General features: G+C 66.2%; 198 protein-coding genes, 2 tRNA genes and 2 pseudogenes (1 of these 202 cut by a window edge). 97 read left to right on the forward strand and 105 right to left on the reverse strand.

What is annotated here, in order from left to right; all coding sequences use genetic code 11:
* Positions 1-32: 32 nt before the first annotated feature.
* Together SSKA14_RS02400 and xth are read left to right on the forward strand one after the other, a co-directional pair.
* A pseudogene (locus tag SSKA14_RS02400) lies at positions 33-185 on the forward strand (phosphate starvation-inducible protein PhoH); the annotation flags it as partial.
* Between the two features lie 121 nt (positions 186-306).
* Positions 307-1,089: an exodeoxyribonuclease III gene (xth, locus tag SSKA14_RS02405; RefSeq protein WP_008266625.1), complete on the forward strand. Its 783-nt coding sequence runs from the start codon at positions 307-309 to the stop codon at positions 1,087-1,089.
* 103 nt (positions 1,090-1,192) lie between these two features.
* On the opposite strand, the gene SSKA14_RS02410 is transcribed toward xth, so the two are convergent.
* The gene (locus SSKA14_RS02410; RefSeq protein ID WP_005411656.1) at positions 1,193-1,444 is read right to left on the reverse strand and encodes a GlsB/YeaQ/YmgE family stress response membrane protein; all 252 of its coding nucleotides are present in this window, start codon (positions 1,442-1,444) and stop codon (positions 1,193-1,195) included.
* Positions 1,445-1,528: 84 nt separating this feature from the next.
* Here SSKA14_RS02410 and SSKA14_RS02415 point away from each other — a divergent pair, with 84 nt between their 5' ends.
* From SSKA14_RS02415 to SSKA14_RS02455, 9 genes are all read left to right on the forward strand, one after another.
* Positions 1,529-2,128: a 4'-phosphopantetheinyl transferase superfamily protein gene (locus SSKA14_RS02415; protein WP_008267188.1), complete on the forward strand. Its 600-nt coding sequence runs from the start codon at positions 1,529-1,531 to the stop codon at positions 2,126-2,128.
* Between the two features lie 39 nt (positions 2,129-2,167).
* The gene (gene rsmG, locus SSKA14_RS02420; RefSeq protein ID WP_008267674.1) at positions 2,168-2,806 is read left to right on the forward strand and encodes a 16S rRNA (guanine(527)-N(7))-methyltransferase RsmG; all 639 of its coding nucleotides are present in this window, start codon (positions 2,168-2,170) and stop codon (positions 2,804-2,806) included.
* Positions 2,807-2,918: 112 nt separating this feature from the next.
* Positions 2,919-3,716, forward strand: a complete 798-nt coding sequence (locus tag SSKA14_RS02425; RefSeq protein ID WP_006476989.1) for a ParA family protein — start codon at positions 2,919-2,921, stop codon at positions 3,714-3,716.
* Complete coding sequence (locus SSKA14_RS02430) at positions 3,716-4,639, forward strand: ParB/RepB/Spo0J family partition protein (protein WP_008267278.1); 924 nt, start codon at positions 3,716-3,718, stop codon at positions 4,637-4,639. The genes SSKA14_RS02425 and SSKA14_RS02430 overlap by 1 nt, the downstream gene beginning before the upstream one ends.
* 126 nt (positions 4,640-4,765) lie before the next feature.
* On the forward strand, positions 4,766-5,497 hold the full coding sequence (locus tag SSKA14_RS02435; RefSeq protein ID WP_008264807.1) for a suppressor of fused domain protein: 732 nt from the start codon (positions 4,766-4,768) through the stop codon (positions 5,495-5,497).
* A gap of 51 nt (positions 5,498-5,548) precedes the next feature.
* Positions 5,549-6,514 (forward strand): NAD-dependent epimerase/dehydratase family protein, encoded by a 966-nt coding sequence (locus SSKA14_RS02440; RefSeq protein ID WP_008266439.1) that lies wholly within the window; start codon positions 5,549-5,551, stop codon positions 6,512-6,514.
* A gap of 89 nt (positions 6,515-6,603) precedes the next feature.
* Complete coding sequence (locus tag SSKA14_RS02445; protein ID WP_040006847.1) at positions 6,604-7,326, forward strand: glycosyltransferase family 2 protein; 723 nt, start codon at positions 6,604-6,606, stop codon at positions 7,324-7,326.
* Positions 7,326-7,673, forward strand: a complete 348-nt coding sequence (locus SSKA14_RS02450) for a lipid-A-disaccharide synthase N-terminal domain-containing protein (protein ID WP_008267433.1) — start codon at positions 7,326-7,328, stop codon at positions 7,671-7,673. The genes SSKA14_RS02445 and SSKA14_RS02450 overlap by 1 nt, the downstream gene beginning before the upstream one ends.
* A 340-nt stretch (positions 7,674-8,013) precedes the next feature.
* On the forward strand, positions 8,014-9,786 hold the full coding sequence (locus SSKA14_RS02455; RefSeq protein ID WP_008265317.1) for a DUF885 family protein: 1,773 nt from the start codon (positions 8,014-8,016) through the stop codon (positions 9,784-9,786).
* Between the two features lie 133 nt (positions 9,787-9,919).
* Here the strand turns inward: SSKA14_RS02455 and SSKA14_RS02460 are convergent, their stop codons facing one another.
* The 5 genes from SSKA14_RS02460 to SSKA14_RS02480 all read right to left on the reverse strand — a co-directional run bounded on the left by SSKA14_RS02460 (position 9,920) and on the right by SSKA14_RS02480 (position 16,615).
* Positions 9,920-13,129: a CusA/CzcA family heavy metal efflux RND transporter gene (locus SSKA14_RS02460; protein ID WP_008265778.1), complete on the reverse strand. Its 3,210-nt coding sequence runs from the start codon at positions 13,127-13,129 to the stop codon at positions 9,920-9,922.
* 10 nt (positions 13,130-13,139) lie between these two features.
* A complete protein-coding gene (locus SSKA14_RS02465; protein WP_008268665.1) occupies positions 13,140-14,345 on the reverse strand; it encodes an efflux RND transporter periplasmic adaptor subunit in 1,206 nt (401 codons plus the stop codon).
* Entirely contained in the window at positions 14,342-15,595 is a 1,254-nt protein-coding gene (locus SSKA14_RS02470) for a TolC family protein (protein ID WP_008265231.1), read from the reverse strand. Before SSKA14_RS02470 ends, SSKA14_RS02465 begins: the two co-directional genes overlap by 4 nt.
* A 56-nt stretch (positions 15,596-15,651) precedes the next feature.
* The gene (locus SSKA14_RS02475; protein ID WP_008268261.1) at positions 15,652-15,984 is read right to left on the reverse strand and encodes a hypothetical protein; all 333 of its coding nucleotides are present in this window, start codon (positions 15,982-15,984) and stop codon (positions 15,652-15,654) included.
* Between the two features lie 232 nt (positions 15,985-16,216).
* A complete protein-coding gene (locus SSKA14_RS02480) occupies positions 16,217-16,615 on the reverse strand; it encodes a RidA family protein (RefSeq protein WP_008267880.1) in 399 nt (132 codons plus the stop codon).
* A 108-nt stretch (positions 16,616-16,723) separates the two neighbouring features.
* Between SSKA14_RS02480 and SSKA14_RS02485 the strand changes: the two genes are divergently transcribed.
* The 7 genes from SSKA14_RS02485 to uvrD all read left to right on the forward strand — a co-directional run bounded on the left by SSKA14_RS02485 (position 16,724) and on the right by uvrD (position 24,180).
* Positions 16,724-17,617 (forward strand): LysR family transcriptional regulator, encoded by an 894-nt coding sequence (locus SSKA14_RS02485; RefSeq protein WP_008265416.1) that lies wholly within the window; start codon positions 16,724-16,726, stop codon positions 17,615-17,617.
* Positions 17,618-17,699: 82 nt separating this feature from the next.
* A complete protein-coding gene (gene dnaQ / locus SSKA14_RS02490) occupies positions 17,700-18,209 on the forward strand; it encodes a DNA polymerase III subunit epsilon (protein ID WP_008265864.1) in 510 nt (169 codons plus the stop codon).
* A 237-nt stretch (positions 18,210-18,446) separates the two neighbouring features.
* Positions 18,447-18,683 (forward strand): 50S ribosomal protein L28, encoded by a 237-nt coding sequence (gene rpmB, locus SSKA14_RS02495; protein WP_005411638.1) that lies wholly within the window; start codon positions 18,447-18,449, stop codon positions 18,681-18,683.
* A 10-nt stretch (positions 18,684-18,693) separates the two neighbouring features.
* Entirely contained in the window at positions 18,694-18,861 is a 168-nt protein-coding gene (gene rpmG / locus SSKA14_RS02500) for a 50S ribosomal protein L33 (protein ID WP_170272460.1), read from the forward strand.
* A 231-nt stretch (positions 18,862-19,092) separates the two neighbouring features.
* On the forward strand, positions 19,093-20,511 hold the full coding sequence (gene cls / locus SSKA14_RS02505; RefSeq protein WP_008266830.1) for a cardiolipin synthase: 1,419 nt from the start codon (positions 19,093-19,095) through the stop codon (positions 20,509-20,511).
* A gap of 45 nt (positions 20,512-20,556) precedes the next feature.
* A complete protein-coding gene (locus SSKA14_RS02510) occupies positions 20,557-21,978 on the forward strand; it encodes an FAD/NAD(P)-binding protein (protein WP_008264465.1) in 1,422 nt (473 codons plus the stop codon).
* 9 nt (positions 21,979-21,987) lie between these two features.
* Positions 21,988-24,180, forward strand: a complete 2,193-nt coding sequence (gene uvrD, locus SSKA14_RS02515) for a DNA helicase II (RefSeq protein WP_008265069.1) — start codon at positions 21,988-21,990, stop codon at positions 24,178-24,180.
* A gap of 101 nt (positions 24,181-24,281) precedes the next feature.
* Here the strand turns inward: uvrD and SSKA14_RS02520 are convergent, their stop codons facing one another.
* A complete protein-coding gene (locus tag SSKA14_RS02520) occupies positions 24,282-25,040 on the reverse strand; it encodes a hypothetical protein (protein ID WP_008265240.1) in 759 nt (252 codons plus the stop codon).
* An 86-nt stretch (positions 25,041-25,126) separates the two neighbouring features.
* On the opposite strand from SSKA14_RS02520, the gene SSKA14_RS02525 reads away from it, so the two are divergent.
* The 3 genes from SSKA14_RS02525 to SSKA14_RS02535 all read left to right on the forward strand — a co-directional run bounded on the left by SSKA14_RS02525 (position 25,127) and on the right by SSKA14_RS02535 (position 26,816).
* Positions 25,127-25,453, forward strand: a complete 327-nt coding sequence (locus SSKA14_RS02525) for a low molecular weight protein tyrosine phosphatase family protein (RefSeq protein WP_008264587.1) — start codon at positions 25,127-25,129, stop codon at positions 25,451-25,453.
* A 140-nt stretch (positions 25,454-25,593) separates the two neighbouring features.
* The gene (locus tag SSKA14_RS02530; protein ID WP_008267784.1) at positions 25,594-26,148 is read left to right on the forward strand and encodes a hypothetical protein; all 555 of its coding nucleotides are present in this window, start codon (positions 25,594-25,596) and stop codon (positions 26,146-26,148) included.
* A 221-nt stretch (positions 26,149-26,369) separates the two neighbouring features.
* The gene (locus tag SSKA14_RS02535) at positions 26,370-26,816 is read left to right on the forward strand and encodes a universal stress protein (protein WP_005411629.1); all 447 of its coding nucleotides are present in this window, start codon (positions 26,370-26,372) and stop codon (positions 26,814-26,816) included.
* A 143-nt stretch (positions 26,817-26,959) separates the two neighbouring features.
* On the opposite strand, the gene SSKA14_RS02540 is transcribed toward SSKA14_RS02535, so the two are convergent.
* Complete coding sequence (locus tag SSKA14_RS02540; protein WP_040006855.1) at positions 26,960-27,244, reverse strand: DUF2782 domain-containing protein; 285 nt, start codon at positions 27,242-27,244, stop codon at positions 26,960-26,962.
* Between the two features lie 98 nt (positions 27,245-27,342).
* Between SSKA14_RS02540 and polA the strand changes: the two genes are divergently transcribed.
* Both polA and SSKA14_RS02550 read left to right on the forward strand, forming a co-directional pair.
* Positions 27,343-30,117, forward strand: coding sequence for a DNA polymerase I (gene polA, locus SSKA14_RS02545; RefSeq protein ID WP_008268156.1), 2,775 nt, complete (start codon positions 27,343-27,345; stop codon positions 30,115-30,117).
* 328 nt (positions 30,118-30,445) lie between these two features.
* On the forward strand, positions 30,446-30,925 hold the full coding sequence (locus SSKA14_RS02550) for a YetF domain-containing protein (protein ID WP_008266839.1): 480 nt from the start codon (positions 30,446-30,448) through the stop codon (positions 30,923-30,925).
* Positions 30,926-30,999: 74 nt separating this feature from the next.
* Here SSKA14_RS02550 and SSKA14_RS02555 read toward each other — a convergent pair whose 3' ends face one another.
* From SSKA14_RS02555 to SSKA14_RS02580, 6 genes are all read right to left on the reverse strand, one after another.
* Positions 31,000-32,163, reverse strand: coding sequence for a hypothetical protein (locus tag SSKA14_RS02555; protein WP_040006857.1), 1,164 nt, complete (start codon positions 32,161-32,163; stop codon positions 31,000-31,002).
* 94 nt (positions 32,164-32,257) lie between these two features.
* Entirely contained in the window at positions 32,258-33,154 is an 897-nt protein-coding gene (hemF, locus tag SSKA14_RS02560; RefSeq protein WP_008266631.1) for an oxygen-dependent coproporphyrinogen oxidase, read from the reverse strand.
* Between the two features lie 49 nt (positions 33,155-33,203).
* Positions 33,204-34,310: a hypothetical protein gene (locus SSKA14_RS02565; RefSeq protein WP_008268832.1), complete on the reverse strand. Its 1,107-nt coding sequence runs from the start codon at positions 34,308-34,310 to the stop codon at positions 33,204-33,206.
* Between the two features lie 35 nt (positions 34,311-34,345).
* Positions 34,346-34,903, reverse strand: coding sequence for a hypothetical protein (locus tag SSKA14_RS02570; RefSeq protein WP_040006859.1), 558 nt, complete (start codon positions 34,901-34,903; stop codon positions 34,346-34,348).
* A gap of 30 nt (positions 34,904-34,933) precedes the next feature.
* Positions 34,934-35,353 (reverse strand): NUDIX domain-containing protein, encoded by a 420-nt coding sequence (locus SSKA14_RS02575; RefSeq protein WP_040006861.1) that lies wholly within the window; start codon positions 35,351-35,353, stop codon positions 34,934-34,936.
* Entirely contained in the window at positions 35,350-37,719 is a 2,370-nt protein-coding gene (locus SSKA14_RS02580) for a S9 family peptidase (protein WP_040006863.1), read from the reverse strand. Before SSKA14_RS02580 ends, SSKA14_RS02575 begins: the two co-directional genes overlap by 4 nt.
* A 167-nt stretch (positions 37,720-37,886) precedes the next feature.
* Between SSKA14_RS02580 and SSKA14_RS02585 the strand changes: the two genes are divergently transcribed.
* The 7 genes from SSKA14_RS02585 to SSKA14_RS02615 all read left to right on the forward strand — a co-directional run bounded on the left by SSKA14_RS02585 (position 37,887) and on the right by SSKA14_RS02615 (position 45,507).
* A complete protein-coding gene (locus SSKA14_RS02585) occupies positions 37,887-38,216 on the forward strand; it encodes a hypothetical protein (protein WP_008266288.1) in 330 nt (109 codons plus the stop codon).
* 37 nt (positions 38,217-38,253) lie between these two features.
* Positions 38,254-38,907, forward strand: a complete 654-nt coding sequence (locus tag SSKA14_RS02590) for a sigma-70 family RNA polymerase sigma factor (RefSeq protein WP_008264542.1) — start codon at positions 38,254-38,256, stop codon at positions 38,905-38,907.
* Entirely contained in the window at positions 38,904-39,119 is a 216-nt protein-coding gene (locus SSKA14_RS02595; RefSeq protein WP_008264569.1) for a hypothetical protein, read from the forward strand. Before SSKA14_RS02590 ends, SSKA14_RS02595 begins: the two co-directional genes overlap by 4 nt.
* 233 nt (positions 39,120-39,352) lie before the next feature.
* A complete protein-coding gene (locus SSKA14_RS02600) occupies positions 39,353-40,750 on the forward strand; it encodes a cytochrome ubiquinol oxidase subunit I (RefSeq protein WP_008266442.1) in 1,398 nt (465 codons plus the stop codon).
* Position 40,751: 1 nt separating this feature from the next.
* Positions 40,752-41,765: a cytochrome d ubiquinol oxidase subunit II gene (cydB, locus tag SSKA14_RS02605; protein WP_006476247.1), complete on the forward strand. Its 1,014-nt coding sequence runs from the start codon at positions 40,752-40,754 to the stop codon at positions 41,763-41,765.
* Positions 41,766-41,915: 150 nt separating this feature from the next.
* The gene (locus SSKA14_RS02610; protein WP_006476245.1) at positions 41,916-42,176 is read left to right on the forward strand and encodes a YcgL domain-containing protein; all 261 of its coding nucleotides are present in this window, start codon (positions 41,916-41,918) and stop codon (positions 42,174-42,176) included.
* Positions 42,169-45,507 (forward strand): ankyrin repeat domain-containing protein, encoded by a 3,339-nt coding sequence (locus SSKA14_RS02615; RefSeq protein ID WP_008268572.1) that lies wholly within the window; start codon positions 42,169-42,171, stop codon positions 45,505-45,507. The genes SSKA14_RS02610 and SSKA14_RS02615 overlap by 8 nt, the downstream gene beginning before the upstream one ends.
* A gap of 64 nt (positions 45,508-45,571) precedes the next feature.
* Here SSKA14_RS02615 and SSKA14_RS02620 read toward each other — a convergent pair whose 3' ends face one another.
* Positions 45,572-47,350, reverse strand: a complete 1,779-nt coding sequence (locus SSKA14_RS02620) for a monovalent cation:proton antiporter-2 (CPA2) family protein (RefSeq protein ID WP_008265729.1) — start codon at positions 47,348-47,350, stop codon at positions 45,572-45,574.
* A gap of 343 nt (positions 47,351-47,693) precedes the next feature.
* Between SSKA14_RS02620 and mgtE the strand changes: the two genes are divergently transcribed.
* Together mgtE and SSKA14_RS02630 are read left to right on the forward strand one after the other, a co-directional pair.
* Positions 47,694-49,064, forward strand: a complete 1,371-nt coding sequence (gene mgtE / locus SSKA14_RS02625; RefSeq protein ID WP_040006868.1) for a magnesium transporter — start codon at positions 47,694-47,696, stop codon at positions 49,062-49,064.
* A 77-nt stretch (positions 49,065-49,141) separates the two neighbouring features.
* The gene (locus tag SSKA14_RS02630) at positions 49,142-51,868 is read left to right on the forward strand and encodes a bifunctional acetate--CoA ligase family protein/GNAT family N-acetyltransferase (protein ID WP_008265026.1); all 2,727 of its coding nucleotides are present in this window, start codon (positions 49,142-49,144) and stop codon (positions 51,866-51,868) included.
* Positions 51,869-51,892: 24 nt separating this feature from the next.
* On the opposite strand, the gene SSKA14_RS02635 is transcribed toward SSKA14_RS02630, so the two are convergent.
* Positions 51,893-52,273: a YbjQ family protein gene (locus tag SSKA14_RS02635; protein ID WP_006475882.1), complete on the reverse strand. Its 381-nt coding sequence runs from the start codon at positions 52,271-52,273 to the stop codon at positions 51,893-51,895.
* A gap of 159 nt (positions 52,274-52,432) precedes the next feature.
* On the opposite strand from SSKA14_RS02635, the gene SSKA14_RS02640 reads away from it, so the two are divergent.
* A complete protein-coding gene (locus tag SSKA14_RS02640) occupies positions 52,433-53,140 on the forward strand; it encodes an alpha/beta hydrolase (protein WP_008265637.1) in 708 nt (235 codons plus the stop codon).
* A gap of 114 nt (positions 53,141-53,254) precedes the next feature.
* On the opposite strand, the gene dkgB is transcribed toward SSKA14_RS02640, so the two are convergent.
* Positions 53,255-54,064 carry a 2,5-didehydrogluconate reductase DkgB gene (dkgB, locus tag SSKA14_RS02645; RefSeq protein WP_008267445.1) on the reverse strand — a complete coding sequence of 270 codons (810 nt, stop codon included), beginning with the start codon at positions 54,062-54,064 and terminating at the stop codon, positions 53,255-53,257.
* An 87-nt stretch (positions 54,065-54,151) separates the two neighbouring features.
* Positions 54,152-55,366: an MFS transporter gene (locus tag SSKA14_RS02650; RefSeq protein ID WP_008267945.1), complete on the reverse strand. Its 1,215-nt coding sequence runs from the start codon at positions 55,364-55,366 to the stop codon at positions 54,152-54,154.
* Between the two features lie 106 nt (positions 55,367-55,472).
* Between SSKA14_RS02650 and SSKA14_RS02655 the strand changes: the two genes are divergently transcribed.
* Positions 55,473-56,375 (forward strand): LysR family transcriptional regulator, encoded by a 903-nt coding sequence (locus SSKA14_RS02655; protein WP_008267224.1) that lies wholly within the window; start codon positions 55,473-55,475, stop codon positions 56,373-56,375.
* Between the two features lie 162 nt (positions 56,376-56,537).
* Here the strand turns inward: SSKA14_RS02655 and SSKA14_RS02660 are convergent, their stop codons facing one another.
* Positions 56,538-58,658 carry a methyl-accepting chemotaxis protein gene (locus SSKA14_RS02660; protein ID WP_008265128.1) on the reverse strand — a complete coding sequence of 707 codons (2,121 nt, stop codon included), beginning with the start codon at positions 58,656-58,658 and terminating at the stop codon, positions 56,538-56,540.
* A 184-nt stretch (positions 58,659-58,842) separates the two neighbouring features.
* On the opposite strand from SSKA14_RS02660, the gene SSKA14_RS02665 reads away from it, so the two are divergent.
* From SSKA14_RS02665 to SSKA14_RS02680, 4 genes are all read left to right on the forward strand, one after another.
* A complete protein-coding gene (locus SSKA14_RS02665; RefSeq protein ID WP_008267727.1) occupies positions 58,843-59,298 on the forward strand; it encodes an Rrf2 family transcriptional regulator in 456 nt (151 codons plus the stop codon).
* Positions 59,288-60,193, forward strand: coding sequence for an NAD(P)/FAD-dependent oxidoreductase (locus SSKA14_RS02670; protein ID WP_008266118.1), 906 nt, complete (start codon positions 59,288-59,290; stop codon positions 60,191-60,193). Before SSKA14_RS02665 ends, SSKA14_RS02670 begins: the two co-directional genes overlap by 11 nt.
* A gap of 176 nt (positions 60,194-60,369) precedes the next feature.
* Complete coding sequence (locus SSKA14_RS02675; RefSeq protein ID WP_008265853.1) at positions 60,370-62,040, forward strand: SulP family inorganic anion transporter; 1,671 nt, start codon at positions 60,370-60,372, stop codon at positions 62,038-62,040.
* A complete protein-coding gene (locus tag SSKA14_RS02680; protein WP_008267192.1) occupies positions 62,037-62,657 on the forward strand; it encodes a ParB-like protein in 621 nt (206 codons plus the stop codon). Before SSKA14_RS02675 ends, SSKA14_RS02680 begins: the two co-directional genes overlap by 4 nt.
* Positions 62,658-62,725: 68 nt before the next feature.
* On the opposite strand, the gene SSKA14_RS02685 is transcribed toward SSKA14_RS02680, so the two are convergent.
* The 4 genes from SSKA14_RS02685 to SSKA14_RS02700 form a co-directional block, all read right to left on the reverse strand.
* Positions 62,726-63,946 carry an RtcB family protein gene (locus SSKA14_RS02685; protein WP_008268246.1) on the reverse strand — a complete coding sequence of 407 codons (1,221 nt, stop codon included), beginning with the start codon at positions 63,944-63,946 and terminating at the stop codon, positions 62,726-62,728.
* A 56-nt stretch (positions 63,947-64,002) separates the two neighbouring features.
* A complete protein-coding gene (locus SSKA14_RS02690; protein WP_008265993.1) occupies positions 64,003-65,127 on the reverse strand; it encodes a slipin family protein in 1,125 nt (374 codons plus the stop codon).
* A 354-nt stretch (positions 65,128-65,481) separates the two neighbouring features.
* Positions 65,482-65,553: transfer RNA gene (locus SSKA14_RS02695), tRNA-Gln, on the reverse strand.
* Between the two features lie 649 nt (positions 65,554-66,202).
* The gene (locus tag SSKA14_RS02700; protein WP_008266961.1) at positions 66,203-67,159 is read right to left on the reverse strand and encodes an aldo/keto reductase; all 957 of its coding nucleotides are present in this window, start codon (positions 67,157-67,159) and stop codon (positions 66,203-66,205) included.
* Positions 67,160-67,328: 169 nt separating this feature from the next.
* Here SSKA14_RS02700 and SSKA14_RS02705 point away from each other — a divergent pair, with 169 nt between their 5' ends.
* The 3 genes from SSKA14_RS02705 (at position 67,329) to SSKA14_RS02715 (ending at position 69,159) form a co-directional block, all read left to right on the forward strand.
* A complete protein-coding gene (locus tag SSKA14_RS02705; protein ID WP_008265824.1) occupies positions 67,329-68,186 on the forward strand; it encodes a class I SAM-dependent methyltransferase in 858 nt (285 codons plus the stop codon).
* 104 nt (positions 68,187-68,290) lie between these two features.
* Entirely contained in the window at positions 68,291-68,551 is a 261-nt protein-coding gene (locus tag SSKA14_RS02710) for a hypothetical protein (RefSeq protein WP_040006872.1), read from the forward strand.
* A 68-nt stretch (positions 68,552-68,619) separates the two neighbouring features.
* On the forward strand, positions 68,620-69,159 hold the full coding sequence (locus tag SSKA14_RS02715; RefSeq protein ID WP_008264992.1) for a pseudouridine synthase: 540 nt from the start codon (positions 68,620-68,622) through the stop codon (positions 69,157-69,159).
* Between the two features lie 73 nt (positions 69,160-69,232).
* Here SSKA14_RS02715 and SSKA14_RS02720 read toward each other — a convergent pair whose 3' ends face one another.
* Complete coding sequence (locus SSKA14_RS02720) at positions 69,233-69,607, reverse strand: hypothetical protein (protein ID WP_008266133.1); 375 nt, start codon at positions 69,605-69,607, stop codon at positions 69,233-69,235.
* Positions 69,608-69,742: 135 nt separating this feature from the next.
* A complete protein-coding gene (gene hrpB, locus SSKA14_RS02725) occupies positions 69,743-72,247 on the reverse strand; it encodes an ATP-dependent helicase HrpB (RefSeq protein WP_008266803.1) in 2,505 nt (834 codons plus the stop codon).
* A 67-nt stretch (positions 72,248-72,314) separates the two neighbouring features.
* Between hrpB and SSKA14_RS02730 the strand changes: the two genes are divergently transcribed.
* Complete coding sequence (locus SSKA14_RS02730; protein WP_008265112.1) at positions 72,315-73,112, forward strand: TatD family hydrolase; 798 nt, start codon at positions 72,315-72,317, stop codon at positions 73,110-73,112.
* Between the two features lie 66 nt (positions 73,113-73,178).
* Here the strand turns inward: SSKA14_RS02730 and SSKA14_RS02735 are convergent, their stop codons facing one another.
* The 4 genes from SSKA14_RS02735 to SSKA14_RS02750 form a co-directional block, all read right to left on the reverse strand.
* Entirely contained in the window at positions 73,179-74,078 is a 900-nt protein-coding gene (locus SSKA14_RS02735; protein ID WP_040006874.1) for an NAD-dependent epimerase/dehydratase family protein, read from the reverse strand.
* Positions 74,075-75,013 (reverse strand): 2-dehydropantoate 2-reductase, encoded by a 939-nt coding sequence (panE, locus tag SSKA14_RS02740; protein WP_008267389.1) that lies wholly within the window; start codon positions 75,011-75,013, stop codon positions 74,075-74,077. The genes SSKA14_RS02735 and panE overlap by 4 nt, the downstream gene beginning before the upstream one ends.
* Positions 75,014-75,253: 240 nt before the next feature.
* Complete coding sequence (locus SSKA14_RS02745) at positions 75,254-76,045, reverse strand: ABC transporter permease (protein WP_008267475.1); 792 nt, start codon at positions 76,043-76,045, stop codon at positions 75,254-75,256.
* Complete coding sequence (locus SSKA14_RS02750; protein WP_019336751.1) at positions 76,042-77,010, reverse strand: ABC transporter ATP-binding protein; 969 nt, start codon at positions 77,008-77,010, stop codon at positions 76,042-76,044. Before SSKA14_RS02750 ends, SSKA14_RS02745 begins: the two co-directional genes overlap by 4 nt.
* Positions 77,011-77,095: 85 nt before the next feature.
* Here SSKA14_RS02750 and SSKA14_RS02755 point away from each other — a divergent pair, with 85 nt between their 5' ends.
* From SSKA14_RS02755 to SSKA14_RS02775, 5 genes are all read left to right on the forward strand, one after another.
* Positions 77,096-77,857 carry a ferredoxin--NADP reductase gene (locus SSKA14_RS02755; protein ID WP_008265023.1) on the forward strand — a complete coding sequence of 254 codons (762 nt, stop codon included), beginning with the start codon at positions 77,096-77,098 and terminating at the stop codon, positions 77,855-77,857.
* Between the two features lie 66 nt (positions 77,858-77,923).
* Entirely contained in the window at positions 77,924-79,258 is a 1,335-nt protein-coding gene (locus SSKA14_RS23710; RefSeq protein ID WP_125899101.1) for a site-specific integrase, read from the forward strand.
* Entirely contained in the window at positions 79,255-81,252 is a 1,998-nt protein-coding gene (locus tag SSKA14_RS23715) for a hypothetical protein (protein WP_125899102.1), read from the forward strand. The genes SSKA14_RS23710 and SSKA14_RS23715 overlap by 4 nt, the downstream gene beginning before the upstream one ends.
* Positions 81,252-83,255, forward strand: a complete 2,004-nt coding sequence (locus SSKA14_RS23720) for a hypothetical protein (protein ID WP_125899103.1) — start codon at positions 81,252-81,254, stop codon at positions 83,253-83,255. Before SSKA14_RS23715 ends, SSKA14_RS23720 begins: the two co-directional genes overlap by 1 nt.
* The gene (locus SSKA14_RS02775; protein ID WP_049459868.1) at positions 83,252-83,758 is read left to right on the forward strand and encodes a hypothetical protein; all 507 of its coding nucleotides are present in this window, start codon (positions 83,252-83,254) and stop codon (positions 83,756-83,758) included. The genes SSKA14_RS23720 and SSKA14_RS02775 overlap by 4 nt, the downstream gene beginning before the upstream one ends.
* A 42-nt stretch (positions 83,759-83,800) precedes the next feature.
* On the opposite strand, the gene SSKA14_RS23930 is transcribed toward SSKA14_RS02775, so the two are convergent.
* The 3 genes from SSKA14_RS23930 to SSKA14_RS02785 form a co-directional block, all read right to left on the reverse strand.
* The gene (locus tag SSKA14_RS23930) at positions 83,801-84,949 is read right to left on the reverse strand and encodes a hypothetical protein (protein WP_148565003.1); all 1,149 of its coding nucleotides are present in this window, start codon (positions 84,947-84,949) and stop codon (positions 83,801-83,803) included.
* 507 nt (positions 84,950-85,456) lie between these two features.
* Complete coding sequence (locus SSKA14_RS23935; RefSeq protein WP_197573146.1) at positions 85,457-87,625, reverse strand: SIR2 family protein; 2,169 nt, start codon at positions 87,623-87,625, stop codon at positions 85,457-85,459.
* Positions 87,626-88,210: 585 nt separating this feature from the next.
* Positions 88,211-89,125 carry a LysR family transcriptional regulator gene (locus tag SSKA14_RS02785; protein WP_032962204.1) on the reverse strand — a complete coding sequence of 305 codons (915 nt, stop codon included), beginning with the start codon at positions 89,123-89,125 and terminating at the stop codon, positions 88,211-88,213.
* 276 nt (positions 89,126-89,401) lie between these two features.
* Between SSKA14_RS02785 and SSKA14_RS02790 the strand changes: the two genes are divergently transcribed.
* The 3 genes from SSKA14_RS02790 (at position 89,402) to SSKA14_RS02800 (ending at position 93,474) form a co-directional block, all read left to right on the forward strand.
* On the forward strand, positions 89,402-90,466 hold the full coding sequence (locus SSKA14_RS02790) for an SDR family oxidoreductase (protein ID WP_008266446.1): 1,065 nt from the start codon (positions 89,402-89,404) through the stop codon (positions 90,464-90,466).
* Positions 90,467-90,541: 75 nt separating this feature from the next.
* Positions 90,542-91,276 (forward strand): SDR family NAD(P)-dependent oxidoreductase, encoded by a 735-nt coding sequence (locus SSKA14_RS23230; RefSeq protein WP_083797294.1) that lies wholly within the window; start codon positions 90,542-90,544, stop codon positions 91,274-91,276.
* A 275-nt stretch (positions 91,277-91,551) separates the two neighbouring features.
* A complete protein-coding gene (locus tag SSKA14_RS02800) occupies positions 91,552-93,474 on the forward strand; it encodes a TonB-dependent receptor (RefSeq protein WP_226053493.1) in 1,923 nt (640 codons plus the stop codon).
* A 282-nt stretch (positions 93,475-93,756) separates the two neighbouring features.
* Here the strand turns inward: SSKA14_RS02800 and SSKA14_RS02805 are convergent, their stop codons facing one another.
* From SSKA14_RS02805 to SSKA14_RS02845, 9 genes are all read right to left on the reverse strand, one after another.
* Positions 93,757-94,002, reverse strand: coding sequence for a hypothetical protein (locus tag SSKA14_RS02805; protein WP_008267212.1), 246 nt, complete (start codon positions 94,000-94,002; stop codon positions 93,757-93,759).
* A 39-nt stretch (positions 94,003-94,041) separates the two neighbouring features.
* Positions 94,042-94,683: a hypothetical protein gene (locus SSKA14_RS02810; RefSeq protein ID WP_032961297.1), complete on the reverse strand. Its 642-nt coding sequence runs from the start codon at positions 94,681-94,683 to the stop codon at positions 94,042-94,044.
* Between the two features lie 16 nt (positions 94,684-94,699).
* Positions 94,700-95,398 carry a HupE/UreJ family protein gene (locus SSKA14_RS02815; protein ID WP_008264906.1) on the reverse strand — a complete coding sequence of 233 codons (699 nt, stop codon included), beginning with the start codon at positions 95,396-95,398 and terminating at the stop codon, positions 94,700-94,702.
* Between the two features lie 29 nt (positions 95,399-95,427).
* Positions 95,428-98,565: a CusA/CzcA family heavy metal efflux RND transporter gene (locus SSKA14_RS02820; protein ID WP_032961302.1), complete on the reverse strand. Its 3,138-nt coding sequence runs from the start codon at positions 98,563-98,565 to the stop codon at positions 95,428-95,430.
* Positions 98,566-98,574: 9 nt separating this feature from the next.
* Positions 98,575-99,807: an efflux RND transporter periplasmic adaptor subunit gene (locus SSKA14_RS02825; RefSeq protein WP_040006894.1), complete on the reverse strand. Its 1,233-nt coding sequence runs from the start codon at positions 99,805-99,807 to the stop codon at positions 98,575-98,577.
* Entirely contained in the window at positions 99,804-101,054 is a 1,251-nt protein-coding gene (locus tag SSKA14_RS02830; RefSeq protein ID WP_075075812.1) for a TolC family protein, read from the reverse strand. The genes SSKA14_RS02825 and SSKA14_RS02830 overlap by 4 nt, the downstream gene beginning before the upstream one ends.
* An 88-nt stretch (positions 101,055-101,142) precedes the next feature.
* Positions 101,143-101,508, reverse strand: a complete 366-nt coding sequence (locus SSKA14_RS23235) for a hypothetical protein (RefSeq protein ID WP_075075811.1) — start codon at positions 101,506-101,508, stop codon at positions 101,143-101,145.
* A gap of 129 nt (positions 101,509-101,637) precedes the next feature.
* Positions 101,638-102,288: a hypothetical protein gene (locus SSKA14_RS02840; protein WP_008264806.1), complete on the reverse strand. Its 651-nt coding sequence runs from the start codon at positions 102,286-102,288 to the stop codon at positions 101,638-101,640.
* A gap of 19 nt (positions 102,289-102,307) precedes the next feature.
* Positions 102,308-102,958, reverse strand: a complete 651-nt coding sequence (locus SSKA14_RS02845; RefSeq protein ID WP_223224807.1) for a HupE/UreJ family protein — start codon at positions 102,956-102,958, stop codon at positions 102,308-102,310.
* 379 nt (positions 102,959-103,337) lie between these two features.
* Between SSKA14_RS02845 and SSKA14_RS02850 the strand changes: the two genes are divergently transcribed.
* Positions 103,338-103,661, forward strand: coding sequence for a hypothetical protein (locus tag SSKA14_RS02850; protein ID WP_008264507.1), 324 nt, complete (start codon positions 103,338-103,340; stop codon positions 103,659-103,661).
* Between the two features lie 111 nt (positions 103,662-103,772).
* Here SSKA14_RS02850 and SSKA14_RS02855 read toward each other — a convergent pair whose 3' ends face one another.
* The 9 genes from SSKA14_RS02855 to SSKA14_RS23730 all read right to left on the reverse strand — a co-directional run bounded on the left by SSKA14_RS02855 (position 103,773) and on the right by SSKA14_RS23730 (position 114,380).
* On the reverse strand, positions 103,773-105,107 hold the full coding sequence (locus SSKA14_RS02855; protein WP_008267238.1) for an MFS transporter: 1,335 nt from the start codon (positions 105,105-105,107) through the stop codon (positions 103,773-103,775).
* Positions 105,108-105,204: 97 nt separating this feature from the next.
* Complete coding sequence (locus SSKA14_RS02860; RefSeq protein WP_008266162.1) at positions 105,205-108,450, reverse strand: CusA/CzcA family heavy metal efflux RND transporter; 3,246 nt, start codon at positions 108,448-108,450, stop codon at positions 105,205-105,207.
* Positions 108,450-109,619: an efflux RND transporter periplasmic adaptor subunit gene (locus SSKA14_RS02865; protein ID WP_032961315.1), complete on the reverse strand. Its 1,170-nt coding sequence runs from the start codon at positions 109,617-109,619 to the stop codon at positions 108,450-108,452. The genes SSKA14_RS02860 and SSKA14_RS02865 overlap by 1 nt, the downstream gene beginning before the upstream one ends.
* Positions 109,620-110,843 (reverse strand): TolC family protein, encoded by a 1,224-nt coding sequence (locus tag SSKA14_RS02870; RefSeq protein ID WP_008266451.1) that lies wholly within the window; start codon positions 110,841-110,843, stop codon positions 109,620-109,622.
* An 87-nt stretch (positions 110,844-110,930) separates the two neighbouring features.
* The gene (locus SSKA14_RS02875; protein WP_049400889.1) at positions 110,931-111,494 is read right to left on the reverse strand and encodes a sigma-70 family RNA polymerase sigma factor; all 564 of its coding nucleotides are present in this window, start codon (positions 111,492-111,494) and stop codon (positions 110,931-110,933) included.
* Between the two features lie 14 nt (positions 111,495-111,508).
* Positions 111,509-111,937 carry a periplasmic heavy metal sensor gene (locus SSKA14_RS02880; protein WP_087786541.1) on the reverse strand — a complete coding sequence of 143 codons (429 nt, stop codon included), beginning with the start codon at positions 111,935-111,937 and terminating at the stop codon, positions 111,509-111,511.
* 508 nt (positions 111,938-112,445) lie between these two features.
* Positions 112,446-113,060: a cyclin-dependent kinase inhibitor 3 family protein gene (locus SSKA14_RS23240; RefSeq protein ID WP_162838411.1), complete on the reverse strand. Its 615-nt coding sequence runs from the start codon at positions 113,058-113,060 to the stop codon at positions 112,446-112,448.
* Between the two features lie 19 nt (positions 113,061-113,079).
* A complete protein-coding gene (locus tag SSKA14_RS02885) occupies positions 113,080-113,535 on the reverse strand; it encodes an NIF family HAD-type phosphatase (RefSeq protein WP_032961321.1) in 456 nt (151 codons plus the stop codon).
* Positions 113,536-113,603: 68 nt separating this feature from the next.
* Positions 113,604-114,380: a hypothetical protein gene (locus tag SSKA14_RS23730; protein ID WP_125899104.1), complete on the reverse strand. Its 777-nt coding sequence runs from the start codon at positions 114,378-114,380 to the stop codon at positions 113,604-113,606.
* 120 nt (positions 114,381-114,500) lie between these two features.
* On the opposite strand from SSKA14_RS23730, the gene SSKA14_RS23245 reads away from it, so the two are divergent.
* A complete protein-coding gene (locus SSKA14_RS23245; RefSeq protein ID WP_075075810.1) occupies positions 114,501-114,770 on the forward strand; it encodes a helix-turn-helix transcriptional regulator in 270 nt (89 codons plus the stop codon).
* A 191-nt stretch (positions 114,771-114,961) separates the two neighbouring features.
* Here the strand turns inward: SSKA14_RS23245 and SSKA14_RS02890 are convergent, their stop codons facing one another.
* The 3 genes from SSKA14_RS02890 to SSKA14_RS02900 all read right to left on the reverse strand — a co-directional run bounded on the left by SSKA14_RS02890 (position 114,962) and on the right by SSKA14_RS02900 (position 118,198).
* Positions 114,962-116,125: a lytic polysaccharide monooxygenase gene (locus SSKA14_RS02890; RefSeq protein ID WP_040006898.1), complete on the reverse strand. Its 1,164-nt coding sequence runs from the start codon at positions 116,123-116,125 to the stop codon at positions 114,962-114,964.
* A 181-nt stretch (positions 116,126-116,306) separates the two neighbouring features.
* Positions 116,307-117,479: a lytic polysaccharide monooxygenase gene (locus SSKA14_RS02895; RefSeq protein ID WP_008267196.1), complete on the reverse strand. Its 1,173-nt coding sequence runs from the start codon at positions 117,477-117,479 to the stop codon at positions 116,307-116,309.
* Positions 117,480-117,712: 233 nt separating this feature from the next.
* Positions 117,713-118,198, reverse strand: a complete 486-nt coding sequence (locus SSKA14_RS02900) for a DUF1203 domain-containing protein (protein ID WP_008264789.1) — start codon at positions 118,196-118,198, stop codon at positions 117,713-117,715.
* 154 nt (positions 118,199-118,352) lie between these two features.
* Between SSKA14_RS02900 and SSKA14_RS02905 the strand changes: the two genes are divergently transcribed.
* The 4 genes from SSKA14_RS02905 (at position 118,353) to SSKA14_RS02920 (ending at position 123,074) form a co-directional block, all read left to right on the forward strand.
* Entirely contained in the window at positions 118,353-119,555 is a 1,203-nt protein-coding gene (locus SSKA14_RS02905) for a GGDEF domain-containing protein (RefSeq protein ID WP_008264520.1), read from the forward strand.
* Positions 119,556-119,623: 68 nt separating this feature from the next.
* Entirely contained in the window at positions 119,624-121,150 is a 1,527-nt protein-coding gene (locus tag SSKA14_RS02910) for an alpha/beta hydrolase (protein ID WP_040006900.1), read from the forward strand.
* Positions 121,147-121,893: an ATP-binding cassette domain-containing protein gene (locus SSKA14_RS02915; RefSeq protein WP_040006902.1), complete on the forward strand. Its 747-nt coding sequence runs from the start codon at positions 121,147-121,149 to the stop codon at positions 121,891-121,893. The genes SSKA14_RS02910 and SSKA14_RS02915 overlap by 4 nt, the downstream gene beginning before the upstream one ends.
* Positions 121,890-123,074 carry an ABC transporter permease gene (locus tag SSKA14_RS02920; protein WP_040006904.1) on the forward strand — a complete coding sequence of 395 codons (1,185 nt, stop codon included), beginning with the start codon at positions 121,890-121,892 and terminating at the stop codon, positions 123,072-123,074. Before SSKA14_RS02915 ends, SSKA14_RS02920 begins: the two co-directional genes overlap by 4 nt.
* 25 nt (positions 123,075-123,099) lie before the next feature.
* Here SSKA14_RS02920 and SSKA14_RS02925 read toward each other — a convergent pair whose 3' ends face one another.
* The gene (locus SSKA14_RS02925) at positions 123,100-123,810 is read right to left on the reverse strand and encodes a transposase (RefSeq protein WP_040006906.1); all 711 of its coding nucleotides are present in this window, start codon (positions 123,808-123,810) and stop codon (positions 123,100-123,102) included.
* Between the two features lie 100 nt (positions 123,811-123,910).
* Entirely contained in the window at positions 123,911-124,708 is a 798-nt protein-coding gene (locus tag SSKA14_RS02930; RefSeq protein ID WP_008265398.1) for a helix-turn-helix transcriptional regulator, read from the reverse strand.
* Positions 124,709-124,785: 77 nt separating this feature from the next.
* Between SSKA14_RS02930 and SSKA14_RS02935 the strand changes: the two genes are divergently transcribed.
* Positions 124,786-125,040, forward strand: a complete 255-nt coding sequence (locus SSKA14_RS02935; RefSeq protein WP_040006908.1) for a hypothetical protein — start codon at positions 124,786-124,788, stop codon at positions 125,038-125,040.
* Between the two features lie 82 nt (positions 125,041-125,122).
* Here SSKA14_RS02935 and SSKA14_RS02940 read toward each other — a convergent pair whose 3' ends face one another.
* The gene (locus tag SSKA14_RS02940; RefSeq protein WP_006475839.1) at positions 125,123-126,124 is read right to left on the reverse strand and encodes an energy transducer TonB; all 1,002 of its coding nucleotides are present in this window, start codon (positions 126,122-126,124) and stop codon (positions 125,123-125,125) included.
* 201 nt (positions 126,125-126,325) lie between these two features.
* Complete coding sequence (locus tag SSKA14_RS02945; RefSeq protein ID WP_040006910.1) at positions 126,326-126,967, reverse strand: TIGR00645 family protein; 642 nt, start codon at positions 126,965-126,967, stop codon at positions 126,326-126,328.
* Positions 126,968-127,077: 110 nt separating this feature from the next.
* On the opposite strand from SSKA14_RS02945, the gene SSKA14_RS02950 reads away from it, so the two are divergent.
* The 4 genes from SSKA14_RS02950 (at position 127,078) to SSKA14_RS02965 (ending at position 132,559) form a co-directional block, all read left to right on the forward strand.
* Complete coding sequence (locus SSKA14_RS02950) at positions 127,078-127,767, forward strand: glutathione binding-like protein (protein WP_008266376.1); 690 nt, start codon at positions 127,078-127,080, stop codon at positions 127,765-127,767.
* A gap of 158 nt (positions 127,768-127,925) precedes the next feature.
* On the forward strand, positions 127,926-130,151 hold the full coding sequence (locus tag SSKA14_RS02955; RefSeq protein WP_008268528.1) for a DPP IV N-terminal domain-containing protein: 2,226 nt from the start codon (positions 127,926-127,928) through the stop codon (positions 130,149-130,151).
* Positions 130,152-130,176: 25 nt separating this feature from the next.
* On the forward strand, positions 130,177-130,692 hold the full coding sequence (locus SSKA14_RS02960; protein WP_008268497.1) for a cytochrome c oxidase assembly factor Coa1 family protein: 516 nt from the start codon (positions 130,177-130,179) through the stop codon (positions 130,690-130,692).
* Positions 130,693-130,759: 67 nt separating this feature from the next.
* Positions 130,760-132,559, forward strand: coding sequence for a DUF885 domain-containing protein (locus SSKA14_RS02965; protein WP_008265609.1), 1,800 nt, complete (start codon positions 130,760-130,762; stop codon positions 132,557-132,559).
* A 95-nt stretch (positions 132,560-132,654) separates the two neighbouring features.
* Here the strand turns inward: SSKA14_RS02965 and SSKA14_RS02970 are convergent, their stop codons facing one another.
* Positions 132,655-133,122, reverse strand: a complete 468-nt coding sequence (locus SSKA14_RS02970) for a hypothetical protein (RefSeq protein ID WP_008267941.1) — start codon at positions 133,120-133,122, stop codon at positions 132,655-132,657.
* Positions 133,123-133,306: 184 nt separating this feature from the next.
* Here SSKA14_RS02970 and SSKA14_RS02975 point away from each other — a divergent pair, with 184 nt between their 5' ends.
* The 4 genes from SSKA14_RS02975 to SSKA14_RS02990 all read left to right on the forward strand — a co-directional run bounded on the left by SSKA14_RS02975 (position 133,307) and on the right by SSKA14_RS02990 (position 135,906).
* A complete protein-coding gene (locus SSKA14_RS02975) occupies positions 133,307-133,555 on the forward strand; it encodes a hypothetical protein (protein WP_006475755.1) in 249 nt (82 codons plus the stop codon).
* 122 nt (positions 133,556-133,677) lie between these two features.
* Positions 133,678-134,595, forward strand: a complete 918-nt coding sequence (locus SSKA14_RS02980; protein WP_008265913.1) for a bestrophin family ion channel — start codon at positions 133,678-133,680, stop codon at positions 134,593-134,595.
* Positions 134,596-134,614: 19 nt separating this feature from the next.
* Positions 134,615-135,604: a porphobilinogen synthase gene (gene hemB / locus SSKA14_RS02985; protein ID WP_040006912.1), complete on the forward strand. Its 990-nt coding sequence runs from the start codon at positions 134,615-134,617 to the stop codon at positions 135,602-135,604.
* Between the two features lie 32 nt (positions 135,605-135,636).
* The gene (locus SSKA14_RS02990) at positions 135,637-135,906 is read left to right on the forward strand and encodes a hypothetical protein (RefSeq protein ID WP_040006915.1); all 270 of its coding nucleotides are present in this window, start codon (positions 135,637-135,639) and stop codon (positions 135,904-135,906) included.
* Positions 135,907-136,003: 97 nt separating this feature from the next.
* Here SSKA14_RS02990 and SSKA14_RS02995 read toward each other — a convergent pair whose 3' ends face one another.
* Positions 136,004-136,867, reverse strand: coding sequence for a PD40 domain-containing protein (locus SSKA14_RS02995; RefSeq protein WP_008268069.1), 864 nt, complete (start codon positions 136,865-136,867; stop codon positions 136,004-136,006).
* A gap of 48 nt (positions 136,868-136,915) precedes the next feature.
* Between SSKA14_RS02995 and aroE the strand changes: the two genes are divergently transcribed.
* The 3 genes from aroE (at position 136,916) to dinG (ending at position 140,376) form a co-directional block, all read left to right on the forward strand.
* Positions 136,916-137,761 carry a shikimate dehydrogenase gene (gene aroE, locus SSKA14_RS03000; protein ID WP_008268064.1) on the forward strand — a complete coding sequence of 282 codons (846 nt, stop codon included), beginning with the start codon at positions 136,916-136,918 and terminating at the stop codon, positions 137,759-137,761.
* Between the two features lie 3 nt (positions 137,762-137,764).
* Entirely contained in the window at positions 137,765-138,118 is a 354-nt protein-coding gene (locus SSKA14_RS03005) for a hypothetical protein (RefSeq protein ID WP_008268207.1), read from the forward strand.
* A 155-nt stretch (positions 138,119-138,273) separates the two neighbouring features.
* Positions 138,274-140,376: an ATP-dependent DNA helicase DinG gene (dinG, locus tag SSKA14_RS03010; RefSeq protein WP_040006917.1), complete on the forward strand. Its 2,103-nt coding sequence runs from the start codon at positions 138,274-138,276 to the stop codon at positions 140,374-140,376.
* 92 nt (positions 140,377-140,468) lie between these two features.
* Here dinG and SSKA14_RS03015 read toward each other — a convergent pair whose 3' ends face one another.
* Both SSKA14_RS03015 and ilvD read right to left on the reverse strand, forming a co-directional pair.
* On the reverse strand, positions 140,469-141,641 hold the full coding sequence (locus tag SSKA14_RS03015; RefSeq protein WP_040009269.1) for a DUF418 domain-containing protein: 1,173 nt from the start codon (positions 141,639-141,641) through the stop codon (positions 140,469-140,471).
* Positions 141,642-141,741: 100 nt separating this feature from the next.
* Positions 141,742-143,580, reverse strand: coding sequence for a dihydroxy-acid dehydratase (ilvD, locus tag SSKA14_RS03020; protein ID WP_008266953.1), 1,839 nt, complete (start codon positions 143,578-143,580; stop codon positions 141,742-141,744).
* Between the two features lie 490 nt (positions 143,581-144,070).
* Between ilvD and SSKA14_RS03025 the strand changes: the two genes are divergently transcribed.
* Complete coding sequence (locus tag SSKA14_RS03025) at positions 144,071-144,643, forward strand: DUF1190 domain-containing protein (protein WP_008268008.1); 573 nt, start codon at positions 144,071-144,073, stop codon at positions 144,641-144,643.
* Positions 144,644-144,650: 7 nt separating this feature from the next.
* Entirely contained in the window at positions 144,651-145,829 is a 1,179-nt protein-coding gene (locus SSKA14_RS03030; protein WP_008267484.1) for a glutathionylspermidine synthase family protein, read from the forward strand.
* Positions 145,830-146,035: 206 nt separating this feature from the next.
* Here SSKA14_RS03030 and SSKA14_RS03035 read toward each other — a convergent pair whose 3' ends face one another.
* The 10 genes from SSKA14_RS03035 to baeS form a co-directional block, all read right to left on the reverse strand.
* Positions 146,036-147,334 (reverse strand): DUF58 domain-containing protein, encoded by a 1,299-nt coding sequence (locus SSKA14_RS03035; protein ID WP_008265710.1) that lies wholly within the window; start codon positions 147,332-147,334, stop codon positions 146,036-146,038.
* Complete coding sequence (locus tag SSKA14_RS03040) at positions 147,331-148,317, reverse strand: MoxR family ATPase (protein ID WP_008266232.1); 987 nt, start codon at positions 148,315-148,317, stop codon at positions 147,331-147,333. Before SSKA14_RS03040 ends, SSKA14_RS03035 begins: the two co-directional genes overlap by 4 nt.
* Positions 148,314-149,498: a DUF4350 domain-containing protein gene (locus SSKA14_RS03045; protein WP_040006920.1), complete on the reverse strand. Its 1,185-nt coding sequence runs from the start codon at positions 149,496-149,498 to the stop codon at positions 148,314-148,316. The genes SSKA14_RS03040 and SSKA14_RS03045 overlap by 4 nt, the downstream gene beginning before the upstream one ends.
* Positions 149,495-151,117 (reverse strand): DUF4129 domain-containing protein, encoded by a 1,623-nt coding sequence (locus SSKA14_RS03050; RefSeq protein ID WP_040009272.1) that lies wholly within the window; start codon positions 151,115-151,117, stop codon positions 149,495-149,497. Before SSKA14_RS03050 ends, SSKA14_RS03045 begins: the two co-directional genes overlap by 4 nt.
* Positions 151,107-152,099, reverse strand: coding sequence for a stage II sporulation protein M (locus SSKA14_RS03055; RefSeq protein ID WP_008268291.1), 993 nt, complete (start codon positions 152,097-152,099; stop codon positions 151,107-151,109). Before SSKA14_RS03055 ends, SSKA14_RS03050 begins: the two co-directional genes overlap by 11 nt.
* Positions 152,096-152,785 carry an RDD family protein gene (locus tag SSKA14_RS03060; protein WP_008264972.1) on the reverse strand — a complete coding sequence of 230 codons (690 nt, stop codon included), beginning with the start codon at positions 152,783-152,785 and terminating at the stop codon, positions 152,096-152,098. Before SSKA14_RS03060 ends, SSKA14_RS03055 begins: the two co-directional genes overlap by 4 nt.
* Before the next feature lie 123 nt (positions 152,786-152,908).
* Positions 152,909-153,439 carry a gamma carbonic anhydrase family protein gene (locus SSKA14_RS03065; protein ID WP_006475442.1) on the reverse strand — a complete coding sequence of 177 codons (531 nt, stop codon included), beginning with the start codon at positions 153,437-153,439 and terminating at the stop codon, positions 152,909-152,911.
* Between the two features lie 151 nt (positions 153,440-153,590).
* Positions 153,591-154,412, reverse strand: coding sequence for a nucleotidyltransferase domain-containing protein (locus SSKA14_RS03070; RefSeq protein ID WP_040006924.1), 822 nt, complete (start codon positions 154,410-154,412; stop codon positions 153,591-153,593).
* A 131-nt stretch (positions 154,413-154,543) separates the two neighbouring features.
* Entirely contained in the window at positions 154,544-155,248 is a 705-nt protein-coding gene (locus SSKA14_RS03075) for a response regulator (protein WP_008266010.1), read from the reverse strand.
* Positions 155,245-156,648 (reverse strand): sensor histidine kinase efflux regulator BaeS, encoded by a 1,404-nt coding sequence (gene baeS / locus SSKA14_RS03080; protein WP_040006926.1) that lies wholly within the window; start codon positions 156,646-156,648, stop codon positions 155,245-155,247. The genes SSKA14_RS03075 and baeS overlap by 4 nt, the downstream gene beginning before the upstream one ends.
* A gap of 116 nt (positions 156,649-156,764) precedes the next feature.
* On the opposite strand from baeS, the gene smeA reads away from it, so the two are divergent.
* From smeA to smeC, 3 genes are read left to right on the forward strand one after another with little or no spacing between them, the layout of a single operon-like run.
* The gene (gene smeA, locus SSKA14_RS03085) at positions 156,765-157,964 is read left to right on the forward strand and encodes a multidrug efflux RND transporter periplasmic adaptor subunit SmeA (protein ID WP_008268442.1); all 1,200 of its coding nucleotides are present in this window, start codon (positions 156,765-156,767) and stop codon (positions 157,962-157,964) included.
* A gap of 12 nt (positions 157,965-157,976) precedes the next feature.
* Positions 157,977-161,126, forward strand: coding sequence for a multidrug efflux RND transporter permease subunit SmeB (gene smeB / locus SSKA14_RS03090; RefSeq protein ID WP_008265808.1), 3,150 nt, complete (start codon positions 157,977-157,979; stop codon positions 161,124-161,126).
* A complete protein-coding gene (gene smeC / locus SSKA14_RS03095; protein WP_008268263.1) occupies positions 161,123-162,538 on the forward strand; it encodes a multidrug efflux transporter outer membrane subunit SmeC in 1,416 nt (471 codons plus the stop codon). The genes smeB and smeC overlap by 4 nt, the downstream gene beginning before the upstream one ends.
* Positions 162,539-162,745: 207 nt before the next feature.
* On the opposite strand, the gene mnmG is transcribed toward smeC, so the two are convergent.
* A complete protein-coding gene (gene mnmG / locus SSKA14_RS03100) occupies positions 162,746-164,635 on the reverse strand; it encodes a tRNA uridine-5-carboxymethylaminomethyl(34) synthesis enzyme MnmG (protein ID WP_008265915.1) in 1,890 nt (629 codons plus the stop codon).
* A gap of 532 nt (positions 164,636-165,167) precedes the next feature.
* Complete coding sequence (locus SSKA14_RS03105; RefSeq protein WP_040006928.1) at positions 165,168-165,659, reverse strand: hypothetical protein; 492 nt, start codon at positions 165,657-165,659, stop codon at positions 165,168-165,170.
* A gap of 159 nt (positions 165,660-165,818) precedes the next feature.
* Between SSKA14_RS03105 and SSKA14_RS03110 the strand changes: the two genes are divergently transcribed.
* On the forward strand, positions 165,819-166,781 hold the full coding sequence (locus tag SSKA14_RS03110; RefSeq protein ID WP_008265645.1) for a pyridoxal-phosphate dependent enzyme: 963 nt from the start codon (positions 165,819-165,821) through the stop codon (positions 166,779-166,781).
* On the forward strand, positions 166,778-167,410 hold the full coding sequence (locus SSKA14_RS03115; protein ID WP_008266775.1) for a YdcF family protein: 633 nt from the start codon (positions 166,778-166,780) through the stop codon (positions 167,408-167,410). The genes SSKA14_RS03110 and SSKA14_RS03115 overlap by 4 nt, the downstream gene beginning before the upstream one ends.
* A 637-nt stretch (positions 167,411-168,047) precedes the next feature.
* Here the strand turns inward: SSKA14_RS03115 and bioC are convergent.
* From bioC to bioB, 5 genes are all read right to left on the reverse strand, one after another.
* Positions 168,048-168,932: a malonyl-ACP O-methyltransferase BioC gene (bioC, locus tag SSKA14_RS03120; RefSeq protein WP_008265762.1), complete on the reverse strand. Its 885-nt coding sequence runs from the start codon at positions 168,930-168,932 to the stop codon at positions 168,048-168,050.
* A 12-nt stretch (positions 168,933-168,944) separates the two neighbouring features.
* On the reverse strand, positions 168,945-169,724 hold the full coding sequence (locus SSKA14_RS03125) for an SDR family oxidoreductase (protein ID WP_008266316.1): 780 nt from the start codon (positions 169,722-169,724) through the stop codon (positions 168,945-168,947).
* 29 nt (positions 169,725-169,753) lie between these two features.
* The gene (gene bioH, locus SSKA14_RS03130) at positions 169,754-170,533 is read right to left on the reverse strand and encodes a pimeloyl-ACP methyl ester esterase BioH (RefSeq protein WP_008265498.1); all 780 of its coding nucleotides are present in this window, start codon (positions 170,531-170,533) and stop codon (positions 169,754-169,756) included.
* Between the two features lie 18 nt (positions 170,534-170,551).
* Positions 170,552-171,775, reverse strand: a complete 1,224-nt coding sequence (gene bioF / locus SSKA14_RS03135) for an 8-amino-7-oxononanoate synthase (RefSeq protein WP_008265718.1) — start codon at positions 171,773-171,775, stop codon at positions 170,552-170,554.
* A gap of 67 nt (positions 171,776-171,842) precedes the next feature.
* Positions 171,843-172,886 (reverse strand): biotin synthase BioB, encoded by a 1,044-nt coding sequence (bioB, locus tag SSKA14_RS03140; protein WP_008267789.1) that lies wholly within the window; start codon positions 172,884-172,886, stop codon positions 171,843-171,845.
* A gap of 203 nt (positions 172,887-173,089) precedes the next feature.
* Here bioB and SSKA14_RS03145 point away from each other — a divergent pair, with 203 nt between their 5' ends.
* The 4 genes from SSKA14_RS03145 to SSKA14_RS03160 all read left to right on the forward strand — a co-directional run bounded on the left by SSKA14_RS03145 (position 173,090) and on the right by SSKA14_RS03160 (position 176,351).
* Positions 173,090-174,430, forward strand: a complete 1,341-nt coding sequence (locus tag SSKA14_RS03145; RefSeq protein WP_008267580.1) for a chloride channel protein — start codon at positions 173,090-173,092, stop codon at positions 174,428-174,430.
* Between the two features lie 136 nt (positions 174,431-174,566).
* The gene (locus SSKA14_RS03150) at positions 174,567-175,262 is read left to right on the forward strand and encodes a ComF family protein (RefSeq protein ID WP_040009279.1); all 696 of its coding nucleotides are present in this window, start codon (positions 174,567-174,569) and stop codon (positions 175,260-175,262) included.
* Positions 175,263-175,320: 58 nt separating this feature from the next.
* The gene (locus SSKA14_RS03155) at positions 175,321-175,872 is read left to right on the forward strand and encodes an HdeD family acid-resistance protein (RefSeq protein ID WP_040006931.1); all 552 of its coding nucleotides are present in this window, start codon (positions 175,321-175,323) and stop codon (positions 175,870-175,872) included.
* Positions 175,873-175,922: 50 nt separating this feature from the next.
* The gene (locus tag SSKA14_RS03160; protein ID WP_050413328.1) at positions 175,923-176,351 is read left to right on the forward strand and encodes a hypothetical protein; all 429 of its coding nucleotides are present in this window, start codon (positions 175,923-175,925) and stop codon (positions 176,349-176,351) included.
* A gap of 94 nt (positions 176,352-176,445) precedes the next feature.
* Here SSKA14_RS03160 and SSKA14_RS03165 read toward each other — a convergent pair whose 3' ends face one another.
* From SSKA14_RS03165 to SSKA14_RS03235, 15 genes and pseudogenes are all read right to left on the reverse strand, one after another.
* Entirely contained in the window at positions 176,446-177,540 is a 1,095-nt protein-coding gene (locus SSKA14_RS03165) for a hypothetical protein (RefSeq protein ID WP_008267509.1), read from the reverse strand.
* A gap of 57 nt (positions 177,541-177,597) precedes the next feature.
* Positions 177,598-178,707: a hypothetical protein gene (locus SSKA14_RS03170; protein ID WP_008266423.1), complete on the reverse strand. Its 1,110-nt coding sequence runs from the start codon at positions 178,705-178,707 to the stop codon at positions 177,598-177,600.
* A gap of 2 nt (positions 178,708-178,709) precedes the next feature.
* Complete coding sequence (locus SSKA14_RS22960) at positions 178,710-178,916, reverse strand: hypothetical protein (protein ID WP_008265751.1); 207 nt, start codon at positions 178,914-178,916, stop codon at positions 178,710-178,712.
* A gap of 33 nt (positions 178,917-178,949) precedes the next feature.
* Entirely contained in the window at positions 178,950-179,966 is a 1,017-nt protein-coding gene (locus SSKA14_RS03175; RefSeq protein WP_050413329.1) for a hypothetical protein, read from the reverse strand.
* 50 nt (positions 179,967-180,016) lie between these two features.
* A pseudogene (locus tag SSKA14_RS03180) lies at positions 180,017-180,823 on the reverse strand (type VI secretion system Vgr family protein); the annotation flags it as partial.
* Between the two features lie 5 nt (positions 180,824-180,828).
* The gene (locus SSKA14_RS03185) at positions 180,829-181,413 is read right to left on the reverse strand and encodes a hypothetical protein (RefSeq protein WP_157635905.1); all 585 of its coding nucleotides are present in this window, start codon (positions 181,411-181,413) and stop codon (positions 180,829-180,831) included.
* 14 nt (positions 181,414-181,427) lie between these two features.
* Entirely contained in the window at positions 181,428-181,901 is a 474-nt protein-coding gene (locus SSKA14_RS03190) for a hypothetical protein (RefSeq protein WP_050413330.1), read from the reverse strand.
* Between the two features lie 128 nt (positions 181,902-182,029).
* Entirely contained in the window at positions 182,030-182,653 is a 624-nt protein-coding gene (locus SSKA14_RS03195; protein ID WP_008267154.1) for a hypothetical protein, read from the reverse strand.
* The gene (gene tssI / locus SSKA14_RS23260) at positions 182,650-187,245 is read right to left on the reverse strand and encodes a type VI secretion system tip protein TssI/VgrG (RefSeq protein ID WP_083797296.1); all 4,596 of its coding nucleotides are present in this window, start codon (positions 187,243-187,245) and stop codon (positions 182,650-182,652) included. The genes SSKA14_RS03195 and tssI overlap by 4 nt, the downstream gene beginning before the upstream one ends.
* 159 nt (positions 187,246-187,404) lie before the next feature.
* On the reverse strand, positions 187,405-189,192 hold the full coding sequence (locus SSKA14_RS03210; protein ID WP_008266402.1) for an MFS transporter: 1,788 nt from the start codon (positions 189,190-189,192) through the stop codon (positions 187,405-187,407).
* 153 nt (positions 189,193-189,345) lie between these two features.
* The gene (gene nagA / locus SSKA14_RS03215) at positions 189,346-190,473 is read right to left on the reverse strand and encodes an N-acetylglucosamine-6-phosphate deacetylase (RefSeq protein ID WP_008267642.1); all 1,128 of its coding nucleotides are present in this window, start codon (positions 190,471-190,473) and stop codon (positions 189,346-189,348) included.
* Positions 190,470-191,246, reverse strand: a complete 777-nt coding sequence (locus tag SSKA14_RS03220) for a DeoR family transcriptional regulator (protein WP_008265436.1) — start codon at positions 191,244-191,246, stop codon at positions 190,470-190,472. Before SSKA14_RS03220 ends, nagA begins: the two co-directional genes overlap by 4 nt.
* Positions 191,247-191,279: 33 nt before the next feature.
* Entirely contained in the window at positions 191,280-192,614 is a 1,335-nt protein-coding gene (locus tag SSKA14_RS03225) for a D-tagatose-bisphosphate aldolase, class II, non-catalytic subunit (protein ID WP_008268376.1), read from the reverse strand.
* 16 nt (positions 192,615-192,630) lie between these two features.
* Positions 192,631-193,569: an ROK family protein gene (locus SSKA14_RS03230; protein ID WP_008265444.1), complete on the reverse strand. Its 939-nt coding sequence runs from the start codon at positions 193,567-193,569 to the stop codon at positions 192,631-192,633.
* A complete protein-coding gene (locus tag SSKA14_RS03235) occupies positions 193,562-194,716 on the reverse strand; it encodes an SIS domain-containing protein (RefSeq protein WP_008267043.1) in 1,155 nt (384 codons plus the stop codon). The genes SSKA14_RS03230 and SSKA14_RS03235 overlap by 8 nt, the downstream gene beginning before the upstream one ends.
* 322 nt (positions 194,717-195,038) lie before the next feature.
* Here SSKA14_RS03235 and SSKA14_RS03240 point away from each other — a divergent pair, with 322 nt between their 5' ends.
* From SSKA14_RS03240 to SSKA14_RS03255, 4 genes are all read left to right on the forward strand, one after another.
* A complete protein-coding gene (locus SSKA14_RS03240) occupies positions 195,039-198,398 on the forward strand; it encodes a TIM-barrel domain-containing protein (protein ID WP_008265435.1) in 3,360 nt (1,119 codons plus the stop codon).
* A gap of 122 nt (positions 198,399-198,520) precedes the next feature.
* A complete protein-coding gene (locus tag SSKA14_RS03245; RefSeq protein ID WP_008265187.1) occupies positions 198,521-201,496 on the forward strand; it encodes a TonB-dependent receptor in 2,976 nt (991 codons plus the stop codon).
* Between the two features lie 65 nt (positions 201,497-201,561).
* A complete protein-coding gene (locus SSKA14_RS03250) occupies positions 201,562-202,917 on the forward strand; it encodes a Gfo/Idh/MocA family oxidoreductase (RefSeq protein ID WP_040009289.1) in 1,356 nt (451 codons plus the stop codon).
* 120 nt (positions 202,918-203,037) lie between these two features.
* Complete coding sequence (locus tag SSKA14_RS03255; RefSeq protein ID WP_040006937.1) at positions 203,038-203,445, forward strand: hypothetical protein; 408 nt, start codon at positions 203,038-203,040, stop codon at positions 203,443-203,445.
* A gap of 43 nt (positions 203,446-203,488) precedes the next feature.
* Here the strand turns inward: SSKA14_RS03255 and SSKA14_RS03260 are convergent, their stop codons facing one another.
* The 3 genes from SSKA14_RS03260 to SSKA14_RS03270 all read right to left on the reverse strand — a co-directional run bounded on the left by SSKA14_RS03260 (position 203,489) and on the right by SSKA14_RS03270 (position 206,724).
* Complete coding sequence (locus SSKA14_RS03260; RefSeq protein ID WP_040006939.1) at positions 203,489-205,366, reverse strand: aspartyl protease family protein; 1,878 nt, start codon at positions 205,364-205,366, stop codon at positions 203,489-203,491.
* Positions 205,367-205,448: 82 nt separating this feature from the next.
* A complete protein-coding gene (locus tag SSKA14_RS03265) occupies positions 205,449-206,576 on the reverse strand; it encodes a helix-turn-helix domain-containing protein (protein ID WP_040006941.1) in 1,128 nt (375 codons plus the stop codon).
* A 71-nt stretch (positions 206,577-206,647) separates the two neighbouring features.
* Positions 206,648-206,724: transfer RNA gene (locus tag SSKA14_RS03270), tRNA-Arg, on the reverse strand.
* A gap of 149 nt (positions 206,725-206,873) precedes the next feature.
* Here SSKA14_RS03270 and ubiA point away from each other — a divergent pair.
* The 3 genes from ubiA to SSKA14_RS23940 all read left to right on the forward strand — a co-directional run bounded on the left by ubiA (position 206,874) and on the right by SSKA14_RS23940 (position 209,895).
* The gene (ubiA, locus tag SSKA14_RS03275) at positions 206,874-207,767 is read left to right on the forward strand and encodes a 4-hydroxybenzoate octaprenyltransferase (protein ID WP_008266249.1); all 894 of its coding nucleotides are present in this window, start codon (positions 206,874-206,876) and stop codon (positions 207,765-207,767) included.
* A 269-nt stretch (positions 207,768-208,036) separates the two neighbouring features.
* Positions 208,037-209,461, forward strand: a complete 1,425-nt coding sequence (locus SSKA14_RS03280) for a TIGR00366 family protein (protein WP_008264786.1) — start codon at positions 208,037-208,039, stop codon at positions 209,459-209,461.
* Between the two features lie 272 nt (positions 209,462-209,733).
* On the forward strand, positions 209,734-209,895 hold the full coding sequence (locus SSKA14_RS23940) for a hypothetical protein (protein WP_198283595.1): 162 nt from the start codon (positions 209,734-209,736) through the stop codon (positions 209,893-209,895).
* A 54-nt stretch (positions 209,896-209,949) separates the two neighbouring features.
* Here the strand turns inward: SSKA14_RS23940 and SSKA14_RS03285 are convergent, their stop codons facing one another.
* On the reverse strand, positions 209,950-210,576 hold the full coding sequence (locus tag SSKA14_RS03285) for a YiiX/YebB-like N1pC/P60 family cysteine hydrolase (RefSeq protein WP_008264621.1): 627 nt from the start codon (positions 210,574-210,576) through the stop codon (positions 209,950-209,952).
* Between the two features lie 81 nt (positions 210,577-210,657).
* Here SSKA14_RS03285 and SSKA14_RS03290 point away from each other — a divergent pair, with 81 nt between their 5' ends.
* The 3 genes from SSKA14_RS03290 (at position 210,658) to SSKA14_RS03300 (ending at position 214,480) form a co-directional block, all read left to right on the forward strand.
* Positions 210,658-211,164, forward strand: coding sequence for a hypothetical protein (locus SSKA14_RS03290; protein ID WP_008266362.1), 507 nt, complete (start codon positions 210,658-210,660; stop codon positions 211,162-211,164).
* A gap of 74 nt (positions 211,165-211,238) precedes the next feature.
* Complete coding sequence (locus SSKA14_RS03295; protein WP_040006945.1) at positions 211,239-213,074, forward strand: M3 family metallopeptidase; 1,836 nt, start codon at positions 211,239-211,241, stop codon at positions 213,072-213,074.
* Entirely contained in the window at positions 213,071-214,480 is a 1,410-nt protein-coding gene (locus SSKA14_RS03300; protein ID WP_040006947.1) for a TPM domain-containing protein, read from the forward strand. Before SSKA14_RS03295 ends, SSKA14_RS03300 begins: the two co-directional genes overlap by 4 nt.
* 1 nt (position 214,481) lies before the next feature.
* Here SSKA14_RS03300 and SSKA14_RS03305 read toward each other — a convergent pair whose 3' ends face one another.
* The 3 genes from SSKA14_RS03305 to SSKA14_RS03315 are packed head-to-tail and all read right to left on the reverse strand — an operon-like array spanning position 214,482 to position 217,165.
* Positions 214,482-215,153 (reverse strand): VOC family protein, encoded by a 672-nt coding sequence (locus SSKA14_RS03305; RefSeq protein WP_008266465.1) that lies wholly within the window; start codon positions 215,151-215,153, stop codon positions 214,482-214,484.
* 58 nt (positions 215,154-215,211) lie between these two features.
* Positions 215,212-216,324, reverse strand: a complete 1,113-nt coding sequence (locus tag SSKA14_RS03310; protein WP_040009292.1) for an alpha/beta fold hydrolase — start codon at positions 216,322-216,324, stop codon at positions 215,212-215,214.
* Between the two features lie 13 nt (positions 216,325-216,337).
* Positions 216,338-217,165 carry an AraC family transcriptional regulator gene (locus SSKA14_RS03315; protein ID WP_040006950.1) on the reverse strand — a complete coding sequence of 276 codons (828 nt, stop codon included), beginning with the start codon at positions 217,163-217,165 and terminating at the stop codon, positions 216,338-216,340.
* 186 nt (positions 217,166-217,351) lie between these two features.
* On the opposite strand from SSKA14_RS03315, the gene SSKA14_RS03320 reads away from it, so the two are divergent.
* The 3 genes from SSKA14_RS03320 (at position 217,352) to SSKA14_RS03330 (ending at position 221,655) form a co-directional block, all read left to right on the forward strand.
* Positions 217,352-217,765 (forward strand): hypothetical protein, encoded by a 414-nt coding sequence (locus SSKA14_RS03320; RefSeq protein ID WP_008268388.1) that lies wholly within the window; start codon positions 217,352-217,354, stop codon positions 217,763-217,765.
* Between the two features lie 186 nt (positions 217,766-217,951).
* Entirely contained in the window at positions 217,952-220,354 is a 2,403-nt protein-coding gene (locus SSKA14_RS03325) for a TonB-dependent receptor (RefSeq protein ID WP_040006952.1), read from the forward strand.
* On the forward strand, positions 220,354-221,655 hold the full coding sequence (locus SSKA14_RS03330; protein ID WP_008268468.1) for an aminotransferase class V-fold PLP-dependent enzyme: 1,302 nt from the start codon (positions 220,354-220,356) through the stop codon (positions 221,653-221,655). Before SSKA14_RS03325 ends, SSKA14_RS03330 begins: the two co-directional genes overlap by 1 nt.
* A gap of 172 nt (positions 221,656-221,827) precedes the next feature.
* Here SSKA14_RS03330 and SSKA14_RS03335 read toward each other — a convergent pair whose 3' ends face one another.
* The 4 genes from SSKA14_RS03335 to SSKA14_RS03350 are packed head-to-tail and all read right to left on the reverse strand — an operon-like array spanning position 221,828 to position 225,703.
* Entirely contained in the window at positions 221,828-223,342 is a 1,515-nt protein-coding gene (locus SSKA14_RS03335; protein WP_040006954.1) for a PLP-dependent aminotransferase family protein, read from the reverse strand.
* 9 nt (positions 223,343-223,351) lie between these two features.
* Positions 223,352-223,954 (reverse strand): DUF6436 domain-containing protein, encoded by a 603-nt coding sequence (locus SSKA14_RS03340; protein ID WP_008268636.1) that lies wholly within the window; start codon positions 223,952-223,954, stop codon positions 223,352-223,354.
* A complete protein-coding gene (locus SSKA14_RS03345) occupies positions 223,954-224,232 on the reverse strand; it encodes a hypothetical protein (protein WP_232281358.1) in 279 nt (92 codons plus the stop codon). Before SSKA14_RS03345 ends, SSKA14_RS03340 begins: the two co-directional genes overlap by 1 nt.
* Positions 224,233-224,287: 55 nt before the next feature.
* Positions 224,288-225,703, reverse strand: a complete 1,416-nt coding sequence (locus SSKA14_RS03350; RefSeq protein ID WP_008268256.1) for a PLP-dependent aminotransferase family protein — start codon at positions 225,701-225,703, stop codon at positions 224,288-224,290.
* Positions 225,704-225,886: 183 nt separating this feature from the next.
* Between SSKA14_RS03350 and cyoA the strand changes: the two genes are divergently transcribed.
* Genes cyoA through SSKA14_RS03375 form a run of 5 tightly spaced genes read left to right on the forward strand, consistent with a single transcriptional unit; the run spans position 225,887 to position 230,432 of the window.
* The gene (cyoA, locus tag SSKA14_RS03355) at positions 225,887-226,792 is read left to right on the forward strand and encodes a ubiquinol oxidase subunit II (RefSeq protein WP_008268464.1); all 906 of its coding nucleotides are present in this window, start codon (positions 225,887-225,889) and stop codon (positions 226,790-226,792) included.
* Positions 226,793-226,797: 5 nt separating this feature from the next.
* Positions 226,798-228,774: a cytochrome o ubiquinol oxidase subunit I gene (gene cyoB / locus SSKA14_RS03360; protein ID WP_012481499.1), complete on the forward strand. Its 1,977-nt coding sequence runs from the start codon at positions 226,798-226,800 to the stop codon at positions 228,772-228,774.
* Positions 228,771-229,406, forward strand: a complete 636-nt coding sequence (gene cyoC, locus SSKA14_RS03365) for a cytochrome o ubiquinol oxidase subunit III (RefSeq protein ID WP_008267806.1) — start codon at positions 228,771-228,773, stop codon at positions 229,404-229,406. The genes cyoB and cyoC overlap by 4 nt, the downstream gene beginning before the upstream one ends.
* Position 229,407: 1 nt before the next feature.
* A complete protein-coding gene (gene cyoD, locus SSKA14_RS03370; protein ID WP_008268101.1) occupies positions 229,408-229,740 on the forward strand; it encodes a cytochrome o ubiquinol oxidase subunit IV in 333 nt (110 codons plus the stop codon).
* Positions 229,741-229,751: 11 nt separating this feature from the next.
* The gene (locus SSKA14_RS03375) at positions 229,752-230,432 is read left to right on the forward strand and encodes an SCO family protein (RefSeq protein ID WP_008268302.1); all 681 of its coding nucleotides are present in this window, start codon (positions 229,752-229,754) and stop codon (positions 230,430-230,432) included.
* Positions 230,433-230,520: 88 nt separating this feature from the next.
* Here SSKA14_RS03375 and SSKA14_RS03380 read toward each other — a convergent pair whose 3' ends face one another.
* A protein-coding gene (locus SSKA14_RS03380) for a hypothetical protein (protein ID WP_008267380.1) crosses the window boundary here: on the reverse strand, positions 230,521-230,686 show its final stretch. Its footprint extends 431 nt past the window's final position; 166 of the gene's 597 nt are visible here — the last part of the coding sequence; the start codon falls outside the window, past its right edge; its stop codon occupies positions 230,521-230,523.

Raw genomic sequence — 230,686 nt, forward strand, 5'->3', positions numbered from 1 at the left:
CTGTGGTGCAAGGCTTCCGCCCTACCCGATCAATGAAAAGCATCGAGCATCGAGACTTCACCCTGTCGCCGGAAGACAACGAGCGGCTGGCCAACCTATGCGGTCCGTTTGACGGGCATTTGCGACAGATCGAGCTGAAGCTCGGCGTGGAGATCGCCAACCGCGGCTTCGTGTTCCGCAGCACTACCGGTAGGTGCCAACCCGCGCGGCCCCTTCCGGTGGGTGCCAACCTTGGTTGGCACGCGTGAACCCCAAGCGCCAACCAGGGTTGGCGTCTACCAGACCCCACCCGGGTAGAATGCCCGCATGAAGATCGCCTCGTGGAACGTCAATTCGCTCAATGTCCGCCTGCCGCACCTGGAGCAGTGGCTCAAGGCGTTCGGCCCGGACATCGTCGGTATCCAGGAAACCAAGCTGGAGGACCACAAGTTCCCCGATTCGGCGCTGATCGCCGCCGGCTACCGCAGCGTGTTCGCCGGCCAGAAGACCTACAACGGCGTAGCGCTGCTGTCGCGTGAGCCGGCGCAGGACGTGCAGATCGGCATTCCCGGTTTCGAGGACGAACAGAAGCGTGTCATCGCCGGTACCTTCGGCGACCTGCGGGTGATCAACCTGTACGTGGTCAACGGCCAGGACATCGGCACCGACAAGTACGACTACAAGCTGCGCTGGCTGGAGGCCGTCCATGCCTGGATCGCCGAAGAACTGCAGCGCCACCCGAAGCTGATCGTGATGGGCGATTTCAACATCGCCCCGGACGCGCGCGATGTGCACGACCCGGAGGTGTGGAACGAAAACCACATCCTGACCTCCACCGCCGAGCGTGGCGCGCTGAACAAGCTGCTGCAGCTGGGCCTGCACGATGGCTTCCGCCTGCACAACGACGAGGCGGGCACCTTCAGCTGGTGGGATTACCGTGCGGCCGGCTTCCGCCGCAACCTCGGCCTGCGCATCGATCTGACCCTGGTCTCCGACGCGCTGAAGGGCAGCGCGGTGGCCTCGGGTATCGACCGCGAGCCGCGCACCTGGGAACGCCCGAGCGACCACGCGCCGGCATGGGTGGAAGTAGAGTCGAGCTTGCTCGACTGATCTCCCATGCAGTCGAGCAAGCTCGACTCCACAGAACGGGGCCCGACGATTGCCGGGCCCCTTGTGATGCGTCTGCCGGCCAGCGGCCGGCACGACCGCCGCGTCAGCGTATGCTCTTGCGGGTGAACAGGTTGACGATCGCCAGCAGGATCACCGCACCGATCAGCGAGAACAGGAAGGTGCGGATGGTGATCGCTTCGTTGATGCCGCCGCCGAACAGCCAGCCGGAAATCAGCGCGCCGACGATGCCGACCACGATGTTGAGGATGATGCCCTGCTGGGCGTCGCGCTTCATGATGATGCTGGCCAGCCAGCCTACGATGCCGCCGACGATCAGCCAGATGATGATGCCCATGATCGAACCTCCGGTGGGGAACTGTGACCAGTTGACGCGCATGGCTGTGAACCCGTCGTGCAATTGCGTGATGGGCGCGTGCGGATGAGCCTGCCAGCCACCCTCGACGGCCCGTGGCGCTTCGGCCCGGTGACGGTCTGGCGGCGCACCCACGTGCCCGGCCAGCGGGGCGAACCGCAGGCGCGGCAGGTGCTGGCGCAGGCGCTGGGGGCCGAACCAGAGGCGCTGCCGTTGGTGCGCGACGGCAAGGGACGGCCTGAACTGACCGGCGCACTGGCCCATTACGGCACCGGCTGGAGCCACAGCGGTGAGGTGCTGCTGGTGGCGCTGGGCGAGGGCGTGCGGCTGGGCGTGGACCTTGAGCTGCTGCGGCCGCGACCGCGCCTGTTGGAAATCGTGCGGCGCTTCTTCCACCCCGAGGAAGTGGCCTGGCTGGAACGCCTGGACGAGGCCGGGCGCGAGCACTGGTTCTTCCGCGTGTGGTGCGCCAAGGAAGCGATGCTGAAAGCCCACGGCCAAGGCATCTCGTTCGGCCTGCACCGGCTGCAGCTGGCCCCCGGCAATGACGGCGCACTGCACCTGCGCTGGTGCGACCCGGAACTGGGCGAGGCCGCGCGCTGGCACCTGCACGAATGGCAGGCCAGCGGGCAGTTCCGCGCGGCATTGGCCTGGTATCCGCACTGAAGCGGCGAATCAGCGCGCAAAACCGGCGATAATGCCGGCATGAGCGAACACCCACTTCCCGCCAGCGTGACTGCCACGCTGGAACAGGGCCTGGCCAGCATGGGCCTGGATGCCGCGCTGGCACCGCCGCTGCTGCGCTACCTGGCCCTGCTGCACCGCTGGAACGGCACCTACAACCTCACCGCCATCCGCGACCCGCAGGAGATGGTCACCCGCCACCTGCTCGACTCGCTGGCGATGCAGCCGTTCGTGGCCGATGGCAGCCTGGCCGACCTCGGCACCGGTCCCGGGCTGCCCGGCATCCCGCTGGCCATCGCCTGCCCGGGCCTGCAGGTCACCCTGGTCGAGAGCAATGGCAAGAAGGCGCGCTTCATGCGCGAGGCCGTGCGCCAGCTCGGCCTGGGCAACGCCCGCGTGGCCGAATCACGCGCCGAGGCGCTGGACGAGGCCGGCCGTTACGACCAGCTGACCGCGCGCGCGATGGATACCCTGGCCGGCATCGTCCGCGTCGGTGGCCACCTGTTGCGCCCCGGTGGCGTGTTGCTGGCCATGAAGGGCGTCTATCCCCATGAAGAGATCGCGGACCTGCCGGAAGGCTGGCAGGTGCGTGAGGTGACCCCGCTGAGCGTGCCCGGCCTGGCCGGTGAACGCCACCTGGTCACTGTTACAGGCCCCTGATTACCGCCGCCTGCCCCTTGTGGAACAACGGGTTGGCGATTCACGATTTCCGCAAGGGGCCGGTTGTACGCATAATGACCGGTCCCAGCACACGTCGACGAGGCACACCCGCATGGCCCGCATCATCGCCATCGCCAACCAGAAGGGTGGCGTCGGCAAGACCACGACCGCCGTCAACCTGGCCGCTTCCCTGGCCAACGCACCCAAGCGCGTGCTGTTGGTCGACCTGGATTCGCAGGGCAACGCGACTATGGGCAGTGGCGTGGACAAGCGCGAGCTGGCCGCCTCCACCTGCGATCTGCTGCTTGGCGAGAACAGTGCTGCCGACGTGCGCGTGCAGGCCGCCGAGGGCTACGACCTGCTGCCCGGCAACATCGACCTGACCGCCGCCGAGATCCAGCTGATGGGTGAGAGCGAGCGCGAGCAGCGCCTGAAGCGCGCGCTGGCGCCGATCCGCGACGAGTACGACTACATCCTGATCGACTGCCCGCCGGCGCTGTCCCTGCTGACGCTCAACGCGCTGGCCGCCGCCGATTCGGTGATCGTGCCGATGCAGTGCGAGTACTACGCACTGGAAGGCCTGAGCGCGCTGGTGGAAACCATCGAAGCGCTGCGCACCAGCCTGAACCCGGCGCTGGAGATCGAAGGCGTGTTGCGCACCATGTTCGATGTGCGCAACAACCTGGCCAACGCGGTCTCGGCCGAGCTCACCGAGCACTTCGGCGACCGCGTGTTCCGCACCATCGTGCCGCGCAACGTGCGCCTGGCCGAGGCGCCCAGCCATGGCCAGAGCATCGTCGGCTACGACCGCGCCTCGCGCGGTGGCGTGGCCTACCTGGGCCTGGCCGGCGAGATCATCCGCCGCAACAACGAACGCAACAAGGCCGCCAAGGCCGTGGAGACCGTCTGATGACCAGCAGCAAGCCGGCAGCCAAGAAGCGAGGCCTCGGCCGTGGCCTGGATGCGCTGCTGGGTCCCAAGGGGGCGGTCAGCCAGGTGCAGGCCACCACCGCGGTGATCGAGCCGCTGCCGGGCGAAGTGCTGCGCAAGCTGGCCGTGGGCCAGCTGCAGCCGGGCAAGTACCAGCCGCGCCGCGAGATGGACGAGGGCAAGCTGTCCGAGCTGGCCGACTCGATCAAGTCGCAGGGCGTGATCCAGCCGATCCTGGTGCGCCAGCTGCCGGCGGGCAACTACGAAATCGTTGCCGGTGAACGCCGCTGGCGCGCCTCGCAGCTGGCCGGGCTGGACGAAGTGCCGGTGGTGGTGCGCGAGCTGGAAGACCGCACCGTCATCGCGATGGCGCTGATCGAGAACATCCAGCGCGAAGACCTCAACCCGCTGGAAGAAGCCGAAGCGCTGCAACGTCTCATCAGCGAATTCACCCTGACCCATGCCGAGGCTGCCGAGGCCGTCGGCCGCTCGCGCGCGGCGGTGTCCAACCTGCTGCGCCTGCTGGAGCTGCCGGTGGCGATCCGCCTGCTGCTGGAAACCCGTCGCCTGGAAATGGGCCACGCCCGCGCGCTGCTGACCCTGGCCCCGGAGTTGGCCGGCAAGCTGGCGCAGGAAGCGGCCGACGAAGGCTGGTCGGTGCGCGAGGTCGAGCGCCGTGCGCAGGCGTTTGCCGCCGGCAAGGTGCCGAGCAACCGCCCGGTGGCCACGCCCAAGGTGCAGCAGGCCGACATCGCCTCGCTGGAAACCGAGCTGTCCGAAGCGCTGGGTGCAAAGGTGGCGATCAACCACGGCCGCGGCGGCAAGGGCAAGCTGATCATCCATTACACCGATCTGGACACGCTCGACGGGGTGCTGGAAAAGCTGCGCACGCGCCAGGGCTGAGCCCGGCGCAGCGACAGGGGACGCGGCCCGTTCCTGCCGTGTCCTGTCAATGACAGGGAACGCACCGCCGCGCGCGCTGGGGCTCGCACTGTCCTCTGGCCCGTGGCCTCATCCAGGGAGCAGGACATGAGCAACGCATTCGACGACGTCAGCCCGGGCGGCAGCCCGATCATGGTGCACAGCCGCCAGAAGGACTTCACGCCGCCGCAGGGCGAAGAACACATCGAGGCCATCGGCGCGCACATCGAGCGCCATCTCGGCCCGGTGTCCGGCGTCTTCCACGAGATCATCTCCGACCTGGTGCACATCGACGTGCACGTGGTGCCGGCCAATGAGCAGTTCCCGTACCTGCGGCTGGTGACCTCCGGCATGAGCGACCTGCCGATGACCGTGCCCGCCGAGGTGGACGCGGACGTGCCGCGCTACATGGAGCTGATGGTGACCCTGCCGGCCGACTGGCCGATCACCCAGGATGCCTTCGAGGACGAGCGCAATTACTGGCCGGTGCGCCTGCTGAAGGGCATGGCGCGGCTGCCGCACGAGTACGACACCTGGCTGGGTTTCGGCCACACCATTCCCAACGGCCACCCCAGCGAGCCCTATGCGCCGGGCGTGGGTTTCGACGGTGCCATCGTGCTGCCGCCGGTCACCACCCCGGAAGACTTCGCCGAGCTGGTGCTGGAGGATGGCAGGACCATCGCCTTCATGGCCCTCATGCCGCTGTACCCGGAAGAGATGGACCTGAAGCTGAAAAAGGGCGCCGAAGCACTGCTCGACCGCTTCGATGCCAGGAACATCCAGGACGTGATCGAACCCGGCCGCAGCAATGTGGCCAAGAAGCGTTTCGGGCTGTTCTGAGCCCGCAGCGTATCCTCTGTACCTGTACTCATTGATTTCCAGGCAACTGCAATGACCCTCCTGCTCACCGGCGCTGCCGGCTTCATCGGTGCCTACACCGCCCGCGCGCTGCTGGAGGCTGGCCAGCCGGTGGTCGGCCTGGACAACTTCAACGACTACTACGACCCGCAGATCAAGCGCGACCGCGTGGCCGCGCTGTGCCCGACGCTGGACCTGCGCACGCTGGACCTGACCGACCGTGATGGCCTGGCCGCGCTGTTCGACGAGGTGCAGCCGACCGCGGTGATCCACCTGGCCGCACAGGCCGGCGTGCGCTATTCGCTGGAAAACCCGCATGCCTACGTCGACAGCAACCTGGTCGGCTTCGTCAACATGCTTGAACTGTGCCGCCACCGTGGCGTGCAGCACCTGGTGTATGCGTCGAGCAGCTCGGTCTATGGCGACTCGGCCACGCCGCCGTTCTCCGAAGACCAGCGCGTGGACCAGCCGCGCTCGCTGTACGCGGCAACCAAGGCCGCCAACGAGCTGATGGCCTACACCTACGCGCAGCTGTATGGCCTGCATGCCACCGGCCTGCGCTTCTTCACCGTGTATGGGCCGTGGGGCCGGCCGGACATGGCACCGCTGCTGTTCTCGCGCGCGGTGCTGGCCGGTCGGCCGATCGACGTGTTCAACGAAGGCCGCATGCAGCGCGATTTCACACATGTCTCCGACATCGTGTCCGGTATCCTTGGCGCCCTCGCGCATCCGGCCGACGGTCCGGTGCCGCACCGGGTGTTCAACCTCGGCAACCATACGCCGGTCGAGCTGGAGCGCTTCATCGGCGTGATCGAGCAGGCTGCCGGCCGCCCCGCGCAGAAGGTCTACAAGCCCATGCAGCCCGGCGACATGGTGCGCACGATGGCCGATACCCGGCGCGCCCATGACGCCTTCGGCTTCGACGCGGTGACCCCGATCGAAGTGGGATTGCCGCCCGTCGTGCAGTGGTGCCGCGAGTATTTTGGCGACCGTGCCTGAGCCGTGATCCTCACGCGGCCGGGTTCATCTTCGGATAACCTCGGTTTCGGAGAATGCGCGGTCTTTGTCCCCCCTTGGCCGAGTCCCTCATGAGCCAACCCGAGCTTTCCGTTGTCGTCCCCGTGTTCAACGAGCGCGACAACGTCGCCCCGCTGGTCGCCGAAATCACCGCTGCACTGCGTGGCCGGTTGCCGTTCGAGATCGTCTACATCGACGATCACTCGCGCGATGACACCCTGGCCGTGCTGCAAGGCCTGAAGGCCACCACGCCGGAACTGCGCGTGCTGCACCATGTGAACCAGAGCGGGCAGAGCACCGCCGTGCGCACCGGCGTCAAGCATGCGCGGTCGCCCTGGATCGCCACCCTGGATGGCGATGGCCAGAATGATCCGGCCGACATTCCCAAGCTGCTGGCCGCGCGCGATGCAGCCGAGGCGCAGGTGAAGCTGTTTGCCGGCTGGCGCGTCAACCGCCAGGACAGCGGCAGCAAGCGCTGGGCCAGCCGCTGGGCCAACGCCATCCGCGCGCGCATGCTGCGCGATGACACGCCCGACACCGGCTGCGGCATCAAGCTGTTCGAGCGCAGCGCCTTCCTCGACCTGCCGTACTTCGACCACATGCACCGCTACCTGCCGGCGCTGATGCAGCGCGCCGGCTGGAAGACCACCAGCGTGCCGGTCAACCACCGCCACCGTACCGCCGGCGTGTCCAAGTACAACAACCTGGGCCGCGCGCTGGTCGGCATCCGCGATCTGCGCGGCGTGGCCTGGCTGATCACCCGCAGCAAGCGCACCGCGGTGGAAGAGCGGTGATGGGCCTGGAACTGCACTGGCTCGACCAGCCGCTGACCTGGCTGTACTGGACCGGCCTGCACGTGACCGGCTGGAAGCTGATCGGCTATACCGGCGCGCTGATGTTCGGCGGCCGCTGGCTGGTCCAGTTCATCGCCTCCAAGCGCGCGGGCAAGCCGGTCATCCCGCGCCTGTTCTGGTACATGAGCGTGGTCGGCAGCCTGATGACGCTGAGCTACTTCCTGTTCTCGGCCAAGCAGGACTCGGTGGGCGTGCTGCAGAACCTGTTCCCGGCGTTCACCGCGCTGTACAGCCTGCAGCTGGACATCAAGCACCGGGGCTGGAAGCGGGACAGGGCCAGCCACTGAGGCCCCCGGGGCCCCATCCGGTGGGTGCCGACCTTGGTCGGCACATGTGTATCCGGACCCGGGATATCCACGCATGGCGTGGATCTACTGCATGTTCGGCGGCGGTTCGCGGTCCTGCCTGCAGTGGGTAGAGTCGACTTTCGCGCGGAGCGCGGGCTTTGCCATGTATTGCCGAAGAGCAGCCGACTAGCAGTCGGCTCTACCACGCGCCTTCGGCGCTGGGGCCCCGGCCTGCGGCCGGTTCCCGGTCCTGCCTGCGTTGCAGGCAGGACCTTCGTCCCATGCCACGGGCGGTGGGCGGTGCCATGATCGGGGTCTGCCTTCCCGGGAACCTGTGCTCGTGAAAACCCGTCTTGCCGTTGCCCTGCTGATTGCCCTGTCCGCCCCCGCCGTGGCCCTCGCCGCACCGCCCGCCACCGCTGCACCGGCCAGCGTGGCCACCGAATCGCCCGCCGACGCCGCCTTCCGTGCGGTGTACGAGAAGGAATGGAAGTGGCGCCAGGACGGCGGCGGTGAGGCCAGCGAAGACGAAGATGCCCCGGCCAATGCCACCCGCATGCCTGACGTCGGCCCGGCCGCGCAGCAGGCACGCCTGAAGGTGTGGGACGAGACCCTCGCCGCGCTGAAGAAGATCGACCCGAAGACCCTGTCGGCCGACAACCAGGTCAACTACGCGATCTACCGCGACCAGGTGTTCAACCTGGCCGAAGAGGTGCGCCTGCGCGGCTATGAAATGCCGTTCAACGCCGACTCCTCGTTCTGGTCGAACCTGTCCTTCATGGCCCGGCGCGAGATGAAGACCGGGCAGGACTACCAGAACTACATCGCACGCCTGAATGACGTGCCGCGCTACTTCGGCCAGCAGACCGAGAACATGCGCGCCGGCCTGAAGCGTGGTTTCAGCGTGCCGCGTGCCGTGCTCGATGGCCGCGAGGTGTCCATCGCTACTGTCGCTGAGCTGATGGATCCCACCGAGTCGCCGCTGTACGCGCCGTTCAAGAAGCTGCCCAACAGCATTCCGGCCGCCGAGCAGGCCAGGCTGCAGGCGCAGGCGCGCGAAGCGATCAGTGGCAAGGTGGTGCCGGCGTTCCAGCAGCTGCGCACCTTCTTCGTCAGCGAGTACGTGCCGCAGGCGCGCACCACGCTGGCTGCCGAAGCGATGCCGGACGGCAAGGCGTACTACAAGCAGCAGATCCACGAATACACCACGCTGGACCTGTCGCCGGACGAGATCCACCGCATCGGCCTGGGCGAAGTCGCTCGCATCCAGGGCGAGATGAACGACATCATCAGGCAGGTGAAGTTCAAGGGCAGCTTCGCCGAGTTCCTGACCTTCCTGCGTACCGATCCGCAGTTCTATGCCAAGACGCCGGAAGAGCTGCTGTCGCGTGCCGCGTGGATCTCCAAGCGGGCCGATGGCCAGCTCGGCAAGTACATGACGTTGCCGCGCGCCCGCTTCACCATCGTGCCGGTGCCGCCGGACATCGCGCCGTTCTGGACTGCCGGCCGCGGTGGCATGGGCACCTACTGGCTCAACACCTACAACCTGCCATCGCGCCCGCTGTACAACCTGCCGGCGCTGACCCTGCATGAATCCGATCCGGGCCACGCGCTGCAGGGCGCCATCGCCGCCGAGCAGAAGAACCTGCCCGAGTTCCGCCGCAACGCCTACATCTCCGCCTATGGCGAAGGCTGGGCGCTTTACTGCGAGAAGCTGGGCGTGGAGATGGGCATCTACGAAACCCCGTACGAGGATTTCGGCCGCCTGACCTACGAAATGTGGCGCGCGGCGCGCCTGGTGATCGATACCGGCGTGCACAGCAAGGGCTGGACCCGCGAGCAGGCGTTGGCCTACCTGCGTGACCACACCGCGCTGAGCGAGCATGAAGTGACCACCGAAGTGGACCGCTACATTTCCTGGCCGGGCCAGGCGCTGAGCTACAAGCTGGGCGAGATCGCCATCGTGCGCCTGCGTGCGCAGGCCGAGAAGGAACTGGGCGACAAGTTCGACATCAAGGGCTTCCACGACACCCTGCTCAAGCAGGGCTCGGTACCGCTGCCGGTGTTGGAACAGCAGATCCAGGCCTACATCGCCGAGCGCAAGAAGGCCTGACCGCTCCAAGGTAGTGCCGGCCGCTGGCCGGCAACCTGCACGCACTGCAATCGTTCGACATTGCCGGCCAGCGGCCGGCACTACCGGGGATCGGAGAACGGGGTCGGATCGCATGATCCGACCCCGTCATGTTTCACACCACCGCCCTTGGCTTGGCCACCCGTGCCGCGAAGGTCGGCAGCACCAGCAGGGTCAGCACGGTGGCGGTGATCAGGCCACCGATCACCACCGTCGCCAGCGGCTTCTGCACCTCCGCACCGGAACCGCTGGCAATCGCCATCGGAATGAAGCCGACGATGGCCACCAACGCCGTGGTCAGCACCGCGCGGATGCGGCTCGATGCACCATTGATAGCCGCCTGCAGCGGCAGGTCACCGGCATCCAGGCGCTCGCGGATGGCCTGCATCAGCACCAGCCCGTTCAAGGTGGCCACGCCGGAGACGGCGATGAAGCCGACCGCCGCCGACACCGAGAACGGCATGCCACGCAGCAGCAGCGCGAGGATGCCGCCGACCAGCGCCAGCGGCACGCAGCTGAACACCAGAATGGCTTCCTTGCCGCTGCGCAGGGCCATGAACAGCAGGCTGCCGATCAGCAGGAACACCACCGGCACCACCGTTGCCAGCCGCTTCTCGGCGCGCTGCAGGTTCTCGAACTGGCCACCCCAGGTCAGGTAGGCACCCGGCGGCAGCGCCACGTCGGCCACCGCCGCCTGTGCTTCGCCGACGAAGCCACCCAGGTCGCGGCCGCGCACGTTGGCCTGCACCACCACGCGGCGGCTGCCGTTGTTGCGGCTGATCTGGTTCGGCCCTTCGCTGACCGTGATGCGCGCGACCGACGACAGCGGAATCACCAGTCCCGACGGCGTTGCAATCGGCAACGAAGCCAGCTGATCCGGATCGTTGCGCGAGGCATCGTCCAGGCGCACCACCACGTTGAAGCGGCGGTCGCCTTCGAAGATCTTGCCGGCCGCGGTACCACCAATGCCGGTGGACAGTGCATCACTCACGTCTGCGGCGGTCAGCCCGTACTGCGCCGCGGCCACGTGGTCGATGGCCACGTTGAGCGTGGGCAGGCCGGAGATCTGCTCCACCCGCACATCGGCCGCGCCGTTCACTGCACGCAGCTTCAGTGCCACCTGGTCGGCCACCTTCTGCAGCTGGCTGAAGTCATCGCCGAAGATCATCACCGCCAGGTCGGTACGCACGCCGGAAATCAGCTCGTTGAAGCGCAGCTCGATCGGCTGGCTGAACTCGAAGCTGTTGCCCAGCTGCTGCCCGGCCAGCTTCTCGAAGCGCGACACCAGCACATCCTTGCCCAACTTGGGATCTGGCCAGTCCTTGCGTGGCTTCAGCACGATCACGCTGTCGGAGATGTTGGTCGGCATCGGGTCGATGGCCGCCTCGGCGGTACCGGTGCGCGAGAACACCGTCTCCACTTCCGGTTGCTTGGCGATCGCCTTTTCCAGTGCCAGCTGCATCGCCAGTGACTGCTCAAGTGAGGTCGATGGCACGCGCAGGGCCTGCATCGCCACGTTGCCTTCGTCCAGCGTCGGCATGAACTCGCGACCCAGCAGCGAGAACGAACCGATGCCCACCACCACCATCATCACCGCACCGGCCAGCACCGTGCGCGGATGCGCCACGGCCTTGCGCACCACCGGTTCGATGCGTGCGCGCAGCACGCGGATCAGTTTGGTCTCGTGCTCACCGTCATCGGCATGTGCATCGCCGCCCTTGACCTTCGGCTCGCGCACCAGCAGCGCGGCCATCGCCGGCACGAAGGTGAAGGAGAAGATGAAGGCACCGACCAGGGCCAGCATGAAGGTGGCCGCCATCGGGTGGAACGTTTTGCCCTCCACGCCCTCCAGGGTAAGGATCGGCGCGAACACCAGCAGGATGATCAACTGGCCGAATGCCGCAGGGCGCGCCATCTTCATGGCCGAATCGGCGGCCACGCGCAGGCGTTCCATCGCGGTCAACGCGCGGCCCAGTTCGGCGCGGCGCTGGCCCAGCATCAGCAGGGTCGACTCGACCACGATCACCGCACCGTCCACCAGGATGCCGAAGTCCAGCGCACCCAGGCTCATCAGGTTGCCGCTGATGCCGAAGCGGTTCATGCCGATCACCGCGAACAGGAACGACAGCGGAATCACCAGCGCGGTGATCGTCGCTGCACGCAGGTTGCCCAGCAGCAGGAACAGCACCACCACCACCAGCAGCGCGCCTTCGGTGAGGTTCTTGGCAACGGTCTTGATGGTGGAATTGACCAGCACGCTGCGGTCCAGCACCGGTGCCGCCACGATGTCGGCCGGCAGCGACGTGTTCACCTGCTCCAGGCGCGCGGCGGCGGCTTGCGCCACGGTGCGGCTGTTGCCGCCGGCGATCATCAGTGCGGTACCCAGCACGGCTTCGTGGCCGTTGCGGCTGGCTGCACCCAGGCGTGGTGCGCGGCTCAGTTCGACTGAGGCCACATCGGCCACGCGCACCACCACGCCGTTGCGGGTGGCCACCGGGGCCTGTGCCAGATCCTCGGTGGTCAGCGCCAGGCCATCGGCACGCACCACCAGGCCTTCGCCAGCACGCTGCACGAAGCCGGCACCGGCCTGCACGTTGGAGCGCTGCAACGCGGTGACCAGATCGGCCAGGCCGAGACCGTGCGCGGCCAGCCGGGCGCTGTCCGGATGCACGCCGTATTCCTTGACGTAGCCGCCGACCGTATCGACGCCGGCCAGCCCCGGGCTGGAGCGCATCTGCGGCGCGATGATCCAGTCCTGCACGGTGCGCAGGTAGGTGGCGCGTTCTTCCGGCGTGCGCAGCAGGTTGCCTTCCGGCGTGCGGTAGACCTCGCCGGCCTGCCAGCCCGCTTCACCGGGCTTGGCCAGCCTGGCCGGATCGAACGTGGTGAAGTCCACCGTCCACATCAGCACTTCGCCGAGGCCGGTGGTGACCGGCGACAGCATTGGCGACGCACCATCGGGCAGGTCTTCGGATGCCTCGCGCATGCGCTCGGCCACCTGCTGGCGGGCGAAGTAGATGTCGGTGGCATCGGTGAAGATCGCGGTGACCTGCGAGAAGCCATTGCGCGACAGCGAACGCGTGGTGGTCAGGCCGGGAATGCCGGCCAGCGCGGTTTCCAGCGGGTAGGTCACCTGCCGTTCGATCTGTTCCGGGGTCAGCGCCGGTGCCACCGTGTTGATCTGCACCTGGCGGTTGGTGATGTCCGGCACCGCGTCGATCGGCAGCTTGCCCAGCTGGAACAGGCCCACGGCAGCGATCAGCGTTGCCATGAACACCACCAGCCAGCGATGGCGCACCGCTGTTTCAATGATCAGCTTGAACATGGTCGCCTCCTCAGTGGCCGTGCTCGGCTTCGCCCTTGGCCAGTTCGGCCTTGAGCAGGAAGGCGTTGGCGCCGACGATGCGCTCGCTGCCGGTCAGCCCACCGAGGATCTCGATGCGGTCGCCGGCCCGACGCCCGGCCAGTACCGGCTGTGCCTTGAAGCCGCCGTCGACGGCAACGAACACCGCACTGCTGCCATCGACGTTCTGCACCGCATCGGCGGGCACGCTGAGCGAACCGTCCTGGCCTTCGGTGACCACCACCGCCGAAACCGGCGAACCGGCCGGCGGCAGCGAAGCGTCCACCGGTGTGGCGCGGATCACCGCGACGCCGCCCTGCTGGCGCACATCGGCGGCCGAACCGGTGACGGTGGCGGTGAAGCTGCCTCCCGGCACGCTCACTTCCAGCGTCATGCCCGGCGTGACCTGCGCGGCCAGCGCCGGCGGTGCGGTGAACACCAGTTCGTTCATCGCCGGGTCGGCGACATCGGCCACCGCGCTGCCGGCGGCGACCACGCCACCTGGGGTGACCTGCACGTTACCGACGATGCCGGCCACCGGGCTGGTGATGCGCACGCGGCCACTGGCATCGGGCGCCCCGTTGGCGGCGGCCTGGGCCTGCGCGGCAGCGGCCTGGGCCTGGGCCGCCAGCGAACGTGCGCGCGAGGCTTCCAGCTCCTGGCGGGCGACCACGCCCTGGTCGACCAGCGCCTTGTCGCGGCCATAGGCCAGGCGCGCGGCCTCGGCTTCGGCCGATGCGGCCAGCGCATTGGCGCGGAACACCGCGGCCTCGCCACTGACCACGATGGCCAGCGCCTGGTTCTGCTTCACCGCCGTGCCCGGCGCGACCAGCACGCGTTCAACGCGGCCGGTCACCGTGGAGGCGACCGAGGCACGTGCGCCTACCGACGGTTCGACCCGGCCGGACAGGCGGGTCGAACCGCCACCGCCGCGGCCGACGGCGACCACCTCGATACCGGACGCCTTGATCTGTTCCGGGGTCAGCTGCACTACGCCTTCATCGGCGTCGGCGGGTGCTTTGGCGGCTTCTGCCTTGGCTTCCTTGCTGTCGGCGGCATGGCCGTGGCCATCGTCGGTGCCGGCCTTGGCCGCTGTGGGGTCTTCATTCGCAGGCGTCTGCGCGTTGCCGGCGCAGCCGGCCAGGAACACGGTCAGCAGGAGGCCGCCGATCAAGGGGAAGGAACGGGAGAGAGTCATGGGGCCTCCACAAAAGGTGCGCGCCCTTCCAGGCGGGCAAGATCGATTTCCGCGCCGACGCGCGACAGGCGCGCATCCACGGCGGTGCCACGGGCGGCGATGAGGGCGCTGCGGGTGCTGCGCAGTTCCAGCTGCGAGATGCGTCCGGCATCGAAGCCGACGCGTGCGAGGCGATACGCCTCTTCGGCGGCGACCACGCTTTCATCGGCGGCGCGGGTACGGCTGCCGGCGGCCTTCAGCCCGGCCACGGCGGACAGGCGTTCGGCCTCGCTGTCGCGGCGCTGCTGGTCCAGGCGTGCCTCGGCCGCGCGCTGGTCGGCATTGGCGGCGCGGATGCCACCGCGGTTGCGGTCGAACAGCGGGATGCTGAGGCTGACCCCGAGGTTGTAGGCACGCTCGCCGCCTTCGCGGAAGCGGGTCTGCGCGGCAGTGACGCTGAGGTCGGGCAGGGCGCGCTTGCGCTCCACCTCGACCAGCTTGCCGGCTGCATCGGCTTCCGCTTCTGCGATACGCACGGCCAGTGCGGCGTCGGTGGCACCGCGCGGCAGCGGCGGGACACGGTCGAGCAGGCTGTTGTCGATCGACTGCACCGGCGCATCCAGCAACGCGGCACCGGCCAGCCGCGCCAGCGCGGCATCGCGGAACGCCTGTGCTTCATCCAGCGACGCGGTGGCATTGGCCACTTCGCTCTGCGCCTGCACCGCGCGCAGCTGCGGTTCGCGGCCCTGCTTGACCATCGCGTTGACGGCGGCCGCATCATCGCGGGTCAGGGCGAGCGCTTCGCTGGCGAGGGTGTAACGACGCAATGCACTTTCCGCCTGTGCGTAGACCACCGCCAGTTGACTGGCGACATCACTGCGGCTCTGCGAACCACGCAGGGCAGCGGCTTGTGCCTCGGCCCGGGCGGCCCGGACGCGCGCGCCACGCTGGCCCCAGACCTCCAGCGGCTGGGACAAGGTGAGCACGGTGTCGGCCTTGCCCATGCCGCCATAGGAGCCTGTGCCCCAGGCATTTTCGGCCGAGTAGGAGAGAGAAGGGTTGGGCAACGCACGGGCCTGGTCGGCGCGCGCATCGGCGGCCTCGGCCAGTGCCGTGCCCACACGGGTGCCGGGCAGCTGGTCCAGGCGTTCAAGCAGGGTGTCGTAGGAGGGGGCGGCTTGCGCCATCACCGATGCCGCCGGGGCCAGGCCCAGCAGCACAGCGACGACCAGCCCGGCCGCGCGCGGCGACCGAGGTGTCAGGATCGACATAGGGGGATTCCGGTTGTGAGTGAAACGGGAGCCCGCAATCGCGGGACGCGCTCAACTCACGCCCGGGGAGGACGCGTCAATTCATCCTGGGCGACCGCATAGGTCGCCGCATCGCCTGCATTCATCCAGCGCGCCGGCAGCGGCGCCCCGAAGGCGGCAAGCGTGTGTGCCGGCAGGCTCAGGTTGGAGTGGTGGCAGTGGTTGTGGCCACAGGCACCGACATGCTTGCCATCGGTATCGCCATCGGAATCCGGTGCGGACTCCACGTGCACCGTGCTGGCGTGCGGTTCCACCGTGCACGCTAGTGCGTCGGCCACCGGCACGACCACGAACGCCGCCATCAGCAGCATCAGCAGGTACGAGCGAAGGTGGCGGGAGATCCGGCGCATGAAGGGGAGGCTAGCAAGCGGTTTTCGCCGGATACAATATCAATGGCCGCTTCGGGAATCCGTCGGAATCTCCCGTTCAGGTGGACGGCCTGGGGGCCTCCTGCCCTGGTGGATGTCGACTTCCTGCCCTGGTGGGTGCCGATCTCCTGCCTTGGTGGGTGCCGACCTCCTGCCTTGGTGGGTGTCGACCTTGGTCGACACGCCTTTCGATGCTGCCGGCCAGCGGCTGGCACTACCGGTCTGCGGGCAGCTTCGCGATCACCTTGATCTCGAACTGGAACCCGTAGAGCCAGGTCACGCCGATGCCGGTCAGGGTCGGATGCGGCGCCTCGCCCCAGTACTCGGGCACGATCGCCCACGCCTTCTCGAAGTTCTTCTCGGGGTCGACCAGGAACACGGTCACGTCGATCACGTCATCGAACGTGCAGCCCGCGGCAGCCAACACCGCGTTGAGATTCTCGAAGGCGCGGCGCACCTGCGTTTCGAAGTCCGGTTCGGGCGAGCCGTCCTCGCGGCTGCCGACCTGGCCGGAGACGAACAGGAAGCCATTGGAACGGATCGCCGGCGAGTAGCGGTTGCGCTCATACAGGGCCTGGCGGCCGGCGGGGAAAACGACATTGCGCTGTGACATGGGAAGGAATCGGTTGGGAAGAACGCCATCGTCCGCCCCTTCGCTGTCTGGATAAACCGCGATGATCAGCCTAGATTGGTTGCCAATCCCAAACAATAACGGCCTGTCATGGACCGCTTCGAGGCGATGCGGGCGTTTGCCCGGGTGGTGGAGACCGGTAGCTTCACCCGTGCCGCGCTCACGCTTCAGGTCAGCCGCACCACGGTCACCCAGCTGGTACAGCAGCTGGAGGCCCACCTGCGGCTGCGCCTGCTCAACCGCACCACCCGGCGGGTCAGCGTCACCGCCGATGGCGCGGCCTATTACCCGCGCATCGCCCGCCTGCTGGCCGAGCTGGAAGAGGTGGAGGGCGGGCTGGGCGATGCGGCCACCCAGCCGCGTGGGCGCCTGCGCGTGGACGTGCCCGGGCCGTACGCTCGGCTGCGGCTGGTGCCGGCGCTGCCGGATTTCCAGGTGCGCTACCCGGAGATCCAGCTGGACATCGGCGTGAGTGACCGCGAGGTCGATGTCATCGCTGACAACGTGGATTGCGTGATCCGTGGCGGCACGCCGGCCGACCCGGCGCTGGTGGCGCGGCCGCTCGGCGCGCTGCCGATCGGCTTCCACGCCAGCCCGGGCTACGTGCAGCGCTTCGGCCAGCCTGCCGACCCGCGCGCGCTGGAAGGGCCCGATCACCACATGGTCGGCTTCCTCAGCCCGCGCAGTGGCCGGGCCAGGGTGTTCAACGCTCAACGTGGCGATGAGCGCATCGAGGTGCAGGGCCGCTACACGATCGGCTTCGACGACGGCAACGCCTATCTGGCGGCTGCGTTGGCGGGTCTGGGCGTGGTGGCGCTGCCCAGCTACATGGCCGCGCCGCACGTGGCGCGTGGCGAGCTGCTGCCGGTGCTGCAGGACTGGCAGCTGCCATCGATGCCGATGCATGTGATGTTTCCGCCGAACCGGCACATGAGCCAGCGGCTGCGGGTGTTCATTGATTGGGTGGTGGAGGTGCTGGCGTGAGCATCTGCAACGTTTCCGAATCCGCTCACGCAGTGGCACGTGCGAAAATCACCACAGCACGCAACCGGAAACTTCGTCACGCATGAGCCGCATCGTCGCACTGGATACCGAAACCACCGGCATCTCCCATCGGCTCGGCCATCGCGTGATCGAGATCGGTGCCGTCGAGTTGATCGATGGCCAGCTGACCGGGCGCCAGTTCCACACCTACCTGCAGCCGCAGCGCAAGGTCGACCGGGGCGCGCAGCGCGTGCATGGCATCAGCGATGCGATGCTGGTGGGCAAGCCGCTGTTCTCCAGCAAGGCCGCCGAACTGCTGGCGTTCCTGCGCGGCAGCGAGATGGTCGCGCACAACGCCACTTTCGATGTGGGCTTCCTGGACAACGAGCTGCGCCTGTCCGGCATTCCCGGCACGCTGGCCCAGCATTGCCGCATCACCTGCAGCCTGAAGCTGGCGCGCGGGCGCTGGCCGGGCCAGGGCAACAAGCTGGACGATGTACTGCAGCGCCTGCGCATTCCGGGCAACCGTGGCCTGCACGGTGCGTTGAAGGATGCCCATCTGCTGGCCCAGGTCATCCCGCACCTGCGTTGAGGCCCGCCACCGGGCGCGTTCAGCCACAGCCTGTGGGTAACTTGCGCAAGTGCTTGAACCCGTGCATAATGCTCGGCTCGCTGTGTCCGGTTTTCTACCGGGCGGCGCCCCCGGGAGCACGTCCCCGGCCGCCCAACGCCAGCGTAACCCTTTGATTCTCTTGACGTGTGGTGGGCAACCACCGAGGCCGCCGTCTCCCGGGCTACGGGCTGACACAACTTACTATCGAGGTGCGCCATGTCCCGCGTATGCCAGGTTTCCGGCAAGCGAGTGCAGACCGGTAACAACGTCTCGCACGCCAACAACAAGACCCGTCGTCGTTTCCTGCCCAACCTGCACGAGCGCCGCTTCTGGGTTGCCAGCGAGAACCGCTGGGTGAAGCTTCGTGTTTCCGCGCATGCACTGCGCACCATCGACAAGAACGGCATCGATTCCGTTCTGGCTGAGCTGCGTGCGCGCGGCGAAAAGGTCTGAGGAGTAGACGATCATGGCAGGCAAGCGCGATAAGGTCCGTATGATTTCGACCGCCGGTACCGGTCACTTCTACACGACCGACAAGAACAAGAAGAACACCCCGGGGAAGATGGAATTCTCCAAGTACGATCCGGTCGTGCGCAAGCACGTCCCGTACAAGGAAGGCAAGATCAAGTAATCCGCAAGGATTGCTGGTCCCCGCGAAGAAACCCGCCCTTGTGGCGGGTTTTTTCATGCCCGGCGGTCGGGCCGGTGGCTGCCTGTGGGTGCCCACCGTTGGTCGGCACACTCCCTCCACCCCCGGTAGGTGTCGACCTTGGTCGACACGCTGGTTCAAAGCAGTCGAGCAAGCTCGACTCTACACACCCTGCTGGGCAGAATGGCCTATCACCTCCCGACGGGCGACGCGATGCTGTTCGAGTGGTTGCTGGGTTCGTACCTGCTGCTGATCGACTGGCTGATCCGGCTGGTCGCGCTGTGCTGGATCCCCACCCGCACCACGCCGGGGGCGGCGCGCAGCTGGCTGCTGCTGGTCGGCTTCGTGCCGCTGCTGGGCCTGCCGCTGTACCTGCTGTTCGGCCACCCGTGGCTGTCGCGCGAGCGCATCCGCCGCCAGGCCGAGGCCTCACAGGTGATCCGCGAGGAACAGGCGCTGCAGCATCGCCTGCGCTGGATCCCGCAACCGGACACCGCCTGCGCCGAGATCGTGCCGCTGGTGCAGCGCCAGGGCGATTTCATGCCGGTGCACGGCAATGCGGTCGACCTGCTGACCGACTACGACGAATCGCTGTACACGCTGATCGCCGACATCGACCAGGCCGAAGACCGCGTACACCTGCTGTACTACCTGATGTTCGACGATGCGGTGGGCGAGGCGGTGGTCGAGGCACTGCAGCGTGCGGCCGCACGTGGCGTGCAGTGCCGCGTGCTGCTCGATGCGGTGGGTGCCAAGCGCGGCCTGCGCGCCTATCGCAAGCGCCTGGAAGCGCGCGACATCGAAGTGCGCGCGATGCTGCCCGGTGGCCTGCGATGGCGCCGCAGCGGGCGCATGGACCTGCGCAACCATCGCAAGATCGCGGTGATCGACAACGAGGTGGCCTACGTCGGTTCGCAGAACCTTGCCGGCCCCGGGTTCGTGCCCGGCCACCCGAACCGCGAGCTGGTGGCGCGGGTGCGCGGCCCGGCGGTGGCGCACCTGGAAGCGGTGTTCGCCAGCGACTGGTACATGGAAACCGGCCAGCGCCTGGACGTGATCGCCGATGTACCCGAGTGCAGCGATGACATCGCCACCCAGCTGCTGCCCAGCGGCCCGGCCTACCCGTACAGCAACGCACGCGATGCGGTGGCGGCGCTGATCCACCTGGCACGGCGCCGGCTGGTGATGGTCACCCCGTATTTCGTGCCCGACGAAGCCACGCTGAGCGCGCTGCGCATTGCCGCGTTGTCCGGCGTGGACGTGCAGCTGATCCTGTCGGCCAGCAACAACCAGCGGCTGACCTCGTGGGCGCAGGAGGCGTACTACGACGAGCTGCTGCGCTGTGGCGTGCGCATCGCCCTGTACGAACCGCAGTTCCTGCACGCCAAGCACATGAGCGTGGACGAGGACATTGCCGTACTCGGCTCGATCAACATGGATATCCGCTCGTTTGCGCTGAATGCCGAAATCGGCCTGATCTGCTACGACCGCGCGCTGGTCCAGCAGCTGTGCGCGATCGAGGACGGCTACCTGCGCGAGTCACGGCAGCTGGACCTGCAGCAGTGGCGCAGCCGCCCGACGTGGCGGCGCAGCCGCGAAGGCATCGCACGGCTGGCCGATGCGTTGATGTGAGGCCGCAGTAACCGCCCGCTTCGGCACGCCGGCCTGTCATCGCCGATGGCCTACAATCGGCCCATGACTGATTCACCGCGTAATGGCGAACTGGACCTGGCAATCATCGGTGGTGGTGCGGCCGGGGTGCTGGTGGCGATCCAGGTATTGCGCCAGGCCCGTGCGCCGCTGGCGCTGGCCATCTTCGAGCCGGCCTCGCAGCTGGCGCAGGGCATCGCCTATGCCACGCCGTGGCCGGAGCATCTGCTGAACGTGCCAGCGGCGAAGATGAGTGCGTTTGCCGACGCGCCCGGCGATTTCCTCGATTACCTGATGGCCGCCAACGCCTACCCGGGCGAGGCGCGCGAGGTGCTGGGCGAGCGCTATGTGTGCCGCCACTACTTCGCGGCATACCTGCAGGAGCGCCTGCAGGACGCCGCCGCGGCCAGCCCGGCGCAGCTGCAGGTGATCACGCAGCCGGTGCTGGGCCTGCAGCCGGATGACCACGGCTACCGGCTGCAGCTGGGCGACGGCCAGGCGCTGCACGCCGCGCAGGCGGTACTCGCCACCGGCAACAGCATGCGCCCGCTGCCGGTGGCCGGCGCCGATGCGCTGCCTGCCGACGATGTGATCGAGGCCTGGGACTACGACGGCGTACGCACCCTGGCCGGTGAGCAGGCCGTGGCCATTGTCGGTTCCGGCCTGAGCATGGCCGACACCGTGCTGGCACTGGTCGCCGCCGGTCACAGCGGACCGCTGCACGTGATCTCGCGCCATGGCCTGCTGCCGTTGCCGCATGCCCACGGTGGCCTGCCCAGCTTCGACCCGGCCACACTGCTGCCGATGAACCTGCGCCAGCGCCTGCGCGCATTGCGCGGCTTCGCGCGCCAGGCACAGGCCGAAGGCATGCCCTGGCAGGGCGTGATGGACCGCATCCGCCCGCACGGGCAGGCACTGTGGTGCAGCCTCGATGAGGCCGACCAGCGCCGCTTCCTGCGCCATGTGGTGCGCTATTGGGACGTGCATCGCCACCGCATCGCCGAAGAGGTGGATGCGCAGCTGCAGGCGCTGCAGCACAGCGGCCAGCTGCGTATCCACCGGTCGCGGCTGCAGCGCGTCTGGCGCGACGGCGATGCGCTGCAGCTGTCCGGCCGCGATGCCACCGGCAATGAACAGCAGTGGGCGATCGGCGGGGTGATCAACGCCACCGGCGTGGAAACCCGTGCCCGCGCGCTGCGCAATCCGTTGCTGCAACAGCTGCAGGCCGATGGGCTGGCCCGCCCTGGCCCGCATGGCCTGGGCCTGGACAGCACGGTGCCGGGCGATCGCCTGTGCGCCGCCGGTGGCCAGCCGCAGGCACGGCTGGGCGTGCTCGGCAGCCTGCGTATCGGCAGCCTGTGGGAAAGCCTGGCCGTGCCTGAACTGCGTCAGCAGGCGCACGCACTGGCAACGCAGGTGGTCGCAGGAGCCGCGACGGCGATGCCGTAAAATGGGGGCATGGATGTCTCCCACCTGCTTGATGGCCTGAACCCGGCCCAGCGCGAAGCCGTCTCCGCTCCCCCCGGCCACCACCTGGTGCTGGCCGGTGCCGGTTCCGGCAAGACCCGCGTACTCACCCACCGCATCGCCTGGCTGCATGAAGTCGATGGCGTGCCGACCCACGGCATCTTCGCGGTGACCTTCACCAACAAGGCGGCCGGCGAAATGCGCCACCGCATCGACGCGCAGCTGCCCAACGGCAGCCGCGGCATGTGGATCGGCACCTTCCACGGCCTGGCCAACCGCCTGCTGCGCCTGCATTGGCAGGACGCGAAGCTGCCCGAAGGCTTCCAGGTGATGGATTCGGACGACCAGCTGCGGCTGGTCAAGCGCGTGGTGCAGGCACTGGAACTGGACGACGGCAAGTACCCGGCCAAGCAGATCGCGTGGTGGATCAACGCGCAGAAGGACGAAGGCCGCCGCCCGCAGCACATCCAGCCCGAACCGAACGACGCGTGGCTGGAAACCATGCGCCAGGCCTACATCGAGTACCAGTCGCGCTGCGACCGCGCCGGCCTGGTCGACTTCGCCGAGCTGCTGCTGCGCGCGCACGAACTGCTGCGCGACAACCCGGCGCTGCTGTCGCACTACCGCGCCCGTTTCCGCGAAATACTGGTGGACGAGTTCCAGGACACCAACGCCATCCAGTACGCCTTCGTGCGCGTGCTGGCCGGTGATTCCGGCCACGTGTTCGTGGTCGGCGACGATGACCAGGCCATCTATGGCTGGCGCGGTGCCAAGGTGGAGAACGTGCAGGGCTTCCTGCGTGACTTCCCGGGCGCGCAGACCATCCGCCTGGAACAGAACTACCGCTCCACCGCCAACATCCTCGGCGCCGCCAACGCGGTGATCGCGCACAACCCCGACCGCATCGGCAAGCAGCTGTGGACCGACAGCGGCGACGGCGAGCCGATCGACCTGTATGCCGCCTACAACGAGATGGACGAAGCGCGCTACATCGTCGAGCGCGCGCGCCAGTGGGTGCGCGACGGTGGCAGCTACACCGAAGTGGCCGTGCTCTACCGCAGCAACGCGCAGTCGCGCGCGCTGGAAGAAGCGCTGCTGAGCGAGCAGGTGCCGTACCGCGTGTACGGTGGCATGCGCTTCTTCGAGCGTGCCGAAATCAAGGACGCGCTGGCCTACCTGCGCCTGCTGTCCAACCGCAACGATGACGCGGCGTTCGAGCGCGCGGTCAACACGCCCACCCGTGGCATCGGCGACCGTACGCTGGACGAAGTGCGCCGCGAAGCGCGCGCGCAGGGTATTTCGCTGTGGGAAGCGACCATGCTGGTCACCCAGGGCAGCGCGCTGGCCGCCCGTGCGCGCAATGCGCTGGCCGGTTTCCTGGTGCTGGTCAACGAGCTGCAGGCGCAGACCCTGCACATGACCCTGGCCGAGCGCGTGGACCACGTGCTGGCCCGCTCGCAGCTGCGCGAGCACTGGAGCAAGGAAAGCCGCAACGCGCTGGATTCGGAATCGCGCACCGACAACCTCGACGAACTGGTCTCGGTGGCTTCGCGCTTCGTGCGCCGCGCCGACGACATCGAGGAAGTGGGCGAGGACATGGACGAGCTGGTCGCGTTCCTGGCCTATGCCGCGCTGGAGGCTGGTGAGGGCCAGGCGCAGGCGGGCGAGGACGGTGTGCAGCTGATGACCCTGCACTCGGCCAAGGGCCTGGAATTCCCGCTGGTGTTCCTGGCCGGCCTGGAAGAAGGCCTGTTCCCCAGCGCACGCTCGCTGGAGGAAAGCGGGCGGTTGGAAGAAGAGCGCCGCCTGGCCTACGTGGGCATCACCCGCGCGCGGCAGAAGCTGGTGCTGAGTTACGCCGAATCGCGCCGCATCCACGGCCAGGACAACTACAGCCTGCCGTCGCGCTTCCTGCGCGAGATCCCGCGTGAGCTGCTGCACGAAGTGCGGCCGAAGGTGCAGGTCTCGCGGCCGGCCTCGATGGGCGCCAGCCGGGTGATGGGCCATGCCTCGATCGAGGCGCCGCCGATCAAGCTCGGCGCACTGGTTACCCATCCCAAGTTCGGCGAAGGCATGGTGACCGACTACGAAGGCAGCGGCGCGCACGCCCGTGTGCAGGTCGAGTTCGCCGATGCCGGCAGCAAGTGGCTGGTGATGGCGTACGCCAACCTGACGGTGATCTGATCGCCATCGAGGGGTCGGATCCCTCCCGCAGGGAGGGCTCTGACCCCATCGCGGGAAAGCCCAGCCGAGCATGGGCTCGGCGCAACAGCTGCGGTCGGCCGTCAGCCGGTGGTGAACGTCTCCACGGCTGCCACCAATCGCGCGCGGTCTATAACTTCTTCGTCCTGCCGGTTGCGGATCAGCACGTAGTTGCCTTTCTCCGGCGAGAGCACCTCGATCACCTCATCGCGATAGTTGGTGATCTCGATAAAGCCATTACTGACGCCACTCAGGTTGTCGATCTCAGCCAGCAGCACCCGCAGTGACACAGGCGCGCCGCATTCATCAGTGCCGCCCCCGGTTCGAGGGTTGTCGAAGTAGAGGCTGATCTTGGGTTGCATGACCCGATCCCATTCGTAGGCAGGGATTCGATGGGCCGTGGCCTGGCGGAACTCTTCGGCCGATTCGTTTCCGCTGAACTCGCACCGGAAGATCGGAACACAGAGGAACAGGCCGGCGCGGTTTCCGATCTGATTCAGGAGTCCGTGATACGTGCTGGGCACTGCCATCGCATGGGTGAACCCATGCGTGTTGGCAGGAATTCCGAAGATCGTTGGCCTGTCGTGGGGCAGATGGGCCGGTGCCAGCAGCACAACGCTGGCCGCGAAAGCCGGATCGTCGATGTTTCGCGACGCAACGGCGACCGTCTGATCGGTGGCAAGGCGTAGGCAGCAATGGATGGTGTAGGTCGCGACGGCATAGTCCGCGAAGCAACAACCATGGGCTTCGCGTATTTCTCCGAACTCCAGTAACAGGTCATCCCTGGTCATCATGGGCATCTGGATGATGGAAACGCACATAATGGCTGCTGCAGCGTTCATCGGCCATGCAATTTCTCCGAAGCACTCCTTGGGGTCACAGCCCTATCCAGTTGGAAAAGGAATCTGACCCCGATAGGCTGCTGGGCATGACCCGCCACGTGCTCTTCCTCTGCAGCCAGAACCGCCTGCGCAGCCCGACGGCCGAGCAGGTGTTCGCTGATTGGCCGGGAATTGAAACCGCCTCGGCCGGGCTGCTGGCCGACGCCGAGGAAGTGCTCAGCCCGGAGCTGCTGCAGTGGGCTGACCTGGTGTTCGTGATGGAGAAGGCGCATCGCAACCGGCTGTCCAGCCGCTACAAGGCATGGCTGGGCGGCAAGCGGGTGATCTGTCTGGATATCCCCGACGACTACGACTACATGGACCCGGTGCTGGTGGAGTTGCTGAAGCGCAAGGTGACGCGGTTCCTGCGCTGAGCGCGGGAGAAAGGCAGTCGAGCAAGCTATGCCGGTCGTCCTGACCGGCCCCTTCGGGCCGTCGCAAGCGACGTTGGCAGCGGCTCCTGCCGCTGCCTTCGACTCTACAATGGGGCCTGACATCTTCCAGGAACGCCCCCATGACCGAACCCACGCTGCACGTCACCGTGAAGTTGAACGCCCGGCTGCAGCCGGAGCACCGCCATGAACTGTTCGAAGACCCGCTCGATGCGCTGCTGCAGGCGGCCCAGGTGGGCGAGCTGACCGGCGGCGGGACCGCGATGTCCGACCTGGGCGAGGTCGAGTACGGCGATATCGAAGTGGCGCTGGTGGATGCGAGTGGCGTGCCGAAGCTGATCGATCTGCTGGAGCAGCTGGGGGCGCCGAAGGGGTCGCAGCTGCAGGGTGCGGGCGAGGCCGACCGCAGCTTCGGCGTGACCGAAGGCCTGGGCATCTACCTGGACGGGCTGACCCTGCCGGACGACGTCTACGAGCAGTGCGATTCCAACCACGTGTTCGAACAGCTGTCGGAGAACATCGACGGCCTCGGCGAGATCTGCAGCTGGTGGCAGGGCCCGACCGAGACCGCGCTGTACATGTACGGCGAATCGTTCGAGGCGATGCGTGATGCGATCGCTGAATTCGTGGCCAGCTACCCGCTATGCCAGAACGCGCGCGTGGTGCAGATCGCCTGAACAAAGCAACGGTAGAGTCGAGCTTGCTCGACTGCTTCTACCCGCAAAGAAAGCAGTCGAGCAAGCTCGACTCTACGGTAATGGCCTACCCGCCCGCTGCCTGGCGGGCGATGCTCGCGTGCCGCTGCGCGGCGCCGGATTGATCCTGCTCAAGGCGCGGCCTGCACATCCGGTGTGCAATGGTGTCGTTCCCATCTGGCAGATCGCTACGGAGCCCCACCATGTACAAGCGCATCCTGATTGCCACCGACGGGTCCGAGCTGGCCGACAAGGGCCTGGCCAAGGGCCTGGAGCTGGCCAAGGACCTCAATGCCGAGGTCGATATCGTGACCGTTTCCGAGCCGTGGGCCGTCGGCATGTACGACGCCATGGGCTGGAGCGTGGGCTATATGAACAGCCCCGAGTACAAGGCCGACCGCGAGGAAGGCGCACAGAAGGTGCTGCAGCCGGCGCTGGCCAAGGCGGCCGAGCAGGGCATCACCGCCAACCCGGTGCACGTACTGGACCGCTACGCGGCCGACGGCATCATCGAGACGGCGGGCGAGCGCAACAGCGACCTGATCGTGATGACCTCGCATGGCCGTCGTGGCGTCACCCGCGTGCTGCTGGGCAGCCAGACCGCCGAAGTGCTGGCACGCAGCACGCTGCCGGTGCTGGTCATCCGCTGATCCACACCCGCTGATTCACGCGTTCCCGGGGAGGGGACCCGACGCCGGCCGCAGGATGCGCGCCGGCGTTGTCTTTTGAGGGCCGGGGGCCATCCACGCATGGCGTGGATCTACTGAATCGCAGGGATCCGCCCCCCGTCACATCACCAGCTGTACAGCTTCCAGTACACCGGCGAGACGCCGTCCTTGTCGTTGTCGAAACGGCCATCGCCGTTCTTGTCGTACATGTAGTACGGTGCGCCGCGCGACGGGGTCACCTTGACCATGCGCAGCTGGCCGGACACGCGGTATTCCTCGATGGTGTCACCGTTGTCCATGGTGCGCTTGGAGACATCGGCGCCCTTGACGTCCACCGGGGGAGCACCTGCGCCACCCATGCTGGCGCAGCCAGCGAGCAGGAGCACGGAAGCCAGCATCAGGGTCTTCATCGGCGGGGGCCTTTGCCTGGATAGAGCCCTGATTATGCCCCATCGCCGGGTGCGTGCCGTGTCGTCGCGGTGCAGGCACGGGCGCGTAGAATCGGCGCATGAGCAGATTAGTCCTGATCGACGGGTCCAGTTACCTGTACCGCGCGTTCCACGCGCTGCCGCCCCTGTCCAATGCACAGGGTGAACCCACCGGCGCGCTGTTCGGCGTGGTCAACATGCTGCGCTCGACGCTGAAGGAACGCCCGGCCTACGTCGCGTTCGTGGTCGATGCGCCTGGCAAGACCTTCCGCGATGACCTGTACGACCAGTACAAGGCCAACCGGCCGCCGATGCCCGACGAGCTGCGCAGCCAGGTCGAGCCGATGTGCCGCATCGTCGAGGCGCTGGGCATCAGCATCCTGCGCATCCCCGGCGTGGAAGCCGACGATGTGATCGGCACGCTGGCCCTGCAGGGCCTGGCGCAGGACCTGAAGGTGACCATCTCCACCGGTGACAAGGACTTCGCCCAGCTGGTGCGTCCGGGCATCGAACTGGTCAACACCATGACCGGCAGCCGCATGGATTCGGACGCGGCAGTGATGGACAAGTTCGGCGTGCGCGCCGACCAGATCATCGACCTGCTGGCGCTGATGGGCGACACCGTCGACAACGTGCCGGGCGTGGAGAAGTGCGGGCCGAAGACCGCCGCCAAGTGGCTGGCCGAGTACCAGCACCTGGACGGGGTGATGGCGGCCGCGCCGACCATGAAGGGCAAGATCGGCGAGAACCTGCGCGCCGCGCTGGAGCGGCTGCCGCTGAACCGCGAACTGGTGACGATCCGCACCGACGTGGCGCTGGACGCCAGCCCGACCACGCTGGCCCTGCGCGAGCAGGACGTGCCGGAGCTGACCGAGCTGTATACGCGCTACGGCTTCACCCAGGCGCTGAAGGAACTGGGAGCACCGCTGCCGGCGCCCACCGCTGCCAGTGAGGCCACCCCGAGCCTGCGCGGTACCGCCGCCGGCTTTGCCCGTGGCAGCGCCGAAGCGCCGGCCGCCGGTACGCTGGACCCGGCGCTGGCCGCGCCCGGTGAATACGAGACGGTGCTGACCACCGAACAGCTGCAGACCTGGGTCGAGCGCCTGCAGCAGGCCGAGCTGATCAGCTTCGATACCGAAACCGATGCGCTGGACGCGATGCGCGCGCGCCTGGTCGGCGTCAGCCTGGCGGTCGAGCCGGGCAGGGCCGCCTACATTCCGGTCGGCCACGATTACCCGGGTGCGCCGGCGCAGCTGCCGATGCAGCAGGTGCTGGATGCGCTGCGCCCGGTGTTGCAGGACCCGGCGAAGAAGAAGCTGGGCCAGCATGGCAAGTACGACCTGCATGTGCTGCGCCGCCATGGCGTGGACGTGCAGGGCTACCACGACGACACCATGCTCGAGAGCTTCGTGCTCAACTCCACCGCCACCCGCCACGACATGGACTCGCTGGCCCTGCGCTACCTGGGCTACAGCACCATCAAGTTCGAGGACGTGGCCGGCAAGGGCGCCAAGCAGATTCCGTTCTCGCAGGTGGGCATCGACGAAGCCAGCCGCTATGCGGCCGAGGACGCCGACATCACCCTGCGCCTGCACCGCGCGCTGCAACCACAGCTGCTGGCCGAGCCGGCGCTGGACAGCGTGTACCGCGACATCGAGATGCCGCTGGTGCCGGTACTGACCACGATCGAAGCCAACGGCGTGCGCATCGATACCGACGAATTGCGCCGGCAGAGCCAGGACCTGTCCTCGCGCATGCTGGCCGCGCAGCAGAAGGCCACCGAGCTGGCCGGGCGCAGCTTCAACCTGGATTCGCCCAAGCAGCTGCAGGCGGTGCTGTTCGATGAGCTGAAGCTGCCGGCGGTGGTGAAGACCCCCAAGGGCCAGCCCAGCACCAATGAAGAGGCGCTGGAGGCGATTGCCGAGCAGCACGAGCTGCCGCGGGTGATCCTGGAGTACCGCGGCCTGGCCAAGCTGCGCAGCACCTACACCGACAAGCTGCCGGAGATGGTCAACCCGGAGACCGGCCGCGTGCACACCAGCTACCACCAGTCCGGTGCCGCCACCGGCCGCCTGTCCTCGTCGGACCCGAACCTGCAGAACATCCCGATCCGCACCGAGGACGGCCGCCGCATCCGCCGCGCGTTCGTGGCGCCGGAGGGCTGCCAGCTGCTGGCGGCCGACTATTCGCAGATCGAGCTGCGGATCATGGCCCACCTGTCCGAGGACCCGGGCCTGGTGCGCGCCTTCGAACAGGGCGCCGACGTGCACCGTGCCACCGCCGCCGAGGTGTTCGGGCGCACGCTGGAGGAAGTGACCCCGAACGAACGCCGTGCCGCCAAGGCGATCAACTTCGGCCTGATGTACGGCATGAGCGCGTTCGGCCTGGCCCGCAACCTGGGCATCGACCGTGGCCAGGCGCAGGACTACGTGGCGCTGTACTTCAGCCGCTACCCGGGCGTGCGCGACTTCATGGAGCGGATGCGCCAGCAGGCCCGCGACCAGGGCTACGTGGAAACCCTGTTCGGCCGCCGCCTGTACCTGAACGACATTCATGCCCGCAACCAGGGCCTGCGCGCGGGGGCTGAACGCGCGGCGATCAATGCGCCGATGCAGGGCACCGCCGCCGACATCATCAAGCGCGCGATGGTGGACGTGGACCAGTGGCTGCGTGACAGCGGCGCACCGGCACGGATGATCCTGCAGGTGCACGATGAACTGGTGTTCGAAACCGAAAGCAGTTTCGTCGAAGACTTGCGTTTGCAGGTGGTGGAGCGCATGTCGCAAGCGGCCAAACTGCGGGTGCCGCTGGTGGTCGATACCGGTATCGGCAGCAACTGGGACGAGGCGCACTGACCGCATTTCAGGCCGAAAACGACGTGAATTTGTTCATCAGTCGGAGGTTTCTGACTCGATCATGAATGTTCCCCCGATTGAAGTTCATTAAATTGGGCCCCTTCACGAACCGTTAGTGTTCGGAGTGCTTCTATAACTCTCGACAGGCGCAATGCCTGTTGTGGATCTCTCCCATCCCCTGGAGCAGATCTCGGAACGGGGACTCCTCCCCAAGTGCCCGTTCCCCGGCCCCGTTGACCTCCCCCTGGTCAGCGGGGCTTTTTATTTGTGCCGTTGCCAGATTCCCTGGTCTGCGCCACGCTGGGCCACCGCTCCGCAGGGGAAAACGATGCCCGATCTGTTCGCACTGGCGATGCCGTGGTGGGAGTTCATCCTGCGCGCGGTGGTGGTGTACGTCGTAGTGCTGGGCATGGTCCGGCTCAGCGGCAAGCGCGCACTGGGGCAGATCACGCCGTTCGACGTGCTGCTGATCGTGCTGCTGGGCAATGCCGTACAGAACGCCCTGCTGGGCACCGACACCTCGCTGGGCGGCGGCCTGTTGCTGGCGGCGACCCTGATCCTGCTCAACTACGGGGTGGGCTGGGTCAGTACCCGCAACCGGCGGATCGAGCGCCTGGTGGAGGGAGAACCGGTGGTGATCGCGCGCGATGGGCGCCTGTTCGACACCGTTCTGCGCCGCGAACAGGTCACCCGCGCCGATTTCGAGGCCGCCATGCGCCAGCAGGGCTGCCTGGGCGTGGAGGATGTCGAGCTGGCCCTGCTGGAGATCAACGGGCACATCACCATCATCCCCAGGAAGAGCACCTGACCGGGTAGCGCCGAGCCTGGGCCCGGCTGCACGGTGCATCAGCCGGGCGGGGGACCGGCGCTACCCAGCCCCGGTCATGGCGTGCAGCGGTCGTTGCCCGCCGCCGGCTTGCGCTCGTAGTAAGCGAAGCGGTTGCCACCGTCGATACCGGCCAGGTTGCCGTTCTGCAGCAGCTGCAGCACGAAGTCGCTGCCGAGTTCGCGATGGATGAGGATGCGGCCGTCGCGCAGGCTGGCGCGCAGTGGCTGCTCGCGGCCACCGGCTTCGACCACGCCGCCCTGCAGGAAGCGCAGCTGCGACAGCACGCTGCGTTCGGCTTCAAAGCTGCCGCAGGGCAGCGCGCTGGCCGTGACCGGTGCCAGTGCCGTGCCGGGAGCGCTGGCCAGCACGCCGAGATCCTTGGCCGGCCCGCAGGCCGGGGCGTCCGCGCGCTGCGCACACGACAGCTGCAGCGCCTCGCGGGCCTGCAGCAGGCGGCCACTGCTCCACAAGGTCTCGGCGGTGTCGGCGCAGAACGTTTCGCCCTGCTGCACGCGGCACAGGGCGATCAGTTCATCCAGCTGTGCCGGCAGCAGCGGCGCATCCACCGAATGCTGCAGGCCGAGCAGGGCCTTGCCCATCATTTCCGAGGCGACCTGCCTGGCCATCGCCGTGCAGCCCTCGGCGTCGAACGACGGTGACTCCTCCTTGCAGATCTCGGGCATCGGCGGCTCCGCCGGGCCCGGCGAAGCGTCCTTGGCCTGCTGCTGGTAGGTTTCCAGCAGGCGCATGCAGGCAGCGCCGACGCCCTCGGCGCACCAGGCATGCAGCTTCTGCGGCTCGGCTTCCGGCAAGGCCTCCAGGCACTCGGAGGTGTTCATCACGCAACCGTCTTCGATGGGCTCCGGCATCACCTTGCACGCGGCGGAGCGCTCACGGGTGAACTCGCGGTACGGCGTGCTGAGGGTGCGGTCGTTGTCGGAGAAGTACCAGTTCTCCAGGCGGCCCGTGGACAGGTTGCCGGTGCCGAGCACGTCGTCCTGGCGGGCGATGCGCAGTTCCTCGGTGGCCTGGTAGGGGCCGGACAGGAAGCCGTGGCCCTCGCTTTCAAGGGTCAGCGTGGTGTTGCCGCTGCTGTCCTTGTAGGTGCCGCAGGCCATCGATTGCGCGGCGGCCGGCAGGCTGGCCGAGGCCAGCACGAGCAGCAGCAGGGAGCGCCAACCCGCAGCGCGGGGACGAAGGGAAACAGACGCGGGCATGACATCATCCTTGAGGAAAAAAGACGACCTGTCCGGTGCACGACGCACCGCAGGCGTGGGGATGGCACCACGCGTCAGGCGTGGTGCCGGAAGATCAGAGCCAGTCGCGCGGCACCAGGTAATCCGCCAGGCGTGCCTCGGCGCTGCCGGCGTCCGGGTTGAAACCGTATTCCCAACGCACCCGCGGCGGCAGGCTCATCAGGATGCTTTCGCTGCGGCCACCGCTCTGCAGGCCGAACAGCGTACCGCGGTCGTAGACCAGGTTGAATTCCACGTAGCGGCCACGACGGTACAGTTGGAACTCGCGTTCGCGCTCGCCATGGGGCGTGTCCTTGCGCTGCTGCACGATCGGCAGGTACGCCTCCAGGAAGCCATCGCCGACCGCGCGGAGGTAGTCGAAATCGCGCTCGAAGTCGCCATGCAGGTCATCGAAGAACAGGCCGCCGACGCCGCGTGTTTCGTTGCGGTGGCGCAGGAAGAAGTACTCGTCGCACCAACGCTTGTGCGCGGCATAACGTTCCTCGCCGAAGGGTGTGCACAGATCGCGCGCCACGCGATGCCAGTGCTGCACGTCCTCGTCGAACGGATAGAACGGGGTCAGGTCGAAGCCGCCGCCGAACCAGCTGGCCACCACGTCGCCGTCGCGCTGCGCCTGGAAGAAGCGCACGTTGGCGTGGGTGGTTGGCACGTAGGGATTGAGCGGGTGGAACACCAGCGACACGCCGGTGGCGCGCCACGAGGCGCCAGCCAGTTCCGGGCGGTTGGCCGAGGCCGACGGCGGCAGGCGGCTGCCGGCCACGTCGGAGAAGCCGATGCCGGCCTGTTCGAACACCGCACCATCGCGCAGCACGCGGGTACGCCCGCCGCCGCCCTCGGCCCGCTGCCACAGGTCTTCCTGGAAGCGGGCCTGGCCATCGACGGCCTCGATCGCCGCGCAGATGCGGTCCTGCAGGTCGGTGAGGTAGGCGCGCACGCGCTCGAATTCGTTCATGGCGCGTACTTTACCGCAGGGCTTGCCCGGGCCGTGCGTCGCACCGCGGTCAGCGCCGTGGTGGGCGGCACCGGCCCGCGCTGGTCACCGGGCGGTAGCGTTGGTAGGCGGTCTGGATGTCCATGCCGAGCAGGTCGCCATTGCCCAGCTGGCGCAGCACGAACGTTTCGCCGTTCTGCTGCAGCTGGACGGCACCTTCGTGCAGCCGGGCCTGCCTGCCATCACCGAAGTCGAACCTGTCGAACTGACCACCGTCGGCCTGGTAGCGGCCACACGGCACCCGCTGCAGCGGCACCAGGCGCAGATCGGCGCCGAGTTCACGCAGCGGCGCGGTACGTTCGCAGGCACTGACGCGGCCGCCATCGCAGGTGACCTGCAGGGCCTGCACCGCCAATGCGGGCTGCAGCGCGATCAGCTGCTGCGCGGCCACTTCGACGCAGAAGCGGCCGCCCCGGTGCTGCAGGCACAACTGCTGCAGGCGATCGCGTGCAGCGGCCGGAAGCGGCGAATCCAGCGTGTCTTCGTCTTCCTGTGCCAGCCGTTGATCCACCCGCCGCATGGCGGTGGCCAGTGCATCGTCGGTCATGGCTTCGCAGGCCTGCCGATCGTGCCCGGCGGTGTGTTCGCGGCACGGCGGCGGGCGCTCGAAGACGGCCGGGCCTGCGTCATCGGCTGCGGCCGTTGCGCTGCCCTCGCGCATCAGCCGCAGCAGCGCCGAGCAACCCGCACCCACGCCCTCGTCGCAGGCGCGCCGGGCCTGGTCGGGCGAGGCCGTTGGCAACTGCACCATGCAGTAGCTGCCAGCAGCGCGGCAGCTGCCGGCCACCGCGCTGGGTTCGGCGGTGCAGGCCCGGGACTGGCGCAGGGTGTAGACCACCGTCACGCTGTCCTCGATGCGCTGCCCATCGGCGCTGATCCGGATCGGTTCCGCCACGCCATCGTCGAGCATGACCAGGCGGGTCTGTGCCGCACTGCGATCGACCCACAGCGGCTCCGGCTCACCGATGCCGTTGTGGCGGTAGCCGCTGCTGGGGCTGGTGAACACCAGTGCCATGCCGTCATCGAGGCTGCGATACTCGCCGCAGCGCAGGGCATCGGCGCTGGCAGGCAGCGCGGCGAACAGCAGCAGGGCAGGGAAAAGAGCCAGCAAGCGCATGCGACGGTCCTTGTCGTGCGAGAAGGGGATGGGGCTCAGCGGAAGCGCGAGCGGACATCGGGCCGCAACAAACGCCAGGCCAGCCAGCCCTGCAGACCCAGGAACAGCACTGAAGTGCCGAGCAGGGTGAAAGTCATCATCCAGCGACGCGGCTGCAGCGACTGCTGTACCTCCGGCCCGTCGGCGAGCAGCACGATCATGTCGCGCATGAACACGTCCCACCACCAGGTGATTGCGAAATTGGCCAGCGCGCTCAACAGCAGCATCACCACGAAGCTCCATAGGCCCCAGTAGCGTTCGCGCAGCAGCCCCCAGCTGGCCACGGCCGAGACCAGGCAGAGCAGTGCGGCGATCATCGAGGCACCCACCGGGTGCGCCAGCAGCCAGGCCAGGCTGTGCATCTGCCGATGCTGTGCTTCACCCGCCAGCAGCTGCCAGAGTGGAACGTCGTGCAGCGGCCACACCAGCAGCCCCTGCAGCACAAAATAGCCGGCCAGCAGCGCGGACAGCCAGAAGGAGGCCTGGACCAGTGGCCGGATCCACGCGTGGTAGGGCGAAGGCTGCAACGAGGGCGGCGGGAGCGGCACTGACATCCGGTGTCCTTGCAATCGGCACCCGCGCGGTCAGCGGGCCGTCACCCGGGTGGCGACGGCCGGCAGGATATGGTGTTCGCTCAGCGGTGCCAAGGGCAGGCCGTGCGGCGGCTGCAGCGGCACCCAGGCCAGTTCGGCAATCTCGGCGCGCGCCTGCGGGGTACCGTCCACCTGCACCCACCACGCCTGTGCCTGCACGCGATGGCCGGGCTCGTTCACCGCCCAGTCTTCGAAGGTGCCCAGCGCAAGGGCGGCATCGGCGCGCAGCTGCACGCCCAGTTCCTCGTCCAGTTCGCGCGCCAGCGCCTGCAGCGACGCTTCGCCGGGTTCGGGCTTGCCACCCGGCTGGATGAAGCGGTGGGCGCCGTGCTTGCGCACCACCAACGCCCGGCCACGGTCATCCAGGATGACCGCGGCCACGATCTCTATCGTGGCCGCGGCAGTGCTCACTTCAGGTTCTGCTCGAACAGCTTGAGGATGCGCTTGTACTGGTCCAGCCAGGAATCCGCACGGACATAGCCGTGGCGTTCCAGCGGGTACGGTGCGATCGACCAGTTGTCCTTGTGCAGTTCGATCAGGCGCTGGGTGAGGTTCACCGAGTCCTGGAAGAACACGTTGTCATCCATCATGCCGTGGGCGATCAGCAGGTTGTCCTGCAGGTTCTGCGCGTACTCGATGGGCGAGGACACGCGGTACGCCTCCGGATCGATGTCCGGGGTGTTGAGGATGTTGCTGGTGTAGCCGTGGTTGTACTGGTGCCAGTCGACCACCGGACGCAGCGCGGCGCCGGCCTTGAAGGTGCCCGGCGAGCGGAACAGCGCCATGAAGGTCATGAAGCCGCCGTAGGAGCCGCCGTAGATGCCGGCGTGGTCGCGGTCACCCTGCTGGGTGTCGACCAGCCAGTCCAGGCCGTCCTTGTAGTCTTCCAGTTCAGGGTGGCCCATGTTGCGGTAGATCGCCGTACGCCAGTCGCGGCCGTAGCCCTCGCTGCCGCGGTAATCCATGTCCAGCACGATGTAGCCCTTCTGCACCAGCAGGTTGTGGAACATCTGCTCGCGGAAGTAGGCCGGGTAGCGCTGGTGCACGTTCTGCAGGTAGCCGGCGCCGTGCACGAACATCACGATCGGGTACTTGCGGCCCGGCTCCTTGTTTTCCGGTTCGTAATACTTGGCCCAGACCACGCCGGCACCGTGTTTGGACGGCACCGCCACCAGCTTCGGCTGGATCCACTGGCGGGCCTTGTAGTCGGCGGTGCGGGTGTCGGTCAGCACGCGCGCCTGGCCACCGGTGCTCGGCAGCACCGCCAGCTGCGGCGGCAGGTAGGCGCCGGAGTAGCGCACCAGCAGCTGCTGGCCATCCGGCGACAGCGAGAAGTCTTCCACGCCGTTGAGGCTGGTCAGCTCGCGCACCCGGCGGCTGCCGGTGTCGACTGCACAGACCTCGTAGTCATGCGGGGCCTGCTGGTTGCACAGGAAGTAGAAGCCCTTGCCATCGGCCGACAGCACCGGTGCCGAGGTTTCCCACTTGCCGCTGGTCAATGCCTGCGGCTTGGCGCTGCCGGCCTGGGTGTACAGGTGCGAGAAGCCCGATTCCTCGGACAGCAGCCACAGCGTGCGGCCGTCGGCCATCCAGCCGAAATCGTTGAAGCCCCAGTTGATCCAGGCGTTGTCGGTCAGCCGGTGGCGGTTCTGCACGCGGCCGTCGGCGGCATTGACGCTGATGATCCAGCGGTCCTTGTTGTCGTTGGCACGCAGCATTACTGCAGCCTGCTGGCCGTCGGCGCTCCAGCGGATGCCGCCGCCCATGAAATCGCTCATCACCTGCAGGCTGCGCTCGCCCTTCAGTGCGTCCTTGCCGGCCTTGCGGCGCAGTTCGGCCAGCGGATCGGTGCCGATGCCCGGCAGGCCGGCCAGCGAGAGCTTCTCGGCCTTGCCGGTGCGCACGTCGACGTACCACAGGGTGTGCGGCTCGAAGCCGTTGCGGCCAACGCGGGTGCGGGTGTCCTCGGTTTCCTCGTAGCCCGATTCGGTCACGTACAGCGGCATCTTGCCGCCGCGACCGTCATCGAAGTCCTTCGGCTTGGTCACCACGATCAGGTGGCCCAGGTCCGGCGACAGCACGCTGTCGGCAATCTCCACGTCGGTGCCCAGGTACACCGGGCCCGGCGCGCGGGTCGGGTCGGCCTGGCGCCAGCGCTGGTCCTGGTCCTTCAACGCCTCGCGCTGGTCGCGGTCGCGGCGCAGGGTTTCCAGCGTACGCAGCTGCTGGTCGCGCAGCACGTCGGCCTTCGGCGGCGTACGCGGGTCCTTCTCGGCCTTCAGGCTGGCCACCTGCTGCACGCCGCTGGCGGCAGTCCAGTGGAACCAGTTCTGGCCGACGCGCCAGATCACGCCGTTGTCGGCAGCGAAGTTCACGTTGCCCGCGCGCTCGTTGCTGCGGGTCAGCTGGGTCAGCGCGCCGCTGCGCAGGTCACGCACGAACACGTCGCCATTGCGCACGAAGGCGCTGCGGCTGCGGCTGCGGTCGTAGACCGGCTCGGCCACATCCAGGGTGCCGCGCTGGTCATCGGCCACCTGCGCGGCCACGCCACCGGCCACCGGCTGGCGGAAGGTGTCGCGCACCGGGCTGCCGTTGCGCTTGAGCTGGTACTCCACCTGCTGGCTGTTCCACGACCACCAGGCTTTCTCGACCGGCGGACCGATCCAGTCCGGGTCGGCCATGGCCTGTTCGATGGTGATCGGCGTCGGCGCGGCATGCGCGGCCGGTGCGGCCAGCACGGCCGACAGCAGGAGGGACAGGGGCAGCACTCGGGACATGGGCGGACGGCACCGGAAGAGGAAACCGGGCAAGGGTAGCAGCCGCCCCGGCCCGGAACAGGGGCCACAGGTCATGGCAGCGGAATCGGCAAAATGCTGCAACCGGTTGCCGTGGTCGCGCATCCATTCTCCTGAACCCGCATCATCCACCGAACAGGAGCCCGACCATGCAGGAACTGATCCCGATCACCCTCTTCATCTGCATCGCCTATGCGATCCATGCCATTGCCGATGCCCGCGCCCGCAGCAAGCTGGTGGCCCCGCACGTACCGGAGGAGGTGATCCGCTCGCTGGCCGTGCTGGAAGAAGAGCGCCGCCGCCAGGGCGCGCTGCGCTGGGGCATCAGCCTGGTCTGCCTGGCACTGGCGATGGCCCTGCTGGAAGCCATCGGCGCCCGTGACCTGACCTTCGGTGCCGCCGCCGCGCTGGTTGGCAGCGCCGGCCTCGGCCAGCTGCTGGCCTGGCATTTCACCCGTCCTGCGGGGCGCAAGGGCTGAGCAGGAACATGCCACGGGCACCGGGGGCGCCCCGTAGATGAGCCTGCTCGGCGAAGCATTGTCGGCACTGCGGGGCCGTCGCCGCCACGATGCAGCGTCGACGGCGGCCCCCGCTGTACCGCTGGGTGCGGACCAGGCCCTGGTACGGGCCATCATCGACGGCTCGCACGCGGCGTTTTCGCAGCTGGTCGAGACCCATCAACGCACCTGCGCGCATGTGATCGGGCGCATGGTCGGCGACCGCGACCAGGTGGCCGACCTGCTGCAGGAGACCTTCCTGGCGGTGTTCCGCCAGCTGCACCGGTTCCGCTTTGAATCCTCGCTACGCACCTGGGTTTCGCGGGTGGCCTACACCACTGCGTTGCAGCACCTGCGTCGGCGGCGGCTGGAGGCGCAATGGATGGTGGCGGTGGAGGTGCCTGAGGAACTGGGCATCGGCGATGAAGGCCCCGGGCCGGCCGAGTTGAGCGAGGCACTGCAGGCCGGGCGCCAGCTGGGCGCGGCACTGGAGCGATTGAGTGCGCCGCAGCGATTGATTGTAGGCCTGCATTATCTGGAGGACTTCGATCTGGCCGAGATCGAGCAGGTCACCGGGCTGGCGCGCGGTACCATCAAGAGCCACCTGTACCGCGCGCGGCAGATCCTGAAGCAGGAGCTGACGCGGCACGCCACCGCCGGAGAACTGCTGTGAGCCAATCGACTGACCCTCGCGATGCGGACGAGCGCGCGCTGGCACAGGCGTTGCGTGAACAGGCGCAGCAGGAGCAGACGCCGGATGTGAGCGAGGCGCTGCAGAAGCGGATCGGAGCCGAATCGCGCGATAGTGGTGTGCTTTACGTGGTGGTGCAGGTGTTGTTGCTTGGCGCGCTGTTGGCTGCGGCGGCCTGGTATTTCTGGCACTGAGGCGCCCGCCGGGCGGTGGGCCTGGTAGATGCCGACTTTGGTCGGTGTTTGGGCGTGTGTGCCAACCAAGGTTGGCAGCTACCAGAACGGTTGATCGGTAGTGCTGGGCCATGCCCGGCAGGCCATCCCGCCTGCGACAAAGTGAAGCAGCGCGTCACCCGGTCGCATCCCGGCTTAACCAAATCCTCCTAAAGTGGTCCGGTATCCCACCGGTCGCAGGCAGGAGGCGTCCCTTGGACGCGTTGTTGTTGTCCCGGATCCAGTTCGGATTCGTCATCAGTTTCCACGTGCTGTTCCCGGCCTTCACCATCGGCACGGCCAGCTGGCTGGCCTTCATTGAATGGCGCTGGCTGCGCACGAAACTGCCCGTGTGGCGCGAGCTGTATTTCTTCTGGCAGAAGATCTTCGCCGTGTCATTTGGCATGGGCGTGGTCAGCGGCATCGTCATGGCCTTCCAGTTCGGTACCAACTGGCCGCGGCTGAGCGAGGTGGCCGGCACGGTCATCGGCCCGCTGCTGACCTACGAAGTGCTGACTGCGTTCTTCCTGGAAGCCAGCTTCCTCGGCGTGATGATGTTCGGCTGGGGCCGGGTTTCGCCGCGCCTGCATTTCCTGTCCACCTGCATGGTGGCGCTGGGCACGCTGTTCTCCACGTTCTGGATCCTGTCGTCCAACAGCTGGCTGCACACGCCGGCCGGCTACGAGATGGTCAATGGCATCGTGCACCCGGTGGACTGGTGGCAGGTGGTGTTCAATCCCTCGTTCCCGTACCGCCTGGCGCACATGGCGCTGGGTTCGTTCATCACCACCTGTTTCGTGATCGGTGGCGTCGGCGCCTGGTACCTGCGCAAGGGCACGCACGTGGAAGCGGGTCGGCGCATGCTGGTCGCGGCGGTGGCGTTCGCGGCGCTGACCGTGCCGGTGCAGATCTTCGTCGGCGACATGCATGGCCTGAACACGCTCAAGCACCAGCCGATGAAGATCGCGGCGATGGAAGCGCACTGGCATGAAACCAAGGAAGGCGAGGGCGTGCCGCTGGTGGTGTTCGCGCTGCCCAACGAAAAGGAAGAGCGCAACGATTTCGAAGTGGCGATCCCGAAGCTGGGCAGCGTGATCCTCACCCATTCGCTGGACGGCAGCTTCGATCCGCTCACGTCGGTGCCGGCCAGCGAACGGCCGCCGGTGACGCCGGTGTTCTTCGCCTTCCGCATCATGGTGGGGCTGGGCACGCTGATGCTGCTGCTGGCCTGGGTCTCGGCGTTCCAGCTGTGGCGGAGGAAGCTGCTCGATTCGCCGTGGCTGCTGCGCGGCTGGAACTGGATGCTGCCGAGTGGCTTCATCGCACTGCTGTCCGGCTGGTTCGTCACCGAAATGGGCCGCCAGCCGTGGGTGGTATATGGCGTGCTGCGCACCGCCGACGCGGTGGGCCCGCAGAGTGCGTGGATGACCGCGCTGTCGCTGGGTGTCTACGTGGTCGGCTATGCCTTCGTGTTCGGCTGGGGCATCTGGTACCTGGTGAAGATCCTGCGCCATGGGCCGCAGCCGTATGCCGAAGGGCCATCGCTGGACCACGGCAGCCATACCCCGGCGCGCCCGCTGTCGGCGGCCGACGAACCGCTGGAGGATCGCTGACATGGACCTGATGACCTGGCTGCCGGTGGCGTGGTTCGCGGTGATCGGTTTTGGCGTGCTGATGTATGTGGTGCTGGATGGCTTCGTGCTCGGCATTGGCATTCTCGCGCCGTTCGCCGAGGACGAGGAACAGCTGGACCTGATGATGAACACCGCCGCGCCGATCTGGGACGGCAACGAGACCTGGCTGGTGCTGGGTGGCGCCGGCCTGCTGGCGGCGTTCCCCAAGGCATACGCGGTGCTGCTGTCGGCGCTGTACCTGCCGGTGCTGCTGCTGGTGGTGGCGCTGGTGTTCCGTGGCGTGGCCTTCGAGTTCCGCTTCAAGGCGCACCGCTCACGCCGGTTGTGGAGCGTAGCGTTCGCGCTGGGCTCGCTGCTGGCCACCTTCGCCCAGGGTGTGATCCTGGGCACGCTGGTGCAGGGCCTGCCCCTGCAGGATGGCGTCTATCACGGTGGCCCGTTCGCCTGGTTCAGTCCGTTCGCGATGTTGACCGGCGCCGCGCTGGTGGCCGGCTACGCACTGCTGGGCAGTACCTGGCTGATCCTGAAGACCGAAGGCCGCGTGCAGGCGTTGGCGCGGCAGATGACCCGGCCGCTGGTGGTGGCGGTGATCGCAGCGATGGGCCTGGTCAGCAGCTGGCTGCCGTTCCTGCAGTCGCGGCTGATGGACCGCTGGTTCAGCGACGGCAACTTCTGGTGGCTGTCGCCGGTACCGCTGCTGACCCTGGCGGTGGCGGCCGCGTTGTGGCGCAGCGCCACCCATCCGCGCCGTGACCTGCCGCCGTTCCTGCTCAGCCTTGCCCTGTTCGTGCTCGGCTTCCTCGGCCTGGTGCTGGGCATGTGGCCGTACCTGCTGCCGCCATCGATGACCCTGTGGCAGGCCGCTGCGCCGGCATCATCGCTGGGCTTCACCCTGGTCGGGCTGGTGATCCTGCTGCCGGTCATCCTCGGCTATACGGCGTGGTCCTACCGGGTGTTCCGCGGCAAGGTGCACGCCGACGCCGGCTATCACTGAGCACCGGGCCAAGGCTGAACGCCGTCGCCACATTGCTGAACCTCATCGGGGAAACACCGTCGATCACGCCGCCATCGTCGGCTGACGGCTTTCCCCGGTGTCGGCTTTCCGACACAATCATGGCTCTTCCCGGGTTATTGTCCCGCGGACATGCACGCCTACGTCTATAAAAGCCAACTCAAGCCGGACACCTACGTCTACGTTCCCCGACGCGAAGATTTCAGCGCGCTGCCTGCGCCGCTGCTCAAATCGCTGGGGACGCTCACTTTCGTGCTGGACGTTGCCCTGGATGCCCAGCGCCGCCTGGCGCAGGCCGACCCGGACAAGGTCCGCAGCGAAATGAGCGAACGCGGCTTCTACCTGCAGGTACCGCCGTCGGTGGCCAGCCTGATGCCGCGCCACTATGACTGATCCCTCCCGTCCGCGTGCGCTGTCGATCGCCTTCACTGTTGGCGCCGTGCTGGCGCTGGGCGCTGCCGTGGGCGGCGTCCCGGGCGCCCTGCTTGCCGCACTGGCGCAGCCTGCGTTCGCGCTGGGCGTGTCGTGGTGGCGGCGCAGCCGCGCGCTGCTGCCGTTGAAGGTGGTTGCTCGCCAGGACCTGCCCGCGCTGCTGGCGCTGTGGGCGGCCGCACCGGTCCTGCTGGCGCTGCTGCTGGCCTGGCCGCTGGCCGCGCTGCGCGATAGCGGCAGCCTGGCGGCGGTGCTGGGCCTGAGCGTGCTGGTCAGTGCCGGCCTGCTGGCGGCCTGGCGTACCTGGCCGCTGTGGAATGATGTGGAACGCTTGGATGGCAGCCTGGCCCAGCACTGGCAGGCGCTGGCCGGACGCGACTTGACCGCCTGGCGCGGCCTCGGTGTGGCCGCACTGGTGATCGCGCTGGCGGCACTGGTGGTGCTGCCGGCCTGGCCCGGCCTGCTGCCGGAAAGTGCACGATGGCCGGCCGCGCTGGCGGTGGTGGTGCTGTCGCCGCTGCTGCACCTGCTGCTGCAGCGGGTGGCGCCCGCACCGCTGGTGTCGTTGCGTACTGGCGCGTTGAACGCGACCAGCCACGAACACGAACCGATGTTCGCCGCCGCGGCCGAGACCGCACCGCTGGAGGCGATGGCGCCGCAGGAACTGACCCCGGCCCTGTACGAAGCCGCCCGCCATGGCCGCATCGACCGCGGCCTGCAGCTGCTGCAGGCCGGTGCCGATCCCTATGCATTGCCGGACCCGAACTGGCGCGACCAGCGCAGCCTGGCGGTACTGGCCGCGGTGCTGCCAGACCTTCGCCTGCTGCGCGAGCTGATCGCCCGCGGTGTTGACGTGAACGCGCCGCACCGCGGCATGACCCCGCTGCTGGCGGCGACCCGTGACAGCTGGCATGGCCGCCCCGAAGCGGTGATGACCCTGCTCGCCAACGGCGCCGATTCGCGCGCAACCGACAGCGACGGCAACTCCCCGCTGCATCACGCCGCGCGCAGTTCCGACCCGGGCGTGGCGGCGCTGCTGCGCGATGCTGCGGCCGAAGTCGACGCGCTGAACAGTGATGGCTGGTCGCCGCTGGCGGTGGCCTGCCAGGTCGGTAACTGGCGCCTGGCGCGTTTCCTGCTCGAACGCGGTGCCCGCAGCGAGCCGGCCGAAGGCACCCCGGTGCTGCTGGCTGCCGCCGCCACCGAAGACGACGATCCGGCCGGCGTGCAGCTGCTGCTCAAGCACAAGGCACGCGCCGACGCGCGTGATCGCCAACGCCGCAGTGCGCTGCACGAGGCGGCATTGGCCGGCCACGTGGAGATCATCGGCGTGCTGCTCGGTGCCGGCGCCAACCTGGAAGCGCGCGATGCGCTGGGCCGTACGCCGTGGCTGGAAGCGGCCCGCGCCGGTCGCGCTGCGGTGATCGAGCACCTGCTGCCACACAAGCCGGACCTGGTCGCCGTGGACGGTGAAGGCCGCAACGCGGTGCAGCTGGCGGTGATGGCCGAAGATGTCTCGCCGCTGCTGATCAAGCGCCTGGTCGAGCTGGGCATCGCTGCCGATGCCGCCGATCCGGTCGGCCGCCGCGCGGTGGACTACGCGGCCGAAGCGGGTCGTTGGGCGATCGTGGCCCTGCTGGACCCGTCCTATCCGTTGCCGGCCGCCGTCAGTGATGGCCTGGCCGAGCGCGGCGAAGCTGCCATGGCCAGCGGCCTGCTGCCGGACCGCCCGCCGTTGACCCTGCTGCGTGAGGCGCTGGGCTTCGGCAATACCGAAGGCATGGCCGCGCTGGCCAGGCTGTGCCAGCCGGAAGAACTGGGTGGCCTGCTGCTCGATCCGGAGCTGGCGCTGGAGCCGCGTGCGGTCGACTGGCTGCTGGGCCACGGCGCCGATCCCTATGTGCGTGACGCCTGCGCCGACACGCCGATGTTCGCCCTGCTGTCGCGCGGCATCGATGCGGTGCCTGCACTGCAGGTGATGCTGCAGCGTGGCCTGTCGCCGGCCGGACGCGGTGGCCTGGCGCGCTTCCTCGCCGCCTGCGCGCAGCACGACCAGGCCGCTCGAGGGCTGGAACAGCTGGCGCTGGAACTGCTGGAACGTGGCGCCGATCCGTTTGCGGCCTCGCCGGCCGGCGATCCGCCGCTGTCGCTGGCGGTACGCCTGGGTTGGCTGCGCCTGCAGCAGGCCCTGCTGAAGGCCGGCGTCGATCGCGAAGCGCGCGACAGCCACGGCATGACCGCCCTGCATCTGGCCACCGCGCTGGCCCGAGAAGGTGCACTGAAGCTGCTGGTGCAGCACGGCGCCTCGCCGGAAGCACGCGCCGCCGATGGCCAGACGCCACTGGGCGTGGCGCTGTCGATTGGGCGCCGTGACCTGGCCGACTGGCTGGACTGGCGGGTGTGGCCGTTGCCACGCCGCATCCTGCGCGAGGCCGATCTGCCCGCCGCCGCGATGGCCGGTGACGTCGATGCGGTACGCCGCCTGATTGATCTGGGATTCGCCGTCGACGCCGTCGATGCGCAGGGCTGCACCGCGCTGCTGCGTGCGGCCGGTGGCGGCCATCTGGCAGTGACCGACCTGCTGCTGGCGCGTGGCGCCGATCCGCAGCACGCGGCGGCCAGTGGTGCAACGCCGTTGTCGGCGGCGGTCAGCATGCGCCAGGTCGATATCGTCTCGGCCCTGCTCGATGCCGGTGCCAAGCTGGAACATCGCCTGCCGGGCGGGGTGACGGTGCTGATGCTGGCGTCCGCGCTGGGCCTGCCGGACATCGTCGCGCGCCTGCTCACCGCCGGTGCCGACGTGCACGCCGGTGACGCGCAGCAGCTGGGTCCGCTGCACTGTGCCGCGCTGTATGGCTTCAGTGCCCGTGACCGCTCGCGCCTGCTGGCGCTGCTCGACACCCTGCTGCTGGCCGGCGCGGAACCGGACCAGGCTGCTGCCGGTTCGGTCACACCGTTGCTGTTGCTGCTGGGCGCCCGCGCCGAGCCGGGTACTGCCTGCGACGAGCAGGTGGTGATGGCCGCGGTGGAGCGCCTGCTGGACGAGGACGTGAGCCTGGACGTGCGCGACCCACGCGGCTTCGGCCCGCTGCATCTGGCCGCCCTGCACGGTTTGCCGCTGCTGGTGCAACGCCTGCTGCGTGCCGGTGCCGATCCGGAAGTGCGCGACAGCCTCAACCGCAGTCCGCGCGAGATCGCGGTGATGCGCGGTTTCATCGACGTGGCCGGTGAATTCGAGCCGCGCGTGCCCGGGGTTTCCTCGATGGCCCGGTTCCTGCGCGACAACGGCTGATCCCAGCGGCCGGCACGACCGGGTTCGCCAACCATCGGGTGGGTGCCGACCTTGGTCGGCACGCCTACGTGTCGTCGCTTTCGGCGTCGGCCTCGAACAGGTGCATCAGGTCATTCCGCGCATCGCGCGAGGTCTGGATCACCGCCGCCTCGTCGTCGTAGACCAGGTACTGGTCGCGCAGCAACTGTTCGTCGTGTTCGCGGAAGCGCTGCACATGGCGTTCGGCCACGTTCGGGGCCACGCCCAGCGCGGTCAGCACGCGCCCGCTCATCTCCAGGCTGGTGCCAAACACTTCGCGGAACGGCTCGGCCGACATGTCCATCAGGCGCCACGCATGCTGGCGGTTGCGCGCTCGCGCCAGCACCGTCGCATCCGGGTACAGCCGGCGTACCATGCGCACCGCGCGCAGGTTGGTCTCCGGGTCATCCACGGTGATCACGAACACATCGATGTGCTCGCCACCGGCCGCGCGCAGCATCTCGGGCCGGGTCGGGTCGCCGTAGTACAGCTGGTTGCCGAAGCGGCGCAGGTCGGCCACGGTGTCCGGGTTCGCCTCCAGCGCCACGAACGGCACCTTCTGCGCGGTCAGCAGGCGCGCGATCACCTGGCCGAAGCGGCCCATGCCGGCAATCAGCACCTTCGGCCGGTTGTCCGGCGCCACCTTGTCAGCCTCGGCGGCTTGGCGCGGTGCGGCCTTTTCCTGGCCGAGCAGCCTGAGCAGCGCGATCATCAGCAGCGGCGTGATCGCCATCGACAGGCCGACGATGGCCACCAGCCGGTCATGGTTGGCGTTCCCCAGCAGGTGCGCGCGCTGCGCTTCGTTGAACACCACGAAGGCGAATTCACCGCCCAGCCACAGCACGCTGCCCAGCAGCAGCGACTGCCGCGGGCTGAGTTTGGCGATGCGGCCGACCGCGTACAGCAGGCTGAACTTGACCACCAGCAGGATGCCGACGCCTGCAGCGATCAGCCACGGCTCGGCGGCGATGCGGTCGAGGTCGATGCCCATGCCCACGGCGATGAAGAACAGGCCCAGCAGCAGCCCCTTGAACGGCTCGATCTGTGCTTCCAGTTCGTGCCGGAATTCCGAATCGGACAGCAGCACGCCGGCCAGGAACGCGCCGAGGCTGGGGCTGAGGCCGGCTTCCTGCATGAACCAGGCGGTGCCCAGCACCACCAGCAGGGCGGTGGCGGTGAACACCTCCGGGCTGCGGGTGCGCGCGATGATGCTGAACACCTTGCGCAGCACCGGCCGCCCGCACAGGATCACCACTGCCAGCGCGCCCAGCGCCACGGCGGCATCCTCCCAGCGCAGCGTCTCGTTCTTGACCCCGCCCAGCAGCGGAATGGCCGCCAGCAGCGGGATCGCGATCAGGTCCTGGAACAGCAGGATGGCAAAGCCCAGCCGGCCATGGTCGCTGTTGATCGCCTTGTGCTCGGACAGCAGCTGCAGGCCCACCGCGGTGGACGACAGCGCCAGCGCCACACCCACCACCAGCGCGCTTTTCCACTGGAAATGGTCGAGCAGCAGCAGCCCGCCCAGCACCAGCCCGGACAGCGCCACCTGCGCCGCGCCAGCACCGAACACCGAGCGGCGCATCACCTTCAGGCGTGCCGGTGACAGTTCCAGGCCGATCACGAACAGCAGCATCACCACACCGATCTCGGCGGCGCCCAGGATGCGGTCGGCGTCCTGCACGAAGCCCAGCCCGTCAGGCCCCAGCACCACGCCGGCCGCCAGGTAGCCCAGCACCGCGCCAAAGCCGAACTTCTTGAACACCGGCACGGCAATGACCGCCGCCAGCAGCAGCACCAGCGCCAGTTCCAGACCACCGCTATGCATGGGAATACCTGGTCATCGGGGGAACCGGCCGCGCGTCCGTTCGGAGGAGGGGAAGCATGGCGAACGCCACCGCGTCATTATGCGCGCCGGTGCGTGTACGCACGAGGACACGCGTGCGGGCAACGCTGCCGGCTCGCCCCGGGTTGACCTGCATGCCCGGCAGGTCCAGACTCCCCGCCGCTGGCGGCGCGTCCGCCGGCACACGCATCCCGGAGTCCCCAACCCATGTCCAGCGACAGTAGAAGTCGACCTCGTTCGACGCCAGCGATGGCCACCGCCTGACATCGGGACGGTTTGCCTGCGTTGGCGTTGCGCGAGGTCGCACCCCCACAAGGCAGAACCGATGAACCAGAAGCAATTGCTGCGCGCAGGGGCCGATGCTGCTGCACTGGCCGCACCCCTGGCGAACTACAACACCGCCGACGCGGTGGAGTTCCTCAATACGCTGGAGTTGACGCGCGCCGCCGACACGCTGGCGGCGCTGCCGTTGCCGCGTGCGGTGAAGATGCTCGAAGCGCCGGAACTGCACCGCAGCGGCGAGCTGGTGGCCGCGTTGCCGCCAGCGCGCGCCGCCGCCCTGCTCGGGCTGATGGCCGACGACCGTGCCACCGACATCGTCCACGAGCTGGACGAGGACGAGCGCGCGCGGCTGATCCCGCTGCTGGGCACCGATGCCCGCCAGGCCATCCAGAAGCTGCTGAGCTACCCGCCCAACACCGCCGGCGCACTGATGACCACCGAGTACGTGGCGGTGCCCGCCAGCTGGACCGTGGCGCAGACCCTGCAGCACATCCGCCAGGTCGAGCGCACCCGCGAAACGGTGTACGCGATCTACGTGCTGGACCCGGCCAGCCAGCACCTCCAGCAGGTGGTGACCATGCGCCGGCTGATCACCGGGTTGCCGGAGGAATCGATCCTGGACGTGGCCCAGGTCAACCCGCCGGTGACCGTGGACGTGCTGATGGACCAGGAAGAAGTGGCGCGGTTGATCCGCCGCCACGACCTGCTGGCGATCCCGGTGGTGGATGCGCAGCAGCAGATGCTCGGCATCGTCACCGTCGATGACGTGCTGGATGCGCTGATCGAGGAATCCACCGAGGATGCGCACAAGTTCGGCGGCATGGAAGCGCTGGACAAGCCGTACATGCAGATCGGCTTCCTCGAAATGCTGCGCAAGCGGGCGGGCTGGCTGAGCGTGCTGTTCCTGGGCGAGATGCTCACCGCCAGCGCCATGCAGCATTACGAGGATGAGCTGGCACGCGCGGTGGTGCTGACCTTGTTCATTCCGCTGATCATGAGTTCGGGTGGCAACTCTGGTTCGCAGGCCACCTCGCTGCTGATCCGCAGCCTGGCGCTGCGCGAACTGCGCCTGCGCGACTGGTGGAAGGTGGCCCTGCGCGAGATCCCGACCGGCATGGTGCTCGGCGCCATCCTCGGCTGCCTTGCCATCGTGCGCATCGTGATCTGGCAGCTGGGTGGCCTGCACGACTACGGCGAGCACTGGATCCTGCTGGCGATCACCATCGGTGCGGCGCTGGTCGGCATCGTCACCTTCGGCTCGCTGTCCGGCTCGATGCTGCCGTTCATCCTGAAGCGCCTCGGCTTCGACCCGGCCAGCGCCTCGGCCCCGTTCGTCGCCACCCTGGTGGATGTCACCGGCCTGGTGATCTATTTCAGCATCGCCGCGATGATCCTGCACGGCACGCTGCTGTAAGCCGGAACCCCCGCCCTTCGTGGGTGCCGACCTTGGTCGGCACGCCCATTGCCACGGAATTTGGTTACCGTAGGCGCATGAGTACCTACCATCTGCAGTCTGTGTTCCGTCCGCAGTCGGTCGCGGTGATCGGTGGCAGCCCGCGTGAGCGCTCGGCCGGCCGTGCGGTGATGCGCAACCTGCGCGGTACCGGCTTCCCCGGCAAGGTGGCGTGGATCAACCCGCGGCATGCGGAGATCGATGGCATCCGCACGGTCAAACGGCTGAAGGACCTGGACTGGGTGCCGGACCTGGTGGTGATCACCGCGCCGGCGACGATCGTGCCGCAGGTGGTGCGCACCGCGGCCGAACGCGGCGTGCAGGCGGCGATCATCCTCACCGCGCACCTGGGCGAAGGCCCCGGCTCGCTGTCGGCGCAGGTGGAGGCGGTGGCGCGCGCGCATGGCCTGCGCATCCTCGGCCCGCACTGCCTGGGCGTGATCGCGCCGCATGCGCGGCTCAACGCCAGCATCGCCGCGCATTTCCCGCAGGCCGGCGACCTCGCGCTGATCTCCGAATCCTCGGCCATTGCCGCCGCACTGGTGGAATGGGGAGTGGCGCGCTCGGTCGGTTTCTCTGCCGTGGTCTCGCTGGGCGACACGATGGATGTCGACTTCGGCGACCTGCTCGATTACTTCGCTACCGACTACCGCACCCGCGCCATCCTGCTCTATGTCGAGCAGATCAAGGACGCGCGCAAGTTCATGTCGGCCGCGCGTGCCGCCGCCCGTGCCAAGCCGGTGGTGGTGGTGAAGTCGGGCCGCGCCGAACGCGTGCAGCCGGGCAGCCGCGATACCCACGTACAGGCGCTCGCGCGCGCCGACGATGTCTACGGCGCGGCGTTCAACCGCGCCGGCCTGCTGCGCGTGGGGGCGCTGGACGAACTGTTCACCGCCGCCGAGTCACTGGGCCGGCTGGGCACCTTCCCCGGCCGCCGCCTGGCCATCCTCAGCAATGGCGGCGGTGTCGGCCGCCTCGCGGTGGACCAGCTGATCGCACTGCGTGGCACGCTGGCCAACCTGTCCGACAGCACCATCGAGAAGCTCGACGCGGTGCTGCCGCAGGGCTGGTCGCGCAGCAATCCGGTCGACATCGTGGTCGATGCCGACGGTGACCGTTACGCCTCGGCCATCGAAGCGCTGCTGGCCGACAACGAGAACGACGCGGTGATGGTGGTCAACGTACCGACCGCGTTCACCTCGTCCGCCGATGCAGCGCAGGCGCTGACCCGCACGCTCGGCCTGCGCCCGCGCCACCACCGCGACAAGCCTGTGTTCGCGGTGTGGCTGGGCAACGACGACCAGGCGACCGCCACGCTCAACGCGGCGCGGGTGCCGACCTATCCGACCGAGGCCGAGGCGGTGCGTGGTTTCCAGCATCTGGTGCGCTACCGCGAAGCGCAGAACGCGCTGATGGAAACGCCGCCCAGCCTGCCACAGGATTTCAATGTCGATGCGGCGGCCGCGCGCGCGTTGGTCGATGCCGCACTGGCCAACGGCCAGCAGTGGCTGGACCCGCTGGCCACCCACGAACTGCTCAAGGCCTACGGCATCCCGTCCGCGCCGGTGATGCACGCGCGCGATGCGCACGAGGCGATGGATCTGGCGCAGCCGCTGCTGGAGCGTGGCGCCAGCGTGGCGCTGAAGATCCTGTCGCCGGACATTCCGCACAAGTCCGAAGTGGATGGCGTGCGCCTCAACCTGGGCACGCTGCCCGCGGTGCAGAGCGCGGCCAATGCGATCCTGTCACGTGCCCGCCAGCTGCGGCCGGATGCGCGCATCGACGGGCTGCTGGTGCAGCCGACCATCATCCGACCCAAGGCGCGCGAGCTGATCGTCGGCATCGCCGACGACGCCACGTTCGGCCCGGTGATCGTGGTCGGCCGTGGCGGTACTGCGGTTGAAGTGATCAACGACAAGGCGCTGGCACTGCCGCCGCTGGACCTGCGACTGGCCCATGAACTGATCGGCCAGACCCGTGCCTCGCGCATCCTCAAGGCCTACGGTGACGTGCCGGCGGCCGACGAGCGTGCACTGGCGCTGGCATTGGTGAAGCTGGCCCAGCTGGCCGCCGACATTCCCGAAGTGCGCACGCTGGACATCAATCCACTGCTGGTCGATGGCAAGGGCATCCTCGCCCTGGATGCGCGCGTCGCCATTGCACCCTCGCGCATCCTGCACAAGGGCCGCGGCCATCCCCGTTTCTCGGTGTTCCCGTATCCGAAGGAGTGGGAGCGCACCATCGAACTGTCCGACGGCGGCCGCGCCTTCGTGCGTCCGGTGCGTCCGGAAGACGATGCGTTGTTCCGTGCGTTCTTCGCCCGTGTCAGCGACGAGGACCTGCGCCTGCGCTTCTTCCAGTCGGTGAAGCACTTCAGCCACGAATTCATCGCGCGCCTGACCCAGCTGGACTACGCGCGTTCGATCGCACTGGTGGCGATTGAACCGCGCAGCGGCGAGATGCTCGGCGCGGTGCGCCTGCACGCCGACGCCGATTACCACCGCGGCGAGTACGGCATCCTGATCCGCTCGGACCTGAAGGGCCACGGCATCGGCTGGCGGTTGATGGCGATCATGATCGAATACGCCAAGTGGCTGGGCCTGGATGTGGTCGAGGGCCAGGTGCTGCGCGAGAACAGCACCATGCTGGCGATGTGCCAGAGCCTGGGTTTCAAGACGAAACTCGACCCGGACGACCCGACGGTGATGATGGTGACCTTGCCGGTGCAGCAGGTCGAGGTGCCGGCGGTGCCCCCGGTGGCGTGAATCACGCCCGGCGGCACACCGGCCTCAGCGCAACGGCTCAACCACCACCGCCGTGCCGTAGCACAGCACTTCGGTCAGCCCGGTCATCACATCGGTGGCGTCGTAACGCATGCCGATGATCGCATTGGCACCCAGCTGCCGCGCGTGCTTGACCATGTCGCGGTAGGTTTCCTCGCGGGCCTGTTCGCACAGTTCGGTGTAGATGGTGATGTTGCCGCCGAACAGGGTCTGGATGCCGCCGAGGAAGTTGCCGACGATCGAGCGCGAGCGCACGGTGATGCCACGCACCACGCCCAGGTTGCGCGCCACACGGTAGCCGGGCAGCTCGAAGGCGGTGGTGACCAGCGAATCGTCGAAGCGCAGCGCCGGAGGGGAGGGGATGCCGCTGTTGTAGGGGTCTGCCATGGTCGCGTCCGTGTCGTAGAGTCGAGCTTGCTCGACTGCCAGCCAGACAGTCGAGCAAGCTCGACTCTACGGCGGGAAACCGTCGCGCAAGCTCGACTCTACAACCCAACGGCCCGATGCGGCATGGCTCTGTCACGGTACTGGCGCGACAATACCGCCATGACCGACCGCATTCCCTTGCTGCTGCTACCCGGCCTGCTCAGCGATGCCGAGCTGTGGCGTGCCCAGCTGGCCGACCTGGCCGATATCGCCGACTGTACGGTGGGCGACCAGACCCGTGGCGAAACCCTGCAGGCGGTGGCCGAAGACGTGCTGGCGCAGGCACCGGAGCGGTTTGCGCTGGCCGGCTTCTCACTCGGTGGCTTCGTCGCCCAGCATATCCTGCGTATCGCTCCGGAGCGGGTAGTGCAGCTGGCATTGATCGGCACCTCGATCCATGCCGACTCGCCCGAGCGCGCCGAGCAGCGCCGCAGCCAGCGTGCCAGCGTGCGCCTGCCGGGCAAGTTCCATGGCTTCGGTGATGCACTGATGCGCAGCTACATCGATGCCTCGCGGCTGGACGACTACGTGCTGGTGCAGCGCGTGCGCGACATGACCGCGCGGCTGGGCGCCGAGGTGTTCCTGCGCCAGAGCGCGCTGGAGCGCCGCGATGGGCATGACGTGCTGGTGGGTTACCGCGACCCGCTGCTGATCGTGTGCGGTGCCAACGACCGCATCACGCCGCTGGCGGTGAGCGAGGAAATGCACGCGCTGGTGCCGCATTCGCAACTGGTGGTGGTGCCCGATTGCGGGCACCTGGCGCCGATGGAAAAGCCGGATGAGGTGAGCGCCGCCATGCGTGGCTGGTTGTTGCGGGACGAGGGATAACCCCGCCTTCGGTAGGTGCCGACCTTGGTCGGCACGCTGTTTCAACGATCGATCACAGGCCAGTGCCGACCAAGGTCGGCACCCACCGATTCGGTGCCGCAAACACGGTCGGGATCAATCCCAGGCCGGGGCGATGCCTTCCGGGTTGGCCAGGCGATGGCCGCGGTCGAGCTTGGCGATCTGCGCCATGTCTTCGTCGGTCAGGCGCACGGCCGCCGCGTCCAGGTTGGCAGCCAGGTTGTCGCGCTTGGTCGACGACGGAATGACCGAGAAGCCCTGCTGCAGCGCCCAGGCCAGCGCAACCTGCGCCGGGGTGGCCTGGTGGCGGCCGGCGATGGCCTGGATCACCGGGTCCTTCAGCACTTCGCCATAGGCCAGGCTCATGTAGGCGGTGATGTGGATGCCGTTGTCCTGCAGGAACTTCACCAGCAGGCGGTTCTGCAGGTACGGATGGATCTCCACCTGGTTGGTGGCGATCGCCTCGGCACCGAGGATCTCGATCGCCTTGCGGGTCTGCGCGATGGTGAAGTTGGAGATGCCGATCTCCCGGGTCAGTCCCTGCGCCTTGGCTTCGGCCAGTGCCGGCAGGTATTCCTCCATCGGCACGTCGACCTTGTCGTTCGGCGACGGCCAGTGGATCAGCGCCAGGTCGACGCGGTCGGTGCGCAGTTTTTCCAGGCTGGTGCGCAGGCTGGCCAGCAACGCATCGTGCTTGAACTCGGTGATCCACACCTTGGTGGTCAGGTACAGATCGTCGCGCGGCACACCTGATTCGGCGATGGCCTGGCCGACTTCGGCTTCATTGCCGTAGATCTGCGCGGTATCAACGGCGCGGTAGCCGACCTCCAGCGCGTTGCGCACCGAGTCGATCACGGTCTGGTCCTTCAGGCGGAAGGTACCGAGACCAAAGGCGGGGACAGTCATGGGAAGCTCCAACGGGGGGAAGGGAGTAGCAGGAGAAGAGGGTAGGGCAGGCACCGTATGCATGCCGGCAACGGTGCATTGCATGGATCAATGCGCGGTGGCGGCAATGCCGTCGGCGCGCGGGTCGATACCATCGCGACGGTCGAGGCGACCACTGAGCGCGGTCAGCGCATACGCGCCAACCACCACCAGCGCACCCAGCCACGGCGTATGCATCAGGCCGATGTGTTCCACCACCAGGCCACCCAGCGAGGCGCCCAGGGCGATGCCGATGTTGAACGCGGCGATGTTCAGGCCCGAGGCCACATCGGTGGCCTGCGGCGCATAGCGCTGCGCCTGCTTGACCACGTAGACCTGCAGGCCTGGCACGTTGCCGAAGGCCACGGCCCCCAGCGCCAGTACCGTCAGCAGCATCAGCACGCTGTTGGAGGCGGTGAAGGTGAGCACGAACAGCACAATCGCCAGCAGCGCGAAGATGCGCTTCAGTGCCGGCACCGGGCCCAGGCGGTCGGCGAGGCGACCGCCCCACAGGTTGCCGATCGCCACCGACACGCCGTACACCAGCAGCACCAGGCTGACCGCATTGGCCGAGAAGCCGGTGACGTCCTGCAGGATCGGCGCGAGGTAGGTGAAGGCCAGGAAGGTGCCGCCGTAACCCAGTGCGGTCATTGCATAGACCAGCAACAGGCGCGGCTGGCCCAGCACCGCCAACTGCTGGCGGAAGCTGGCCGGTGCGCTCTGCGGCAGGTTGCGCGGAACGAACAGCAGCGCGCCCAGTAGGGCGATCACGCCGAGGCCGGCCACGGCCAGGAAGGTGGCGCGCCAACCCAGGTGCTGTCCGATGAAGGTACCCAGGGGCACACCGGTCACCAGCGCCACGGTGAGCCCGGTGAACATGATGGCGATGGCACTGGCCGCCTTCTCCTTCGGCACCACCGCGGTGGCGATGATCGCGCCGATCGAGAAGAACACGCCATGCGCCAGGCCGGTGAGGATGCGCGCGGCGATCAGCGAGGTGTAGCCCGGCGCCATGAAGGCGATGACGTTGCCCAGGGTGAACAGCACCATCAGCGCCACCAGCAGGGTCTTGCGCGGCACGCGGCCGGTCAGCGCGGTCAGCACCGGCGCACCGATGGCTACGCCCAGTGCATACAGGGAAACCAGCAGGCCGGCCGAGGGCAGGCTGACCTGCAGGTCGGCGGCAATGGTCGGGATCAGGCCGACGATGACGAATTCGGTGGTGCCGATGGCGAACGCGCCGAGGGTCAACGCCAGCAGGGCGAGGGGAATGCCACGGATCATGACAGGGTCCAGCAGGGGAAGAGGCTGCGCAGTCTGCGCCGCTGTCTTTCGCTGAAAAACCGGTCTTCACGCCAATCACTCTTGCCGTGCAGTCAATAATGGCGGCATGAAGACGACGCTTGATGAAATGCAGGCCTTCCTGGCGGTGATCGACACCGGTTCGATCAGCGCCGCCGCCGAGCAGCTGGGGCAGACGCCGTCGGGCGTGAGCCGCGCGCTGGGGCGGCTGGAGGACAAACTGGGCACCACCCTGCTGACCCGCACCACCCGCCGCCTGCACCTGACCGCCGAGGGCGAGGCGTACCGGCGCCATGCGCGCGCGATCATCGATGCGGTGGAATCGGCCGAGGAACAGATGGCGGCGCGCCGCGAGCGCCCGGCCGGGCGCCTGCGCGTGGACGCGGCAATGCCATTCGTGCTGCACGTGATCGCGCCACTGGTGGCCGGCTATCGGGAACGCTACCCGGACGTGCAGCTGGAGTTGAACAGTTCCGACCGCTACATCGACCTGCTGGAACGGCGCACTGACCTGGCCATCCGGATCGGACCGCTGGCCGACTCCACCCTGCATGCACGGCCGCTGGGCCGCTGCAGGCTGCGGCTGGTGGCCAGCCCGGCCTATCTGGACAGGATGGGCGAGCCGAGCACGGTCGCCGCGCTGGGCCAGCACACCCTGCTTGGTTTCAACGAGCCGGAATCGCTGAACCGCTGGCCGCTGCCCGGGGAGTCGGAGGGATTGCTGCTGGTGCGCCCGGACATCGCCGTGTCCAGTGGCGAGACGCTGCGCCGGCTGGCGGTGGAAGGGGTGGGCATCACGTGCCTGTCCGACTTCGTCACCGATCGCGACCGCGCCGCCGGCACGCTGGTGCCGGTGCTGGCCGCGCAGATGCTGGAGGTGTACCAGCCGATCCATGCGGTGTACTACCGCAACACGGCGGTGTCGGCGCGGATCAGCTCGTTCCTGGATTACCTGGCCGCCGCGATGGCGCGCAGCGATTACCTGCGCTGAGCGTTGCAGCCGGGTTGCCGGCCAGCGGCCGGCACTACCACAGGCTCCGGTGGGTGCGGACCGTGGGTCCGCACCGATCCTGCCTTCGCCCGACCCACGGTCGGGCGCCACCCGTGTCCGCGCTCCACGGTAGTGCCGGCCGCTGGCCGGCAGCCGGATCAATCAGGCTGCACGTTGCAGCGCATCCTTCGCCGCTGCCGTGGTCGACAGATCGAACACATCCACGGCATCGATCAGGCGGTTCGCCTGCTGCTCCAGGCTGCGTGCAGCGGCGCTGGCCTCTTCCACCAGCGCAGCGTTCTGCTGGGTGGTGCCATCCATCTGGATCACGGTCTGGCTGACCTGCTCGATGCCAGCGCTCTGCTCCTGCGACGCGGCGGAGATCTCGGCCATGATGTCGGTCACCCGCTGCACCGAGGCCACGATCTCGGCCATGGTGTCGCCGGCCTCGCGCACGCGCTGCGCGCCGTGCCCGACCTGTTCCACGGACGCTTCGATCAATGACTTGATCTCCTTCGCCGCAGCGGCCGAGCGCTGCGCCAGCGTGCGCACCTCACTGGCGACCACGGCGAAGCCCCGGCCCTGTTCACCGGCGCGTGCCGCTTCCACCGCAGCGTTCAACGCCAGGATGTTGGTCTGGAACGCGATGCCATCGATCACGCTGATGATCTCGGCGATCTGCCGCGACGAGGTCTCGATCGCGCCCATTGTCTCCACCACCTGGCCGACCACGCTGCCGCCCTGCGAGGCGACGCTGTGCGCGCCGATCGCCAGCTGGTTGGCCTGGCGTGCGTGCTCGGCATTCTGCCGCACGGTGGAGGTCAGCTCTTCCATCGAAGCGGCGGTCTCTTCCAGGTTGGCAGCCTGCTGCTCGGTGCGACGCGACAGATCGTTGTTGCCGGCGGCAATCTCCGCCGCAGCCGTGTGGATGTTGCCGGAGGCGTGCTTGATGTCGGTGACGATCGTCGCCAACTGCGCGGCGGTGGTGTTGGCATCGCCGGCGATGCGGGCGAACACGCCCTGGAAATCACCGTGCATGCGCGCGCCGAGGCGGCCATCGGCAATCGCGCGCAGCATGCCGGAAACCTCACCCAGGTTCAGCTCAGTGGCCTGCATCAGGCGGTTCAGGCCGTCGACCATCGCGCGGAAATCATGTTCGAAGCGCGCGCTGTCGCCGCGCTGGCTGAAGTCGCCGGCGGCGGCGGCTTCGGCCAGGCGGCGGATCTCGCCATTGATGGTGCCCAGATTGGCCTTGGCGGTATCCAGCGCTTCGGTGATCACCGCCTTCTCGCCGGGCAGGCGTTCCATGTCCTGGCTGAGGTCGCCGATGGCATAGCGGCCCATGATCGCGATCGCGCGCATCTTCACCTGGATGTGAGCATCCACCAGCGCATTGCTGTCGGCCACCATTTCGCCGAACGCGCCGGGGAAGGCGCTGGCATCCATGCGATGGCTGATGGTGCCGGCCTCGTGCGCCTGCGCCATCGCGCCCTGTGCATCCAGCACGCCGCGCAGCGTGGATTGCACTGCCTGCATCGCCTGCGCGAGGCGGCCGATCTCATCGCGGCTGCTCACCCGCACCACGTGCTGCAGGTCGCCGGCGGCGACCGCGCGTGCGGCGGCTTCCACCGCAAGCACCGGCTGCACCACCGCACGCCGCAACCACCAGGCCAGGCCCATCAGCAGCAGCACCGCGGCCAGCACGGTCAGCGCCGCGCACAGCAGCAGGGTCTGCCGCGCCTGGTGCGAACGCGCCGCCAATGCCGCTTCGGCCACCTCCGTGGCCTGCGTGCTCAGCGCATCCAGTGCGGTGGCCACCGGACGATCCTTGCCACGCACCAGGGTGTCGCCAGCGGCGGGATCGTAGCCGGCGGCGGCGAAGGCCTGCAGCGCGGCGTGATAGTCCTTCTGCAGCTGCGCATGCAGTCCGATGAAGGCCTGCGCCTGTTCGCGCGTGTGCGCATCCGGGCTGCTGGCAAGGCCCTTGGCCAGCTGTTCGACTAGACGGCCTTCGCTGTCGAAGGCCTCCAGGTGACGCTGACGCAATGCATCGTCGTGCCCGCGCAGCAGCACGTTCTTCCATTCCTGCACCTGGCCGCGGAACTCGCGCTGCAGGCGTTCGGCATCGCGGCTGTGCGCGACTTCGGGCGGGACATCGGTGGACAGCTTCAACCAGGCGGAAGCAAGACCTGCCAGGGCGCACAACAGGACTACGGCCAGGCCAACGGAAACCGCGCCGAGCAGCTTGGACTGCAGGCGGGGTGCACGGACAGACGCATTCATCGGAAGGGGCTCTCGGGAAGGGGCGATGCGGTATCGACCGGATTCGATCACCTCTGAAGTGCGACGTTCATCACATTAGCGTTTCGTTTAGCGAAGTGAAGGAAACGTTTCATAGGACAAATGTGTCCATATGGAACGAAAGCAGACTCTGGACAGGGGATTTAAATGTAACTATTGTTGTTACATGAAATCCGCGAACCCGCTTTCCGATGCCCTGCACGTGATGGCGCACCTGGTCGGCCAGAGCGCACCGCGCACCTCCGAACAGCTGGCGTCATGCCTGCCGACCCATCCGGTGGTGATCCGGCGCCTGCTGGCACAGCTGCACAAGGCCGGCCTGGTGCACAGCGCACGCGGCCACGGCGGCGGCAGCCAGCTGGCCCGTGACGCCGCCACCATCACCCTGCACGACATCTATCTGGCCGTAGGCGCGCCGCCGCTGGTACAGGTCGGTACCCGCGGCTCGGGCGGCGGTTGCCCGATCCAGCAGCTGGTCAACAGTGCCCTGCTGGAGGGCGCACGCGAGGCGCAGCGCCTGCTCGAACAGCGCCTGCAGGCAGCCACGCTGGACCAGCTCGGCGCCGAGTTCGCCCGCCATCTCGCCCATCACCGTTCCCTGGAAGGTCAGCATGAATCCTGATGTGCTCATCGTCGGCGGCAGCTATGCCGGCATCGCCGCCGGCCTGATCCTGGCCCGCGCCCGTCGCCCGGTCACCGTCATCGACGCCGGTTCGCCACGCAACCGCTTCGCCAGCCATTCGCACGGGGTACTGGGGCTGGATGGCATCAGCGGCGCCGAGCTGCTGAAAACCGCACGCCAGCAGCTGCTGGACTATCCCAGCGTGCGCTGGCTGCATGCCGATGCGGTGCATGCCCGCAGCACCCGCGATGGGGTTGAAGTGGAGACTTCCGACGGCCAGGTGCTGGCGGCGCGCAAGCTGCTGCTGGCCAGCGGCATCGCCGACCAGCTGCCGGACCTGCCCGGCCTGGCCGAGCGCTGGGGCAGCACCGTGCTGCACTGTCCTTATTGCCATGGCTATGAAGTCGGTGGCGGTGCGATCGGCCTGCTCGGTGGCCATCCGATGTCGGCCAGCAAGGCGCCGCTGTTCGCCGACTGGGGCAATGTCACCTTCTTCAGCCAGGGCCTGCCGATCACCGAGGACGAACGCGCCGCCATGCAGCAGCGTGGCGTGCAGGTCGAGACCTCGCCGGTACTGGGTGTGCAGGGCGACCAGCCGAGCTGGCTGGAGGTGGAACTGGCCGACGGTCGTCGCATCGCCCAGCGGGCGCTGTTCGTGCCGGCCACCCAGGCGATGGCCACGCCGCTGGTGCAGCGGCTGGGTTGTACGTTGGCCGAGAGCCCGCTGGGCGTGCTGATCGAGGTCGATGCGATGAAGCAGACCTCGGTGCCGAACGTGTATGCCGCAGGCGATGCGACCACGGTCGGCAACATCACCCTGGCCACCGCCGAAGGGGTGCGCGCGGGAATCGGCCTGCATCATGCGCTGGTGAGCGAAGACAGCGTGCCGCGCTGATCGGGCTTGTTCTGTAGATGCCGACCTTGGTCGGCGCCGTTCCATCCACGCATGGCGTGAATCTACTGCGCCCTCGGGGTCGGATCCCATAAGCAGAAGCGGATCTGACCGCTGACGCCATTTCCACTTCCCAACGCCGATAGTGGCGGCAACGTACCCACGCGCCCGAACCCGGCATGGACGAAGCAAACCGCCTCAGATCGCTGCTGGCCCCTTTGCAGGGCCTGCGTGGCTGGCGACCGGCGCAGGCCACGCGCGATGCGATCGCGGGTATCACCCTGGCCGCGATCACCCTGCCCGAACAGATGGCGACGGCGCGGCTCGGTGGCTTCGAGCCGCAGGTCGGCTTCTACGCTTTCGTCGGCGGCACGCTCGGCTTCGTGCTGCTGGGCCGCAACCGCCGGCTGACCGTCGGCGCCGATTCCACGATCACACCGATCTTCGCGCTCACCCTGGCCGGCCTGGCCGCGCAGCACACCGGCGTCCTGGCCGGCAGTGCCGTGGTGCTGGCGCTGCTGGTGGGTGTGTTCCTGGCGCTGGCGGCGCTGCTACGCATCGGCGTGGTGGCCGCACTGCTGTCGGTGCCGGTGGTGACCGGCTTCCTCGGTGGCATTGCAGTGCACATCGCCGCGTCACAGCTGCCGGTGGCACTGGGTGTCAGCCTGCAGTCCAGTGAGCTGCCGGAGCGGCTGTACGAACTGCTGCTGGCGCTGCCACGGGCCCAGCTGCTGCCGACCGTGATCGGCTTCGGCGTGCTGTTGGCCATGGCGCTGTGCGACCGGATCAATCCACGGATTCCCGGCGCGCTGATCGCCGTGGCCATCGCCACCGTGCTGGTCGCTACGCTGGGTACCGAACGCCTCGGCGTGGCGACCCTCGGCGCGGTGTCACCGTATCCGCCCGCGTGGCAGCTGCCCGCGCTGGCGACCTTCACCACGCTGGTGCCGCTGGCCCTGCTGCTGACCCTGGTCATCATCATGCAGGTGGCCGCCGTCGATCGTGCGTTTCCCGGCGAGGAAGAGCCCGACGTCAACAAGGACTTCCTCGGCGTCGGCGCCGGCAACCTGCTGTCGGCCGCGTTCGGTGCGTTCCCGGTCAATGCCAGTCCTCCGCGTACCGCAGTGGCGGTGGAGGCCGGCGCTACCTCGCAGCTGGGCGCGTTGATCGCCGCAGCATTGGTGATGCTGCTGGCATTCTGCGGCGGCAGCGTGCTCGGTGCCATTCCCGATGCGGCACTGGCCGGTGTGCTGCTGTTCGTGGCGGTGCGCCTGTTCCGCCTGCGCGTGCTGATCGACATCGCCCGCCGCGCGCGTGGCGAAGCGCTGCTGGCGGTGCTGACCTTCCTGGCGGTGGTGTGCCTGCCGATCCAGTCGGGCATCGCGATCGGGGTGGGGCTGGCCCTGCTGCATGGCGTGTGGATGATCGCGCACAGCCCGATGCTGACGCTGACCCGCCTGCCGGGCAGCACCGTCTGGTGGCCGGGCAGCCGTGGCGAGACCGAACCCGGCGTGACCGTGCTGGCGTTCCAGGCGCCGTTGCTGTTCGCCAACGCCGACAGTTTCAAGCGGCAGCTGCTGGCCAGCATCGAGGCGACGCCACCGCCCGGGCTGATCGTGCTGGATGGCAGTGCCATCGTCGAGATCGACTACAGCGCCGCGCAGACCCTGCGCGAGGTGATCGGGCTCTGCCAGCAGAAGGGCATCGTGTTCGTCATCGCGCGGCTGGGCTCGTTGCGCGCGATGCAGGCGCTGGATCGCTTCGGCATCGCCGCCCTGCTGGGGCCGGACGGAACCAGCCACAGCGTGCAACAGGCCGTTGACCACTACCGCACCCGAGGTACGCCATGACCCGCATTCCCGAACCGCGGCTTTCGCCGGTCGCCATCCTTGAACTGCGGCCGACGCAGATGAGCGTGGGCCTGCTGGAAGTGCAACGCAAGCGTGCGCAGTGGAAGACGTTGCCGAAGCAGGACGAGGAACGCTACCTCGGACGGCACATGGTGCCGGTGGTGGTGGGGCCGTCGAACCGTCTGTACCTGATCGACCATCATCATCTGGCGCTGGCCCTGCATGAGGAAGGCATCGAGCACGTGCTGACCGCCGTGCAGGCCGATCTCTCGCACCTGCCGCGGAAGCTGTTCTGGACGGTGATGGAACGCTACTGCTGGGCGCATCCGTTTGATGCCGAGGGCGTGCGCCAGCCACCCTCGGCGATGCCGAAGTCGCTGCTGGACCTGGCTGATGACCCGCATCGCTCGCTGGCCGGCGAGGTCCGCCGCCGGGGCGGCTATGCCAAATCGGTGCAGCCGTTCGCTGAGTTTCTGTGGGCGGACTACTTCCGCCAGCGCATCACCCGTAAGTCGATCCGCCGGGATTTCCAGCAGGCGGTGGCCACGGCCACCGAGCATGCCCGGCACGCTGACGCGCGCTATCTGCCGGGGTGGTGCGGCATCGAGCACGATTGAGTCAAGTCGGATGCCTGCGTGGTCGGCTTGACGTGTGGTGGGTGCCGGCCTTGGCCGGCACCGTTCCCTCATCCCTTCACGCACAGCACCTGGCGCAGGGTGTGCACCACGTCCACCAGATCCAGCTGTGCCGCCATCACGTCATCGATTGACTTGTACGCCGCCGGTGACTCGTCCAGCACCCCGCTGTCCTTGCGGCATTCCACGTGAGCGGTGGCTTCGCGGTGCTGTGCCAGCGTGATCTGCTGGCGTGCGCTGCCGCGGCTCATCACCCGGCCGGCGCCGTGGCTGCAGCTGTGGAAGCTGTCCGGGTTGCCCTTGCCACGCACGATGTAGCTGCGCGTGCCCATGCTGCCGGGAATGATGCCCAGCTCGCCTTCGCGGGCACTCACTGCACCCTTGCGCGTCACCAGCAGCTCCTGCCCGTGGTGCGTCTCCTTCTGCACGTAGTTGTGGTGGCAGTTCACCGCCATCGCCGCCAGCTGGAACTTCGGCAGCCGGTGACGCATCTCGGCCAGCACGCGCGACATCATCGCCTCGCGGTTCTGCCGGGCGTAGTCCTGCGCCCACGACACCGCCTCGACGTAGTCGTCGAACAGCGGTTCGCCTTCCATGAAGAAGGCCAGGTCCCTGTCCGGCAGGTGGAAGCCGAGCACGCGCCGGGCCAGCTCCTCGCGCGCCTTCTCGATGAAGTAGGTGCCGATCAGGTTGCCGGTGCCACGCGAGCCGCTGTGCAGCATCACCCACACCGCGTCTGTCTCGTCCAGGCACAGTTCGATGAAGTGGTTGCCGCCGCCCAGCGTACCCAGCTGGCGGTCAAGCTTGTCGGTGCGGATCCGGCGGTGCCTGTCCTTGATCTTCTCCAGGCCGGCGGCCAGCCCGGACTGCAGCAGCCGGGTGTGGATGCTGTCGGGCATGCGGTGGTGCTCGCCACCCCGGCCGTTGCCGACCGGGATGCTGCGCTCGATGCTGTTGCGCAGCTGCCGCAGGTCATCGGGCAGGTCATTGGCGCGCAGCGTGGTGCGTACCGCCGCCATGCCGCAGCCGATGTCGACGCCGACCGCGGCCGGGATGATCGCACCGCGGGTCGGGATCACCGAGCCCACGGTCGCGCCCTTGCCCAGGTGCACGTCCGGCATCACGGCCACCCACGGCCCGACGAACGGGATCGCGGCGATATTGCGCAGCTGCTCATGCGCCTGCGCTTCCAGCGGCACCCCGTTGACCCAGCCCTTGATCGGCGTGGTGCCCTCGGCGTGCAGCCATTGATAGTTGTGTTGAGTGTCCATGTCTTCGTGTATGTCCTTGATGGGCCGGTGGCGCGTCCCTGCGCCACCGCTACCCCCTACCTGATCGTCACCAGCTGCTTCAGCACGCCGTCCAGGCCGCCGAACACGGTGAGCGTGTCGATCTTCTCGGTGACCTTCTCCAGCGCCTCCAGCTCCTTCAAGCGCATCAGCACCGGGTTGTCCTCGATCAGCTTTGCGGTGTTGAGCTGCGAACGCGTGGCGTTGGCCTCCTCGCGACGGCGGATCACGCTGGCCTGGGCCTGCTTCTCGGCCAGCACCACACCGTTGAGGATCTCCTTCATCTCGCCCGGCAGGATCACGTCCTTGATGCCCACGCCAAGCAACCGCACGCCATGGCCCTCGATCGCCGCCTGCACATGCGCGGCGATCTCGCCGTCCAGTGCCGCCTTGTCGCCCAGCAGCTCGTCCAGGCTGCGCGCGGCGATCGCCTGGCGCAGGCCGAACTGCAGCTGCCGATAGACGAACTCGTCGGCATTGCTGAGCGTGCGGTGTGCACGCACCGGGTCAACCACCTGCACGGTCGCGGCCAGGTTCACCCGCAGGGTCACCTTGTCGCGGCTGAGCAGCTCCTGGCCGGACACGTCCAGCGAACGTGCACGCAGCTCCACGCGCTCCACCGACACGTTGCCGTTGAAGTTCCAGAACGCGTGCAGGCCGGCGTCCAGCGTCTGCCGCAGCGTGCCATCGATGAACAGCAGGCCGACCGACTCGCTCGGCACGGTGCTGATCACGGCCACACGCGGCAGCACACCCAGTTGGCCCAGGCGCTGCTGCACGTCCACCGCAATGCGCGGCTCGTCACCCAGCGCCATCACCCGCACCTGGGTGTCGACAGAACCCCGCCAATACAGGCGGCGGCTGCCCGGCGGCAACACTTCATCGATGCGGCCATTGCGCAGCAACAGGCCGACCTCGGTGGCGCCGACATTGGCCAGCACGAAGTGCGTGTCCAGCGTCGCGCCCAGTGCCTCGATCAGGCTGTCCTGGTCGCTGCCGGTGTAGGCCGCGCCCTTCGAAGCGGTGTGGATGTCCACGTGCGGGCGGCCGCCGAACGGCGACAGGCGGTGCACGCCCGGCAGCAGGATCTGCTGGAAACGACGGTTGCGATACACCAGGCCGCGCTCGCCGTCGCCGATCACGACCTTGATGGTCCAGAACATGGGAATCTCTCCTTGTATGGCTCTGGTGGTTCGACCCGAAGTGATGAAACGCCATGACCCGGGCCGATCAGGTCGTGGCGTGGCCGGCTGCACAGCGTGTGCAGCCCGCGGAAGAGGGCGGCCATCGCGGGACGGTCCGCACGCGGAGCCTGCGGCGCGTCATCACCCGTGCCATCGTCGTTGCCGGCAGGCAGCGCCGGTGCGGAGCGGAGCATTGGGTGGCGACGGGCCAGGGCCCGGCGTGTGGTCCGTTGCCTTCCTGGCCGCGCCCAAAGGCGGTGGCAGGGAAGGCAACGATGGCCGCTGGGGCTTGCGCCCCGGGTGTTGCTTCAAGTCATGACGTGACAGGTCATGTGGTTGGAGTGGGAATCGAACCCACGACAGACGGAATCAGGATCCGTTGCTCTGACCAAGCTGAGCTATCCAGTTGGGAACCGCGCGGAATCGAACCGCGTACCGGCGAACCGGCGCCTGTCTCCAGCAGGCAGTCCAGGCGATGGCATGTCCGCGACCTCCGGCATACGCCACGGCAACGCCGCGCGCACCAGCCCGTGGTTGAAACGGGACCGTTGGAGAATCGGGGGTGCAGGCCACCGACATTATCGACGAGCGATAATGTTTTGATGCGATGCAGATAATGTCCAGGCGTCGCCGTTCGCGCGAAGTAAATCCTTCGGCGGTGCGGAAAAACCTGGGTCAGTGAGCGGCGGGTTGCCGCGCGCGGTGCAGTTCTGGCATCGCGGGTCCTTGTGCCGACGCAAACGAAAACGCCCCCGGGACTTGCGTTCCGAGGGCGTCGTCAGGCCTCGGAGATCGGGGTGGCCGATCTCCGCAGGGCGGGTATCAGGCCGTTGTCAGCTGGACGTCCTTGCCGAACGCGCGCGCCAGCACGTCCATGCGCAGGCATGGCAGCAGTTTGGCGGTGGCGACGGAATGCGCGTTCAAGGGAAGTTTCCAGTGGTTGTTGAAACGAGGTGCGCACGATAAACCACGATTTAGTCGTGCGCAACCATTTTGTTCAATTATTTTCTTCGACGCACGTGTCATGCCGGCCAGCGGCCGGCACTACCGGGTCTCAAGCTTCCTTGCTGGCGGCATCCAGCTGCGCGACATCCTGCACGCTCAGCGACACGTTGGCCGCCGCCAGCAGATCGTGCAGCTGCTCGACGCTGGTAGCGCTGACGATCGGTGCGGTGATCGACGGCCGCGCGATCTGCCACGCCAGCGCGATCTGCGCGGCGCTGGCGTTGTGCTTGCTGGCCACGTCATCCAGCGCTTCCAGGATGCGCAGGCCGCGCGGGTTGAGGTAACGCTTCACCACGTTCTCGCCCCGCGCCGGGCTCTTGGCCGCATCGGCCGCGGTGCGGTACTTGCCGCTGAGGAAGCCACTGGCCAGCGCGTAGTAACCGATCACGCCGATCTGCTCGCGCTGCACCAACGGTTCCAGCTCCTTCTCGTAGCCGGCGCGGTCGTACAGGTTGTACTCCGGCTGCAGGGTTTCGTAGCGCGGCAGCTTGTAGTCGGTGGACACCTTCAGCGCATCGGCCAGGCGCGTAGCGCTGTAGTTGGAGGCACCGATGGCGCGCACCTTGCCGGCTTCGATCAGGCGGCCGAACGCGGCAAGCGTGGCTTCCAGCGGCGTCGACTCGTCATCCTCGTGGGCCTGGTACAGGTCGATCACGTCGGTCTGCAGGCGGCGCAGCGAATCCTCGACGGCGGCATTGATGTTGTCCGGGGTCAGGCCGGGGCGCTCGGCCCACTTGGCCACCTTGGTCGCCAGCACCACCTTGTCGCGCTTGCCGCTGCGGGCAAACCATTTGCCGATCAGCGTTTCCGATTCGCCGCCGGCATTGCCGGGCACCCACGCCGAGTATACGTCGGCGGTGTCGACCAGGTTGAAGCCGGCGTCGACGAAGGCATCGAGCAGGGCGAAGCTGGCCTTCTCATCGGCGCTCCAGCCAAACACGTTGCCACCGAAGGCGAGCGGACGTACATGCAGGCCGGAACGGCCCAGTTCGCGGGTTGCCGTCATGGGCACGGACTCCTTGGGGGAAGTGCTCCAGAATAGAACGCGTTGTGTGACCGCGCTGCGGCGGCGACCACAAAACAGTGTTCCGCCGCACGACTCCGGCTAACGTTTTGTGAACACCTGGGACGCCGCGACTGCTAGTCTCGCCGCATCTTCCGCTGGAGTCGCCCCGATGATGCCTGCTTCGTCCCTGCGTGGTTGCCGCCTGCTGCTTGCCTCGGCCCTGCTCGCCGCTGTTCCCGCATTCGCCGCACCGGCCACGGTGGCGCCGGCGAAGATCCAGGTTTCTCCTGCCATCGATGCGGCGGTGAAGGCGTCCACCCGCGATGCCAACAACGTCAAGCGCGACACCTATCGTCATCCGGCGCAGACGCTGTCGTTTTTCAAGGTCGCGCCTGACAAGACCGTCATCGAGATCACCCCCGGCAATGGCTGGTACTCGGAAATCCTGGCGCCGCTGCTGCATGGCAAGGGCCACTACGTCGCCGCCGTGGTCGATCCGATGGCGGTACCCGAAGGCCGTGGCCGTGATTACCAGCAGCGCAGCCGCGACAGCCTTGAGAAGAAGTACGCCGCTGCACCGGCACAGTTCGGCAAGACCGCCGTGGTCGCCTACGATCCGGCCAAGCCGGTGTTCGGCCCGGCCGGTTCAGCCGACGTGGTGCTGACCTTCCGCAACGTGCACAACTGGCGCAAGGCCGGCCAGGCGCAGGGCATGTTCCAGGGCTTCTTCAACGTGCTCAAGCCGGGTGGCGTGCTGGGCGTGGTCGAACATCGCGCCAAGGCCGATGTGGCCGACGACGATGACACCGGCTACGTCGGCCAGCAGCAGGTGATTGCGATGGCCGAGGCGGCCGGCTTCAAGCTGGAGGCACGCAGCGAGGTCAACGCCAACCCGCGTGATACCAAGGACCACCCGAACGGCGTGTGGACGCTGCCGCCGACCAACCAGCACGACAAGGCCGACGACGCGAAGTACCAGGCAATCGGCGAAAGCGACCGCATGACCCTGCGCTTCATCAAGCCGTAAGGCGGCACGCCGCATTGCCAGCGCGGAGTGCCCACCATGGAGCCGGGCCCATGCCCGGCTCGCCGCGCGCGCCGGGGTTCAATCGTATTCAAGGACATGGACTGTTGAAGAAGATCCTTTACATCGCTGTCGCGGTACTGGTGCTGACGCGGCTGATCGATTTCGTGTTCTACGGCGGCCACGCCCATGACCTGGTCGGGGCCGCTGGTTTCGGAGTGCTGTTCGCCGGCATCCTGCTGGAAGAACGTGCACGCAGCGCCGGCCCGCCCTCCGCACGCCTGCGGCGCCGTGCCAACATCATCGCCGCCTGCGGCATCGCGCTGGTGCTGGGGTCGTTCCTGCTGGAATGGAAGGTGTTCGGCTGAGCCGGCGGTGATCGCGGCGGCGGCGCGGGAATGGGACAATGCCGTACCCGCCGCCTGCCGCACCCGCGATGCTGATTGCCTTCAACAAGCCCTTCAACGTGCTCTGCCAGTTCACCGATCGCAGCGTGCCGCCGCGGCCGACCCTGGCGGGATTCGGCCTGCCGCCGCGGGTGTACGCCGCCGGTCGCCTGGACCACGACAGCGAGGGCCTGCTGCTGCTGACCGACAACGGCACGCTGGCGCACAAGCTCACCGACCCGAAGCACAAGGCCGACAAGACCTACTGGGTGCAGGTGGAGGGAACGCCCAGCGACGAACAGCTGCAGCAGCTGCGCGACGGCGTGCTGCTCAATGACGGGCCGACCCTGCCGGCAAAGATCGAACGCCTCGATCCAGCGCCCTCGCTGTGGACACGTGATCCGCCCGTGCGCTTCCGCAAGACCGTGCCCGATGCGTGGCTGGCGATCACGATCCGCGAGGGCCGCAATCGCCAGGTGCGGCGGATGACCGCGGCGGTGAACCTGCCGACACTGCGGCTGGTGCGGGTGGCGATGGGGCCGTACCGGCTGGACGACCTGCAACCGGGGCAGTGGCGGCAGATCGGCTGAACACACCCGCAGAAACGGAAAGGGCCGGAGCGCCTCCCGTGGAAGCGGTCCGGCCCTGGCAACCCGCAATGCCTCAGGCGTCGCTGCCGATATCGCTATGCTCGTCAACCACGGTGGCATTGCGGCGGTCACGTGCGCTGATGCGCTGCGCCTGCCCATTCACCACGTGGCCATTGGCGGCCTTCTTCTTCTGCTGCTTGCGGTACAGCGCATAGCCCAGCAGGCCGACACCCACCGCGGCTGCGGCCACCGCCACTGCCGGGTTGCGGCGCACGAACTTGGTGGCGGCCTTGCCGCCGGTCTTCACTGCGCCGATGGCGGCACCGGTCTTGATCCAGTCCGCATTGCGCAGGCTGCCACCGGCGCTCTTCAGGCCATCGCCGGCGGTGTGGGCCAGCTCCAGGGCGCGCTCCAGGGCGCGGTCGGTGATTACAGTCAGCTTGCTCATGCGGGGGTCCTTTGCCTCGGGTCGAAGTCCAGTGTCGCGTGTTGCCCGTAAACGGTATGTCAGGCGGGGCGGTGCGTGGCGTGACTCCAGCGCAGCCATTCAGGATCAGGAAGGGTCTGCAGCCGGCACGACCGGTCAGGTCCCGCGCGGCTTGGCCCGGTGCGTCGCGGTGGCCGTCCACGGATCATCCGGCCACGGATGACGCGGGTAACGGCCCTTCATTTCCTTCTTCACTTCGGCGTAGGTGCTTTCCCAGAAGTTTCGCAGGTCCTGGGTGACCTGCAGCGGGCGGCCGCCGGGCGAGAGCAGGTGCAGGGTCAACGGCACGCGGCCATCGGCGATGCGTGGGGTATCGGCCAGGCCGAACAGTTCCTGCAGCTTCACCGCCAGCACCGGCGGCAGTGGTTCGCCGTTCTCGCTGTCCAATGCATAGGTGATCGGCCGCTCCAGTCCGGACGGCACGGTGATGCGGGTCGGCGCATGACGTTCAATCAGTTGCCGCTGCGACCACTCCAGGGGCGACTTCAGCGCCTCGCCGAAGCTGGATTCATCCAGTGCATCCAGTCGCGTCTTGCCGGCGAACGCGGGTTGCAGCCATTGCGCGCGGTTGGCCAGCAGGGCGGCGTCGCTGCAATCGGGCAGTTCCAGTTCCGGCATCCAGCGCCGCAGCGATTCCACCCGTGCCTGCCACTGGCGCAGGCCCTCGGTCCACGGCAACGCCTGCAGGCCGAGCTCGGCCACCGCGTCGGTCAGCGCCTGCGCGGCGTGCTGCGGATCGACACGGCCGGCCGAGCGGCTGTCCAGCACGATGCGGTCGAAACGGGTCTCGCGCAGCGCTACCAGGGCGCGACGCTCGCTGTCCCAGCGCACTACATCTTCGGTCACGAAGCGTTCCGGCCACGCCGTGCGCAGCTGGCCTTCATCCACCGGCGCGGCGCGCAGCAGCAGTGCATCGCGCGCTTCAAAGCGCAGTTCGCTGGCCACCAGCCAGGGTTCGCCGCGCAGGTCGCTCAGTTCGTGCAGGCGTGCACTGCGGCCATTGGCCAGCAGGTAGCGCAGCGGATCGTTGGGATGCTGGACGCCAATGCGGTCGGGGAAGGCATGTGCAAGCAGGTCACCCAGCTCGTGCGCCTCGACGCTGTTGGGCGGGGTGGCCTCGCAACGCAGGCGTCGGCGCCACTGCTTGGCGGCCGCATCGATGGCGGCCAGCCCGCTGCGGTTGGCATCGCCCGGCGCACGGCCATTGCGGAACGCCGCCAGCGCCCGCCAGCGCGCCGCCAGCGCGTCACCGCCCTGGCGCAGCGGATCGCGTGCCTCCAGCAGTGCGGCCAGATCGGCGGCCAGCGCCTGCGCACGTGCATCCGGCGCGGCCAGCAGCATCGCCGCCATGCGCGGATGCGTGCCCAGCGCCAGCACACGGCGACCGAGCGCGGTGATCGCGCCGGACTCGGACAGCGCGCCCAGTCGTTGCAGCAGTTCGCGTGCCGCGCCCATCGGGCCAGCCGGCGGCGGGTCGAGGAAGCGCAGGTCGCTGCTGCCCCAGGCCGCCAGTTCCAGTGCCAGCCCGGCCAGTTCCACCTGGTCGATCTCGGCGCGGCGCTGTGGTTCCAGCCGCTGCGACTGCGGCCACAGCCGCCAGGCCACGCCCTCGGCCACGCGCCCGGCACGGCCGGCGCGCTGGTCGGCCGAGGCCTGCGCAATGGCGACCACATCCAACCGGGTGAAGCCGCTGTTGGGGTCGTAGCGCGGTTCGCGTGCCTGGCCGCTGTCGATCACCACGCGCACACCGGGCAGGGTCACCGAGGATTCGGCCACGTTGGTGGCCAGCACCACGCGGCGGCGGCCATCACTGGCGGCCTGCAGTACGCGTGCCTGCTGCTCCACCGGCAGCTCGCCGTGCAGCGCCAGTACCTCGACGCTGCCCTCCAGCGATTCCTGCAGGCCGGCCTGCACGCGCGCGATCTCGCGCTGGCCCGGCAGGAACACCAGCAGGTCGCCGGGATGCTCGGCCAGCGCCTGCTGCACCGCGCGGCGCACCTGTAGTTCCAGTGCTTCGTCGCGACGCGCCGGGAAATGGCTGATCGCCACCGGGTAGCTGCGGCCCTCGCTGCTCAAGCGCGGTGCATCGAGGAAGCGCGCCAGGCGCTCGCCATCCAGCGTCGCCGACATCACCACCAGGCGCAGGTCGTCGCGCAGTTGCGCCTGCACGTCCAGCGCCAGCGCCAGGCCAAGGTCACCACTGAGGTGGCGTTCATGGAATTCATCGAACAGGATCGCACCGACGTCTTCCAGCATCGGGTCGTCCTGCAGCATACGGGTCAGGATGCCTTCGGTGACGACCTCGATGCGGGTGCGCGCCGAGACCTTGTTCTCGAAACGGATGCGGTAGCCGACCGTGCCGCCGACCTCTTCGCCCAGCTGCCGCGCCATGAACAGCGCCGCGCTGCGTGCGGCCACCCGCCTCGGTTCCAGCAGGATGATCTTCCGTCCCTGCAGCCATGGCGCATCCAGCAGCGCCAGCGGCACCTGGGTGGTCTTGCCGGCGCCCGGCGGGGCTTCCAGCACCAGCCGCGGCTGTGCGGCCAGGTGCTGCTGGATCTGTGGCAGCAGTGGGGAGATCGGGAAGAGCGGGGCGTTCATGTGCAAAGGATAAGGGGCCACGGCGGGCGCAGGTACAATGCGCGGGCACTTTTCCCCCGCGATGACCATGCACCTGATCGATATCGGCGCCAACCTGACCCACGACTCCTTCGACCGCGACCGTGACGCCGTGCTGGACCGCGCGCGGCAGGCCGGCGTGGTGCAGATGGTGATCACCGGCGCCAGCCGCGAGCACTCGCCGCTGGCCCTGCAGCTGGCGCAGCAGCATCCGGACTTCCTGTACGCCACCGCCGGCGTGCACCCGCATCACGCGGTGGAGTACACCGAGGAATGCGATGCCGAGATGCGCGCGCTGCATGCCCACCCGGAGGTAGTGGCGGTGGGCGAGTGCGGGCTGGACTACTTCCGTGATTTCTCGCCGCGCCCGGCCCAGCACCGCGCGTTCGAACGCCAGCTGCAGCTGGCCGCAGACAATGGAAAGCCGCTGTTCCTGCACCAGCGCGACGCGCACGCCGATTTCATGGCGCAGATGAAGAACTTCGAAGGGCGCATCGGCCCCGCGGTGGTGCATTGCTTCACCGGCGAACGCGATGAACTGTTCGATTACCTGGACCAGGACTGGTACATCGGCATCACCGGCTGGTTGTGCGATGAGCGCCGGGGCGCGCACCTGCGCGAGCTGGTGAAGAACATCCCGGCCAACCGCCTGATGATCGAAACCGATGCGCCGTACCTGCTGCCGCGCACGCTGAAGCCGCTGCCGAAGGACCGCCGCAATGAACCGATGTTCCTCTCGCACATCGTGGAGGAACTGGCACGCGACCGTGGCGAGGACGTGGCGCAGACTGCAGCCAATGCGACCGCGGCGACGCGTGCGTTCTTCCGCCTGCCCGACGCCGGTTGATCCGGTAGTGCCGGCGGCTGGCCGGCAATCAGACGGTAGTGCCGGCCAGCGGCCGGCACTACCGGTTCAACCGCGAAGATCCGTATCTGCCAAGGCGCGCAGCCCTTCCCGATACGTCGGAAACTGCGGCTCCCAGCCCAGCGCTTCACGCGTGCCATGGCTGTCGATGCGCTTGTTGCTTTCGTAGAAGCGCCGCAAGGTCGGACCCAGCAACGGGTCGTCCCACGCCACGGCAGGCGGCATCGCAAAACCACCCAGCTGCGCGGCGAAGGCCAGCACGTCCTGCGGCGGTGCCGCCTCGTCATCGGACGGCAGATACACGGCATGGAGTGTGGGCCGCCGCATCGCAGCGATGATCACCGCCGCCAGGTCCTGCACGTGCAGCCGGTTGAACACCAGGCCTGGCCGCACCACATGGCGTGCGCGCCCCTGTGCCAGCTGCAGCAGCGCATTGCGTCCAGGCCCATACAGGCCGGGCAGGCGCATCACTGCCGACGCGATGCCGCGTTCCTCCGCAAGTGCACGCCATTGCGCTTCGGCGAGCCGGCGCTGCACGCCCGCGATCCCCGTGGCATCCGCCACGCTTGTATCGTCGATCCAGCCGCCCGCCCGGTCTGCGTACACCGAGGTCGACGATAGATAGCCGACCCAGCGCAGCGCGGGGCTGGCCTGCAGTGCCGGCAGCAACAGGCGCAGTGCAGGATCGCCTTCAGCGTCGGGTGGCACGCTGCACAACACGGCGTCGGCCTGCGCTACTTCGTCGAGCAGAGCCGGTGACAGTGTCGCGTCGGCGCGCAGTTGATGGCGCCGCACGTCGTCGTGCGGTGCCGAGGCGGGATCACGCACCGTGCCGGCCACATGCACGCCCCGCGCCTGCAGCTGCGCGGCCAGCACGCGTCCGCTCCAGCCCAGGCCGAGGATCAGCACCCTGGTGGGCAAGGCAGCTGCGGGCGAGGCGAGGCTCACGCGCTGCGCAGCGCCTGGTAGGCCTGCAGGCTGCTGTAGGCGACCTGCAGCAGCAGGGCTTCCTGGTCGGCCTTGCGGGCGCGCGCCAGCATGTCGCCGACGATCTGTTCGGCCTCCACCTGCTGGCCGGCTTCCAGATCGCGCAGCATCGACGCCTTCAGCGCTGAACCCGCCTGGGTCAGCGTGCCGCGTGCGGTCTCCTGCGCAGCATCGGGAACCGGCTCACCGGCCGCTTCGGCCACGGCCAGGCATTCGTCGTACAGGCCTCGCACGATGGCCTGCCCATCATCGGTGGCGACGATGCTGCCGATATCCGCGCGCAGCAGGCAGGTGGCCGCGGCCAACGCGGTCAGGAAGGTGTACTTGATCCACTGCTCCTGGCCGATGTGTTCGCTGGCCAGGTGCTCGAGGCTGGCCTGCGCACAGGCGGCGGCGAAGGCCTGCACGCGCGCGGAGATCGTGTCGCCATCACGTTCGCCAAAGGTGAGCTTGGCGGGCTTGCCCAGATGCAGCACCGCGCCGTCGGCCGCCTTGGTTGCGCTGATGAAGCACAGGCCGCCGAGCACGGCGTCGCGGCCGAAGCGCGCGTCCAGCACGTTGTAGTGATGCAGGCCGTTGAGGATCGGCAGCACGGTGGTGCTCGGCCCCACGGCCGGGGCGATCGCGTCGATCGAGCTGTCCAGGTCGTAGGCCTTGCAGCTGAGGATGACCAGGTCGAAAGGCTTCTCCGCAGCCAGTGCGGGCAGGGCGTCGGCAGTGACACGCTGCACCGGGAAGCTGGCATCGCCCAGCGGGCTGCGGATGACCAGGCCGTCGCGCTCCAGCTGGGCGGCGCGTGCAGGGCGCACCAGGAAGGTCACGTCCACGCCAGCCTGGGCCAGCCGACCACCGAAGTAACCGCCGGTACCACCGGCGCCGAGAATCAGGATGCGCATTGCACGTTCACCGTTTCTGGGGGAATCAGGCCTGCGATTGTGCCGGAGATTGCTGGCAAAAAAGAGCCGAGCATGGGCTCGGCTCTACGGGCAGTACCTTGTCCACGCATGGCGTGGACCTACCGTGTCGACCAAGGTCGACACCCACCCTGCCATCCCGCGGAATGCATGCTGTTGCTTTTGTCGTTGCCGTTGAAGTTGATTCAGCAGGTGCAGGGCCGCAGGCCCTGCACGCCAAACTCAACTACGCATGCCCACGCCACGGCGCAGCAGCCACAGCGCCAGCGCCGTCAGCACCACCACGAAACCGATCATCAGCCCGTAGGCCATCGGCAGCGGCACGTCGCTGCTGCCCAGCAGGCCATAGCGGAACGCATTGACCATGTAGAAGATCGGATTCGCGTGCGTGGCCGCCTCGGCCCAGCCCGGCAGCAGCTTCACCGAATAGAACACGCCGCCCAGATAGGTCAGCGGGGTCAGGATGAAGGTCGGCACGATCGCCACGTCATCGAACTTCTTCGCGTACACCGCGTTGATGAAGCCGGCCAGCGAGAAGATCGTCGCGCCCAGGATCACCGTGGTCAGCATCACGATCGGGTGCGGGATGCGCACCGGGGTGAAGAACATCGCGATGATCAGCACGATCACGCCCACCATCAGGCCACGCAGCACGGCACCGGCCACGTAACCCCACAGGATCACCCAGTTCGGCATCGGGCTGACCAGCAGTTCCTCCACGTGGCGGCCGAACTTGGCGCCGAAGAACGAGGAGCTGATGTTGCCGTAGCTGTTCTGGATCACGCTCATCATCACCAGGCCCGGCACGATGAACTGCATGTAGGTGTAGCCACCCATGTCACCCACGCGCGACCCGATCAGGTTGCCGAAGATCAGGAAGTACAGGGTCATGGTGATCGCCGGCGGCACCAGGGTCTGGCCCCAGATGCGCATGATGCGGGCGACTTCGCGGCGCACGATGGTCATCAGCGCGACGCGGTTGCGCTGGCCGTCGGTCAGCTCGGTGGTGCTCATGCGGAGGTCTCCAGGTTGCCGGTGAGGCGCACGAACAGCTCCTCCAGGCGGTTGCTCTTGGTACGCATCGAACGCACGCGGATGCCGGCCTCGTTGAGCGTGGCGAACACGCGGTTGAGGTCCATCGCGCGCGGCATGTCGATGTCCAGCGTATGCGGGTCCGGTGCGGTCAGGGTCGCGCCCTCGATCACCGGAAGCTGCGCGGGCAGCTCACCGTCGATGTCCAGCAGGAAGCCTTCCACGTCCAGCTTGGCCAGCAGGGCGCGCATCGGGCCCTGCTCGACGATCTGGCCGTGGTTGATGATCGCCAGGTGGCGGCACAGGTACTCGGCTTCTTCCAGGTAATGCGTGGTGAGGATGATCGTGGTGCCGGCCGCGTTGATCTCCTTGAGCACGCGCCACATGTCGCGGCGGATCTCGATGTCCACGCCGGCGGTCGGCTCGTCCAGGATCAGCAGGCGCGGGCGGGTCATCATCGCGCGCGCGATCATCAGCCGGCGCTTCATGCCGCCGGACAGCGTGCGGCTCATCACCTGGGCCTTCTCCCACAGGTGCGCCCGCTTCAGTTCCTCTTCGGCACGCTGCTCCGCTTCCTCGCGCGGCACGCCGTAGAAGCCGGCGTAGTTCACCAGGATGTCGAAGGGCTTCTCGAACAGGTTGAAGTTGATCTCCTGTGGCACCAGACCGATCAGGCGCATGGTGGCGCTGCGGTTGCGCACCAGGTCGCTGCCGAACACCTCCACCTGGCCCTCGCTGAGGTTGACAAGGGAACTGATGATGCCGATCAGGGTCGACTTGCCGGCGCCGTTGGGGCCGAGCAGGGCGAAGAAGTCGCCCGGGGCCACTTCCAGGGAAACCCCTTTCAGGGCCTGGGTGCCGTTGTCGTAGGTCTTGCGCAGGTCGCGCACGCGCAGGGCGGGCGCCATATCGTTCTGGGATGCCAAGCTCGAAGCCTTCGCGCCCATGGGCTGGCGCTGGAGAGGGGGCGGGGAGGGGCTATTATAGAAGACCCCGAGGGCTTGCCCCGGCTACACACTGTCCCGAAAAGTCGTGCCTGTTCAATTCCCCCTCAAGCTGGTCGGCCGCCGCATGCTGGCCCCGACCGTCGGCCACTACCAGTTCGTGCGTGACGACGGACAGCCGCTGGATTTCCAGCCGGGCCAGTTCATCCAGGTCCATTTCAGCTACGCCGACGGCACCGAAACCAAGCGCAGCTACTCACTGGCGACCATCCACGACCACGCGCTGGGCCCGGGCGAGGCGGTGGATATCGCGGTCAGTTTCGTGCCCGGCGGTGCCGCCACGGCCCTGTTCGAGGCGCTGGAGCACGGCGGCCAGGTCAATGCGTCCGGCCCCTATGGCCGCTTCTGCCTGAATCCCGGTGACCACAACGCCCGCTACCTGCTGATCGCCACCGGTACCGGCGTCACGCCCTACCGCTCGATGCTGCCGCTGCTGGAAACGGCCATGGCCGAGCGCGACGTGCAGATCGTGCTGCTGCAGGGCGCGCGCAGCCCGGGCGAGCTGCTGTACAGCGAAGACTTCTACAGCTTCGCCGAAAAGCACCCGAACTTCCGTTATGTTCCGTGCCTGTCGCGCGAACTGCCGGCCGATCCGCACCCGGACGTGCAGCACGGCTACGTGCAGCAGGCGCTGGCTGGCTTCACACCGGACCCGGCCACCGACATCGCCTACCTGTGCGGCAACCCGGACATGGTCGATGCCTGTGCCGAGCTGCTCAAGGCCGCCGGCCTGGGCAACCCGCAGATCCGCCGCGAAAAGTACGTAAGTTCAACCCCTTCAAAGGCTTAAGTGGCCTATTGACCTTGGCGAACAGCGGGCGTACCGTCCGCTGCAGGTCAGCTCGGAGTCAATCCGATGCAAGTGGTTATGCCCCCTGAGGGAGCCTTTGCACACGCGCCTAAGTTGCAGCATGTACCGATTCTGATCGGTGACGATGGCTCATACCCAATTGAAGCCAACCGCTACCTCGATGAGCGCAGCAACGGGGAATGGCAACTTCCTCGCGACCGATCAAAAGCAAAAGCTGAGAGTGAGCTCTTTTACGGGCCCATCCCAACCTTGCGCTCGCGAAGAAACATGGCCGCAAGGCTTTCTATTTTTCTCGAATGGTGCATAGACCAAGCCACTGATTGGCGAGAAATTTCCTACAACGAGAATATCCTTCATCAGTATCAGCCGGCACTCCTGAGTGGAGACGGCTCCCCGAGTGGGAGGCAGTTGGATCCCGCTACAGTTAACCTCTACGTCAATGAGGCGTGTCTATTTCTGACCTGGGCCAGCGAGCGCGGCTATCGCCTGCCCATGCAGATACCTGTAAGAAAAGTTGCATACACCTACATATCGCCCACAAGCTCGCAAAGCGGAACACTGCGCTCAAAGACTGTGCGGATCGGGTCTCTAACTGCGCCGGAAGCTCCGATCATCCTCCCTCCTGACAGGGAGGTTGAGATGTGGTTGAAGTCGATTTCGGTGCGTGCGCCCGTAAAAATTCTGATCTTCGAGCTGATCATCCGTTCTGGCCTCAGGATCTCGGAAGCCAATCAACTACGGGTCACCTGTTTTCCAGCAAAAAGAACGAGCGAGAGAACCAACTGGCAACCCGACTGGATATTGGCTGGTGAGGTTCCGCTAGTGCTCAAGTATGGCACTAAGGGAGGCAAGGTCAGTCCTGGGTCAGACCTTGGCACAAGATGGCGTACGGTATTTGTGCCACTAGATCTTGCCGAAAGGATCTGGCACTACATTTCGGTGATTCGACCGACCCAGCTGACGAGATATCACATTGGTGATAGGAAACACACCAAGCGGACAGATCGTCTGTGGCTTGGAGAAGGTGTGAACCGACCTGTGAGCAATGAGATGCTTCGCCGGATTTGGACTTCCGATCGGCATTGTCCCAAAGGATGGCACCCTCATACAGGAAGGCACCATTTTGCGGTGGAGAAGATCTGCGCCCTGACGCGGGCGCAGTTGGCCCTCGCAGGCAACTCAGAGCTGAGTGGTGCTGACTTCGGTTGGTTGCATGGGCTCATGGCCGGACAGGTAAAGATGCTTCTCAGTCCGCTTATGGGGCACGTTGATGAGCGCACGACGATGCAATACTTGCGCGCTGCGGTAGCCAAAATTGGTCGTGATCGAGGGCATCCAGCAATTCGTTGGAATGCGATCATCGACGAGGCATTGACGTGAGAGCGCGTGAAGATACAGGGGGAATGCCTGGGAAATGGGTGGTGCCCTGTACACATCCGGACCTCATTAGCACGGGGAAGATCTATGACTTCTCGATTCTGGCGACTGGTGCAAGTGATGCCCCGCCCATTGCCGCAGTCAGGCATTCCTGGAAGGGGGGATTCACTGGTAGGCCGGAGCTGCTGCGCGATCTATGGCCTACGCTGAGCGCGAGTATTGAAGGCATCGCATCAGACGGTGCAGCTGCAAGAAGGGGGGCACTGGTGTCCTTCTGGAGATTCCTCGATGCACTTGAGGGATACATGGCCTCAAATGGAATTCCATTCAAACGGGTGGTTAGACTTCGCGATCTGACATCCCGGCACGTTGCCCTCTACACAAGCCCGGGTCCGGAGGGTGCATGGGATGCCACTATGGACAGCAGAGCTGCCGTCGTCCGCGCGATTATAAAGACCGCGATTAGCTACCATGAACTTCCAGAGCTAGTACTTCCAGTTTTCAGGATAGCCTCGAATCGCCGCGAGACCCCATCCGAAGAGCACGGATTGGCCGTCATTAGGCTGCTACGAGCGGAGGCACTGAAGGTTCTACAGCGGTGGAGGAGAACGGACAGACTCATTCCTCAAGGACGCGATCTGATCGAGTTGTACAGAGAGAATCCTGAGTTCATGAATGCCCCCGACTTCGTATGTACGGAAGCGGATGCGCACGCGACCTATCGCGCGCTCATAAGGCTGACGGGAAATCCAGTGCCTCGGCGATCTCAGTTGTTGGCGATCTTCGGCAAGCGCATCAAAAGACTCCCAAGCTGGTGGGCGCACTACCCCGATGACCACGAACGATCAGGAAGCGAGGTCGGCTGGCACGATCTGGTTGCCGGAACCTATCCTACTAGCGCAGATGTCTCAATTTTCTTCCTGCTCTTTGTAGCGCGGAGCGCCTGGAACCCCGCAACCGCAGCATCCATGAACTTGAGCGACTGGACGGCAGTCTATGATGAGCAGCATGCATGGATCTATGCGCCTAAGGACCGGGCCAAAGGGACCGCGCAATGGACTGTGTCACGGGTAGGCGATGCGACGGGCTGTCATTCGTTAGTTGAGCTTCTTCTGAAGCGGACAGAAGGGCTTCGAGGCCATATCGAAAGAAACCCGCGCCTGTGCCCTCTCCCAGACGTTGTCGCTCGTAGTCCATGGGTGGGCGTAACAGTGCGCGGACGGCGACAAGGGGTGTATGTAGTAAATCCCCGCACAACTCGAACTGCAAACAACTGGCTCGCCTCTCTGATAGAGCAACTCGATGACGGCACCCGTACAGCTTCCGAGACCATGTCAATTGGACAGTTCAGAGATGTCGCCGCGGCTGCGATCTTCAAGGATTCTCAATACTCGAACTGGGTAATGATGGTACTACTTGGTCACAAGAACCTCATGACCACTAGGCACTATGGCTACCGAAGATCTTCTTTTGAGGAATCCTTCTCGCTTGTGTCCGAAGTGATTGATGACTTGTTCTCCCAGCTTCGGGTCAATCGTGTGTTCGACGTAGCCTTGACGAGGGCGAAGCTCGCAAAGTTGGACGTCAGTGAAGCCGAGATCGAAAAGCTGAATCAAGCACGCCGTCATAAGACCTACGACGGAAGCGGATGTGCAGATCCTTACAGCCCGCCAGCAGTCATTGATCCAGGCAATCCGAGAGATGGATGCACTCTATGCGTCCAGCAGCATAGGTGTGCTTCCAGCGGCTGCCCCAACTGTTTTGTGTTCACGGACAGCCTGGACTTCATCTGCCGGCGTGTGGCAGAGCTAGAGGCAGTTCGGACCTCCGTAGGAATGGTTCGGTTCGATGCTGGATCAGATGCAAGTGACCTGGCGCGGCTTCGCCTAACCGTTCTTCAATGGCCAGCAGATGCAGTGAAGTTCGCCATTGATAAGTGGGCGGCAAGGATAGCCTCCGGTGAGCACATGCCAATCTACTTCGCAGGGCAGCACTGATGAAAATGGTCAACCGGTCTCTAGTAGCAGGCAACCATGAACTCCTAGCTCCTGACGTGGAGGTGTCGCTACTGTCGATTAGTCCGAATGAGCTGAGGTTGGCGCCGGAGGCAAAGCTGAAGCAGCTTCAGAAGCTTGTTGGAATGGGGGACAACTGGGGCGTTCTTCGTATTGACGACGAACATCAGTCTGGCCTACGGACCTCTGATCTCGATCTAAGGCTCTATTCTGGAAGGGGCAAGACGTGCAAGGGGAAGCACTCACCCTTCGTAGTTCGAGAGCTTATGAGGCTGGCGATCACGATGGCGATAATTCCAGGCAAAACCGGGAAGGTGTATAGATACACAACGATCCGGACGCTCATTGCCAATCTTAAGAGGGCGATCCAGCGTACAAATGTACGTCCAAGCTCCAAGAGACTCTGGAGCCTGGTCGAACGCGCTGGCCTGACGCAGAAGTACTCTGACTGCCTTGGGGTGGTTGAGTACTACCACCGACTGGGGTGTCTTCCCGATGGCCCCGCGCCCATGCGTCCAACGGTTCATGGAATGAAGGCTGCGCGAGATCGAACGGGTGAACCTGAGCATACAATCCCGGTCAGCATAGCGAAACCTCATCAGCCATACTCAGATGAGTTCGTCTCTGAAGCAGGCTCGATGGCACTGGTGATGATCGAAGTCGTTGGTCCTACTTTGTTGGATGCCGTAGAGGCCGCACTCGCCGCTACTGAAACTACTCGTGATCTGAAAGACGGTCCCTCGCCATCTCCCAGTCGCCGAGCTGCTCGCGTAAGCAATGCTGTGATCCGGTCATGGGAATGGCGGGGGCCTGACGGGGAGCCGCTTAGGGATGCCCCGCTTCAATTTTCGATGAAATCCGGGCGAAGTGGAAAAACCGTCGCATGGCCGCCTCGGACGTTACCCCAGGCCTTGCGCCTGATAGTGGTTCTACAGGGTGCACACGCTTTTCCGGTGGCTCTTTCTGGCGGTCCCCGACATGGTGAACTGCTAACGATGCAGATCGGCTCGCTTGGCAAGCGAGGTGGTTCCAGTGTTTACGAGTTCAGAACCTGGAAGTTTGAGAATCCCGGAGGGAGGCAGAGTGAAGCGCCAGCGCCGTCAATTGCCATTCAAGCGATTCTGCAGCAAGAGCGCCTAGCGAACATTTTTCGACGGCACCACGGCCTAAAGGGGAACGGCCTGTGGGTTTCCCCAAGATATCCAGATAAGGTGCCGAGCCTTGCGCATGTGTTCAATAGCTTCGTGGAGATACTTGGCCTGGAGCGCTGGCTCACCGATGGTGGTATGAACCCGCATCGATTCCGAAAGACCCTCGCTCGAATTGTTGCTCTAGCGCTTGTCCATGCGCCAAAGATTTTGATGGATGTCTTTGGGCACAGGGATGAACAAATGACAATCATGCGCTACATACTTTCGGATCCAGGAATTCTTTCCGAAGTACAGCAAGTTGTACGTGAGATGCTTATTCTAAAGGGAGTGGAGGCGATCAATAAGGCTGATGAGGTTCAGGGGGCCGGCGCAGAGAAGCTACGGGGGCGTGTGGCGCTGTTCGCGCGCCGGCTGGGTAAGTCCGCCCTTGATCCGCAGAACATCAGGGAGTTCGCCCGCGCGATGACTGCTGAGGGCTCTTCTTGGGCAGTTGTCGCACCAGGAATAGTGTGTACGAACTTCACCGATGGAGGCCTTTGCAACAAGGGGCATGGTCAGGCTAATCCACACTACTGTCATCCTGCATGTGAGAATCAGTTGATTCTCCCTGACGACGAGGATAAGGCGTCCAGAAGCGTTGTTCAGGCCATCGAGACAGTTCAGTACAATCTTGAGTTGCTAGAGCACGCTTTCGTGGATGATGACGTTATGCTCATTGCTCAGTTCCGGGGGCAGATCAAGTCCGTGCTCGGCAGGTGGAAGAAGGTGGACGAATACTTCTCGAAGAGCAGTTTGCTGACGCGCCTCGTACCCAATGTGGTACTTCTGAAATGAGACAAAAGAAGAGTCTTGCCGAGCTTGGAAAGGAGCGGACGGAGGCGTTCGTTGCACGCCTTCGATCAACTATGGCCGAGATTGACAGGGAGATATCGGAGAACGACGGAGTGTATCCACGGAACTCTGGTCGGCTGAATGTTGCAGAGCTGTGTCGGCGGGCAAAGGTAACAGCGGTATCGCTGCACGGAGAGAAGCATGCCGGCACCACAAAGCTCGAGGTGCAGGCCTGGCTCACGAAACTTCGAGTGGACGTTCCTACGAGCGTGAAGGCCGCCAGACGAAAGTCCTACTCACAAAGGCTGGGATGGAAAGAGAGGTACGACGGTATTTCTGCGCAGTTCAAGAACATGTACTCGATCGAGGTGGTGCAGCGAGATGCAAAGATCGCCGCCTTGAAGAAGGAGATTTCTGAGCTGAAGTCACAGATCAAGAAGCAGCGCGAGGCGGGCTCAAGGGTGGTTGGAATCGAGAGCGGGAGAAGGAGAAAAGCGAGTTCGTAATAGGGCATCTCGCAAGCTTCGAATGATGCCCCGCCAGAACTCTTAGGAGCGCGTTCGCACCAGCTCCTCAAGTCGATGAAACTGGTTGTTTCGCTCTAGGTCGGGAGCGGCGGCCCTTACTTGAGCTAGGCATTCATTCAGTCCTAGAGGCGCCCATTGTTGGGATCCAACAACGGCACCCAGCAAATCTAAAGCCTCAGTTGGCGACTGGCTACAAAGGCCAGATTCTAGTAGAAGATGGACGATGTAGTCCGAATTCGCTACCGGCTGAAGCCAGTCACGTACCGCCTTCAATGCGGAAGGGAACTCAACCCGGGCCGCGATGGCGAGTCGAGCTAAGGAGGCAGCAATGCTGGGTGTAGCTAGATTGCGCGATTTTGGCCAAATCTCCTGCCAGAAGGGTTGGACTCGATTTCTCCAGAAGTCTTCGCGTTGATCGCCTGCGGCCTCCAGTGCTTGGGAGAGCGATTGTGCGGACTTCTCCAGTCCATCCTGTGGAAGCTTGCCCAATGCAGATCTAAAGTCGTCCCGAGAGTAGCCTTCCAATTGCCCTAGGGCTGAGTGCGTTAGGAAAGCAGAGAACTGTCCTCGGTGTTCACCAAGGTCGGCGTAGTGACCGGCCGTCAATAGGAACTGCGACTTCAATGCCACCATCAATGGCTGGTACAGTCGCGGTGACCAAAGAAATCCTTCCCAGGCTGCTTTCGCTTCGACAGGGTTGGACCAATCGAAGAGCGGTAGTAGCGTCGCTTCGGTCCACGCCCGGTCTACGCGATACAGGGCGATGAGTCTAGATGCGAGCAACACCCTGCCATGGCGGAATCGATCTACTTCAACATCGCATATGGCGGAAAATGCCGCCTTAAGTTCAGGGGGAAGTAGGTCTCCATCGTTGGGCGCCCTCTTGAACCATAGATTGAGCAAGGCGCGCGTGGCATGCCCAATGGGGTGATTAATCGCCTCCGAGACAGGGTTATCGATTGGCTCGCCGTTCCTTGTCATGCCACTACTCAAGGGGATCGGAAGCGCAAGCACTCGACCGGCGAGAGTCAATAGGAGGTTCTCGCGATTCGCGCCGCTTCTTGAAGTGGCCTCCATCCACCACGCTACTGCAGGTGCGATCTCGGACAGAACTTCATCAGGCATTAGCAGTACCAAAGGCGATGCGTACTGCCAGGAGCGGGCTGCCATTGAATCGTCCGACCAAACCTGAAGCGCCTCGCGCCACCGAACTGCGGGCCAGACGTCTTGGTGAGCGAGGTCGCAGAGCGCGGCAAGGCTATGGAAGAAGCGAGTACGGCAGACATCCCGCCAAGTGTCCTCATAGAACGGTCTATGGGCAGGCCTCGGCGATTCAAGCCATTCAACTAGCTCCTTGCGAGTGCGAGGGGCGACATCGACCTCTCTGCCGTCCTCGAAATCCGGATCTCCGGTGCCGCTCATCCAGTGTGAGAATTCGTCCTTCTCGTTAGGGTCCAATCTCAACTCAGGATGCGCGATGGATATCTCCGCTAGGCGCCTTGCTGCAGACACACCAAGATGTAGGCCCGAGGACTCCAGCTTCGCTAGACGAATCCATACTGCGCGAGCAACCAGGCGATCCCAGCGTTCGGACTCCAGATCATCGCGATACATCTCGCGGGGAGGTCCTGCCAAGATGACATTCTCCAAGCGTGCTTGAGACGCGTTGTCTAGAATTCACCCCTGGAGAACAAGAAGCCTCAGCACTTCGCGTGCGGTGCACTGCGACCACAGCCACCGCCCCTCATCCAGTAGCAGCCAATCGACCCACTGCTCCTGCTCGATGCAATTGTCCTGGCTGGCCGCAAACAATGCCAGCCGCTTGAATGTGGGATACGGGATCTCGAACCATGCCTGAGCCATGAGCGTGGATCTCGACTCATCCGTAGCTCGAACTGCTAACCAAGCGTCGCGTAGCAGTTCAATCAGGCTAACCCAGTCTCGGAAGGACCGGTTCTGCCAATGGGGCGTGATTGATGGAAGGTCCCAGTAGGATCTATCGACAAGGTCATCTGCCTCTCCTAGATCTCGAAGAAGGCCCAGCGCGTCACAGAGCAGTTGCTGTAGGTCCGAATGCAGGAGCGGGAGTGCCTTCTCCCACTCACCCTTAGACTGATCCTGGAGGACCGCATGTACATTGTCCTCCGCAAGCACAAGGTCCCAGTCAACCAACTGCTTAATTCGCACTGTCTCGTCTGCACCATCGGCCACTTCGCCGTCCCAAACAAATGGACGCCTTAGTGTGATCTTTGGGCTGAGAAGGCTACGAAGTTCCATCCGAAGAGACGTGTTCAGTCCCTCACGTCTAAGACGCTTGATCCAACGATATAGCAGCCCCCCTGACAGTGGGGTCTTGAGTCGGCCACCGAGCACGATTCTCCAAAGAGTTCGCATCTTTGGATCGGGCACACCCTTTGGGGCGTCCAGGCGAATAAGATCCAGCTCCGAGACTTTGCCATCCCGTTCCAGTGTGGCCAGACGCTCAAGTTCGGAGTCGACTAGAGAGATCCAGCGACTATCCATCTGCCCGCCACGCTCTGCAATCCATATGATCAATCGTGGATCGTCCAGATGACGCACAAGCCAGCGTGCGAGCTGGAACATCAATCCATCCCATCGGCTGGCCATACTTCCAGAAGACGCCAGTGTCATAGGAGGAGCGTGATCATAAGGCGCAGGCCTACGAACCAAGCTGAATCTGAGTTCTGCATCCTCCTCCTTAACCGAGGAGAAGCCAAAGCGGGCTAGATCCCTCTGCAAGAATCGCTCATGGGAAAATGCCTCGAGGAGCCACTCAAGCGGGGGAACTGGATTGAACTCCGCGAAGCGCTTCGCGGGGAGGCCTGACTTGTCTGAAAGAGCCCACAGCATTCGTCCAACAAAATCGTCCTGGAGCGTGCTGTCCTGAGGTTGGGCCATGGCGTGCTTCGCAACAATGGCCTCTTTACCTTGAACTCCATCGCGATAGACATCTGCCCAAGTCCTGATTGTGTCGTGCAACGCAGAGTGGTCATGGGTAGCAGGCTGAACCCTGTAGAGGATAGGTCTAACGCCCTTAGCTTCCCATTCAATAGTCTTCAGATGCTCTTTCCCGGCTTCGCAATCTCCGAACGCCCACGCCTGCGGGGTAACCTCACCGAGCATTCGATCTGCTGCTAATGCGTCCATCATGTACCGGAGGACCGGATCGTCAATGCTGTATCCAATGAAGCAAACGACATAGTTGCGAAAAAGTTCGCTGACGAACCGCGCGGCCCAGCGTTCGGTCAAGTAAGCCAAGCCGAAGTCACCACTGGTGGCCACTAGTCGATGGAGTGCTGCATCATCCTCACTCTCCGGAAGCAGGCCATGCAGAAAGACAAGCCCATCCCAGCGGCTGCTCTTAGGGATCGGCAGCATTGGAGCGGGATAGGCCGGAAATGGTTGGCCCATGCGCTTCGCCGCCGCGTGGAAGGTTCGATCGAAGTTGGTAGTCACCAACCGCAACGCGCCATCCCGGCTTCGTGCTAACCGAAGAAGCGCTGCTTGGGTGTCAATTGCTCCCTTCCGACGAAGCTTGGGTCTCAACGATTTCGCTAGGGCGCGCCGAACCGCCAATCGCTGCCCAGGCAGTCGCCTTTCAAGTAGATCGAGAGTCGCGTCGAACTTTGAATGATCGAAGGCGGCACGCTCGATGTCCGTGAATGATGTCCCATTCGACGCATAGATTTGCTCAACCAGTCCTTTGAAACCAGGTAGTCCTGACGGGTAGGAGACTCCGGCGCCGCAGAAGAAGACTACTCGTCCTTCTTCGTGTGCCTGTAGAAGTGCTTCTGGGATGTCTGGCCCGTCGACGATGAACTGCATTGCAACTCCCTCTGAATGCTCTCGAACAGAGTGTAGGTTCAAATCAGATGGAATTGGCCAATCGCAGCGTCCAATTAAGTTCTTCTTTTGAAGTTTGTGCGGATTCAGTCTGATGGTCCAAGAGGTGAGATCTGTCCGAGCCCGCTCAACGCCTCGTCGTGGCAGTGCCAATCATTCTTCAGTAAATTCGGCTTCGAACTCGTGCTGATGTGGCAGTATTGAAGGTAGGGTTTTTGGTCTCATCCGCGTTTAGGAATGTTAAAGCCAACCACAGCGGAGGACCGCAACTTCAGCGCCTCAACAGTGGTTGGCAATTGAACGCTTCCATATGAAGGGACTGCATTCCGATACCCACTCATATGGACGAGGTGCTTATGGAACTAGCGAGTCCAGGGCATCCATTCTCGGAGTCCTCCGGACTGGCTCTGTCTGATGCCGGTGGCAAGAAGCGCTCTCATTGCCTCACAGCAACCTACATATGTGATCCAGAGGGAGAGTCTGGAGAGCACTCCGGTATCGAACTGGTGATGGAGTACGTTGGCAGACCATTCATGTCGATCCCAACTCCATAGTTTGGAGCATGTTTTAGCATGCATCGATCATCTGTGTCCGAATTACCTCCGCTAGCCCCTTGAGGCCGGGCAGGGATTGGCGACGAGTGGGGTAGTACAGCATGAATGGTGCGCCCATTGATGCCCAGTCTGGCATCACAACTTCAAGTGCGCCGGACGAGATTTCGTCCTGCACTCTGAGTTCCAGACAGTATGCCAACCCCAATCCCTGCAACGTTGCAGCGAGCAGAGAGTCGGTGCTGCTCACCCTCAGCATTCCGCTGGGAATTACCTTGACCATACGATCACCGTCGCCAAGTTCCCAGCGATAGATTGAGCCGTCGCCGATTCTGTTCTCAATACAAACATGCCGCCGCAGATCGCTTGGATTCTCAGGTCTCCCAGCATGTTGCAGATAGCTGGGCGCTGCCACGACCACCCACTTAAGCGGATGTGTAAGCTCCAGACCAACCATCCCCTCTGGCACTCGGTCACCGTATCGAATGCCGCCGTCAAAGCCTTCCGCTACTAAGTCCACCAGGCGTTCTTCTATCACTAGATCAAGATGGACGTTAGGCCAGCGTTGCTGAAAGCTCCACAGCACTGGCCAGAGTAGGAGGCGCGCCGCATCGTGTGATAGCGAGATCTTGAGCATCTGGATCTCTGACTGCTTCCGAGCCCGAATCGCGGCTAGACCCTCTCCAATTGTATCTAGGCCAGTGGCTGCATAGCGTTCCAGTTCGCGTCCTTCAACGGTGATCGAAAGCGCACGGGTCGTACGATTAACGAGACGCACACCCAGTCGATCTTCCAGCCGCTTTAAGGCGTGACTTAGAGCTGAGGCAGATAAGCCAAGTTCGAGGGCGGCGGCGCGCATTGATCCATGCCGAGCGATCTCGATGAACGCAGCTAGATCTGAAATGCTTATTCTCTCTAGATCACCTTTCAAGACACTTCACCCGGGTATCGATTACTAAACGTGCCAATGATCCGCCGCACAAAGCATGATTTATGGATCGAACGCAGTGCAGATGCTTCCCCATTATCGCCGAGGATGGCATGGCAAGAAGCTGCGCCGTCGACGCTTTCGATCATTTCTGAATTGAAAGAACTTCAGCAATAAAATTGCTACTTGCGCATGTTCGCCGCAGTAAAGTTGCGTCTCCTCCACGGTCGCTGTACTCAAATTTGCTTGGGCCAGAGTGACCAATCAACTGGGATGAACATGTCAAATTCGAATAGTGATTTGCCTGAGCACGACGATGAAGCCACGCCGGTCATCGGCCGCAGACAGTTTATTGCGGGAAGCAGTGTGGCCATCGCCAGCGGAATTGCTGCTTCCTCGGCATTCGGTGCTGTGCCCGCTGCGGTACTCTCGGAGGCGCAGGGTCAGGGCCGCCCGCGAGCCGGCCTGATCGACCCTCGGCAGGCATATCCTCGGCCACCCTACCCGCGCCAAGAACAGCCTTGGCCGGGGCTTGCGTCGAAGATGCGTCCGCTGCCGGACCACGGTGAGAAAACCTATCGAGGCAATCGGCGCCTTGAAGGCCGCAAGGCACTGATTACGGGAGGAGACTCAGGAATCGGTCGGGCCGCTGCCATTGCATACGCCCGCGAGGGTGCCGATGTGGCCATCAACTATTTGCCTGAAGAAGAGGAAGATGCGCGTGAAGTTATTGCGCTGATACGCGCAACCGGCCGTCAGGCATACGCTTTACCTGGTGATATTCGCAGCAAAGACTTTTGCCTGGATCTTGTGCGCAAGGCGGCATCGGCGTTGGGCTCGATCGACACCTTGGTGCTGAACGCGGCGTATCAGCAGCAGGAGCCGGACATTCTAAAGATTACCGACGAACACCTCGAGAACACCTTCCTTACCAACATCAATGCAATGGTATGGATGACCCAAGAGGCACTGCGTGTGTCTCTTCCGCCTGGAAGCGTCATCATCGTTACTACGTCTGAGCAGGGCTACGATCCGTCCCCCTACCTGGTCGACTATGCGATGACGAAGAGTGCGCAGGTTAGCTACGTTCGCTCGATGGCTAAGCAGCTTGGCCCTAAGGGGATTCGGGTAAACGGAGTTGCTCCAGGTCCTATCTGGACTCCGTTGCAGATCAGTGGCGGGACTGCATCCGAGAAGATTCCGAACTTCGGGGGGGACAAGCCGCTAGGACGCGCAGGTCAGCCTGCTGAGCTGGGTTCAATCTTCGTCCAACTTGCGGCAAGCGACGCCAGTTATGCGAACGGCCAGGTGTATGGGGCCGAAGGTGGCGCTGCACGCCCCTAACTTGCGTCACAGACGACCCCAACTCCTTTCATGACTCAACTACACCTGGTCGCCAACGAACGTAGGAGATAGACCTTGACAGAAGCAAGTTACAGCCTTAGAAACTGCTGCGTTGCCATTACTGGCGCCGGTTCGGGGATCGGACTGGCAACGGCGGAGATGATCTTACGCAGTGGTGGAAGCGTTCTTGGAGGATCCAGGCGTTTAGGTGACTTCAAGCGGCTACAGGATGAGTTCGGCGCTGATCGCGCCTACTGGATGCGTCTGGATGTGCGCGATCCGGATAGCGTGGGTGCCTTCGCATCTTGCGGCATTGATCACTTTGGAAGCGTACATTCGGTAGTGGCCAACGCCGGGGTTGGCTACTACGGCGGAGTCGCTGACGCAAGCGATGATCAAGTCATCGAAATGTGTGAAATCAACTATCTCGGAACGGTCCTCACGGTACGTGCTTTCCTCCCTCATCTTCGTAGCGTTGGTGGCGGGGATATTTTGATCGTATCGAGCGTCGCAGCTCATCGCAGTGGGGCGGACGAAGCCGTCTACGCAGGTACCAAGGCCGCCCAGCTCATTTTTGCGGGCGGCTTGGACCGAGAAGTAAGGAAAGATGGGATTCGCGTGAGTGCCATCTGCCCCGCAGGTACTCATACATCTTTTGCCGTGGGTCACGGTCGCACGGCCGACGATCCCCGTTTGAGCGAATTCATGGCCGCGCAGGATGTAGCCTCGCAGATTGTCTATTGCTTGCAGCAACCGCGGACCTTGCGGACCGGCGTATGGACGACTTGGAGCATGAGCCAGTCCAGCTGAGGTGCTGCCCAGACAGCATCGGTCGGCCACAGTTTGATACCTGACCTCAAGACGCAAGCCAGCCCTCGACCCGATATGGGCGTTTTCCGGAATCAAGCGAGGCAGCCATTCCCCAGCAATAATGCCCGTTACCGGATTACCCCGAGATGTCGCACACATACCTGAAGTCACGACTTGCTCTTCCCACGCTGACAGTTGCTATTGGTCTGGCCCTTTCTTCGCATGCCAGCGCTGAAGCTTTGACGCATGCCTCCTCCGTCAAGCAGTTGGACACCTTGGTCGTTACCGCCACCGGTGCCCAGCAGTGGATCAGGGATGCGCCAGCCAGCATTAGCGTTATCAGCCGCGAGGAGATCGAGCGTAAGCCGGTCACCAGCATCGGCCAGCTGCTGAGTACCGTCCCTGGAGTGACCGGTGGCTATGCACTGTCCGGAGCGCAGTCGAAGATCCGCCTGCGTGGACTGCCCGAGCAGTACACGCTGATCCTGATCGACGGCCGCCGCCAGGGCAACTCCTCCGGCGTGAACTACCGCGACGACCTGGGTCCGCAGGATCTGAACTGGCTGTCGCCGGACATGATCGAACGAATAGAAGTGGTGCGCGGCCCGATGTCGTCGCTATACGGTTCGGATGCGATGGGCGGCGTGATCAACATCATTACCCGCAAGATTTCCGACCACTGGGGCGGCTCGGTCACCTTGAACCACAGCGTGCCCGATTCATCCACCCGCGGTGATACCACGCAGATGGGTGCCCTTTTCAGCGGCCCACTGACCGACAACCTGGGGATCCGCATCGGGGCCAACGTGACCGACCGCAAGTCCGATCGCCTTGAGGGCCAGACTCCGGGCAGCAAGGCGGAGAATGCCAACCTGCAGTTCCACTGGCGCCTCAACGATGACCACGCACTGACCATAGAAGGGTCGCGCGGCGTGCAGCGCAACACCGGCAGCGGTGATGTATATGCCTGGGGTCTGTCCAAGCTGGTACAGACCGGTTACGTGCTGGGCCATGATGGCCGTTACGGCGACTCCACCACCTCCAAGACCACCCTTGTGCGGAACGACTACCAAGACAAGGGCAGTGCGGTGGGCAACCATTCGAAGGAAACGGTGTTCGATACTGCCTTCACCACCGCTTTCCATTGGGGCTTCGAGCACAGCCTGAACGTGGGTGGTCAGTGGAAGCGCGAGCAGCTGGAAAACAGCGACACCATCGGTACCGTACCTGTGACTTGGACCGGCAGCAGCCGCATCAGCCCGACCAGTGAAGCGGACTCATGGGCCTTGTTCGCCGAAGACCACATCACCCTGCACGAGCGCTTCGTGCTGACTCTGGGCGTGCGCTGGGACAACACCGACAACTACGACGACAACGTGAGCCCGCGCATCTACGGCGTGTGGCACCCGGCAGACGCATGGACAGTACGCGGCGGTGTCTCCAAAGGGTTCCGCGCGCCCAATCTTAAGCAGGGCACCGCTGGTGCGGCCACCCAGTCTCTGGGACGCGGCTGCGGCAGCCTGACCCCGGAAGGCTGGAACAGCCGGCTGATCAACGCCGACGGCACGACCGGCTGCTACATGGCCGGTAACCCGAACCTGAAACCGGAAACCAGCACCAACTATGAGCTTGGCGTGGGCTTCGACCAGAACGGCTGGTCCGCATCGGCCACCTACTTCCTGACCAACTTCGACGACAAGATCGAACAGGTGCCGCTGCGCGAGATCCCAGGCCAGAACACTAGCTTCGTAAACGGCTTCTGGTGGACGGTGGCGCAGAACATCCAGAAGGCTCGCACGCGAGGCGTGGAAGCCAGTGTGACCGTGCCGCTGCACGAGCGACTGAGCTGGACCACCAACGCCACACGCATGTTGGAATCGAAGAACCGCACCACCGGCGCCAGCCTGCTAGTGGTGCCGAAGATCACCGCCAACACTTCGCTGAACTGGAGCGTGTCCGATGCATGGTCGCTTAACCTCAGCGCGCAACACATCGGGAAGCAGCTTGTGTCTTCGTCCAGACCTACCTTCGCCAAGGCATACACCACGGTGGATCTGGTCACCGCTCTCGATGTGAACGAAAACCTGACCTTGCGCGTCGGCGTACTGAACTTGGGTGATGTTTCCACGCTTGAAGAAGGCAATAATTACGACGGCGGCGCACGCACGCTCTTTGTGGGCGCGACCGCGCGCTTCTAAGGCGGGTTGATCAGGTCAGGAGATTGCGTTCGGTTCAGCACGTTCGATCACGTCGATGATTGCAAATGAACTTTGCCGCACTCGGGTTTGGAGAATGTAAGCCCGAGTGCGGCTCTAATCGCAATCCTCCGGTCAAACGCTAGCATTCGAGAGCGAGCCTGTTGGAAGAATGAGGGTCTAACCGAGGTCTATTTGTAGGACGACGCTGGCACTATTCGCTTGGCTCAAGGGTAAAGACGAATGGTCCGACTTCACCCAAGCCGGACCATTCGCCGCAATCAATTACTTCTTCTTCGCAGCCGACTGCGCCTGAGCGTCGCACCTGTCCTTCAGCGCCTTGGTCTGAGGATCGGCAAGATCCACCTTGAACTTCGTCCGGTCAGCCAGCTGTTCACACGTAGCAGGCTTTGCCTTAGGCGCCTCCTTCACTTCCGACTCGGCATGAAGCGCCGGATCATGTGCGAAGGCCGATGCGGACGCTGCAATGGAAGCGAAAAGGACGCTGATGAGGGCAAAACGATTCTTCATGTTGCTTCTCCTAGGTTGATTTCGGCGTTATGCCGGGTGTCACGGCTGGTAGAGGTCGGCTTGGTAGCCGGTAATTTGCACCTCGATGATCACGGGGGTGCTGCCGCGGTTCTGCCAGTACCACCCATGGGTACCTTCAAAGGGAGCAATGAACGTTCCCTCGGCCTGACGCTGGGCGCCTTCAACGGCGTAGCTGGTCCAGGGGCCCTTCACGTCGGGACGCTCGCCGTGCATGTCCACGGCAACATCAGACGTGGCCTTCCAGCTGAAAACCATCCCAGCGCCCTGAGCCATATGGGCCTTCACCTCCTGGCCCTTACCAGGGGCAAGCTCGATCGTCAGTGAGTCCTGCCGTAAAGGAGTGCTGGCGAGAGAGACAGCGGCGGGTTCGAAGGCCTGCTTGCCATTGCTCCCGAAGGCAACCTTGGCCTTCTCGAACAGCGCCGAGACGGCTTCGGCGCTGCCAGCAGATGCCGGAACTGGGGGAGCTACGGCCTCTACCTGGTCAGTGGAGGCTAGGGCGTCCAGACCCAGAACCTTACCTACGCCCGTAGGGTCGATTCCGTACTCCGCGGGAAGCACGGTGGTGAGCAGAATCACCCCTGCAACGGCAGCGGCCAGGGCGGTGGATTTCAGCAGCTTGCGAGTGCTGGGCAGCTGATTGGAAAGCGTGATGGACATGAGTACCTCTGTAGATTCAGGAAACGAAGTAGCCGGTGAGCTGCATGCCAACAAGCACGAAGCCGGCGCACATAAGGGCGGTGTTGATGCTGTACGCCTGTCGATGGAATGACGGCAAGCGGCGCCAGAAGCCCATCACGATCAAGATGCCTGCGAGCGCGAGCAGCTGTCCGATCTCGACCCCCACGTTGAAGGCGAGCATGTTTGGGACAAGCCCGTCAGGTGAGAGCGAGAAATCCTGCAGCTTTGTCGCTAGACCAAAGCCATGGAAGAAGCCAAAGATCAGCACGGCGGCTTTGGTGTTGGGCTGTACCCCAAACCAGCGCTTGAACGCGCCCATGTTGTCCAGCGCCTTGTAGACAACCGACAGGCCAATGATTGCGTCGACCAGGTACGCATTCACATGCAATCCGCCCAGGACACCTAGCAGCAAGGTGGTGCTGTGGCCGATCGCGAACAACGTCACGTAGATGCTGACATCACGCATCCGGTACAGGAAGAAGATCACCCCGAACAGAAACAGGAGGTGGTCGTATCCAGTCACCATGTGCTTGGCGCCGAGGTACGTGAACGCGATGAGCTGCAGGCCGGTACTGTCTTCCAGGAAGGCCTGGTCGCCTTCACTGACGCCATGCGCCCAAGCAACGCAAGGCAGAAGGATGGCTGCAAGCAGGTAGAGCCACGCTTGGGTTCGTTTGGAAATGGTCAACTGCATGTTCCTGGGAGGGGTTGAGATGGACGGGTTCACGCTGCGTCCTCCTTCCGCTCATCCCCTTCGCGGTGGATGAGGCGATAGAGCGCCGGCAACACCAGCAAGGTCAGCAGCGTGGAGGAGATGATTCCGCCGATAACGACCGTCGCCAGCGGGCGCTGAACTTCCGCGCCAGCCCCAACGTTTAGGGCCATTGGCAGGAAGCCCAGGCTGGCAACCAGGGCCGTCATCAGCACGGGGCGCAGCCGGGTCAGTGCACCTTCGGTTACCGCTTGGTGCAGGGGAGTGCCCTGTTCCCTAAGGCTCTTGATGAAGCTGATCATGACCAGGCCGTTGAGCACGGCGACGCCCGACAGCGCGATGAACCCCACGCCTGCAGAAATGGACAGGGGTATGTCACGCATCCACAGAGCCACCACGCCACCGGTCAACGCAAGTGGAACGCCGCTGAACACGATGGCAGCATCCTTGCCCGAGCCGAACGCCATGAAGAGCAAGCCGAAGATCATCACCAGGACGACCGGCACGACCACGGACAGCCGCTTGCTGGCAGAGATGAGCTGCTCGAAGGTACCGCCATACTCAATCCAGTAGCCTTCCGGCAACTGCACCTCCTGACCAACCTTCTCTCGCAGCTCCTCTACGAACGAACCAAGGTCGCGACCACGTACGTTGCTGGTGATGACGACGCGACGCTTGCCGTTCTCGCGACTGACCTGGTTTGGGCCTGGCGCAACTTCAACTTTAGCCAGCTGCCCCAGCGGAACGAACGCTCTCTGTTCGCCGGAACTGGCCCCGACGGCGACGGCTACCGGTAGCGATGCGAGCGTCCGGGTGTCCTGACGCAGGTTCTCGGGCAGACGAACGACGATGTCGAAGCGACGATCACCCTCAAAGACCTGACCGACCGCCTCACCGCCCAGCGCAACAGAGATGGTCTTCTGGACCTCGTCGATCGAAACGCCATAGCGGGCCAAAGCACCCAGGTCAGGCGTGATGGTCATAAGAGGCAGACCACTGATCTGCTCTAACTTCACGTCTGCGGCGCCTGGGATGGAACCTGCGGCGTCCTCGATCTGGCTGCCGATCTGCGCCAGCTGATCCAGGTCGTCACCGTACAACTTCACCGCCACCTCGGCGCGTACACCGGCAATCAGCTCGTTCATGCGCATCTGCACGGGCTGGGTGAACTCGTAGTTGTTGCCGGGAATTGCTCGGACAGCCTTCTCCAGCTCAGCAATGAGCTGCGCCTTTGGCTTGCGGGGATCAGGCCATTGGTCGCGATCCTTGAGCATGATGAAGGTGTCTGCGACCGACGGTGGCATGGGGTCGGTCGCTACCTCTGCTGTGCCGATCTTTGCGACAACCTCATCCACCTCGGGGAACTTCTTGATGGTCGCTTCAAGCTGGCGCTGCATGCCGATGGCTTGCGTCAGACTAGTGCCGGGAATGCGCAGCGCGTGAAGCGCAATATCACCTTCGTCCAGATTCGGAATGAACTCAGTGCCCATGCGACTGGCCAGAAGACCCGCCAGTACGGTGAGGACGGCTGCACCACCCACAACCAGTTTGCGAGCACTGACTGCCCGCTCCAGCATCGGGCCATACAGCTTGGTTACGCCCCGCATAGCCTTGGTTTCCTTCTCCGAGACCTTGCCCGTGACAAACTGAGCAACCGCAGCGGGAACGAACGTGAGGGACAATGCCATCGCACCAGTCAGCGCGATAACGACGGTCAGGGCCATCGGGTGGAACATCTTTCCTTCCACGCCGGAGAGCGCAAAGATCGGGATGTAGACGGCGGCAATGATGAACAAGCCGAACAAGCTGGGCTTGATCACCTCGGCACTGGCGCTGGCGGCCAAAGCAAAGCGCTCATCCCGGGTCAACAGACGCCCCAGGGCGTGCTGACGCTCGCCGAAGCGGCGCAGACAGTTCTCAACAATGATGACCGCGCCGTCGACGATCAGACCGAAGTCCAGCGCACCCAAGCTCATCAGATTTGCTGAGACACGGTTCTGGACCATGCCGGAGATGGTCAGCAGCATGGTCAAAGGAATGACCGCGGCCGTGATCAGTGCGGCGCGAAGATTTCCGAGCAGAAGGAACAGCACCGCAATGACCAGCAGGGCACCTTCCAGTAGGTTCTTCTTGACGGTTTCAATGGTGCGGTCGACCAGCTCCGTACGGTCATAGACCGCATGCGCGCGGACACCTTCTGGAAGCGTCTCGTCGATCTCCTTCAGCTTGGCAGCGGTTCGCTGAGCGACTTCGCGGCTGTTCTCACCAATGAGCATGAATGCAGTACCAAGTACCACTTCCTTGCCATCTTTGGTCGCTGCACCCGTTCGCAGTTCGGTGCCCTCGTGAACGTCTGCGAGGTCACCGACGCGAAGCGGCAGCCCCTCGCGATTGGCGACCACGATCTTGCGCAGGCCGTCCATGTCCGCCACTTGGCCAGGAACGCGCACAAGGTACTGTTCACCACTCTTTTCAATGTAGCCGGCACCCACGTTCGCATTGCTGCGCGCCACGGCCTCCATCACATCCTGCATGGTCAGCTCGTACGCCTGAAGCTTGCGCGGGTCAGGCGTGATGTGGAACTGCCGCACATAGCCACCGACGGTGTTGACCTCTGTAACACCTTTCAGATGTCGCATCTGGGGGCGTACCACCCAATCCTGGAGGGTACGAAGCGCCATCGGCGTCCAGGTCTCTTCAGCACCCTTCTCGGCTTCCACGGTGTACATGAAGATCTCACCGAGACCGGTGGCGACCGGGCCCAGCGTTGGCTTCAGCCCAGTTGGGAGCTGGGATGCGGCTTGCTGCAAGCGCTCGGCCACCTGCTGCCGCGCGAAGTAGATGTCGGTACCGTCTTCGAATACAACGGTGACCTGGGAGAGACCATAACGCGAGATGGACCGCGTGTACTCCAGCTTGGCTAAGCCGGCCAAGGCTGTCTCGACGGGGAACGTTACCCGCTGCTCTGCCTCCAGTGGAGAGTAGCCCGGTGCTTCGGTGTTGATCTGGACCTGGACATTGGTGATGTCAGGGACGGCGTCGATTGGCAGCTTGCTGTAGTTCCAGATGCCCAAGCCTGACAGCGCCAGGACCAGAAGCAGCACAAGCCATCTATGCGCGATGGACGCGCGAATGATTCGCTCTAGCATGATGGATCCTTAGTGGTCGTGGCTGGCGCCAGACTTCTCGATGTCTGCACGGATCAGATAGCTCTGCTCGGCGACGTACCGCGTTCCGGGCTTCAGTCCGCCAAGAACCTCTGCCCACTCGCCATCACGCTTTCCAAGCTCAAGCATGCGCACCTCATAGGTATCGCCCACCTGCGCAAATACGACGGTAAAGTCGCGAAATCGCTGGAGCCCTGACTCTTTGACGGCCAGTGGAACAGGTGTCTCGGCAATGATGACCTCGGCCGAGACAGCCATTCCTGGACGCCACTTGCCGTCACCATTGGGGATACTCACGCGCGCAACCACGCTTTGGCCGCTGCTTGCCAGCGGAAGCAGGCTTTGGAGCCTACCTTCAGTCTCCAAGGCACCCGTGGCGGAACGGATCCGCACTGCTTGACCTGGAGCGAGACGCTCGGCGTCAGTGCCCAGAGCTCGTAGATCGACCCAGACCTCTGACAGATCGGCAACGTCGAACAGTGTGTTGTCGGCGGCCACATCACCAACACTGGTGTTGCGCGCAAGAACGATGCCGCTGAAGGGAGCAATCACCGCGTAGGTGCGCATGCTGTCATTGCCTTCAACCGTCGCCAGCGTCTGCCCTGCGGAAACGCGTTGGCCCATCTCGACCGACACGCTGCGGACAATACCTGGGAATCGTGCTTTGACGGCGGCCTGGCGGCCAGTGTTGACCGCGATGTTCCCCATCAGCGTGACCGTATCGCGGATAGTGCCAGCGGTAGCCTCTTCCACCACCACACCCGCATCCTTGGCAGCGCTTGGCTCGATGGTGGTACGGCCCTCATAGGACTGATAGGACCAGGTGTGTGTCTTTCCTCCTACCACTGCGTCTGCCTTCACGTCGAAAGAATGAGGTTCCACGACCTCGCCGTTCCCCACGAGATAGTCGTTTTCGGCGGTGAAAGTGAAATCATTGACCTCACCGTCGAGGCGCTTCAACTGCATTGTTGCCTTCACCTCATTCGGTGAGATCGGCTTGTCATTTCGATAGGCGTAGAGGCGGAACTGAGGAGGCGTGTTGGTTTCATAGACGGTGACTTCAAGTGCGAAATCACCATCGCGGAGCATGCGACCGCGGTTGGGGCCGCGCTCGTAGTCGCCGGCCGCGGCGGTGGACTCTGCGGCTTCTTTCTCAACCGGCTTTTCACCGCCACAGGCGGCCAGTGCCAGCGGAAGCAACATAAGAAGGGCGTAACGATTCATGGGCGGATATCCTGGGCGGAGGCGGTGAGGCGATCTGCCTCGACCAGCAATCGGAGATAGAGTGCGGCGGACTCGACTTCGCGCTCACGAAGGTCGAACAGCGTCTTCTGCGCCTGGCTCAATGCGAGATAGGAGAATCGACCCTCCTCGAAGCCACGACGGCTCTGATTCATCGCCTGCTCCGCCTTGGGGAGCTGCCGCTCACGAACGGAGGTGACCTCCAACTGCGCTTGGCGCAGCTGTTGATAGACTCCGAACAGCTCCTGGTTGAGCTCCAACATTTGTGCTTCACGGCGTGACTTGAGCGCACTCAGTTCGTAGTCGACTTCGGATACCGAGTAGGCTGATCGACGCCGGGTTCCCAAGGGAACCGAGATCGACATGACCAAGCCACTGTCCTTCGTTGCTTCAAGACGGCGAAGTCCAAATCCAACACTCACGTCAGGCTTCGCGCTGGAAACGGCGACATCGCGGCGCGCGGCAAGAATTCTGGACTGGGCATCGAAGGCACGTTGCTGTGGCGCGTTCTGAAGGCGTTCGGACAGCGTCTGGTAGTCATCCAGCGGGGGGAGGATGTTTGTATCGCCGGCGACGGTGTCGAAGTCAGCGGTGAAAGAGCCCCAGGAAGACGCAAGCGCCATGCGCGATGCCTCCAACCGCTGGACTGCTTGATCACGCTTGAGCTCTGCATCGGCCAGGGCGATTTCAGCGGCCCTCAGGTCTGAGTCCGGGTTCCGTGCCGCAGAGACCCAGCGGGCCACCTCTCGCTGGAGCGCGCGGGCCATACGAATCCGCTCTTCCGCATGCTCGACATGCTCCTGCGCCGCAAGCACGTCGATGAATCGACCAGCGGTGCGTGTGGCGATGGCCACCCGGGTCACATCAGCCTCTCGCTGGGCTGCATCGACCTCCGCGCCGCCAAGCGCTTGGCGGGCCGCCCGCTTGCCACCCAGTTCCAGAATCTTGGATACCCGGAACGTTGCCTCGGCAGCGTCCATACCTCGCACGCTGCCACTACCGGCCACGTTCTCCAGTTCTCCGCCGAGCACCAACGGGGCTGCTAAGCCCTCTCGCGCCGCACGGTTCTTTGTCGCCTCTATTTGTGCGGCATCTGCCTGCACGCTTGGGTGAGTGCCAAGGGCGCGGGCAACCGCATCCTCCAGGCGCAGCACTTCGGCGGCGTGGCCAGGAAGGGCCACACCGCAGGCGCCGGCAACAGCCAGCGCCCACACACTACGGAATTTCACGGAAGCCTCCGGAAAGAAAGTCAGAACGACGCGCCGCGTCCCGCTACACGGGAGGCGCGCTCAGGCTGCTAGAGCGCAGCTAGGGTCGTCAGACGATCGGAGGTCGGAAGGGTGACGCCGGGTGCCCTGCAGGCACCCTCAGAAGTCGCAGAGCATGGACTTCACCGGCCAGCGGTAGTGAAGCCAGGTAGACGTGGGGCGTGAACAAGCTTCCAGCGAAACTCGCGTCTGCCTGATGCAGTACCGCATGAGCGCCAGTGGCGTGATCCGGGTCCAGATTGTCGCCCGCACCGCCGGCATGTGAATGGCCATGATCCACCGCTGCTGCGATGTCATGTTCCAATCCGTGCAGTTCGCTGAGCTGGATCACCATCGGCCGCGCAACGACACTCAACAGCATCAGCGCAAAGAAGCTGATCCTGAGGGCAAGGCCGTGGCGGGCGGAAAGACGCATATGGGTTAGCTTAAGCGGGGCTGGCTGGGGTTGTCGAGGGGCCGAAACTGGGCGCAGCCCATCGGAAATACCCCACATAGGGCGGTGGCCGGGCCTTAAGCGCACCCGGCCACCGCTCACCGCTGCGGTTTACATCTTCTTGATCAACTCGTACTCCCCTCCGGTGCGGAGCAGAAGCGTTACGGGCTCCTCGCCCCTGTTGCGCCAGAACCATCCGTGGTTGCCATCGAAGGCAGCCAGGAGCACCCCCTGCTTGGTGGCTTCCCCTCGACCCTTCTCATAGCTGATCGCTCGACCGCCGCCGTCTCCGTGGGTGTCGAAGTTCACGACGCCGCCTTCAACAGACCACTGGTAGCTGGCGCGCTCGCCCGCCTTCATGACGAGCTTGATCTCGGTGCCCTGGCCCGGCGTCAGGACAACCTGTTCTTCGTCCCGCCATTCGGCAGCGGTGGCCGCATTACTCGCGGCAGGCTTCTGAGCAACTTCAACGGTCTTACGGTTCTGCGTGGACACCTGCGTCAGCAGGGCGGCTGCCTCGTCTTCGGCGGCCTTTGCGTCCATCGCAGCGTCAGCTGCCGCTTCCTCGGCAAGCTGTTCCTTGATCTCCCCCATTTCCTTCAGACCAAGTACCCGACCAACACCAGTGGGATCGATTCCGTACTCAGATGGCATCACCACTCCAACCAGGAGGATGATGGCGATGCCGGCGGCAATTGCGGTGGTGCGTCCCAGCTGGCGGCTGGTGGGAAGGTCGCCTTCGGCGGGCTTACTGTTGTACATGATGTAGTTCTCTTGAAAGTCAGGAAACGAAGTAGCCAGTGAGCTGCATGCCGATCAGAATGAATCCGGCGCAGAGCATGGCGGCATTGGCGGTGTAGGCGTGCTTGAAGAAGCTGGGCGTGCGGCGCCAGTAGCCCATTGCGATCAGAATCGCGCCAAGCGAGAGGATCTGGCCGATCTCCACGCCGACGTTGAACGCAAGCAGGTTGGGCAACAGACCATCGGGTGAGATGTCGTACTCGATGATCTTGGTTGACAGACCAAAGCCGTGGAACAGGCCGAAGATCAACGTCGCAACCTTTGTGTTTGGCTGGAAGCCGAACCAACGCTGGTAGGCGCCCAGATTGTCCAAGGCCTTGTAGACCACAGACAGACCAATGATTGCGTCGATCAGGTAGCTGTTGATGCCCACGTTGAACAGCACACCCAGCAGCATCGTTGTGGAGTGCCCGATCGCGAACAGCGTCACATACAGCGCGACATGCTTCATCCGGTACAGGAAGAACACCACGCCCAGGAGGAACAGGATGTGGTCATAGCCGGTGGCCATGTGTTTCGCGCCCAGATAGGCGAATGCGATCAGATTTACTCCAGATATTTCCTGGATGTAGCCCTTGTCGCCTTCGGCGATCGCGTGAGCCAACGCCCCGTCAGCTGTGAGTAGCAGCATGAACAGGGAAAGCAGTGCGAGTAGAGTTCGCGGCCAGTGCGACAGTAGTGGGGGTTGGAGAAGGACGCGCGAGAGCGTCCCGGATTCAGAACTGGGGATCATGATGAGGATCTACGAATGCGGTCAGCGGACCTCCGCCAAAGCTATCCGCTACGACACTGGGAACCGGCGCAACGTGCTACGAGTGCGCAGAAGGCGCGCACGGCACGTCACACGGATCACTGCGCGTAAGCGGGGTCCGGGCGGGGAACGAATGAATAATTTCTTGCAGCGACGAACGTCCAGTAAGGATTGACTGGACGGGCGCTGCCAAGCCTCTGCTCAGTGCGAGCACGATGCCTGGGTCTCAGGCGATAGGAGGCCTGAACAGGGATGAGCGATGATGCTGAAGCTCTGCCGCTGGCTGGTGCCAGGGATGGATATCGCTCAGATCAACTCGAGCGGGTCCAGCAAGGCTGGCCAAGATGCCTACAGAAGCCGTCAGATCGGCCTGGTGCAACAGGCTGTGCAATCCAACCGCGTGTTCAAGATCACGGTCTGCGGCATCACTCACCCCAACATGGGGGTGACCATGTTCCACCGCAGCCTGCACGATGTGCTGCAAGCCGTGCAGCTCACCCAGATGATTCAGGACGGGTCGCACGAGCAGACTCGCCACCAGCATCATGAAGATGCAGCTGCGCAACAGCACGCTGGTTGGTAGACGAAGGGATCGCACGGGCAAAGACTAGAGGCTTGTTCTGGCAAAGTCGATATGACAACGTCGGGCGCGAGCGGTGAAAATGCCCTCTCGCGCCCCTTGTTCAAGTTTCCGTCATCCAGGCCAACGAGGGTGCACGTCGTCGATGACATACCGATGTGAATGCTTGCCGTTGGAAGAGGCGTGTTCCGCCCAGTGGGGATGGTCCGCAGCCAGATCGTCGTGACCGTGGGAAATCTCGTCCGGGTCATGGGCGGGCCAGATTCTCCAGGCGAACACGAATCCGGCGATGCCGACTACTGCCAGTGCCATGATCGCCACTGGCATTCCAAACTTCGCACCCACGGTTCCCGCCAGAGGGTAGGCAATCAGCCAACACACGTGGGAGAGAGAGAACTGCGCTGCGAACAGGAATGGCAGATCGGTGGATTCCGCTGATCGTCGCAGCAATCTGCCGCCAGGAGTCACCAGCCCCGCATAGCTCATCCCCAACAATGCCCAGCCGGCGAGCACGATGGGCCAACCTATGGAGGAGGGCGAGAGCAGCCAGGTAAGACTGAGGGTCACAAGTACAATGCACATTGCAAGGGCTGCGGAGAGCATCACACGCCTGTCAGCCACCCGATCGAGAACCTTGGGGAGGACAAGCGCCGTCAGCATCGAACCGCCACCGAAAGCTGCCAGCGCCCATGCCACCTGTGACTCTGCTCCGCCGAGAACGTTGCGCACCACGACGACAGTGTTCACGAACACCATGGCGCCGCCGGCGGCCGCACACAGATTAAGGGCAAGCAACCCTTTCAGCCTGGGCGTCTTCAGGTAGATCCGCATTCCTCGAATCGCGCGGGCGTAGGGACCGTCCTTTCTCAGGGAAGGAGCAACGAAGGGGAATGCAGTTGAGAACACCAGCATGGCGGATATCACGAAGCCTACGGACGTACCAGCGAACAGGCCGTGGAAGCTGATCAGCGTCAGCAGAGCAGCGGCCAACGCGGGACTCAGCAGGCTCTCCAGGTCATAGGCCAGGCGCGACAGGGACAGTGCTCGGGTGTAGTCGCGTTCCTCCTTCAGGATTTCCGGGATCGTCGACTGGAACAGAGGGGTGAAGCACGCCGAGGCCGACTGCAGCAAGGCAATGAGCAGGTACACCTGCCAGATCTGGTTGACGAACGGCAGACAAAGCGCCGCGCCCGCCCGCACCAGGTCGAGGGCAATAAGCACCGGTTTGCGTAGATTTGCCGGGACGATCGCTCCGGACAGAGGGGCCAACAGCACGTAGACAATCATCTTGATTGCCAGAGCCGTACCTAGCACAGCGCCCGCCTCAGCCCCCGCCAGGTCATAGGCCAAAAGAGAGAGCGCCACGGTAGCCAAGCCCGTGCCGATCAGCGCGATAACCTGCGCAGCGAACAGGTTCCTGAATGTTGGAAAGCGTAGGACCTCGATCATGGCTCACCTCTAGATGGAACAGTGGAAAGCGCCGCTGCCCTGCGGATCGTAATCCGATCCGTAGGGCAGGACGTGAAGCCGTGGAAGGGGCTTGTGCTCAATCGACTTCGGGTACCGGCAGGGGGTCTTCAATGCCCGCGGCCTTCCTGCGCGCAGTTCTTCGGAGTACCAGCCCGCACAGCGCAGGCAGCACGAACAGCGTCAGTACGGTTGCCGTGGCAAGACCCCCGATAACCACTGTAGCCAGTGGCTTCTGCACTTCGGCGCCCGTACCCGTTGCAATCGCCATCGGGACGAAGCCCAGGGAGGCAACCAGCGCGGTCATAAGAACCGGTCTGACGCGCTCCATTGCACCCAGTTCGACCGCCTCATCTGGCGGAAGCCCCTCGTGCAGGCGTTTCTTGATCGCGGAGATCAGAACCAGGCCGTTGAGCACCGCGACACCAGATACCGCGATGAAGCCCACAGCGGCTGAGATCGAGAAGGGGATTCCTCTCAACGCCAATGCGAAGAATCCACCGGCCAGAGCAAGTGGCACTGCAGTCAGTACCGTACCTGTCAGCAAACCGTTGCCAATCGCCATGTAGAGGACGGCCGCAATGAGGATGAAGCAGAGAGGCACAATGATCGCCAGTCGCTTCGTTGCTGCCTGCAGATTTTGGAACTGCCCGCCCCATTCGATCCAGGAACCGGTGGGCAACTGCACCTGCTGGCCAATAGCCGCCTTGGCGTCGTCAACGAAGCTACCCAGGTCACGCCCGACCACATTCGCTTCCACATAGATTCGACGTTTGCCATTGTCGCGGCTGACTTCGTTCAGACCCTGCGTGAAGCGGAAGCTGACCAATTCACGAAGCGGAACAGACTGACGGCCTTCCTGACTGCCTGGCGGCAGCATGACCGGAACGGCTCCCAGTACATCGAGATCGCTGCGGTCCACACGGGGCAGACGAACCACTACGTCGAAGCGCCGATCACCTTCGAAGATCTGGCCCGCCATGCGACCTGCCAGCGCAGCAGACACTGTGTCGGCCACTTCCTTGACGGTCAGTCCGTAACGGGCGATCGCGGCCCGGTCGAATGCCATGTCAAAGGTCGGGAAGCCTCCCGTTTGCGCCACACGGACATCCGATGCGCCCGGAATCTTCTTGAGGACGCTCGCAATCTTGTCAGCGCTGCCGGCAAGCGCCGTCAGGTCTTCGCCATAGATCTTGACTGCAACGTCGCTACGAACGCCGCCGATCAGCTCATTGAAGCGCATCTCGATGGGCTGGGTGGCGTCATAGTTGTTACCAACAAGAAAGGCTGTCTTCTCTCGAATCCTCTCGATCACCTGCTCTTTGGTCTTCACTCCATCCGGCCATTGGTCCTTGGGCTTGAGGATCACGTAGTTGTCGGACGCGTTGGGCGGCATGGGATCTGCGGCCAGGCTTGCGGTACCGGCCTTGGAGTACACCGTCTGTACCTCCGGCAACGTCATCAGTGCCTTCTCAAGAGGAAGGTCGATGGCGACGGACTGCTCGATCGATGTGGACGGGATGCGAACGGAGGACAGGTTGAGATTCTGCTCATCCAATGTGGGCATGAACTCCCGACCCACAAAGCCAAAGGCCACAACGCCGGCCACCAGGACGCCAAGACCACCGGCCAGGTAGGGCATGGGTTGGCGGATTGCGCTGCGAAGCATCGGCTGATAGCGGCTCTTGGTGGCAGCGACTACCCGTACTTCTTTCTCGGAAATGTGGCCCTTGAGCATGACCGCCACCATCGCCGGAACGAAAGTGAGGGAGAGCACGAATGCAGAGGCCAGCGCCAGCATCAGGGTAATTACCATCGGGGAGAACATCTTTCCCTCGACGCCCTGGAAGGTCAGGCATGGCACGAAGACCAGGAAGATGACCGCCTGCCCATACACGGTCGGGCGGACCATCTCCTTGGACGAGGCGATCGTTTCATGCAGCCGCTCCGATAGATTGAGTGGGCGCCCAAGTGCATGCTGTCGCTCTGCCAAACGGCGCAGCGCGTTCTCGACGATGATGACCGCGCCGTCGATGATCAGGCCAAAGTCGAGCGCACCCAGACTCATCAGGTTGCCAGAGATCCCGAGCTTGTTCATGCCGATCGCGGTGATCAGCAGGGACAACGGAATCACCAATGCAGCAATGACAGCAGCTCGCCAGTTTCCGAGCAATGCAAATAGGATGACCACGACTAGAAGAGCGCCTTCGGCCAGGTTCTTGGCGACGGTCTTGATCGTTGCGACAACCAGCTGGGATCGGTCCAGCGTGGGAACAATCCTCACGCCCGGCGGCATGGTCTTGCCGATCTCCTGCAGCTTGTCACCCACTGCGGCCGCCACAGTTCGGCTGTTGGCGCCAACCAGCATGAGTGCGCTGCCAACGACGGTCTCGTAGCCATTGCGGCTGGCGGCACCGCGGCGGAGCTCACCGTCAACGACCACACGTGCGACGTCTCCCACTGTTACGGGAACTCCGTTGCGATTGCCCACAACGGCACGGGCAATCTCGTCCACGGAGCGGATGCGGGCGTCTGCGCGCACCAGATAGGACTCGCCCGACCTCTGGATGTAGTCTGCTCCGACCGACAGGTTGGCATCCTGCAACGCGTCGGCTAGGTCGGTATAGGAGAACCCGTACTCTGCGAGCTTGCTCGCATTGGGCTCAACGACATACTCCTTGACGTAGCCGCCGAGGCTGTCGACGTCTGCTACGCCCGGCGTCGTGCGCAGCTGAGGCCGCACAATCCAGTCCTGGACTGTGCGCAAGTAGGCCAGACGTGCCATGTTGTCCGTCAGCCGTTCCCCCTGATCAGTCAGGAACGAACCGTCGCTTTGCCAGCCAGGCTTACCATCATTTCGCGGGGCATCTTTGCCATCTGGGTGGGTGAATTCAACGCTGTAGTGGAATACTTCGCCCAACCCGGTCGAAACCGGGCCCATCAGCGGTTCGGCACCCTCCGGCAACTGGGGCCGAGCCTGAGTCAGTCGCTCGGTGACCTGTTGGCGCATGAAGTAGAGGTCTGCGCTCTCATCGAAGATCACCGTGACCTGGCTGAAGCCGTTGCGCGAGAACGACCGGGTGTTCGCGACGCCCCGAAGTCCTGCCATCGCGGTCTCGATCGGGTAGGTAACGCGCTTCTCGACCTCCACTGGACTCAGCGTCGGGATGACGGTGTTGATCTGGACCTGCTTGTTCGTGATATCCGGAGTCACGTCGATCGGTAGCAGGTTCAGTTGCCACCCGCCGATCACCGCAATCACCAGTGTGATGAACAGAACCAGCCAGCGGTGCCGTACGGCACCCGTAAGTACTTGCTCGATCATTACTCGTCTCCGCCCGACTTTTTCATCTCGGCCTTCACCAGAAACGCATTACGGGTAGCAACCGGGGTTCCCGCAGTGACGCCAGAAAGGATCTGCGCCATACCACCGCTACGGAGGCCAATGAAGACCGGCTGTGCAGTGAACCCCTTACTGGTTCTGACGAAGAGGACGTCTTTTCCGTCGATGTTCTGGACCGCCTCTTCCGAGACAGACAGCCCCTCACCCGATCCGGAAGCGGTGACCAGCCGGACCTGCACACCGTCACCCACAACCAATCCGTTCGCCTCTGCGCTCGGGGTGATTACGACTGTGGCAGCCCTTGTCAGCCCACCTACGGCGGCAGCAACTGAACGGACCTTGCCTGAGGTGACGCTTCCGTCGGAGCGGGTAATGGACGCGCTGTCGCCGGCCTTGATCCGACCGGTGTCACCCGCACGAACGGAGGCCTGAATCTCCACGCCATTGGAACCTGTGACCCTATAGAGGGAGGCCTGCGGCTCGACGAAAGCGCCCAGAGTCACTTGCGAGCTGCTGATGGTTCCATCGATAGGGCTGATGACGTTGACGCTACCTCCTCCATCCACATTGGCGGTGCGTGCCACCAGGGCAGCGCGTTGTGCTTCTGCTTGCGCTGTGAGATAAGCGGCGCGACTCGCCTCGGCCTCTTGTCGTGCCAACACGCCCTGTGCGAGCAACGACTCATCGCGCTTGACGTTCTTTTCGGCGAGGGAGAGGCTGGCGCTGGCCACACGAAGGTCAGCCGCAATACGGGCCCCATCAGGGCTGGCTACGCGTGCCAGCACTTCGCCCTTCTTCACCTTGTCGCCCACCTGCCGGATGACATCGGTGACGTTACCGGCCGCACGTGCCACCACGACGGCCTCACCACCGGGGATTGCCACGACCGAACCCGATGCGGTGATGTTCGCCGCTACCTGAGCGGAAGTGACGGGCTCCACCGAGATCCCCGCAGCGGCAACATACTCCTTGGGAATCGCGACTTCCTGAGCCGCCTCCGCCGGCGCACTGGCGCTGGCTTCGTCTTTCGCGGGGTCGACCACCGTCTCTGAAGGGGCGGATAAGCGTGCAATGCCAAATCCTGCGCCAAGCGCCAAGGTAGCCACGCCGATCATCGTCAGGGTGTTAACAGCCGGAATACTTCTCTTCATCTACATGTCTCCAAAGGCAATCTGACCGCTGGCCACGGCGAGCGATGCGTAGGCGGCAACGCGTGCGAGTCGTGCATCCACCACGCTCAGCCTCGCGTCCGTCAGCGTGCGACGGCTAAGCAGCAGCTCAACCAGTGGGGTTCTACCGGCCTCGTATCCCAAGCGCGCCATTCGGTAGGCTTCCGTGGCTGCTTCCTCTCCCTTGGAGGCAGCGATCAGTCCTCGCTTGGCGGCGTCAACACGCGCAAGCGCAGTCGCACGGTCCGCCTGGCTCTGGAGGCGTGCGGCATCCAATCGAGCACGGGCGGCGTCGCTCCGTGCTCGAGCCGCGCTGATCCCGCCACTGTTCCGGTCAAACAATGGGATGCTCAGAGACACGCCGACGACCAATGCGTCCCCACCGGCGGCGAAGTTGCGACGGCCTGCGGTGAGGTTCAGGTCCGGTGCCCGCTTGAAGCGTTCAGTGCGCAGAACCGCATCGCTCGCGTCGACGTCTGCCTTCGCAGACAGGACAGATGCCGAATCGACGTTCGCAATTGCGGGCGCAACCCACTCGCGCACCAGGAGTGACTCGGACGTGCCTGAGTAGGGTTCCGCTCTTCCCGCCAGTACTGACAGTTGCTCGAGAGCTGCAGCCGCCTCTGCCTCTCTTGAGGCGGCAATCGCTTCTGCTGAGCTCAAGCCTGCCTGGGCTTGTGCTACGCGCAGGCTGGCCTCCTTTCCTGCGTCAACCAGCGCCTGAGCTGCCTTCAGGTCGCCTCTGGCGCGATCAACATCTTCGGCAGCAATGTCGCGCCGTATCAGCCCAGCTTCGGAAGACGCGTAGGCAACAGCCAAGGCTGCGGCGAATTCGACTTGCGCCTGGTGCTGGCGAGCTTCGGCCGCCTGCAGCCCTTTCTCTCCCGCCTGGATTCGAGCCCCACGTTGGCCAAAGATCTCGAGTGGCTGGCTGATGGTGTAGGTCGTCTGCCGCTGGCTCGCGCCATTGCTGGGGGGAGCGTTGAGATTCTCTGCGAGGGCATCAATGGTGGGGTTACGTAGCGCTCGCGCTTGGCGGGCTTCGCCCGCAGCGGCAGCTGTGTCGAACCCCTTTTCCTGAAGGAAGGGGGATTGGGCCCTGCTCTGCTCGAGCAACGCGCTGAAGTTCGGGGCGTCCGAGGCATAGGCCGCAGAGATACTGGTCAGGGCCAGCATCACCGTCAGGGCAAGCAATGATGGTTTCATGAGGATCCGGTGCAGTGGGGCCGCAATCTCGGCCGTCTTTCTGCACTACGCGGCCTGCGCGGCCTTCCCCTCGAATCCGGCGAAAATTTATTTCCCGCGGCTCAGTGCATCTGTCAGTTTGGCCCGCGCTCTCAGGACGCGACCCTCTATCGTTTTGAGACTGATACCCAGGGCGGAAGCTGCTTCAACCTGGGAAAGGCCGACGAAGGCAGTCAGAACCAGAGCTTCACGCAGGCTCGGGTCGATCGTGTTGAGAACCCTTCTTACTTCTGCGAGCTCAAGCTGAGAACCGGCAACCTGCTCTGGCCCGGCCTGCTCGGAATGCAGGGCGCGTCCTTCCTCATCATCCAAAGGCTTGGCCCGAAACAGGAAGTGGCGGACGCGTCGAAACCGTTGCGTATCACGAACCTTGTTGATTCCAATACGCATCAGCCAAGGAAGTACCGAGCGCGTCGGATCGTACTCTGACAGGCCTCGCCAAGCGGCAACGAATGTCTCCTGCACGACATCATCGACGTCGGTTTCGGGCAGACCCATGCCTCGAACCATCTGCTTGATTGCTGGCGAGTGACGGCGGACCAGGCGAGCGAAGGCCTCAGCATCACCCGCCGCAGCTTCAACTGCCCAGTTGTTGTCGTCCTCGATGGTCACAACGTTTGTGGGGCTCAGGGAGAGTCGGTGCGAAGTGCTTCAAGGAGTGCCTTGTCGTAGGCCGGCCGGTGCTCGGGTTTCAAGCCCTCGCGCATCTCGAACACATGCTCGAGCGTGATGCGCTGGAGATCGCCCGCAGCCCGCTCCACCTCACGACTTGCACGTTCCACCTGGGGGTTCCATTTGGGGTCAGCCGCGATGGCGTCCGCCAGCTGGCGGTTGGCAATCCGCAGGCGCGCTTCGATCTCACCTCGCCTTGTTGCGAACAGCTGTTCCTTGGCCTGGAGGATCTGCTTCTCCGAGTCGTCCAGAGGCACCACGGCGTGAAGGCGTTCATGGAGATCGCTGTGCCCAGGATTGAGCGAGTGCCAGATCCAGCCGATAGCCAGCGCGCACACTACGCCAATGATGGCGCCAGCGATTGTTGCCAGCGGCAGCCTCATGAGGGGTCCGATTGCCATCAGCGTTCCACCAGTAGAGCGTATGGGGACATGGAAGCTGGGGCCGCGACCCATGTCGGGCGCGAGGGTGCCTGGGTGACAAAGAAGGCGGAGCCTACTCCTCCGCAGGTAAGCACCGCCGCGAGCGCCGCGCATGCGAGTGCCCGGCGGAACTCTCGCTTACCGGCCCATTGCGAAGGGGAAGCTTCCTGGGACAGGCGTCGGACCAGGCTATCGGTGGCCCGATCATGGCCGTCTGGCCTTGTAGCTGCCGAGGCTCTGGACAGCCAATCGTCTAGATCATTCATGTGGAGATCTCCTCATCCTTCCCTACTTATACGCCTGCCGTGGGGAGATCCCCTCAAACCTCTGATTGCTGACCTCCCCGCGGGTTCTCAGATTCACCGATGAGCACCGGGGCGAAGCTGATCCGGCACTGGGAGGTTCACAGGTCTGGACGTGATTAGTGCCGTGTCAAGAGTTCAGAACGGATGCTTCAGCGCACACGGTTCTAGAGCATCCGAGAAGCCCAGTGAAGAAGGAAGCGCTCTTGCTCCGCCGTTTCCACGGCTCCGGGACGAGCACTCCGAACTCTGGCCATAGCTTCTTCAGCGCTTAGGCATGATCTGCTCTCGAGCAGTAGCATCGAAGCCACGGTGCCCGCTCTGCCAAGCCCTCCTTTGCAATGAACGACTACTTTGTCACCGCGGAGCAAATCGTCAGTGAGGACGGGGCCTAGTCGTGTCCACTCGTCCAAGAACTGAGGATCCGGCGCTTCTCCATCACGAATCGGAAGACCATGCCAGTGCAGGCCATGAGCGCGCGCGCGTTCGGGTAGCGACCCTATCCCGAGATCGTCGAACTCCCACGGTTCAATCAAGGAAAGCAGATGGCGACATCCCCAAGCTGAGACGGACGCTAGATCGAGCTCGAGATCTCTACACCACGAGCCCGTCATTGCAACTTTCTGATGCTTACCGGGGGCAAAGGTAACGCCTATGGTTCCTCCGTTGGCACCGACGGAAAGTCCCGCAATCTGCAACGGATGAGACAAGCTAGTTCTGTGCACAGAATCCTCGAGTATTGGGGGCTGGCGGTGTCTCACTGCGGCGTCCGAAGATTGCATCCACGGCACACTCCATCCACTAAGGCCGCGCCTTGGGCTTTGTGCTGCCTGGATTGAGGCGCTCCTCAAGACGCTGGATCACCAGCTGCAGCCCCTCGTCTCCATCAGAATATGGTGCAGCGAAGAGAGGGGCTTCAATCCAGAGGAAGTGTTGGCCGGGATGCACGTAGGCCCCGTGATCATCCAGCAACAGTGCCTCGCCAAGTTCTGCCGAAACGAATCGAAGGTCCTTCGTCGGACCGTCCCATTCGATGTATGGGAGATGTTGAGACCATTCGGGAGCGCGTCCCTCCAGCACCAAGAGGGATGTAATCTCTGCAACAACCTTTTGGGGTACAGAGGTGAACATGACGATCCGATTGAAGGTGCTGCTGGCATAGTTTAGGAACTCCATCAGGCCGGGTCGGGGTATTTGACTGACGGCATTGGAGATAAGTGTTCCCTCAAGGTCCAGTGCAAGAATGATTGGACGCATCTATCAAGTCTCGTGATTCTTGGTTCAGCTGAGCCAGGGAAGTGGGTAATCGAGGGCCTCTGTTTTGACTAGATTTCGCCCAAGGATGGAGCTGCAAGCCAGTAGTCATCGCCTATCTTCAGTATGCTTTCCAGCGCTACATCGATCATCAGTGGTCGTCGCCAACCTGTGTCAGGAAGGAAGCAATAGTCGGTTCTTCGAAGTTCACCCGCGGCCGCCTTTACTACCAGCCAGCGCGTCCTCCTTCGCATCTCTCGGGAAAGCACTTCTAGTGCGGCGTCCTCGTTGCCACCGCTACTAAGGAACTGGCTCGCTGCTCCCCTTACAGATGACCAGAGCACGTATCGTTTCCGCCCCAGGCTCAGACGAGTCCACTCCTCATCCTGACTTCTCAGGATTTCATCTACGCGGTGCACTCCGATACGGTGACGGCGCAGCAATGATGTGAGATAGGCGCTTGCCTCTCGATCCGCTAGCTGGCGCCAGATCCAAAGTCTTGCGTGTTTATCAAGCGTCGGGCGCCAAGCATCAAGCATCCCCTTGAGCGCTGCATCAAGGTCATCAGGAAGAATCAGGTCATCGACGTAGGACCAACTGACCGGTTCGTAGAGAGAGCGCTTAACGGCTCCGTTGCCTGAACTGGAACCGGTCACAACACCTGCGCTTTTTAGGAATTGCAGGAGTTGCTGGGCGACAGCAGGGTCTGAGGAAACGGGCGCGCTAACGGAAGTGGAGCGTTCAAGCGCACACCAGGCGCAGGTGTAGAAAGGACCAAGCGATACGACAAGTGAGTCGAGCTCGGGCCACGAAGGAAGGAGGGTCTGTTGGCTACGGCCATAGATCACTCGATCCCCGGCAAATTAACCAGTCCGGATGCTACCAAGGCGGCACGATGTCGTCTACATGATTTTCATGTATGCCGTGCCCCGGTCATAGATTTCCATCCGCTCCTTGAGGCGGACCGGATGGCTACGAAGACGATCTATCAGAACCCGTACCTCCGTTTGGTCGGAAAGCTTCGGGAGCATCGGGAGATCTTGGGCATCAGTCAGACTCAGCTTGCTGCCCATCTGGGGTGGCCCCAACAGCGCATTTCTTCAATAGAGTCTGGATCACGTCGTCTAGACGTTCTCGAATTCTGCCAAATGGCATCTGCGCTGGGTGTCTCTCCAGCTGAGGTGTCTGATCTGATCTGCAAGGCTCTAAAGGCAGTGCGAGTCTCGAGGATCAATTGACAAGGCTCACATAAGTCGAAAGTCTTATTTCAAGCATAAGTAATTGATTTATATGCTTTAAATAAGTTTTCCGTTGTTATTTAGTCCTTCAGCAGCAAGTAAGTCAGGTAGTGCCGGCCGCTGGCCGGCAACCTCATGGCGCCTTGAAATGCCCACCGGAGGCGGCATCACGCCGCCCCCGGTGTTGTGACTCAGTACTCGATCCAGGCATCGCGCCAGGCAGAGCCGGTGCCCGGGCGGTAGGCCTCGGCGTTGATGTTGCACCAGGCGCCTTCCGGGAACGGGCGGCAGGCGTACAGCTTGCCGTCGGTGCCCTTCACAACGGTCTCGCCCGGCTTGTAGGAGCCGATACCGGCCGGGTACACGAAGTCGAAATCGCCCGGCGGCGGGTCGACCGGATCCGGATCCGGCACCCGGGTATCGAGCTGGAACAGATGGCCTGGCGTCAGGTACACGCGGTTCTCGGTAGCTGATGCCACCGGCGTGATCACGCCATTCTTCAACACACCCACGCGGGCATGCTGGGCGCTGGCGTTGACCTTGCGGGCCAGGGCCAGCGGCCACTGCGTCGCGCCGGTCTGGCCGGCAGCCAGGGTGATTTCCGGGCGTTCGAGATCGTTGCCGTTGCCATTGAACACGCGCAGGGTCAGGGTCGTGCCCACTTCCAGCGCGCCACGGGCGGTGACCGGGCCGGCGTCCTGCCACTGCGGGGGCGGGGTCACGCCGCCACCGTCTTCGAAGCGCACGTCCATGCAGGTGTAGAACGCTTCGGTGGAATCGGAGCGCTGCCAGGTGTTGTAGATCACGTGCTGGCCGCTGCGCTTGGGCAGCGGGCAGTCCAGCTTGTAGACGTCGCCGGAAAGCGGCACGTTGCCCAGCGTGCAGAACTCCTGCAGGTCGGCCCAGCGCAGCGGGCTGCCCGGCTGCCAGCCTTCGCGGGTGACGAAGAACTTCCAGTCGCGGGTGGCATGCGGTGCCGGCGCCTTGAATTCGAAGGTATAGCGACCGCGCGCGTCGGCACGGATCGGTGAGGTCTGCCAGTCACTGCGGTTCAGATCCAGCCCGCGGTACTTGCTGTTGCCACCGCTGCACAGCTCGCCATCGGGCACCACGGCCTGGTGGTTGCCATTGGCGCCGGCCTGGTTGATGCCTGCCCAGTCATAGAACGGCTGCGCGCCGCCGATGGCCTTGGCCGCCGCACAGGCCGGATTGGTCGGGTTTTCGGGGTTGCCCTGGTAACAGGAATAGACGCGGCTGGAGGGTTTGGACATGGTGCCGTGGGCGAACGCGCTGCCTGAAGCGGCTACGCCGGCGATCACGGACAGCGCGAGCACGGCCCGGTGGGACAGATGCATGGAGATCTCCTGTGGGTGGTGGAACCCGGTGAAGTCTCGGTATGCCGACTGCCTGTATCCATCGGATTACTTTCAAAAAAGAGGTGCGTGATCTGGAGTGGGCACGGCTTCACTGCTGGAAGCCAGCGCGTCGCACGTTTTGCAGGGAACGGTGCGTCGCCACCGTTCCCTGCATCCGGTCTCAGTATGCGATCCAGGCATCGCGCCAGGCCGCGCCCACGCCGGGCCGGTACGCCTCGGCATTGACGTTGCACCAGGCGCCTTCCGGGAACGGGCGGCAGGCATACAGCTTGCCGTCGCTGCCCTTCACCACGGTCTGGCCGGGCAGGTAGCTGCCGATGCCGGCAGGGTACACATGATCGAAATCGCCGCCCGGCGAGGGCGTGCCCGGGTCCGGTACCTGGGTGTCGAGTTGGAAGCGGTTGCCGTTCTTCAGGTACACCCGGTTGCCGGTGGCCGAGGCGGCGGGTGTGATCACACCGTTGCTGAGCACGCCCACGCGGGCATGCTGGGCGCTGGCATTGACCTTGCGCGCCAGCGCCAATGGCCATTGCGCGGGCGCGGTCTGGCCACTGGCCAGCGTCGCCTCCACGCGCTCGACATCGTTGCCGTTGGCGTTGAACACCCGCAGGGCCAGGGTGGTGCCGACCGGCAGTTCGCCACGTGCGGTCACCGGGCCGGCATCCTGCCATTGCGGCACCGGCGTGGTGCCACCGCCGTTGCCTTCAAAGCGCACGTCCATGCAGGTGTAGAACGCTTCGGTCGAATCCGAGCGCTGCCAGGTGTTGTAGATAACGTGCTGGCCGCTGCGCTGCGGCAGCGTGCACTGCAGCTTGTAGGTGCCATCGGCCGACAGCGGCGTGTTGCCCAGCGTGCAGAACTCCTGCAGGTCGGCCCAGCGCAGCGGGCTGCCCGGCTGCCAGCCGTCGCGGGTGACGAAGAAGCGCCAGTCACGCGTGGCGTGCGGCGCCGTCGCCTTGAAAACGAAGGTGAACTTGCCGTTGGCATCGGGCTGGATCGGCGTGGTCTGCCAGTCGCTGCGGTCCAGATCCAGGCCGCGGAAGGTTGGGTTGTTGCCGCTGCACAGCTTGCCGTCGGGCACCACGGCCTGATGGTTGCCGTTGGCATTGGCCTGGTTGATGCCGTTCCAGTCGTAGAACGCCTGCGAACCGCCCACTGCCTTTGCGGCGGCGCAGGCCGGGTTGGTCGGGTTCTCCGGGTTGCCCTGGAAACAGGCATAGACGCGGCTGACCGGCGTGGTCATGGTGCCGTGGGCGAACGCGGTGCCGGCCAGGCCCAGGCCGGCAGCAGCGAATGAGGTGGCCAGCAACAGCGGTGTGGATCGGAATGACATGGCGCATCCTTGTGGTCGTCGAAAGGGATCGGTGACCGCAGGAACTGCGCTGCGCGGCGGACTTCCGGCGCCACCCCGGCGAGTATCGAGTCGCACTGCAGGGTGTGGAACCCTGGACGTTCCGATCCGTGACTGCGCATGTGAAGCCCTTCCCGCAGGCTTCACGTGGGGCTGAACGGATGCGCTGGGCGTCACGCGATCGGCGTGGCGCCGATCACGTCATGGAGGCCACGCTACGCGGCCTGTGCATCGACCCTGTCGGCCTGGCACGAGAAGCAGCCATGCGCGGCGTTGTGCAACTGCACGAACGCCACCGCCGCGTCGGCGAACAGCGCATCCAGCTGCGCGGCGACCTCGGTGCCCGCACAGACCTGGGCACCGAGCATCAGCGCAGACCGGTCGTAGGCACGCACCGAGATCATCCGCCGCTGCACGTAGGGCGGCACCACGCTGGGTGGCAGCACGCACCGGGTCACGCCGCGCTGTACGAAGATCGGGCCGGACGCGTGATAGGGCGAGTGCAGGGGCAGATGGACATGCGACAGCAGGAGCAGTTCGCTGCCACTGGGCGGGTCGCTCAGGCTGATCCGGCAGGGATGGCCGCCGCCGTCGCCCGCCCAGCGGCGCTGGATGCCCAGCGCGGCGAGTGCCGTGTCGTTCTTCTCGAACAGATGCTGGAAAGGGCGGTGGTCGAGGCCACCGAGATACCACGCGTGCATGGGCAGCTCCCTGGTTTTCCGCGGATTCTGCGCGTGCATCGGTGGCATTGCTCGCCGTTTTCCGACCTCGCATCCGCACCGGGCCACGGAACGCTGCAGGCATCGCGCGGCAAGGCGCTAAGATGCGCGCGCCGCCCCGGCCGACGAGCGCCGCATGTCTCTGGATTTCCCCACCATCACCGTGCTTGGTTTCCTGCTCTGCATCGGCATCGCCGTGGGTTTCTCGCTGCTGCTGGTGGTGCTGCGCGGGCAACCGGTACTGCGCCAGTGGACCATCAGCCTGTGGCTGCTGACGCTGGGGGTGACCCTGCTGGCACTGCGGCCCTACCTGCCGCTGGCGCCTGCCGTGCTGGCCGGCAATGCAGCGATGGCCGGCTGTGGCCTGATGATGCTGCGCGGGGTGGCGCTGCATCTGCAGCAGCCACTGCCGCTGTGGCGGCCGCTGCTGATGGCGGCGGCGTTCATGGCCTGCATCTTCGCGTTCCTGGTGCTCTGGCCGGACCTGCACATGCGCCTGCAGGTGTTCAGTGTGTTCGCACTGATCGTCGATGGCTGGATTGCCTGGCTGCTGCTGCGCCATGCGCCCGCGCAGCAACGCACCAGCTGCCGGTTGGCGGCGGTGGTGTTCCTGGCCGAAGCCACGCTGTATGCCGTGCGCCTGCTCCTGCCGGTGGCGCCCGACGCCGGCGAGGACATCATGCGCACCGGCTCGCCGATGTTCGTCACCTACATTGCAGGGGTGATGCTGGAGCTGGCGCGCTGCTTCGCCATGGTGCTGCTGCTGGTCGAGCGCATGCTGGTCGATCTGCGGCACGCGGCGCGTACCGATGGCCTGACCGGCCTGCTCAACCGCAGCGCGGTACTGGCCGACGGCCAGGCACAGTTGCAGCGCGTCCGCCAGCAGGGCCACCCATTGGCGCTGTTGCTGGTCGATGTCGACCACTTCAAGCAGATCAACGACCGCTGGGGGCACCTGGCCGGTGACGAGGTGCTGCGCCACTTCTCTGCCGTGCTGCAGCACTGCACGCAGGGAAAGACGCACCTGCTGGGCCGCTATGGGGGCGAGGAATTCGTGCTGGTGCTGGCGGGCAGCACGTCGAGCGACGCCGTCATGCTGGCGGCGGTGATCCGCACCCGCCTGCAACGGCACCCGGCAGTGCTGGTGACGGGGCCGGTTGCGGTCACCGCCAGCGTGGGACTGGCCATGGACGAGGGCCAGGGCGACCTGTCCACGCTGCTGGCCGCCGCCGATGCGGCGCTGTACCAGGCCAAGGCCGCCGGGCGCGATCAGCTGGCCTGCGCACCGGCAGCGGCGATTTCGCCGTTTCCCATCGCCGTCGAGGCCGTGCCCGTGTAAGTTGGGTCACATCTTCCGCGGCAGCCCGTCGTGGTCGACAGGAACGTCCTCCAGGGGAAACGAGCACGATGCAAAGACACCACCTCGCGCTGGCCGGAATGCTGGCCAGCCTGATGCTTGCCGGTTGCAGCCAGCCGCCGTCAGCCGACACCCAGGGCGCCAGCGACGCCCCGAGCCGCCGCTTCGGCGCCATCGATTTCCAGCCCTGCACGCTGTCCACCGAAGGTGCCAGCGCCAATGTCGAAGCCCAGTGCGCGACCCTGCAGGTGCCGGAGGACCGCGCCCATCCCGGCGGCCGCCAGATCGACCTGCGCATCGCCTGGCTGGAATCGGGCAGCAGCGGAGCCGGCCAGCCTGATCCGGTGTTCTTCCTGGCCGGTGGTCCCGGGCAGGCCGCCAGCGAAGTGGCGGTCATCGTCGACAACGCGCTGCGCCAGGTGCGCAAGCAGCGCGACGTGTTCCTGATCGACCAGCGCGGCACCGGCGGCTCCAACCCGCTCAGCTGCCTCGGCGCGGATGGCAAGGAACTGCAGATGGACGAGGACGCGGCCCCCACCGAGGCCTCGCTGCGCGATTACGCGCAGCGCTGCGCAGCCTCGCTGCAGGGGCGCGCCGACGCACGCTTCTACACCACCGCCGAGGCCATCGCCGATCTGGACGCCGTACGCCAGGCGTTGGGCGTGGACAGGCTGAACCTGGTCGGTGGTTCCTACGGAACGCGCGTCGCCCAGCGCTACGCGATCGCCTACCCGCAGCACACCCGCAGCCTGGTCATCGATGGCGTGGTGCCCAACGACCTGGTGGTCGGCGGCGAGTTTGCCCGCACGTTCGACAACGCGATCACCCTGCAGTCGGCGCAGTGCCGCAAGGATGCCGCCTGCAGCAAGCGGTTCCCGGTCGATACCCGGGAACAGCTGCGCGCCGTGGCCGAGACCCTGCGACGTGCGCCGGTCACGGTGGATTACCGCGATCCCGGCACCAATGCGCCCCGCCAGGACGTGCTGACTCCGGACAGTGTGGTTGGCCTGGCCTTCGCATTCTCCTACGTGCCCGAATATTCCTCGCTGCTGCCGCTGGTGCTGGATGAAGCGGCGCAGGGCCGATACGCACCGCTGGCCTCGCTGGTGCGCGGCGCGACCCGCAGCATGGATTTCCAGATCAATCGTGGCATGCAGTGGTCGGTGATCTGCAGCGAGGATGCGCCGCGCTTCCAGGCCCCGGCAGAGGGCGACGACGCCTTGTTCGGTACCGAAGCGGCACGTGCGTTCTTCGCGGCCTGCCCGGTGTGGCCGCACCAGCCGGCACCGGCCGCGCTGACCGCGCCGCTGAAGTCGGACCTGCCGGTGCTGCTGCTTTCCGGTGAACTGGATCCGGTCACCCCGCCGCGCTATGCCGAACAGGTGCTCAAGGGCCTGCCCAATGGCCGTGCGCTGGTCGCCCGCGGGCAGGGCCATGGCACGCTCAATGCCGGCTGCATGCCGCGGCTGCTTGGCCAGTTCATCGATACCACCGATGCCAAGGCGCTTGATGCCAGCTGCCTGGATACGCTGAGCTACGTGCCGGCGTTCACCTCGTTCAACGGATGGACCCCATGATCGTCGCCGACAACCTGCATAAGGCCTTCGACACCCGCACCGGCCGTATCCAGGCGGTGTCCAACGTCGGTTTCCGTGCCGCCGATGGCCAGATCACCGGCCTGCTCGGCCCCAATGGTGCCGGCAAGACCACCACCATGCGCATGCTGTACACGCTGATGACACCCGACCAGGGCAGCATCAGCGTCGACGGCATCGACGCCGCCCGCGACCCGGTGGAAGTGCGGCGCCATCTTGGCGTGCTGCCCGATGCGCGCGGCGTCTACAAGCGCCTGACCGCGCGCGAGAACATCGCCTACTTCGGCGAGCTGCACGGCCTGTCCGCGCAGCGCATCCGCGAGCGCATTGAAGTGCTGTCGCATGCACTGGACATGGGTGACATCCTCGACCGCCAGACCGATGGCTTCTCGCAGGGCCAGCGCACCAAGACCGCCATCGCCCGTGCGCTGGTGCACGACCCGCGCAACGTCATCCTCGATGAACCCACCAACGGCCTGGACGTGATGACCACGCGCGCGCTGCGCCGTTTCCTGCTGGGCCTGCGCGAGGAAGGCCGCTGCGTGATCCTGTCCAGCCACATCATGCAGGAGGTGGGCGCGCTGTGTGACCACATCGTGATCATCGCCAAGGGCACGGTGATGGCCGCCGGCAGCGCCGATGAACTGCGCGCGCAGTCCGGCGAATCCAACCTGGAAGACGCGTTCGTGAAACTGATCGGCAGCGAAGAGGGCCTGCACGCATGAGCATGATGTCGACCCTGATGACAGTGATGCGCAAGGAGCTGCGTGACCTGTCGCGCGACCGCCGCACACTGGCGCTGACCCTGCTGTTCGGCCCGCTGCTGTACCCGCTGCTGATCCTGGGCATGGGCAAGCTGTCTGAAAGCCGGGTGCGCACCCAGATCGAGCAGCCGCTGCAGATTCCCACCATCGGTGCCGAGCACGCGCCGAACCTGGTCCGCTTCCTGGCCGCCCAGGGCCTGAATGCCACTGCCGCGCCGAAGGATCTGGCCGAGGCCATCCGCTCGCAGGAGATCGACGTGGCGCTGCGCATCAGCCCGGAGTTCGGCAGCAACTGGGCCGACGGCAAGCCGGCGCTGGTGGAGGTGATCCGTGACAGCACGCGGCGTGCCGCAGAGGTGCCCACTGCGCGACTGCAGGCGGCATTGGCCACCTACAACGGCCAGGTCGGTGCGTTGCGGCTGATGGCGCGTGGCATCGACGCCCAGGTTGCACGGCCACTGGACATGGCCAGCCAGGACATGGCCAGTGCCGAAGCCAAGCGCGGCCTGATGCTGTCGGCACTGCTGCCGATCCTGTTGACCCTGACCTCGTTCCTGGGCGGCGCCTATCTGGTGATGGACACCACCGCCGGCGAGCGCGAGCGGCAGTCTCTTGAACCGCTGCTGGCCACGCCGGGGTCGCGCAGCGCCATCGTCAGCGGCAAGATCGCCGCCGCCTGCATGGTCGGCTTCGCGTCGCTGCTGCTGACCCTGGCCGCGTTCAAGGTCAGTGCCCAGATCGCGCCGGGCAACATCGGCCGCCAGCTCAACATGAACATCATGGCGATGGTTCAGATGCTGCTGGTGATGCTGCCGATGCTGCTGATCGGCACCTCGCTGCTGACCTTCCTGGCCGCTGCGGCCAAGAGCATGAAGGAAGCCCAGAGCCACATGACCTGGCTGATGCTGTTGCCGATGCTTCCGGGCTACGCGCTGATCGCCTATCCGGTGAAAAGCCAGCTGTGGCAGTACGCGGTGCCGTTCCTGTCGCAGAACCAGATGTTGCTGAAGGTGATCCGCCACGAGGCCATCACCCCCTCGGTGTGGGCGATCTACCTCGGCGCCAGCCTGGGCTTGGCCGCGGTGCTGTGGTTCGCCGCCGTGCGCCGCTACCACAACGAACGCTTAGCAATCTCCGGCTGAGCCGCAAAAAAGGGGACGGAGGGAATTAAGTCGTTTCTGCCTCTCCCGTCCCCGCCTTGCGCGGACGCCCCCGCTTGCGCAGCACCACGGATCTGCCCAGCGTCTGCTCCACCATCCGCAGGAACGCGTTCTCTCCCAAAGGATGTTGTCCCGCGCTGTGGGCACGGATGGCCGGCAGGTCCGCCGGTGCATCCAGGTCGTGCAGGAATCGTGCATAGAGCTTCGCGCGCTGTATTCTTTCCGATGCCAATGCGTGGAATGCCGGATGCTCCGTCAGCATCGGATCATCACGGCGTTGCAGGTTTCCGTGCACGCTCGACCATGGATGGTCTTCCGGATCGGTGGTCATGCCGGCGCGGACCGGATTGAGCTCGATATAGCGATACACGCTGAGCAGGTAGCTGTCGCTGTCAACCATGGAAGAGTGGAAGCGCCCCTGCCAGAGCGGGCCGCTGCGCGCATGCCGTTGATTGAACGCCTGGACATAGCTGTTGCCCTGCATGCGCATTGCGTTGGCCAGGCCCAGACGGGTGGATGGCGTGGCCAGCAGATGAACGTGGTTGCCCATCAGGACGTACGCATGCAGCGCGACGCGATGTTTCACGAAGGCGTTGTGCAGCAGGTGCAGGAACAGTTGGCGGTCTATATCGTCAACGAAGATGGCGCCCTTGTTCACACCCCGCTGCGTTACGTGGTACGGCTGGCCAGCCAACATCAGGCGCGCTTGTCGAGGCATGGGGATCCACGCGTGCGGAGATTGCCCAGAGTGCTGCCGCCGTGCCTGTGGAAGACATCAGGCATTGCCGCGAAGTTGTGTGGGGCGTGGCAGAAGCGACTTAATTCCCTCCGTCCCCTTTTCCGTAGCGCGCGGGTGTCACCCCCATCTCGCGCTTGAACACGCCGATGAACGCACCAGGCGTGTCGTAGCCCATCGACAGCGCGACGCTGATCACCGGCTCACCCGCCAGCAGCTGCGGCAGTGCAAGCAGGACGCGCAGGCGCTGCCGCCAACGGCTCAGTGTCATGCCGGTCTCGGCCAGCCAACGGCGGGCGAGGCTGCGGCTGGACAAACCACTGGCGATGGCCCACGCCTCGATGCTGCGGTTGTCGTGCGGTGCGCGTGCCAATGCAGCGGCGATCCGCCGCAGGCGACGGTCGCGTGGCTGGGCCAAGGCCAGCGGCAGCGGTGTGCTGGCAGCGATCTCATCGGCGATCACACCAGTCAGTCGTGCTTGCACAGCATCCAGTGGTGAGTGGGGCCATTGCAGCGCACGCGTCGTCGCAGCCTTCAGAAGCGCGTTGGGCTGAAGAATGCGTGGCGTGACGGGTAGGCCCAGGCAGGCCCCGGCATTGAAGTACAGGCTCCAGCCATCGAACCGCTCCGCGCTCACCAGTGCGTGGGGCAGTGAGGGCGGTATCCAGGCGACATGACCCGCCGGCAGCAGCCAGTGCAGGTGGCCGACGTCGATCCGCAACAGGCCCTGATGCGCGCCCAGCAGCTGGCCTCGGGCATGGTGGTGGCGGGAGGTGCGGCGCGGACCGTTCAGGCGCAACTGGGCCGCCCACACCACCGGTCCGTCGGCGGCATCGGCCAACGCGGGGTCGATCAATGCAGTGGATGTCTGATCTGACATATCGAATGGCCGTTATACGGCAGAACCGTCATCGCCAGGTGCACAGACTGGAGTCCACTTCAACGGAGTACTCCGCCATGCAGCCACAGGACATCCTTCCCGACCACCAGAACGACGTCCAGATCAACGGTCTCACCGTGCGCAAGGGCAGCGTCGGTGCCTTCCTCGCCAGCGCTCGTGACTGGCAGGACCCTGCCGGTGATCCCGCCGTTCGTGCCAACGCCGAAGCCGACCTGCGTGCGCTGTTGCCCGGTCTGCACGCACTGGGGCTGTTCCAGGTGCTGGCTGCGCGTGATCCGGCGTTGCAACGCCTGATCGACGGCGTGGCCTGAAAAAAAGAAGGCCCGAACAAGCCGGGCCTTTGCGTCAATGTGGGGCGGAAGCGACTTAATCCCCTCCGTCCCCTTTTTGCGGTCAGCCGCCCGGCGCGAACACCAGGGTGCGGCGGGTGGTGACCGGGGCGCTGACCGGCTCGAAGCGCCAGCGCTTCACTGCGTTGAGGGCTTCGCGGTCGAACACGCGCCCCGGCGTTGCGCGCAGCACGCGTGCGTTCACCACCGAGCCGTCGGTGCCGACGGTGATCTCCACCAGCACTTCGCCCGAGGTACCCGAGCGCAGGGCCTCGCCCGGATAACGTGGCGCCGGCGTGCTGACCGGGCGCAGGGTCGGTGCGGCCGGGGCTGCAGCCTGGCGTGCGGCGCTGGCCTGCTGCGCGGCGGCCTGCTGCTGCTTCTGCTCGGCTTCACGACGGGCGGCGGCCTGGCGCTCGGCTTCCTGCCGTTCGTTGTCGCGGCGCGCGGCATCCTGCTGTGCGGCAATCTGCTTGGCGGCATCGGCCTCCTTGGCGCGTTGCTCGGTCAGACGCTGCTGCTCGGTCTGCTGCTTGCTGCGGTCCTCGGCGTCCTTCTTCGCCTTTTCGGCTTCCGCCTCGGTGCGCTTGGCGGCGTTCTGCACGCCCTTGGCCAGGCCTTCCTTCAGGCGCGGCAGGGCCGGCGCGGACGCATCCACTTTCTCGATCAATGCCACCAGGCGCTGCGCCTCGGTGTAATCCTCGCGGGCCAGATGCTGCTCGGCGGCGATAAGGGTGTAGGGCAGCAGGTCAGTCAGCGCACTCTTCACCGAGGCGTCGTCTGGCGTCTTGTCACGCAGGGCGAGGTAGTACTCGATGGCGTTGTCACCGGCCGGCGCGTACATGCGGTTCTCGCGCAGCGCCTGGCTGGCGGACTCACGCAGCTGTTCGGTACCCATCGACTGCACCTTGGCAGCGACCACCGGAGCGGCCGGTGCAGCAGCGGCCGGTGCCTTGTCCGGCGCGGAAGCCGGAGCTTCCTCCTTGCCCGAGCAGGCGGCCAGCGCCAGTGCCAGGGCAACCGGCAGCCACCGGCGCGCGGCGGTGATCATTGAGACGTGCGACATCCTGCTCCCCTCTAGAAGACGACGTGACGTAAATCATTGATATGCATGGCCGGGACCTGCGGTCCGGGCGCGGCTGGGCGACGTTTCCCGACGTCACCGCCGGCAACGGCGAGGGTGCAATCTAGCATCCCGGCCACCGCCGCGTACAAGGGGCGGCGGCCGGGACAGGCAACGGTGGTCAGGCCGCTGCCGGCGGCGACCTCAGTGGTCGTGCGCCTTGTCGTGCGCCTTGCTGTGGCTGTTGGACATCAGCTTGTCGGTCCAGGCGATACCGATCGCCGACAGGATGAACACGCAGTGGATGATGGTCTGCCAGAGCACGCCTTCCTGGGTCATGGTCGTGCAGGTCTCGACGCCAGCGCTGTAGAAGCTGGTCGAAGCCGACGACACCGCGGCGGCCCATTGTTCCGGCTTGCACAGCGGCAGGCCCTTCAGCGCGCTGGTGGCGATGAAGGTCTTCAGCAGGTGGATCGAGGAAATGCCGATGATCGCCATCGCCAGCTTCACCTTCAGCACGCTGGCATTGACGTGGCTCAGCCATTCCGGCTGGTCCGGATGGCCTTCCAGGCGCAGGCGCGAAACGAAGGTCTCGTAGCCGCCGACGATCACCATCACCAGCAGGTTGGAGATCATCACCACGTCGATCAGGCCCAGCACGATCAGCATGATCTGCTGTTCGCCCATCGAGACGGAGTGGGACAGCAGGTGCCAGAGCTCCTTGCCGAACAGGAATACGTAGACGCACTGGGCAAGGATCAGGCCCAGGTACAGCGGCAGCTGCAGCCAGCGCGAGGCGAAGATCAGCGAGGACAACGGGGACAGGGGACGAGGACTGTGGCTCATGCAGGACAGTGCGTTTCGGGGGAGCCGCGAGGTTACCGGCCTGCCATGACGGTGCCAACCCAACTCTCGCACTAGACTCCAGGTTCCTTTCCGCACCCCGAGCCGCCGCCATGATCGACCTGTATTACTGGCCCACCCCGAACGGCCACAAAGTGACCCTGCTGCTGGAGGAAACCGGCCTGGAGTACCGCATCCACCCGGTCAACATCGGCTCGGGCGATCAGTTCAAGCCGGATTTCCTTGCGATCTCGCCCAACAACAAGATGCCGGCCATCGTCGACCAGGCCCCGGCCGATGGCGGCGCCCCGCAGAGCGTGTTCGAGTCCGGCGCGATCCTGCTGTACCTGGCCGAGAAGGCTGGCCAGTTCCTGCCAAGCGACCCGCGTGGCCGCGTCACCACTCTGGAATGGCTGTTCTGGCAGATGGCCGGGCTGGGCCCGATGAGCGGCCAGATGGGTCACTTCAATGTGTACGCGCCGGAAAAGATCCCGTATGCCATCGAGCGCTACGACAACGAAGTGCGCCGCCTGCACGGGGTAATGGACAAGCGCTTGGCCCAGCACGCCTTCCTGGCCGGTGATGAATACACCATCGCCGACATGGCCAGCTACCCGTGGATCGGCGCCTACGACAAGATCCCGGTCGATTTTTCCGCGTTCCCGAACCTGAAGCGCTGGCATGAAGCGATCGCCGCGCGCCCGGCCACCCAGCGCGCCTACGCGCTGCGCCAGCAGGTGAATCCGAATGCTGGCAAGCCGCTCAGCGACGAAGAGCGCAGGCACCTGTTCGGCCAGCGTTGACCCGGGACGGTGGGTGCCGACCGCGGGTCGGCACTCCATACGGGCAGGCCTTATGGGCAAAAGGTCATGCTGTCTTCCTGCACGGGCTTGGTTAGGATGGGGGACGACCGCCCCGCATCCATCGTGATGGGCGGACCTGCCGTTTGCCGGGATTCTTCATGCGCCACCTGTTCGCTTCGCTCGCCCTCATGCTCGCCACCAGTACCGCCGCCCACGCTGAAAAGCTGACCCTGGAAGCCATCACCGGCCCGCTGCCGTTGTCCGGCCCGACCCTGATGAAGCCCAAGGTGGCGCCGGACGGGTCGCAGGTCAGCTTCCTGCGCGGCAAGGACAGCGACCGCAACCAGCTGGACCTGTGGACCTACGACATCGGCAGCGGCCAGACCCGCCTGCTGGTCGATTCCAAGGTGGTGCTGCCCGGCACCGAGACCCTCAGCGATGAGGAAAAGGCCCGCCGCGAGCGCCAGCGCATCGCCGCGATGACCGGCATCGTCGATTACCAGTGGTCGCCGGACGCGCAGCGCCTGCTGTTCCCGCTCGGCGGCGAACTGTATCTCTACGACCTCAAGCAGCAGGGCCAGGCGGCGGTTCGCCAGCTGACCCACGGCGAAGGTTTCGCCACCGATGCCAAGCTGTCGCCGAAGGGCGGCTTCGTCAGCTTCATCCGTGGTCGCAACCTGTGGGTGATCGACCTGGCCAGCGGCAAGCAGCTGCAGCTGACCCGCGACGGCAGCACCATCATCGGCAACGGCGTGGCCGAATTCGTCGCCGATGAAGAGATGGACCGCCACACCGGCTACTGGTGGGCGCCGGACGATTCGGCCATCGCCTTCGCGCGCATCGATGAATCGCCGGTGCCGGTGCAGAAGCGCTACGAGGTCTATGCCGACCGCACCGACGTGATCGAGCAGCGCTATCCGGCCGCGGGCGATGCCAATGTGCGCGTGCAGCTGGGCGTGATCGCGCCGGCCGCCGACGCACAGCCGCGCTGGGTCGACCTGGGCAAGGAACAGGACATCTACCTGGCCCGCGTCGACTGGCGCGATGCGCAGCACCTGAGCTTCCAGCGCCAGTCGCGTGACCAGAAGCAGCTGGACCTGGTGGAAGTGGCACTCGATTCCAACCGCCAGCGCGTGCTCGCCCACGAGACCAGCCCGACCTGGGTGCCGCTGCACAACAGCCTGCGCTTCCTGGAAGACGGCAGCGTGCTGTGGTCGTCCGAACGCACCGGCTTCCAGCACCTGTACCGCATCGACAGCAAGGGCAAGGCCACCGCGCTGACCCGCGGCAACTGGCCGGTGGACGAACTGCTGGCGGTCGATGAGAAGGCCGGCAAGGTCTATTTCCGCGCCGGCATCGAGACCTCGCGCGAAAGCCAGATCTACGCGGTGTCGCTGCAGGGCGGCGAGCCGCAGCGGCTGTCGAAGGCGCCGGGCATGCACAGTGCGAGCTTCGCCCGCAACGCCAGTGTCTATGTCGACAGCTGGTCCAACAGCAGCACGCCGCCGCAGATCGAGCTGTTCCGTGCCAATGGCGAGAAGATCGCCACCCTGCTCGAGAACGACCTGGCCGATCCCAAGCACCCGTATGCGCGTTACCGTGACGCGCAACGCCCGATCGAGTTCGGCACGCTCACCGCCGCCGATGGCAAGACGTCGCTCAACTACAGCCTGATCAAGCCGGCCGGCTTCGATCCGTCCAAGCGCTACCCGGTAGCGGTGTACGTCTATGGTGGCCCGGCCAGCCAGACCGTCACCGACAGCTGGCCCGGCCGCGGTGATCACCTGTTCAACCAGTACCTGGCCCAGCAGGGCTACGTGGTGTTCTCGCTGGACAACCGCGGCACCCCGCGTCGTGGCCGTGACTTCGGCGGCGCGCTGTACGGCAAGCAGGGCACGGTGGAAGTGACCGACCAGCTGCGCGGCGTGGCGTGGCTGAAGCAGCAGCCGTGGGTCGACCCGGCACGCATCGGCGTGCAGGGCTGGTCCAACGGCGGCTACATGACCCTGATGCTGCTGGCCAAGGCATCGAACCAGTACGCCTGTGGCGTGGCCGGTGCGCCGGTGACCGACTGGGGTCTGTACGACAGCCACTACACCGAACGCTACATGGACCTGCCGGCGCGCAATGAAGCCGGCTACCGCGAAGCGCGCGTGCTGACCCATATCGAGGGCCTGCGTTCGCCGCTGCTGCTGATCCACGGCATGGCGGACGACAACGTGCTGTTCACCAACTCGACCAGCCTGATGAGCGCGCTGCAGAAGCGTGCCCAGCCGTTCGAACTGATGACCTACCCGGGTGCCAAGCATGGCCTGTCCGGTGCCGATGCGCTGCATCGCTACCGCGTGGCCGAAGCCTTCCTGGGGCGTTGCCTGAAACCCTGATCCGCAGCCGGGAAGGAGCCCGCCGATGACCCTGCCACCGCCGATTCCCGCCCATCAGCAGCGATCTGCTGGCTGGTGGTGCCGCCACTGGCGCTGGGCGATGCCGTTGACCGTGGTGCTGGTGCTGGGCACGGTCGGCGGCGTGGTGGCCTGGAGCGTGCTGGGTTGGAGCGAGGCGGCGCGCGAGAGCCCACCGATGCGCGAAGCATTGCGCCGCGCCGGTTGCAGCATCGAACTGGTGGACGCGTTCGGCGAGCCGCTGCGTGCCGGGTCGATGCCGCTGGGCAGCATGCAGACCGCGATCAACGGCCAGCGTGATGTCGGCCTGACCGTCTCGCTGGAAGGGCCGCTCGCGCACGGCCGCTTGTTCGTGAAGGGCACCCGCAGCGACGATGTGTGGGATTACCCGGTGATGTACGTGCTGGCCGAGGACAAGCAGACCTTCGACCTGACCGCGCTGGATGATGATGAAGCCGCGCACGAATGCGAGCTGCAGGCCTGCCGTGATCGTGGCGAGTGCCCGCTGACCGCCGCATTGTGACCTCCGGCCGATTGTCGCCATGGCCCTGAACGCGTAGGGTGCGGGCAACCCTGTCCTGGAGTGCACCATGAAGCCGATCGCGTTGGCCGTTGCCCTGGCCCTGACTGCCGCCCCGCTGCTGTCCGCACCGCCGGCGCTGGCCGCACCCGCTGCCAAGGCCGCCACCCCGGCCAGCCCGGCCTGGGTCGCCCGCAGCAATGCGCTGGCGCAGATCCTGCTGGATGCGCAGGGTCCGTTCCAGCCGGAGGAAACCGGCTTCTTCGGCGTGCCCGGCTACGACGACAAGGTGGCCGACCTGGGGCCCGACAACGGCAAGCGCTACCGCGCCGCGATGGCCAAGGCACGTGATGAGCTGAAGGCGAAGCTGGCCACCGAGCAGGATCCCAACGTGCGCCAGGACCTGGAGATCATGATCCATGCCGCCAGCCAGAACATCGAAGGCAGCGAGCTCAACGAGAAGTACCTGCTGCCGTGGAGCGATGCGCCGCAGACGGTGTTCAGCGGCCTCAACCTGCTGCTGTCCGACCAGGTGCCGGCCGAGCGCCGCGCCAAGGCGATCGACCGCCTCAAGGCCTATGCCGGCCTGCAGCCGGGTGGCACTGCCTTCACTACGCTGGCCCGTCAGCGCTACCAGGAGCGGCTGAAGGACAGCACGCTGCTGCAGCCGACGAAGATCGAAGTGCAGCAGTCGCTGGACAACGTCGAGACCTACATCACCGGTATCGAGTCGCTGCTGAAGAAGTACCAGATCGCCGGCGCTGACGAGGCGATGAAGACCCTGGCCGGGCAGATGAAGGACTATGCGGCCTGGACCCGCACCGAGGTGCTGCCGAAGGCACGTGCCGACGCGCGCCTGCCGGCGCCGCTGTACGCCTACCAGCTCAAGCAGGTGGGCATCGACATCGACCCGAAGCTGCTGATGCAGCGTGCGCAGCTGGAGTTCATGGAAACCCGTTCGGCGATGCAGCAGCTGGCGCCGCTGGTGGTGAAGGACAAGGGCCTGAAGGTGGCCGATCCGAGCGACCCGGTGGCGGTGATCCGTGCGCTGAAGGCCGACAAGATTGCCGACGATCACCTGGAAGGCCATTACCGCAAGGTGATCGATGCGATCGACCCGCTGATCCGCGAGCACGCCATCGTCGACGTGCCCAAGCGCGCGATGCAGATGCGCCTGGGCTCGGCCGCCGAGAGCGCGGCCAGCCCGGCCCCGCACTTCCTGCCGGCGCCGCTGGTCAACAACACCGGGCAGCAGGGCACCTTCGTGTTGCCGCTGGGCAACCCGGCCGCAGGCCCGGGCGCGCAGTACGACGACTTCAACTTCGGTGCAGCGGCATGGACGCTGAGTGCGCATGAAGGCCGCCCGGGCCACGAGCTGCAGTTCACCGCGATGGTCGAGCGCGGCATCTCGCTGGCGCGCACCATGTTCGCGTTCAATTCGGTGAACGTGGAAGGCTGGGCACTGTACGCGGAAGCCGAGATGGTGCCGTACGAGCCGCTGGACGGGCAGATGATCGCGCTGCAGTTCCGCCTGCTGCGCGCCGCACGCGCGATGCTCGACCCGATGCTCAACCTCGGCCTGACCGACCGTGCCAACGGCGAGCGCGTGCTGATGGAGCAGGTCGGCCTGTCCAAGGCGATGGCCACCCAGGAACTGGACCGCTACATGGTGCGCATGCCGGGCCAGGCCGGCAGCTACTTCTACGGCTACACCCGCATCCTGGAACTGCGCATGCAGACCGAGCTGGCGCTGGGCGCGAAGTTCGACCGCCTGGCGTTCAACAACTTCCTGCTCGACCAGGGCCTGCTGCCGCCGGACCAGCTGGCCGATGCGGTGAACAAGGTGTTCGTGCCGAAGTACAAGCGCTGAGCATCGCCGGGCAGTGCCGGCCGCTGGTCGGCATTGTCTGGGATTCCCGGGGTTGCCGGCCAGCGGCCGGCACTACCGGCGGTGACGCAGTCGCGTCACCGTTGCGGCGGCGGAGGCGTGATCACCTGGGTCGGCAGCCGTGCCGGCGGCTGCGGATTCGGTACCCAGATCGCCACACCGGCAGCGCGCTTCTGCGTGGTCGGAATACCAATGCCGACGCCGCCACCGACATGCGAGCCGAACGTACCGGCGCCCACCGACATGCCCACCGGCGAACCGCTGCTGCCGACACCCATCAGCACCACACCATTGGCACCCAGCGCCGCCGCTTCGCGCTTCAAACGTGCCACGGCGGCATCGGTCTGGCCCTGGGTGCCGAAGCCCACCGCGGACGCCGATTCCAGCTGCGCGATTTCCTGCGAACCGGCCGGCGGCGTCGAATAGATCTGCACCTGGGCCGGGTCGATCGGCGCGCGGGCACGGCCCAGCATCACCTTGGACGTACTGGCACAACCGGCGGCGGCCAGCAGCATGGCCGCCAACGCGGCCCAACGAATGTTCATGGCATCACCCCTGCAGGACTGGTTGTGATCATCGGCGGGCCACTCTGAATCGGGGCCAACACCCGGGCCAGGGCACGCACCACCGAACGCTAGCACGGCCCCGGTGACAGCCCCGCCAATGGCAGTAGGCGGCAGCGGCGGGAACGTCTATGGTGGGCCCAGGAACCAACGGTGGGAGAGCGGCATGGGTGTGATCAGTCTGTTGTGGGGCGTACTGGCGCTGTTGTGGATGATCCTGGCGCTGATTCCGCTGCTGGGCTGGGGCAACTGGTTCCTGATCCCGTTCGCTGCCGTCGGTGCGGTGATCGCTGCGCTGGGCATCCTGTTCACCCACCCGAGCAAGCGCGGCCGGGCCTGGGCCGGGCTGGTCCTGAACGGCATTGTGGTGGTGGTCGGCATCCTGCGCCTCGGCCTGGGCGGCGGCGTGATCTGAGCCCGTCCCCGGGTGCGACAGGGCGTCGCAGGCACACGGCCCACAGCCGGGCAGGGGCGTACAATGAATGGCTGCGCGAGCCCCCCGCGTGCCTGTGAATCCGCGCCCGGCGCGGCTGCCCCATGATCATCCGACCCCGTCCCCACGGCTGGCAACTGCTCTACATCCTGCGCGGTTCGATTGTCAAAGCGATCGCCCCCAAGGTGCTGGCGATCCTGATCCTGTCCATCGCAGTGGCTGCGGTGGTGGAACTGGCGCCGCCGACCGGCATCGAGCGCGTCTCGGTGACCCCGTTCACCCTGCTCGGCCTGGTGCTGTCGATCTTCCTCAGCTTCCGCAACAGCGCCTGCTACGAGCGCTGGTGGGAAGGCCGCAAGCTGTGGGGCCAACTGGTTTTCGAGTCGCGTTCGCTGGCCCGCCAGGTCAACCTGCTGTTGGCCGATGACGCCGGCCGTCGCCGCCGCATCGCTTACCTCACCACTGCTTTCGCGCATGCGCTGGCGGCGCGCCTTCGCGGACGCATCGTCGCTTTGGCGGCATTGCCGTGGCTGGACAAGCCGCAGCGCGAACAGCTGGGCCAGCGCGAGAACGTGGCCGATGCGCTGCTGGCGATGATCGCCGCCGAGCTGGCCCAGGCCCTGCGTGCCGGTGCGCTCAATCCGATCCTCTACGCCCAGCTGGAAGAGCGCCTGCACGCGATGTCGTCGATCCAGGCCGGCTGCGAGCGGATCCTCACCACTCCGCTGCCGTTCGCCTACACCCTGCTGCTGCACCGCTGCGCCTGGATGTTCTGCGTGCTGCTGCCGTTCGGCCTGGCCAGTTCGCTGGGCTGGGGCACGCCGGTATTGTCGGCGGTGCTGGCTTACGCCTTCTTCGGCCTGGACCAGCTGGGTGAAGAAATGGAAGACCCGTTCGGACTGGAGCCGAACGACCTGCCGCTGGACGCGCTGGTGCGCACGATCGAGATCGACCAGCTCGACGCGCTCGGCGAGCGCCCCTTGCCCGAACCCCTGCTGCCGCAGGGCTACCTGTTGCAATAGCCACTCCTCGGAGCCTGCCATGTCCCATCCGCTATACCGCCCGCGCCGCATGCGCCATGACGAGTTCTCGCGCCGCCTGATGCGCGAGAACACGCTGACCACCGACGACCTGATCTACCCGGTGTTCGTGCACGAGCTTGCCGGCCGCACCGCGGTGCCGTCGATGCCGGGCGTGGAGCGGCTGTCGATTGAAGAACTGCTGAAGGTGGCCGAGGAAGCGCTGGAACTGGGCATTCCGGTGATCGACCTGTTCCCGGTGATCGACCCGTCGCTGAAGTCGCTGGACGCGTCGGCGGCGTGGGCCGAGGACGGCCTGGCGCAGCGTGCGATCCGCGCGCTGAAGTCGCGCTTCCCGGAACTGGGGGTGATGACCGACGTGGCGCTGGACCCGTACACCACGCATGGCCAGGACGGCATCATCGACGACAAGGGCTACGTGCTGAACGACATCACCGTCGACGCACTGGTCAAGCAGTCGGTGTCGCATGCCGAGGCCGGTGCGGACATCGTCTCGCCGTCGGACATGATGGACGGCCGCATCGGCGCGATCCGTCGCGGGCTGGATGCCAGCAACCACATCAACGTGCGCATCATGGCCTATTCGGCCAAGTACGCTTCGGCGTTCTACGGCCCGTTCCGTGATGCGGTGGGCAGCGCGGCCAGCCTCGGCAAGGCCGACAAGAAGACCTACCAGATGGACCCGGCCAACGGTGACGAGGCCCTGCGCGAAATCGCGCTGGACCTGGAAGAGGGCGCCGACATGGTGATGGTCAAGCCGGGCATGCCCTACCTGGACCTGGTACGCCGGGCCAAAGAGACCTTCGGCGTGCCGACCTTCGCTTACCAGGTCAGCGGCGAGTACGCGATGATGAAGGCCGCCTTCGCCAATGGCTGGCTGGACGAGCGCGCCTGCGTGATGGAATCGCTGCTGGGCTTCAAGCGGGCCGGTGCCGATGGCGTGCTGACCTATTTCGCGCCGCAGGTGGCGCGATGGCTGCGCGAGCGCTGACAATAGCGCGACGATAGACGGAGGAGTGCGCGATGGGACCCGAACTGGGATGGATGCAATGGCTGATCTGGGGCATCGGTACGCTGGTGTTCGGCGCCATCATTGTCGGTGTCTTCATCGCGGCCTGGCGGGCCGGCAAGCGCCCGCCGGAGCAGCTGTCGGCGGCCCGCCACGTGGCCCGTGAGCAGGCCCTGCCGGACAGCGTGCAGGCCGAACTGGCCGCGTTGAACCAGCGCAAGGACAATGGCCAGCTGAGCGAGGTTGAGTACGAGCAGCAGCGTGCCAGGGTGTTGTCGCGCTGACGCATCCGCATGGGTGGGTGCCAACCTTGGTTGGCACGTTCCTGCATGCCAATCAAGGTTGGCATCTACCGAACGATCATCCACGCATGGCGTGGATCTACTGCACGCATCCCGCCACCGCCGCCACCTTCGGTACCGCCAACCGGTACACATCCACGCCGCCGGCACGCGGTGCCTTCGCCGCACTGCTGACGACCAGCATCTCGCCCGGCTTGGCGTTGTCGATCACCGGCGCGGCGGTCCAGCCGCCGGCCTGGTTGAACGACAGCCGCAGCGGCTGCAGCGCCACGCCGCTCCACGCGCAGCCGCTGCTCCACACCTGCGCGGTCGCGTCGCTGCCACGGCTGAACACCACGGCGCCGTCATGGCCCAGCCAGTCACCGTCGGTCTCGTCCTCGGCGCTGTTCAAGGCGGTCAGTGCGGTGGCCGGGCCACGCACACCCTGCGCGTCCAGCGGCGCCACGAACAGGTCCCAGCCCGCGCCACGTCCCTGCTGGCGGGCAAACAGCAGGCGCTGGCCATCTGCGCTCAGGGCCGGCCCGCGCTCTTCCCGGCGTCCGCCATCGCCGGCCAGGGCCTGCGCGCTGCCCAGCCGGCCATCGGCGGCCAATGCCGCGCGATACAGCGCCAGCGCGCCTTCGCGGCCGGCCGCAAACAGCAGCCAGCGCCCATCGCCGCTGAAGTAGGGGTCGCGGGCCTCACCGGCCACGCCCACCGGCAGGGGCTGCGCCTGCTGCCAGCGGCCATCGACCACGCGCGCTTCCCACAGGCCCCAACCCGCCTCGCCGCGGCGCGCGAACACGATGCGCTGGCCATCGGCACTGATTGTGGCGCGGCCCTCGTCGGCGCGGGTCGAGACCACGCCCATGCCTTCGATGCCGTACTCGTTCAACGCCATCGCCACGGGGGCAGAGAGTAGACTGGCGGCAAGCACCAGCAGGGGCGGGGTGATGCGCATCATCCGGGTCCGTGCACGAAAGAGCATCAGTCTAGCCAGCTTGAGGATTCCATGACCGACCGTTACGCCGTCTTCGGACACCCCGTTGCCCACTCGAAGTCGCCGCAGATCCATGCGACGTTCGGTCGCCAGGAAGGCATCGCGGTGGATTACCGCGCGATCGACCTGGCCCCGGATGCGTTCCTGGCCGGCCTGGAGGCGTTCGCCGCCGAGGGCGGTGTCGGCGCCAACGTCACCCTGCCACACAAGGAAACCGCATTCTCGGTGTGCACCACGCTGACCGCACGGGCGCGCCGCGCCGGCTCGGTCAACACCCTGCTGCGCAAGGGCGACCGTTGGCACGGTGACACCACCGATGGCATCGGCCTGGTGCGCGACCTGACCGACCGCCACGGCCTGGACCTGCGTGGCCGCCGCATGCTGCTGATCGGTGCCGGCGGCTCCGCACGCAGCGTCGCCCCGGCGCTGCTCGATGCCGGCATCACCGAACTGGTGGTGGTCAACCGCACGCCGGAACGCGCAGATGAGCTGATCGACGCGATGGGCGAACCGGGCCGCGCGATCAGCCGCTACTGGGAAGACCTGCGCGACCTCGGCGACTTCGAGCTGATCGTCAATGCCACCTCGGCCGGTCGCGACCGCGATGTCGAGTTCAAGCTGCCGCTGTCGCTGGTCAACTCGATGACCACCGCCGTCGACCTGAACTACGGCGAAGCCGCCATCGCCTTCCTGGCCTGGGCGCGCGCGGCGAACTGCCGTAATACCGTCGATGGCCTGGGCATGCTGGTCGAACAGGCCGCCGAGAGCTTCCTGCAGTGGCACGGCGTGCGCCCGCAGACCGACGAGGTCTACCAGTCGCTGCGCCAGGGTGCGGCCGTGCTGGCCGGCGAGGACTGAGCCATGGACAGCACCGCCTTGCTGGTAACCGTACTGAGCATGGTCGGCGTACGCCTGCCGGTGCTGATCGCACTGTGCGTGGGCCTGGTCTGGGTGGTCGGCGCGCCGCGCGATGCCACCCGTACCGGCGCGCTGGTCGGCCTGCTGCTGTTGCTGCTGTCCTGCCTGGGCGGCCTGGCCGCCGGCATCCTGCCGATGTGGCTGGTCAGCAGTGGCAACTTCGGCGCCGTGTCGGGCATGGGCGCCGTGCTCGGCGTGCTGCACTTCGCGCTGGCGATGGTCGAGGCCATCGGCGTGGTGCTGCTGGTATGGGCGTTGGTGCGCCTGCTGCGGCTGCGCGGCAACCCGGTGCAGTGAGACCCCGGTGACGGCCCTGGGCCGTCGCCTGGACCGCCCGGCGTGTTCATCCCGCTGCCGGGCGTCGTGGCTGCCCCGTTCAGGGTGCCAGCGGCGGCGGACGTGGCCGGCCATGCGACAATGACCGGCCTGATCCAGCCACGGTACCTCCCGGCGTGACCGAAACCGTCGCCGCTCCGCGCACGCTCGATGACCCCTTGAAGGATGCGATCCGCAAGGCGTACACGACGCTGCAGGCCAATACCCCCGGCTTCTCCACCCGCCGCTCGCAGAGCCAGATGATCGGCGTGGTGTCGCGCGCGCTGTCGAAAAGCGGTGGCGTCGGCGTGGTCGAGGCGCCGACTGGCGTCGGCAAGAGCCTGGGTTATCTCACCGCGGGCGTGCCGATCGCGCTGGCCAGCAAGAAGAAGCTGGTGATCAGCACCGGCACCGTGGCGCTGCAGTCGCAGCTGGTCGAGCGCGATATCCCGAATTTCCTCAAGGCCACCGGCCTGGAAGCGACCGTGGCGCTGGCCAAAGGCCGTACCCGCTACCTGTGCACGCGCAATGCCGCCGAGGCGCAGGGCGAGGGCTCGCAGGGCGGCATGTTCGAGGATGACGCGCCGCTGTTCGACCGGCCGCTGGCGCCGATCGAGATGGATATCGCCAAGCGCCTGACCGATGCCTTCACCGGCGGCAGCTGGGATGGCGACATCGACAACGCGCCGGAGACCATCAGCCCCGGCCTGCGCAGCCGCATCACCACGCCGGCCTCGGGCTGTGCAGGGCGCCGCTGCGCCTATTCGGCACAATGCGCGGTGCTGCGTTCGCGCAATACCGTGCGCGATGCGCAGATCGTGGTGACCAACCACGCGCTGCTGCTGTCGGCGCTGTCGATCGGCGACAGCGACAACGGCCAACCGTTGATCGCGCCACCGTCGGACATGCTGCTGGTGTTGGACGAAGGCCATCACATCGGCAACGTGGCGATCGACCAGGGCGCGGCCAGCCTGGCACTGGACGAGATGGCCAAGCGTACCGGCCGCCTGCAGATCCTGATTGCCGGCGCCTACCGCGCGGTCGACAAGGACCGCCTCGGCAACCTGCTGCCGAACGAAGCGATCGAGGTGGCCAGCAACGTGGCCAAGCAGCTGCGCGCCTTCCGCGACCACGTCGAGCGGGTGTGGATGCCGGCGCCGGCCGACGAGGAACCGATGTGGCGTGCCGCCAATGGTCGCCTGCCGGGAGCCTGGCGCGAGCCGATCGAAGCACTGGCCGACGATACCCGCAGCCTCTACAACTGGGCACATGCGGCCACCGCACAGGTGGCCAAGGGCAAGCCGGACGATGCCGCACGCGAGCGCCTGCAGCGCAACCTGGGCATGGCGCTGGAGATGATCGAGCAGCAGTACAACCTCTGGCAGGCGTGGCGCCGCGAGGACAAGGACGGCGCGCCGCCGATGGCGCGCTGGGTCACCGCCACCCGCGACGGCGACCTGGTGCTGCACGGCTCGCCGGTGTCGGCCGCGCACGTGCTGCGCAAGCTGCTGTGGGACGAAGTGGATTCGGTGGTGATGACCTCGGCGACGCTGACCGGCGGCGGCGATTTCCAGTCGCTGGCGATCGACAACGGTATTCCCGAAGAGGCCGAGATGGTCTCGCTGTCCTCGCCGTTCGACCTGCCCAACCAGGCCGAGCTGATCGTGCCGAAGTTCCCGGTCACACCGGATGATCGCGAAGGCCATCCGCGCGAAATAGCGCGTTACCTCGACACCGAGCTGGACTGGGCCAAGGGCTCGATGGTGCTGTTCACTTCGCGCTGGAAGATGGAGAAGGTGGCCGGCCTGATGCCGGCTGCACGCCGCAAGCAGGTGCTGGTGCAGGGCGAGATGTCCAAGACCCGGCTGATCGACGAGCACCTGCGCCGCGTCGCGGCGGGCGAGGGCTCGGTGCTGTTCGGCCTGAACTCGTTCGGCGAGGGCCTCGACCTGCCCGGCGAAGCCTGCACCACGGTGGTGATCACCCAGGTGCCGTTCGCGGTGCCGACCGACCCGCAGACCGCCACCCTCAGCGAGTGGTTCGAAGGGCGCGGGCTCAACGCCTTCAACCTGATCGCGATTCCGCACGCGCTGCGCACGCTGACCCAGTTCGCCGGCCGCCTGATCCGCACTTCCACCGACACCGGCCGCGTGGTCATTCTTGATTCGCGGCTGCTGACCCGCCGCTACGGCAAGCGCATCATCGACGCGCTACCGCCGTTCAAGCGCGTGATCGGCTGACCGGTAGTGCCGGCCGCTGGCCGGCAAAACGGGGACGGAAGGGATTAAGTCGCAAATGGCACAAACGAACTGATCCGCTCCGTCTCCGATGGCTACCGACGCAGCGGCAGCCATTGCCCTTCGCTGGCGCTGCGCCACAGCCATTCCACCGGCCCGAAGCGATGGACGCGCAGCCACCACGCACTCGCCCACAGCTGCAGCGGGAACACCACCGCTGCCACCAGCAGCACCGGCCACAGCCCGTGCTGCGGACCGATACCCCACCCGAAGCCGGCAAACAACGGCACGCAGATGGCGCTTTGCAGCAGGTAGTTGCTCAGTGCCATGCGCCCGGCCGGGACGAACACGCGCAGCACGCGTTCGGCCCACGGGCGCAGATAGAGCAGGGCGAAGATGGCGGCTGCTGCGATGCCCAAGGCCAGTGGCGCAACGCGATACGACACGCGCAGCAGGTAGCCGGGCACGCCCGCACGTAGCGCGGGCCATGCCTGCTTGAGCGCATCGGCGTGGGCATCGATCCACAGGAACGCGGCCGTCAACAGCAGCCCACCAAGGGCAATCGCGCGCAGCAGCGGCCGGTGTGCCTGTGGCTGCTGCAGCAGTCCGCGACGACCGGCCCAGTAGCCCAACAGGAAGCGGCCGAGCACGAAGAACAACAGTGCCCAGTTGCTCAGCTTCAGCCATGCCGCCAGCTGCAGGTTGCGCCACCACGCCTGCGCCAGGCTTCCGTGCGCCAGCGCATCGAGCGCCATGGCGTTCATCTGCGCGCGCGGTGTGAGCAGGGCCACCCATTCGCGGATCCACGGCGACAGCAGCGGTGGCAGCAACAGGGTGATGAACAGGCCGCTGCACAGCAGGGCACGATCGCCCAGGTGACGGAACAGCGGCAGCAGCAGGCCGACCAGTGCGTACACCAGCAGGATGTCACCCCACCACAGCAGCACCGAATGCAGCAGGCCGATCACCAGCAGCACCGCCATCCGCCGCAGGTGCGCGGCCATGCTGCCGGGCGCGTGGCCGTCCATCTGCATCGCCACGCCCATGCCGAACAGCAGCGAGAACAGGGTGATCGCCTTCATGTCCACCAGCCATTCCATGCCGGTGCGGATGGCCTGGTCGAGCGCCGCGCTGGGCAGCGCCTGCTGCGCGGCCTCGGTCATCAGCGCATCGAGCGAGAAGAAGCGCAGGTTGACCAGGAACACGCCGAGCAGCGCGAATCCACGCAGGGCATCGATGAGGGGCTGGCGCGGCGGGCGGTGGGTCATGCCCTGCAGCGTAACGGATCGGTAGTGCCGGCCGCTGGCCGGCATGCGCCTGGAGGCACGCGGCAGATGCCGGCCAGCGGCCGGCACTACCGCACGGGGGTCAGTCGCCCAGCAGCGCGGTGTTGCGTACGGCGCCCTTGTCGGCGCTGGTGGCAAGCAGGGCGTAGGCCTTCAGCGCGCTGGTGACCTTGCGCGGGCGCGGCGCGCGCGGCTTCCAGCCACGCGCGTCGGCGTCGGTGCGGCGCTGGGCCAGGGTGGCGTCATCCAGCAGCAGATCGATGCGGCGGGCCGGGATGTCGATGCGGATGCGGTCGCCGTCTTCGACCAGGCCGATGACCCCGCCGCTGGCCGCTTCCGGCGAGACGTGGCCGATCGACAGGCCCGACGTGCCGCCGGAGAAGCGCCCATCGGTCAGCAGTGCGCATTGCTTGCCCAGCCCCTTCGACTTCAGGTAGCTGGTCGGATACAGCATCTCCTGCATGCCCGGACCACCCCTCGGTCCTTCGTAACGGATCACCACCACCTCGCCCGGCTGCACTTCGTCGGCGAGGATGCCGGCGACGGCGGCGTCCTGGCTTTCGTAGACACGTGCGGCGCCTTCGAACACATGGATCGACTCGTCCACGCCGGCGGTCTTCACCACGCAGCCATCAACGGCCAGGTTGCCGCGCAGCACGGCCAGGCCGCCTTCCAGCGAATAGGCGTGCTGCAGCGAACGGATGCAGCCCTCGGCGCGGTCCACGTCCAGCGTCGGCCAGCGCGTGGCCTGGCTGAAGGCCTCCTGGGTAGGAATGCCGGCCGGGCCGGCCTTGAAGAAGGTATGCAGGGTGTCGTTGTCGCTGCGCACCACGTCCCAGCGTTCCAGCGCGTCGGCCAGGCTGGCGCTGTGCACGGTCGGCACACGGGTATCGAGCAGCCCCGCGCGGTCCAGTTCACCGAGGATGCCGAACACACCGCCGGCGCGGTGCACGTCTTCGATGTGGTACTTCGGCGTGTTCGGTGCCACCTTGCACAACTGCGGTACGCGCCGCGACAAGGCATCGATATGGGCCAGGTCGAAGTCGACCTCCGCTTCCTGCGCAGCGGCCAGCAGATGCAGGATGGTGTTGGTCGATCCGCCCATGGCGATGTCCAGGGTCATCGCATTGGCGAACGCGGCCTGGGTGGCGATGCCGCGCGGCAGCGCGCTCGGGTCTTCGCCGCCATACCAGCGGTGGCAGAGTTCAACGATCAGGCGGCCGGCGCGGCGGAACAGCGCCTCGCGGTCGGCGTGGGTGGCCAGCGTGGTGCCGTTGCCGGGCAGCGACAGGCCCAGCGCTTCGGTCAGGCAGTTCATCGAGTTGGCGGTGAACATGCCCGAGCACGAACCACAGGTGGGGCAGGCACTGCGCTCGAAGGCGGCTACCTTCTCGTCGGAGGCGCTGTCATCGGCGGCCACCACCATTGCGTCGACCAGGTCCAGCTTGTGCTCGGACAGCTTGGTCTTGCCCGCTTCCATCGGTCCGCCGGAGACGAACACCACCGGGATGTTCAGGCGCAGTGCGGCCATCAGCATGCCGGGAGTGATCTTGTCGCAGTTGCTGATGCACACCAGCGCGTCGGCGCAGTGCGCGTTGACCATGTACTCCACGGCGTCGGCGATGATCTCGCGGCTGGGCAGCGAGTACAGCATGCCGTCGTGGCCCATCGCGATGCCGTCGTCCACGGCGATGGTGTTGAATTCCTTGGCGACGCCGCCGACCTGCTCGATCTCGCGCGCGACCAGCTGGCCGAGGTCCTTCAGGTGCACATGGCCGGGCACGAACTGGGTGAAGGAGTTGGCGATGGCGATGATCGGCTTGTGGAAGTCGCCATCCTTCATGCCGGTGGCACGCCACAGGGCGCGGGCGCCGGCCATGTTGCGGCCGGCGGTGGAGGTGCGGGAACGGTATTCGGGCATGGCTGGCGGAACGGGCGGGCCGTACGACGTGGGGGTCGCCCGATCATGGCCAATTTTTTCGGTTGCTGCTGCAACCACCGGAGGTGGTCCGGCCGGGCTGCGCCCTGCACCCGCCGAAGCGTTAGTGCCGGCCGCTGGCCGGCAACCTCAACGTCAAAAGCTGGCTTCGTGTGGGATGGCGGGGTGGGTCCGGTGGCAGGGGACGCCGTGAACCCGTCCATGGGGGCTTGGTCGCCGCATCCATGCGGCTCGCACCCCTGCCACCGGACCCACCCCGCCTTCGACAGTTTCCTGCGATTTGTCGGGGCCGGCGCTGTGCGCTGCTTTTGGTGGGTGTCGACCTTGGTCGACACGGTAGGTCCACGCCATGCGTGGATGATGGGGAGCGACGAAAATGAAAGTCCGTTCATCTTTCGGACTTTGCCGATTCCGGTTGTTGGCCAGGATTTGGCATCATTGGGGCATTGATCCGTCGACAGGGCATGAGGCCATGAAACGTTCCCGCACCACCGCGCTGCTGCTGATGAGCGCCGCGCCGCTGCTGTTCACCGCCTGCCAGAAGGAGCCGGAGGTGAAGGTGCAGGAAGGCCTGTATACCTCGGTGGAGGCCTGCACCGAGGCTACCGGCGATCCGTCCTCGTGCCGCAACGCCTTCGCCGAAGCGCAGAAGCAGGCTGCCGATGCGGCGCCGAAGTACGCCAGCAAGGAAGCCTGCGAAAAGGACTACAAGCCGGAACAGTGCGTACAGCAGCACACGTCGGCGGGCACCTCGTTCATCGGCCCGATGATGATGGGCTTCTTCATGTCGCAGATGCTGAGCAACCGCGGTGGCCTGGCCCCGCAGGCGCCGGCGGCGTCGCCGGCTTACCAGGACAAGAGCGCCGGTTGGGCGCGCCCGGCCCCGGGCGGCAGCGGTGGCCTGAACACCGCCAGCGGCATCGGCGCGGGCAAGGCCGGCCTGGCCCCGGTCACCAGCGAGCCGAACCGTGCGGTCACCGCCAGCCGTGGTGGCTTCGGCAACTCCAGCGCACGCCGCAGCACCAGCGGCAGCTACGGCGGCTGATCGACCCATGCAGCGCATCCGGATTGCCGAGCGTGCCCAGTGGCGGGCACGCGCGGAAGAGGCGGGTTTCCGCTTCCACACCATCGATGGCCAGCCGTACTGGGATGAAAGCGCGTACTACGCCTTCACCCTGCGCCAGATCGAACAGGACATCGAAGACCCCAGTGCCGAGCTGCACCAGATGGCGCTGGACCTGGTCGGCGATGTCATCGCCAGCGAGCGGCTGATGGACCAGCTGGCGATTCCGTCGCACTACCGCGACTGGATCGCCGACAGCTGGCGCCAGCGCCAGCCGCACCTCTATGGCCGCCTGGACCTGGCCTACGACGGCACCGGCCCGGCCAAGCTGTACGAACTGAACTACGACACGCCGACCTCGCTGTTCGAGGCCAGCTTCTTCCAGTGGCAGTGGCTGGAAGACCAGCGCAACGCCGGTCGCCTGCCGCAGCACGCCGACCAGTTCAACGCCATCCACGAGGCGCTGGTCGAGCGCTTCGGCGAACTGGCCACGCAGCTGCCGCCGCCGCTGTACTTCAGCGCCGTAGGCAGCTCGGATGAAGACCGCGGCACCGTCGATTATCTGCGTGACTGCGCTTCGCAGGCCGGCCTGCATGGCCAGGCCATCGCCATCGAGGATATCGGCCTGTCCGAAGATGGCCGCTTCACCGCGCTGGACGATTCGGTGATCGGCACGCTGTTCAAGCTGTACCCGCTGGAAGACCTGATGGCCGAGGAATTCGGCCGCGCGTTGCCCGGCTCGGGCGTGCAGCTGCTGGAACCTGCGTGGAAGGCGGTGCTGAGCAACAAGGGCATCCTGCCGCTTTTGTGGCAGCGCAACGTCGGTCATCCGAACCTGCTGGAAGCACACTTCGATGACGGCAGTACGCTGGCCTCGGGCTGGGTGCGCAAGCCGCTGTTCTCTCGCGAAGGCGCCAACATCGAGATGCACCTGGCCGATGGCAGCACCCAGCGCAGCGACGGTCCCTACGATGGCCCGGCGATCATCCAGCGCGCGCATCCGCTTACCCGTTTCGAAGGCGGTTACCCGCTGATCGGCAGTTGGGTGGTCGGTGACCACGCCTGCGGCATCGGCATCCGCGAGGACGACAGCGCGATTACCCGCGACAGTGCGCGCTTCGTGCCGCACGCAATCGTGGACGAGGCGCCGACGCGGATCTACGTCTGATGGCGGTGCGGCCCACAGGGCTGCCGTGCCAACCAAGGTTGGCACCCACCAAGGCGATGTGCCGGTAGTGCCGGCCGCTGGCCGGCAACCGCTGTGGGTAGAGGCCGACCTTGGTCGGCGCTGTGGCATTGGTGCCAACCAAGGTTGGCACCCACCAAAGCGATGTGCCGGTAGTGCCGGCCGCGGGCCGGCAACCGCTCTGGGTATCAGAGCAATCCTTCGCGCTTCACTGCCAGGTAACGCTCCACCAGCGCAGCGGGCAGGGCGTCGGCGGTGACGTCCAGCACCATCACCTTCTCGCTGCGCAGTGCCTCATGCGCCTTCGCGCGCTGCTGCAGGTACAACGCAGCGGCGCCAGCCTGGGCGGCATCCTCCAGCGTCTGCACCTCGTCCTCCAGCGCAGCGTCCAGCTCACGCTCGCGCAGGCTGGCCACGCACACCAGGTGGCGTTGCTGCAGCAGGCGAACGGCTGCCAGCAGGTCCTCGATGTCCTCGTCGCGCACGTTGCTGACCAGCATCACCAGGGCGCGCCGACGCTGGCGCAGTGACACTTCGGTGGCGGCGGCCAGGTAGTCGGTGGCTACCGCACGCGGCTGCAGATCGTAGCTGGCGCGCAGCAGGTGCTCGACCGTGCCCATGCCGCGCTGCGGCGCCACCCAGCGGCGCTCGCCACCGGCGGCGAACAGGCCGGCGGCATCGCCCTGGCGCAGGGCCAGGTAGGCCACCACCAGCGAGGCGTTCAATGCATGGTCGAAGTGCGAGAGCCCGCCTTCGCTGGCCAGCATGCGCCGGCCACTGTCGAGCATCAGCAGCAGCTGCTGGTTCTTCTCGTCCTGGTACTCGCGCGAGATCAACTTGCGCGCACGCGCGGTGGCCTTCCAGTCGAGCTGGCGCAGGCTGTCACCCACGCGGTACTCGCGCATCTGGTGGAAGTCGGTGCCTTCGCCACGACGGCGTTTGACGTGCGCGCCCACCAGCCGCGAGGCCTGGTCGGCACTGAACAGGGCGAAGCGGGTGAGCGGCACGAAGTTCGGATAGACGCGCACGTCCAATGCCGGTGGCACGGTGCGCTGCTGCCACCACAGCCGCCACGGAGAGCGCATGCGCAGATGCACGCCTGCGAAGTGGAAATGCCCGCGTTGCAGTGGCTGCAGGTGGTAGTGCAGGGTGGAAGCGCTGCCGGGCTGCAGCTGTACGCGCTGCGGCAACGATTCCAGCGGCCACCCCCCGGGCACCAGGTCGAACACCTGCACCGTCATCGATGCATCTGCCTGCAGCCGCAGTGCAGCCTCGCGGCGTACGCCCAGCGCCAGCGCCTCGGGCAGCTCGCGCTGCACCTGCGGCGAAGGTCGTCGCGTCTGCCGCCACAGATCCCACAGTGACGGCAGGGCGATCGCGAGTGCGGCCAGCGCCCAGCCCCAGCGCGGCAGCAGGCCGCCCAGCACCAGTCCGCCCAGTGCGGCCCAGGCCAGTAGCAGCACCAGCAGCAGCGGGGCCGGTCTCATCGGCGCGGCGCTTCCACCTTGGCCAGCAGCGCGCCCAGTACGTCGTCGGCGTCCTGGCCTTCGATCTGCAGTTCCGGGGCCAGCGCGATGCGGTGCCGCAGCGCTGGGCGTGCGATGTCGCGCACATCATCCGGCGTGACGAAATCACGACCGGCCAGCACCGCCTGCGCGCGCGAGGCCCGCACCAGCGCGATGCTGCCGCGCGGGCCGGCACCGACGGCGATCCCCGGCCACTGCCGCGTGGCGGCAACGATGCGCACCGCATAGTCGATCACTTCGTCATCGACGGTGATGGCAGCGGTGGCCTGCTGCAGTTCCAGCAGCTCGCCGGCACCGAGCACGCGCGGCACCTGGCTCAGGTCGAAATCGCTGGCGGCGCGGCCGCTGGTGATCGCAGTCACCATGCGCTTCTCGTCTTCCAGCTGCGGGTAGTCGATCAGCACCTTCAACAGGAAGCGGTCCAGCTGTGCTTCCGGCAGCGGATAGGTCCCTTCCTGCTCGAGCGGGTTCTGCGTGGCCAGGGCCATGAACGGCGGCGCCAGGGTGAACGCCTTGCCTTCGATGGTCACCTGGCCTTCCTGCATCACTTCCAGCAGCGCCGACTGGGTCTTGGCGGGTGCGCGGTTGATCTCATCGGCCAGCAGCAGGTTGGTGAACACCGGGCCACGGCGGATCTTGAAGCTCTCGCTCTTCGGGTCGTACACCGCGTGGCCGCTGACGTCGCTGGGCATCAGGTCCGGGGTGAACTGCACGCGGCCGTAGTCCAGTTCCAGGGCCTGTGCCAGCGCACGCACCAGCAGGGTCTTGCCCAGCCCGGGGACGCCCTCGATCAGCACGTGGCCACCGGCCAGCAGCGCCACCAGGATCTGGTCCAGCACATCGGCCTGGCCGATGAAGGCATGGCCAACGGCATCGCGGATGGCGTCGACGCGTTCGATCAGGCGGGCGTTGGCGGCCGCCGGCAGCTCGGGCACTTCGGTCATAGCAGGGATCTCATCTGGAGCAGCAAGCGGATGCGCTCGCGCAGGGCGGAGGAATCGTGCGGCGGTGGGGGTGTGAGCGCGCTGGCGACGCGGCCCTGCGGCCACTTCAGCAGCTCGGCGATGGCCTGTTCGCGCGGTGCGCCATCGAGTGCGGCGGCGACCGGCGCACGCAGGCGCAGGCGGTGCAGGAACAGGGCGAGCACGGCCTCGTACAGGCGCGCGCCGTGGCCGAAGCGCAGCAGCAGTTCGCCGCTGGCGCGCACATGCTCCAGCAGCGAGCGGCGTTCCAGCAGCGGCGACGGTTGCAGGCTGCCGAAGCGCTGCGAGCGGCCCCACAGCCAACCCAGCAGGGCCAGCAGCAGCGGCACCCACAGCGGCCAGCCGTGGTAGAACAGGCGCGCCCACAGCGACGGCGGTCGTCCGGCGTAGACCAGCCAGACCGCACCCTTGCCGTAGTTCGGATCGAGCAGATAGCGGGTCAGGTCGCGGTGGGCCGGATCGTGCAGGCCATCGCTGGGCGTGCCCGCAGCGGCGCCCAGCCGTGCGGCGGGTGTGTCTACATCGCCGCGCATGAACTCCATGTCGGCCAGGACGCTCACTTTGCCCTGGCCATGGCGCAGGCGCGCGAACACCAGGTCGCGATCACCGCCCCAGCGGCGTTCGGCCTGTGTGCGTGCGGCAAACCCGAGCGTGAAGCGGCGCCCCCCACAGAACTCGCTGTGACCGCTGTCGTCGTCGATATGGAACGGCTGGCAGTCGCTGCGCTGGAACAGGCTGTCCACCCCCAGCTGGTCCAGCAAGGGTCCCTGTGTGCTGCCGGCATCGTCCTCCGCCGGTGGCGGTGTGCGCACCAGCAGATGCCCGCCCCGGTCGACCCAGGCCAGCAGCGGTTTCACACTCGGTGCCGGCAGTTCGCTGCTGTCCTGCAGCAGCACCACCGTGTCGTGCGGCCCCAGCGTCATCTGCTGCAGGTCCAGCCGTGGCCGTGAATGCACCTCGATGCCGTCGGCGCGCAGGGCCTGGCCCAGCACGTACAGCGGGTTGTAACTGGCCTCGCCCTGCGGCGGCAGGGTGAGCGTCTCGGTCACCCGTTCGTGCGTGCGCAGGTAGAGGATCGTCAGTGGCACGCCGAGCAGCACCAGCAGGCCCAGCAACAACGACCAGAACAGGCGCGGGCTCATGCCTGCCATCCGTACTGCTGGCGCAGCGTGTCGGCCAGCGTGTCGAAGTCGCTGCGGCTGGGCAGGCGCCCACCATAGGCGGCGTACTGCCACATGCGCACGATGCGCGCGAACAGGTCACGATCGGCCGCCTCCGGCATGCGCCGCGAGGCACGCAGGCACTGCGCCTCGGTGGCGCCGGGAGGCAGCGCGATCCCGCTGCGCTCGCCCACGGTGCGCACGCTGGCGCGGTAGAGCAGGGCCAGCGCCTGCCGTGGCCGGCCCTGGTCCCACAGCAGGCCGGCCTGGGTGGCCACGTCCGGTGGCAGCACCGCGGGCAGTTCCACCGCCTTTTCAACTACCGGCGGCGCGGTACCGGCCTTGCGCCGGCCACTGCCACGCAGCCAGGGCAGCCACATCCGCGCGGTCAGCAGCAGCACCAGCAGCAGGATGCCCAGAAGACCCCACAGGCCCCACTCGGCCAGTCGCGCCAGCCAGGCGATGCCATCCCTGCGCGTCTTGCGCTCGGCCTTGTTGCCGCTGTCGCCTTGCAGCTGCTTGTCTTCCTTCTTCGCCTCCTCGGCCTGCTCGATCGGCTTCCAGTGCGTGACCTGGCGGGTCGGGTGCTGCAGCGGGTCTTCATAGGCGCGGTTCACCGCCTGGCGGAAACCGGCGGTATCCACCGGTGTGTCGCCGAAGATCATCGCCGGCGTGTTGGACGGGTCGATGGCCGGTTCGTCGTCGTCTTCCTCGGCGGAGATGTCACTGGCACTGGGCTTGCCCATTGCACGTTCGGGACTGGCGTCCGCGTCCTGCGCATGTACCGGTGCGCAGACCAGCGGCAACGCCATGCATAGCAACAGGGCCAGTGTCGACGCCGCCGGCAGCAGGCGATCGCGCAGGCGGCGCAGCGCGATCTCCACGTCCCATGCTTCCATCTGCGTACGCCGGTTCAAGTACAGGCCGAAGCCGGCACCGACGAAGAACGGCCCAACCAGCACCGAGGCCAGCCAGCACGCCAGGTTGAAGCCCAGCCGTGCCCATGCCGGCGTGTCCCGGCCGATCATGTCCCAGGCCGCACGCCACGATTCGGACATCAGGTCCAGTGGCATGAACATGAACACCGCACCGATCGCGCCGGACACCAGCACCGCTTCGAATGCCAGGCAGGTCACCGTCAGCACCGTCGCTGCACCTGCGGCGCCGGCCGCGACCGCGCGACGACGCGGGCCGCGCTGGTCCGGCGCGTTGCCTTCCAGCAGGTTCACCGGCAGGCACAGGCTGCGCAGCACGCTGAAGCGGCGCCAGCCCAGGTAGCCCCAGAAGCCGGTGCTGCCCCAGTGGCGCTGCGCGCGCAGCGCCGCCAGCGTGCCGACCGGCTCGCCGAAAATGCCGCGCGACAACACGTACAACGGCGCGCGTTCGAACAGCGGCTTGCACCACCACAGCGCCAGCCAGGCCCAGCCGAACGCATCCAGCCACCAGCCCAGCGCATTGAAGACCACGAACAGCGGCGCGCTGGCCAGCAGCCAGCTGCCCCACACCGCACGCGCGTGACGGCGGGCGAGGGCACTGCCCAGCTCCATGGCCTCCCAGCTGCTGCGTGCGCGCAGCACCACGTCCAGGTGGTCAATGCGCATCGCCGGCTCCGCGTCCGCCACGCCACAGCCACAGCAGCACGCCGGCCCACAGCACGCCAGCCACGCTGAACTTGCCCCACGCCGGCACTTCGGCAATCGACGACCAGAACGCTTCGATGAACGCGGCCACCAGCAGCATGAACGCCACGCCCAGGCACAGGCGCGCACCGATGCGGCCACCGTCGACCAGCGCATCCAGCCGGCTGCGCCGGCCCGGTGCCAGCAGCTTCATGCCCAGCTGCAGCCCGGCGCCACCGGCGATCACGATGGCGGTCAGCTCGAACGCGCCATGCCCGGCCACGAAGCGCCAGAACGGGCCGCCGTAGCCGATGTGCTGCAGGTGGCCCGCCACCGCACCGATGGTGACGCCATTGAAGGACAGCACCAGCAGCGTGCCCAGCCCGGCCAGCAGGCCACTGGCGAAGGTGCGCAGGGCGATGCTGATGTTGTTCATGACGTAGTGGCCGAACATCATCCAGTCGGTACCGCTGTCGCGGCCCAGGCGCTCGGCGGCGGGGTCGTACATGCGCTCCATCGCGGCGATCTGGCGGTTGTCCATCAGCATGTGGATCAGGTCCGGATAGACCTGGGCCAGCACGAAGCAGGCCAATGCCGGCAGGGCGAACATCGCCAGCGCCACCCACATGCTGCGCGCCTGGCTGCGGACCAGCAGCGGGAAGTCGGCCACCAGGAATTCCAGCGCGGCGCGCCAGCGCGTTGGACGCGTGCGGTACAGCACGCTGTGGCCCTGCTGCATCAGCTGCTGCAGGCGCTGTACCAGCTGTGGGCTGTAGCCGCGTTCGCGGGCCAGCGCCAGCTGCTGGCACAGGCGCCGATAGCGTTGCGAGAAGGCGGTGTCGTCCAGTGCCAGCCCACTGGCCTTGCGGCGGGCGCGGCGCGAGGCACCGGCACGCAGCAGCAGCCACTGCTCCAGGTCCTGCCACTCCTGCTGGTAGCGGGCGACGAACTGTTCCTGCTTCATCGCCGCCCCAGCAGCCAGTTGGCCATGGCATACAGGCGCAGCACGCCGATCTGGCCCTGCGCGCCGGTCAGCGGCTCGGCGATTCCGGCCAGTTCCTGCTGGCGCGCCGCCGACAGCCGCGGCGCGCGTTCGGCGAAGGCCATCAATGCCGCCTGTTCATCCGGGCGCAGCGGCTGCGGCGGGGCCAGCACGCTGTCGATGGTCGGCGGCGGCGGCAGGTACAGCGCCGGCGCATGCACCACCACCGTGCCGGCGACCAGGTCGCCGAGGCGGCGCCCATGGGCGTCGAACAGGCTGCTGACCAGGCCCAGCGCATAGCCGAACGGCAGCATGTCCACGGTACGCAGCAGGTTGCGGGTGATCGATGCCATCCAGCCCACCGGCGCGCCATCGCGCGACAGCACGCGCAGGCCCAGCGCGCGCTTGCCGAGCGTGCGGCCCCACAGCGCTTCGCAGACGATCGGGTAGGCCCAGTAGACCAGGAACATCAGCACCAGGTAGAGGCCGGAACCGAACGTGTCCAGCAGCGCCAGCGGGATCGACATCAGCACCAGCACCGCGACGCGCACGCCGAGATCGACCAGCCAGGCCATGGCCCGCGGCAGCGGGCCGGCCGCCGGCAACTGCAGCAGCACGCCCTCCGGCGTCACCACCTCGCGGTAGGTGTCGAGCATCGGTGCGGCCATCAGCGCGATGGCCTTCGATGTGGGCGCCGGAGTCCTCTCCGGCAGGCAGCCACAGGCATGGGGGTCTCGACAGATCCTGGTCGGGCCCAGACTTTAGCAGAGCCGCATGGCGGCGTTGGCCGCTCAGCCCAGGTATTCGTCCTTCAGCCGCACGTAATGGTCGGCTGAGTAATGCAGCGATTCGATCTCCTTGTCGCTCAGCGTGCGCGCCGGCCGCGCCGGGTTGCCGACCCACAGTTCGCCCTCGCCGACCACCTTGCCCGGGCCGATCACGGCACCGGCACCGACGAAGCCGTGGCGCTCCACGCGGGCTCCGTCGAGGATGCAGGCGCCCATGCCGATCAGGCTGTAATCACCGATCGTGCAGGCATGGATGATGCAGCCATGGCCGACGGTGACGCCCTCGCCGATCAGCGTCGGGTAGCCGGCCTTGTTGTATGGGCTGTGGTGGCTGACGTGGATGATGGTGCCGTCCTGCACGTTGGTGCGCGCACCGATGCGCACGTAGTTGACGTCGCCACGGATGACCGTGCCCGGCCAGATCGACACGTCGTCGGCCAGCTCCACGTCACCGATGACGGTGCAGGCCGGATCGATGTACACGCGCTCGCCGAGGACGGGCATCTTGTCGCGGAAGGGGCGCAGCGGGTTCATCGGTGTCTCCGAAAATCAGGGCATTCGCGACGATGATACGCGGCAGAGGCACCGGTAGTGCCGGCCGCTGGCCGGCAAAACCTCATGCGCGCGCCTGTATTTCCGTGGTTGCCGGCCAGCGGCCGGCACTACCCAGAGCAGCTGCGGCCGTTCATGCAGGCGCGTGCTCGGCCAGCATCTGCCGGAACAGCGCGTCCAGCCAGGCGCTGTCGCCCTGGCCGGCTGGAAGGGGCGGGGCCTGCGCGGCGCGGGCGGCCATTGCATGGTCGATGTAGTCGCCGATGATGGGGATGCGCGGACGGGCGGTAACTTCGGCGCTGGCGCGCTTGACCACCAGCAGTGCGTCGACGGCGTCGCGCACGGGGCCGCCCGGCAGCAGCCGGTCCAGCAGATCTTCGAAGGCCATGGGCGGCGGCGTGGGCTCGCGTTCGATCCACTGGCAGGCAAGCAGGGCACGCAGCACATACAGGTACTTCTTGGTGCTGATGGTGGGCTCGCCCAGATGGCGGCTGTGCGTGGTCTTCGCCATGCTCATGTAGTGCGACCAGCTACCCAACGGCGAATAGAACGCCTTCGCTGCTTCCCACAGCTGCGGCACCGCGGTGTCATCCTGCTGGTACACGATCGGCGAACGCAGCCACTCGATCAGCGTTGGATTGGACTTGGAGACCAGTCGCAGGGCCTTGCGCAGGTCCCAGCCACTGACGTCGAGCTCATCGTCGATCGGCAGCTCGATCACATCGCGCTGTGCAGCGCCGGGACCGGTGTTCTCGTTGACGCTGAGGTACCACGGCTGGCGGTGCACGTAGATGAAGCGTGCGTCGTAGTCACTGTCCGGCGAAGAGAAGCCCCAACCCCGGCTGCCGGATTCGCAGGCCAGCAGCACACGCACATCGTGGCGCCGTTCGATGTCGGTGAGGCTGGAAAGAATGGCGGCGCGCTTGTCCGGCGCGATCGGGTGGATGTCGTCCATGCAGTTGTGTTCGTAATGTCGAGCGTGCTCGACTGTAACGCAGGTGCGCACCAGTAGTGCCGGCCGCTGGTCGGCAACCACGGAAATCCAGCGGTGCCACGAGATTGCCGGCCAGCGGCCGGCACTACCGGTTACGGCTCGTAGCTGTAACCCATCCCGTACACCGATCGGATCGGCTCGCCTTCCATGCCGGCATCGGCCAGCTTGCGGCGCAGGTTGCGCACATGGCTGTCGACGGTGCGGTCGACCACCACGCGGTGGTCCAGATAGAGGCGGTCAAGCAGTTCATCGCGTGCCCAGATCCGGCCGGGCGTGGCCAGCAGGGTGCGCAGCAGGCGGTACTCCACCGGGGTCAGGTCCAGGCCCTTGCCGTTCCAGGTGGCACGCGCGGCCGGTTCGTCGATGTGCAGGCCGCTGTTGGTGCGCGCGGCCGGGTCCGGCCTGTAGCGGCGCAGCACCGCCACCACCCGCGCCACCACTTCGCGCGGGCTGAACGGCTTGCAGATGTAGTCGTCGGCGCCGATCTCCAGGCCCAGCAGGCGGTCGATCTCCTCCACCCGCGCGGTGACCATGATCACCGGCACGTTGCTGCTGGCGCGCAGCTCGCGGCACAGATCCACGCCATCGCGTTGCGGCAGCATCAGGTCCAGCAGCACCAGATCGGGCTGGTAGCGCGCGAAGGCCTCGATCACCTGGCCGCCATCATCCACCCACTCGCTGACCATGCCGGCCGCGGCCAGGTAGTCGCGCAGCACGGCGGCCAGGCGCGGTTCGTCCTCAACGATGAGAATCTTCGCCGGTGCGGCGGGCGATGTGCTGGCGGGGGAGGTGCTCATGCAGGCTCCGGCAGGGTGATGACCACGCGCAGTCCACCCAGCGGCGAGGGCTCGGCGTGGATCTGGCCGTGGTGGGCAAGAACGATGTTGTGGCTGATGGCCAGGCCCAGTCCGCTGCCACCGCTGGCACGATTGCGCGAGCTTTCCACCCGGTAGAAGCGCTCGAACAGCAGCGCACATTTTTCCGCCGGCACGCCCGGTGCGGTGTCTTCCACGATCAGCTGTACGCCGGCAGGCACCCGTGCGGCCTGCACGAGTACGCGGCCGCCGGCATGGGTGTAGCGCAGCGCGTTCTCCAGCAGGTTGGCCAGCACCTGCTGCAGGCGCCTCTCGTCACCGGACACCTGCAGCGGTGTGACGGGCAACGTCTCTTCCAGTGCCAGCCCCGCCGCGGAGAAGCGCACGCGCATGCCATTGAGTTCACTGCGCAGCAGCGCCACCAGGTCCAGCGGGGCGAAACGGTAGGCCAGGCCGCCGGACTGGGTCATCGACAGATCGTGCAGGTCGTCGATCAGCTTGCCCAGCTGGCGGATCTCGCCCTGCAGGGCACCGAGATTGGCACGGTCCAACGGGCGGATGCCGTCCTCGATCGCCTCCAGTTCGGCACGCACCACCGCCAACGGCGTGCGTAGTTCGTGCGAGATGTCGGCGATGAAGGCACGGCGGTTGCGCTCGGTGTCGTCCAACGCCTGCGCCATCCGGTTGAAGTCGTTGACCAGTGCATCGAGCTCGTCATCGCTGGTGCGCTCGATGCGGGTGGCGTAGTCGCCGGCGGCGAGCCGGTGGGTGGCCGCTGCGAGCTTGGCCAGGCGCTGGCGCAGCGCGCGTGACACCAGCCAGGCCAGCAGCACCGTCACCAGCAGCAGCGAGATGCCGATCACCCACCAGGCGCGCATCTGGGTGTTGTAGAAGTTCAGGTCGTTGGTGGCGATGACGGTCTGGAATGGCACCATGCCCAGCCAGCCCACCGTGTGCCCATCCACCTGCACCGCGTGCGGCTCGTCATCGCTGGTCGCGTCCGGGTTGCCTGCCACGTAGCGGTGCCGTGCATCGAACAGGCCCAGCCGCGACGGAACGCCGGTCTGGTCGGACAGCGGTGGCACCGGCCCTTCGTGCCCATGCGCCAGGTCCGGACGCAGCATCCGCGCCCAGCGATCGCTGTCACCGCGCAGGTGGTCCCAGCCGCCGTGCTCGCGGAATTCACGCTGCAGGTGCGGCATCAGGCGCTGCATGCGCAGGTCGCCCTGATCGTTGAGGTAGTCCAGGAAGCCGGTCTGGAACGCCACGCGGCTGGCAATGCCGTTGACTGCCAGCACCAGCAGGCAGGCAGTGAAGATCGCGAGGAAGGTCTTCGCGGTCAGGCCGAATTTGAGTCGAATCTTCGCCATCGCGGGGGCCATTAGCGGCGCATGCGGCGCCGAAAGCAAGCGCCAGCTGAGCCGGTCGCACAATCTCCATATTCTCTGCACAGTTTCACGGCAGCGTGCCCGGGTCAACGCAAGGCTCCCACGCCCCCATGTCACTCCTGCGCCCGCTGTCCCGATTTTCCCATTCCCTGCTGCTGCCGCCGCTGCTGCTGGCCCTGGCAGCCTGTTCCGCCGGCAGGACCGAAGCGCCGGCCACGCCTGAAGTGGGCATCATCACCGCCAGCGCACAGCCGCTGGCGCTGCAGCAGACCCTGCCTGGCCGCGCAGTGCCGTTCGAAGTGTCCGAGGTGCGGCCGCAGATCGGTGGACTGATCCGCCAGCGGCTGTTCACCGAAGGCCAGCAGGTCAAGGCCGGCCAGCTGCTGTACCAGGTCGACCCGGCACCGTACCAGGCGGCCCTCGACACCGCGCGGGGCCAGCTGGCCCAGGCCGAGGCCACCGTGCTGTCGGCGCAACCCAAGGCCGAGCGCACCCGCGCGCTGGTGAGCATGGATGCGGCCAGCAAGCAGGACGCTGACGATGCCACCTCGGCGCTGAAGCAGGCCCAGGCCAACGTGATTGCCGCGCGCGCTGCACTGCAGGCGGCGCGGATCAACCTCGACTACACCCGGGTGACCGCACCGATCGACGGCCGTATCGGCACCTCCAGCGTCACTGCCGGCGCGTTGGTCGCCGCGGGCCAGGACGCCGCGCTGACCACCATCCAGCGGCTGGACCCGGTGTACCTGGATGTCACCCAGTCCAGCACGCAGATGCTGGCGCTGCGCAAGCAGCTAGATGCCGGCCTGGTGAAGGCCATTGATGGCAAGGCACAGGTGAAGGTCGTGCTGGAGGACGGCAGCACCTATGCGCACGAAGGCACGCTGGAATTCGTCGGCAGTGCGGTCGATCCGGGTACCGGCAACGTGGTGCTGCGCGCGATCATTCCGAACCCGGACGGCCTGCTGCTGCCGGGTATGTACCTGAAGGCGGTGCTGCCGATGGCCACCGATGCGCGCGCGCTGCTGGTGCCGCAGAAGGCGGTGGTGCGCAATGAGCGCGGTGAGCCGCTGCTGCGCCTGCTCGACGCCAAGGACCACGTCATCGAGCGCCGGGTCAGCACCGGCCAGGTGGTGGGCAACCAGTGGCAGATCACGCAGGGCCTGAAGGCCGGCGAGCGGGTGATCGTCAGCAACGGCAGCGCGGTAGCGCTGGGCCAGCAGGTGAAGGCGGTGGCGGCCACCACCGCGCAGCTGGCAGCAATGCCGGCGATCGACCCGAACGGCAACACCGACGAAAAGTCGCACTGAGGCCTGCCGCGCATGGTTCGTTTCTTCATCGACCGGCCGATCTTCGCCTGGGTGATCGCCATCGCGGTCAGTCTGCTCGGCCTGCTTGCGATCCTGATCCTGCCGGTGGACCGCTACCCGCAGATCGCCCCGCCCACCATCACCATCCGCGCCACCTACACCGGCGCCTCGTCGCAGACCGTGGAAAACGCGGTCACCCAGGTCATCGAGCAGTCCCAGCAGAGCCTGGACCACCTGATGTACATGACCTCGACCAGTGCTTCCGACGGCTCGGCGCAGGTCAACCTGGTGTTCGCCACCGGCACCAATCCGGATACGGCGCAGGTGCAGGTGCAGAACCAGCTGCAGGCCGCGATGGCCACGCTGCCGCAGGCAGTGCAGCAGAACGGCCTGACCATCACCAAGTCCAGTGGTTCGATCTTCGAGGTGCTGTCGTTCACCAGCGAAGACGGCAGCATGGACAACTTCGATGTCGCCAACTTCATGGAAGCGCGCATCGATGACCAGATCAGCCGTGTCAGTGGTGTTGGCAACATCCAGCCGATCGGCCAGGAATACGCCATGCGTATCTGGCTGGACCCGGAAAAGATGCGCCAGTACGCGCTGATGCCGTCGGATGTCGAGACCGCACTGCAGGCGCAGAATACCGACGTGTCGGCCGGTGAGCTGGGGGGCCAGCCGGCACTGAAGGGCCAGCAGCTGGACGCAACCGTGACCGCGCGCAGCCGCCTGCACACCCCCGAACAGTTCGCGCAGGTGGTGCTCAAGGCCGATGCCAACGGCAGCGTCGTGCACCTGGGTGACGTGGCGACGATCGGCCTGGGGCCGGAGAGCTACGACAGCATCAGTACCTTCAACGGCAAGCCGTCGGCCTCGCTGGGCATCGAGCTCAATGCCGGTGCCAATGCCATCGCCGTCTCCAAGGCCATCGATGCACGGCTGCAGCAGCTGCAGAAATACTGGCCGCATGGCTACACCGCCCACGTGGCCTTCACCACCACCCCGTTCGTGACCATCTCGCTGAAGGAAGTGGTGATCACCCTGATCGAGGCGATCATCCTGGTGGTGCTGGTGATGTACCTGTTCCTGCAGAACTGGCGGGCCACGCTGATCCCGACCATCGCGGTGCCGGTGGTGCTGCTGGGCACGTTCGGCGTGCTGGCCGCATTCGGCTATTCGATCAACACGCTGACCATGTTCGCGCTGGTGCTGGCCATCGGCCTGCTGGTGGACGATGCCATCGTGGTGGTGGAGAACGTGGAGCGGGTGATGACCTTCGAAGGACTGGCACCGAAGCCGGCCACGCTGAAGGCGATGGGCCAGATCACCGGCGCGCTGGTCGGCATCGTGCTGGTGCTGACCGCGGTGTTCCTGCCGATGGCGTTCTTCAGTGGTGTCACCGGCGTGATCTATCGCCAGTTCTCGGTGACGATCGCCGCCGCGATGATCCTGTCGGTGCTGGTGGCGATGACCATCACCCCAGCGCTGTGCGGCAGCATCCTGCATCAGATTCCCAAGGGCGGCCACCCGCATGGCGATCACGGCGGCGAGCCGAGTCTGCTGGGCAAGTTCTTCATCTGGTTCAACCACCGCTTCGAGCGCACCTCCAATGGCCTGCGCCATCGCGTGGATGGTTTCCTCGGCCGGCGCACGCTGGGCGTACTGTTCTACCTGGTGCTGAGCGTGGCCACCGGCCTGCTGCTGTGGCACCTGCCCGGCGCATTCCTGCCCGATGAGGACCAGGGCATGCTCAACGCGCTGGTGAAGCTGCCAGCCGGCTCCACCCTGGAGCAGACCCGTGCAGTGATGGATCGCCTCAGTGCCGCTGCGGTGAAGGACGACAGTGTGCTCTCGATCCAGGCCACCGCTGGTTTCAGCGTCACCGGCAGCGGCCAGAACGTCGGCCAGGCCTTCATCCGCCTGAAGGACTGGGATGACCGCAAGGACGATGCCGATACCATCGCCGCGCGCTTGACCGCGGCCATGGCCAGCGTGCCCGATGCGCAGGTATTCATCACCTCGCCACCGGCCATCCTCGGCCTGGGCGATGCGGGCGGTTTCACCCTGGAACTGCAGGACGAAGGCGGTGCCGGCCATGCCGCCGCCGTGGCCGCGCGCAATACGCTGCTGAAGGAGGCCGCCAAGGATCCGAAGCTGGTCAACGTGCGCTACGCCAGCCTGGAAGACGCGCCGGTGTACGCAGTGAAGGTGGACGATGCCAAGGCACAGGCCATGGGCGTGAATCCGCAGGACGTCAATGACACCTTGAATGCCGCACTGGGCGGCGATTTCGTCAACAACTTCATCTACAAGGGGCGCATCAAGAAGGTGTTCATCCAGGGCGCCGCCGAAGCACGCATGCAGCCGCAGGACATCGAGCGCTGGAGCGTGCGCAACCAGGCCGGGCAGATGGTGCCGCTGTCGTCGCTGATCAGCACGCACTGGACCAGCGCACCGGCTGCCCTGCAGCGCTACAACGGTGTGTCGGCGATGGAGATCACCGGCCAGCCAGCGCCGGGTGTCAGCTCCGGCGAGGCGATGGCCGAGATCGCGCGCCTGGCCGATACCTTGCCGGAGGGCTTCAGCCACGCCTGGTCGGACATGGCCTACCAGGAACAGCTGTCGGGCAACCAGGCGCCGATGCTGTACGCCATCTCGCTGCTGTTCGTGTTCCTGTGCCTGGCCGCGCTGTATGAAAGCTGGGCGGTGCCGTTCGCGGTGATGCTGGCGGTGCCGGTGGGCGTGTTCGGTGCAGTGCTGATGATGAACCTGCGTGGCCTCAACAACGATGTGTACTTCCAGGTCGGCCTGCTGACCACGATTGGGTTGGCGGCGAAGAACGGCATCCTGATCGTCGAGTTCGCGCGCATCCTCGAACAGCAGGGCAAGAGCACCCGCGAGGCGATCCTGCAGGCGGTCTACCTGCGGCTGCGGCCGATCGTGATGACCTCGCTGGCGTTCCTGATGGGCGTGCTGCCGCTGGTGTTCGCCACCGGTGCCGGTTCGGCCGCGCGCCGTTCGCTGGGTACCGGCGTGGCCGGCGGCACGGTCGCCTCGATGGTGCTGGGCATGTTCTTCGTGCCGTTGTTCTACCTGCTGGTGCGCCGCCTGTTCCCGGGCCGTGCGCCGGCCGAAGCCACTGCCCCGGAGGCAAGCCCATGAAGCCGATGCTGCTGCGCGCCCTGGCGGCCGCCACGATGACCACCGTGCTGGGTGGTTGCGTAAGCATGGCGCCGCGCTACCAGCGCCCTGAGGCGCCGGTGCCGGTGCAGTTCGGCAATGCCGCCACCAGCGAGACCGATTCGGCGTTGGCGATGCCGGCGTGGCGCGAGGTGTTCGTGGAGCCGCGGCTGCAGCAGGCGATCGCGCTGGCGCTGCAGAACAACCGCGACCTGCGCGTGGCGGTGCTGCAGGTCGAAAAGGAGCGGGCGCAGTACCGTATCCAGCGTGCGGCATTGCTGCCGTCGGTGGACGCCAGTGGCAGCGTCACCCGCTCGCGCGTGAGCGATGCCAACAGTGAGACCGGGACCACCCAGATCACCGAAGCCGATGCCGTGCAGGTCGGCATCAGCAGCTGGGAGTTGGACCTGTTCGGGCGCATCCGCAGCCTGAACAACGAGGCGCTGCAGAACTGGCTGGCCAGCGCCGAGAACCAGCGTGCGGCGCGCACCAGCCTGGTGGCCGAAGTGGCCACGGCGTGGCTGGCGCTGGCCGCCGATGGGCAGTCGCTGGCATTCACGCAACAGACCCTGGACAGCCAGCAGCAGACCCTGCAGCGCACCGAGGCCCGTCATGCGCAGGGCCTGGCCTCGGGCCTGGACCTGTCGCAGGTGCAGACCAGCGTGGAAGCCGCGCGCGGTGCGCTGGCCAGGCTGCAGACCCAGCAGGCGCAGGATCGCGATGCACTGCAGCTGTTGGTAGGGGCGCCGCTGGATGCCGCGTTGCTGCCCAGCGCGCACGTACTGGATGGCAGCGTGGCACTGGCACCGTTGCCGGCCGACCTGCCGTCGAGCGTACTGCTGCAGCGCCCGGATGTGCTCTCAGCCGAACACGCGCTGCAGGCGGCCAATGCCGATATCGGTGCGGCGCGCGCGGCGTTCTTCCCGACGCTGACCCTGACTGCCAACTACGGCCACAGCTCCACCGCGTTGTCGACGCTGTTTTCGGCCGGCACGCGCGGTTGGTCATTCGCACCCAGCATCACCGCACCGATCTTCCACGCGGGTGCATTGAAGGCTTCGCTGGATGCCTCGAAGATCGGCAAGGACATCGGCATCGCGCAGTACGAGAAGGCGATCCAGCAGGCCTTCAGCGAAGTGGCCGATGCGCTGGCCACGCGCGATCACCTGGCCACGCAGATGGACGCGCAGCGCGCGCTGGTGGCCGCCAGCCAGCGCAGCTACACGCTGGCCGATGCGCGCTACCGCACCGGGTTGGACGGCTACCTGCAGGCGCTGGATGCGCAGCGCAGCCTGTATACCGCGCAGCAGGACCTGATCGCCCTGCAGCAGCAGGAGGCGGGCAACCGGGTGACGTTGTTCAAGGTGCTGGGCGGGGGCGCCGACGCGCGATAACGCGCTAGCGCGGGTGTGTGCGTCTTCCGCTCCGGTGGGTGCCGACCTTGGTCGGCACAAAGGCCTTCATCCACGCATGGCGTGGATCTACCGGGGCGGGAGGCCTTGGTAGGTGCCGACCTTGGTCGGCACAAAGGCATGCAGCATCGCGATCAGATGATTCGTGCCGACCAAGGTCGGCACCCACCAGAAGCAGACGGTGTTGCGTTACGCCACGCGGCCGCGGCGGGCACGCTCCAGGTGCACCAGCAGCAGCGAGATCGCTGCCGGGGTCATGCCCGGAATGCGCTGCGCCTGGCCGATGGTCTGCGGGCGCACGCGTTCCAGCTTCTGCAGCGCTTCGGCCGACAGCCCGCGAACCGTCGCGTAATCGAAGGCCTCGGCGATCGGCGTGGCTTCATGCCGCTGCTGGCGCTCGATCTCCTCGCGCTGGCGGTCCAGGTAGCCGGCGTACTTCACGCCGATCTCCACCTGCTCGGCCACCTTGCCGTCGGCCACGGCCGGGCCCAGCGACGGCACCTGCATCAGCTGCGCGTAATCCAGCTCGGGGCGCTTGATCAGGTCCAGCACGTTGGTTTCGCGGCTGACCGCCACGCCCAGCGTGTCCTGCACTTCGCGGCCCAGCGCATTGGCCGGGGTTGCCCACAGTGCGCCCAGGCGCGCGCGCTCGGCGGCGACTGCGGCCTGCTTGGTCTCGAACGCGCTCCAGCGGCGGTCATCCACCAGGCCCATCTCGCGGCCGGCCGGGGTCAGGCGCTGGTCGGCATTGTCCTCGCGCAGCTGCAGGCGGTACTCGGCGCGGCTGGTGAACATGCGGTACGGCTCGTTGGTGCCGTGGGTGATCAGGTCATCCACCAGCACGCCCAGGTACGCCTCGTCGCGACGCGGGCACCAGCCGTCCAGCCCACGCACCTGGCGTGCGGCGTTGAGGCCGGCCAGCAGGCCCTGCGCGGCGGCTTCTTCATAGCCGGTGGTGCCGTTGATCTGGCCGGCGAAGAACAGGCCGTTGACCAGCTTGGTTTCCAGCGAAGCCTTCAGCCCGCGCGGATCGAAGAAGTCGTACTCGATCGCGTAGCCGGGGCGGGTGATGTGCGCGTTCTCGAAGCCGCGGATGCTGCGCACCATCTCCAGCTGCACGTCGAACGGCAGCGAGGTGGAGATGCCGTTGGGGTAGATCTCGACGATGCCCAGGCCTTCGGGTTCGACGAAGATCTGGTGGCTGGCCTTCTCGGCAAAGCGCACCACCTTGTCCTCGATGGACGGGCAGTAGCGCGGGCCGATGCCCTCGATCTGGCCGCTGTACAGCGGCGAGCGGTGCAGCGCGTCGCGGATGATCTGGTGGGTCTGTTCGGTGGTGTGGGTGATCCAGCAGCTGACCTGCTGCGGATGCTCGTCCACCGAGCCGAGGAAGGACATCACCGGGCGCGGCGTGTCGCCGGGCTGCTCGTCCATCACGCTGTAGTCCAGCGAGCGGCCATCGATGCGCGGCGGCGTGCCGGTCTTCAGGCGGTCCACCTGGAACGGACGCTCGCGCAGGCGCGCGGCCAGCGTGGTGGCCGGCGGGTCGCCCATGCGGCCGGCGGCGTACTGGGTCGGGCCGACATGGATCTTGCCGGCCAGGAAGGTGCCGGCGGTCAGCACCACGGCCTCGGCGTCGAAGCGCAGGCCGGTCTGGGTGATGACCCCGCGCACGGCGTCGCCTTCGATGACCAGGTCATCGACGGCGGCCTGGAACACGGTCAGGTTGGCCTGGCCTTCGACGATGGCGCGGATCGCCATGCGGTACAGGTTACGGTCGGCCTGGCAGCGGGTGGCGCGCACGGCCGGGCCCTTGGAGGCGTTGAGCGTGCGCCACTGGATGCCGGCGCGGTCGGCGGCATGCGCCATCGCACCACCGAGGGCGTCGATCTCCTTGACCAGGTGACCCTTGCCGATGCCGCCGATGGCCGGGTTGCAGCTCATCGCGCCTACCGTCTCGATGTTGTGGGTCAGCAGCAGGGTGCGCACGCCGGTGCGGGCCGCGGCCAGCGCGGCTTCGGTGCCGGCGTGGCCACCGCCGATGACGATGACGTCGTAACGATGGAAGGACGGGTTCATGGGGGCTGTTCAGCTGGGGGCGGGCGCGGCCGGGGCGGCGCCGGGGTGGCGATTTTAGCGCCATTCGGGGCTGCGGCGTCGGCGCCGACGGGCCGGCGTGGAAATCAGCCCTAAAGTTGGCAGGATTTTTGCAGATAACCCAATAGCACCCACCGTGGCTGGCGCCGCAGGCGCCGGTGACCGGAATTGGAACAGGGGCCGGTACAGGCGCACGGTGGGGAAGCAGAGGGCCGGCAGTCGGGGGACTGTCCGGCCCTGTTTTTTTGGGGGGTTACCGGGAAAGCTCCATCCACGCATGGCGTGGATCTACGGATGCCTCTCCTCCCCAAAACAAACGGCCCCGCATTGCGGGGCCGTCTGCCTTCAGAGGTGCCGACATCCGACAGGGCCGGAACAGGGGGGATCCAGATGTTCCTGTCGGATATCGACGTAGAGCTTTTTGCGGCGGCCCGTGTCGTTTTTGTCACATTGTGACGCGGGCCGTCACTGCCCGCGTAGAGTGCGGCTTGGACCGTGTGAAATGCAAGATGGTTCAGCGCTCAAGTGTGCGCTGCGTCGCACGATCCATGTTGCGCCAAGGGGAGCCGTTCATCCTCGGCGCACTCGGCGCCGGGGCTGGCCGGGCCTGCGGCGCAGGCGCAGACGGCTGCACGCTGGACTGCGGCGGGCGACGCATCGAGTCCATGTTCCGCCACGGCGAGCCACCGTTGTACGACGGACGCGACGGCGGCGGCGGGCGGTTCTCGCCACCGTTGCCAGGTGGACGCGGCGGCGGCCGATGGTTGTGCGGCGGCCGGTAGATCGGGCGCGAGTAGTACGGATTGCCATAGCCGCCGTAATAGCCGCCGTAGCCACCGTAGTACGGGTAACCATAGTTGTAGGGATAGCCGGCCGGGTAGCGGTACTCCACCGACGGCGCACCGTGGTAGTAGCCGCCGCCCCGGCCACCGCCGACGTAGTCGTAGGTGGCGCAGCCGGTCAGGGCCAGCATCAGGCCACCGGCAAGCATCAAGCGCATTTTCATGGTGGGTCCCCCCAGAGGACGGGTGTGCAGTCAGCTTCGTGCGCGGGCATTGAATCGGCCCTTAATTCCGCTGGCCAGGATGAATGGAGGTGAAGGGCTGCATGCTGGCATGACGTGTGCCCCGGTCGCCAGCGCGGGGGCATACGTTAATCTTGCGTCATGAGCGATTCACTGTTGCCCCGCGCCGACGACGTCCTGCTTGCTGCCGCGAGGATCGCCCCGCATGCCAGCGTGACCCCGGTGCTGCGCTCGCGCACGCTTGACGCGATGGCCGGGGCGCAGCTGGCGTTCAAGGCCGAGCACCTGCAGCGCGGCGGCGCATTCAAGTTCCGTGGTGCCTGCAACGCGGTGTGGTCGCTCGATGCCGATCGCGCCCGTGCCGGCGTGGTCACCCATTCCTCCGGCAATCATGGCGCCGCGCTGGCCCTGGCCGCGCGCACCCGTGGCATTCCCTGCCACGTGGTGGTGCCCGAAGGTGCGGTGGCGGCCAAGCTGGCCAACATTGCCCGGCACGGTGCCACGCTCTGGCGTTGCCCGCCGACCATCGCCGACCGTGAGGCCACCTGCGCCAAGGTGCAGGCCGATACCGGCGCAACCCTGGTCCACCCCTATGCAGATCCGGCGGTGATGGCCGGGCAGGGCACCGCCGCCCTGGAACTGCTGCACAGCGATGGCCCGTTCGATGTGCTGGTGGTACCGGTGGGCGGCGGTGGCCTGGCCAGTGGTACCGCGCTGGCGCTGCAGCATGCCAGCCCGCAGACCCGGCTGGTGCTGGCCGAACCGGCCGGCGCCGATGACACCGCACGCTCGCTGGCCGCCGGCGCGCGCCAGGGCGCGTTCACCCCGGACACGTTCTGCGATGGCCTGCGCACCCTGATCGGCGCCCCCAACTTCGAGCTGCTGCGCGCGGCGGGTGCGGAGGTGATCGTGGTCGATGACGCGGCAACGATGGCGGCGATGCGCCTGCTGTGGGACGTGCTCAAGCAGGTGGTCGAGCCTTCCTCGGCGACCGTGCTGGCCGCGGTGCTGGCGCAGCCGCAGCGTTTTGCCGGGCAGCGCGTGGGCCTGGTGCTGTCCGGCGGCAATGTCGACCTGCCCGCGTTGCGCTGGGGGACACCTTGAGCCGTGACCGGCAGCGGCATCGCACCGGCCCGTTGGGCTGGTTGTGGCGGCTGTTCGTGGTGCTGGTGATCTGGCTGCTGGGTGTGACCGCGTGGATCGTCTGGGTGGGTGAGCGCGACCAGGCGGCCAAGGCCGATGCCATCATCGTGCTAGGTGCAGCGGCCTATGACGCCAAGCCGTCGCCGGTGTTCGAAGAGCGCATCCGCCATGGCCTGGATCTCTATGAGGCCCAGTACGCGCCACTGCTGATCTTCACCGGAGGCTATGGCGGCAGCGGCGCGCGCTTCTCCGAATCGCAGGTGGCGCGGCGCTACGCGCTCAAGCACGGGGTGCCGGATGACGCGATCCTGATCGAGACCGCCTCGCGCAATACCGTGCAGAACCTGATCGAAGCCAAACGGTTGATGGACCAGCGCAACCTGCACCGCGTGATCATTGTCAGCGACCCGCTGCACATGGCGCGCGCGCTGCGGCTGAGCAAGGCGCTGGGTATCGATGCACTGGCCTCGTCCACGCCCAGCACGCGCTTCCGCAGCTTCCATACCAGCTGGCGTTTCCTGGTGCAGGAGATCTATTTCTTCCACCGCGACCTGGTGCGCCCGCCGCTGAGTTCGCCGGCCAATACCTGAGGCGGAAGCCCGCTTCTGGTGGGTGCCAACCTTGGTCGGCACACTGCCGGCGGCACCGCGATCTGACGGGTTGTGCCAACCAGGGTTGGCACCTACCAGAGCAGTGCGCGTGCATGAATCGGTAGGTGCCGACCTTGGTCGGCACCCGGCAGGCGGCACCGCGATCTGACGGGTTGTGCCAACCAAGGTTGGCACCTACCAGAGCAGTGCGCGTGCATGAATCGGTAGGTGCCGACCTTGGTCGGCACACGGTCGGCGGCACCGCGATCTGATGGGCTGTGCCAACCAAGGTTGGCACCTACCAGAGCGGTGCGCGTGCATGAATCGGTAGGTGCCGACCTTGGTCGGCACACGGTCGGCGGCACCGCGATCTGATGGGCTGTGCCAACCAAGGTTGGCACCTACCAGAGCGGTGCGCGTGCATGAATCGGTAGGTGCCGACCTTGGTCGGCACACGGCCAGCGGCACCGCGATCTGACGGATTGTGCCAACCAAGGTTGGCACCTGCCAGAGCGGTGCGCGTGCATGAATCGGTAGGTACCGACCTTGGTCGGCACACGGCCGGCGGCACCGCGATCTGACGGGTTGTGCCAACCAGGGTTGGCACCTGCCAAAAAGCAGATTCGCGGTCGTTCGATCAGGTCTGCTTGCGCCGGATTGGAATCGCCGACACCGGCACCGAGGCCACGTCATGCCCGCCTTCGCGGATCGGGGCACCCGGGTCCGGCGCCCAGGCGTGGGCGTAGATCACTTCCCAGCTGCTCGGCAGCTTGCCGTCGGCGCGGCGCATCGGCTCGTACGCGGCGGCGGCAGCAGCGAAACGGCCACGCCCGGTCAGCGTGTGGCGGCGGTCCGTCCGCGCGTTGGTGGCGCCCATCGCGCGCAGCTCGCGCATCAGCGAGGGCAGATCGTCGTAGGTCAGGGTGAACAGGTCGCGGTCCAGCACCGGGTCGCGGAAGCCGGCCATCATCAGCGCGTCGCCGAACTGGGCAATCTGTGCGAAGCGGCTGACGTGCGGGCGATCGTCGGCAGCGGCGAAGGCTTCGTTGAGTTCGACCAGCGTCTCCGGGCCGAACGTCGAGCACAGCAGCAGGCCGCCGGGCTTGAGCACGCGGCGGAACCCGGCGAACACCGCAGGCAGGTCGTCCACCCACTGCAGGCACAGGTTGCTGAAGATCACGTCCACGCTGTTGTCGGCCAGCGGCAGCGCGGCGGCGTCGCCGCACAGGCGCTGGAACGGCTTCCACCAGCCAGCCTGGCGCTTGGCCTGGTCCAGCATCGGCAGCGCCACGTCCAGCGCGATCACCTGCGCCTTCGGCCAGCGCTTCTTCATCAGCGCGCTGGCATGACCGGTACCGGCGCCGACGTCCAGCACCACCTCGGGCTTGCGTGCCTCCAGGTAGTCCAGCGACTCGATCAGCCGCGACTGCACCTCGCGCTGCAGGGCGGCGGCGGCGTCGTAGCTGTTGGCGGCGCGGGCGAACGCGCGGCGGACGTGGCGGGCATCGAAGTGGGACGGCATTGCGAAAGTCTCTTAGAACGTACCGGGGTAGGCGCCGCCGTCGATCAGCAGGTTCTGCCCGGTGAAGTAACCGGCCTGTGCACTGCACAGGAAGGCGCAGGCGGCGCCGAATTCGTCCGGCGTGCCGAAGCGGCCGGCGGGAATCTGCTGGCGTCGGCGCTCGGCTACTTCGCCGGCGTCGCCATCCTTGCCCGCACTGTGGGCGAAGTTGGCGCGCAGGCGGTCGGTGTCGAACTTGCCGGGCAGCAGATTGTTGATGGTGACGTTGTGGGCCACGGTGCGGCGCGACAGGCCGGCGACGAAGCCGGTCAGGCCGCTGCGCGCGCCGTTGGACAGCGCCAGGATGTCGATCGGTGCCTTCACCGCCGACGAGGTGATGTTGACGATGCGGCCGAAACCGCGTGCGATCATCGCGTCCACGGTGGCGCGGATCAGCGCGATCGGCGCCAGCATGTTGGCGTCCAGCGCAGCGATCCAGTCGTCGCGCTCGAAGCTGCGGAAATCACCCGGCGGCGGGCCACCGGCATTGGTGACCAGGATGTCCACCTGCGGGCAGGCGGCCAGCGCGGCGCTGCGACCGGCTTCGGTAGTGACGTCGGCGGCGACGGTGCGCACCTCACCGGCGCCGGGCAGGGCGCGCAGTTCCTCGGCCGCGTGCTGCAGTGCCGCCTCGCCTCGGGCCACGATCACCACGTTGACGCCCTCGCGGACCAGCGCGCGTGCGCAGCCCAGGCCGAGCCCCTTGCTGGCGCCGCAGACCAGTGCCCAGCGGCCGTTGATACCCAGATCCATGCGTCAGTCCTGCGCAGTTCGGAAGGCGCTCATTGTCCGCCATCGGCCGGTGACAGGCCGGCAACGAAGTGTTGCAGGGCAGCGGCGACCTCGTCGGCATGGCCGAGGAACGGCGCATGGCCGCCGTGGGCGATGGTCAACGCCTGACTCTGCGGGGCCAGCGCCGCAGCGGCCTGCATCGCGGCCGGCGACACCAGGCGGTCGCGCTGGCCGGCGATCCACAGGCTGGGCGTGCCCAGGGTCGGCAGCGCGCCGCGCAGGTCGGTGTTCTCCAGCAGGCGCAGGCCTTCCAGCAGCGCACGTTCGGTGGGCGCACCGCGCTCGACCAGGCGCTGGCGCAGGGTACGCAGCTCCTCGCGGGCGTGTGCCGAGCCCATCACGTCCAGTGCCAGGAAGCGTTCCAGGGTGCCGCCGAAGTCGGTGGCCAGCTCACGCCCGAACTGCTCGAACACTGTCGGCTCCACTGCATGTGGCCAGTCCTCGCCGCGCACGAAACGCGGCGTGGCCGCGATCATCGCCAGCCCTCGCACCTTGGGCAGGGTCGCCGCCGCATGCAGTGCGAACAGCCCGCCCAGCGACCAGCCGCACCACACCGCCGGCGGCGTGGCCGCGGCAATGGCGTTGACCACGAACGGCAGGCGCAGCGGCGTAGTGTCGTCGCGGCTATGGCCGTGGCCGGGCAGATCGACCCGATGCAGGGTGAAGTGGTCGGCCAGGCGCTCGACCAGCGGCGCGAATACGCCACCCTGCAGGGCCCAACCGTGGATCAGTACCAGATCCGGCCCGCGGCCGGTCACTTCAATATGCATGGGAAAACGGCGGCAGGCTCAGGCAAAGGCGGGCAGCGGCGGCGGAGCCGCGTCGCGCACGGCCAGGGTCACGTGGTCGCGCGCGCTGGCGATGGCGTCAACCAGGCCGCGCACCTGTTCCGGCGTGTGCAGCGCGGACAGGGTGACGCGCAGCCGTGCCTTTCCCTCCGGCACCGTCGGCGGACGGATCGCACCGACCAGCCAGCCGGCCTGTTCCAGCGCCCGCGACATCGCCACGGCCGAGTGGTCGTCGCCACACAGCAACGGTTGGATCGGGGTCTCCGAGGCCATCAGGTCCAGTCCGTGGCGACGCGCTTCGCCGCGGAACAGCGCGATCAGATCAGCCAGTTTGGAGCGGCGCCAGTGGTCGCGGCGCGCCAGGCGCACCGCTTCCAGTGCCGCCGCCGCCATCGCGGGAGGCACGGCGGTGGTGTAGATGTACGGGCGCGCGGTTTCAGCCAGGTGCTCGACCAGATCGTCGCGGCCAAGCACGAGCGCGCCGGAACCACCCAGTGCCTTGCCCAGCGTGACCAGTTGCAGCGGCACGTCGTCCACGCCGAGTCCAGCGGCGGCTACGGTACCGCGGCCGTCACCGACCACGCCCACGCCGTGCGCATCATCCACATAGAACAGCGCCTGCTGAAGGCGCGCAACCAGTGACAGTGCACGCAACGGTGCGATGTCGCCATCCATGCTGAAGACGCCGTCGCTGGCCAGCATTGCCGCGCCATCAGGCGCATGCTTGAGCTGGCGCATCGCGCCCTCCGCATCCACGTGCGGATAGCGGCGCAGGCGCGCACCGGCCAGACGCGTGGCGTCGAGCAGACTGGCGTGGTTGAGCTTGTCCTGCACGCAGACATCGTTCTCTTCGCTCAACAACGCCTGCTGCACCGCCAGGTTGGCGGCGAAGCCACTGCCGAACAGCAGCGCACGCGGGTAGCCCAGCCACTCGGCCACCTCGCGTTCCAGTGCGTCGTGCATCGCGTGGTGGCCACAGACCAGATGCGAGGCACCGGCACCGGCGCCTTCGCGTGCGGCCGCGTCCTGCAACGCATTGACCACGCTGAACTGCTGGGCCAGGCCCAGGTAATCGTTGCTGCAGAAGCCGGTCAGCCACTGGCCGTCCACCTCCAGGCGCACGCCATCACGACGGCTGACCGTGCGTCGCGGGCGGCGACGCCCCTGGGCATCGCGCAGGGCGCGCTGGGCATGAAGGCGAGCGGTCAGGTCGGGGCGGGCCATGGCGGCTGAATGCGGCGACGGGGCGGCTAGGGTAGCGCGTTGCCGCGACGCCTGCCTGCATCCCGTCTCAGGCCGCGTGAGCGCAGCCGCAGCCGGGCGCATCGGCGCTGATGTCGGCGTGTACGGTGCCGCCGTGGTCGTGGCCCTCGGCATCCACCTGCACCGCCATCGGCTGCAGCCCCAGCCGCGCGAACAGGGCCAGGTCGCGCTCGCTTTCCGGGTTGCCGGTGGTCAGCAGCTTGTCGCCGTAGAAGATCGAATTGGCACCGGCAATGAAGCACAGCGCCTGCAGTTCGTCGCTCATGGCCTCACGCCCGGCCGACAGCCGCACCATCGAGCGCGGCATGGCGATGCGCGCCACTGCGATCATGCGCACGAATTCGAACGGGTCCAGCTCGGCACTGCCGTGCAGCGGCGTACCCGCCACCTGCACCAGCTTGTTGATCGGCACCGAATCGGGATGGGCCGGCAGCGTGGCCAGCGCCAGCAGCAGGCCGACCCGCTGCGCGCGCGTCTCGCCCATGCCGACGATGCCGCCGCAGCAGGTTTTCAGGCCGGCGTCGCGCACATGTTCCAGCGTATCCAAGCGGTCCTGGTACTGGCGCGTGTGGATGATCGAATCGTAGTAGTCCGGCGCAGTGTCGAGGTTGTGGTTGTAGTAGTCCAGGCCGGCATCCTTCAGCGCACGCGCCTGTTCGCCACTGAGCATGCCCAGCGTGGCGCAGGTCTCCAGGCCCAATGCCTTCACCCCGGCGATCATCGCCGCCACCTTCGGGATGTCGCGGTCCTTCGGCGAACGCCATGCGGCGCCCATGCAGAAACGCGATGCGCCGGCGGCCTTGGCCTGGCGTGCCTTGGCCAGCACCGCGTCGGTCTCCATCAGCTTCTGCGCGTTCACTCCGGTGCTGTAGCGCTGCGCCTGCGGGCAGTACGCGCAGTCCTCCGGGCACCCACCGGTCTTCACCGACAGCAGCGTGGAGACCTGTACCTGCGACGGGTCGAAATGCTCGCGGTGGACCGCTGCGGCGCGGAACAGCAGCTCGGGGAACGGCAGATCGAACAGCGCCTGCAGTTCGTCGTGTTGCCAGTCGTGGCGGATGGCAGCAGCCATGGCGGGACCTTGGGTACGAATGGAGCGAGGGCGGCAGTGTGGGTGGGTGTGCTCAGGCTGTCAACTGTTATGTATATTTAGTGGTTTACAGGGCGATCATGCAATCGAAGTCGATGGATGCGCCGCATTTCACCGCATCCTGCAAGGCTTCCGGCCACAGTGGCCGCTGCCCAACGCAAGCGCTGGCGCGCAGACTCGTTCCCATGATTGATCTTTACCGCCTCCGCGGCCGTATCACTGCGCTGGTCCTGAGCGAGGCCTGGCGCCGCCGCGCCGCACTCTGGGGCGGCGCCGTGGCTGTGGCACTGGTGGCGATCCTGTTCGCCAAGGCCAGTGATGCGGCCTTCCACCTGTTCCAGCGCATTACCTCGCACTCGCCGTGGTGGGCCCTGCTGCTCACGCCTGGCATCTTCGCGTTGCTGGCCTGGCTGACCAGTGGCGTGCTGAAGCCCACGCGTGGCAGCGGCATTCCGCAGGTCATTGCTGCCCTGGACAAGCCGGACGCGTCGTTCCGGGAGGCCAACCTTTCGCCTGCCGTGTCGGCCGGCAAGCTGCTGCTGACCTCGCTGTCGCTGCTGGGCGGTGCATCAGTGGGGCGCGAAGGCCCGACCGTGCATGTGGGCGCCAGCCTGATGTATCTGTTCGGCCGCTGGTTCGGTTTCAAGGACCCGCGCGAGCTCTCGCACTTCCTGCTGGCCGGTGGCGCAGCCGGTATCGCCGCCGCCTTCAACACACCGCTGGCAGGCATCGTCTTTGCCATCGAGGAGCTCAGCGGCCGTTTCGAGCATCGGTTCTCCGGCACGCTGCTGACCGCCGTGATTGTCGGCGGCGTGGTGTCGCTGGGACTGCTGGGCAACTACACCTACTTCGGCCATATAAGTGCGCGGTTGCCGCTGGGCCAGGGCTGGCTGGCGATCCTGCTGTGTGGCGTGGTGGCCGGGTTGCTGGGCGGAGTGTTCGCGCGTGCGGTGCTGGCCAGTGCGGCCGGTCGTCCGCGTTGGCTGGGCCAGCTGCGGCAGCGTCATCCGGTGCTGCTGGCCGCCGGATGCGGCCTGGTGGTGGTGCTGCTGGCGCTGGTCTTCGGTGAAGGCGCGTTCGGTACCGGTTATGAGCAGGCGCGCAGCCTGGTGCAGGGCCAGGCGCTGGTGGGCCACGAATTCGGGCTGATGAAGCTGCTGGCCAATCTGGCGTCCTATGTGGCGGGTATCCCCGGTGGCCTGTTCTCGCCGGCGCTGGCGGTCGGTGCCGGCCTGGGCCACAACCTGGCGGTATTGATGCCGGGCGTGGACCCGCGCGCGTTCGTGCTGCTGGGCATGTGCGCCTACCTGACCGGCGTGACCCAGGCGCCGCTGACCTCGGCCGTGATCTCGCTGGAGCTGACCGACAGCGGTGATCTGCTGTTGCCGATCCTGGCCACGGTGCTGATCGCCCGCGGTGTGTCCGGGCTGGTATGCCGGGTGCCGATCTATCGTGGGCTGGCAGAGCTGTTGATGCCCGCGGTTGCTGCACCGCCCGATCCTGCGAACCGCGAACACACGCGCTAGCGGGGAGCGGCGCGTGGGGACGCGCTGCGCTCCGGTGCGTGATTCCGCCTACTGATGCGCAGTGGCGGACAGCGCCGACGCGGTGGCAGGCGGTTCACCGATGGCGGCTCCGGCGCTGGTAGAGAAAGCATGGGGCATGCCCATCCACGTCCTGCATTCCGCAAGCGCAGCCTCCCATGCGTTGCTGCGCGTACTGCTGCCGCTGCGCTGCCTGGTCTGCAGCGATCCCGGCCACGATGGCCTGGACCTGTGCGCCGCCTGTTTCGCGGCACTGCCGTGGTCCGGCCGCGCTTGCCTGCGCTGCGCATTGCCGCTGCCCGACACCGCGCTGATCGTCTGCGGCAGCTGCCGTGAAGAAGCACCGCCGCAGGCGGCCACCCATGCCAGCCTGTTGTACCTGCCGCCGGTTGACCAGCTGCTGGTGCGCTACAAGTTCCATCAGGACCTGGCAGCCGGTCGCCTGCTTGCGCAGCTGATGCAACGCACGCCACCGCCCTGGTCGTGCCCGCCGTTGGTGCCAGTGCCGCTGCACAACCGCCGCCTGCGCCAGCGCGGCTACAACCAGGCCGCCGAGCTGTGCCGGTTGCTGCAAATGCCGGTCTGGCACGGTGTGTACCGGCGCCGCCACACCGCGCCGCAATCCGAACGCAGCGCCGAACAGCGCAGGGAGAACCTGTTCGATGCGTTCGATGTGCGCGGGCCGGTGCCTTCGCGGCTGACCGTGGTCGATGACGTGATGACCACCGGCAGCACGCTGATGGAGATCGCCGAAACGCTGCGCTGCGTGGGTGCGGAAGAAGTGCGTGCGTGGGTATGCGCGCGGGTGCCGTGATCGCCCCCTTCATCGCCAGGGTCTACGATGAGTCAGGTTCCGGATCGAAGGAGTGGCCGTGAATTCCCCCTTGTCTCCCTTGTTGTCGGCGGTTGGCCGTAGCTGGTGGATCCTGCTGTTGTATGGACTGGTCGCACTGGGCTTCGGCATTGTTGCCATCGGCTGGCCGCTGTCGGCGGCGATGGCACTGGCGTGGACGCTGGGTGTAGTCGCCATCGTTGAGGGCGTCATCAGCCTGTTCGCACTGATCAGCGGCGGCAGTGGCGCTTCCCGCGGCTGGCTGGCGCTGTATGCCATCGCTTCGCTGGGCTTCGGCATCCTGGCGGTGATCAATCCGCTGGCCACCGCCAGCGTGCTGGTGTTGTTCCTGGCGGCGTGGCTGCTGGTGGCCGGCATCTATCGCATCGTGTTTGCGATCCGGGTGCGCAGGCAGATCCAGGGCGAGTGGTTGCTGATACTCAGTGGCGTGCTGGCGGTGGTGCTGGGCCTGCTGTTTGCGGCCAACCCATACGCGGGGGTGGCGGTGACCACGCTGTGGATCGGTATCGGCAGCCTGCTGTACGGGCTGCTGCAGGTGCTGGTGGCGTTCAAGCTGCGGAAGCTGAAGTGAGGGCTCTGCTTGCGCTGGTGTTGGGGGCGGCGACGGCCCTGGCAGGCTGCATGCCCAGCGCTACGCCCGCCATGGGGGCGGGAGCGGACCGCCCGCCACTGCCCGGCGTGGATGTGCGCCTGAGCGCGGTCGATGCGGCCGGCAAGGGCGTGCCGGTACAGTGGCAGGACGAGAAGCTGACGCTGCGCGAGCCTCCACTTGCCCGCAGTGCGGACATCGCTGACGTGCGCGCCGTGCAGGATGAGTACGGCCAGACGGCGCTGCAGATCCGCTATCGGCCCGAGGCGCACCAGCGCATCCACGATGGCACAGCGGCGATGGTCGGCCAGCGCATGGCGATCAGCGTGGATGGCCGGGTGCTGATGGTGGCGACGGTGCAGGGACCGTTTGCGGAATCGATGAACCTGAGTGGGTTGACCGGTAGTGATGCCGAGGCACTGGAGAAACACATCACCGGGTCTGTGCCGGTGAAGCCGTAGCAGCGGGCAGGTGCGTGCATGCGCCGTGCGCGTGGGACAGCGTGCTGCCTTGGGGAAGGGCCGCTCTTGATGCAACCCTCATCCAGCGATGGGCTCAGCGCATTGGCGGCGGCGTCTGGTCTGCGGCCCAGATCCAGAAGGTGTCACCCCAGTCGCTGTTGATGGCGGGGAACACATCGCCTTGCTTGAAGAAGCGCCTGCTGCCTTGTGCAGGCGAGTACCACCAGCCGGCCACAGGCACGCGCCTTCCGGCTGCGACTCGGTCCGGTCGGAGATCCGGCTGATCGGTGCCGGTGTAGCTTCCGTCGATGTCCTCGAATGCGTCGGGGATCGGTTCAACAAAATACCAGTCGCATTCCTTCAGATCGAAGGCCGAACCGGCGATCGTTGACGCTGCCAGTTCCGCCAGTGCGGCTTGGACGTCAGACCAACCATAGGGGTCAAGATGCCGGTTCGCGTCGAGGAAGCGATACAGCGCTGCTGCATCTTCCCATAGTCCATCGCGCCCAACCTGCTTCAAGACCGCTCTTCCAATATCATTGAGCGCCATGGCTGGGCATAGTTCTCCGTATCCCCCTGTCCAGGCAAACTGAAGTGAAGCCATGGGGTTGTCTTTTGCGACGTAGATGCCAGTGCGCGGAGGAGTTTGATTGGTTTGCACGACAATGTCAGTTCGGACGCGGAATCTGGGCACTCGGTGGGTATTGATGACGCTATCGTTCCAGAGATGCCAGTGGACAAAATCATCCATGGTCGACGGGCGAGCAACGATCCGCGATAGTTGGCGAGCATAGTCAAACGCTCTTTCTGCTGTCTCCCGGAAGAGCTTCTCTTGTTCCGGCGTCGCCCAGGCCATCTGGTAGGCGTACTCCTCCAGCATGCGAGCACATTGGTGCTCGCATGCGACACTGTACTGCTCGATTGAGCGCAGTGCTATGTCCTTGATGACGCCTTCACGAAAGTCCATGAGTGCCGGGAAGGCGTACGTCGAGAAGTGAGAGGCCGTATTCTGCGAGCTCCAGCCTGCCAAGGCTCTGCCAGCTGTATCCAGATGCGAGCGCTCATTGAGCATCTGGTCGGTCAGCGCGAGCAGGCTGTCGATCTGCGGCAACAATCCCTTCAGATAATCCACCGAGGTGAAATGATGGATGAGGGCGGCTTGGCGCTTGTGCCAGGGCGTCAATTCCATGGGGCGGGCATGCTTCTGATGGTGCAACTCCGGAAAGGGCAGGTCATGAAATGCTCTTCAACCCAATGCCGGCGGCGTCTGGTCTGGCGCCCAGATCCAGAAGGTGTCACCCCAGTCGCTGTTGATGACGGGGAACACATCGCCTTGCTTGAAGAAGCGCCGGCCACCTTGCGCGGGGGTGTACCACCAGCCGGCCACAGGCGCGCGCTTTCCTGCTGCGACTCGGTCCGGTCGGAGATCCGGCTGATCCGTGCCGGTGTAGCTGCCGTCGATATCTTCGAATGCGTCGGGGATCGGTTCGACAAAGTACCAGTCGCATTCCTGCAGATCGAAGCACTCCCCGGCGATCACTGACGGTGCTACCTTCGCTACGTCGGCCTGAACGTCGGACCAGCCACAGAGATCCAGATGCCGGTTTGCATCGAGGAAGCGATAGATGGTTTGGGTATCTCCCCATAGTCCTTCTCGACCAATCTGTTTCACAACAGCTCGTCCAACATCATTGAGCGCCATGGCTGGGCAAAGTCGTCCGTATCCACCGGTCCATGCAAACTGAAGTGAAGCCATGGGGTCGTCTTTGGCGACGTAGATGCCAGTGCGCGGGGGAGTCTGGTGAGTGTGCACGCAGATATCTGTTCGAACACGAAATGCGGGAATATGTTGCGTGTCTGCGGCACTCTCGTTCCAGAGTAGCCAGTATGCGAAATCGTCCATGGTCGAAGGGCGAGAAACGATGCTCGAGATTTGTCGGGCATACCTGAACACTCTTTCTGTGGTCTCGCGGAACAGTTTTTCCTGCTCCGGCGTCGCCCAGGCCATTTGGTAGGCGTACTCCTCCAGCATGCGAGAACATTGGTGCTCGCCTGCGACACTGTATTGCTCGACTGAGCGCAGTGCTATGTCCTTGATGATGCCTTCACGAAACTCCATGAGTGCCGGAAAGGCGTAGGTCGAGAAGTGCGAGGCCGTATTCTGGGAGCTCCAACCTGCCAAGGCTCTGCCCGCCGTATCCAGATGCGATCGCTCATTGAGCATCTGGTCGGTCAGCGCGAGCAGGCTGTCGATCTGCGGCAACAATCCCTTCAGATAATCCATCGAGGTGAAATGATGGATGAGGGCGGCTTGGCGCTTGTGCCAGGGATTGAGTTCCAGGTACTGGTTGCTCATGTTCAGCGATTGAGTTTCTGGCCGGAGATGTTTGGCAGCCCTAGCTTCACATCGTTCATCTGGGTGCCAAAATCAGTTGTGCCCCAGCCTGTGTCAAGAGGGCCGAGAATGCGCGGATTGTTGATCTCCGTCCGGAGGCTTACGTACTTCACCTGCTCATGCGGGGGCAGCAGCTTCCACTTGTCATAGGTCATGCTGCTCTTGGTCATGGCGCCGGTCGTTTCATTGACCGCGTAGTACTCCTAACTATCGGCCAACGCCCTCTTTCCCGGCATGCCGGAAGCGTCGTATTCAAAGGCCGCATCGAATTTGATCTGCTCGTAGCCGCCTTCAAGGTGGTGATTCTTCATCTCATTCTTGATTTGTGCAGATGCCGGGCCGCGCCACACCTTCAGTTCTTCTCCTGCCTTGAGCTCATAGACGACGAACTGTCCATTGGGATTCCAGTCAGGCCAGACGGCCAGATGCTTTCGCCACGTAGCCCTCGGGTCGGCTGATTTCATGATCGTATTGAACACTTCTTCGGTAACCCAGTCCGCGCCGGCGCTGAAGTTCGCCGGTGAGACCACGCGATACAGCTTTGCAGGCCCCTTGATCGTATCGGTGCGCATGCCTTTGGCGAAACTTTCGATCTGGCCATCGGTCAGTCTTGGGAAGCCCTTATCCGCCATCTCATCGACACGTCCACGATAATCAGAGTGCTTTAGCGGCATATGGTTCGTTGGCTCTCCCTTCCCAAGCCACGAAGGCGGCGGATCAACCCGCCGCATCAACGTCACGGCATGTGCCTCGGGCAGCGTTCCGGTGAAATGGAAATTGCCGGCGTTGACGATGCCGCGCCGCTGCACCATGTCTTCGAATTCAAGGCGCTTGATGATCGTGTCAAGGATGCGCTGTACGGGCGCCAGTACTTTTCCGATGTAGTTGTCTGCGATCTTCCGGATGCCAACGACGAGGTCGATGGTCTCCTGGGCACAGCGCCCCACCATCGGTATGTCGGCCACCTTGCCCAGCAGGCTACGCATCAGCAGCACGGCGCGATCGAAGGCTTTCAACAGCTGTGCCTGGGTCACCTGTGCACGCACGATGCGGGTCTGCTTCGCCAGCTCATGGAACACGCGGTCCCAGCGCAGCGCTTTCCAGTATTGGGCGACCTTACGTCGGCGCAGGAGCGTGATGACCCAGCTCATGGCCTCATCCACAGCGCGCACAAGATGGTTCAAGCCGAAGCGGCGGATGAAGAGGAAGAAGATCTTCAATACACCCTTCAACAGCGAGCCCAGCGTGGGGATCAGGCCGATCAGGGTCAGGACCAGCGCTCGCCGGGGCTGCGGCCGTCGCTGCCGGGCTTCATCGCGCTCTGGCCGTTCACTTCGCCGGTATAGCGGCCCTGCGCCTACGGGGCGATCTGCTCGCGCAGCTGCTGGGTGCGCTGGTACTCGGCCAGGCCCGGCACCTGCTGCTGGGCCAGGGTCTGCTGCATCTGCTCCAGGCTGCGTTCGGCGCCTTTGAGCTGCGCCACCACGCTGGCGTTGTCCATCACCGTGGATGCCGCGCGCTCCTGCAGGCTGGCCGACAGCAGCAGGCCTTCGCCGGCATGCGCGTTGCCCCAGCCCTGCGTGGCCAGTTCAAAGCCTTCGCCGCGCAGCGCACCGCGGGCGGTGTCCTGATGCACGATCAGGTAGCCCAGTTCCAGCCGGCTGTCGGCCAGCGAGCTGTGCAGGCGGGTGCGCAGCTGGCCCGGCGTATCGTCCATCAGCCATTGCTGGGTGCCGCTGCCGTCATGGGCCTGGGTATGCAGGCCGCTGAGCACGCCGGGATGGCGCGCGTTCTCGTCGATGCCACCACCGAAGGGTGGGGCGACCTCGCCGTTGTACAGCTGGCCGGTGATGCGCGGCTGGTCGATATCGCCGTGCAGGAATTCCACCAGCACCTCGCTGCCCACGCGGGGCAGGAAGCTGGTGCCCCAGTTGGGGCCGGCCACCCATTCGGCCACGGCCACCCAGCTGCCGCTGGTGTGGTCGCCGGGGGCATGGCCGGGCTGGGCGCTGCCGGTATCGGTCAGGCCACCGGGGTTGGGCGTGCTGCCGCGCTGCCAGCCGAACTGGATGCGCACGAGGACTAAAGTGCGTTGCTGATCTCTATAGTGTATGGAACGCTGTCATACCGCTTTTCATCAACGGTGAAGTAGATCGAGTAGCCGCGAGAATTGCCATCAACCCGGTTCGTGGTGCATGTCGCAATGCCATTGCTGCAGTGAACCTCAAAGGTCAATTTGCTCGCGGCCGGGATGTCGCCGATCTTCATATCACCGTTGAACCGTACGCTTCCGATGACTACCTCGCCGTTGAACATTCGTTTGGGTCTGATGGCCTGTCCAGTGCCGGGTAAGGCAAGATCGGCGGTGGGATTTTGGTGAAAAGCGAATGCAACTGTATTGACCTGATCTTTCTTTGGCAGGTCGGTATAGACAAATATGCCGAGATCATCCCAGATCATCATGTCGGCAGACTTCGGATCGGCGTATCTGTACTTTGTTCCAAGCGCGGAAATCCACTCCGCAGAGGTGGCGCCGATTCTTGCGGTCTTGCCGTTGATGGAGAAGGAGCCCTTGTCAAATTCCACTCTTGGTTGCCGGGCTACCCCAGGATCTGACGGCGCTGCATTGCAGCCAGGCATCAGGAAGAAAAGAATGGCGAAGAGCATGTATCTCTTGATCATTATGGTTTGACCTGATTCTTCTCGCCAAAAAGATCTTCATAGAAGCGAGTGATGTAGTCCCAGCTGTCGGAACCGTAGCGACCCAGCCGACGGATACTCTCCAGTGCATGCTTTTCATGTTCTTCATGCAAGTGCTCAAGTTCGGTGGCGGATGAGGCGCGCCGTATGGCCGCCGCATGGTCTTTCGCCCAAGCTGCAACAATGGTGTCCTGCCAGTTCGTGTCATTAGGGTGAACTAGGTAAGACTGCGCGATTTTGACCGGATCGCGTGAAGCATCGCCCCTCCATTGCCCGGCCATGGCCTGGCCAACTTGGAGGACAGCCTGTTGAGCCAGCTGGGAATGGCTTGGGTCAGTCGATCCGCTCTTGTTCGGGTCGGAATCGAACATCGTCTGTGCGTCATCCACACTGTTGCCCACGAGTAGCAGCAGCTGTTGATAAACGAAGTTGTAGCAGTTGAGAACAGCGCGCATTGGTGCGCTGGCGATCCAGCCGGCACGCTCCAGATACTCATGCCCAGGTAGGCGCGCAATCCGGTCTCGAAGCTTGAGGAATTCCTGTGAGCGTGGATCCGGAGAGGAACCTCGGCGCAGCGGGAGGTTCAGCGGGAGCCACTTCCTCCTGGACCAAACTCGATTTCATAGGGGATGCTGTCATAGCGGCGATCGTCGACGCCAAAGTACGTGCTGACATCCATGAACTGATCATCCTTGCGGCTTGCCGTGCAAAGATTGATGCCGTGGCTGCAGTCGATGCGTAGCCGATCATTACTGAGCCGCGCAATGTCTCCGACCCGCGTATTCCTGTCCACCCTCACCGCACTAACCGAGATAGCTCCGGCGTAGTTACTACGGGGACGAATGCCTTCGCCGGGTGCAATGTATGCCAGCGCGTCTTCCGGCAGGCCCTTCAGGGTGACGGCGACTGTGCGGACCGTCAGGTCCTTCGGATAGTTCGTATAGATACGGATGCCCAGGTCGTCCCAAACAACGATGTCTGGGACATCCGAAAGGGCATTGCGGTGCGTAGGCCCAAGTACGTTTTCCCAGGCGGAAAGATCCTGCTTGAACGTCAGGCGATGCCCTCTGTACTCGACGTAGTCTTCGTTGAACGTTAGATCCGTGGCGACCTTGGCCTCGCCACGCGCAGGGTCTGCAGTCTGTCCGTCGCTGCACGCGCCGAAGCCGAGCGCGAGGAATGAGGCAATGAAAAGTTTCTTGATCATTTCTTAGACTTCACCTGATTCTTCTCACCAAACAGGTCCTCGTAGAACTCCGTGATGTAGTCCCAACTTTTGGATCCATAACGACCCACCCGGCGAATCTCCTCCAAGGCGTGCTTGCCGTGTTCTTCATGCAAGTGTTCAAGCTCGGTCGCTGACGCAGCACGCCGGATATCAGCGGGATGTTTCTGTGCCCATGCCCGTACTACCCCATCCTGCCATGAGGTGTCCTGCGGGTGCACCAGGTAGGCTTTTGCGATGTCAGCCGGACTTGTCGTTGCCGCGCCCTGCCAGTATTTGTACATCGCTGCGCCTACCTGCTGCACCGCGCTGCTGGCCAGGGTGGCAGCGAGCGTATGCAAGGGATGCACGTCGTGATCCTTGGCAAGCTGGGAGTGGCTCGGATCCGTTGAGCCGCTCTTGTTGGGATCAGAGTCGAACATGGTCTGTGCATCGTCAACGCTGTTGCCCACAAGTAGAAGCAGTTGCTGGTAGACAAAATTGTATGAATTCAGCACGAGACGCATTGGGGCGCTGGCAATCCAGCCGGCACGTTCAAGGTACTCGTGGCCAGGAATGCTTGCGATGCGGTCACGGAGTTTGAGGAACTTCTCGAAGGCTTCGTAGTACCTATTGTCACTGTGCTCGGATAGCAGTATCAGCATGATCTTCTCGCCGTCCGAACGATCGCCGGGCCTGCTGGCCTTGAATTCCCAGCTCTCAATGCCAAAAACCTTGTGTGCGATGGGTTCTGCCAGGCTGGCAATGACGTCGGTTGAGCCGAACATGCCCGTGACGACGGGATACGAATGTTTGCAGGTTGCTGTTGCCGTCCAAGGCAGCACTTTGCCATGCCCGAGCTTTCGAAGGCTCAGCTCGCAAAAATTGGAATGGGCAAAATAGTCTTCGAGCACATGGAGCGCCGAGCCAAAATGACGCATCCCATCAGGTGTCTTTCCCAGTGACATGGCCTTTCGAAGTTCGGACTCCATGAAGTCGCTTGAGCGGACGATATAGCGCTTCATCGAGCGGTTCGGATCGACCTTGAGCAGGTCGCTGCCTGGAGTTATCCATGGCTCGAAGTCCGGATCGATGGTTCGCGGGTCTGGAGGCGACGGCTTGATGTTCTTGGGATTGTCGATATGTTCGCTGGGACGGTATACGCCCAGCCTATCCGTGGTGACACCATAGTTGCGGTAGTTCCCTCTGCGTAGAGCATAGAACTCGCTACCCGCCAGGACGTCGACAACCTTCGTCAGTGCAGAGCGGGAGATGTACTTGCCAAGGTCTTTGGGAAGATTCGGCGGACGGACGATCTTCGGATCAAGCAGCTGCGAGTAATCCCGAAGCCAGTTGCCGAAATAGATGGAGTTCATATCTGAGCGACTGAAGCCAACTTTGCCCAGCACCGCCTCAATCGACCGATGCCCAAACGACTCGTTGGGTCGCTTGTCATGGTTCTGGCCATCACCCGCGCTGAGCCCCTCGTAGCGCCCATCCTCGCTCTTGTTGGTCTCCTGCGCGAATGGCCCCTGTTGCTTCAGTGCCGCCTGCACCTCGGCATAGTTCACCTTCAACGCACCGTTGTACTCGGGCGAGGTGTACTGCGCGTATTCGGTTTCGTGCGTACCTTCCAGGTCGAAGAACGCCAGGCGATAGGCGAGGGCGGCCCCTTCTTCCTTGCCGCTGTCTGCAGCGAGGGTCGGCTTGCCGTTCGCATCCTTCTCGGCCAGATCGCTGCGCAGCACGTTGTCGACGTGGTGCCCGAATTCGTGCAACAGCACGGCCAGCAGCTCGCGTGACGCTTCGATGGTAGTCGCTGCGCGGTCAGCCGCCATGCTGTTCACGCGGATGATACGCTTGCTGTTGTCGTAATCGGCCGGGTAAGGCGCACCCGCCATGACCTTGTGTTCGGGCGCCTGCAGGCTGCCATCCTTCAGTGCGTCCTGCAGCCTCATGTAGGTCCGCGCGGGTACATCGAAGCCGAAGGTCGGCGCCATCATCATGACGAACTCGATCGGTGTGGACTGCGCGGCGATGCTGCGCAACTGGTCGTAGGCGAAGGTGCTCTCGAAGGTGCGGCCCGGATCGGGCTTGATCGTGAAGGCGGGCAACGGCGGCAGGCTGGCCGGCGTGCTGCTGCCCCCCATGAACGGATGCTCGCCCGCCTTGACCTTGAACTCGCCCGGGCAGCTGAAGGTGATGTTGCCGCCCTCCAGCGTGATCGCACTGCTGCCGGCCTGCAGCACCACCTTGGTCTGCGCCAGCACGTCGATGCGCTCGTCGGTGGCGGTGATGGTCAGCGCCTGCTCGCTCAGCAGCTCCAGCTCGCCATCGTTGGCCTGCAGGCTGACCGGCCCCTGCGCGGCGATCACCCGCAGCGGGCCGCTCTGCGCGAACAGCGAAACATGCTCGCCGGACACGGTGGCGAGGGTCTCGCCGGCGCTGACGTGCAGGTCCTGCTGCACGGTCATCTGCAGGTTCTGCCCGGCATAGGCCACGGCGCTGGCCGCGGTGGTCCAGGCCACGTGGTGCGGCGCTTCGGCCACCAGCAGCGGCGTGCCCAGCCGTTCCACCGGCTGCTCGCCGGGGCTGCGGCCGTCGCTGCCGGGCTTCATCGCGCTCTGCCCGTTCACGTCGCCGGTGTAGCGGCCCTGCGCCTTCGGGTCGATCTGCTCGCGCAGTTGCTTGGTGCGCTCAAATTCGGCCAGGCCCGGCACCTGCTGCTGGGCCAGGGTCTGCTGCATCTGTTCCAGGCTGCGTTCGGCGCCTTTGAGCTGCGCCACCACGCTGGCGTTGTCCATCACCGTGGATGCCGCGCGCTCCTGCAGGCTGGCCGACAGCAGCAGGCCTTCGCCGGCATGCACGTTGCCCCAGCCCTGCGTGGCCAGTTCGAAACCTTCGCCGCGCAGCGCGCCGCGGGCGGTGTCCTGATGTGCGATCAGGTAGCCCAGTTCCAGCCGGCTGTCGGCCAGCGAGCTGTGCAGGCGGGTGCGCAGCTGGCCCGGCGTATCGTCCATCACCCATTGCTGGGTGCCACTGCCGTCATGGGCCTGGGTGTGCAGGCCACTGAGCACGCCGGGGTGGCGCGCGTTCTCGTCGATGCCACCACCGAAGGGTGGGGCGACCTCGCCGTTGTACAGCTGGCCGGTGATGCGCGGCTGGTCGATGTCGCCGTGCAGGAATTCGACCAGCACCTCGCTGCCCACGCGGGGCAGGAAGCTGGTGCCCCAGTTGGGGCCGGCCACCCATTCGGCCACGGCCACCCAGCTGCCGCTGGTGTGGTCGCCGGGGGCATGGCCGGGCTGGGCGCTGCCGGTGTCGGTCAGGCCACCGGGGTTGGGCGTGCTGCCGCGCTGCCAGCCAAACTGGATGCGCACCTGGTGCTCGCGGTTGGGGGTCACCGCCGCGTTGGCGATGCCGACCACGCGCGCGGTCTGCGGGCCGTGCAGGGTGGGGCGGTCCTGCGGCAGGGCGCGCAGCGGCACGCCACTGCCGGTGGCGATGAAGCTGTTGCGGTAGGCACCGCGCTCCAGTGCCGGGCTGCCCAGCAGGTCGGCGATGCCCTGGTCCAGGTTGTTCAGGGCCACGTGCTGCACCGCCAGCAGCTGGAAGGCCTGGCCTTCGTGCTGCGGATGCTGGGCCAGGCTGAAGGTGCTGCCGGCGGCCAGCTGGCGCTCGCTGCCGCTGCCGCTGTAGAGCACCTGGCCGACGCGCAGCGCATCCAGCCGCGCCTGCGCTTCGGCATCGGCCCAGCCGGACTGCGCGAAACGGCCGGCGCGCGGCTGCACATAGACCTCCAGCGCCGGCAGGCTGCCAGCGTCGGCACTGGACTGCGCGGCCACGGCACCGACCTGCTCGCTGTGCCAGCTGGCCACGGTGCTGGCGTTGGGCACCAGCTGCTGGCGCTCGGCGAAGGCGGTAATGCCATCGCGGGCCTCGGCCATGTCGGCGCGCTGGAAGCGGAACGTGCCGCGGTCAGGCAGCTCGGCCCCCGGCTCGAACACCACCAGCGTGTGCGCAGCCTCATCGCCCTGCGCCTGCTCGATGCGCCAGGCCAGGCCGGCTTCGGCCAGCAGGCGGGTGACGAAGGCCCAGTCGGTCTCGCGGTACTGGGTGGTGATCGCACGGACCGGCAGTTCGGCCTGCACGTCGAAGCGGAACACTGCCTGCGGGTAGTCGGTGAAGATCTGTTCGCAGATGGCGCGGGTGTCCTGGTCCTGGAAGATCACTGCGTTGCGGCGCAGCCGCAGCAGCGCGGTCCACGGCTCCAGGATCAGCCGGTAGCGGGCCAGGCCGCCGTCGCTGCCCAGCTGCGCCGCTTCGGTGCACAACCCGTGCCACTGCCGCAGCGCGCCGTCGGCCTGGCGCAGCTGCAGGGTCAACGGCTGCTCCAGCCACGGGTCCAGTTCCAGGAAGGCGTCGGTGGCCAGGCAGTCGATCTGCAGGCGGTTGTCGCCGCAGACCGACTCGGTGCCTTCGAAGCGTTCGACGACCCACGTTTCGTGCAGCCCCTGCAGGCGCAGCAGGCGTGGTTGCCGGGCGTCGAGCGTGATTGCCCGGACCAGTGCGACAACAGCGGCATCCGTGCCCATGCAGAATCTCCCCTTGTAGTGGGAGAACTGTTGGGGCAGGACGCCGCCGGCTGCCGCGAGCTACGCCATTCCTGCGGGATGCATCACGCTTGCTGACGCCGGATCGGGCTGTTCACGACAAGATCCCGGAAGGCGGGCTGTGCAATCGCGACGTCGCGATCAGCCCCGCTTGCCGGCAAACCGTGCTTCGATCTCTTCCAGCGACTTGCCCTTGGTCTCGGGCAGCCATAGCGCGGCCACCAGGAAGAACACGAAGGTGCACGCCGCCCAGAACACGAACATGCTGGCGTAGCCGTAGTGGCCCACCGTGGGCAGGAAGATCGCGGCGATGGTGGTGGACACGAACTGGTTGATCAGCAGCGCGATGCTCATGCCGTTGGAGCGGATGCGGTTGGGCATCAGTTCGGACAGCGCCAGCCACACGCAGACGCCAGGGCCGACCGCGAAGAACGCGACGAATACCAGGATGCAGGTGGCCACCGCCCAGCCGTGTGCCGGCGGCGGCACCGGGCCGATGCGCGCCTGCTCGATGCGCAGCGGTGCCTGCGCGGCCTTGGCCGGGTCGGCGAACGGGTTCAGATGCAGTTTGCGGAAGAACGCCCCGATCACGCTGTCCGGCTGCACGGTGCCGGTGCGCTCGATGCGCAGTTCGCGGTCGGTCAGGTTATCGCTGCGCAGGGCGCGCACATTGGTGAAATCGCCATAGGCGTACGACACGGTCAGCTGCAGCGGCCGGCCTTCGCTGTCGATGCCCGCGCCCAGGCGTTGCCACTGCGCTTCATCCAGCACCAGCTGCAGGCCATCGCCGCTGACCGCCGCCTGCAGCTGCGCCTGCACGTCGGTACGGCCGCGTTCGGCCTGGAAGAACAGGGTCGCGGCGGCCAGCAGGGCCACGCAGATGCCGCCGCTGCCCAGCATCAGCAGGAACTTGCGGCCCTTGCGATCGACCAGCAGCAGCGCGACCACGGTCATCACCGCATTGAGCAGCTTGATCGCCACGTCGGCGCTGTTGGCCACCGAGCCGGACAGGCCGGCCTGGTTGAGGATGTTCACCGCGTAGGCCAGTACCGAGTTGATGCCGGTGGCCTGGGTGCATGCCAGCACCACGCAGGCGAGCAGGAACGGCACTACATAGCGGCGGCTGAGCAGCGGGTCGCGCTTGCCGCTGCTGCTGCTCGATTCCGGTGCCTGGATCTGTGCAAGCGTCGGCTCCACCTCCGAAGCAGGCAGTACGCGCTGCAGGCTGCGGCGCGCGTCATCGATGCGGCCGCGGCGCACCAGCCAGCGCGGCGACTCGGACAGCCAGAAGATGCCGGCGCAGAACAGCAGGCCCGGCGCCAGGCAGGTCCAGAAGATGGTGCGCCAGGCGTGGTCCTTCACCGTGAACAGTTCCTGCGCCTGCTGCGCGACCGGCATCGAACGCACGGCCTCGGCAGCGGCGTCGACTGCATGTGCGTGGTACAGGCCGATCAGCGCCGCCAGTACCAGGCCGATGGTCAGCAGCAGCTGGAACATCGCCGCACCGCGCCCGCGTCGTTCGGGGCTGAGCACTTCGGCCAGGTACAGCGGAATCACCACGCCGATCAGGCCGCCACTGATGCCCTGCAGCAGGCGGCCCAGCAGCAACGGCGTGTAGCCCGAGGCCAGCGCCATGATCGGGATCGATGCGGTGAACAACAGGCCGGCCAGCAGCATCGCGCCGCGGCGGCCGATCAGGTCGGCGACCATGCCGGCGAACAGCGAGGACAACACGCTGCCCAGCAGTACCGCAGCAACGACAAAACCAAGCTGCTGGCTGCTGAGCTGCCACGCATGGCTGGCCGTTGCCTCCAGGTATGGCAGGGCGCCGGCGATGATGCCGATGTCGATGCCGTACAGCAGGCCGCCGAGGCCGCCGATGAAGAGCAGGTAGCGTACGGGCCAGCGCGGGGCGGTGCTTGCGGTCATCGACAGGTTCCCTGAGAGCGTTTCGGTGCGGATTGCTTTCGTAGAGTCGAGCTTGCTCGACTGACCGCGCAGGGCGCGGCAGAGCAGTCGAGCAAGCTCGACTCTACAAAGGCGGTGCGTCAGGCATTTCCGGCGTTAAGGAGCGGCGGTAGGTCAGGCGGGTGCAGCGTTCAAATTGACCACGTGCCCGCCGACCACCACCTGCTGCAGGCGCAGTTCGGCGTCCAGCACCACCAGGTCGGCGCGGGCGTCGGGCGCGATGCGGCCGCGATCGCCCAGGCCAAGGTAGTCGGCCGGGAAGGTGGAAACGCGTTGCGAGGCATCGGCCAGATCCAGGCCCACCCGCACCAGGTTGCGCAGCGCCTGGTCCATGGTCAGGGCGCTGCCGGCCAGCGAACCGGTCGCCAGGCGCACGCAGCCGCCGCACTTGTGCACGCGCTGCTCGCCCAGTGCGTACTCGCCATCAGGCATGCCGGTGGCAGCGGTGGCGTCGGTCACCGCATACAGGCGCGGGATCGCGCGTGCGGCCAGCCGGATCACGCCGGGGTGGATGTGCTGCAGGTCGGGAATGATCTCGGCGTACTGCGCGTGCGCCAGCGCCGCCGCTGCGATGCCCGGGCGATAGTGATCGACGCCGGTCATGCCGTTGAACAGGTGGGTGAAGCCGGAGGCGCCGGCCTGCAGCGCGGCCACGCCTTCTTCGTAGGTGCCGGCACTGTGACCGAGCTGCACGCGGATTCCCATCGCTGCAAGCGCGGGAATCAACGCAGTGTGCTCGCCGATCTCCGGCGCCAGCGTCATCACCCGGATCGGCGCGAGTGCATGCAGCTGTTGCACCAGCGCCAGCGTCGCTTCGATCGTTCGGTTCGGTTGCGCGCCCAGCCGTTGCGGGCTGATGAACGGGCCTTCCAGATGCACGCCGACGATGCAGGCCGCCTCGGCATCGGGCGCCGCCATGGTGGTGGCCACGCCCTGCAGCGCATGCTCGATTTCGTCCAGGCCGGCGGTCATGGTGGTGGCCAGCAGCGTGGTGGTACCGAAGCGCAGATGGGTGCGGGCAATGGTGCGCGCCACGTCGCCGCCCTGCATCAGGTCCACGCCGGCCGCGCCATGCACATGCAGGTCGATGAAGCCGGGCAGGATCACCGGCAACTGCAGATCGTCAGCGCCGCTGTGGTCGTCCACCTGCAGCTGGCGCACGTACGAATCGAAGTGGACATGGCCGCGCCGCCAGCCCAGCGGGGTGAGGATGCGGCCATGCAGGGAACGGGTGTCGGTCATGCGGTGGGCTCGGCGATGATCACTTCGATGCCCAGCCGTTGCAGTCCCTCGCGGGAGGCGTCGTCGATGCCGGCGTCGGTGATGATGGTGTGGATCTGATCCAGAAGTGCGATGCGGTGCAGGCTGACGCGGCCGAACTTGGAGGCGTCGGTCAGCACCACGATGCGGCGCGCGCGCTCAACCATGCGGTGGTTGAGGCGGGCTTCGGCTTCGTCGTGGGTGGTCAGGCCGAACTGCAGGTCCAGGCCATCCACGCCCAGGAACAGGGTGTCGAAGCTGTACGAGTTGAGGCTGGCTTCGGCCTGGCTTCCCTGCAGCGACAGCGACTGCTGGCGCAGCAGGCCGCCGGTCAGCAGCACGTTGATGCCGGTTGCATTGGCCAGCTCCCAGGCGATGTTCAGGCCGTTGGTCATCACCGTGACGTCGCGATGCGCGCGCAGATGGCGGGCCAGGGTCATCGTGGTCGAGCCGGAATCGATGATGATGTTGTCGCCCGGCTGCACCAGGCGCGCGGCGCGCGCACCGATCGACTCCTTCAGCGGCAGGTTCAGCGCATCCTTCTCGTGGATGTCCTGTTCCTGCGGCGGCGTGCGCACCAGGGTGGCGCCGCCGTGGGTGCGGTTGGCCAGCCCCTGCGACTCGAAGTGGGTCAGGTCGGCCCGGATGGTCACCGCCGACACGCCGAAGCGCTCGACCAGATCGGCTACCTGCACCGAGCCGTGCTCGATCAGCAGCTGCAGGATCTGTTGCCGGCGGGAGCGGGTGTTGCGCATGGCCATTCTCGGTTTCGCGGGGAAAGGTAGAGATTAGCCGTTCGCAGGAACGGAGGTGGCCGAACTTTCGTTCTGCTTGCGGTGGCCGGCCTGGTTGGCACTGCAGGCGCGGGCATATTCGCCCAGGCACAGGCCGATGCGGTGCTGCACCAGAGCGGTGGGCGTGTTGGCCAGGGCGCCTTCGCGCACGGCACGGTACTGCTCCGGCAGGTACTGGCTGAGCAGCACCAGCGGCGGTGCGTGCTGTTCCAGGTTGGCGAACAGGGTCTGCACGGCCTGCACCAGTGCCGGCTCGCCCCAGTAGTAGCGGCAGCGGTCGCTGAAGGAGTAGCTGCGCAGCAGGCGCAGTGCGGCGTCATCGCCCTGGTAGTAGGACTGCCAGTACTTCGGCTGCGCCACCATCACCTCGTCCAGCACCTGCGGCAGGCGCGAGCATTGCGCCGCCGGCAGCAGTTCCGCTTCGATCGCAGCCAGCGCGAACAGCGCTTCGCGATAGGCGAAGGTGGCGGCCGGGCCGACCTTGAGGATGGCGAAGTGGTCGCGCACCAGTGCGTGCAGGCCGCTTTCGCGCTGGTAGTCGGTGGAGTGCGCTTCGAACACGATGCGCGGCTGCTGTTCGAGGAAATCGGCCAGCGTGCCAGCGGCTGCGGCATCGTACTCGTGCACGCTGCTGTGGTCGAAGTCCACGCCCGGCTGCACCACCATCGCGATCACGCGTTGCCAGGCATCGCGCAGCTGCGGCGTATCGAACGCCTGCTGGTGGATGGCCAGGGTCTGCGCGGCGGCCGCGGGCGTGGTCACCTGCAGGCCCTCCGCCAGCGAGGCTTCGCCACCGGGAATCGGCACTTCGGTACCGATCACGTAGACCGGCGATGGCAGGCCATGCTCGTCGGCGGTGCGCTCGGCGATCCCGGCCAGCTCGGCCGAGCGTGCGGCGACGATGGCATCGGGCAGCGGCACCGGGTCATCGGCGCAGGACATGCTGCAGTCCAGATGGATCTTGTGGAAGCCGGCGGCGACGTAGGCCTGGATCAGCACGCGGGCGTGGGTCATCGCTTCGGCGGCCGGGCGCTTCTGCCAGGCATTCGGGCCGAGGTGGTCGCCGCCCAGGATCAGCCGCTCGCGCGGGAAGCCTTCCTCATCGGCCAGGGTGCCGACGTAATCGCGGTACTGCGGCGGGGTCATGCCGGTGTAGCCGCCGAACTGGTCGACCTGGTTGGAGGTGGCCTCGACCAGCAGCACGGTGCCGTGCGCCAGCGCCACGTGCATGGCCGCGCGCAGCACCTGCTCGTTGCTGCAGCAGACGCTGTACAGGCCGACGTTGGCACCGGCGCGGTGGGAGGCAAGCAGGGTCTGCAACGGGGACATGGTCAGGCTCCGGACATCAGGAAAACGAGGGGTGGCAGGCGAGCAGGGCAGCACCACGCGCGCCGCCGGCGTCGCCGAAGCGGGGCGGCACGATCGGGGGTACCTGCACGCCGTTGAACAGATGCGCCGATATGGCGGCCGGCAGCTGCTGGTACAGCGGCGCGTACTGCGACAGGCCGCCGCCAAGCACGATCACGTGCGGGTCCAGTGCCAGCACCAGCGCGGCCAGGCTGTGGCCGAGCAGGTCGCGGTGGATGTCCAGGGCCTGGCGCGCACGCGCATCTCCGGCCTCGGCCAGGGCGATCACCGCGCTGGCGTCGATGGCGCTGCCACCGAGGTGGCGTTCGATCATCGCCAGGCCACTGCCGGAGACGTAGCGCTCGACGCAGCCCTGCAGGCCGCAGGCGCAGTCTATCAACGGCAGGCCGTGGCGCTGCAGCAGGTGGCCGGGCACGCTCCAGTGGCCCCATTCGCCGGCCAGTCCGTTGAAGCCGGACAGCAGGCGGCCGTGCAGGCAGAAACCACCACCCGCACCCGTGCCGAGGATGGCACCGAACATGCTGGGGTAGCCGTCGGCGGCACCGCCATGTGCTTCCGACAGGGCGAAACACTGCAGGTCGTTGCCGAAGTGCAGCGGACGCCGCAGGCGTGCCTGCAGATCTGCCGCCACGCTGTGTCCGGTCAGTGCCGGCACGTTCGCACTGAGCTGGCGACCCGTGCGGCGATCGCGCACGCCGGGCAGCGCGATGCCGATGGCGGCGTCGTTGCGGCCCAGTGCAGCATCCGCATCGGCCACCAGCCCCAGCATCGCCTGCAGGAAGCCTTCATAGTCGCCCTGCGGCGTGCTGACGCGACGGCGCCAGGTGACCTGCATCGCCGCATCGCACGCCACCAGCTCGATCTTGGTGCCGCCGATGTCGATGCCGTAGCCGGCGTGGGCGATCAGCTCAGCCATGGTGGATGGTGACGCCCTTGACGACGCGGTTGACGGTGCCGTCCGGGAACGGGTTGTCCGGGGTCAGGCCCAACGCGGCCGAGCGTTGCAGCGCGAACAGCTGCGCAAAGCCCAGCCACACCGGCGCCAGCCACGGGTCGTCCAGTGCCGGCACGGTGAGGGTGTGTTCGTCTTCGGCACCGATATCCGAATGCGGGCCGATCGCCAGCACCTGGCCGGCCACGCCGTCGCGGCGCAGTTCTTCCAGCAGGTCCTGCTCGTAACGGCGCGCCAGCGGCTGCACGCTGCGCAGCACCACCACCAGCGTGTTGCCGTCCAGCGTCGACTTCGGGCCGTGGCGGAAACCCAGCGGCGTATTGGCCAGTGCCAGCACGCGGCCGGCAGTCAGCTCCAGCACCTTCAATGCACACTCGCGGGCCAGCGCTTCCAGCGGGCCGCTGCCGAGGTAGATGATGCGGTTGAACGGGCGCTGCGCCAGCGCGGCCACCGGCGCATCCCACTGCGCCTGGCCTTCGCGGGCCAGTGCTGCGATCTGCTTCAGGCGTGCGATGCGCGCGTCCCACGGCGAACGGTCGAATACGGTCAGCGCAGCCAGCAGCATGCAGGTCAGGCTGCTGGTCATGGCGAACGCTCGGTCGCAGCTGGCCGAGGGCATCAGCAGGGTGCAGGTGTCGGCACGGCCGGCGCCGCGGCGGGCCAGTTCGCCATCGGCGTTGCAGGTGATGTCGAGGAAGCGCGCGTCATCCACGTCGCTGCGCACGCGGTCCACCGCCGCCACGCTTTCCGGGCTTGAGCCGCTGCGGCCGAACGACACCAGCAGGGTCGGGCGGTCGCGCTGCAGGTACAGCGCCGGGTGGGTCAGCAGGCTGGTGGTATGCACCACGCGCACGTCGGCCGGCCACTGCGCGTTGATCGCGTCGGCCACCATTTCGGCGATGAAGCCGGAGCTGCCGGCGCCGGTGAACAGCACGCGCTGATCGGGATCGTTGAGGCTGTCGCCGAGGAAGGCCTGCAGGCGATCGCGGGCACGCGACAGGTCCTGCGCAAGGGCTTCCCACAGCGCAGGCTGCTGGGCGATTTCGGTTGCGGTATCGGCTCCGCCCAGGCGCTGCCAGGCGGACACATCGGAAAGCAGGGTGACGTCCATTCGGAGGTTCCAGTTGGGCCAGCGCACCATCTGTGTTTTCTTTCGAAATGTCAAATACCGAAAGCAAAAAGAAAGAAAATGTGATGCCGGGTTTGCCCTGTGCAGGTAACTCGGGAAAACGAAAGAAGGGGTTGAATGCCGTATCGCACAATGCTTAACACGCGCCTGCAAGCGCTTACACAAAGTATTGCGGCGCAGCAACTTTCGTTTCAAAGGAATATATCTTCCTTTTTCCTTTCAATTTGTTGACATCTTTCGAATCGCTGCCCTAGAGTCGGCCCAACCGCTTTCGAAACGCCCGGTGAACGGGTTGGGAGTCCGCGTGGAAAACTGCGTTCGTCGCTCGCCGCTGCTGCTGGCCCTGTTGCCGGCGCTGATGCTGGCATCCCTGCCGGCCCGGGCAGAGCCGGTCGGCAACCTGCGTTCGGTGGCCGCCAGCGACAGCCGCGACGGCGTGCAGGGCTGGGACCTGCAGACCGACAAGGGCGCGCGCATCCGCATCGAGCTGCCGGCGACCGACATCATCCGCGTGCAGGCCGGCCGCAATGGCACGCTGACCGGCGCTGGCGACAAGGCCGCGCCGATCGTACTGCCGCAACCGAAGGCGAACGTAAAGGCGCAGCTGGAAGAAGACGCGCAGGAAATCCGCGTGCGTACCGATGCACTGGTGCTGCATGTGCAGCGGCAGCCGTTGCGCCTGCGTCTGGAACGCCTGGACAACGGCCAGCCCAGCACGCTGTGGCAGGAACTGCAGCCGCTGGACCTGGATGCCTCGCAGAGCGTGCAGGTGCTGTCCTCGCAGGCCGACGAAGGCTATTACGGTGGTGGCCAGCAGAACGGCCGCTACCAGTTCAAGGGCCGCGAGCTGGAGGTGTCCTATTCGGGCGGCTGGGAAGAGGGCGACCGCCCAAGCCCGGCACCGATGCTGCTCAGCAGCCGCGGCTGGGGCATGCTGCGCAACACCTGGAGCGATGGCAGCTACGACCTGCGCCAGCCCGACCAGGCCACGCTGCTGCATCGCGAAGATCGGTTTGATGCGTACTACTTCGTCGGCGCCGACCTGCCGAAGCTGATCGAACGCTACACCCAGCTGACCGGCCGCCCGAACATGGTCGCGCGCTGGGCGCTGTCCTACGGCGATGCCGATTGCTACAACGACGGCGACAATGCGAAGAAGCCCGGCACCGTGCCGGAGGGCTGGAGCGACGGCCCGACCGGCACCACGCCCGATGTGATCGACAGCGTGGCCAAGCAGTACCGCGCCCACGACATGCCCGGTGGCTGGATCCTGCCCAACGATGGGTATGGCTGCGGTTACAAGCAGTTGCCGGAAACGGTGAAGGGCCTGGCCGGCTACGGCTTCCGCACCGGCCTGTGGACCGAGAACGGCGTCGACAAGATCGCCTGGGAAGTGGGCAAGGCCGGCAGCCGCGTGCAGAAGCTGGACGTGGCCTGGACCGGCAAGGGCTACCAGTTCGCGATGGACGCCAACCGCCAGGCGTTCAACGGCATCCTCGACAATTCCGATTCGCGCCCGTTCCTGTGGACGGTGATGGGTTGGGCCGGCATCCAGCGCTATGCAGTGGCCTGGACCGGCGACCAGAGCAGCAGCTGGGACTACATCCGCTGGCACGTGCCGACCCTGGTCGGTTCGGGTCTGTCCGGCATGGCCTACGCCAGCGGTGACGTCGATGCGATCTTCGGCGGCAGCGCCGAAACCTTCACCCGTGATCTGCAGTGGAAGGCGTTCACCCCGGTGCTGATGGGCATGAGCGGCTGGTCGTCGAACGCGCGCAAGCACCCGTGGTGGTACGACGAGCCCTACCGCAGCATCAACCGCGATTACCTGAAGTTGAAGATGCGCCTGACCCCGTACATGTACGGGCTGGTGCACGAGGCCGCGCAGTCCGGCGCGCCGCCGGTACGTGGCCTGATGTGGGACAACCCGCGCGATCCGCATGCGCAGGATGAGACCTACAAGTACCAGTTCCTGCTTGGCCGCGACCTGCTGGTGGCGCCGGTATACCGCAGCCAGGCGGCCAGCCGCGGCTGGCGCCGCGACATCCACCTGCCGGCGGGCGGCTGGATTGATTACTGGGATGGTCGCCGTGTGCAGGCCGCCGCCGACGGACGCCAGCTGGATCGCCAGGTCGACCTGGCCACGCTGCCGGTGTTCGTGCGTGCCGGTGCGATCCTGCCGATGTACCCGTCGATGCTGTTCGACGGCGAAAAGCCGCTGGATGAGGTGACGTTCGACCTGTACCCGCAGGGGGATTCGCAGTACACGCTGTACGAAGACGATGGCAACACCCGCCGTTACCAGCAGGGCGAGTCGAGCACGCAGGTGATCCGCGTGCAGGCACCGGCGCAGGGCAGTGGCCCGGTGCAGGTGCAGATCGATGCGGTGCAGGGCCAGTACAACGGCCAGCTGGCGCAGCGTCGCTATGGTCTGCGCGTACTCAGCCGGCAGGCGCCGCGAGCGGTGCAGGCCGGCGGCCGCGCGCTGCCGGCATTGGCCGACGCCGCCGCCTTCAGCAATGCGGCCGAAGGCTGGTACTTCGACGCCCAGGAACGCCGCGGAACGCTGCATGTGCGCACAACCGCGCAGGATATCCGCCAACCGCTGCAGCTGCAGCTGGACTTCGCGGTGGCCGCTGCCGTCGCCGATGATGCCTACCCCGCCGCGCCGGTGCTCGGCCGCGAACTGCCGGCCGACAGCCTGCTGGTGGTCAACCGCCCGGCCGAAGAACCCGGCCACGCACTGGAAAACGCCTTCGACGACGATCCCAACACCTGGTTCCGCAGCGTGCGCAACCAGGCGGTGCGCACCGGGGCACACGAGTGGGTGATCGGCTTTGGCGAGCGCAGGATGATCGATGGCATCGACATCGCCCCGCGCAACGACAAGAACTGGAAGCACGGCCAGGTGCGCGATTACGAGGTGTACCTGGGCGACAGCAATGGCGAGTGGGGCGAGCCGATTGCCCGTGGCCGCCTGCAGCTGAAGGAAGGCGTGCAGCGTATCGACTTCCCGGCGCATGCAGGCCGCCTGCTGCGGTTCCGCGTGCTGAGCGTGCAGAACCCGGAGGGCGACGGCGCCAGCAGCACCGACCCGATGGTCACCGCAGCGCAGGGCAGTGCCCGCGCCTTCGATGCGCTGCAGCCGCGCGACGTCGGCCCGATCGCGCTGTCCACCTTCCACATCCTTGAGCACCAGGAACCGGAGCGACCGGCCCGGCAGCGCTATCTCTCCGAGCTGCCGGTGCCGGCCGCGCTGGCCAGCCAGGTGCGCGCCGACCAGTCGTTCCGTGGCGATGCCGGCATGCGCATGAACGGCCTGCAGTTCCGTCGTGGCCTGGGCGTGGCAGCCAACAGCCGCATCGACCTGCGCCTGCAGGGCGGCTGGCACCTGCTGCGCGCCGACCTCGGCATCGACGATGCGTGCCGCACTGCCGGTGGCCTGCAGTTCCAGGTCTGGGGCGACAACCGCCTGCTGTACGACAGCGGCCTGGTGAAGGCGCCCGGCGTGGTCAAGCCGGAGCTGGACATCCGTGGCCTTTCCACCCTGAGCCTGCGCACGCTGGGTGCGCAGGGCAGCCAACCCGCCCAGGTCTGTGCCAACTGGGCCAACGCCGTGCTGATCGGCCAGGAGGGCGACTCCGCCAGCATCGTCGCCCCATGACTCCCTCGTAACACCGCTCCTCCCCCCGCCCATACCGACTACGGCCCTGTTGGCCGTGGCCCGGGAGCGTTTTGCCCGCCGATCCACCATTCGCGCCGCACCCCTGCCAGGAGAGAACCCCGATGTTGCCCGCCCGCCACCACCGCCCCCCCTGTCGTTCGATTGCTCCGCTGTCGCTGGCCATCGCCGGCGTGCTGCTCTCGGTCGCCGTTCCCGCCCTCGCCCAGGACAGCAGGGACAAGGCCACCGACCTGGCCCGCATCGAGGTCACCGGCTCCAACATCCGCCGCACCGACGTTGAAACCGCCTCGCCGGTGCAGGTGATCAGCAAGCAGGACATCCAGAACATGGGTGCGCGCACGCTGCTGCAGGTGCTCGACAACCTGCCGGCCGCGCGTCCGGCACAGCAGGACGCGCGCTCGCTGTTCACCGGTTCCGACGGTGCTTCGCAGGCCAACCTGCGCGGGCTGGGTGCACAGGGCACGCTGGTGCTGCTGAACGGTCGTCGCCTGTCGTACTACGGTGCACCGGCCGGCTTCCAGACCCAGTTCGTCAACATCGATGCGATTCCGGCCGCGGCCATCGAGCGCATGGAAGTGCTGACCGACGGCGCCTCGGCGGTGTACGGCACCGACGCGGTGGCCGGCGTGATCAACGTGATCACCAAGCGCAACTTCCAGGGTGCCGAAGTCAGCTTCACCAACGACACCTCCTCGCGCATCGACTCCTACGGCGAACGCCAGGCCAGCATCACCGCCGGCTTCGGCGACCTGGCCGAGAACCGCTTCAACATCTACGGCGCGGTGAACATGTACCGCCGCGACGCGATTCCGCTGAGCGACTTCTACGACAAGCGGCCCGACCAGTACTACGTCAACAACCCGAACTACCTCAACAACCTGCGCCTGGGCGTGGGCAGCAAGCCGGGCGAGTTCAATCCGGGCAGCTACTTCGCCTTCGATCCGGTCACCGGCCGTCGTGTGCAGGAAGCGGCGCCGGGCTGCAGGAACGTGCTGACCAGCGAAGCGGCCGGTCCGCGTTGCGTCTGGGAAACCTGGATGAACAACGAGATCGATGCCGGCGCCAAGTCCGAGCGCAACACCGCCTACCTCAACGGCACCTTCCTGGTGGGCGAGAGCACCGAGATCTTCGCCGAGGCGACCTACACCGACATCGACCTGCGCGCCAACGGTGGCACCCCGCGCACCTACGGCACCACCACCGGCAACCCGACCAGCTGGTTCTCGCGCAACACCGGCAACAACGTCAACCAGTTCCTGTATCCGTTCCTGGGCCCGAACAACGAGTACAACCACGCCAGCCCGCAGTTGAAGGCGATGATGGGCGGCGTGGTCGGCCTGCAGTACCTGCTGCAGGATGCCGGCGCCAACTACTTCGGCCAGCGCAACACCGACAAGAGCTACCGTGTGCTGGCCGGCGCGCGTGGCAACGTGGGCGACTGGAACTGGGAAACCGCGTTCGCCAGCGCCGGTACCCACTCCACCACCTACCAGACCATCAACGTCAACACCAAGGGCTTCGAGAAGGCCTTCGGCCCGTACACGATCGATCCGGGCACCGGCCGCGTGATCATTTCCGATCATCCGGCGTACAAGTTCGGCGAGATCAGCGAAGCCAACGCCGCACTGATCCGTGAAGCCTTCCCGACCTTCGACATCCAGTCGTGGACGCGCCTGCATACCTTGGACGGCAAGATCGAAGGCCCGCTGTTCCAGCTGCCGGCCGGCGAGATGCGTGCAGCGTTCGGCTTCAACGCCAGCCGCGAAACCTTCTACACCCCGGGCAACGCCGATGCGGCCAACGGCCTGATCACCCAGCAGGGCGGCTCGTGGTTCGACGGCAAGCGCAACACCTATGCGCTGTTCGCCGAGACCGTGGCGCCGATCACCGACAAGCTGGAACTGGATGCCGCGGTGCGCGTGGACAAGTACCCGAACTTCAGTGCCAACATCGCACCGAAGATCGGCTTCAAGTACCAGGCCTTCGATCAGCTGATGCTGCGCGGTACGTACTCCACCGGCTTCCGCGCACCGAGCCTGGCCGAGTCCGGCAACGGCGGCGTGTTCGCACAGCTGGGCGGCTTCCGCGACGAGCTGCGCTGCAACGAGACCAACGCCATTGCCAACCTGCTGCTGAAGTCGCAACGGCCGGGTGATGTCGACCTCGGCAAGACCCTGCTGAACGTCGATTGCAACCGTACCGTGGCGCGCATGACCCAGCCGAACAAGGACCTGAAGCCGGAGAAGGCGAAGATCGCCACCCTCGGCTTCGTCTACGAGCCGGCCAGCTGGCTGTCGGTGTCGGCCGACTACTGGTTCATCTACCGCAACAACGAGATCGTCGCGCCGGACTACCGCCGCATGGAAGACATCATCTCGATGTCGCGTTCGCCTATCACCGACAGCGACCGGGCCAACCTGGCGCAGCTGGCGGCGATGTGCGCCGATCCGGCCAGCGGCGTGAGCTGCCCGGCGAACCTGCCGGGCTACTCGGCGGGCAACGTGGCCAGCGTGGTCGGCCAGTACAAGAACCGTGGCAAGACCCTGATCGACGGCTTCGACATCGATGCGCGCAGCCGCTTCTCGCTGGGTGATTGGGGCAACCTGAACATCGGCCTGGCCGCCACCATCGCCAACCGCAACCGCTTCTACATGGATGCGGAGAACGGCTGGTACTACGGCGATGTGGTGGGCTACTACAACAACCCGCGCCTGCGTGCCACGCTCAATGCCGACTGGACCTACAAGCAGGTCACCACCAGCATGTTCGTCAACTATGTGGGCGGCACCAAGTGGGCCACCGACCAGGTCGACGAAGTGAGCAACAACAAGGAAACCTGCACCGGCGGCTACCTGGCCCTGCAGAAGAGCAAGTGTGACGGTGCACCGTCGTGGTGGACCGCCAACATGAGCGTCACCTGGCGCCCGGATGATGCCTGGAACCTGAGCTTCACCGTCAAGAACCTGTTCAACCGCCTGCCGTTCTACGATCCGAACAGCTTCCTGGGTGACTCCAGTGACTACGCGACGATCTTCGGTCGTGGTTACAGTGTGACCATCGGCTACCGGTTCAAGTAATTCCGTTTGCGTGACCTGGCGTGCCGGCTGCGGCCGGCACGCTGCCAAGAGGAGAGATGTTTGCCATGAAGCGTAGGGAATTCATCGCGGCCAGCGCCGCTGTCGCCGCCAGCAGCCTGCTGCCGCAGACCCCGGCATGGGCACGCGGGCGCAAGGTGCGCTTGGCCATGATCGGTACCGGCATGCGTGGCCTGGTGCTGCTGAAGGAACTGGTGCGCCGCGACGACGTCGAGGTGGTCGCGCTGTGCGACATCGAGCCGATCATGCTCGGCCGCGCCGTGGACATGGTCAGCAAGGCCGGCAAGCCGGCGCCGAAGACCTATGGCCAGGACCGTGACACCAACGCCTGGAAGCGCCTGCTGGAACAGAAGGGCATCGATGGCGTGATCATCGCCACGCCGTGGGAATACCACGCACCGATGGCGATTGCGGCGATGCAGGCCGGCGTGGCCGTGGGCTGCGAAGTGGTGGCCGGCATCACCCTGCAGGACCACTGGGACGTGCTGAAGACCCAGCTGAGCACCGGCACGCCGTACATGCTGCTGGAGAATGTCTGCTACCGTCGCGACGTGATGGCGGCGTTGCAGATGGTGCGCCAGGGCCTGTTCGGCGAGCTGGTGCACCTGCAGGCCGGCTACCAGCACGACCTGCGCGGCGTGAAGTTCAACTCCGGCGATCCGAACCAGCCGTACGACAGCGGCGTGGAATTCGGCCCCAAGGGCTGGAGCGAAGCGCGCTGGCGCACCGAGCATTCGGTCGAGCGCAACGGCGAGCTGTACCCCAGCCACGGCATCGGCCCATGCGCGATGTACACCGGCATCAACCGCGGCAACCGCTTCACCCACATCAATGCGTTCGCGACCAAGGCGCGCGGCCTGCACGAATACACCGTGGCCAAGAGTGGCGGCACCACCCATCCCAGCACCAGGGTCAAGTTCAAGCTGGGCGACATCGTGACCACCACGCTGGCCTGCGAGAACGGCGAGACCATCCTGCTGCAGCACGATACCTCGCTGCCGCGCCCGTATTCGATGGGCTTCCGCGTGCAGGGCACCAAGGGTTTGTGGATGGACGTGAACCATTCGATCCACATCGAAGGCCGCAGTCCGCCGCACCAGTGGGAAGAGTTCAAGAAGTACCAGGACGAGTACGAGCACCCGCTGTGGAAGCAGAATGCGGACATTGCAGCCAGCGCCGGCCACGGCGGCATGGACTGGTTCGTCATCCATGCATTCGTGGAAGCGCTGAAGGCCAAGGCGCCGATGCCGATCGACATCTACGACGCGGTGACCTGGAGTGCGATCACGCCGTTGAGCGAGCAGTCGATCGCCAACAGTTTCCAGACGCTGGAGTTCCCGGACTTCACCGCCGGCGCGTGGAAGCAGCGCAAGCCGATCTTCGCGTTCGACGGCAAGTACTGACCTGCTCTTGTAGAGTCGAGCTTGCTCGACTGCATTGAATGTAACGCCGGGTCATGCCCGGCGTTGCTGAATCCGCCGTATGCTGTGGCATCCATCAGGATTTGGAAGGGGAGGCAGCGCATGCGATTTATGACCTTCACCTGTCCGCTCTGCGGCGCTGCAGGACAGCGCTTCTCATGGCGCTCTGCATGGAAACGCCAAGCGATGACGGCATGCGTCGGATGTGGCGTGGTGCTGCGCTCGGATCCCCGTTTGGGCCTGCATACGCTCTACCTGCTGTATACGCAGATCGTCGTGCTGCTGGCTGCATTGCCCATGATCTGGGCGTATGCCTCGGGCCAATGGTTCTGGATGGCTGCGATCTGGGCCGCGGTGTCGGTGTTGTCCTGGTTCCCCGGCGTGATCAGGCACGCACGAAGTCCGATCGTGCGCGCCTGCCGGGATCCCGATTACAGCTACGCGCGCAGACCGGGCGGACCATCCACCGGCAGTACCGCAGAACCGGCGCAGCGCAGCCGCATTCCATGATGGCTATCGATGGATGTCCTACTGTGTTCGAATCGGTCCCGGCTCAATTGGCAGGCCAGCGCTCATTCACCCGGTCCGCCAGCACCAACTCGGTATCCACCTGCCGGTCATCGCGCAGATAGCGGATGCCCACGCGCGTCCCAACCGGGCGCTCACGCAGCAGCGCACGCCAGTCCGCCAGTCTCCGCGTGGTAATCGGCTCGCCTGAAATCGTGATGATGCGGTCATCCCTTCGCAGCCCCGCGCGCGCACCAGCGCTGGTCGGCGCCACATCGGCCACACGCAGTGCACCGTCTTCGGCCTGCAGCCACAACCCGCTGCGGTCAAAGGCATCGGCCTGCGTGCTTTCCGCGTTGGGTACCAGGTAAAGACGCCTGGCGTTGTAGTCGACGCCCATGGAGAAGCGCCGCAGCACGCCGCCGCCGAGGATCGCGCCATAGTCGGCCAGGGCCAGCGCGCCCTTGTCGGTGCTGGACAGGTCTCCGACCAGGTCGTTGACCTGGATGTCGCCCATGCGCAGCACACCCAGCCGTGCCGGTCGCGCGCGCCCCGGGCCACCGAGGCCCCAGCCAAGCACTGCTTCCTCGCTGGCGTGGTACTTCTCCAGCAGCTCATGGGTGCGCACGAACGGGCTGCTCAGGCTCAGCGAGTTGCGAGAGCCGGTGTCCAGCCACAGGCGCAGCGGAATGCCATCCAGCTCGCCATTCAGTACCGGCGCACGGTCGTCCTGTTCGAATGGCAGCGCCACGGCGTTGGTGGGTGCCTGGTAGTGGCCCGGCCGGGTGAAGCTGAGCACGCGCGCGCCATAGTCGAAGGTGGTGACGAAGCGCAGGAAGGTCTCATAGCCGATGAAGCCATCGTGTGGCACGCCCATCGAGTTGATCTGCTGGCCGAGGTCAATGATGTGGAACACCGGGTGGGTCAGGTGGGCGCCGCCGATGCGCAGGTGACGGGCCTGTGCCAGGCCCAGGTCGCTGGCGTTGTCGCCGGCGCCGTGCACGCTCAGGCGCCCCGCGGCGGTCAGGCCCAGGCGCTTGGCCGCCGTGGGTGTCAGCAGGTTGATGGCGCCGGTGTCGACCAGGAAGCGCGCCGGCTGGCCATCCACCTCGGCCTCGATATAGACATGGTTGTTGATCAGGTCGAACGGAACGCGGGTGGTGCCGCTGGCATCCTCGATGTAGCTGTCGGCGGCCATCTTGGGAGGTGCGTACAGCGCATCCGGCACCGGGCTGTTCACCCGGTAACGCCGCACCTGCGCGTCGCTGCGCAGGCGCGGGTCGGCATGGCCCTGGCCGTCGAGGGTGTCGGTGATGATGCGGTGGGGCAGCAACAGGCCGCCGACGCTCCGGTAGTCCTCCAGCGTGGTAGCGGTAGGTGTACGCGGGGAGGCGATGACCACCCGGCCGAGCAGGCCCGTGCGGGTGTCGAACCAGAGCTCGATCGGGTCGGCGCCCTCCGGGGTAGTGGCCAGGACGGTATAGCGCCGGCCGTCCAGCGTGTCGGCGCGGGGCGGTGCAAAGCGCGCGGCGGGATAGGTGCTGGACCAGTAAGCGCGCATGACCAGCCAGGACTGCGTTCGTGCAGTCCTGCGCGGCACGGTGCCGTCCAGCAGGCCGACCTCACCACCGTAGTCGCGCCGCCAGGACAGTTGCCCATCAAACCCCTGCGCGACGATGAAGTCCCCCAGCTGCGCCTGTTCGACATAGCGCCCGGCGCGCAGATCCTGGTTGAGCTCCCACCGCCCGTGCAGACCGCCCAGCGACTGCTCACCCTCGGCCTGCAACTGCTGTATCGATTGCCACTGTTCCCCGCCACTGGCCGCACGGGCCTGCGCCAGCACGCTTGCGGCATCCCGCTCGGCAGCCTGTACAGAAGCCGCCAGCATCCACAGCAGGCCGAACATCATCGCTCGCCATCGCATCGCATCACCTTCGTCATTGGGTCGAACGGCGATGGCAACGCAGCGGTGCGCGTGATTCGACCGGGCGTGAAGGATTGGACGTTCAGCCGGACGAGGTGCGGCGTCGGTACTCGCTGGGTGTCTGCCCGGTGGCGCGCTTGAACGCACTGTTGAAGGTCGACTTGCTGCCGAAGCCGGCGGCAAGGCCGATGTCCAGCACGCTGCGTGGGTCGCACGGATCGGAGAGGCTGGCCCTTGCGGCGGCAACGCGGAAACCGTTCACGAACTCGGAGAAACTCTGGCCCAGGCCCTGGTTGAGGGCCTGCGAGACCTGGTTCGGCGACCAGCCGCTGCGCTCGGCCAGGTGCTGCAGGTTGAGCCCAGCGGCTTCATGCAGGCGCTGGTCCTGCATCAATGCTGTCAGTGCGCTGGCGATGGCCGCGCAATGGGACGCGTCGATGCCCGAACGTTCGTAGCGTGCAACGGTGGAATCCTCGATGGGGACGGGGATGACGTCACTCGTGCCCGGTGCTGCGGTCCCCATCGGGGCGCGCAGATGCTGGCGCACGACGCAGCAGGCCAGCAGGTACATGCCGGCGGTGGTCAGCAGGCTCAGCCCGATGCTGGCCAGCAGCGGGGCGGCGTCCGGCGGCCACCGGTTCACGGTGCTGGCCAGCCAGCAACCGGCCATCACCACCACCAGTCCGCGCAGCCCACTACGCTGCATGGCCGATCCATGCGTGTTTGTGGACCTGCGGATTGACAGCCACGCTGTGGCGAGCAGGTACGGCGCCCCCTGCAGCAGCCAACCGTGGAAGCTGAGCTGGAACAGGGCGCTGCCCAGTGGCGTCGCCTCGAAGGGGGTGAGGGCGTTGCACAGGGAAATGACGAACGCGAGGACGGCCGGCAACAGATGGCCGGCCCGCAATGCCGGCGCAGATTCCGGTACAGGAGCCAGCAGCGCGCGCGCATGGCCATACAGCAGCGGTCCCAGCAGGTAGACCAACGGCACTTCGATGACGCGCAGCCAGCGAACGGCATCGGGCGGAAGCCAGGCCTGGCCACCCAGCAGCACCAGCCCGGACAGACTGGCGGCAGCAAAACAGGCGAAGAACGCAGTGAGCAGCGGATTGCCACGCCCCGTGCGGCCGACGCTTACGCCGGTGGACAATGCGGCCAGGCCGAGAATCGCGGCGCCTGCCGCCAGTTTCAGCAGATCCGGTGGCGTCATGCCTGCAGTGTTGATGAAGCACGCAGCAACGTCCAGCACCGGGAGCGGTGTACAGGCAACAAGGGGGAAGATGGCGCGCCCGGAGGGATTCGAACCCCCGACCAATGGCTTCGGAAGCCACTACTCTATCCGGCTGAGCTACGGGCGCGTTGTAGAACCGCCGCGCCGTCGGCCAGTGCCGGGGCGGGCATCGCAGCGCCATGAAGCGGTGCGGGACCGGCATTCTATCCAGTTTCGCCGAACAAATCTCCCCCCACGGGCAAAGCCCTGCCAGAGGGGCAGGAGTATCCTATCGGCATGGCTGATACCCCCCTCACTTCGCCGCAGTCGCCGGCGACGCCGCGTTGGCGGCATTACTGGAGTCTGATGCGCGCTGATCGCCCGATCGGCACGCTGCTGCTGCTGTGGCCCACCTGGTGGGCGTTGTGGCTGGCCGCGGGCGGCCTGCCGCCGTTGTGGACCCTGTTCGTGTTCACCGCGGGCGTGTGGTTGACCCGTTCGGCCGGTTGCGTCATCAACGACTATGCCGACCGCTGGCTCGACCCGCACGTGGAACGCACCAAGGCGCGTCCGCTGGCCACCGGCGCGATCAGTGGCCGCGCCGCGCTGGTGTTGTTCGCGGTGCTGATGCTGGTGGCGTTCGGCCTGGTGCTTACCCTGAACGGCCTGACCATCGGCCTCAGCTTCATCGGCGTGTTCCTGGCCGCCAGCTACCCCTACCTGAAGCGCTATACCCATCTGCCGCAGGTCTACCTGGGCATGTCGTTCGGCTGGGGCATCCCGATGGCGTTCGCTGCGGTGCAGGGCGAGGTGCCGATGCTGGGCTGGCTGCTGTATGCCGGCAACATCCTGTGGTCCACCGCCTACGACACCTGGTACGCCATGGTCGACCGCGAGGACGATCTGAAGATGGGCTCGCACTCCACTGCGATCCTGTTCGGTGATCTCGATCTGGTCATCCAGGGCGTGTTGTATGCACTGTTCCTGGCCACCATGGCGCTGGTTGGCGTGCGCGGTGGGCTGGGCGGCTACTACCTGGCCGGTGTGGCCGTGGCCACCGCGCTGGTGGTGTACGAGTTCTGGATCTGCCGCAACCGCGAGCGCGGCCCGTGCTTCAAGGCGTTCCTGCACAACAACTGGGTGGGCGCCGCGCTGTTCGCCGGCATCGCGGTGGACCTGGCCCTGCGTTGATACAAGGGATTGGTAGAGCCGGCCGCTGGCCGGCTGCACACGTGCACGATCCCGAAGTTGCCGGCCAGCGGCCGGCACGACCAGCCTCCGCCACCTACGACAATTCCTGGGTTTGGTAGAGCCGGCCGCTGGCCGGCTGCACACGTGTGCGATCGCGAGGTTGCCGGTCGGCGGCCTGCACGACCATCCTCCCACCTACGACCAATAGGTGGCTGACAGCCCGCACCCCACCGCCCAGAATCGGTCCATCGAACCTGGGAGGGTAAGCGATGGCCTCGACGGCAGCAGTACAGGACGGCTGGATGGCGCGCGCTGCGTTGCGCTCGGCCGCCTGGGCGGAAAAGTGGTTCCCCGATGCGTATGTGTTCGCGGTGCTGGGCGTGGTCATCGTCGCGCTGGCCGCAATGGGCTTCGGCTCGACCCCGCAGGCGACCGCCAGCGCCTTCGGTGACGGCTTCTGGAGCCTGATTCCCTTCACCATGCAGATGGCCTTCGTGGTCATCGGTGGCTATGCCGTGGCCACTGCACCGGTGGTCGCGCGCTTCATCGACTTCCTCGCCCGGGTGCCACGCACCGGCCGTGGCGCGGTGGTGTACGTGGGCCTGGTCAGCATGCTGGCCTCGCTGCTCAGCTGGGGCTTCTCGCTGGTGTTCGGCGGCCTGCTGGTGCGCGCGCTGGCGCGCCGTACCGAGCTGCGCATGGACTACCGCGCGGCCGGTGCGTCGGCCTATCTCGGCCTGGGGGCGGTGTGGGCGATGGGGCTGAGTTCGTCGGCCGCGCAGCTGCAGGCCAACCCGGCCAGCATGCCGCCGGGGCTGGTGGAGATCACCGGCGTATTGCCGTTCACCGAAACCATCTTCCTGTGGCAGTCGATCGCGCTGACCGCGGTACTGATCCTGGTCTCGCTGCTGATCGCCTGGTTGACCGCGCCAGCCGCCGGCAGCGCCCGCACCGCCGAGGATTTCCCCGGTGCCGCGCAGGCCGAGCCGGAGCCGCTGCAGCGACGCACGCGCCCGGGCGAATGGCTGGAGTACAGCCCGCTGCTGACCGTGCTGCTCTCGCTGCTGGCGTTCGGCTGGCTGTTCAACGAGTTCGCCAACAAGCCGGTGGTCACCGCCATCGCCAACCTCAACACCTACAACTTCCTGTTCATCTCGTTGGGCCTGCTGCTGCACTGGCGTCCGCGCAGCTTCCTCAACGCGGTGGCCAAGGCGGTACCGAGCACCACCGGCGTACTGATCCAGTTCCCGCTGTACGGCGGCATCGCCATGATCCTGACCCACGCTGCCGGCGGTGACGGGCAGACGCTGGCGCACCGGCTGTCGAGCCTGTTCGTGCACGTAGTCAGCACCGATACCTTCGCGCTGGTGATGGGCGTCTATTCGGCGGTGCTCGGTTTCTTCGTGCCATCCGGCGGTGGCAAGTGGATCATCGAGGCGCCGTACGTGATGCAGGCCGCCAACGAACTGAAGGCGCACCTGGGCTGGGCGGTGCAGGTCTACAACGCCGCCGAAGCACTGCCGAACCTGATCAATCCGTTCTGGATGCTGCCGCTGCTGGGTGTGCTGGGCCTGAAAGCACGCGACATCGTTGGCTTCACCTTCATCCAGCTGCTGGTGCACATCCCGCTGGTGCTGGGCCTGCTGTGGCTGCTGGGCATGACCCTGGCGTATGTGCCGCCGGTGATGCCTTGAATCCAGCGCGGGTGTCCTTGCAGTGGGGTACACCCGCCACGTTCAGCGCGCGTTCTTGGCCACAGCAGCCATGAATGCGCGTTGCCCCGACGCTGGCATGAGCACATGCCGAACCCGCATGAATCCTTCATGGGCTTGTGCTGCAAGGGCCTTGGCGTGTTCATTCACGCGCGTACACACAGATGTAGCCGCCCACGCACGCCTGATTAACCAATCGCTGCAGACGATGGCCCCGTCCACCGCATTTCGCGCGTGGCTTTCGGAGAACGGACATGGCACAGCAGAACCAGAACCCGAACCAGAAGCAGCCGGGCCAGCAGAACCAGCAGGATCAGCAGCAGGGTCGTCGTGACCAGCAGCAACAGCAGCAGCAACAGGATCAGCAGCGCAAAGAGCGCAACCAGCAGCAGGGCGGCCACGACGAAGAAGAATGACCACGCGCGGTACACGGCGTGACCGGTGAAGCCCCGCCTCGTGCGGGGCTTCGCTTATTCCAGCACGCCGATACGCTGCAGCACCGGCGCGGCCGACATGTCGTTGGGGTTGGTGCCGGGCTGGTCCTGCGGAACCTCCATGCCCATGCCGTGGTACAGATCGACCCAGTGCTGGGCGATCTGCCCGGTCTGCGGATTGCGGAAGTTCATCGGCTGCAGTGCGAACACGTGATGCGGGCGGAAGGCGCGTTCGATGAAGTCCGAGCAGTAGTAGCTGTCCTCGTTCAACACGTATGACGTGTTGTACGGCTTGCCGAGCATGGTGCGTGCGGTGGCGACCGCATCCTTGATGGTCGCCTGCTGCGGCGCACGCAGTCGATAGACCACGATCTGCCGATGCTTGGCACGAGCGTCCTGGCGGAACGCGGACAGCGACTGCCGGCGCGACCCCTTCTCGTCGGCGTGCAGTACCTCCCACCCTTTCGGCGCGGAAGCGACCAGCGCGACGTGATCGAAGCTGGGCGCGCCCTGCTTGCCGGTGGCATCGTCGATGGCCGCGCTGAGGCCGCTGCGGCCGGCGGTCACGAACAGCAGGTCGCCTTCGCGGACATCGACGGCCATTGCCACGGCCGGCCACAGGGCGGGCAGCAGCAGGCCGATCAGGAGCAGGAAGCGATGCATGGAATTCTCGGACGGGCGGAATACGGGAAGTGTAGGGTGCGCGGTAGCATGGGGCGACCCAACCGGATTCAGGATGAGCCCATGCGTCGATACCATTCTGCCGCAGTGCTGACGCTGGCCTGTGGCGTGGCACTGGTTGCCTGCACGCCCGAGCCGTTGCCAACGCCCACGGAAACCGCGCCGGCCGCGCCCGCGCCGACATCCTCGGCCGCAGCGGTTCAGTCGGCGCCGGCCCGTGCTGAATGCCCTTATCCGCAGTTCGATGCGTTCCTGAAGCACTTCGGCAACGAGATCGCGTTGCAGGAAAAGGCCACCGCCGATCCGCTGCTGGACAGCTACATCGATGCCGAGGCCGAGCCGGAACCGCGAAAGGTCGAAAGTCGCCTGGCACTGGCCGACGTCGAGTGGCCGGTGATGCCTGATCCCGCCGCGCTGGCCGGGCAGGGGCGCGAGATGCAGGTCAGTGCGCTGGCCGATGGCCAGCGCCAGGTGCAGATCCGCACGCCGGACAGCAGCGACCAGCAGACCTACACCTTCGCGCAGGCGCCGTGCTGGACGCTGGTCAAGCGTGAGGATGAGTCGATCTGATGCCTGTTCCGGCACAGGCGCGGCCGGGCGGCGGCTGCTAGGCTCAAGGCTTGGTCCCAGGCAGGGAGACGCCGATGCAGGCTCGCAGGATGCGCACTACCGCCGCCGTTGCCGTGATGCTGGCGATGGCCCCCCTTGCCGGTATCCGGGCGGAATCGCTGCAGGCCGACGATCGTGCCTACTTCGCCGATGCGGCGGCCGAGCTGGCTGCGCGCGACGCGCTGGGCAAGCGCGCGGACGCCCTGCAGCACGCCTCTGGCATTGCGCCTGCGGAGCGCTTCCAACAGGCAGAGGCCCTTCAGGCGCAGTGCCTGCGCCATCATGCCTACCTGCACCTGCAGGCCGCCCGCAACGCGCGTGATCATCGACCGGCACAGGCGCTGGACCAGGTGATGGGGCTGTGCAGCCGCATTGCCCGAACCGCTCGCGCTGCACTGCGTGAGGCGCCCGCTGACGCCGAGTGGGCAGCTCCGTATGCGTTCCTGCGCGCGCGTGCGCTGAAGGAAGCCGCTGCCCCGGCCGATGCCGCGATGGATGAGGCCGTGGAGGCGCTGGCTGATCCTGCGCTGGACAGCTTCGCGCGCCTGCGTGGGCAGATCCTGCGCACGGCCAAGTACCCGCAGCTGGAGCACGATGGACGGCACTGGGATACCGGGCACGACAAGCAGGCCCTGGCCCGGCATCCGGACCGCGCGTTGCGCGAAGCGGGCTGGAAGGGTTACTGGCAAGGCCTTCAGTCACGCCGGGAGCCGATGGCCTCGGTGCTGCTGGGGCTGGTGCAGGTGAACGATGCCGCTGCACGCCTGCAGGGCGATGGCTCGGCCCCGGCGCGTGGCTACCAGCGCATGGGCCTGGATACAGCGGCGGTGGATGCCACGCTGGTGGCGATCGAAGGCCACGCTGCCGATCGGCGCGCCTACCAGCAGATGCTGCTGCGCCACGCCGCATGTTCGGGCATCGATGCGCCGCAGCTCTGGGATACCACGGTGCCCGATGCCGGATACGCACCGCCGGTGCTGACGCTGCCGCAGCTGCGCGACACCGCCGCCGGTGCCATGCAGCACCTGGGCCCGGCATATGTCGGCGAGCTGCGCGCGCTGCTCGATCCGGCCAACCGGCGCATGGACCTGGCCACCGAGCGCGGTGACCGCAGCCTGGATGCTTTCCCGGTAAGTGCTCCTGGTGTACCGGCAATGCTGTTCGTCGGCGTGCGCAGCGGCGAGCTGGAGAGCGATGTCGAGATCGCGCACGAAGCCGGTCACGCGCTGCATGGCGAGTGGATGCAGCGTGGCCATGCGTCGCCGCTGCAACGCAATGGCAGCCCATGGCTGACCGAGGCGTTCGCCATCTACAACGAACTGCGCTTCCGCGACCGCCTGTACCAGCAGGCGCAGGACCCGCGGGCCAAGGCCTACTACCTGAAGTCGCTGCTGGACGACATGGTGCTGCAGCTGTTCACCTCGTCCGAGGAGGCGCAGCTGGAGCAGTCGATCTACCGCGGCGTGGCCGACAACACGCTGGGTACCGCCGATGACCTGGATGCGCTGACCGGCCAGGTGCTGGCACGCTTCGGCCAGGATCCGGAGCATTATCCGCAGCTGCGCAATAGCTGGATCGGCAAGCGCCTGATGTATGACGACCCGAACTATCTGGTGAACTACCTGTATGCAGGGCTGTTGGCCGTGCAGCTCTACGTGCAGGACCAGCGCGACCCTGAGCGGTTCCGCCAGCGCTATCTGGCCGTGCTGGGCGAAGGCTTTGACCGCGCGCCGAACGAGCAGGTGGCACAGCTGCTGGGGCAGGCGCCGGATTGGCCGGCCCTGGTGGATGCCGATCTGCAGGTGTTCAACCAGTTGGCCGCACAGCTGCGGGCATTGCATGCGCGGATCGAGCAGGGGCAGGGCGCATGAGCAGGCTGCGCGCGGTGAGGCGGACCTGGGCCACGGTAGGGCTGTTGCTGCTGTGCCTGTTGCCGATGATGGCGATGGCGATGGCCGCCGTGGCGGTGCCGTCGCTGGATGATCCGGTGGTGGACACCGCCCATGCGCTGTCGCCGGACACCCGCAGCGCGCTGCGCACGCAGGCGCTACAGCTGCAGGCGCGTACCAGTGCGCAGCTGCAGGTGCTGGTGGTCGACCGGGTTGGCGACGAGGGCATCGAAGCCTATGCACAGCGGGTGTTCGAGCAATGGCAGCTGGGCCGCGCCGGTGTCGATGATGGCGTGCTGCTGCTGGTGGCCGTGCAGGACCGCCGCGTGCGCCTCCAGACCGGCTATGGCCTGGAGGGTGCGATTCCCGATGCCTACGCCGCGCGCATCATCGACAAGGCGATCGTGCCGCGCTTCCGCGAGGGCGACCTCGACCAGGGGCTGCTGGATGGAACGAAGGTCGTGGTCGCGCTGATCGATGGCGAGGCGTTGCCGGGCTGGGAAGACCCGTCGGCACGCAACGTGCTGCCGCCGGACTGGCGCAGCGCGGATTCGGTGGTTGCCCTGGCGCTGCTGGCCGGCTTCCTCGCGGGGCTGTGGCGGTCGCCGCCCTCGCGGCCCGAGGCAAAGACGCCGGACGACTTCGCGCGCAGGCATCGCCAGCGCCGGCGCGGAACATCGCGCGCGGCCGCCACGCCGCAGACACGATCGAAGCGGTTACCGGCCTGGGGCCGCCCGGTGCTGGTGACTGCGGTGATCGCTGCCGGTGTGCTGGCGGCGGCGCTGTGGGCACCCCGCCAGGCGATGGCAGCGCTCTGCTTCGTGCTGGCGCTGTGCGTACCGGTGGCGAGCCTGCTCGGCTGGTGCTGGCGCCGCAGCCGGGGCCTGCGCGTTGCATTGCTGGGCCTGCTCGGGGCCAATGGGGTGTTTTTCGGCGTGATGCTGCTGCGGGGCCAGTTGCCGCCCAGCCTGGCCCTGCACACGCTTCTGGACCTGGCCGTGGGCATTGCTGCGATGCTGGTGTTTTTCATCGTACAGGCCGGCCGCGCGCGCTGGCACAAGGATCGCAGCAGCTTCGCGGTACGGTTCACGGTGTTGTTGCTGCTGAGCGCCGGCTACGCACTCTTCGCACTGCTGGCCATCGATCGGGCCGAGCCGGCGGCGCGCCTTGCGGCGACGATCGGGTGGAGTGCGGGCACGCTGGTGCTGTACTTCGTGTGGATCTTCACCCTGCTGCCGGCTGACAGGGCACGCGGCGGCCTGCGCTCATCCGGTGGCTCTCGCAGCGCGTCCAGCAGCGCGTCGTCGCGTTCATCCTCGAGCAGTTCCAGCGATTGGTCCGGTGGCGGCGGGCGCAGCGGCGGCGGTGGCGCGTCGGGCAGCTGGTAGTTCAGGCAGCCTGCACCCGCCATCCCAGCGAAGCGTCTTCCACAACACCCGCGCCGCCTACACCGCCGACCTGCAGCTGCAGGCCCTGCGCGTTGGGCAGATCCTTCTGCTCGGGGAACCAGCGGCGATCGGCCGCCACCACGATCAGCAGGCCCTCGTCGTCGCCCATCGGCGCGAACTGCGGCGACGGCGGGCTGATCGGCTGCAGGCCGAAGCGCTGGCTGGCCTGCTCGCGCACGCTGTCGACATCGTGGCTGGGCAGGCCGACTTCGCTGAGGCAGGTCAGCTCGCCGCCGTGGAAAGCGCCTTGGCGCATGCTGCCCGGCAGGCGGCGGCGACCGATCAGTTCCAGGATCAGGCCATCGGGACCGGTGAAGTACACCGACTGTGATTGCCAGCTGCTTTCCAGCGCGAAGTAGTCCAGCCCCGCTGGATTGCGCTGCAAGGGGGTGCGCTCGCGCAGCCAGGCCATCGCCTCGCCGAAGCGGTTGTCGGGCACATTGAAGGCAAGGTGCACGCCGCCGACCGGATGATCAGCGGCGGGCTGCAGTTCGATCGTGCTCCAGCCGACGTGCACGTGGTTGCCGACCACGCGCTGCTGCAGCACGTCGTGGAAGTACGCGGCGACGGTGGCCACGTCGGACACCGGCAGGGTCAGGTGGAGCAGGCGCATGATCGATCCTCCGTGGAGCGCATGCGCCGAGTTTAATCCTGCGGGGATTGCGCACGCGTCACCGTAGATGCAACGGTTCGTTATCGTGCGGCTCACGCAGCGCAGCGTCGAAGAACCCCGTCGCTGCATCCACCGTCCGCTGGTGGGTTCCCGCCCTTGACGTCGCAGCGGTGCACAGGTCCGGTAGCCGCTGCACGCCGGCAGCCGTACAGGTGGACAGGAAATCGTAGTGGCCGACATCCGCCAGGCGCAGCAACGTCGCACCCGGAATCAATGCCTGTGCAGCTTCGCCATTGCTCGTCGGCGGGGCAACCTTGTCAGCATCGCCCAACACGATCGACACCGGCAGCTGCAACGAGGACAGCTGCCCGGGTGCGAACGCCTGCACGATCGCGGGTGCCAGCAGGAACACCGCGCGCACGCCGGGAATGGCGCGCGCGTCGTCAGAGTGGGAGATCCAGGGGGCCAGTGCAGGGGAGGCTGCGGCGGCCAGGCGCGCTTCCATCGTGTGCGTGGCGGCCTCCTGCTGCGGCCGGCAGACGCCGTCATCCGGATGAGTACGGCAGAACGCCAGCAGCCGCTGCAGGTCGGGTCGTGCACCGGCGGCCAGCAGCGCGGTGTAGCCACCGGCCGAGAACCCGACCACCCCCAATCGACCGCGATCGACGTGCGCACCGAGCACCGGATCGGCCTGTACCGCCGCCAGCGCGGCGCGCAGATCATCCGCGCGCAACCAGCTCAGCACGCTGCCCGGCAGGGTCATCGCGTCTGCACCGTTGTTGCCGGGATGATCGACCGCGATCACCAGATAGCCGGCGCGTGCCAGCGCCGTGCCCAGCCAGCCCATCATGCGCGCGCTGCCGCCATTTCCATGCGAGAGCAGCAGGGTGGGCAGGCGCTTGCCCGCAACCGGTGCATCCAGCGCTGCACGTCCGACGTCGAACAGGGGCGCATCGGGTGGGCCGATGGTCAGCGCGGTTTCGCGGCTGCCGGCCTGTGCCGGATACCAGACCGTGTAGCGCAGCACGTCGCGGTGCTGCACATCGCGCACCGCGGCGCTGTTTACTGTCGTGGTGCCGTGGCGTTCGCCGGCCAACCCGGTTTCGTGGGCGGCGGCGACAGTTGCCAGGCCCGTCAGGATCATTCCCAGCACAGCGGCCTTCATGCGCATCTTCAACTCCATGTCAGCGAGGGCGTTGGTCCACCGGCAGCCAGATTTCCACACCGCCATTGCCGGTGTGCTCATCGAAGCGGGTGTCGTAGCGTTCCAGGTCCGGCGCATCGGCCAGGCTGAGGCCGGTGCCGGGCAGGTACTGGTCCAGCAGCCAGAACCACGTGGAGCGGATGCTGGAGATGTGCCCGCCGTGCCAGGCCACCAGATAGCGACGCGCCGGTACCGCCACGCGTTGCCAATGTGCGGGCACAGTCGACAGCGCGCTGGCCGGCAGTGCCGCGATGTAGTCGAAGCCACCCTCATCATCGCTGTTGCAGCACACACCGAAACTGATCGGTGCCGGCGCCGGCCATTCACGGTTGAGCTGGGCCCATTGCCCGGGAATCGCACCGCCACTGTCACGGGTGTGGCGCATGCCGATGCCGGCAACCTGGAAGGCGGGGGTGTCGAGCAGGCGCGGGGCTTCCGTGCAGGCGGCCGGCGCATCGTCCACGCGGATCGCCTGCACCAGTGCCAATCCATCGATGCCGTGTTCGCGCACCCGCTCCGGCGTCTGCCCGAACTGTTCGCAGAAGGCACGGGTGAACGCGGCATGGGTGGTGTAGCCCGCCGACAGTGCGACCGGCAGGATGTCACCCGCACCCTCGGCCAGTCGCTGCGCGGCGGCGCTCAGGCGCCGCCCTCGCAGGTAGCGCACCACCGAGGTGCCAGTACGGGCCTGGAACAGGCGTGACAGATGGAACGGCGAAAGCCCGGCCGCCGCTGCGATATCGGCCAGTGCCAGCGGCGAATCCGCGTGCGTTTCGATGTACCACAATGCCTTGCCTGCCGCGCTCATCCCGCCGTTCCTGAAGCCGATGCCGGGCACAGTAGCGGATCGGCAGGCGCGGCGTTTAGCAGTTCTTGCGCTGCCGGGGCTTTGCCGCTTCCTGCGTACCGGCCACAATGCGCGCTTCATGGATGAGATCAGGAGCAGGAAGATGCACACGACGGCGTGGGATGCCCGGCCAGTGGAGCCCGGCCGATGATCGAGGTGATCCAGATGCTGCTCATGCTCTGGGTACTGCCGAGTCTGCTGACCCTGGCGCTGCTGCTGATGATGTTGTTCGGCGCACCACGGTGGCGCGGCAATCCCTGGGTGTACCGCGTCGGCTTCGCGTTGCTGGGCGGGTGCCTGACACCGACGTTGTTGGGGGCCGGTCACGGTGGGTTGCCGTGCGCGACCATCGGCGGGCTGGTGATGATACTGACGCAGCTGCAGTGGATCGGTGATCTGCAGGCCGACGTCATGGGCATCGGGATTCGCAACCGGGGCATCTGGATCATGTCCACCCCCGCCGTGGTGGTGTTCGCCGCCCTGATGTTCGTTCCGCTGCGAACGGCGCGGCCGGCCCGTTTCGGGTTTGGCGAAGACGGCAACGGCAACGGCAACGGCTAGCCCCTGTACGCGGGGATGGGGCGTGGGGCGGTGATGGGGTGTGACAGGGGCCAACCTCGGTTGGCGCATCAAGCTGTCGTACTCACGTCATGGCTCCTTCACAGATCGCGCCGAGACTGCGCGCCTTGTCCAGCCTGTTGTGCCTGCGCAGGTGCTGGCCCTGTTGTGCCCTTCCGGAGCCCTGCCGTGCATCGTTCGAAGCTTTCGCGTTCCATCCTCCTTGCCCTTTCCATGGCCAGCGCAGGAGGCGCGATCGCAGCGGAGGCCGATGCGGTCGATGCCTCGGCAGGCAGCCGCGCGGCGCCCACCCAGCTCGATGCGATGCTGGTCACCGGTACCCGCGCCTCCAACCGCACCCAGTTCGAAACGCTGGCGCCGGTGGATGTGTTCACCAAGGAAGACATCAAGTCGGTTGAATCCACTGACCTGAAGGACGTGCTGGCCCAGCTGGTGCCGTCGTTCGTGGTACAGCGACTGCCGATGGCCGACGGCCAGGTGTTCGTGCGCCCAGCCACCCTGCGTGGCCTGTCACCGGACCAGACGCTGGTGCTGGTCAACGGCCGCCGCTTCCATCGCAGCGCGTTGCTGGGCAACCGTGGTGCGCAGGCCGCCGATCTGGCGCAGATTCCGACCAGTGCGATCAAGCGCATCGAAGTGCTGCGCGATGGTGCCTCGGCGCAGTACGGCTCGGACGCCATTGCAGGCGTCATCAACATCATTCTCGAGGATGGCCCCGGCACCGAGATCACCGCCGGCTATTCGCAGTATGCTCAGGGCGACGGCGCCTCGCGCGACTTCAGTGCGCGCACCGGCTGGTCGCTGGGTGACTACGGCAGCCTGGTGCTGTTCGCCGAATCGTCCAACTCCGACGCCACCTCGCGCACCCGCCAGCGCCCGGATGCCATCGCGTTCCAGGCCGCGCATCCGGACCTGGACGTACCCAACCCGGTGCAGCGCTGGGGCCAGCCGGACCTTGAAAGCCGCCGCGTCGGCTTCAACGTCAAGGCCAACGCCAGCGACACGCTGGAGCTCTATGCCTTCGGCCTGTACAGCCATAGCGATGGCGTCAGCGATTTCAACTGGCGCAACCCCGATACCACCACCGGCGCCTACCGTACGACCACGATCTTCCCCGGCTGGAACCTGCGTTCGATCTATCCGGTGGGCTTCAGCCCGCAGTACGGCAACGTCCAGAACGACCTGCAGCTGGTGGGTGGCCTGCGTGGCGAGATCACGCCCAAGCTGCGTTGGGATGTCAGCGCGTCGTATGGCCGCAACGCCATCGACTACAGCCTGAAGAACTCGATCAATGCCTCGCTCGGTCCGGCCAGCCCGACCGCGTTCGATCTCGGCCGCCTGACCCAGACCGAGAAGAACGCCAACGCCGACTTCAACTACGAGTGGGACGTGACCGCGCTGGCCAAACCGATCAACGTCGCCTTCGGTGGCGAGTTCCGCCAGGAGACCTACCAGGTGCGCGCCGGTGACCCGGCCTCGTATGCGGTGGGTCCGGGCGCGGCCGCGGGCCTGGAAGCCAATTCCAATGGCGCACCGGGCTTCTCGGCCAGCCAGGCCGGGCAGTGGAGCCAGCGCAGCAAGGCGGCTTATGTGGATATGGAGGTGCCGCTGGGCGAGCGCTGGAGCATCGGTGCGGCCAGCCGCTATGAAGACTTCTCCAGCTTCGGCAGTACGCTGGACGGCAAACTCTCGGCGCGCTTTGCAATCACCCCGGACGTGGCCCTGCGCGGCACCGTGTCCACCGGCTTCCGTGCACCGACCCCGGCGCAGCTCAACACCACCAGCACCACCCAGGGCCTGGACACGCGCACGCTGCAGATCTTCACCAGCGGCCGCCTGTCGCCGAATGATCCGCTGGCCCAGCTGCTCGGTGCCAAGCCGTTGAAGCCGGAGGAATCGCGTACCGCCTCGCTGGGCCTGACCTGGCGCACCGACCTGGGCCTGTCCGGCTCGGTGGATGTGTACCAGATCAAGCTCACCGACCGCTTCAGCCAGTCGGCCAGCTTCGCCATTCCAGCCGGCACGCCCAACCCGCTGGGCTATACCTCGGTGAACTACTTCACCAACGACTTCGACACCACCACCACCGGCGTGGACGTGGTCGGCAACTACCTGCGCGACCTCGGCGCGGGCCGCATGACGCTGACCCTGGCCTACAACTACAACCGTACCCGGGTGGACAACGGCAGCACCTCGGTGGCCACCAACGAGACCCAGCGCGTGCTGTTCGAAGACCGCCTGCCCGAGCACAAGGGCAGCCTGACCGGCAGCTGGGACATCGGCGCCTGGTCGCTGATGGCGCGCATGCGCTACTACGGCGCCTGGACCGACTCCAGCGGAAATGCAGTGGGCGACATCTACCAGCGTTTCGGCGCGATGAGCTTCCTCGACCTGGCCGTGGGCTATCGCATCAACGAGCACCACAGCCTGCGCGTGGGCGCCGACAACGTGTTCGACCGCTACCCGGATGAGGCCACCTTCCAGGCCAGCCGTGGCCTGGTCTACTCGCGCAACGCGCCGTACGACACCGATGGCGCCAACCTGTACGCACAGTACCGGTTGAGCTTCTGATGGACCGTACCCGTCGTTCCCTGCTGCGCGCCGGCACCTTGCTGCCGGCCGCCGCTGTGCTGCCTTCACTGCCTGCGCAGGCGGCCGCGCGCTACGCTGGCCCGATGCAGATACCCGCGACGACCGTGGCAGCGGAGACGCTGGCCCACGACGAAACCTACTGGTCCGCGGTGGCCAGCCACTTCGACATCACCGACGAAGTGAACCACCTGGAGAACGGCTACTGGGGTGCGATGGGGCGGGAGACGCTGGCCAGCTACCAGCGCCACACCGCCGAGGTGAACCGTGGCAACGCGTGGTACGGCCGTCGCGAGTTCCCGGCGCACTACATGGCGGTGCAGCGGCAGGTGGCCGAACTGCTGGGCGTGGGCGCCGACGAGATCGCGCTGACCCGCGGCGCCACCGAGGCGATGCTGGCCCTGATCGGCGGCTACAACCGCCTGCAGCCCGGCGATCAGGTGCTGTACGCCGACATCGACTACGACAGCATGATCGGCGCGATGCGCTGGCTGCAGCAGCGTCGCGGCGTGCAGGTGGAGCGCATCGCACTGCCGGCGGTGCCGGACCACGCGCAGATCCTGCAGGCCTACGAGACCGCGTTCGCGCGCCTGCCGCGGCTGAAGCTGGTGCTGCTGACCCAGGTCAGCCATCGTCACGGGCTGGTGCTGCCGGTCGCGGAAATCGCCGAGCGTGCGCGGGCGCGCGGCATCGATGTGATCGTCGATGCGGCGCACGGCTTCGGCCAGATCGACTACGCGGTGCCGCAGCTGAAGGCCGATTTCGTCGGCATCAACCTGCACAAATGGATCGGTGCGCCGGTCGGCGTCGGCGCGATGTACGTGCGCAAGGGCCGCGTGGCGGATCTGGACCCGTACATGGGCGAGACCGACGATGGCCGCGTGGGCAGCCGTGTGCACACCGGCACGGTCAACTTCGCCGCCTACCTGGCATTGCCGGAAGCGATTGCCCTGCACCAGCGCATCGGTGCGGCCAACAAGCAGGCGCGGCTGCGCTACCTGCGCGAGCGCTGGACGGTGCCGGCGCGGCAGATGGCACATATCGAAGTGCTGTCCTCGCCGGACCCGGCGCTGGCCAGTGCGCTGGCCAGCTTCCGCCTGCGTGGGCGCACCAGCACGGCCGACAATATCGCGCTGCAGAAGCGCCTGCTGGATGAGCATCGGGTGTTCACCACGCACCGCGACGGGCTCGATTCCGGCGCCTGCGTGCGGGTGACGCCGTCGGTGTTCACCCGGCCGGAGCAGATGGATGCATTGGTGAAGGCTTTGGCGGCGTTGGGGTAGTGCCGGCCGCTGGCCGGCAACCTCATGATCCGTGCACGCCGTTGCCGGCCAGCGGCCGGCACTACCTGGCGCCTCGCCCATCCACGCATGGCGTGAACGGGCGGTGCCAACCAAGGTTGGCATCTACCGAAACGGGTCCAGTAGATCCACGCCATGCGTGGATGCTTTCCACCTACCGCTCGATTGCCGGCAACGCATCGGACAACAACAAGCGGTCAATCCGCCGCAGCGCACTTTCCAGTTGCCGGCGGTCCGCCGCCAGCCCCAGTGACAGCCGCACGCCGTTCTGATGCAGCACCCCGGGCGGGCAGAACGCCGATGACGGCGCAATCGCCAGCCCTTGCAGCTGCGCGGTGCGCACCAAGGTGGCATCGGTCCACGGCGCTGGCACCCGGCACCAGGCATGCAGGCCCTCGGCGCGCTGCAGCAGCGACGGCGCCAGCAGATAGCGCGCCATGCGCATGCGCTCGCGCGCTTCGTTGCGCACCTGCGCCAGCAGCGCTTGCGCCGAGCCATCCAGCAGCAGTTGGCTGGCCAGCGCCGACACCAGTGGATGACCCATCAAGCGTGTCGCCCGCAGCGCGGCCGTCATCGACTCGGCATGCGCCGCACCCGGGCATTGCACGAACGCGGTTCGCAGGCCTGGGCTGATCACCTTCGACAGTGTGGCCACGTAGAACACGTGGCGCGGCGCCAGGGTTGCCAGTGGTGTCGGCGCGTCCTCGGCGAGGTGCCAGTACGGATCGTCTTCGATCGCCAGCAGGCCTTCGCGTTCCAGTACGCGCGCCAGCGCTTGGCGCCGCTGCAGCGGCAGGGTGAATGCCGTCGGGTTCTGGCAGGTCGGATTGAGATAGACCAACCGCGCGCCGCCTTCGCGTGCCTGCCGCACCAGCGCCTCGGGGCACATGCCGTGTTCGTCGCTGTCCACCGGCAGCAGACGCCGGCCCAGTGCGGCCGCTGCCTGCAGCAACCCCGGGTAGACCAGCGTGTCGCACAGGATCGCATCGCCATCGCGGCTCTGGCTGACCAGGATCGCTGCCAGCGCGACCTGTGCGCCTTCGGTCAGCAGCAGGCAGCCGTCGTCCACGGTGCCCAGCATCGGCCGCAGCCAGCGCGCCGCCGCATGGCGATCGGTCGGGTTGCCGCCGCCCAGGTGGTAGGTCATCAGGTTGGGCGCGTTGCTGCGCGCAAGTACGGCGGCGGCGCCACGACGCAGCGTCTCGGCCAGTGCATCGGCATCAGGCACCGGCGGCACGTTCATGCTCAGGTCCACCACCTGCTCGAAGCCGGCCTTGGGCGGTGCGATGAAACTGCCCTGCGGACCGCGCGCCTCGATCAAGCCGCGCTTGCGTGCTTCGTCGAATGCACGGGTTACCGTGGTCAGATCGACGCCGAGCTGCAGCGCCAGCGCGCGCTGCGAAGGCAGGCGTTGTCCGGGTGCAAGGCCGCCGCGACGCACCGAGCGTTCCAGTGAATTGACGATGCGCAGATAGATCGGCCCAGTGTGTGCGAGCACGTCCTGCACCCACTCACGCGCTGCGACATCCGGTCGCGGCATGTACGGAGCATGTCGGGGCGTATCCTTGCTTCCAACGGCGGGAGCCTGTCCATAACCATCGGTCGGTTCGGACAGGTGACCGCCGTTGTTGTTTACGGCGGTCGCGCCGGCCAGCCTCGGTGAAGTCATTGCGCGTCCTCAGCGCGGGGCGTGCCAGGGGCAGTAACAGCCCACGGCAAGCAGTCCTTTCGGGCGCACGGTTTCGCCGCGCACCAGTTTGTCCAGCAGTGGTTCGACGAAGCTGTTGGCCGAGTTGCAGACCATGCCGATGCTGTACGGGCCGGCGTAGGCCAAGTGGCCCTGGCGATCCCAGATCGCCACCGCAGGGCTGGCCGGGATGTGCTCGATGCCGTCGATGGTCGGCAGGTTGATCACCTTGTTGCGCAGCGGCTCGGGCAGTTCACCCTGGGTGCCGGGACGGCGGATCGCATAGAAGTCGATGCCGGCGCGGCGATACATGCTGATCAGGTAGCTCAGGTGTGCGCCGGTTTCGCGGTTGCAGACCGCGCACGCCGGGTCCCAGAAATGCACTACGCGGATGCGGCCGGTATCACCGGCCAGATCGGCGGGCAGGCGCAGCTGCGAGTCGTCGAAGACGATGGCCTGTTCGGTGAAGGTGGATTGCGCGCTGTAGCCGAAGTACTGCCACAGCGCCGCCGCCACGCCCGCCATGAACAGGCAGGCGAGGGCGATCATCGTCGGCAGCAACCAGCGACGCGCACGCGGCGCGGCTGCGCCCATCAGGACGCGTCTCCGCCGAACTTGTGCACGTACTGCTTGCGCATCTCGCGGCAGGAGTCGGCCTGCGCGCGGCGCTGGATCTCGCTACGCGCTGGATCCTCGCTGCGCTGCACGCACTGCTCGATGGCGTGGCGCTCGGCGGCCTGCACATCCACGGTCTGCGGCTGCAGGCAGACCCAGGCCAGCGCGGCCAGCATCAGCACCACAAAGCCACCGCACCCGGCCATCACCAGGTGGAACTTCAGTTTCTCGGCGCGCATCGATGCACGTCCCTTCATCCATACATTGCATACAAAATATCATCTTGTATGGATTGGACGCCATGCACACGCTTCAGACGATGGCGCTGTGCCGCGCTTCGGGGGCTTCGGACAGAATCTCGTTCAGCTTGGCCAGCGCCCCGGCCAGCGCGCCCTGGTCGACCGCGCCGCCCAGAGACAGGCGGATCGCGTTGCCCGGCGGCGGTTCCTCCACACTGAAGGCATCCGAGCTGGCGATGCCCAGGCCTTGTTCCTGCGCGGCCTGGATCAGCCGGTACTGGTCCAGCCGTGGCGGCAGCGGCAACCAGACATGCAGGCCGGCCGGATGGGCGCGGGCACGCGACGGCAGGTACTGCGCGGCAATCGCCTGGCGTTCGCGCAGTTCCTGCTGGAAGCGCTGCACCATGTCCTGGGCCTGGCCGCTGCGGATCCATTGCGAGGCCACCGCCACCATCGACTGGGTCGGCATCAGCGCGATCGCGCGCAGCGCATCCAGCACCGGCTCCATCGGCTCGCCGGCCGGCACCACCAGGTAGGCGGTGCGCAGGCCCGGCGCCAGGCACTTGGACAGGGTGGAGATGTAATAGACCGGGCAGCCGGCGTCGCGGTGCGCGGCCAGCGGCGGTGCGGCGTCCCCGGCCAGCAACCAGTAGGGATCGTCTTCGATCACGGTCAGATCGTGTCGCTTCGCGACGGCCAGCAGCGCCTGCCGGCGCTGTGCCGACATCGTCGCCGTGGTCGGGTTCTGGATGGTCGGCACCAAGTACAGCAGGCGCGGGCGGCGCAGCTGGCAGGCTTCTTCCAGCGCGTCCGGCAGCATGCCTTCGGCGTCCATCGCCACCGGCACCACGCCCCGCTGCAGCACGCGCGCGGCGGCCAGCAGCCCGGGGTAGGTCAGCTGTTCGGCGGCGATCAGCTCGCCCGGTTGGGTACGGGCCAGGATCAGTGCACATAGCGCGGTCTGCGCACCGGGGCAGATCACCACCTGGTCGGCCCCCACGGTGCCCAGCATCGGCGCCAGCCAGTGCACGGCGGCGGCGCGGTCCTCGCGGGTGCCGGCGCCGACGTGGTAGCTCATCAGTTCGCCCTGGCCCAGCTGCTGGCCCACGTGCTGGAAGCCGGCCTCCATGCCCTGCGCGAACGGCGCGCTGCCCAGCAGCGGCGGGATGTTCATGCTCAGGTCGACCGAGGTGCTGCGGTTGCCGGCCGACAGTGCAATGAAGGTGCCGCCAGCGCCCTGCGCATCGAGCAGGCCGGCCTGGCGAAGTTCGGCAAAGGCGCGGGTGACGGTGGTCAGGTCCACGCCCACCTGTTGGGCCAGGTCGCGCTGCGGCGGCAGGCGGTCGCCGGGGCGCAGCACGCCGTCATCCACCGCCTCGCGCACCTGCTGGGCAATCTGCAGGTACAGCGGTCCGGCGCCCTCGCGGAAGGGGCGAACCCAGGTGCGGTTGGGATGTTTCAGGCGGCGGCCGGCGGCAGGAGGCGTCATCGGTCAGATTTTTCCATACGTGCAGATGCACAAGTCCATACAATCATGTATCTTGTATGGGCTTGATTGGAGTGGATCGCATTTTTGTAGGCGACCTCGTACCCACAGTGTAGCCGCTCCACGCCCGGGCGCTGCGCGCAGGCGAGCCGGTCAAGCGCGCTTCTTCAACAGGGTTGACCTCCAATGAATATCTGCTGGAACCGCATCCGCCTGGCGCTGGTCGCCCTGGCCTGCGTCGGCCTGTCGGGCTGTGACTGGGTGCTGCTGGATTCGAAGGGCATGGTCGGGCTCGTCCAGCGCGACCTGATCCTGATCTGCATCGGCGTGATGCTGATCGTGGTGATACCAGCCATCGTGCTGACCTTCGTATTTGCCTGGCGCTTCCGCGCCGGCAACACCCAAGCGAAATACACGCCGGACTGGTCGCACTCCACCAAGGTGGAGATCGTGGTCTGGGGCGTGCCGCTGCTGATCATTGCCGGCCAGGCAGTGATCGTGTGGAAGTCGACCCACGAGCTGGACCCGTACAAGCCGCTGGACGTGGCCGGCGAACCGCTGCACGTGGACGTGATCGCCACCGACTGGAAGTGGGTGTTCGTGTACCCGGACCTGGGCATCGCCACGGTCAACCAACTCAACTTCCCGGCCAACCGCCCGCTGGCGTTCAACATCACCTCCAACTCGACGATGAATACCTTCTTCATCCCGCAGCTGGGTGGGCAGATCTACGCGATGGCCGGCATGCGCACGCAGCTGCACCTGATCGCCAACGAGCCCGGCCAGTTCCGTGGCATGTCCGGCAACTACAGCGGGCATGGCTTCTCGAACATGAAGTTCATCGCCACCGCCAGCAGCAACGAAGACTTCGAGCGCTGGGTGGCCGAGGTGCGCAGCGCGCCGCAGGCACTGGATTTCAACCAGTTCAAGGCGCTGGCCGCACCGACCAAGAACGCACCGGTACAGCACTTCTCCAGCGTCGAGCCGCTGCTGTTCAAGAAGGTCATCGACCAGTTCATCGGCGTGGGTGAGAACACCGCCGCTGCCACCCCGGCGGGCGCTGCCGGTGGTGCCCAGGTTTCCCAGGAGTAACGAACATGTTGGGTAAATTGACGTGGGAGGCCGTGCCGCTGCACGAGCCGATCGTCGTGGTCACATTGGCGGCCATGGTGCTGGGTGGCCTCGCGCTGCTCGGTGCGGTGACGTACTTCAAGCTGTGGGGCCCGCTGTGGCGTGACTGGTTCACCACCGTGGACCACAAGAAGATCGGCATCATGTACGTGGTGGTGGCGCTGGTCATGCTGGTGCGTGGCTTCGCCGATGCGCTGATGATGCGCGCGCAGCTGGCCGCGGCCGGCCCGGGCAGTGACGGCTTCCTGCCACCGGAACACTACGACCAGATCTTTACCGCGCACGGCGTGATCATGATCTTCTTCGTGGCCACCCCGTTCGTGGTCGGCCTGATGAACATCATCGTGCCGCTGCAGATCGGCGCGCGCGACATGGCATTCCCGTTCCTCAACGCCTTCAGCTTCTGGATCTTCGTGGTCGGCGCCGCGCTGATGATGATCTCGCTGGGTGTTGGCGAGTTCGCCATGACCGGCTGGGTCGCCTATCCGCCGCTGTCGGGCATCGAGTTCAGTCCGGGGGTGGGTGTCGATTACTACATCTGGGCGTTGCAGGCCTCCGGTGTCGGCACGCTGCTGACCGGCGTCAACCTGTTCATCACCATCCTGCGCATGCGTGCGCCGGGCATGACCCTGATGAAGATGCCGGTGTTCACCTGGACCGTGCTGGTCACCAGCGTGATCATCATCGCCGCGTTCCCGATCCTGACCGTGGCGCTGGGTGCGCTCACCCTGGACCGCTACCTGGACTTCAACTTCTACACCAACACATTGGGTGGCAACCCGATGATGTACGTGAACCTGGTGTGGGCGTGGGGCCATCCGGAGGTGTACATCCTGGTGCTGCCGGCGTTCGGCATCTTCTCTGAAGTCACCGCTACGTTCGCGCGCAAGAAGCTGTTCGGCTACAAGTCGATGGTCGGCGCGACGCTGGCGATCGGCATCCTGTCATTCATCGTCTGGCTGCACCACTTCTTCACCATGGGCTCCGGTGCCAGCGTCAATGCCTTCTTCGGCATCATGACGATGATCATCGCCATTCCCACCGGCGTGAAGATCTTCACCTGGTTGTTCACCATGTACGGTGGCCGCGTCGAGTTCAGCGTGCCGATGCTGTGGACCATCGCCTTCCTGGTCACCTTCACCATCGGTGGCATGACCGGCGTGCTGCTGGCCATCCCGGGTGCGGACTTCCTGCTGCACAACAGCCTGTTCCTGGTCGCCCACTTCCACAACACCATCATCGGCGGCGCGCTGTTCGGCTACCTGGCCGGCTTTGCCTACTGGTTCCCGAAGGTGTTCGGCTTCACGCTCAACGAGCGCCTGGGCAAGTGGTCGTTCGCCTGCTGGGTGATCGGCTTCTACCTGGCCTTCATGCCGCTGTACATGCTCGGCTTCATGGGCATGACCCGGCGCATGAACCAGTACGACAACCCGGCCTGGACGCCGTACCTGATTGCTGCCTTCATCGGTGCGCTGTTCGTGTTCGCCGGCATCATCCTGATGCTGGTGCAGATCTACGTGAGCGTGCGCGACCGCAAGCGCAACCTGGACCTGACCGGCGACCCGTGGAATGCGCGCACGCTGGAATGGGCCACGCCGTCGCCGCCGCCGTTCTACAACTTCGCCGTGGTGCCCAAGGCCGATGAGCTGGATGCCTTCCACGAAGCGAAGAAGCGTGGCCTGCCACCGCCGCCGAAGAAGTACGCGCCGATCCACATGCCGAAGAACACCGGCGTGCCGCTGATCCTCAACATCTGGATCCTGGTGCTGTGCTTCGCGTTGGTCTGGCACATCTGGTGGATGGCCGCCGCCAGCTTCATCGCCATGATCGTGACCCTGATCGTGCGCTCCTACGACGAGGACGTGGACTACTACGTCAGTTCCGAAGAGGTGGCGCGCACCGAAGCGGCCAACCTGGCCAAGCTGAAGGAGGTACGCGCATGAACCTGTTGACCCGCCCGGAGCTGGCCAGCGATACGCAGGCGCACCAGGATCACCACGCACACGACCATGGCCATGAGCAGGGCGGCATGAAGGTGTTCGGCATGTGGGTCTACCTCATGTCCGACCTGGTGCTGTTCGGCTCGCTGTTCGCCTCGTACGCGGTGCTCAGCACCGCCTACGCAGGCGGCCCCACCGGCAAGGACCTGTTCTCGCTGCCGTTCGTGATGGCCGAGACCTTCCTGCTGCTGGTCTCCAGCATCACCTACGGCCAGGCCGTGCTGGCGATGCACCGCCATGACGCTTCGGCAGTGCTGCGCTGGCTGGGCGTGACCTTCGTGCTCGGCGCCTCGTTCATCGGCATGGAGATCTACGAGTTCTCGCACCTGATCCACGAAGGCGCCGGCCCCAGCACCAGTGCCTACCTGTCGGCGTTCTTCGCGCTGGTGGCCACCCACGGCCTGCACGTGGCCAGCGGCCTGATCTGGATGGCCGTGGTCATGCACCAGGTCTACCGCCGCGGCCTGACCCCGACCAACATCACCCGCGTCTCGTGCCTGAGCCTGTTCTGGCACTTCCTGGACCTGGTGTGGATCTGCGTCTTCACCTTCGTCTACCTGATCGGAGCCTTCTGACATGGCCCACGTCGAAACCTCGCGCGCCGGCAATGCGCACGGCTCCACCACGTCCTACCTGATCGGCTTCGTGCTGTGCGCGCTGCTGACCGTAGTGCCGTTCGCACTGGTGATGAACCCGGTGCTGTCGCGGCCGCTCACGCTGTTCCTGCTGGTCGGCTTCGCGGTAGCGCAGATCCTGGTGCAGCTGGTCTATTTCCTGCACATGGACCGCAAGTCCGAAGGTGGCTGGAACCTGGCCAGCTTCGTGTTCACCCTGGTGATCCTGTTCATCGTCGTCGCACTGTCGGTCTGGATCATCTGGAGCATGCACTACCACATGATGATCAACTGAGCCTGCGCACCGTGAAAGGCATTGCGTTCCCCCATCGTGGCCTGCGGCTGGCCGCAGGCCTGCTGCTCGGACTGCTGGCCGGCTGCAGTGCGCAGTCGCGCATGGACTTCTATTCCAAGGACATCGCCTGCGAAGAACTCGGCCAGCACTGGTCGATGCCCGACAGCCACGGCACCGTGCGTGGCCCGGAGGATCTGCAGGGTCAGGTGACCTACCTGTTCTTCGGCTTCACCAGATGCCCGGACGTGTGCCCGACCACGATGGTCGAGTTGAGCCAGGTCAAGCACCTGATGGGCAAGGATGCCGACCAGCTGCAGGTGGTGTTCGTCAGTGTCGATCCGGCCCGCGATACGCCGGAGGTCGCGCGCACCTATGTGGAAGCCTTCGACCCGAAGGCAATCGCGCTGGTCGGCAACGAAGCGCAACTGGCGGCGATGGCCAGCGACTTCAAGGCGTTCTACGAAAAGGAACCCGGGCAGATACCGCAGACCTACACCATGAGCCATATCGCCGGTGGCTACGTGTTCGATCGCCAGGGTCGGCTGCGCCTGTTCGCACCGTATGGCATGCCGGTGGACAAGCTGTTCTCCGACGTGCAGCGCCTGCTGCTCGAGCCCGCGCACCCAGCGGCCGGTAGCGACCCGCTGGCCAGCTGCAGCCTCACCCACAACGGCACGCTCGCCGCACGCTGACGCTGGTGGATGCCAACCTTGGTTGGCATACCCCTGAATCCCCCGGCCGGCCAGGAGAGCCAACCGGCCGGGGGCACCACTCAACGCCTTACTTGGTTTCTTCCCACTGCACCACGTCCGGCTCGGCCGCACGGATGCCGGCGGTCGACAGCAGCTTGGTGGTCGCATCCAGTGCCGCGTTCACCGACGGGTACTCGACGATCGCCCGGCCCGCGGCCTTGGACACCTTCACCACGGTGCCACCGGTGGCGGTG

The sequence above is a fragment of the Stenotrophomonas sp. SKA14 genome (genome assembly GCF_000158575.1).
Classification (GTDB): domain Bacteria; phylum Pseudomonadota; class Gammaproteobacteria; order Xanthomonadales; family Xanthomonadaceae; genus Stenotrophomonas; species Stenotrophomonas forensis.

Coding starts and splice junctions, on each gene's coding strand:
- xth (WP_008266625.1), top strand. CDS start 307: ATGAAGATCGCCTCGTGGAACGTCAATTCGCTCAATGTCCGCCTGCCG.
- SSKA14_RS02410 (WP_005411656.1), bottom strand. CDS start 1,444: ATGGGCATCATCATCTGGCTGATCGTCGGCGGCATCGTAGGCTGGCTG.
- SSKA14_RS02415 (WP_008267188.1), top strand. CDS start 1,529: ATGAGCCTGCCAGCCACCCTCGACGGCCCGTGGCGCTTCGGCCCGGTG.
- rsmG (WP_008267674.1), top strand. CDS start 2,168: ATGAGCGAACACCCACTTCCCGCCAGCGTGACTGCCACGCTGGAACAG.
- SSKA14_RS02425 (WP_006476989.1), top strand. CDS start 2,919: ATGGCCCGCATCATCGCCATCGCCAACCAGAAGGGTGGCGTCGGCAAG.
- SSKA14_RS02430 (WP_008267278.1), top strand. CDS start 3,716: ATGACCAGCAGCAAGCCGGCAGCCAAGAAGCGAGGCCTCGGCCGTGGC.
- SSKA14_RS02435 (WP_008264807.1), top strand. CDS start 4,766: ATGAGCAACGCATTCGACGACGTCAGCCCGGGCGGCAGCCCGATCATG.
- SSKA14_RS02440 (WP_008266439.1), top strand. CDS start 5,549: ATGACCCTCCTGCTCACCGGCGCTGCCGGCTTCATCGGTGCCTACACC.
- SSKA14_RS02445 (WP_040006847.1), top strand. CDS start 6,604: ATGAGCCAACCCGAGCTTTCCGTTGTCGTCCCCGTGTTCAACGAGCGC.
- SSKA14_RS02450 (WP_008267433.1), top strand. CDS start 7,326: ATGGGCCTGGAACTGCACTGGCTCGACCAGCCGCTGACCTGGCTGTAC.
- SSKA14_RS02460 (WP_008265778.1), bottom strand. CDS start 13,129: ATGTTCAAGCTGATCATTGAAACAGCGGTGCGCCATCGCTGGCTGGTG.
- SSKA14_RS02465 (WP_008268665.1), bottom strand. CDS start 14,345: ATGACTCTCTCCCGTTCCTTCCCCTTGATCGGCGGCCTCCTGCTGACC.
- SSKA14_RS02470 (WP_008265231.1), bottom strand. CDS start 15,595: ATGTCGATCCTGACACCTCGGTCGCCGCGCGCGGCCGGGCTGGTCGTC.
- SSKA14_RS02475 (WP_008268261.1), bottom strand. CDS start 15,984: ATGCGCCGGATCTCCCGCCACCTTCGCTCGTACCTGCTGATGCTGCTG.
- SSKA14_RS02480 (WP_008267880.1), bottom strand. CDS start 16,615: ATGTCACAGCGCAATGTCGTTTTCCCCGCCGGCCGCCAGGCCCTGTAT.
- SSKA14_RS02485 (WP_008265416.1), top strand. CDS start 16,724: ATGGACCGCTTCGAGGCGATGCGGGCGTTTGCCCGGGTGGTGGAGACC.
- dnaQ (WP_008265864.1), top strand. CDS start 17,700: ATGAGCCGCATCGTCGCACTGGATACCGAAACCACCGGCATCTCCCAT.
- rpmB (WP_005411638.1), top strand. CDS start 18,447: ATGTCCCGCGTATGCCAGGTTTCCGGCAAGCGAGTGCAGACCGGTAAC.
- cls (WP_008266830.1), top strand. CDS start 19,093: ATGCTGTTCGAGTGGTTGCTGGGTTCGTACCTGCTGCTGATCGACTGG.
- SSKA14_RS02510 (WP_008264465.1), top strand. CDS start 20,557: ATGGCCTACAATCGGCCCATGACTGATTCACCGCGTAATGGCGAACTG.
- uvrD (WP_008265069.1), top strand. CDS start 21,988: ATGGATGTCTCCCACCTGCTTGATGGCCTGAACCCGGCCCAGCGCGAA.
- SSKA14_RS02520 (WP_008265240.1), bottom strand. CDS start 25,040: ATGAACGCTGCAGCAGCCATTATGTGCGTTTCCATCATCCAGATGCCC.
- SSKA14_RS02525 (WP_008264587.1), top strand. CDS start 25,127: ATGACCCGCCACGTGCTCTTCCTCTGCAGCCAGAACCGCCTGCGCAGC.
- SSKA14_RS02530 (WP_008267784.1), top strand. CDS start 25,594: ATGACCGAACCCACGCTGCACGTCACCGTGAAGTTGAACGCCCGGCTG.
- SSKA14_RS02535 (WP_005411629.1), top strand. CDS start 26,370: ATGTACAAGCGCATCCTGATTGCCACCGACGGGTCCGAGCTGGCCGAC.
- SSKA14_RS02540 (WP_040006855.1), bottom strand. CDS start 27,244: ATGAAGACCCTGATGCTGGCTTCCGTGCTCCTGCTCGCTGGCTGCGCC.
- polA (WP_008268156.1), top strand. CDS start 27,343: ATGAGCAGATTAGTCCTGATCGACGGGTCCAGTTACCTGTACCGCGCG.
- SSKA14_RS02550 (WP_008266839.1), top strand. CDS start 30,446: ATGCCCGATCTGTTCGCACTGGCGATGCCGTGGTGGGAGTTCATCCTG.
- SSKA14_RS02555 (WP_040006857.1), bottom strand. CDS start 32,163: ATGCCCGCGTCTGTTTCCCTTCGTCCCCGCGCTGCGGGTTGGCGCTCC.
- hemF (WP_008266631.1), bottom strand. CDS start 33,154: ATGAACGAATTCGAGCGCGTGCGCGCCTACCTCACCGACCTGCAGGAC.
- SSKA14_RS02565 (WP_008268832.1), bottom strand. CDS start 34,310: ATGCGCTTGCTGGCTCTTTTCCCTGCCCTGCTGCTGTTCGCCGCGCTG.
- SSKA14_RS02570 (WP_040006859.1), bottom strand. CDS start 34,903: ATGTCAGTGCCGCTCCCGCCGCCCTCGTTGCAGCCTTCGCCCTACCAC.
- SSKA14_RS02580 (WP_040006863.1), bottom strand. CDS start 37,719: ATGTCCCGAGTGCTGCCCCTGTCCCTCCTGCTGTCGGCCGTGCTGGCC.
- SSKA14_RS02585 (WP_008266288.1), top strand. CDS start 37,887: ATGCAGGAACTGATCCCGATCACCCTCTTCATCTGCATCGCCTATGCG.
- SSKA14_RS02590 (WP_008264542.1), top strand. CDS start 38,254: ATGAGCCTGCTCGGCGAAGCATTGTCGGCACTGCGGGGCCGTCGCCGC.
- cydB (WP_006476247.1), top strand. CDS start 40,752: ATGGACCTGATGACCTGGCTGCCGGTGGCGTGGTTCGCGGTGATCGGT.
- SSKA14_RS02610 (WP_006476245.1), top strand. CDS start 41,916: ATGCACGCCTACGTCTATAAAAGCCAACTCAAGCCGGACACCTACGTC.
- SSKA14_RS02615 (WP_008268572.1), top strand. CDS start 42,169: ATGACTGATCCCTCCCGTCCGCGTGCGCTGTCGATCGCCTTCACTGTT.
- SSKA14_RS02620 (WP_008265729.1), bottom strand. CDS start 47,350: ATGCATAGCGGTGGTCTGGAACTGGCGCTGGTGCTGCTGCTGGCGGCG.
- mgtE (WP_040006868.1), top strand. CDS start 47,694: ATGAACCAGAAGCAATTGCTGCGCGCAGGGGCCGATGCTGCTGCACTG.
- SSKA14_RS02630 (WP_008265026.1), top strand. CDS start 49,142: ATGAGTACCTACCATCTGCAGTCTGTGTTCCGTCCGCAGTCGGTCGCG.
- SSKA14_RS02635 (WP_006475882.1), bottom strand. CDS start 52,273: ATGGCAGACCCCTACAACAGCGGCATCCCCTCCCCTCCGGCGCTGCGC.
- SSKA14_RS02640 (WP_008265637.1), top strand. CDS start 52,433: ATGACCGACCGCATTCCCTTGCTGCTGCTACCCGGCCTGCTCAGCGAT.
- dkgB (WP_008267445.1), bottom strand. CDS start 54,064: ATGACTGTCCCCGCCTTTGGTCTCGGTACCTTCCGCCTGAAGGACCAG.
- SSKA14_RS02650 (WP_008267945.1), bottom strand. CDS start 55,366: ATGATCCGTGGCATTCCCCTCGCCCTGCTGGCGTTGACCCTCGGCGCG.
- SSKA14_RS02655 (WP_008267224.1), top strand. CDS start 55,473: ATGAAGACGACGCTTGATGAAATGCAGGCCTTCCTGGCGGTGATCGAC.
- SSKA14_RS02660 (WP_008265128.1), bottom strand. CDS start 58,658: ATGAATGCGTCTGTCCGTGCACCCCGCCTGCAGTCCAAGCTGCTCGGC.
- SSKA14_RS02665 (WP_008267727.1), top strand. CDS start 58,843: ATGAAATCCGCGAACCCGCTTTCCGATGCCCTGCACGTGATGGCGCAC.
- SSKA14_RS02670 (WP_008266118.1), top strand. CDS start 59,288: ATGAATCCTGATGTGCTCATCGTCGGCGGCAGCTATGCCGGCATCGCC.
- SSKA14_RS02675 (WP_008265853.1), top strand. CDS start 60,370: ATGGACGAAGCAAACCGCCTCAGATCGCTGCTGGCCCCTTTGCAGGGC.
- SSKA14_RS02680 (WP_008267192.1), top strand. CDS start 62,037: ATGACCCGCATTCCCGAACCGCGGCTTTCGCCGGTCGCCATCCTTGAA.
- SSKA14_RS02685 (WP_008268246.1), bottom strand. CDS start 63,946: ATGGACACTCAACACAACTATCAATGGCTGCACGCCGAGGGCACCACG.
- SSKA14_RS02690 (WP_008265993.1), bottom strand. CDS start 65,127: ATGTTCTGGACCATCAAGGTCGTGATCGGCGACGGCGAGCGCGGCCTG.
- SSKA14_RS02700 (WP_008266961.1), bottom strand. CDS start 67,159: ATGACGGCAACCCGCGAACTGGGCCGTTCCGGCCTGCATGTACGTCCG.
- SSKA14_RS02705 (WP_008265824.1), top strand. CDS start 67,329: ATGATGCCTGCTTCGTCCCTGCGTGGTTGCCGCCTGCTGCTTGCCTCG.
- SSKA14_RS02715 (WP_008264992.1), top strand. CDS start 68,620: ATGCTGATTGCCTTCAACAAGCCCTTCAACGTGCTCTGCCAGTTCACC.
- SSKA14_RS02720 (WP_008266133.1), bottom strand. CDS start 69,607: ATGAGCAAGCTGACTGTAATCACCGACCGCGCCCTGGAGCGCGCCCTG.
- hrpB (WP_008266803.1), bottom strand. CDS start 72,247: ATGAACGCCCCGCTCTTCCCGATCTCCCCACTGCTGCCACAGATCCAG.
- SSKA14_RS02730 (WP_008265112.1), top strand. CDS start 72,315: ATGCACCTGATCGATATCGGCGCCAACCTGACCCACGACTCCTTCGAC.
- panE (WP_008267389.1), bottom strand. CDS start 75,013: ATGCGCATCCTGATTCTCGGCGCCGGTGGTACCGGCGGTTACTTCGGT.
- SSKA14_RS02745 (WP_008267475.1), bottom strand. CDS start 76,045: ATGAGCACCACCGAGCTGACCGACGGCCAGCGCAACCGCGTCGCGCTG.
- SSKA14_RS02750 (WP_019336751.1), bottom strand. CDS start 77,010: ATGGGCGCGAAGGCTTCGAGCTTGGCATCCCAGAACGATATGGCGCCC.
- SSKA14_RS23710 (WP_125899101.1), top strand. CDS start 77,924: ATGCAAGTGGTTATGCCCCCTGAGGGAGCCTTTGCACACGCGCCTAAG.
- SSKA14_RS23720 (WP_125899103.1), top strand. CDS start 81,252: ATGAAAATGGTCAACCGGTCTCTAGTAGCAGGCAACCATGAACTCCTA.
- SSKA14_RS02775 (WP_049459868.1), top strand. CDS start 83,252: ATGAGACAAAAGAAGAGTCTTGCCGAGCTTGGAAAGGAGCGGACGGAG.
- SSKA14_RS23930 (WP_148565003.1), bottom strand. CDS start 84,949: ATGGCAGCCCGCTCCTGGCAGTACGCATCGCCTTTGGTACTGCTAATG.
- SSKA14_RS23935 (WP_197573146.1), bottom strand. CDS start 87,625: ATGCAGTTCATCGTCGACGGGCCAGACATCCCAGAAGCACTTCTACAG.
- SSKA14_RS02790 (WP_008266446.1), top strand. CDS start 89,402: ATGTCAAATTCGAATAGTGATTTGCCTGAGCACGACGATGAAGCCACG.
- SSKA14_RS02805 (WP_008267212.1), bottom strand. CDS start 94,002: ATGAAGAATCGTTTTGCCCTCATCAGCGTCCTTTTCGCTTCCATTGCA.
- SSKA14_RS02810 (WP_032961297.1), bottom strand. CDS start 94,683: ATGTCCATCACGCTTTCCAATCAGCTGCCCAGCACTCGCAAGCTGCTG.
- SSKA14_RS02815 (WP_008264906.1), bottom strand. CDS start 95,398: ATGCAGTTGACCATTTCCAAACGAACCCAAGCGTGGCTCTACCTGCTT.
- SSKA14_RS02820 (WP_032961302.1), bottom strand. CDS start 98,565: ATGCTAGAGCGAATCATTCGCGCGTCCATCGCGCATAGATGGCTTGTG.
- SSKA14_RS02825 (WP_040006894.1), bottom strand. CDS start 99,807: ATGAATCGTTACGCCCTTCTTATGTTGCTTCCGCTGGCACTGGCCGCC.
- SSKA14_RS23235 (WP_075075811.1), bottom strand. CDS start 101,508: ATGCGTCTTTCCGCCCGCCACGGCCTTGCCCTCAGGATCAGCTTCTTT.
- SSKA14_RS02840 (WP_008264806.1), bottom strand. CDS start 102,288: ATGTACAACAGTAAGCCCGCCGAAGGCGACCTTCCCACCAGCCGCCAG.
- SSKA14_RS02845 (WP_223224807.1), bottom strand. CDS start 102,958: ATGCTGCTACTCACAGCTGACGGGGCGTTGGCTCACGCGATCGCCGAA.
- SSKA14_RS02850 (WP_008264507.1), top strand. CDS start 103,338: ATGATGCTGAAGCTCTGCCGCTGGCTGGTGCCAGGGATGGATATCGCT.
- SSKA14_RS02855 (WP_008267238.1), bottom strand. CDS start 105,107: ATGATCGAGGTCCTACGCTTTCCAACATTCAGGAACCTGTTCGCTGCG.
- SSKA14_RS02860 (WP_008266162.1), bottom strand. CDS start 108,450: ATGATCGAGCAAGTACTTACGGGTGCCGTACGGCACCGCTGGCTGGTT.
- SSKA14_RS02865 (WP_032961315.1), bottom strand. CDS start 109,619: ATGAAGAGAAGTATTCCGGCTGTTAACACCCTGACGATGATCGGCGTG.
- SSKA14_RS02870 (WP_008266451.1), bottom strand. CDS start 110,843: ATGAAACCATCATTGCTTGCCCTGACGGTGATGCTGGCCCTGACCAGT.
- SSKA14_RS02880 (WP_087786541.1), bottom strand. CDS start 111,937: ATGAGGCTGCCGCTGGCAACAATCGCTGGCGCCATCATTGGCGTAGTG.
- SSKA14_RS23240 (WP_162838411.1), bottom strand. CDS start 113,060: ATGCAATCTTCGGACGCCGCAGTGAGACACCGCCAGCCCCCAATACTC.
- SSKA14_RS02885 (WP_032961321.1), bottom strand. CDS start 113,535: ATGCGTCCAATCATTCTTGCACTGGACCTTGAGGGAACACTTATCTCC.
- SSKA14_RS23245 (WP_075075810.1), top strand. CDS start 114,501: ATGGCTACGAAGACGATCTATCAGAACCCGTACCTCCGTTTGGTCGGA.
- SSKA14_RS02890 (WP_040006898.1), bottom strand. CDS start 116,125: ATGCATCTGTCCCACCGGGCCGTGCTCGCGCTGTCCGTGATCGCCGGC.
- SSKA14_RS02895 (WP_008267196.1), bottom strand. CDS start 117,479: ATGTCATTCCGATCCACACCGCTGTTGCTGGCCACCTCATTCGCTGCT.
- SSKA14_RS02900 (WP_008264789.1), bottom strand. CDS start 118,198: ATGCACGCGTGGTATCTCGGTGGCCTCGACCACCGCCCTTTCCAGCAT.
- SSKA14_RS02905 (WP_008264520.1), top strand. CDS start 118,353: ATGTCTCTGGATTTCCCCACCATCACCGTGCTTGGTTTCCTGCTCTGC.
- SSKA14_RS02910 (WP_040006900.1), top strand. CDS start 119,624: ATGCAAAGACACCACCTCGCGCTGGCCGGAATGCTGGCCAGCCTGATG.
- SSKA14_RS02915 (WP_040006902.1), top strand. CDS start 121,147: ATGATCGTCGCCGACAACCTGCATAAGGCCTTCGACACCCGCACCGGC.
- SSKA14_RS02920 (WP_040006904.1), top strand. CDS start 121,890: ATGAGCATGATGTCGACCCTGATGACAGTGATGCGCAAGGAGCTGCGT.
- SSKA14_RS02925 (WP_040006906.1), bottom strand. CDS start 123,810: ATGCCTCGACAAGCGCGCCTGATGTTGGCTGGCCAGCCGTACCACGTA.
- SSKA14_RS02930 (WP_008265398.1), bottom strand. CDS start 124,708: ATGTCAGATCAGACATCCACTGCATTGATCGACCCCGCGTTGGCCGAT.
- SSKA14_RS02935 (WP_040006908.1), top strand. CDS start 124,786: ATGCAGCCACAGGACATCCTTCCCGACCACCAGAACGACGTCCAGATC.
- SSKA14_RS02940 (WP_006475839.1), bottom strand. CDS start 126,124: ATGTCGCACGTCTCAATGATCACCGCCGCGCGCCGGTGGCTGCCGGTT.
- SSKA14_RS02945 (WP_040006910.1), bottom strand. CDS start 126,967: ATGAGCCACAGTCCTCGTCCCCTGTCCCCGTTGTCCTCGCTGATCTTC.
- SSKA14_RS02950 (WP_008266376.1), top strand. CDS start 127,078: ATGATCGACCTGTATTACTGGCCCACCCCGAACGGCCACAAAGTGACC.
- SSKA14_RS02955 (WP_008268528.1), top strand. CDS start 127,926: ATGCGCCACCTGTTCGCTTCGCTCGCCCTCATGCTCGCCACCAGTACC.
- SSKA14_RS02960 (WP_008268497.1), top strand. CDS start 130,177: ATGACCCTGCCACCGCCGATTCCCGCCCATCAGCAGCGATCTGCTGGC.
- SSKA14_RS02965 (WP_008265609.1), top strand. CDS start 130,760: ATGAAGCCGATCGCGTTGGCCGTTGCCCTGGCCCTGACTGCCGCCCCG.
- SSKA14_RS02970 (WP_008267941.1), bottom strand. CDS start 133,122: ATGAACATTCGTTGGGCCGCGTTGGCGGCCATGCTGCTGGCCGCCGCC.
- SSKA14_RS02975 (WP_006475755.1), top strand. CDS start 133,307: ATGGGTGTGATCAGTCTGTTGTGGGGCGTACTGGCGCTGTTGTGGATG.
- SSKA14_RS02980 (WP_008265913.1), top strand. CDS start 133,678: ATGATCATCCGACCCCGTCCCCACGGCTGGCAACTGCTCTACATCCTG.
- hemB (WP_040006912.1), top strand. CDS start 134,615: ATGTCCCATCCGCTATACCGCCCGCGCCGCATGCGCCATGACGAGTTC.
- SSKA14_RS02990 (WP_040006915.1), top strand. CDS start 135,637: ATGGGACCCGAACTGGGATGGATGCAATGGCTGATCTGGGGCATCGGT.
- SSKA14_RS02995 (WP_008268069.1), bottom strand. CDS start 136,867: ATGATGCGCATCACCCCGCCCCTGCTGGTGCTTGCCGCCAGTCTACTC.
- aroE (WP_008268064.1), top strand. CDS start 136,916: ATGACCGACCGTTACGCCGTCTTCGGACACCCCGTTGCCCACTCGAAG.
- SSKA14_RS03005 (WP_008268207.1), top strand. CDS start 137,765: ATGGACAGCACCGCCTTGCTGGTAACCGTACTGAGCATGGTCGGCGTA.
- SSKA14_RS03015 (WP_040009269.1), bottom strand. CDS start 141,641: ATGACCCACCGCCCGCCGCGCCAGCCCCTCATCGATGCCCTGCGTGGA.
- ilvD (WP_008266953.1), bottom strand. CDS start 143,580: ATGCCCGAATACCGTTCCCGCACCTCCACCGCCGGCCGCAACATGGCC.
- SSKA14_RS03025 (WP_008268008.1), top strand. CDS start 144,071: ATGAAACGTTCCCGCACCACCGCGCTGCTGCTGATGAGCGCCGCGCCG.
- SSKA14_RS03030 (WP_008267484.1), top strand. CDS start 144,651: ATGCAGCGCATCCGGATTGCCGAGCGTGCCCAGTGGCGGGCACGCGCG.
- SSKA14_RS03035 (WP_008265710.1), bottom strand. CDS start 147,334: ATGAGACCGGCCCCGCTGCTGCTGGTGCTGCTACTGGCCTGGGCCGCA.
- SSKA14_RS03040 (WP_008266232.1), bottom strand. CDS start 148,317: ATGACCGAAGTGCCCGAGCTGCCGGCGGCCGCCAACGCCCGCCTGATC.
- SSKA14_RS03045 (WP_040006920.1), bottom strand. CDS start 149,498: ATGAGCCCGCGCCTGTTCTGGTCGTTGTTGCTGGGCCTGCTGGTGCTG.
- SSKA14_RS03050 (WP_040009272.1), bottom strand. CDS start 151,117: ATGCGCATTGACCACCTGGACGTGGTGCTGCGCGCACGCAGCAGCTGG.
- SSKA14_RS03055 (WP_008268291.1), bottom strand. CDS start 152,099: ATGAAGCAGGAACAGTTCGTCGCCCGCTACCAGCAGGAGTGGCAGGAC.
- SSKA14_RS03060 (WP_008264972.1), bottom strand. CDS start 152,785: ATGGCCGCACCGATGCTCGACACCTACCGCGAGGTGGTGACGCCGGAG.
- SSKA14_RS03065 (WP_006475442.1), bottom strand. CDS start 153,439: ATGAACCCGCTGCGCCCCTTCCGCGACAAGATGCCCGTCCTCGGCGAG.
- SSKA14_RS03070 (WP_040006924.1), bottom strand. CDS start 154,412: ATGGACGACATCCACCCGATCGCGCCGGACAAGCGCGCCGCCATTCTT.
- SSKA14_RS03075 (WP_008266010.1), bottom strand. CDS start 155,248: ATGAGCACCTCCCCCGCCAGCACATCGCCCGCCGCACCGGCGAAGATT.
- baeS (WP_040006926.1), bottom strand. CDS start 156,648: ATGGCCCCCGCGATGGCGAAGATTCGACTCAAATTCGGCCTGACCGCG.
- smeA (WP_008268442.1), top strand. CDS start 156,765: ATGTCACTCCTGCGCCCGCTGTCCCGATTTTCCCATTCCCTGCTGCTG.
- smeB (WP_008265808.1), top strand. CDS start 157,977: ATGGTTCGTTTCTTCATCGACCGGCCGATCTTCGCCTGGGTGATCGCC.
- smeC (WP_008268263.1), top strand. CDS start 161,123: ATGAAGCCGATGCTGCTGCGCGCCCTGGCGGCCGCCACGATGACCACC.
- mnmG (WP_008265915.1), bottom strand. CDS start 164,635: ATGAACCCGTCCTTCCATCGTTACGACGTCATCGTCATCGGCGGTGGC.
- SSKA14_RS03105 (WP_040006928.1), bottom strand. CDS start 165,659: ATGAAAATGCGCTTGATGCTTGCCGGTGGCCTGATGCTGGCCCTGACC.
- SSKA14_RS03110 (WP_008265645.1), top strand. CDS start 165,819: ATGAGCGATTCACTGTTGCCCCGCGCCGACGACGTCCTGCTTGCTGCC.
- bioC (WP_008265762.1), bottom strand. CDS start 168,932: ATGCCGTCCCACTTCGATGCCCGCCACGTCCGCCGCGCGTTCGCCCGC.
- SSKA14_RS03125 (WP_008266316.1), bottom strand. CDS start 169,724: ATGGATCTGGGTATCAACGGCCGCTGGGCACTGGTCTGCGGCGCCAGC.
- bioH (WP_008265498.1), bottom strand. CDS start 170,533: ATGCATATTGAAGTGACCGGCCGCGGGCCGGATCTGGTACTGATCCAC.
- bioF (WP_008265718.1), bottom strand. CDS start 171,775: ATGGCCCGCCCCGACCTGACCGCTCGCCTTCATGCCCAGCGCGCCCTG.
- bioB (WP_008267789.1), bottom strand. CDS start 172,886: ATGGCTGCTGCCATCCGCCACGACTGGCAACACGACGAACTGCAGGCG.
- SSKA14_RS03145 (WP_008267580.1), top strand. CDS start 173,090: ATGATTGATCTTTACCGCCTCCGCGGCCGTATCACTGCGCTGGTCCTG.
- SSKA14_RS03150 (WP_040009279.1), top strand. CDS start 174,567: ATGCCCATCCACGTCCTGCATTCCGCAAGCGCAGCCTCCCATGCGTTG.
- SSKA14_RS03160 (WP_050413328.1), top strand. CDS start 175,923: ATGCCCAGCGCTACGCCCGCCATGGGGGCGGGAGCGGACCGCCCGCCA.
- SSKA14_RS03165 (WP_008267509.1), bottom strand. CDS start 177,540: ATGGAATTGACGCCCTGGCACAAGCGCCAAGCCGCCCTCATCCATCAT.
- SSKA14_RS03170 (WP_008266423.1), bottom strand. CDS start 178,707: ATGAGCAACCAGTACCTGGAACTCAATCCCTGGCACAAGCGCCAAGCC.
- SSKA14_RS22960 (WP_008265751.1), bottom strand. CDS start 178,916: ATGACCAAGAGCAGCATGACCTATGACAAGTGGAAGCTGCTGCCCCCG.
- SSKA14_RS03185 (WP_157635905.1), bottom strand. CDS start 181,413: ATGCTCTTCGCCATTCTTTTCTTCCTGATGCCTGGCTGCAATGCAGCG.
- SSKA14_RS03190 (WP_050413330.1), bottom strand. CDS start 181,901: ATGCGCGCTGTTCTCAACTGCTACAACTTCGTTTATCAACAGCTGCTG.
- SSKA14_RS03195 (WP_008267154.1), bottom strand. CDS start 182,653: ATGATCAAGAAACTTTTCATTGCCTCATTCCTCGCGCTCGGCTTCGGC.
- tssI (WP_083797296.1), bottom strand. CDS start 187,245: ATGGGCACGGATGCCGCTGTTGTCGCACTGGTCCGGGCAATCACGCTC.
- SSKA14_RS03210 (WP_008266402.1), bottom strand. CDS start 189,192: ATGACCGCAAGCACCGCCCCGCGCTGGCCCGTACGCTACCTGCTCTTC.
- nagA (WP_008267642.1), bottom strand. CDS start 190,473: ATGACCGACACCCGTTCCCTGCATGGCCGCATCCTCACCCCGCTGGGC.
- SSKA14_RS03220 (WP_008265436.1), bottom strand. CDS start 191,246: ATGCGCAACACCCGCTCCCGCCGGCAACAGATCCTGCAGCTGCTGATC.
- SSKA14_RS03225 (WP_008268376.1), bottom strand. CDS start 192,614: ATGTCCCCGTTGCAGACCCTGCTTGCCTCCCACCGCGCCGGTGCCAAC.
- SSKA14_RS03230 (WP_008265444.1), bottom strand. CDS start 193,569: ATGGCTGAGCTGATCGCCCACGCCGGCTACGGCATCGACATCGGCGGC.
- SSKA14_RS03235 (WP_008267043.1), bottom strand. CDS start 194,716: ATGGACGTCACCCTGCTTTCCGATGTGTCCGCCTGGCAGCGCCTGGGC.
- SSKA14_RS03245 (WP_008265187.1), top strand. CDS start 198,521: ATGTTGCCCGCCCGCCACCACCGCCCCCCCTGTCGTTCGATTGCTCCG.
- SSKA14_RS03250 (WP_040009289.1), top strand. CDS start 201,562: ATGAAGCGTAGGGAATTCATCGCGGCCAGCGCCGCTGTCGCCGCCAGC.
- SSKA14_RS03255 (WP_040006937.1), top strand. CDS start 203,038: ATGCGATTTATGACCTTCACCTGTCCGCTCTGCGGCGCTGCAGGACAG.
- SSKA14_RS03260 (WP_040006939.1), bottom strand. CDS start 205,366: ATGCGATGGCGAGCGATGATGTTCGGCCTGCTGTGGATGCTGGCGGCT.
- SSKA14_RS03265 (WP_040006941.1), bottom strand. CDS start 206,576: ATGACGCCACCGGATCTGCTGAAACTGGCGGCAGGCGCCGCGATTCTC.
- ubiA (WP_008266249.1), top strand. CDS start 206,874: ATGGCTGATACCCCCCTCACTTCGCCGCAGTCGCCGGCGACGCCGCGT.
- SSKA14_RS03280 (WP_008264786.1), top strand. CDS start 208,037: ATGGCCTCGACGGCAGCAGTACAGGACGGCTGGATGGCGCGCGCTGCG.
- SSKA14_RS23940 (WP_198283595.1), top strand. CDS start 209,734: ATGGCACAGCAGAACCAGAACCCGAACCAGAAGCAGCCGGGCCAGCAG.
- SSKA14_RS03285 (WP_008264621.1), bottom strand. CDS start 210,576: ATGCATCGCTTCCTGCTCCTGATCGGCCTGCTGCTGCCCGCCCTGTGG.
- SSKA14_RS03290 (WP_008266362.1), top strand. CDS start 210,658: ATGCGTCGATACCATTCTGCCGCAGTGCTGACGCTGGCCTGTGGCGTG.
- SSKA14_RS03295 (WP_040006945.1), top strand. CDS start 211,239: ATGCAGGCTCGCAGGATGCGCACTACCGCCGCCGTTGCCGTGATGCTG.
- SSKA14_RS03300 (WP_040006947.1), top strand. CDS start 213,071: ATGAGCAGGCTGCGCGCGGTGAGGCGGACCTGGGCCACGGTAGGGCTG.
- SSKA14_RS03305 (WP_008266465.1), bottom strand. CDS start 215,153: ATGCGCCTGCTCCACCTGACCCTGCCGGTGTCCGACGTGGCCACCGTC.
- SSKA14_RS03310 (WP_040009292.1), bottom strand. CDS start 216,324: ATGCGCATGAAGGCCGCTGTGCTGGGAATGATCCTGACGGGCCTGGCA.
- SSKA14_RS03315 (WP_040006950.1), bottom strand. CDS start 217,165: ATGAGCGCGGCAGGCAAGGCATTGTGGTACATCGAAACGCACGCGGAT.
- SSKA14_RS03320 (WP_008268388.1), top strand. CDS start 217,352: ATGATCGAGGTGATCCAGATGCTGCTCATGCTCTGGGTACTGCCGAGT.
- SSKA14_RS03330 (WP_008268468.1), top strand. CDS start 220,354: ATGGACCGTACCCGTCGTTCCCTGCTGCGCGCCGGCACCTTGCTGCCG.
- SSKA14_RS03335 (WP_040006954.1), bottom strand. CDS start 223,342: ATGACTTCACCGAGGCTGGCCGGCGCGACCGCCGTAAACAACAACGGC.
- SSKA14_RS03340 (WP_008268636.1), bottom strand. CDS start 223,954: ATGGGCGCAGCCGCGCCGCGTGCGCGTCGCTGGTTGCTGCCGACGATG.
- SSKA14_RS03345 (WP_232281358.1), bottom strand. CDS start 224,232: ATGAAGGGACGTGCATCGATGCGCGCCGAGAAACTGAAGTTCCACCTG.
- SSKA14_RS03350 (WP_008268256.1), bottom strand. CDS start 225,703: ATGACGCCTCCTGCCGCCGGCCGCCGCCTGAAACATCCCAACCGCACC.
- cyoA (WP_008268464.1), top strand. CDS start 225,887: ATGAATATCTGCTGGAACCGCATCCGCCTGGCGCTGGTCGCCCTGGCC.
- cyoB (WP_012481499.1), top strand. CDS start 226,798: ATGTTGGGTAAATTGACGTGGGAGGCCGTGCCGCTGCACGAGCCGATC.
- cyoC (WP_008267806.1), top strand. CDS start 228,771: ATGAACCTGTTGACCCGCCCGGAGCTGGCCAGCGATACGCAGGCGCAC.
- cyoD (WP_008268101.1), top strand. CDS start 229,408: ATGGCCCACGTCGAAACCTCGCGCGCCGGCAATGCGCACGGCTCCACC.